The following is a 230686-nucleotide window of genomic DNA, read 5'->3' on the forward strand; positions in this document are numbered from 1 at the left end:
ATTGATGAGTGCCGGTATTCCGTCTATTTTCCTTTCTTCAAAGGAAAAGAATCTCATCTCGTCTACGGGAGTATCAGTGATCATATTGAGCATATCTCTTGACTTGGGTCCCTGGACGGCATACATATCATATCTGGGCGTTATATCTTCATACTTCACATCCATTGTCCCCTTCTGCGCGTCAAACCATTTCACCAGCTTATTCAGAAACAGCGTAGAAATCCAGAATTTGTTTTCTTCCCAACGGAATACAACCACATCGTCAATAATTTCGCCCTGTTCGTTCAGCATCGTGGTATATCGTTCCCTGCCGGCTTTCAGATTACCAATGGGATTGGCATAGATCTTATCTAAAAATGCTGCCCCATCAGAGCCGCTCACTTCCAGAAGCTGATGGGTCCAGAAATACCATCCTACGGTTTCACGAACAGCCATATGCTCTTTGCGCTTCATTTCATCATATTTGTATACATTTTTATTATACATACCGTTTCTCCTTTCCCTGTTATCAGCAAAACTTGTCAATTTTTTTAGCTATTTTCACACGAAGGATTTCTGCCGCATCCGGCCCTGCTTCCTCCCACAATGACCAAAGAGCGCTCACCAGGGTCTTGGTCATTCCATACCAATAAGAAAGATAGGCAGCAGACTGTTTGGGCATTCTTTGTTCCAGCGCCCCACGGTTAATCCGTAATATGACCTCTTCGCTGTTGAAGGCTTCTGCTTCTACAGGAACTCCCTGGCAGGCAAGATAAACTTCCAGGAAACCGCCCATCACACGTCCATCTTTTATTTCTGCCGGAACGCCCAGCCAGTTTCTTACACCCTCAACGGCATAGAATCCGCCGAAGGCCGACTTTCCTGCGCTCTCAAAAACACAGTGGATTGTCCGATCTAAATCTTCTTCTGTGATTCTGCCGCTTTGAATCAATTCTGCAAATACAGGGAACAGATAACCGGCGCCCCCAGAACTTCCATTAGGCCGAAACCACGTTGCAGCATCAAATTCTGCACAGGTGCCATTGTTAAAATGATAATTACACTCTTCCCGGAAGAACTGAGAATCTTTCAGCATTTCCTCCTCAGGCGTATATTTGATCATATCTGCCGTTGCTATGGGACCAAAGCTTTCCCATTGCTTGTGAGCAGGCATCGGAAATTTTTCACGGTTCTCACCCACGATACGGCAATGCAGATCACCGGCTCCTCTTGCTTCGATCATGTGAAGCTCCACATTGGGTCCAGCTTTTTTTAAGGTTGCTTCCCCATCGCAAACCCCCTGCAGGGAGGTCGTGGTTGCGCGGCAAAGCTCAGTTCCGATAATGTCCCAGGGACAGGTATCCAACTCTTTCTCCACACGGTAGGTACCGAAATCGTTGACCCTGCCGCACATTAATAGCGCTTCATCACCAGAATCTCCGTTGAGGCAGCCGGGGAAATTGCCTCTCATAAATGGATGCACATTGTTGGTGTCAATCCCTGCTATCTTTCCAATGGGACTGGAAAATGCATCCAGCATTCGCTTATAAGAATTTGCACAAAGGATTTCTGACCGCTCTTCGTAATCTGGTATTAAAATACGGTAGACCTGCATCAAATTTGCACTGTACACTGCAATATTTCTTTGGGAATGCTGGGCTGCTTCATAATAGGAAATCAGCCGCCCCCAAGGGGTGGCAACTGCCGGATAATCCGGAAGTACGCCTTTTCCTACGGTATTGGGAATTCGTTCATCAATTTTTTTACTCATGTTGATTCCTCCTTAATCAATTTGTGTGACAGAACCTGCATAGCTGCAGCCGCCGTCTGCCAGAATATCTACGCCGGTGATATAACCAGCGCCTTTACTGCAAAGAAATTGTACCAGTTTACCTATTTCATAGGGGTGTCCCCAGCGTTTTAAGGGAATCCCTGACATAGCACGTTCTGCAGAGGCCGGTGAATTTTCAATCAAAGCCTGGTGCATGGGTGTCAAATAGGATCCAGGGGAAACGGAAAGGATCCGGCAGTTCCTGGAGGCAAAACGCTGCACATTTGCATAGACAAAGTATTTCACGAAGCGTTTGGATATGCTGTATGCCATACCTGCCTGGTGGGCTTCCGGCAATTTCACTGTATCGCAGAGAAAGCTCCGGAATCTGTCCAGAAAGTCGGGCTCTCTCCAACCTTCATATATTTCATTTAATATAGTGCGCAGAGGGGCCTTTGACTCATCACACTCCAAGGCGTAGCCGGCCGTAGAACCAAACAATATACAGGTCCCTCCCTCAGCCAGAATCGGATAGAATGCCTCCACTACGTGAATGGGTCCCATCAAATTGATACGGAGGATATCATCCCGCCCGGTATTGGCCGGGGAAACACCTGCGGTATGGATTACGTGGACAATATCCCCCAGCTTTGCAATTTCTGCTGCCGCATCTTGCACGGCATCTCTGTCCGAGGCATCCAGAGGATAGAGGATCACATCTGCACCGTAAGCCTCCAGATTTTTTTTAGCTTCTGCCAGTTTTTCCGGCCCCCTGGCACAGAGCACTAAAGTTGTCTCGTGGGCCATGCACGATGCACAAGCAAGACCCAGACCGCTGCTACCCCCGGTAATGACAGTTAATTGTTTCCTCATAAAAATACCTCCTAATATTATTGATAGGATTCGGGAGCCAAAAAGCTGTACCCATAGGGTATCCCTTTTCAGCGCCGAATCTTAATCTCTGACCTATGCCTGCGTTCCTTCCACTGCTGCCTCGTCTTCCTGGCTGATCTTTACAAAGAACACAACTAGCAATACGTTAATCAAAGCAAGTATTGCAGCAATATAAAATACCGGTTTAATGCTGCCGGTCATGTTGACAAAGATACCCACAAACGGTACAAAAACAGATGCCATACCGGTGGCGGAGAATTGATACATTCCCTGTGCGGCAGCAAATTCTTCCTTTGGAAGCCCATACTGGAAGTAGGGAGTCATACAGGTTTGATTGATAGAATTTCCGATACCGCCAATGGCGGATCCAATCCAAACCAGCAGCATGGGAGAATCCGGGTTCAAAATACAGTAGCAGCTAAGCCCTGCAAGTAGTGACAGAGTTCCCAGGATCATCATCGTACGGACATTTTTTACAAAATTTTTCTTGAGAATGCTGCCCATAAAAAGACCGCAAATCACAAGGGTGATATTCATGGGAACCGTTGAAGTAGAGCCCATGGTGGCGGAACGGTTCATGCTATATAGAATATAGTTGAGTACGTAACCGGAAGTACAGGTGGAAAAGCAAACAACCAGCATATTTACAAAAAAAGCGGTACAGAATCTTTTTTCCTTGAAAATATGGAGAGGAACAGCAGGGCTTTCCGTTTTGGCAGAATGTTTGACAAGAAGGATTGCAAAGACTATCACGATTACAGGAAGAATGAGGCCGGGCCCCACCCATGCCAGCGGCTTTCCTGCGCCGGAAAGTCCCAGCCACAGAACCAGTGGTATCACAATGCAGGACAAGTAAACAAGGCCTAGAACATCAAACCTGGATTTTGATTCCTGCTTTTCATTGGGATACGCTATGCAGATAACTATAATGGCAAACAAGTAGAAGGGAAGCCATAAAAGAAATGGTATCCGTCCAAATCCTGCATCTACCAAAGCGCCTGCTGATAGAGGGCCGCATAACGCGCCAATGGCATTGAATGTAGAAATAAATCCGTAGTATTTCATAGCTGTCTGACGATCCCATACAGTACCAATTATGGAATAGGGAGCGGACATGACCAAACCACAGCCGACGGAGCTGATAAAGCGAAGCATCATAAAAATGTAAGGATTATAGGTAAAATAAGTACCCGCCATGGTGATGAGCATAATAGAAGCACCGATTACAATAATATTTCTCCGTCCGGTTCTGCCGCCCAATGCCCCCACCGCCGGGAGTGCAATCATAGTGCCGGTACTTCCCAATGCTGCGGCCAGAGAATAGAGATGATACCCATTGATTTCTTTCAGCAGCGGTGTCATTGCCGTATTACATCCATAATTGAAGAACTGAGTGCCAGTCCCCATCAGGAGTATGGCAATTAAAAAAAGGCTTTTGTTTTTAATTTTCAATTCCATACGCAACTTCTTCCTCTCTTTGATTGTTAAAATTTGTATGTTCAATCCGTTATCCTTTTTATAACATTATCTTGACCGTATCGTAAATCCTCGGAATTCACGGTATTTCGGGGGAAATTCCCTAAAAATTGCGGTCATCTTCCTATGTAATTAAAAAGCTGCCCGGAAATCTGTCAGATTTCCAAGCAGCTTACACAATTCGCTTTTTTATTTTTTTGTTCCCTGTTCCTTTTTTTCGGTGAGCCTTCTTTTGTTCTCCAGCTCCCTCATCTTTAGGCGCTTTAACAGCAGGAGCAGATACAGACGTTCATCAGGGTCTTCCGTATCCATATCAAGCAGCGCCTCAATCCTTTTGATCCGCTCAATTAAGGTGGTGCGGTGTACAAATAGTTTTTCCGCTGTCTTACTGAGATTCATATTGTTATCCAAATAGATTTTTAATGTATCCACATAGCTGATCTGGGAAGAATGATCGTGTGCCAGAAGCCGTTCAAGTCCCGGCGAAATCATTTGATTTAAAGAAAATTCACCGGTACAGCATTCACACATATAGGCCAGTTTATAATCCGAAAAATTGTGACAGACTTCCTCGGGACAGATTTCCTCCCCCATGGTGATGGCAATGCTTGCCTGACGCCAATAAATTCTAGCCTTCAGGAGACTTCGAAACGGACAGCTGATCCCCCCTTTCAAATGCATGGTCTTTATCAGCTGCCTTAATCCGCGGACGGTATTTTCCTGTTTCTGCCTTTCATCAACAGGTATGAATGCAACTACATATTGTTTATATTCAAAGGTGATGCACTCCGCAAACATCTCCTCCAAATGCCCCAGGATATAGACGATGGGAATCTTGTCGGCAGTTTCTTCGGAAACCAGGATCTTGACACAGAGATAGCTTCTGTCATCAGACTCCGAAAGCAGAGGTTTCTTCCGGCTTTCTTCTATGGAGTGGCCATCCAGCAGTTCCCGGAGCAATATCTTTTCCGGTTCTACATAGTCATTCTGCAGCCTGACATTACTGACAAATGCCCGTTCTATCAGCCGCGCCAAATATGCAGACACCATAAAATCACCGGGATCATAGTCCCTGAGTACAAAGGGAATTTTCAGACACCCCACATAACTGCCCTTTACAAAAAGGTTAGAGCAAAAATATACAACCTTTCGATCGGTATCTTCATCGAGAAACGGCGCTTTGTACATTCTGGTTTTATTATCTCCATTAAGAGCCTTGGACAGTCTTTCCGGAGAATACTGTCCGCTTACTTCCGGCCGGTAATAGGCAAGGGAATCCATCTTATCGATGATTTCACTGTATCCAATAAAGTGATAATCATAATCGATTACTACAATAGGATTTTCCAAGATAGGAAAGCTGATATCTATCATGTTCTGTATATTTCCGCCCTTATCCAAAATCATAAACAAATTCAGTTCCCATTCCTCGAAACGATCATAAATTCTTTGTATGGTATTAAATACCTCAATCTGGTCAGAGGTCTCCAATACCATACAGCATAAAGTTTCATTCGTCATATAGACTGCCGGCGGGCGGCCTCCCAGGGCGATCACAACGGTACCTTCCTCGGCCGCTGGAACTGCCGGCAGATAATCCGCCATAGCAATATAACATTGATTTTGTTTAAAATCTACATCTCTCCCAGTATAGAATTCCGGCCGGCGAAGCTGCAGATCGCTTCTATGATTTCCGAAAACCTGCACTGCAAACCTTTTCCTCAGATGCTGGAAAAGAATATCCACATTCAGCCTCATAGATCCTCCTTTCCTATAGTCTCTAGTTTCCTCCTGCCCCACATTTTGATACTATTAAAGTATCATAGAACCCACAAAATAAACAGCCTCATTTTTGTTATGTCCGTTTTAGGTAAACCCCTCATTTTGTCGGGCAGCGGAGTTATATTTTTTATGTCAACGAAATTGAACCAATGCCAAAGGCAGATAATTGTATCATTGACCATTCAAGTTGAAAATCAAGCCCCGCTCAAACAATTTGTAAATACTATTTTTCAAAGGCCTACCAGCCGTTATTTCATTCGGAATCCACTATTTTTCTCAAGCGGAAAGGAATATAATCCCCATAGCAATTCCGATTGAACATCCGCGAATTGATACAATTGAGAAGAATCACATGCGGAGCAGTTCTTATTTATGCAGGACTGCTCTTTCTCTCTACTCTGAATCTGATACTTCTCTAAAGAATTATAACAGAAAAAAGAGACATGTTCACAAAAAAGAATGAGACTTGTACAGCGGCTATGATATGATACATGAAACAGGAAAAATCCCCGATTTAAGGATTTTTTCACAATTACAGGGTTATAATCCTCTCAGAAAACAGGAAAGGGAAGGATAGTCAGATGCTTTACAGAATATTAAAGAAGGATTTGCTGAGGAGAAAAGGGGTCAATGTGATACTGTTTCTGTTCATCACAATAGCCACGATCTTTCTGGCTAGCAGTGTGAACAATATCCTGGTGGTGAGTTCGGCCATCAGTTATTACATGGAGTTTTCCGGGGTTCCGGATGTGAATTTTATTTTGAAGGGAGATACGGAGAAAGAGAAAACAGAAGAGTGGCTGGACGATGGGGCGAAAGATGTGAAGGAATACGGAGACAGCAGTATGATCGCTCTCAATGACCAGAATATGAAAATCATAAAAAACGGAAAGAAAAAGGAATACGCCGCCGCAGGCACCAGCGTTTATTTAGCCGCTGCAGGTATGGAATACTGTAAGGTTTTTGACCTGGATGGAAAGCCGTTTTCTCTGAAAAAAGGTGAAGCTGCCCTGACCAGGGATGCCATGGAGAGAAACCATCTGGAGTCCGGGGATAAGATCTCCATTTCAGTGGGAAAGACAGAAAGGAAACTGACGGTTTCCGAGCAGATAAAGGACGCGGCTTTTGGAAGCGACATGGTTGGAATGAACCGGATCATCGTCAGCGAAGAGGATTATGAAACATTCCTAAAGGATGAGAATGCAGAGAATATCCGTATGTTCTGTGTTATGACCGACAAGGCGGCAGAGTTTGTGAGAGATCAGAACAACCAGGACTTTACCACTGTTTTAAGTACGGTCTCAAAGAGTATGTATAAAATGATCTATTCTTTTGATATGATCATGGCAGCGCTTTTGATCCTGGTCGGTATCTGCCTGATCCTCATTGCCCTTCTGGTACTCCGCTTTACGCTGGTGTTTACCATGGAGGAAGAATACCGGGAAATCGGGATCATGAAGGCAGTGGGATTCCGGAATTTCGCTGTGAAAAAGGTATATCTCTTAAAATATCTGGTTCTTGTGACGGCAGGTACTGTGGTGGGATTCGCAGCCAGTATTCCGGTCAGCAGGGCCATGGTGGCAAGTGTCAGCAGAAATATGATCATGGAGGACAGCGGCTCCAACCTGTGGGTGAATTTTATATGTTCCGGTTGCATTGTTTTGCTGGTAATGCTTTTCTGTTATACCAGTACCGGTAAGCTGGATAAGATATCAGCCATCTCTGCCATCAGGAGCGGAAAGACAGGGGAGAGATTCAAAAGAAGAGCCGGAATCAGACTGAACAGGAGAGGGAAAATGTCTGTTCCCATGTTTTTGGGACTGAACGATATGCTTACCCATATGAGGCGGTATCTGGTGCTTATGATCACCTTCTGCATCAGTTTCGTGCTGATCACCATACCGCTGAATACCATCAATACCATGAGGAGCCGGGAGATGGTAGTCAAGTTTGCCCTGGACCCTGACAGCGCCGTATATGTGAGAAGAATCGAGAAGGCAAGTGAGGGAAATTACAGATACAAGGATGACCTTTTGGCAGGAATGCAGCGTGTGGAGCAGGAGATGAAGGCGAAGGGATATGATGCAGAGCTTACGGGCATTCCGTTTTATTTCCTGAAAATCTCTAAGGATGGTGTCGTCTCAGACCAGAAGCTTCTGGTATTACAGAATCTGGGAAAGAACAATGATTATCTGCATTATGACAAGGGGGAAGCCCCCAGGCTGGAAAATGAGATCGCTCTCTCCGAGACAGTGCTGAAGCAGAATAAATGGAACATTGGAGACTGGGTAGATGTAAATATCGGCAGCAAAGAGAAGAGATTACTAATAACAGGGACGTATTCTGACTATATGCAGATGGGACAGTCCGGCAGGATGAATCCTGTGATCGATATGAAGGAAGAGATGATGGCGGATTACTGGAATATCCTTGTGGATATGAAGACGGATAAGACACAAAAGGAACTGGCCGCTGACCTTAAGAAGGATTTTCCGCAGTATGAGTGGGATGACGCCCAGTCTCTGGTTGACCAGAATGTGGGCGGGATCCAGGACTCTTTGGCAAAGCTTCTGCTGCCCATGACCGGTCTTCTCTGCGCCATTATCATGCTGATCACTGCCCTTATGGAAAAGCTGTTTATTGTAAGAGAGAAGGGGGAGATCGCCATGATGAAAAGTGTGGGGTTCCGCAACCGGAGTATCCGCAGGTGGCAGATCCTTCGTATGGTCTGGGTGGTTCTGGTATCTATGATAGCGGCAGTTCCCCTGTCTCTTCTGAGCAACCGGTTTATGTTAAGACCTATCTTTGCCATTATGGGGGCTGATGTGGAGATCCAGGTCGTGCCCTGGCAGGTGTACGGTGTCTATCCGGGAATCCTGATGGTGGGAATCATCGCAGCTACCATATTTGCAACCGGAAAAGTGAAACAGATCCATATACGTGAAATGAATAATATAGAATAAAAATCCAGGTGGAGGGAGAAAGAAATGGAGTCTTTGAAAGTTTCAAATTTGTGCAAAACATATATTATAGAGAAGCGTCAGAATAATGTTCTGAGAAATGTTAATCTGGAGATAGAACAAGGGGAGATGGTGGCTGTAATGGGGCCTTCCGGTTCCGGCAAAACGACCCTTCTCTATACAGTCAGCGGCATGGACAATACCACTGCGGGCAAGGTGGATTTCTTTGGACGGGAGATGACAGGGCTTACTGCAAATGAGATCAGTGATATGCGGCTGGAGCAGATGGGGTTTGTGTTTCAGCAGATGTATATGCTGAAAAATCTTTCTATTTATGATAACATTATTATGCCGGCCTATCAGACACCTGCGGGAAAGACAAAGAAAGGCCGGGCGGCCGTCAATGAGAGGGCAAAGATACTGATGCAGAAGCTGGGAATCAGTGAGGTGGCGGACAATGACATCAACGAGGTATCCGGCGGGCAGCTTCAGAGGGCCTGTATCTGCCGCAGCCTGATCAATGAGCCAAAGATCATCTTTGCGGATGAACCTACAGGTGCGCTGAATAAACAAAATTCTATAGAGGTTATGGAGGAGTTAAACCGCATCAATCTGGACGGGACCAGTATCCTTCTGGTCACACATGATATGAAAGTGGCGGCGCGCTGTGAGCGGGTGCTTTATATAGAGGACGGTGATATCCGGGAGGACATTACACTTGGAAAATGGCAGAAAGACCAGGATATGAGGGCAAGAGAGCGGACATTGAATGACTGGCTGATCAAGCTGGGCTGGTAAAGAAAGGATTTGTATGAAAGATATTTTGCTGGTGGAAGACAACAGGGAGCTGGCAGAGCTTCTGCAGGCATTTTTGGAAAAAGGCGGGTTTACTGTTCATCCGGTACCTACCGGAGAGGAGGCGGCAGCATATCTGGAAGAGAACAATGTGAAGATCATGCTCCTCGACATTATGCTTCCCGGCATGGATGGTTTTGCCGTCTGCCGGACAGTGCGGGAGAAAGGAGATATCCCCATATTGATCATGAGTGCCAGAGCGGAAAAGGATGATAAGTTAAACGGATTCGGTCTGGGGGCAGATGACTATATGGAAAAGCCTGTGGACCCGGACCTGCTGACTGCCAAGGTGCGGGCACTGCTGCAGAGAACTTACGGGGCCAGAAGTGAGACGGACTATCTGGTATCAGGCGGCCTTACCATAGACAAAAATGCGCGGAAGGTTTACCGGGACGGGCAGGCAGTGGAGCTGAATGTAAAAGAGTATGAACTGCTGTTATTACTGGCTGAAAACCCGGGGAGGACTCTTCACAAGGAATATCTTTTTGACCGGATCTGGGGTATGGACAGCTTCAGTGAGAATCAGACGCTGACGGTGCATATCAGAATGCTGCGAAACAAAATAGAGGAAAATCCCAGGGCGTCCAGGCGCATTCAGACTGTCTGGGGTGTGGGGTATCGGTATGAGGAAATATGACAGGATTCTGGCAGTAACGGTATGTCTCTATCTGCTGCTGGCGCTGGGAACAGGTCAGATCCTTTACCGGATGCAGGAGCACAGAGACAGGGAATTCCGGGTGGAGATAAACCGCCTGTACCATACCATATCAGCGGGAACACGCCCGGAGGAAGTGGAGCTGAGCGGATTTCGGGATGTATACAGGATTGACAGTCTGCCCCTTGCTGATGCGGCTGACAGGGAGAAGTCAGAGGCATTTTACAGTGATGAAAGTAATGGAGGCAGTGTTATAAAACCCTGGTATACGGACAGCAGTCTGAAAGGGTATCTCCGGTTTTCATACAGGGAAGAAAATATGAGCCTGGGCGGTGTGATGGTGACCGTGCAGGCTGGTCTTGCACTTATGGCAGCATTTGTGGTGGGAATTTTACTGTATTTGAAATACCGGGTCATCCGTCCATTCAACCGGGTAAGCGAACTGCCTTATGAGCTGGCAAAAGGCCATCTGAAAGGCGAGGTAAAGCAGGAGAAGAACAGATATTTCGGTGACTTTCTCTGGGGAATCGGGCAGTTAAAAGATACGCTGGAAGTGACGAAAAAGCGGAGGCTTGAGCTGGAAAAGGAAAAGAAAAAAATGCTGCTGTCCTTGTCCCATGACATGAAGACGCCTCTTGGGACCATCAGACTTTACGGAAAAGCCCTGGAGCAGGGACTCTACGATACAGAGGAGAAGAAGTGCCACGCTGCCCGGCAGATCTGTGCGAAAGCAGAAGAGATTGAGGGATATGTGGCGGAGATCATAAGAAGCTCAAAGGAAGATATTTTAGATATCCGGGTGGAAATGGGAGAATTTTATCTGGAGGAACTGGTAAAGCGGGTGGCAGACACCTATGTGGAAAAGTGCGCAGTGCGAATGATGGAGCTGCAGATCGGCAGATATGAGAACCGGTTAGTGCGTGGGGACATTGACCGCGTACTGGAAGTGTTTGACAATGTGATGGAAAACGCTTTTAAATACGGGGACGGCAGAAGAATTGAGATCAGCTTTTATGAGGAAGATTTCTGCCAGCTCATCCGCATTTTTAATACGGGTGAGGCCGTGTCGGAGAATGATTTCAATCACATTTTCGAGAGCTTTTTCAGAGGGACGAACAGTCTTGGGCAGCAGGGCAGCGGACTGGGGCTTTATATCTGCAGGGAGATCATGCGGAAGATGGACGGGGAAGTGTTTGCAGAGAGGGAGAAAGACGGGATGGGAATTGTGCTGGTATTCCGATAGTGAAAGGAATGTCTGGTCATGAAACCGGACGAAGATAAAACAGCATGATACAACAGCCATGTTTACGGAACCGGCGGTTTGTCAAAATTTTTGACAGACTGCCGGTTTTGTCTATAGTAAAAGCAGTTCCGGCATAGTATGATGAGAGTATGAAACAGCACGGAAAGGAGGGATGTGGAAATGGAAGCATTCCGTACCATTGAAGTAAAACGAAGCATTTTTGATAATAACGACAGGCAGGCGGAGCAACTTCGCAGAGAACTGAAAGAGAAGAGGGTATTCCTGCTGAATCTCATGTCTTCCCCGGGTTCAGGCAAGACGACAACCCTGCAGCGGACCATTGAGGCATTGAAGGAGGAGCTGAAGATCGGCATTATGGAGGCGGATATTGACTCTGATGTGGATGCCCGCACCATAGAGAATATGGGGGTAAAAGTAATACAGCTCCATACAGGGGGCATGTGCCACCTGGATGCGGATATGACGAGGCAGGGGCTTGACGCCATGGGAACCGGAAGCGTGGACCTGGCTGTGCTGGAAAACGTGGGAAATCTGGTCTGCCCGGCGGAATTTGACACGGGGGCAGTGAAGAACGCCATGATCTTATCGGTTCCGGAGGGAGATGACAAACCTCTGAAATATCCGCTGATGTTCTCCGTATGTGATGTGGTGCTGATCAACAAGATCGACGTGATGCCCTATTTTGATTTTGACCTGGAAAAATGCAGAGAAAACATCAGACTGCGCAATCCCGAGGCGAAAGTGATCCCAATCAGCGCAAAGACAGGGGAAGGTGTGGATGCGTGGGCAGATTGGCTGAGGACAGAAGTAAACACGTGGAGAGAAGCAAGGTAATCCGGAAGCAGGACTGTGAACAGCAGCAGGATAGCTGCAAAAGAGCATCTAAAGAGTTGCAAAAGAGCAGCGAGGCGGCTGCAGAATGGTAGAAAGGGTGGGTTTGTATATGGCAAATTTAAGACCGAAGATCGTGAAACTGGCAAAAATGGTGGGCGGTGTTGCAGGGGCAATGAACCGGATCGATGAGAAGGCTCCGGAATACTATGCGCTGAATGCTGTGGTCACGGATGATATGGCAGATGTAGCCCTTGTTATGGGGCTTCGCCAACCGCGTACCTTTGAGTATATTGTGGAGAAATGCGGCAGAAGCCGGGAAGAGACCAAAAAGCTTCTGGACCAGCTTACATACACAGGCGTGGTGAAGGTATGGACAGATAAAAAGGATAAGAAGGACCGGTATTTCATCAATATTTTTGCACCTGGCATGCTGGAAATGATGGTAAATAACCGGGAGCAGCTTGCCGCGCATCCTGAGATCGGCAAGGCATTTGAGGAGTATACCAGAAAGAGGATCGCACCTATGGCGCCCCTTTTTCCGGAAGGCATGGCAATGATGCGTGTGACGCCTGTGGAGAGTGCTGTCAAAGACCTTCCGGGAGTACAGCCCTGGGAAAAGCTGTCTTATTATCTGAGAAAATACGATACATTCAGTGTGTCTGACTGTTCCTGCCGCCAGTCCAGAAAGGTGCTTGGCGAGGGCTGCGGACATCTGGAAAAGGATATCTGTATCCAGATGGGAACAGGAGCAGAATATTATATCAGGACAGGAAGAGGCCGTCAGGTGAGCCGGGAGGAAGTGCTGGAAATCCTGAAATTTGCGGAGGACAACGGTCTTATGCATGAGATGCCCGCAACAGACGGGCTGGGTGAATCGGCGGCAATCTGCAACTGCTGCAGCTGTTCCTGTTTCTCCATGCGTATCGCAACGCTGTTCCGCACACCGGATGCCATCCGCTCCAATTTTACAGCGGAGGTGAACCCGGAGGAGTGTGTGGCCTGCGGGCAGTGTGTGGAAAACTGTCCCACAAATGCCCTGAAGCTGGGACAGAGACTCTGTGCCAAAAAGCCGGTTCCAAAGACAGAGGAACCTACGGCCAGGGATCATGTGTGGAGCAAAAAGAACTGGAATATGGACTACAGAGAGAACCGTCAGGATGTGGCGGAGGAGGGAACTTCCCCCTGTAAAACCGCCTGTCCGGCCCATATTGCGGTACAGGGCTATATCAAGCTGGCTGCCAGGGGAAAATACAAAGAGGCCCTGGAACTGATCAAAAAGGAAAATCCATTCCCGGCTGTCTGCGGCCGTATCTGCCCGCATGGCTGTGAGGATGAATGTACCCGCGGGGATATTGACGAGCCCATCGCCATTGATGAGATCAAGAAATTTATCGCGGATAAAGAACTGGACAGTGATGTGCGCTACATTCCGCCGAAACGCTACCATCTGGGCAATAAGATCGCCATTATCGGCGGCGGCCCTGCAGGACTTTCCTGCGCGTATTACCTTGCCATAGATGATTACCGGGTGACTGTTTTTGAAAAACAGGAGAAGCTGGGCGGCATGCTGGCACTTGGAATCCCCTCCTTCCGCCTGGAAAAAGAGGTGCTGAATGCAGAGATTGATGTGCTGAAAGAGATGGGTGTGGAATTTAAGACCGGCGTGGAAGTGGGAAAAGATGTGACACTGGATGAACTGAGAAAACAGGGCTACGAGGCATTTTACATAGCAGTCGGCGCCCAGGGCGGACGCAGGCTGAACGTGGAAGGAGAGGACGCTTCCGGTGTGGTATCCGGTGTGGAATTCCTGCGCGAAGTAAACCTGGGATGCGGCCGTACCCTCGCCGGAAATGTAGTGGTAGTGGGCGGCGGCAACGTAGCTGTGGATGTGGCCCGCACAGCCACAAGGCAGGGAGCTGACACGGTAAAAATGTACTGTCTGGAAAGCCGTAAGGAGATGCCTGCCCTGGATGAGGAGATTGAAGAGGCAGAGGCTGACCATGTGGAATTCCAGAACGGATGGGGCCCGAAACGCATTCTGACAGAGGATGGAAAGGTGACAGGCGTGGAATTTATGCGCTGTGTCTCTGTCTTTGATGAGATGCACCGTTTTGCACCGAAATACGATGAGGAGGATACCATTACGGTTCCGGCTGATACGGTTCTTCTCTCCATTGGGCAGTCAATCGAGTGGGGCAGCCTGCTGGAAGGCAGCAAAGTGAAGCTGGGACGCGGAAACACTGCGCAGGCTGACAGCCTTACTTATCAGACCGGAGAAAAAAACGTGTTTGTGGGCGGCGACTGCTGTACCGGTCCGAAATTTGCTATTCACGCCATCGCAGCCGGCAAGGAAGGAGCAATTTCCATCCACAGATATGTGCAGCCGGGACAGACTCTGACCTTGGGCCGCGACAGAAGAGAATACCACGCCTTTGATAAAAATAACGTGGCTGTGGATCTGCAGAGCTTTGACAATACACCGAGACAGCGCCCTGCCCATGCACAAGAGAAGAAGGGCACTTTCCGGGATGACAGGATGACATTTACAGAGGAACAGATGAAAAAAGAGACGGAGAGATGCCTGGGCTGCGGTGCCGTACAGGTGGATTCCTATATGTGTGTGGGCTGCGGTATGTGCACCACAAAATGTAAATTTGATGCCATTCATCTGAAACGTACCGGTCATTCCAAACCGGATCTGTATGAGAAGCTTCCGGTGAAAATCGCGGCAAATGCAGTGAAGAGAAGCGGAAAAATTGCCGCCTCATCTGTGAAAACTACCCGCAGAAAGGACTGATCCTATGCATGAACTTGGAATCCTGGACGCCATGATCCACACCATTGAGGATGTGGTGCGGGAAGAAGGAGCCGAAGAGGTGGAACGAATCGTATTGGATGTGGGAGAGCTCTCCGGTGTCGTGCCCAGATATCTGGAGGAGTGCTGGCCGGCAGCCAGATACAAAACCTCCATGGAGGAGACAGAACTGGAGGTATGCGTAGTGCCCGGCATTGTAAAGTGCCGGGACTGCGGCAGAATCTTCAACGCCATGGAGTATGACATGCGCTGTCCAATGTGTGAGGGGCAGCAGATGGAGATCCTTTCAGGAAATGACCTGATGATCAAGGAAATTCTATGTAAATAGGGGGAATGGGTATGTTTGCATTTTACGAGGGCGTTCCCACAGCACTGGTACTGCTTGTGTGGCTGTGTGTGTTTGTAAGTCTCTTTGTTCTGAATGAGGTGACCCGCAGATTTAAATGGGTGGGATTTGCCGCGTTTGTGATCCTGCCGGTGGTGCTCACGATCCTGTGGCTCACGGCATTTAAGGATACTGCGTATATGGACTGGTTCCACCTGGCGAAGGTGTATTCCTCCACGGCGGGATGTATCGGTTTCTGGTGTATCCGGCATGTGAAGAAGCTGTCCTCCAACAGGATAGCGCTCTGCTTTCCGCCTCTGATCCTGGCGATCAATATCTGTGAGGCTGTGCTGCGTGATTTTGAGATCGGAAGATATGTGACACCGGTTATGGAGTACACCAATAATCAGACACAGTATTATATCGGTGGTGCCTGGAATTATATGAATGGCATCGCGGGAATCCTGAACATTATCACCATTACGGGGTGGTTTGGAATCTGCATAAGGGCTGTGACGAAAAAGGACGGGAGCCGAGATATGCTCTGGCCGGATATGATGTGGTTCTGGATCGTGGCCTATGATCTATGGAACTTTGCGTACACGTATAATTGTCTGCCCACTCATGCCTGGTACTGCGGATTTGCCCTGCTTCTGGCTCCCACAGTCTGTGCCTTTACCGTGGGAAAAGGTGCATGGCTGCAGCACAGGGCGCACACACTGGCGCTGTGGTGCATGTTTGCCCAGACTGTGCCGGCCTTTCAGGATGCCAGCCGCTGGATGGTGCATTCCACATCCAGCAAAGCCATTGCGGACGCTGCGATCCAGCAGGGATATGTGGCTGCGGATGGGTATACTGCACTGGCGGAACCCGGTATCTATCAGCTTGCCTCCGCAAATCCGGACACCACGGCGCTTTTTGTGGTAAGCCTGCTTGCGCTTCTTGCAAACGCGGCGGTATTTATCTATATGATCCTTCATATAAGAAAGACAAAACGCAATCCCTACAGGACAGAGCTGTATTCAGACTTGGCGTCCTATCAGAAAATAAAGACACTGGCAAAATAGGCAGGATGAACGCAGTCCTTTATTTAGAAGCAACAGAATAACAGGCGTGTCCGGAAATTGGAAGACTGCCCAAAAAGGTTCTTTGGAAAACCTTTTGGGCAGCCTTTTTTTGTGTACTGCAAAATAAGCATATTGTGCTATTTTTGAGCGCGTGTTCCATATCGAAACCGGGAAGGATTTGTTATAATTAGAAAAAATATTAAATCACAGACGGCTGCGAGCGGACAACCGTATCAGCGGTCTGTACAGCGGCAGGGAGGAGGGATGACGCATGATTTCAACAAAGGAGGGATATGCAAGAGCAGAATATTTTTCCAGCATTGCGGCAGCGGACAGCAGAAGAAAGGAATTCGACATTAAGAACCATTCTCTTATTTATACGGGGCAGAAGCCGGATTTTCTGTTTATCGGAGATTCTATTACCCATTACTGGGAGTTAAATGCATACTTTAATCTGCCGGGACAGTTGATCGTGAACCGGGGAATCGGCGGTGACACAACAGAATTCTTAAAAAGGCGGTTTTATGCGGATGCTCTGCAGTTAAAGCCAAGATACTGCATAATGGGCATTGGAATCAATGATTCCATTGAACTGGAGGGGGATTATTGGAAAAGGCTGGAGCCGAAGCCTTATGAGGAGGTCCTGACAACAGCTCAGAACAATATCAGCAATATAATATGCCAGGCAGAAAATACAGATACCACTTTAATTCTGACCTCTCTTCTGCCGATACATATTCCCATTTTGTTAAATGAAGCGGTTCGCAAAAGGTATATTAAAGAGATGAATGCATGGCTGGCGCAGACAGCGAGAAAGAATAAGCTGATTTTTGTAAACTATTATAATACCACCACATTTCCGGGAACCGAAAAGCTGCTGGACGGCATTACCTATGACGGTCTGCATCCCAATGCAAAGGGGTATGAAATTATGGCAGCCGTTTTGAAGAATACACTGCACCAGTACAAGATCGATCTGTGATCAATCAGGAGGAAAAATACAATGATCTTTGATTCCATTCAAAACAAAGAAAATTACAGGGAGTACGAAACACTTTATCAGATACTATGCTATTTGGAGGGGCTGAAGCAGGGAGAGCTTCCTCTGCCGGATACGGTGATCTGTGAGGACCGCGCTTTCTGTAATCCTGTTTCTCTGACATCAAAACCGGAAGAAGCCTGTATTTATGAAGCACACAAAAAATATATAGATTTACACTACATTGTGTCAGGCAGAGAGGGAATCGCCACAGCGGATGTCAAATCCCTGACTGCGTCAGTCCCATACAATGCGGACAGGGATATTGCCTTTTATAAAGGCAGTGCATTTGGCCGTTATCTGCTGAAACCGGGTGATTTTATGGTGTGTTACCCCAGCGATGCCCACATGGTGGCAATCATGGAAAATAAGCCGGAAAATATAGAAAAAGTAGTAGTTAAAATAAAAGTACAGTAGTCAGTAAGAGCGGGCGGGGCAGCTATAAAGTGTAGATCGACAGGTGTATCTTCACGGATAGCTGCCTTATTTATTGCTGAAAGCTGCATAAAAAATTTATAAGGAGGATTCCTTCATGTCAGTGATTGACAATATACGTTTTACATTTCTCTATATTGATCTGTATTCCATGGGAAGGACATGGGTATATCCGGAATCAGTCATACCATATAACATTTTTCGGTACATAGTGAAGGGAAAGGCAGAGTTCTGTATTGACAGCGAAGAGATTCTGGTGGAGGAGAACCAGATCGTGTACATACCCAGCGGGTGCAGAATGTCCTGCCATGCACTCAGCGATACATTTGAATTTTTCAGTATCCGTTTTACCACCTCTGTTTTTTATGAAGGTGAAGATGTGTTAAGAGAATACTATGGAATACCAAGGGTTACACAGAGTATGGGAGAAGATAATTATTTCAAAGAGATCTACAGGTGGGTGAAGACAGAGCATATCGCGAAGAAATGTTTTGTGCGGGGATACCTGGACCTGCTCATAGGCTCTCTTGCAGTCAGAGGAGAGAAGATAGACAGGGTGAAAGGAGAAATCAAAACAGAAGAGTATGATTTGGAGAGAATCAAAAAAAGAGCCATGAAAACGAAGAAGCAGATCGATCCCAGGGTACAGATCGTGGCGGATTATATCGTTCTCCATCCAAAAGAAAAATATACGCCTGAAAAAATGGCAAATATGGCGGAACTGAGCAAGCAGAGGTTCAGCAGTCTTTTTAAGGAAAACATGGGAAAAACGCCCATGGAATACGTGAGAGAGATCCGGCTTACCACTGCGGCAAGGGCTCTTTTGGTGAGCAATGATAATGTCAATGATATTGCCTACGAGGTGGGATATGAGGACGCCAATTATTTTATCAGGGAGTTTAAAGCAGCTTTCGGGTTTACACCGAATCAGTACCGGAGGATGGCAAGAGAATAAGAATAAGAGTCTAGTGCTATTATTGAGCGTTTGGTTAGTAGATGTACACAAAGAAAATAGGTAAAATAAACTTACAATAAACAAATCGATACGGCCGATATCGGGGAACAGTAAAAAGTGAACAGAGAGGAGAGCTTTATGAGAAGAAAATTAGCAGTTTTGCTGGTGGGTACCATGATAGGTTCCGCCATGCTTGCAGGATGCGGACAGAATGGGAATACAGAAAGCAAACAGACAGCAGCGGAAACAGGAGAATTAAAAGGTGACATTACATTTTGGCATTCCTTTACACAGGGGCCGCGTCTGGAGGTGATACAGGAGACCGCAGACCAGTTTATGAAGGATAACCCGGATGTAAACATAACCATAGAGACGTTTTCCTGGGGGGATTTTTATACGAAATGGACCACCGGTCTTGCATCCGGGAATGTGCCGGATATGAGCACTGCGCTTCCCGGTCATGTGGTAGAGATGATGGACGCAGAGGCCCTGGTTCCCCTGGATGATTTGATCGATGACATAGGTAGAGATAAGTTTTCAAAAACTGCCCTGTCGGAAGGAGAAAAGGACGGCACCTGCTATTCCCTGCCATTGTATTCCCATGCACAGGTCATGTGGTACAGAAAGGATCTGCTGGATGCAGCAGGACTTGAAGTTCCCAAGACATGGGATGAATTTGCCGATGCGGCAAAAACCCTGACAAAAGACGGGGTTTACGGATGTTCCTTCCCCTGCGGTTCCAATGACCTTATGGGAACACGTTTCTTAAACTTCTATGTGAGAAGCGGCGGCGGGAGCCTTCTTACAGATGATCTGAAAGCAGATCTGACAAGTGATCTGGCACTTGACGGCATTCGTTACTGGCTGGACATTTATGAGAATTGTTCTCCGAAGGATTCTGTAAATTATGCAGTATTAGATCAGGCAACCCTGTTCTATCAGGGAAAGACAGCCTTTGACTTTAACTCCGGTTTCCAGATCGGCGGCGTTGAAACGAACTCCCCTGATTTGGTGGATCAGATTGACTGTGCGCCTCTTCCGAAGATAAATGCGGATGACCCGGAATACGGAGCGGAAACTTCCAATATTCCGATGGTGGTATGGGAGAACTCAGAACACCCGGAAATATGCAAGGAATTTATCAAAAAATTATACGAGAAAGATACCTATATCAAATTCCTGGAAGCAACACCGGTAGGTATGCTGCCTTCCATTACAGGTATTTCGGACACACCGGAATACAAAGAGAACGAAACCGTACAGAAGTTCTCCAATGCGGTAGATGTAATCACAAAAACCATGGATATGGGTACTGCCATAGGATTTGAAAAAGGCCCCAGTGTTCAGGCCGGTCTTCTCACATCTCAGGGAATCATAGAGAGTATGTTCCAGGATATTATCACAAACGGAACGGATGTGGAAAAAGCTGCACAGACAGCAGAAGACAAACTGAATGAGGTATTCAGCACTGTACAGTGATTTTGAATACATAACCTGTTACCAGGGGCTGCCCGAACCACCACGAAGGGCAGTCCCATCCCTCAGAAAGGCGGCATTTTTGTGAAAAGAAAAGTAAAATTTGATTATGCCCGCTGGATTTTCGTACTTCCTGCACTGCTGGTTGTGGGGATACTGTTGGTATATCCTATCTTTTCCAGTTTATATTACAGTATGACGACCAAGCATCTGATCAAGGCTTCCTATGATTTTATAGGATTGGAAAATTATAAAGCGGTTTTATCAGACTCTAATTTTTATAAGGCATTTTTGACCTCCATACTCTGGACCGTGGGTTCATTGTTAGGACAGTTGTTCATCGGATTTACAGCAGCACTGGCCATTAATCGGGTGAAGATCGGAAAGGGAATTTACAGAACCCTGATGATCATCCCCTGGGCATTCCCCTCTATTGTAATCGCACTTTCCTGGAAATGGATACTGAACGGTGTTTCAGGTTTCCTCCCGAATATTCTTGTCCAGTTGGGCATCAGCAGCGAACTTCCGCAGTTTTTAAGTGACAGCAGTCTGGTATTTCTGACATTGATTTTTATTAATGTCTGGTTTGGTGCGCCGATGATCATGGTAAATGTGCTGTCTGCACTGCAGACCATTCCCCAGGACCAGTATGAGGCAGCTCAGATTGACGGTGCTTCCAAATTCCAGCAGTTCTGGCATATAACAGTACCGCATATTAAAGTCGTAGTCGGCCTGCTGGTAGTGCTTCGTACCATCTGGGTATTCAATAACTTTGATATTATTTATCTTCTTACAGGCGGCGGCCCTGCCAACGCCACGACCACAGTTCCTGTCTATGCGTATAATATGGGCTGGGGAACAAAACTTCTGGGCAGGTCATCTGCAGTCACTGTGCTTTTGCTGGCATTCCTGCTGCTGGTTTGTTTGGTTTACTTTACGATCATTGGAAAATGGGAAAAGGAGGACAAGTGATGACAAATCAAAAAGAAAAGATCGGCAATGGACTCTGCCATGTATATTTGATCATTTTGTCCGTGATTGCTTTTTTCCCGCTGGTATGGGTTTTACTGTGTTCCGTAAAATCTTCGGGAGAGCTGACCGCAAATCCAACCCGATTTCTGCCAAAGCACTTTACACTGGAAAACTTTACCCATGTGATTCAGGACCTGGGATTTGCAGGGAATATCAGCAACAGTTTGATCATTGCAATATCAACTACCTGCATCGCCATTGTGGTATCATCCATGGCGGCATACGGAATCGTAAGATTTTTTCCGAAGCTGGGTTCCATTATGTCAAAGGTTCTGGTGGCAACTTACATGTTTCCTCCCATCCTTCTGGCGATTCCCTATTCGATGGTCATGGCAAAGCTGGGATTTGTCAATACCAGAGTCGGACTTGTCATAGTGTATCTCTCCTTCAGCGTACCTTATGCTGTATGGATGCTGGTAGGCTTTTTCAAGACAGTGCCGCTGGGAATCGAGGAAGCGGCAAGAGTGGACGGAGCCAATAAACTCCAGACTTTTGTGAGGATTGTACTGCCCCTGGTCATGCCGGGGATCGTGGCAACAGCCATTTATACATTTATCAATGCGTGGAATGAATTTTTATACTCTTTGATCCTGATCAACAGCACAGATAAGATGACAGTGTCTGTGGCTTTAAAATCTCTTCAGGGTTCGGAAATCCTGAACTGGGGAGATATGATGGCAGCATCTGCCCTGGTGGTGGTACCGTCCGTAATATTCTTTATGTTTATACAGAATAAGATTGCAGGCGGCATGACTGACGGAGCAGTAAAATAACTTTGGATATATTTGGAGGTAATAGAATATGAAGACAATAGGATATGCAATTGTGGGTACCGGTTATTTCGGCGCGGAGCTTGGACGTATTATGAAGGAGCAGGAAGGGGCCAGGATCGTGGCTGTCCTTGACCCGGAAAACGCCCAAACCGTTGCAGAGGAACTGGGATGTGACGTGGAAACAGATTTAGATACCTTGTACAGCCGGGAAGATGTGGAGGCCGTGATTGTGGCAACACCTAATTACCTGCACAAGGAACCGGTCATAAAGGCGGCAGAGCACGGGGTAAATGTTTTTTGCGAAAAGCCTATCGCGCTGAGTTATAAGGACTGCGACGAGATGGTAAAAGCATGTCAGCAGCACGGTGTTACCTTTATGGCAGGCCATGTCATGAATTTCTTCCGGGGTGTGCGTCATGCGAAAAAATTGATCAATGACGGAGTGATCGGAAAAGTTCTGTACTGTCATTCGGCCAGAAACGGATGGGAAGAACCGCAGCCGTCGATCTCCTGGAAAAAGATCAGGGAAAAATCAGGAGGACATCTGTATCATCACATTCATGAACTGGACTGTGTACAGTTCCTCATGGGCGGAATGCCGGAAACAGTGACCATGACAGGGGGAAATGTTGCGCACCAGGGGGATGAGTTCGGTGACGAGGATGACATGCTGTTTGTAAACATGGAATTTTCCGACAACCGTTATGCGGTTTTGGAGTGGGGGTCTGCCTTCCACTGGCCTGAGCACTATGTGCTGATACAGGGGACAAAGGGTGCCATCCGTATTGATATGTGTGACTGCGGCGGCACGTTAAAGGTGGATGGAAAAGAGGAGCATTTTCTTGTCCATGAGTCCCAGGAGGAGGATGATGACCGTACCAGAATATACCACGGCACCGAGATGGACGGAGCCATTATGTACGGAAAACCGGGGAAAAAACCACCTATGTGGCTTCACAGTATTATGAAAAATGAAATGAAATACTTAAACGGCATTATGCACGGAGCAAAGGCAGATGATGAATTCAGGCCTCTGCTCACAGGAGAGGCAGCAAGGGCAGCCATAGCAACAGCCGATGCATGTACCATGTCCAGGTATGAGAACCGCAAAGTGCAGCTGCGCGAAGTGTTAGGAGAAAAGAGCGAAGAATAGATTCAGGGTAATATACACCGCATTTTTTCTCTGACAGCTTCGGAAGAATCTTGACAAATAAAAAGTCATGTTATATAATGACAGCGTTCATCGGAGGGTGAACCATTCTGACAGAAATGGTAACCGGATAAGATGCTGGCTGAGATGCCTGCTTCTTATCCGGTTTTTTGTGTGGGTTTAGAGCCTTTTATAGTATGAAACCTCCGTGAAATGTACATTACGAGCAAAAGGAGAAAAATGAGAGTATGAGTCAAGGACAGAATTTTACAAAAGGAAAAATCCTGATGCCGCTTGTTAAATTTGCCCTGCCGGTGCTGGCGGCTATTTTTCTGCAGACCATGTATGGAGCAGTGGACATGCTGGTTGTGGGACAGTTTGCCCAGGCGGCAGACGTGTCGGCAGTTTCCACGGGGAGCTGGCTGATGCAGCTTGTGACGGCTTTTGTGGTGGGAATCGCCATGGGCACTACGATTCTTCTGGGAAGAAAAATCGGTGAGGGGAGAGCAGAGGAAGGCGGCAGGATCATCGGAGCCAGTATCATGCTGTTCATCATCATAGGTGTCGTGATAACCGTTATCATGGAAGCGTTTGCGGTGCCCATTGCCAGGATCATGCAGACACCGCCGGAAGCATTTGATGCCACGGTCTCTTATGTGAGGATCTGTTCCGCAGGGGCTGTGTTTATTGTGGCGTATAATGTGATCGGAAGTATTTTCAGGGGACTTGGAGATTCCAGGATGCCGCTTCTTACGGTGGCGATCGCCTGTGTGTTTAATATTGTCGGGGATTTACTGCTGGTGGGTGTTTTCGGGCTTGCCACTGCGGGGGCGGCCATCGCCACAGTGCTTGCTCAGGTGCTGAGTGTGGTGATCTCGCTGCAGATCATCCGGAAGAGGAAGTTTCCGTTTGTTTTTCACAGAAAGGATATTGCATTTGACAGAAAACGGATGGGGGAAGTGTTCCGGCTGGGATTTCCGATCGCGTTTCAGGATGTGCTGGTAGGTATTTCGTTTCTGGCGATCACTGCCATTGTCAACTCTCTGGGAGTGATTCCCTCCGCGGGAGTAGGGGTTGCGGAAAAGCTGTGTGGGTTTATTATGCTTGTGCCGTCTGCTTTTAATCAGTCCATGGCAGCGTTTGTCTCCCAGAATATGGGGGCCGGGGAGGCCGGAAGGGCGAAGAAGGCGCTGCTGTGCGGAATTGGGATGTCGCTGGCTGTGGGTGTTTTGATGGCTTATGGGGCATTTTTCCACGGGGATATTCTGTCGGGGATCTTTGCCAGGGACGGGGAGGTTATTGCGGCTTCGGCGGAGTATTTGAAGGCGTATGCCATTGACTGTCTGCTGGTTTCGGTGATGTTTTGTATGATCGGGTATTTTAATGGGTGTGGGAAGACTTTGTTTGTGATGGTGCAGGGAATCGTCGGTGCTTTCGGAGTGAGGATTCCGGTATCGTTTCTGATGAGCCGGATGGTGCCGGTTTCCTTGTTTGGGGTGGGGCTGGCGACGCCTTGTTCTTCGGGGGTGCAGATTGTTTTGTGTGTGGGGTATTTCTTTTGGGTGAATCGGAAGGGGAGTAGGGCGGTCGTGTGATTTTGGCTCACGGACGTCGGCATGGAATGGAGACCGGTAATGGGCCGGCGGGCCGTGGAGCTTCCTTCCGGACAGCACCTGCGTCGGCAAGACCTGCTAAGTAAAAATGGAAGCCCCAGGCAAGGCACCGGACAGAACCGCAGTCCAGCCCTTATGGCTGAACTGCTCAACTGTCCTGAAATTCCGGATGGTAACCGGAATTTCTCCTTGCCTGGGACTTCCATTTTTACTTAGCAGGTCTAAGCCTTCTCCGGAATGCTGCCCGGAAGGAAGCTCCACGGCCCGCCGGCCCATTACCGGTCTCCGTTCCATGACGACTGGTTATGAAAGCGGAAGGAGCGGAGGTGTATGGGGGGGCTGTGGTGGTGAATCCAGGGCCGGCGCGTTTACAGGTTTTGGGAGCAGAGGATGGAGATGTTGGCGGCGGTGTCCTGGGTTGGGGGGAGTTTTTGTTTGTGAAGGTAGTCTCTTAGGTAGATCAGGGGGAGGTAGCCCTGGCGGTGGAGGTCCTGGGAGATGGAAAAGTCTATGGTTCCATCCAGAAGGAGAGATTTCGTGTGTTCTGACATGTCATGGCAGATGATGCGGATCTCTCCTTTTTTTTGTGCCGTCTCCACGGCTTTGGTACAGCCGGCTACGCTGCGGTTGGCCATGTAAATGGCTTTTATGGCCGGGTCTTCCTGAAGGGCGCTGAGGACTTTTTTGTAGGTGAGCTGGTAGTTGTTGTAGGTCTCTATGACCTGGATCTGGTCCCGGGGGAAGCCAATCTCAGACATGCGGGTGCAGAAGCCGTCCAGACGGGCACGGTGGCCGTCGAATTCCAGGTTGCCCGCCGCGGCAAGGATTCTGCCGGTGGAGGGGATGCATTTGCTGATGAGTTCGGCGGCAATGCGGCCGCTTTTATTGTAGTCCTGACCGATGAAGCAGAGTCTGTCGGTGCCGGGCAGGTCACTGTTGAAGGTGATGACCGGGATGTCTTTTTGGGTGAGGGAACGGATCTTCTCCTCAATGGATGGGTCGTTCATGGTGCAGACAGCAGCGCCCTGAATGCCCGCCTCTAAAAGCGCGTCCAGTTTTTCGATGCTTTCCTCCGGGATGTCGGTTTCGCATTCTTCTACCAGGATCTTTACATGGAAATCAGTGAGCTCGGCCTGGGCAGCTTCAATGCCGCGCATGATCTCCCAGCGGAAATGGCCGGTCCAGTTGGGCAGAAGCACACCAAGCTTGATTGGCGGAAAGCCCTGACCAAACAAGGTTTTCTGGTAGGTGCTGCGGGGGGTAAGGTAGCCGGTCTCCTGAATGGCTGCCATGACCCTTTCGTAAACGTCCGGGCTTACATGGGAACGGTTGTTGAGAACACGGTCTACCGTTCCACGGGACACGCCCGCTTTGTCAGCGACCATCTGTATGGTTGGTTTTTTGTTTATCATGATTCCTCCTGTTTATGTGCACGTGCTATTGCACGGGGATGGTATTTTTGCTCTGGGCATCTTATGATTAAATTCTATCATATGGAGAAGGGGGTTGTAAATAGGGGGATTGGTTAAGTTTAACAAAAGGAGAAGAAGTGAGGGCTGATAAAATGGTATGTTCAAAAGCACAATATTGTGAAATGTAGCTAAAAATGAAAAAGAAAGGGCAGAGATGTTGACAAAACCGGAAGGCTTTTCTATAATTATAAGTGCAAAAGCACATAAAGTGTAAAAGCACAAAGAAAAACAGTTCACAGCCAGACGCCGGAGAGGGTCAAAAAGGCCGGGCTTCGCAATGCGGGGTGCAATGCCGGGGGGACTGGAGCGGGTGGGCAAAAACAAAGTAGCGGAGAGTAAAGGAGCGTATTGAGATGAAAACAGGAATTATTGGAGCAGGTAGAATCGGAAAGGTGCATGCAAAGAATATTTCTATGTTTGTGCCGGAGGTGGAGATCAAGACGGTTGCAGACCCTTTTATGAATGAAGAGACAGAGAAATTTCTGAGAAAATGCGGTGTGCAGAATGTGACAAAGGACGCGGAGGATATTCTGCAGGATGAGGAGATAGACGCGGTTCTGATCTGTTCCTCCACGGACACGCATTCCAAGTATATTATTGAGGCTGCCAGGGCAGGAAAGCATATTTTTTGTGAAAAACCGATAGATTATGATCTGGGCAAGGTGAGGGAAGCCATTCAGACGGCAGAGGACGCCGGTGTGAAGCTGCAGATCGGATTCTGCCGCAGATTTGACCACAATCACAGAGGCGTCTATGATATGGTGCAGTCAGGAAGGATCGGGAAGGTGCAGATGATCAAAATCAGTTCCAGGGATCCGGAGCCGCCGGCTATTGAATATGTGAAGGTTTCCGGTGGTATTTTCTATGATATGATGATCCATGATTTTGACATGGCACGCTTTCTGGCAGGAGGGGCTGAGGTGACTGAGGTTGTGGCTGCCGGCTCTGTGCTGATCGACCCGGCTATCGGGGAGGCGGGGGATGTGGATACCGCTGTTGTGATGCTGAAGTTTGACAATGGCATAATTGCCACCATTGACAACAGCAGGAAGGCCGTCTATGGATATGACCAGAGAGTGGAGGTATTTGGCTCCGAGGGCTGTGTGCGCAATGAAAATGATGTGCCGAATACGGTTGTGCTCTCAGATGCCGAGAGGACCAGCTGTGAAAATACATATAAGGTAATGTGGGATCGTTATACCGGTGCCTTTGTCTCAGAAATCCAGGCATTTGCAGATGCCGTGGAGAACGACAGGGAGACACCTGTAACCGGAATGGACGGGCTGTATCCGGTACTGATGGCAGCCGCTGCCACAAAATCTCTGAAAGAGGGAAGGCCTGTAAAAATTGAGGAGGTAGAAGGAAGATGAGTCTGAGAAAATGCGCATGTATTGACACCCTGTACACAGAGCTGCCCTGGGAGGAAAGATTCCTGGCGGCAAAGAAGGACGGGTTTGACGCGGTGGAATTCTGGGACTGGAGAATCCGGGATCTGGAAGCTACAAAGAGGGCGGCTTGCGAGGCCGGCATTGCGATCAGCGGATTTAACGGGGACGCGGATTATTCCCTGGTTGACCCGGAGCACAGAGAGAAGTACGTGAAATATCTGGAGGAATCCATCCGGGCAGCAAAAGCCGTGGGCGCAGGCAGTGTGACCATTCACTCCAATGCCCTGGGTGAGGGAGGAATTGTGGTGGACCACTATGATAACCTTTCCCATACGGTGAAGCTCTGCTCCATGTACCGTACACTTTTGGACTGTGTGGAGACAGCGGAGAGAGAAGGGATCAACCTGAACCTGGAGGCCCTGAATATTACCACAGACCATGTGGGAAATTTTCTTGAGAATACACAGATGGGAGCGGAGATATGCCGCCTGATCGGGTCACCCAGGCTGAAGCTTCTCTACGATGTGTATCATATGCAGATCAATGAAGGCTGTATCTGTGATACCATTTCCCATTACGCAGACCAGTTTGGACACATCCATGTGGCGGATGCTCCGGGGCGTCATGAGCCGGGGACGGGGGAAATCAATTATAAAAAGGTGCTGCGTCATCTGGAGGCATGCGGGTATACAGGATATGTGGGTTATGAGCTGTTTCCGCTTGCAGATACAGAGAGTGCTGTGAAGGCGATTATGGAAGCGTGCTGAAAAACGAATTGAGAAATTATGTGGCGGGGAGGTCATTATGAAGAAGAAAATAACCTTTGGGACAAGGGTAGCATATGGATGCGGGGATACAGCCTGTAATATCGTGTACGGGATGATATCCACACTGCTGACGCTGTTTTACACGGATTATGTGGGGATTTCACCGGTGACTATCGGTATTGTCATGCTGGTGTCCAGAGTATTTGACGGCAGTTCAGATCTGATCATGGGATTTTTGGTAGACAGAACCAGGTCTAAATGGGGAAAATCAAGACCCTGGATTTTGTGGATGACGATTCCTTATGCCATAGCGGCGATTCTTATGTTCACAGTGCCGCACACCACAGATTTTCTGAAAGGGATATACATATTCGTCACCTATAATCTGACTACAACGGTTATCTATACAGCTATCAATGTACCTTACGGTTCATTGTCCACCATGATGACCAGGGATTCTTACCAGCAGGATCTGCTGTCCATTTTCAGGATGATCCTGTCCCCGGTGGGACGCATTATTTCCGTGACCTTTACCATGCCTCTTGTGAAAATATTCGGAAATGACCAGTCTGCATGGATCAAGACCATGTGCATCTGGGTGGTGATCGCTGTGGTTCTGCTGCTGTTCTGCTTCTTCCGGTGTGAGGAGACTGTGGTAACAGAGACAAAAAAAGAAGAGAAGCGTTCTGTGGGCGTGAACATCAAGGCTCTTGTAACGAACAAGTATTTCTGGTGCGTGCTCGGGCTGTGGTCGATCCAGGTCATCCATATGACAATTGTGGGAACGGATCTGCCCTATTACTGTAAATATATTTTCGGAAATGATACGTGGATGTACAGCACCCTGTATTTTCTGGAAACTGTGTGCATGATCGGCGGCGCAGTGGCCTGCCCGTTTCTGATCAAAAGATGGGGAAAGAGGAATGTTACGCTGGCGGGCTGCCTCATTGCGGTGGGCTCCCAGCTTCTGGTGCTGGTCAACCCTTATAACTTCCAATGGCTGTTTTTTGTGACACTTATCCGTTCTATAGGTGCATCCCAGTTGTCAGCCACCATCTTCGGCATGTTGGGGGATGTGGTGGAATACGGCTGCTGGAAAAACGGGTTCCGCCAGGAAAGCCTCGTATTCGGCGGTGCAAGTCTGGGATTCAAGGTGGGAACGGGTATCACAAGTGCTGTCATGACAGGACTCATGACCATGAGCGGCTATATCAGCTCAACCGGAGCGCAGGTGGTACAGCCGGAATCCGCTGTCAGAACCATTGGAAATATCTATAAGTTCGGCCCGGTCATTGTCTGGGGTGCGGCGGTGTTGATTTTGCTGGTGTACAAGCTGGATAAGATGTATCCGCAGATTGAACGGGATTTGCTGGAGCGGGAAATGAAGGCAGAGTGAAAAAGAGGATCTGGAGAGAGGCGCAATTTTAAGTAGAATCATTTATGAGGTGGATTTTCCACATGCTGACCTGTACAATAGAAGAAAACAGAAGAAATGTACAGGGGGAATGAAAAATGCCGGTTGTTATAAGAGAAGACAGGGAGCAGTACATGCAGGAGCTGCGGGACTGGCTGGAACAGGAAAGAGATGTGCCGCTTGAGGAGATGGTTGATTTTTTTCACAGGCGTATTGATACATATGAGGAGAAGATGCAGACCTGGAAGGCAGCCTATGAAAAAATCGCCGGCTGGATCGGCGGGGATACGAAAAGGATGCTGGATCTGGGCTGCGGGACGGGGCTGGAACTGGAATCCATTTTTCGGAAATATCCCTATATCCATGTGACAGGGATCGATCTGTGCGGTACTATGCTGGAGAAGCTGAGACGCAAATACCGGGGAAAGGATATCACACTGATATGCGGGGATTATTTTCAGGAGCCTTTTGGAGAGTCCTGTTATGACATGGTGGTCTCCTTTGAATCCCTGCATCATTTTCTGCCTGAGAAAAAGAGGGAACTCTTTGCAAAAATCGAAAAAGCTCTGAAGCCGGGAGGACGATTCCTGGAAGGGGATTACATTGCCTGCTGTGAGGAGGAGGAAAATCTCCTGCGGCTGGAATGCCGGAGAAAACGAAAGGCAGGAGGGATCTCAGAGGATCAGTTTGTACACTTTGACATTCCTCTGACCCTGGAGCATGAGACTGAGCTTTTAAAGAGCGTGGGATTTGCAAATGCAGCGGGGTTGGAATGTATTGACGGGGCAACATTTATAGAAGCAGTAAAATAAGAGCGTGCAGCCGGGAACAAAATCCGGCTGCATTTTTTGTGCCGAAAAACCGTATTCCGGCGCGCAGGTCCGGCAGGTTCAATCCTCCCACAGATAATCCAGTTTTCCTTTTTCAATGTGAAAGCTGGTCTCCAGCATATAGGAGAATACATCCAGGGTCTTTCTGGTGTGCTCCCTGCTGTCTCTTGTGAGATGGTTGTCCAGCTTAATGGTCAGGATAATGAGGACGATCTCGGAAACCTCCTCAGGGGATTTGCAGTGCATGGACCCCTCCCGGTTGCCCTGGCGGATAATGTCTGACAGGATCGGGCGCAGGTTTCTCACCATAATGCGGATATACTGCTGATGCAGAAGAGCGCTCTGCTGCAGCTCGAAAAAATTGTTGGACTCCTGGCGGAGAAGCTCCATGGAGGATTCCCGGCAGGTGCGGAATATGATCTCCATCTTGGTCAGGGCATCCATATCAGGGGCTTCCAGCAGATTTTTGGCTTTTTCTATGGCAGCGGAATAGGAGCGTTCGATGACAGCTTCCAGAATTTCTTCCTTGGATTTGAAATAATAGTAGATACTTCCCTTCCCGATGCCCGCTTCTTTGGCAACATCGCTGACAGATATGGACTGGGCGCTGTTTTGGTTCATCAATCTCTGCATGGCATCCAGGATCATATCCTTTTTTCTATTGTTTTGCATAAATACCATTCTCCGTTTTTCTTTGATAGTAACATGATAGCATAAAAATGTAAACTTGACTATCGGTCGAAAAAGTGGTATCTTGTTTACAACCTAAATTCGACCGGTGGTCGAAAAATGGCGAAATATGTTTGGAGGAAAAATAAATGACGTATCAGGAATTAGTGAGTGAGATCAGAGACCTTTTCATGCAGGCGGATGTAAGCGGGATCAAGGAGCACATTGCCTATCAGTTTAATATCAGGGGAGAGGCCGAGGGAGCCTTTTACGCGGAAGTATCAGAGGGGAAGCTGTACATAGAGCCATATGAATATTTCGACAGGGATGTGCTGTTTACAACCACAGCCGAGACACTTCTGGGCATTGCAGGGGGCACCATGGATGCTGTCGCGGCATTCACACAGGGAAAACTGCAGGTGAAAGGCAGCTTTGACAAAGCACTGATGCTTCAGAGTTTCTCCAAGCAGGCCGGAAAAGAAAAAAAGAAACAGGTAAAGACAGAAGATAAGACACCTAAGAGGACAGTCAGAAGAATTCTGAAAAAATAAACACATTCCGGGAACTGAGAGTGATGCACCGCGGATGCGCAGGCAGCCGCGGAGACGGGAGGAGTATCTATGAACGGATGGAGCTTGTTACTGGGAGCAGGGGCGCTGGCTGCTGCGGGGGAATACGGAATTGCGTCTTATTTTTTCAGGCGCACCATGCTCCGGCAGAAGGCAGAGACCAAAAGGACCATGGATATGGCAGGGACAAACTGGGATCTGTATATGCCGAAGATCAAGAAGATGAAAGCGTGGATGATGGAGCAGGAACGGGAGGATGTGTACATCACGTCCGGCGATGGGCTGAAGCTCCACGGGACATATTTTCCGGGGCAGGGAGGCAAAAAGCTGGTGATCTGTTTTCACGGTTATACCAGCAGAGGAATGAGTGATTACATTGGACTATCCAATTATTATCTGCCGAAAGGATTTAAGATGCTTCTGGTGGATGAGCGGGCACACGGGGACAGCGAAGGCACATACATCGGATTTGGCTGCCTGGACAGGGAGGATGCGCTTCTCTGGATCGAGTATGCGGCAAAGCGTTTTGGCAGCGGCTGTGAGATCTGGCTTCACGGCACCTCCATGGGGGCCTCCACGGTTCTCATGGCAAGCGGACTAAAACTTTCGCCGCAGGTGAAGGGAATCGTCTCGGACTGCGCCTTTACCACCGCCTGGGACGTGTTTGCCCATGTGCTGAAGGACCAGTACCATCTGCCCTCCTATCCCATTCTTAAGATATCGGACCGCATGTGCAGGGAAAAGGCGGGATATGGGCTGAAGCAGTGCAGTGCGGCTCTGGAAGTGAAGAAGGCAAAGGTTCCCATCCTTTTTATCCACGGGGATGCGGACACCTTTGTTCCCTGCAGTATGTGCTTTGAGATATATGAAAACTGCGCATCTAAGAAGAACATGCTCATAGTACACGGAGCGGGCCATGTGGAAGCTTTTTACAAAGAGCAGGCGCTGTATGAACAGAAGCTGACGGAATTTCTGGAGACGGCAGGGGAGGCCTGGGCGCCTGCGGGAGAGAGCATTTATGTATCAGATGTAACCGGAGAGGGAAACAGCGGGGAATCCGTTCCCGTTTGAAAATGAGAGGAGTTTGACATATGAAAGAGAAGTTTGGCAAACCACTGTATCCGCTGACCGCAGCACAGAAGCTGCATTTTTTCTATCAGAAATACTGTCCGAAAAAGCAGGTGCTCAATATCGGCACCAGCCTGACCATTCAGCAGAGCCTGGATTTTGGCGCGCTGAAGGAGGCTGTCTATAAGGCATACGCCAGATGTGAGTCCATGCGCCTTCGTTTTACACAGGACGAGGACGGCAGCGTGTATCAGTACATTGCTGACAGGGAGGAGAGGGAGATTGAGTTCTTTGATTTTACCGGATGGCAGGAGTGCCATGCTGTGGATAAGATGAAGGAATGGACCTCCATTCCCTTTGAACGGTTCGATTCCCCCTTAAACCGGGTAGTCATGATCATTACGCCGGATGGTTTTCAGGGCATCTACCTGCTGGTGGACCACATGACCATGGATGCCCAGTCCCTGATCCTGTTTCTCAAGGATGTGATAGAGATCTATGCCAACATGAAATATGAGGGCATGGAATATCCAAAGGAGATGAAATCCTACATAGCGCAGCTTGAAAAGGACCTGGAGTATGAGGCGGATTCCAAGGCAAAGAAACGGGACACAGAGTTCTTTGAGAAGATGATCTCCTCCTCAGAACCTGTCTTCAACAGCATTTTCGGTCCCGGCAAGCTGGAAGCTGAGCGGGAAAAAGAGAAGAATCCCGAGTTAAGGGCAGTCACCAACGTCTCGGACAATGTGGATGCCAATATTATCACCTTCCAGTTAGAGGCAGATCCATCCAGGAGGCTGATGCAGTTCTGCGAGGAACACCATATTTCCATGGTGTGCCTGCTGATGATGGGGCTCCGCACGTATCTGCAGAAGGTGAACGGCAACGATGATGTCTCCATCAACACCACAGTTGCCAGAAGAGCCACTTTGGCTGAAAAGAAATGCGGCGGCACCAGGATTCACTGTTTTCCTTTCCGCACAGTGGTGGAGAAAAAGGATACGTTTATGGAAGGCCTGAAAAAGATCCGGGATGGGCAGAACCAGATTTTCCGCCATGCAAACTATGACCCGACGGCCTATTATGCATACAGGAACAAATATTATAAATTAAAGTCAGGGCAGACGTATGAGCCTCTGAGCCTGACCTACCAGCCTCTGACACTTCAGGGAAAAGGGCTGGAGCGTCTGCAGAACATTCAATATAAATCTGCATGGTACAGTAACGGCGCGGCAGCCCATGCCCTTTATCTGACGGTTATGCACAGAGCAGAGGACAATGGCATGAACTTTAATTTTGAACACCAGACCGGAGTGGTGCATTTTGAGGACCTGCAGTATCTGTATTACTATCTGTGCCGGATCATCTTCAAAGGCGTGGAGAATCCGGACATGACAGTGGGAGAGATTATCGAATCTGTATAATATTTTTGGGAGGAAATGAGAAATGTTAGAAAAATTAAAAGACATGATCTGTGAATATGTGGAAGTGGATAAAAATGCGGTTACGGAGAATTCCAGGTTCGTGGAGGACCTTGGTTTCACCTCCTATGATTTTATGAGTATGGTAGGGGAGTTGGAGGATGAATTTGACATTGAGGTGGAGGAGCGCCAGGTTGCGGAGATTAGAACCGTAGGCGAAGCGGTACACTACATCGAGAGTCTTCAGGACTAGAGCAGGAGGGGAAATATGAGCAGTCAGATCAACACCATGAAGGATATTATCGGCTATGCAGCCAAGACCTACGGGGAAAATCCGGCCATCCGTTATAAAGTGAGAAAAGAAGTGGTAACAAAGACGTATCTGGACTTAAAAAGGGACAGTGAGGCCTTCAGCAGAGCCCTGGAGGGCATGGGAATGCTGGGAAAACACGTGGCGGTCATCGGGCCGACTACATATGAGTGGATCATTTCTTATTTCGGAGCGGCGGACAGCGGATGCGTGATCGTGCCCCTGGATGCTCAGCTTCCGGCAGCGGATGTGTGCGAGCTTTTGAACAGGGCTGATATCAGTGTACTCGTCTATGATGAACTGCGCAGGGATGTGGCGGAACTGGCAGGGGAGAAATGTCCGGAGATCAAGTGCATGGTTTCCATGCAGGCAAAAGAGGATACCGAACAGGCAAAATCCCTGGATGTCCTTCTGAAAAACCATGCAGGGAGCTTTTCCTGTGAACTGGACCCGGACAAACTGTGTGCCATCTTATTTACCTCAGGCACAACAGGCAAAAGCAAGGGGGTAATGCTCACACACCGCAATCTGGCTGACAATGCATCCTGCCTGGATATGAAGATACCTGCAGGTACGGTATCCATGACCCTGCTTCCCATCCATCATGCCTACTGCTTTACCATGGATATCCTGAAAGGAATCTACATCGGCATGGTCATCTGCATCAATGACTCTATCATGCATGTGTCAAAAAATATGAAGCTGTTCAAGCCGGAGATCGTGCTTTTAGTCCCCATGGTCATTGAATCCATATACAAGAAACTGAAGGAATCCACAGGTATCCTGCCGAAAAAAATGGTGGCAAAGGCTGCTTTCGGCGGCAGTTTAAAGACCATCTGCAGCGGCGGGGCCTATCTTCCCCCGGAAATGGTGGGAGCGTTTGCTGAGTACGGCATCACCATTCTTCAGGGGTACGGCATGACAGAATGTTCCCCTGTCATCAGCACCAATCTGGAATGGGATTCCAAAGAGGGGTCTGTGGGAAAACTCCTTCCAAACTGTGAGGCCAAGGTTGTGGATGAGGAAATCTGGGTACGGGGTTCCAGCGTCATGATGGGATATTACAAGATGCCTGAGGAGACAGAAAAAGCTTTGGAGGACGGCTGGCTGAAAACAGGGGATCTGGGCTATGTGGATGAGGATGATTTTGTGTTCATCACAGGGCGGAAGAAGAACCTGATCATCCTGAAAAACGGAGAAAATGTATCCCCGGAGGAATTGGAAAATGAGATCAGCAGATCTCCTCTGGTAAAAGAGGTCATTGTCAGGGAGACAGAATCCGTCATTGAAGCTGAGATATTCCCGGACTATGAATATGCCTCTAAAAAGAGGATCAGGGATGTCAGGGAAAAGCTTCAGGAAGTGATCGACAACTTTAACAAAGGCCTTCCTCCCTATAAAAAGATTCACGGCCTGAAGATCAGGGAGGAAGAATTTGAAAAGACGCCTTCCAAGAAAATAAAGAGATATTAAGCGGACTTTCTGTTACTGTGCACGCAGTGAACAGTTACGACTTTTCCAGGCGCTGCATATACTGTCTGGGTGTCACATTTTTGTATTTTTTAAAGGCCCTGACAAAATAGCTGCTGTCATTGAATCCGCACCGGTAGGCAGCCTCCGTAACAGAAATGTCCTCTGCGGCCATGAGATAACAGGCCCGCTCAATGCGGTAATAATTCAGATAATCAATAGGTGTCCTGTGGATGACTGCACGGAAGAAGCGGCAGAAATATTTGGAGGACATGCCGGCCAGCCTGGACAGGTCCTCCAGGGTTATGGGGCTTTGATAATTCAGCTCCATATATTCCAGCACAGGTTTTAGCTGCTTTAGTTTTCCCTGTGTATGGTCGCCGGAGGCGCAGGGCGTGTAATATTCCCTGTCAAAAATCATACCATATAGTTCAAAAAGTGCTCCGAGGGAAGTCATTTCCCATCCGGGGCTTTTTTTGCGCAGGGAACCATACAGGGTTTCCGCGCGGGTTAGGATCTCCGGCTGCTTTTGGGTAAAGCGCATGAGAATCTGGATCTGGCGGTGCTGAATTCGATAGAGGTAGCGGCGGATGGCGTGTGTGTGCATGAGCAGAGGCTTTGGGTCAAAAACGGCGCATTCATAGATGCAGTTTTCCGGCTCTCCGCCGTGGATGACGCCTTCCCCGATATAGATCAGTTCTCCTGCACTCACCACATACTCCCGGTCATCCAGACTGAGCCGGAGCTGTCCCTCCACGACCCGGAGCAGTTCTGTCTCCTTGTGCCAGTGAAAGGGCATGTGGTAACGCGGGTGATGCTCATCCACATAATAATAGGCAAGGGGAAAATCCGCCGTGCCGTGGGCCTGTTTTTCGTTGTAATCCAGATAGTGCATAGCTGCCTCCTGACTATTTGTAAAAAGGTGAATATTGTCCTGTTTTTTGCCATTATATCACAGGAAATATGTTTGAAACAAGATTAGGATGGGAATATAAGAAAACTGTTAAAAACTTTAAATGTATGGAGGTACGAAAAATGGCAGAGAGCAGATTGATCGGAACATATCCTGTGATTGGGATCAGACCCACGATTGACGGAAGAAGAGGATACCTGAAGGTAAGGGAATCCCTGGAAGAACAGACCATGAATATGGCAAGATCCGCAGCGCGTCTTTTTGAGGAGAACCTGAAATACTCAAACGGCGAGCAGGTCAAGGTAGTCCTTGCGGACACCACCATAGGACGTGTGGCGGAGGCAGCGGCCTGCGCGGACAAATTCAGAAGAGAGGGCGTGGATATTACCCTGACTGTGACACCGTGCTGGTGCTATGGGGCAGAGACCATGGATATGGACCCCCAGACCATAAAAGCAGTCTGGGGATTTAACGGAACAGAGCGCCCGGGTGCCGTATATCTGGCAAGTGTGCTGGCAACCCATGCACAGAAGGGACTTCCCGCTTTTGGAATCTACGGCCATGATGTACAGGCAGCGGATGCCACGGAAATCCCCGATGATGTCAGGGAAAAACTGCTGCGGTTCGGACGTGCGGCAGTGGCGGCAGCATCCATGAGAGGCAAATCCTATCTGCAGATCGGTTCTGTGACCATGGGAATCGGCGGTTCCATCATTGACCCGGATTTCATTGAATCCTATCTGGGAATGCGGGTGGAATCGGTAGATGAAGTGGAGCTGATCCGCCGCATGACAGAGGGCATCTATGATGAGGAAGAGTTAAAAAAAGCGCTCTCATGGACAAAGGAACACTGCATAGAGGGATTTGACAAGAACCCGGAGGCAGTGCAGAAGACAAGAGAGCAGAAGGACGCAGACTGGGAATTCGTTGTGAAGATGATGTGTATCATCAAAGATCTGATGAACGGAAATGCAAATCTTCCGGAGGGATGCGAGGAAGAAAAAGTGGGACACAATGCCCTGGCAGCAGGTTTCCAGGGACAGAGACAGTGGACAGACTTTTATCCCAATGCAGACTTTGCAGAAGCCATGTTAAACACATCCTTTGACTGGAACGGAGCCAGAGAGCCGTATATCCTGGCCACAGAGAACGATGTGCTCAACGGCCTTGGCATGATGTTCATGAAGCTGCTCACCAACCGGGCGCAGATTTTTGCGGATGTGCGTACATACTGGAGCCCGGAGGCTGTGAAAGAAGCTACCGGCTATACTCTGGAAGGCAAAGCAGCACAGGCCGGCGGTTTCATTCATCTGATCAACTCCGGCGCAGCCTGTCTGGATGCCTGCGGGGAGGCAAAGGATGAAAACGGAAACAGTGTGATCAAACCATGGTTTGACGTGACCGAGGAGGACCAGGATGCCATTATGAAGGCAACTACCTGGAATGCCGCGGATTTCGGATATTTCCGGGGAGGCGGTTATTCATCCAGATTCCTGACAGATGCAGAGATGCCTGTGACTATGATCCGCCTGAATCTGGTCAAGGGGCTGGGACCGGTGCTGCAGATCGCAGAGGGCTGGACCATCAAGCTTCCGGCTGAGGTGTCAGACACGATCTGGAAACGCACGGACTACACCTGGCCGTGTACATGGTTTGCTCCGAGAGTGAGCGGTGAGGGCGCTTTTAAGACCGCATATGATGTGATGAACAACTGGGGAGCCAACCACGGCGCCATCAGCTATGGCCACATCGGTGCAGATCTGATCACTCTGTGTTCCATGCTGAGAATCCCTGTTGCCATGCACAACGTACCGGAGGAAAAAATCTTCCGTCCCGCTGCATGGAACGCGTTTGGTATGGACAAAGAAGGACAGGACTACAGGGCATGCGCAGCTTACGGTCCGCTATATAAATAGGAAGGAAGATGGAAATGCTGGGAAAACAGATGCTGGCAGCAGATTACGGAGCCTCCGGCGGCAGAGTGATGCTGGGCAGCTTTGACGGTGAAAAAATCTCTCTTGGGGAGGTGCACCGTTTTGCCAATGAGCCTGTGATCTTAAACGGAAAAGACAGAAGTACCATGTACTGGGATTTCCTACGGCTGTTTCATGAGCTTAAGACCGGAATCACAAGGGCAGGGATCATGCAGGGCAGGTCAGGGGCGGATATCAGCAGTATCGGTGTGGACACCTGGGGTGTGGATTACGGACTGCTTGGCAGAGACGGTATGCTTTTATCAAGCCCGGTCCACTACCGGGACTCCAGAACAGAGGGAATGCTGAAAAAGGCTTTCTCACGCATGAACAGGGAAAGACTCTATGAGATCACAGGCAGCCAATTCATGGAGATCAATACGGCATTTCAGCTTATGGCAGAGCAGGAATACAGAGAAGAGCTTTTGGAGCAGGCAGAGAGTATGCTTTTAATGCCGGATCTGTTCTCCTATTTTCTGTCAGGGGAAATGGGAAGTGAGTATACCATTGCATCAACCACTCAGATGCTGGATGCTGTCAAAAAGGACTGGTCCGGGGAGGTGCTGGAAGGTCTGGGACTACCTTCCGGGATATTAAAACCCGTGCTCATGCCGGGAACGCGGCTGGGCAGTCTGAGAGATGAAATATGCCGGGAGCTGGGCATTGGTCCTATGGATGTCATAGCAGTGGCAGGACATGATACGCAGAGTGCCATGGCAGCAGTGCCGGCAGAAACGGATGATTTTCTGTTCTTAAGCTGTGGTACCTGGTCGCTGTTTGGAACAGAGCTTGACGTGCCTCAGATTGACGGGAGATCATTTGCCTGCAATATGACAAATGAAGGCGGATGCGGCGGCAAGACATCTTTCTTGAAAAACATCATCGGTCTCTGGCTGATCCAGGAGAGCAGAAGACAGTGGATGCGCGAGGGCTGCGAGTACAGTTTCGGGCATCTGGAATCCATGGCCCGAGACGCGGCGCCCTTTGTCTACTTTATAGACCCGGACGCGCCGGAGTTCGTGCCTTCGGGAAATATCCCGCGCCGTATCCGGGAGTTCTGCAGACGTACAGAGCAGAAGGTTCCGGAGCGTGTGGGTGAGGTGGTGCGCTGCATTGACGAAAGTCTCGCTCTGAAATACAGGATGGTGCTGGATGAAATCTGCGCGTGTACGGGCAGGTCATATCAGGCGGTCCATCTGGTTGGCGGCGGGGCCCAGAGTGCCCTTCTGTGTCAGATGACCGCAAATGCCTGCGGCATTCCCGTGATCGCAGGGCCTGTGGAGGCAACTGTCTACGGAAACCTGGCCATGCAGCTTGTGGCGGCAGGGGAAGTAAAGGATTTGAAAGAGGTTCGCAGCATCATCCGGAATTCAGAAAATATGAAAGTGTATGAGCCGCAGGATGCAGAACTGTGGCAGGAAGCTTACGGACAGTACAGAGCATTTGTCCGGTGACACAAATATGGAGGAAATGAAATGGAATTAAGTTATATGGAGCTCAGGGAACAGATTTGCGATGTGTGCCATAAAATGTGGCAGAAGGGCTGGGTGGCAGCAAACGACGGAAATGTTTCCGTGAAACTGGAGGACGGGACATTTCTGGCAACCCCCACGGGAATGAGCAAAAGCTTTATCACCCCGGAAAAGCTGGTGCACATTGACGGAGACGGAAATATTCTGGAAGCAGAGGAAGGGTGCCGCCCTTCTTCGGAGATCAAGATGCATCTGCGCTGCTATCAGGAACGGGAGGATGTGGGGGCTGTCCTCCATGCACATCCGCCGGTGGCCACAGGATTTGCAGTGGCAAATAAGCCTCTGGATGAGTATTCCATGATAGAGACCGTGATCGCTCTCGGCTCTGTGCCGGTGACTCCATATGGGACACCCTCCACTTACGAGGTACCGGAGGCCATTGCTCCTTATCTGGGAGAGCACGACGCTGTGCTTCTGCAGAACCATGGGGCTTTGACGGTTGGAGCGGATGTGATCACCGCGTATTACCGGATGGAGACCCTGGAGCTTTTCGCGCAGATCAGTCTGAATGCCCACCTGCTCGGCGGGGCAAAGGAAATTTCCCGGGAAAATATCGACAGGCTGATTTCCATGCGGAAGGGATACGGTGTGACGGGAAGGCATCCCGGATATAAGAAGTATTCCGAAGAGGACAGATAGGCCGGTAAACAGCGGTTAGAGGCGCGCCTCATATGGTGCCGGGAATTATGCCGGGAGCAGATGGGGCGTGTTTTGTTTTGGGCAGTGAAAAATATATGTGAAGGATAAAAGGTGAATGAGATGTTAAAAGGAATTCCGAAAATTATATCGCCGGAGCTTTTGAAAGTACTGGCGGAGATGGGGCACAGTGACAGGATCGTGATCGCGGACGGGAATTTTCCTGCGGAGAGTATGGGAAAGGACTGTATCGTTATAAGAATGGACGGACACGGAGTGCCGGAGGTGCTGGACGCAGTGCTCAGTTTGATCCCGCTTGACGGGTATGTAGAGCATCCAATGAGTCTTATGGAGGTTATGCCCGGAGATGATGCCAAGACGCCTATCTGGGATACTTACAGGAAAATCGTGAGGAAGTATGAAGAACGGGGGGACAAAGTGATCCGGAATGTGGAAAGGTTTGCTTTCTACGAGGAAGCCAGGAAGGCGTATGCGATTGTGGCGACAGGGGAAGGGGCGGTCTACGCCAATGTGATGCTGCAAAAGGGAGTAATCTAGGATTTGGGCCGACAATATGTGATGATTGCTTATTGAGAATGTGCAAAAAGTATGCTATACTTTGAAAATGGAACAACCGTGTTGCAGGGTGGCGTTGGCCTTCATTCTACATAGAATGGAGGTGATGTCTATGAAACATTTCGACTTTAAAGACCTAATGGCCTTTGGAATGTTTATTTTAGCGTTGCTGACATTCATTTATTTGATTTGTCACTAACTTAAAATAGAAAACCACCCGAAAACTTGACCAGTCACAGGGTGGTTTTTCTATCCATTTTTTACAGGCCAACCCAACTTGTGGGCGGTTGTTCCTTTTCATATCTATATCATAGCAGATTTCATCAATTTATTCAAGAATATTTTCCAAACTACATTATAACTTTTGTTTAAAAATTGAACTGGTCTTCCCAGGGGAAGTCAGCGGATTCCTCCTGGCTTATGGGCCAGTGGCTGCACCAGGCGGGGACGGCTGGGGATTCTATGCGGTCCATGCTGGGGGTGTAGGGCTTGATATCCAGGACAGGGGTGTTGTCATTGGCATCTATGTAGGCAATATGGATGACACCGTTTTCGTAGTCAATGTATGTGACAGGCGCTGTCGTGAGCGCTATGGGGTTTGGACGGATGGGGGACCTTGTGGCGAAGATGCCCATGACGGCAGGGGCATTTTTGTAGGGCTGTTTTGTTTCCAGTACGGCCCGGGCCTCTTTGGTGTCAAAGTCGCTGAACCACCAGAGTACCTGTAGGTGGCTGAAGCCGTCTAAGGCCTGCAGAGCCGGGATGTATTCCGGGCTGAGGGTTATAAACATGTCCTCTCCGTTGTTGTGGATGGTTCCGATGGGATGTAACTGGTATGTTGTCATAATGTGTTCCTCCATATAATTTATTTGTAAGGTCAATGTAGACCCTGACACGGTGTGAGAGTCAAGCTGCTTTTTATATGGAGGCCGGAGTGATTGCTCAGGCACTCTCTAAGGGTATCTGTATCTCTGTCAGATAGTTTTTGGGGTCCTCTTCGTTCCATGGGCCGCGGTGGACGATCTGTCTGCTTTGCCCTGCCATTTGGAAGCGGACGTTTTTCTGCAGCCAGTCCGCAAAGGAGAGGTAGGCGCCGGCGATGTTGGAAAACGGGCCGTAAACCATTGTACACGCCATGGAAGGGACTGGTTCTGTAAGGCGGAAAACGAAATCTTCCGTACTTTTGCCGGGCTTTTTTACTGGTGCACATATTTCCACGTCCACGTCGGTCTCTTTGTATTCCCTGTCGTGGTAAATGGAAAAGGTGTCAGAGGAAACCTGTATCCGGTTTTTCTGTGCGAAGCGGGACATTTCCTTCCACAGAAGGCCCTCGGCATAGTAATCCGGCAGAACTCGTCTGAGGGAGAGGACCTGGCAGGCGGGGATGGATTTTATGAAGACCTGATACTGCATTTCATTTTTTCCGTGCAGGATATCTTTTTTGATCAGTTCGATCTTTTGAAGTTTGTCCTGTTCTGACTGAATGGTTTCCCGGATTTCCCTGTATTTCCGATCCAGTTGTTCCAGGAGGGAAGTCTCATTTTCTGCTGCAAGAGCAGCGGCAATCTCCGAGACCTGGAAACCGCTGTCGCGCAGATAAATGATCTTATTCAGGGTGGGAATCTGGTCGGCAGAGTACATACGGTAGCCGGTCCAGGGGTCTGTGCTGGCCGGTTTCAGAAGGCCGGCTTCGTCGTAATAGCGCAGCATCCGGATGGATACCTGCGTCAGTTTTGAAAATTCTCCTATTTTAAACATTTTTTCACCTGTTGTCTACAATTCTATGGTAAGGCCCACGCCGACCTCTTCGATGTCTATATATTTCAGCATTTCGGCTTTAGCCTTAAGGGAAACACAGTGGCAGGGATACAGGATATCCGGGGACAGAGCCTTCAGATATTCAATGGTACGGGCAAGCCGTGTGTCTGTATCAAAGAGATGGAATCCGCCTATGATGCCTGCAACCCTCTGTTCCCGGCAGACACTGCGTGCATAGTCCGTGATATTGCAGATTCCGCTGTGAGAGCAGCCGGTGACGATGAAAAGCCCTTTGTCTGTCCTGCATACCAAGGCGGAATCATCCGGGCAGAGATCCTCTGTTTCCTGACCGTTTGCTGTGGCTGTACCGATGGGGCTGCGTTTTTCAAAGTCATGCAGATCGGGTATCCGGCCGAGAAAAAGGCAGTTTTCGGAGAGGAAAACGGGTGATTCGGCAGGCTCAAATCGGAAGTTTTCAGTGATCTCTTCCAAAGAATAGGGGGAGCCTATGTATTCATTTTCGTAGTATTTTGGTTGGAAACACAGGGGATGTGCGATAAGCCGGATATCCGGCAGATCATAGTGATGCCGCAGATATTTTAATCCTCTGCTGTGGTCATTGTGGCCGTGGGAGAGAACAATATGCGTGAGGGAATCTAAGTCAATGCCCATGGAGCACGCATTTTTAATAAAGATATCCGAATACCCGGTGTCAAAGAGAATTTTTATATCATCGGTTTCGATGTAGTAGCTGACTGCCGGTTCCCCTGCATAATATTGGTCGATATACGTGTTGTTGTCCACTAGAACGGTTAATTTCATATGAAACCTCCTGGTTTACTTTTGTATATCATACGCATTTTATGAAAAGTATGCAAGGGAAAATGCAGCAGTGAGAAGAATGGTCAGTCTAGAGCCTGTTTGAAAATTCATTCCGACAATCTGCACGCCCCACTTTGCGGGATATTTGCCCCCAATTCAGTCAGCGTAGCCCGCTACGCCTCCTTCATCGGGGTCAAATCTCCCACAAACTGTGACGCACAGCTTGCCGAAAGCAATTTTCAAACACGCTCTAGCATGATTTCCTTTAAAGAAATATTTTTGATCCGCACAGAATAACAAAGCATCATACACTCATATACCACAGCAAAGGAGAGCAGAGTGATAAAAAGCGCCTGCCAGTTAAAGGTGTAATCGGGAACTTCAGGCACATCCTTAAAAATAATGGAAACCATGCCTTTCACCAGCCCGTACTGATACGCGGTGCCGATGGCAAATCCTGTGTAAGCCACAGGTCTGTACCCGTCAAGAATGGCTTTTCTGCAGTCTTTCTGCGAATACCCAAATACCCGCATCATGGCAATGGTCTTGGTATTGGAGTCAACAACGGTTGTGACAGACAGAAGAAGTGTGGTAAAAGAGAGCACAATCCCGATCACAAATATGATGGCCGTGAACATAGGGCTTGCCAGTTCATCCATACCGAAAGTCATCTGCATCATAGAAGAATAACAAAAAGAAGCAAATCCAATGAAAAACACAAGTGAGATCCGGCTTCTGGACGTGCTCTGCCTTAAATCCTGCAGAAAGGAAAGATTCTTTCTGCCGCTTTTTTTCTGTCGTCTTATCTTGAAGATCCCGCCCTGTTTCCCGCTGAGAAGTGTCAGCACAGGGCTTCCCAGCTTTCGGCATCCGTAAAGGACAGCGAGAGCGGAAAAGAATGCAGCAGGAATCAGAACCAGGCAGACAAGCAGTGAGAAATGAAACTGTACGGCAATATCCGGCAGGATATTCTCTTCATTCATCACCCTGTAAAATCTGGGCATCAAGAGAAAAGCTCCCCCGAATCCAACACCGGTTCCAAACAGCACACTGAACCCAAACACCCAGAACCCGCGTGCGATCTTAAAATCAGAATACCCCAGAGCTTTTAAAATCCCCAGTTCTTTTCTGTGACTGTCAATATAATGCTTAATATAAAAGAACAGCATGACCACAGAGGTGAGCAGAAGGCACCCTCCGCTCACGCTGCTTATCATTTTGCCGGAGGAGACCTGAGCCTCATAAAACACAGTGACAGGCCCGGGCGCAATCTCATCCCGTATCCCTGCCATATCCATATTAAAGTTCAAAAACAGGGTACAGACAAACACTGCACAGCAGGATATAATAAAAATTCCGGTAAATTTAGCGGCGTCCTTGAGTCCCACTACCATACCATCACCATCCTATCTCATAAGCTGTTTTCTGTGTGTCATTTCTGTACAGATCCCTGATCTTACCGCTGTTCATAAGAATGACCTTGTGGGCCATCTGCGCAATATTCTGATTATGCGTAACCATCACAACCGTAAAATGATACATTTTCTGCAGCCTGCAGATATAGTCAAGCACCAGCCTTCCGGTAGCCTCATCAAGAGCGCCTGTCGGCTCATCCAGAAACAGCACCCTGGGCTTTTTCGCCAGTGCCCTTGCCACGGAGACACGCTGCTGTTCCCCGCCGCTCAGCTCCCCGGGAAGCTTTTCCAGCTTATCCCCAAGCCCCACAGCTTCGATCACCTCCCGGTAATCCTTATTACCGGACAGGTCTGCCCCCATTTTCACATTCTTATCCACATTCATATGAGGCAGCAGGTAATACTGCTGGAAAATAAACCCCACCTGTTCCCTCCGAAACCGTGTCAGTTCACTTTCACTGAGCCCGGTGATCTTTTTCTCCTCATAATAGACATCCCCCTGATCCGGCGTCTCCAATCCCGACAAAACATTCAGCAGCGTAGACTTCCCGGACCCGGAAGCCCCTAAAATAACGGCAAACTCCCCGTCCTCAATATCCAGGGAAATCCCCCGAAGCACCGGAAACGGATTATCGGCACTCCCATAAGACTTAAAAAGATCACAAGCTCTGATCATGCCGTTCACCTGCCTTTATATTTTTCAATACTCCTGTAAAAACCTCAGTCATCATTTTCTCAGTCTCCTTCTCCTCAAAACTGCACACATTGGTAGCGCAGAGAGCAGCGATCCCATGAGTATAGACCCACAAATGCCGGTACAAAGTCCACGCGTCCTCATCACTCAGTCCATACTGCTCCCGAACCGACTGCAGAATCTCCTCATGGTTATCATCAATAGCGAAGAGCACATCCTTCACATCTGGCATTTCCTCCCTCTCCGTCATAAACAAAAGCCGAAAAAGCTGAGGTTCCCTTTGTGCAAACCGGATATACTCCATCCCCACACTCCGGAAAGCCATATCCTGCTCAAGCCCCCGCTTCACACTCCCGTTATAAACCTCCCTGGCAGCCTTCACAATCTCCGCCTGCACCTCTTCCATACTCTGAAACACCGTAAACACCGGCCTTGCAGAACTCCCCAGCTCCGCCCCCAATTCCCTGGCCGTAACACCCCCTATCCCCCGTCTCCGAACAATCCTCAACCCCGCATCCACAATCTCTTCCCTCGTAAACTTAGCCCTAGGCGGCATCCCAAACCCCTCCATTCTCATAATATACACATAGATATTCAGCAAAATATAATTTGAATCATCTGATTTAAAACATACGATTTAAAACACTTGCTTCCATAATACCACATCCACCCCCAATGTCAATCCGCAAATCCTCAATTAATCTAAAAACTGCTCTGTTTACTCTTACATCCGCACTTCACCGTCAGGGACCATCAGAGGGCCTCTGCCCTCCCGCCCCCGGCCCTCTGATGGTCCCGTCCGTGAGCCACAATCGAAGCCACAACCCCATTGCATCCCCCAAAAAAAAATGCTAAACTAAGAACAAACGTTCCTATAAACAAAAAAATCACCCCAGGAGTCCAAACCATGCAAATAGAAAACCTCATCACCTACCAAAAAACAACCCCTTCCATCCCCCCGCAGTACGCCCCCTACCCCCAGACCCTGTCAGAGGAAATCCGCACCCACCTGGCCACCCACGGCATCCCCAGCCTCTACACCCACCAGGCCGAAATGTTTACCCAGGCCACCCGGGGCAAAAACATCGTCATCACAACCTCCACCGCCAGCGGCAAAACCCTGGGTTTCCTCCTCCCGGTCGTACAGGAAATCCTCTCCAATCCTCAGTCAAGAGCCATTTTCCTCTACCCCACAAAAGCCCTGGCAAGCGACCAGTACCGTGCCATCCGCCCCTGGATCGAGACATTTGGAGAACACAGACTGTCGGCAGGGGTGTACGACGGTGATACGCCGCCCACGGAGCGCAGCCGTATCAGGAAGAATGCCAACATTATCCTGACCAACCCGGAAATGCTCAACAGCGCTTTTCTCCCAAACCACAGCAAAGCCGGCTTTGACTTCATATTCTCCAACTTAAAATACATTGTCATGGATGAACTCCATACCTACCGGGGCGCCTTTGGCTCCCATCTTGCCAATGTGTTCCGCCGTCTTTCCAGAATCTGCAGATACTATCACGCATCACCCAGGTTCCTCTGCAGTTCCGCTACCATAGCAAACCCCGTGGAACTTGCCCGGGCAGTGTGCCAGAGAGAATTCATCCGCATTGACAGGGACGGTTCTCCGGCACCTGAAAAGCGGTATTTCTTTCTCCAGCCGCCAAAGATTTACGGAAAAGACAACCAATACTACGGCCAGGTACAGAGTACCGCTGTGGCAGCAGCCATGACGGCACAGCTTGCCGAGGAAGGACAGAGCTTTCTCACCTTTGCAAAATCCCGCAGAAATGTGGAGGTCATCTTAAAAGAAGCCCGGGACATGCTGGACGGGGAGGATATATCCGGTACAGGGCCTGCTGACCGGATTTCCGGCTACCGGGGAGGCTATACCCCAAAGGAGCGAAAAGAGATCGAGCGCAAAATGACCACAGGAGAGCTTTGCGGCCTGATTTCCACCAACGCTCTGGAGCTGGGCATTGATATCGGCAAGATAGACACAACCGTACTCGCCGGATACCCGGGAACCAAGGCTTCCTTCTGGCAGCAGACCGGCAGGGCCGGAAGGAGCGGCAAGGCATGTTCCAACTATTTGATCCTGGATAACCTGCCCTTTGACCAGTACATTTCCATTAATCCGGACTGGCTGTTCGACGGGGAGAGCGAAAGTGCAGTGGTGGACCGGGACAACCTGCTGATTGAGCTTGCCCACATCCGGGCAGCGGCGGCGGAGCTACCTCTCACCCTTGATGATATCGCTGTCTTTCCCGATTTGGGTGAGACGATCCCGGTGCTGCTGAGAGTCAAAGAGCTGAGCGCCCAGGACGGCAGATTTTCCTGGTGCGGAGACACCTTTCCGGCAGGAGATTTCAGCCTGAGGAATATCGATAAAGTCAGATATAAACTGGTGGACCAGGAAAATGCCAGAATCATAACAGAGATGGATGAGATGCAGGCGTTCCGTGAAATCCATGAGGGTGCTGTGTACATGCACGGAGGTGCCCAGTATGAAGTGGTCCGCATGGATCAGGAGACAAAGACCTCCTACGCGGTTCCTTTCCGTGGAAATTATTACACTATGCCGGGCAGCAGCACCACCATCCGGGTCATACACGGAAATGCGGAAAAGGAATACAAAAGGACAAAAGTTTTTTTCGGTGATGTAAATGTAAAAGAATCTGTCTACATGTATAAAAAGCTGCAGTTTCACAACCACCAGAACCTGGGTTACGGGCAGCTTACGCGTCCTTTGTCAAAAGATTTTGACACGGAGAGTACCTGGATCACCATTCCTAAAAACGTTGTGCAGGTGTACCGGAGTCTTATAAGGGAATCGGGAAACGGACAGATTTTGAGAAATAACCATTTTGACGGTATCTGCTATGCCATCAGAAACGCGGCCCGCATGGCGACCATGACAGAACAGGAGGACATAGGTGTCACTATGTCCGGCAATGCACTGGATCTGGGCGCAGGGCTTCAGGAGGAAGTGTGCCTGTACATTTTTGACGAGTATGTGGGCGGTCTGGGTTACGCGGAGAAAGCCTATGAATTGATGCCGAAGATCATAGAACATGCCATGGAAATGGTGGGAGGCTGCAAATGTAAGGATGGCTGCGCTGCCTGTGTGGGAGATTACCGTCTGGATAAGAAGATTGTCTATTGGGGCCTGGAAAACCTGCTTTTAGAGCTGGATTCCCCTATGGGCATGAAACTGCCGGAACATACACCTTCCACTTATATGCAGAAGCCCTTTTCCTTTGAGGAACTGCCCCGTAAATGGAAGGAGTTCTGCGTCTTTTTAGGCCGGAAAGGGGAAAGCATGGCTGCGTTTTTCAATACCGTGGAGCAGGTAAGCATTGAGGGAGACACCCTGTTTCTTCCCACGTCCAGTACTTTTTACCAGGCCTGGATCCTGGAACCGTCTAACAGGTTAAGCCTGAAAAACATCATTTCCTTCTATACGGATGCACCCCCGTCCCTGCGCCTGGAGGTGCGTCTGGCGGAAGGAACAGAAAACAGGAAAGATACAGAAGAAAAAATCAGGCGAAGGTATTCCCATCTAAATGATACCAAATAAAAATTGTTTTGCGATGGGGCGAATACTCCCCAGTCAAAATGCAGTAACAAACAGCAGGACAACAGTTCAGTGATTTGAACCGTACGGCTGCGGGCGAGGATGAAAATATGGAATTATACAATGAAAAAGAGCTGGACAGACTGAATCCCTATCAGAAAGAGGCAGTTCTGGATGAAAGCCCTGCCTGCATAGTAAATGCAAATGTGGGGAGCGGCAAGACCACAGTGCTGATATCCAAAGTGCAGTATCTCCACCATGTGAAAAAGGTGAATTATGAGGAGATGACGGTCCTTACTTTTACAAATAAAGCCGCAGATGAGATAAAGTCCAGGCTTCTGGCCGCAGAACCGGAGCTGCCTGTGGAAAAGCTCAGAGGATTCGGTACTTTTCACAGCACAGCCCTGTATTATCTGCGGGAATATCTTCCGGTGGAAAAGCTGGGATATACCAGAGATTTTCTGGTCATAGACCCTGAGGAAGAGCTGGAGCTGGCACTTGATCTGATCCGGCAGCACAAACTGAAAATAAAATATAAGAACCGCCTGAAGAAAAGACTGGAGTCGGCAATGGCTGTCCGCGGGGAGGAGAAAAAAGTTTCAAAATATCAGGACGATATCTTTGATCTGGTCCGTCTGCTGCGGGAGGAAAAGGCCAGTCAGGACAAAATGACCTTTTTTGACCTGCTGGAAAATGCCAATCTTCTTTTGAGGGAGGAGATTGGAAATTCTCCGTCTCCCAAATGGGTCATTGTAGACGAGGTCCAGGACAGTGACAGCCAGCAGCTTGTTTTCCTTGACCGGCTGGTCAGCAGAGGCGCCAATCTTTTTGCCGTGGGAGATCCCAATCAGGTGATCTATAGCTGGAGGGGCAGTGCGTTTCAAATTTTTTATACCCTGAAACATAAATACCGGGCAAAAGAGTTGACCCTCCCCATCAATTACCGTTCCAGCTCCTCTATCCTGGAGGCTGCCCGGTGCTTTCTGCAGAACGGCAGCCCCCTTACAGGCGTGCGGGAGCCGGGGAATAAAATAATCGTGAAACGGCAGTATGATGCTTTTCAGGATGCCTGCTATCTTGCGGGAAGAATAAAAAAGCTGCATAGGGAGGGCACGCCATACGGGGAGATGGCTGTTTTTTACCGCCTGCAGAGCCAGTCCGGAATGTTTGAGGATGTGTTTTCCAGAGAGGGGATTCCCTTTGAGGTCTCATTAAAAAGAACGGTGGGGGATGTGCCTGTGCTTCGGTGGTGCATCCGCCTGCTGCGCTTTTCACTGAATAAAAAAGATACCCCATCCGGCATCTATGTGCTCGCCAGCCGGGAGTACGGGGAGGGAATCAGTGAGAAGAAGGCAAAAGAGATTGTCTGCAACAGTAAGCCGGGAGCCAGTCTTCTGTTTGATAAGATGTGCGGATTCAGCCGAATCTGTGAGGAACTCGGAGATGAGGAAGCACTGTTTTCCTATTTTGAACTGGAGCGGTATCTGAATCCTGTGTCTGCTTCTTACATGGAGGACAGGGATGCCGTGCACAGGCTGTTTCAGATCATGTTTGACTATGTGAAGGAGCAGCAAGAGAACCGGGAGGCGGGAATGCGGGCGTTTATCAATTCCTCCTCTCTCTACGGGCTGGATGTGCTGAGGGAGGAGATCAGCGAAGAGAAAGACAGTGTGAAGCTTATGACACTGCACGCATCAAAGGGGCTGGAGTTTTCCTGTGTGTTTATCACAGGGGTAAATTATGGCCTGATTCCCCTTAAAACCAGAGACATGGATGGAGAAGAGGAAGAACGCAGGCTGTTTTTCGTTGGAATCACCAGGGCAAAAGACAGACTGGAGCTGTCTTATTATACAAATCCCGGTGAGAGGGCCATGCCGGGGGAGAGCCGATACATCCGCATGATTCCGCCGCGCCTTCTGGAAGGGGAGGAAGAGCGGGGACCCGCTGTCAGCCTGCAGGAGCTGAAACGCCAGGTGCAGGAACAGAGAACGCAGGTACAGGAGCGGAGTCTGCAGGAACAGAAGCGAAGTCTGCAGGAACAGGAGCGGAGTCTGCAGGAACAGAAGCGAAGTCTGCAGGAACAGAAGCGAAGTCTGCGGGAACAGGAGCCAGCCCCAACAAAGCGTGTCCGGCATCCCAGATACGGAACAGGTGTGGTTGTGCGGGAGGATGAAACTATGCTGGAGGCAGAATTCGAGGGTTATGGAACGAAAGAATTTATAAAAGCGTTCAGCGAACTGGAATATATATAGAAGAGTGAGGCAGGAATTTTCCGGAAAGGTGGTACCATGATCAAGAGAAATAAAAAATCACCGCTGCGTGCGGAGATGGAGGCTGTCCTGAAAAAGGAGCAGGCATTTCTGAAGAAAAACGCGGAGAAGAAGGCATCTTTTCTGGACCGGACTTTGGAGGAGAAAGTTCCGGCCAGGCTGCAGGAGACGCTGGATAAAGCATTTGAAAAGGCATTCGGCCTTATTTTTGAAAAAGGTACGGATTTTATAGAGAAGACATATTCCAGGGAGAAGATAGAGCACAATTATAAAGTGGACGCCTACGCTGCGGGACTGATGGAGAACAAAAAGACACTGCGCACATTTACGAAAAAAGCGCAGGCTGCAGGGAACAGAAATCTGCTTCTGGCCGGTGTGGAAGGGGTGGGACTCGGTGTCCTGGGAATCGGTCTTCCGGATATCCCGCTTTTTACGGGGATGATACTGAAAAGTATCTATGAGACAGCGCTTCACTACGGATACCCATATGATACGGAGGAGGAAAAGTATTTCATACTTTTGCTTATACAGGGGTCACTGTCCTACGCAGAGACACTGGAACAGATGAACGCCAAAGCAGACAGATATATTCTGGAACCTGTTGTCCCTAAAGGATATGACAGCAGGGAACAGATAAAGGAGACATCCGCTGTTCTTTCCGGAGAGCTTCTGTATATGAAATTCCTGCAGGGGATCCCCGTGGCCGGAGTGATCGGTGGAGCCTATGACTCCATCTATTTAAGAAGAATACTGGATTATGTGAAAATAAAGTACAGAAAAAGGTTTCTAACAGACAAAGACAAAGCCAATTGACTTGCAGCAGAATACATTCTATACTTAAGAAAAGTGGTTTAGAGATTAACGGAATACTGCCGTCCGGTTGGGAAACTGTGTGGCTGTCTGTGAGAAAGTTTGAGGGCAAATAAATATGCAGAAGAGGATGATGACCATTTTCCTGCTGGTCGTTCTTGTATTGTCGGGACTCCTGTCCCTGTATTCTATGGGGAATCTTCAGGGAAATGCAAGGGTCATCAATTACACCGGAGTTGTTCGCGGAGCAACCCAGAGACTTGTTAAAGAAGAATTGGAGGGACGCCGGGATGATGCCCTGATTTCAAAACTGGACGGCATCATAGAGGAACTGCGCACAGGAGAAGGCGAGAACAGGCTGGTCAGGCTGAAGGACGATGAGTACCAGGAAATGGTGGCGCTCATGCAGGAACGCTGGGAAGAGATGAAGCAGGAAATCCGGAAGGTGCGGGCGGGCGCGGACAGCCAAAGGCTTTATAATCTGAGCGAAGATTTTTTTGAACTGGCAGATGAGAGTGTGGGTACTGCGGAGCAGTACGCGGAGCGCTATGTCCGTATGGCACAGATTTGCTTTGCTGCGCTGACTTTGATATGTACGGCTGCGGCGATTCTGCTGGCTGTCTATATGAGAAAGCAGGAACAGCGGCGCAGAGAAGTGGAAATGATGGAAAACGCCAATCTGGAAAAGAGCCGTAAGCTCTCCAGAATGACGCAGGACCTGCAGGCTCCCATGAACGAAATATCGGAGCTCCTATACGTCTCAGATATGGATACATATGAGCTGTTATTTATCAACGACGCAGGAAAACGAAGCTTTCATTTGGACGATATTGAGGGGAAGATCTGTTACCGTGTCCTTCAGGGAAGAGATAGTCCCTGTCCATTCTGTACCAACAGATTTTTAAAGAGCGGGGAGAACTATACCTGGGAGATTACCAATCCCATTACAGGCCGCCATTATCTTCTGAAAGACCGCCTGATCGAGTGGGAAGGAAGACGGGCACGGCTGGAGCTGGCCTTTGACACCACTGATGCGGAGCAGGAGAAAGAAAAACTGAAATACGCTCTGAGCTCAGAGCAGATGGTGATGGAGTGTGTCAGGACACTGTACTGTAAAAAAGATATGAAAGAGGCAGTGGGAGATGTACTGCGGGAAATCGGAACGTTTTTAAAGGCAGAGAGAACCTATATGTTTAATCTGCGTGAGGGATTTCTGCACAATGACTATGAATGGTGTGCCGAAAACGCGGGTTCCCGGCATGAGGCTCTGAAGGATATATCCGCTGCACAACTGGAGGAGTGGCGCAGGGTTCTGAATCAAAAAGGCTGTATTGTCATGAAAGACGCGGAAGAGTTCATGACAATATTTCAGGGAAGTGAAGCGATTGCCAGAGAACGGAATATACGCAATGTGGCAATCTCCACTCTGGAGATAGATGATGTGCTGATGGGCTGTCTGGGGGTGGACAATCTTCCGGAGGACCGTCTGATGAACATTGGTTCTATCCTTCAGACTATCTGCTACTTTATCCTGCTTGCCTACCGGAGGGCAGAGGATGAGCAGCAGTTAGCCCATCTCAGTTACTACGATACTCTGACCTCCTTTTATAACAGAAACCGTTATATTGAGGACATGCAGAGGATGACCGGCAAAGAGGGAAGCGTGGGCATCGTTTATCTGGATGTCAATGGACTTAAGGACATCAATGACCGGTACGGCCATGCCTTTGGGGATAAAATACTCACAGAATGCGCGGAACGCATGAAACAGGTCTTTCAGGAGGGTAGTTTTTATCGTGTGGGAGGCGATGAGTTTGTGATCATCTGCCATGATGTGCCAAAGGAACGATTCTGCCAAAGGGTCAATGAGCTGAGGGCTGCATTTAAGCGGGATGCACTGTGCAAAGCTGCTATCGGCTCCCAGTGGACTGAGAAATTAGTGGATGTGGGACAGGTCGTGGCAAACGCGGATGCGCAGATGTACGAGGACAAAAAGGAATTCTACAGAAATAACCCGGCTTCCAAGAGGTACCGCCATCACAGCGATGAGCTGCTCTATCTGACTGACCCAGAAATTCTCAGGCAGGAAATCAGCAGAAACCAGTTTGTGGTCTATCTGCAGCCGAAGATTTCCTCAGCGGACCGGACGGCAGTGGGAGCGGAGGCACTGATCCGGTACCAGTCAAGGGATGGCTCCCTGGTCCTTCCGGGAAATTTTCTGCCTCTGCTGGAGGAGTCACGGACAGTCAGCCAGATTGATTTCTTTGTGTTTGAATTTATCTGTTCCAAGATTAAGGCATGGGGCAGGGAAGGGAAAAAGGGCTTCCCCGTATCTGTGAATTTTTCAAGGTATTCCCTGACACAGCCGCATTTTATTGAGCATCTTCTTTCCATCTGCGATAAATACCGGATATCACCGACATGTCTGGAAATTGAGATTACGGAGACTGTGAGAAATGGCAATGACATAGATATCTGTGTCCTGATAGAAAGCCTCAGAGAGGCGGGATTCATTGTGACGATTGATGATTTCGGCACGGAATATGCCAATCTGGCCCTTTTATCCGCAGTGGAGTTCGACGTTTTGAAGCTGGATAAAAGCATGGTAGACGATGTGGTGAGTAATCCCAAGGCCCAGGCTATTGTCAGCTCCATTGTGGATATGGGGCAAAAGATGGGCATTCAGATCGTGGCGGAGGGAATTGAGACGGAGGAACAGCTTGAGGTTCTCCGGACCTGCGGTGTGGAGCTGGCCCAGGGATTTCTGTTCAGCAAACCCATTTCTGTGGATGAATACGAGAAACGGTATTTAGATAAATAAAAATAGCTCTGCTGCAAAGAAAGACGGGACACCCTGTTATGGGGTGTCCCGTTCTGAGGTTCTGGGTTATCCCCAGACTTTTATTTTATTATATCCTTCTTTCAGTCCTTCTAAAGGTCCAACAGCCGGTGTTTCACAGCGTACGGCACCGTTATAGTCAGTATCCAGAACAATGGATTCACCATCAGGGCCATCAAAGGGGGCTTCCGGAATGCGGACCATACCCAGTGTTTCTGTGGAGATGATTCCGGCGGGCATATGAAGCATCTCTTTTTCTGCATGGATTTCCAGATAGGTTTCCTCTCCCTCCACGGAGATTTTTACCTGGGGATCAGCAGCACTTGTGTAGTTCTCTTTCTCCGCGTCAAATGCCGGGGCATTTTTCAGATAAGCGTTGTGATTGATGTAGGCAGGCTGTTTTACCTGTTCAAACATTTCCAGGTCCTCATTTCCCATGGAAGCAACGGTTTCCATATATTCCTCCAGGGTTTTGGTGGAGCCGTTGTAGCCTATGGTTCCGCATAAGGACTGCTCCGTATAGGCATCCACGCTGCCCACGAAAATGTTGTTGTACAGACGGTCATCTCCGCCGTATACAGGTGTGGTGCCGGCAACTTCCGTGCTGTGCGGGAAGTGATAGGGAGTGGATCGGTTCAGGACATCCTCTCTTCTCATGGTTCCGCAGCACAGGTTGTGGATATATGCACCGCCCTGGGCAATATTGTCGAAGTTGTAGGCAGAGGCAAAGATGTTGTTGTCTACCATATAAGGCCCGTGAGTCACTTCCACCATCAGGTCACGGTCGTTGTTATAGTACAGGTTTTTGCTGACGCGCGTGCCCTGTGCCTGCCAGTCAAGCCAGGTGCCCAGAGTACAGTCATGGATATTGTTGTCGTGGATCTGTACGTCAATGGCTGCGTGCAGCTTGATGCCTGCGATCTCATAGCCGAAATACTCGTGTTTTACGGCAATATTATAGATATGGTTGTTGTAGATCTGGCTGAACACACAGCCCATATGGCCTACGATACCATTCTGTCCGCAGTCATAGATGACGTTGTTGCGGATAATGTGGGAACCGATCTTTTCCTTGCTCCAGCCAATCTTCAGGGCGCGGAACACTGCCTCCATCTGATACTGGTATCCCGGTTTTCTGTGTCTTCTGGTGCAGAGGTTATGGCCTGTAGAGGCCTCCTTGCCAATGCTGATGCCGCTGCATTTCGCATCATGTATCATATTGTTTTCAATGATCCAGCCCTTGCTCCAGTTAGCACCCAGAAGGCCCGGCTGGTCAGCAGTAGGCGGTGTCCAGGGGCAGGCAGCCTGTGCCATCTCAAAGCCGCGCACGGTGATATAATTCATGCCAGTTTTTTCAGGGTAGAAGCAGCACTTACGCACATTGATCTCGGTCAGCTCTTTGTTGGGATCAGCTCCCTGGAAATTGGCGTAAATATATGTATTTTCATGGTCTGTCTCAGCATACCACTGATAAATGGTCCACTCTTTATCTTTGATGGGTTCCGGGTGTTTGGTCCACGGCGGGTTGTATCCCTCTGTGCGGATCTGGGGATTTCTCACCTCATCCAGGGATTTTGCTTCGTAGAAAGATTTGCCGTTTAAGTAGACATCTCCTGCATGGACGGAATTGTCATCCGGATAGATGAACCAGTCACCCCAGAGCGGCTCTTTGTAGGGATTGTAGTCACCGAAAACAGTGTTTGGAATCACTGCTTTCCAAACAGTCCCCTCTGTATTCTCCCAGTTTTGGATCCGTTCGGAGCCTTTTATCACGACCTTTTCTCCCTCGGCTGCCTCGTATACAATACGGCTGATGTCGCTGTAGCCGCTGTGTTCCGGCTTGACCCATTCCCGGTACTCACCCTCATGTACAATGACTTTGTCTCCTGTCTCGGCGGCTTTGGCTGCCCTTTGTATGGTTCGGAAGGGATCCTCTTTCGTCCCCTTTGCATAGTCAGAGCCGGTGACGGCTACATGGTATTCTCTGTTCATGATTTTTCCTCCTGTCATAAACCTTTTCATGTCTATAAGTATAGACAATGGGGAGGGAAGGGACAAGACGAATTTTGGGGGATTTTCCTTGAAATTTGTGTCACAGTTGTGTCCGGTGAAAAAAAGGTGTATAATCAGAAAAACGAACATATTTTCGAAAAAGAGGTGGTGTGAATGATATTGAGTGTGAGCCGAAGGACAGATATACCGGCCTATTACCGGGACTGGTTTTTTAAAAGGATTGAGGAGGGATATGCCTGTGTCCGCAATCCTTTTAACTTTCATCAGGTGAGCAGGATATCCCTTAAGCCGGAGGTGGTGGACTGTATTGTGTTCTGGACCAAGAATCCGGTCCCTATGTTTGAGAAGCTGCCGCTTCTTGATCCGTATATGTATTATTTTCAGTTTACCCTGACCGGGTACGGAAGGGATGTGGAGCCGGGGCTGCCGGATAAGAAACAGGTTTTGATTCCCGCGTTCCAAACACTGGCAGAGACTATAGGGGCAGAACGGGTGGTGTGGCGCTATGACCCGGTTTTCTTTAATGCCCGCTATACACCGCAATATCATCTGCGGGCATTTTCCGGAATCGCAGAGGCGCTGGAGGGTTATACAGAGCGGGTGGTGATCAGTTTTCTTGACTACTATCCGAAGATAAAAAAGAACCTGGAAATGCTGGAATGTGAGAATTTGGAGGAGGAAAGCCTGGGCAGATTCGCCGGGGAGCTGGCCCGCACTGCCCATGTTCACGGTATGGAGATCGTGACCTGCGCGGAAAAAGCAGACCTGCAGAAATACGGGATCACCCACGGAAGCTGTGTGGACGGGGAACTGATCCGGCGTCTGTGCGGCTGCAGCCTGGATGTGAAAAAAGACAAAAATCAGAGAAGCGAATGCGGCTGTGTGGAGAGTATAGATATCGGTGCCTATGATACCTGTCCCCACGGATGCCTGTACTGCTATGCCAACCAAAGCAGCCGGGCCGCCGCAGCCGGGCGAAGGAGATACACGGCAGAATCCCCTATCCTGTGCAGTGAGATACTGCCGGAGGATAAAGTGACAGAGCGGAAGATGAAATCCCTGAAGCTGATGCAGGAGAGTCTGGATTCCTATTTTGGTTGCGGCCAAACAGGAAATATCGTATAATCTAGTACATATGAGCAAGGTGAAGAGGGGAAGATTTCGATGACAAAGATTTTAGTGGTGGAGGACGATCTGGTACTTGGCGCGGGCCTCTGCTTTGAGCTGGATTCCAGTGGTTATGTGACCGTGGCGGCCTATAACTGCCAGAAGGCCAGGCAGCTTTTAAAGGAGGACCATTTTGAGCTGGTGATCATGGATGTGAATCTTCCGGACGGAAACGGATTTGAACTGTGCAGGGAGGTTAAGAAAGAACAGCCTGACCTGCCGGTGATCTTTCTGACGGCCAATGACCTGGAGCAGGATGTGCTCACGGGCTTTGATCTGGGAGCAGAGGATTATATCACCAAACCTTTTAATATTCGGATTCTGAAACGGCGGGCGGAGGTGGCCCTGCGCCACGGCACGGCAGCGGAAAAGTCCGGTACAAATCAGTACAGGGATGGATTTCTGCTTCTGGACTTTGAGGCGCTGACTGCTGTGAAGAACAGGGAAAAACTGGCGATCACGCCCAATGAATACAAGCTTCTGCGGATTTTGACAGCCAATGCGGGAAATGTCACAATAAGGCAGCTCCTGCTTGAAAAGCTGTGGGACTGCGAGGGAAAATATATTGATGACCATACACTGACCGTGACAATGAACCGCCTGCGGGCAAAAATTGAGGACAAAGAGCACACCTACATTAAAACCGTGCGGGGAATGGGCTATATCTGGACAGGTGCAGGGGAATGAAAGAGAGAAAATGGACCGAGGCACCAAAACGTATCATACTGCTGCTTGTGAGCCTGGCCGGATGTCTGGCACTGCTGGCAGATTATCTTCCCAGGCGGGTGATGCAGGGGGGGACTGCTCCTGCTGTGCGGGCTGGTCATGGGATTGGTCATATTGTGGGACAGACTGCAGAAAAAGCAGACAGCGGACTTCGCAAATGATATCTGTGATACCGTGGACGCACTCATGGAGGAGCGGGAACCGGAGAATTTAACTCTCTATGAGGATACGGCTGCCTCTAAGGTACAGGGAAAGCTTCTGCAGTATTATGAGAAGATGAAGGACGGGTACCGGCAGAGCGCGGAGGACAAACAGACCATCCAGGCGCTGGTGAGTGATATCTCCCACCAGGTGAAGACACCCATTGCCAATATCCAGATGTTCCTCAGCATTCTGCAGCAGCATGAGCTTGCCAGGGAAAAGCAGGAAGAGTTTTTACACATGATGGCAGGACAGATCCGTAAGCTTGATTTTTTGATGGAGTCCCTGATCAAAATGTCACGTCTTGAGACAGGGACCTTTTCCATACATATGGAAGAGAACCGCCTGTACGATACCATTGCCCAGGCAGTGAGCAGCATATGGACAAAGGCGGAACAAAAGAACATAGAACTGGATGTGGACTGTGACAGCCAGGTGACGGTCAGGCATGACGCAAAGTGGACAGCAGAAGCCCTTGCGAATCTTCTTGACAATGCGGTGAAATATACGCCGGAGGGCGGTTCTGTGCATGTGAGCGTCCGCCCGTGGCAGTTTTACACAAGGATCGATATAGCAGATTCAGGAATCGGGATTGCGGAGGAGCACTATAATCACGTGTTCCAGCGTTTCTTCAGAGCCCAGGAGGCAGCAGGACAGGAGGGCGTGGGACTGGGGCTTTATCTTGCCCGGGGTATTATCACACGGCAGAATGGGTATATGAGTGTAAAGTCAAAGCAGGGCGCAGGTACTGTCTTCTCTGTTTATCTTTTGAGCTGATATACGAAAAGAAAGGATTTTATGGATATTGTAACAATACATCATTTAAAAAAGTATTTCGGAAGAGGGAGCCGGCAGGTCAAGGCTCTGGACGGAATTGATTTGTGTATGGAAAAAGGGAAATTTACAGCCATTGTGGGGGCTTCCGGTTCCGGAAAGACAACACTTTTAAATTTGATCGGCGGATTGTATCAGCCCACAGAGGGAAGCGTCCTGGTAGACGGCATAGATCTGTCAGAACTGACGGAGGAGCAGCTCACAGTGTATCGGCGGAGGAAAGTGGGATTCGTTTTCCAGGGCAATCATCTGATCCCCGAGCTTACTGTGCGGGAAAATATTTTATTTCCGCTGGCACTGGATAACTCCAGAGCAGACCAGGTATTTTTTCATAAATTAACGGAGCTTCTGGGGCTGGAGCCAAAGCTGGATGCCTATCCTCACATGCTTTCCGGGGGTGCGCAGCAGTGTGCTGCCATTGCCAGGGCGCTCATCACAAAGCCGGTCATCGTTCTGGCGGACGAACCCACCGGGAGCTTTGATGTGAAGACCAGCCAGAATGTGGCAGGGTTTTTGAAAATGACAGCCGATACGTTTCATCAGACCCTGATCATGATAACGCACAATCAGGAGCTTTCCCAGCTTGCCGACCATGTAGTGCGGCTGCAGGATGGAAGGCTTGCAGAAAACTGACAAAAAGCGCCTTACAGAAAAGGGCGCTTTTTGTCATTATACAAACCCCGGCCGGCGGCGCACTGTGCGCGGGAGAAAATGCAGAAAGGTACAAAAATGTAACTCTGCTGTACCTTACTTGTGACTTTGGTATGGTATTCTTATTATCAGAAACAGGTGTTACAGCGCATAGAGGCGGTACACCGGCAGGGAGGAAAGTAGAATATGAAAGAGATGCTGAATACTCTGACAAAGCGCAGTTTTGCTGCGGGAAGAGTTAGAAATTTAGTCGCGGTGCTGGCAATCGCTCTCACGGCAGTCCTTTTCACCTCAGTCACTACGATTGGGATGGGGACCCTGGAGTCCTTGTCCCTCACCATGCAGATGCTCAAAATGAGCAGTGGCGACGCGGAGGTAAAAAATATGACGGCAGAGCAGTTTGAAGCTCTGCAGAAGGAACCGTTTGTAAAGAAGGCCGGCCTTCGCATGTCTGTGGGTTTTCTGTCGAATACAAAATATCACAATGTGGAATTTGATGTGATGGATGAAACAGAGGCAGAGCTGACATTTTCCGCGCCGACCCATGGGGAATACCCAAAAGCGGAGAATGAAGTGGTGACCTCTGACCGGGCGCTCAGAGCTTTGGGAGCGGAGCCTGAGGCGGGAGCGGAAGTGGAAATCGTGTTTACGGCCCACGGCAGGGAGTATACAAAAAAAATGGTGGTGTCCGGCTGGTTCGAGGCTGTGAATGACCAGGTCAGCTATATGATCACAGGAACAAAGTTCAGGGATGCAAACCCGGATATTTTTCAGTATACCTACGACCGGGACAAAGAACTGGCAGGGGTATATTATTCTGACATTTTGGCGAAGAGTACCTGGGGACTGCAGGAGAAATTAGACGACTTTTCACGCAGCCAGGGGGGAAATCCGGATGATATGAAAGCTGTCAACTATCTTCCGGCTTCCATTAACCGTATGCGCAACCCGCAGATGAGCGGCAGTATTCTGCTTGCGGGAGGAGCATTCATCCTTCTCTTTATCTTCTGCGGATACCTACTCATTTACAATGTGTTTGATATAGCGGTGATGCAGGATATTCGGCGGTATGGGCTGTACAGGACCATAGGAATGGGAAAGAAACAGGTGAAGAGGCTGATCAACCGGCAGGCTGTGTGGCTGTGCTGTATGGGAACACCCATTGGGCTGGTTCTCGGATATTTTATCGGGAAGAGTACACTGCCTGTTATCATGTCTATGGTCAGTACAGAGTACAGCAATGTCTCCGCGGACGTCTCTCCCTCTTTGGTGCTGTTTCTGACTGCGGCTGTGCTCACTGTATTTACGGTATTTTTAAGTACACGCAAACCGGTGCGGGTGGCTGCCAATATTCCGCCTATTGAGGCATTTCACTATGTGGAGAGCACTGTGGGCAGACATACTGCAAAGCACAGTGCCGGACAGGCAAAACTGCCGCAGATGGCATTTGCCAATCTCGGAAGGAATAAGCGGCGGACCGGATTTATCATTATATCACTGACTCTGTGTGTGGTACTGCTCAACTGCGTGGGGACGATCGCAGCCAGTGTGGATATCAGCAAGCAGGTCAACCAGATGATACGGACAGATTTTGCGGTCCTGCATGCGGATACCATGAACAATATGAAAGGATTTACCACCCGTGACATGGCAGTGTCTGACCGTACGATCGCGGATATCGCCGCACAGCCCGGTGTCCGGGACGGGACATCCGTATATAAGAATACCCTGGAGGATATCAATGTCACGTATGATTTCGGAATGGAGTGGAAATACACGGAGGGAGATTACAAAAACGGCCTTACACGGGCCTTCAACAAGGATTTGTTCAGCTTTATCCTGGGAGAAGACGGAAGCCCCATGTGTAATGTCTATGGCATGGAAGAAGCCTCCATTGCCCGCATGACCATCAAAGAGGGGGAGACCGATCCGCACACACTTTACGAGAAAATGTGCGCCGGGGAAGGTGTGCTTCTGGGAGTACCGGGCAGGATGGGAAGCATGGAATATGATTCCGATTTTGAGTTTCTGGATGTGGGAGACACGATCACAGTCCGGAAAAACGGGGAGCCGGTCAGAGAACTGCCTGTGCTTGCAAAGGCCGTGCTGAACGGGGATGACGAGGAGATCGGATATACCGTCAACGGTGCCAATGAAGTGGGTGGTGACGGGCTGTATCTGTACCTGCCGTCCGGCGTGTACAAAGAGCTGTATGATGCCCCGGCTGTCTACAAATACGCTTTTAATGTGGAGGAAGAGCATCGCAGCAGTATGACCTCTTTTCTCGATGATTACAGGAAGAACAAGGATATGAGCATCAACTACATGTCTGCGGAGAGTGCGCGCGCCAGTGCGGAGGGGACAAAAAAGATGATCTATTTTGTGGGGGGTATTGTGGGAATGATCTTCGGTCTGGCAGGTGTTTTAAACCTCACCAATATGCTGATCACATCCATCATCACCCGTCGCCATGAATTTGCAACCATGCAGAGCATTGGCATGACAGGACGGCAGCTTACAAAAATGATGACCTTTGAAGGTATCTACTATGCACTGGGGGCGGTTCTGGCAGGCACGGCGCTGTCGGTGCTGCTGGGACTGACACTGGTGCGGTCCCTGTGTTCGGGCCTGTGGCAGTTTACCTTTCACCTCACCGTGATGCCTGCATGCATCACAAGTGCAGTGCTGCTTATTTTCGCGCTGGTGATCCCTGTTCTCGCGCTCAGGATGTTTCACAAAGGCAGCATTGTAGAACAGCTTCGCGTGGCAGAATAGAAATGAAACGGGCTGATACCCATATCCATGAAAGAGGAGGAGCGATATATGGAATGCATATTAAAGACAACAGGTCTTAAAAAATATTACGGCAAAGGCGATACCATGGTAAAAGCGCTGGACGGTGTTGATCTGGAGATAGAGAGAGGAAAGTTTACTGCCATTATCGGCACATCCGGCAGCGGAAAGTCCACACTGCTCAATATGCTGGGCGGGCTTGACACTCCCACTGCGGGCAGTGTCAGGATCGGCAGCACCGAACTGGCGAAGCTAAGCGGTGAGCAGGCTACGGTTTTCAGGCGCAAGCAGATTGGATTCATTTTCCAGAACTACAACCTGATCCCTGTTCTGACCGTATGGGAGAACATTGTGTTCCCCATTTCCATGGACGGACAGAAGCCTGATAAGAAGTTTATCATGGAGGTGGTCAAAATGCTGGGACTGGAAAGCAAGCTGGACAGTCTTCCGAACAATCTGTCCGGCGGACAGCAGCAGAGAGTAGCCATTGCCCGGGCGCTGGCATCCAAGCCCTCCATTGTCCTGGCAGATGAGCCTACGGGCAACCTGGACAGCAAGACCAGCGAGGATGTGATTGGCCTGCTGAAAATGACCAGTAAGGAATTCCGCCAGACCATCGTCATGATCACCCATAACCCGGAGATCGCGCAGATGTCGGACCGGATCATACGCATAGAGGACGGTAAGATACGGATGCCTGCGTAAGAGAACAAACGACAGCGCACAGCTTGCTGAAAGCAATTTTTAAACACGCACTGGAAATGTGGGATGGAGCTGCAGCTTTTCAATACTGCAGAATCCATCCCACATTGTTTTTATCTAAATCTCTTCTAAAAACCCTTTCACATATGCAAGCGCTGCCCCCACCGGCACCGAATCCCTTGCAGCCTCAGACAAAAAGATAAAATCCGCCTCATCCGGAAACGCAGATTTTTCCTTCACTTTTTTATGGAGCGCAGCCAGATCCTCCTCCGTCAGATAAGGCGCCATATGCCCGCCGAGGATCACATCGCAGTCCATCACCATATGCAGATTATTTACCGCCGTGGAAAGATTCTCCAGATACTCCTCAAAACGTACCTTGTTCTCTTCCTTTCCATTCCTGAGTCCGTCAAAGAATTCTTCCAGGCTCTCATCCTCCAAAAGCAGAGCATTGACAGAACAGTATGTCTCCATGCAGCCGGATTTGCCGCAGTAGCACTGCCTGCCGCCGGGAATCAGGGTCATATGCTCCACTGCGCCGCCGTGGTCCTGTTTTCCCATCACGGTCTGTCCGCCGATGATCACCGCACCGCCCAGATGCTTGCCGATGGAGAGATAAATGGCGTCGGTCAGATCCCTGCGGTTCCACAGCTCTGTGGCAGCGGCACATTTGGCATCGTGCAGGAACATGCAGGGATATGGAAGGTATCCGGAAAGGGCAGTGATCTTAAGCCCTGTATAACCCAGGGTCTTGCCAAAGATGATCTCCTGTCCGTCGGCTGTTGTCAGACCCTGTACAGCAAAGCCGATACCCAGAATCTGTTTCTTCGTAAATCCGCTGTCCTCTATAAAGGTGCTGACATATCCGGCAATCTCTTTATAGTAGGCATCATCATTTCTGTACAATAACTCATATTCCATACATCCGCAGATCTGCCCCTTCAAGTCAACGGCCAGAATCCGAATCTGCTTCTTTAAAATCTCCACACCGATTCCGATCCCTGCCTGCAGGCAGAGCGTGTAGGCAACGGCTTTTCTCCCCACCTGGGATGCAAACTGTCCTCCCTTTTCAATCAGGCCGGCATCCTCCAGAGCAACCAGATTCTGTGTGACCGTGGGCAGGCTGAGATGAAGCTGGTTGGCAATCTCCTGTTTGGAGAGCTTTTCCTGCTCATACAGCAGGTTGTAAATTAAAGAATAATTGTTTTTCTTTATATCCGTCAATGTAATATTTCCCATGTTTCTTTTCCTTTCTCTGTGAAAATCTATACCATGATTCCGGCCCGGCAGACACATTGGCCCGGAGATTTGTAAAGGATATTTATAAAAAAACTTTATACAATAGAGTATAGCACAAACAGCCGGCAAACACCTTTGGTAGAAATTCATAAAAATCCCCATCCATATTTGGATAGTTATACATATTGACGAATTGATATCCGGGGATTATTATATAAATAGATTTTACAAAATAATTTTACAAAATAGAATCACAAAAACAAATCCACTTTGAAAAGGAGAAAAAAACATGGGAATTATCGAGAAAATGAGACTGGACGGGAAAGTATCTTTCGTAACAGGAGGCGCCAGAGGTATCGGGAAACAGATCGCGATCGCCCTTGCAGAGGCCGGCAGTGATGTGGCAATCGTGGACGTGGATATTGAGGAGGCAGAGAAGACAGCAGGTAGCATTGCTGAGGAAAACGGCGTGAAGACCATTGCCATCAAAACGGATGTCACAAAGCCGGAGGAAGTAAATGCCATGATGGAAGAGATCGTGAACACATTCGGCAAGCTGGACGCAGCGTTCTGCAACGCAGGTATCTGCATGAATATCCCCTGTGAGGAGATGACCTACGAGCAGTGGAAGAAAGTGATTGATATCAATCTGAGCGGCGTATTCTTAACCGCCCAGGCAGCGGCAAAGCAGATGCTGAAACAGGGATACGGCTCCATCATCAACACAGCCTCCATGTCAGCCCACATTGTAAATGTACCGCAGCCCCAGTGCTCCTACAATGCCTCCAAGGCCGGTGTGATCCAGCTTACAAAATCCATGGCCATTGAGTTCGCAAAACGCGGCGTGAGAGTAAACTGCATCAGCCCGGGATACATGGGAACAGAGCTGACCCTCAACTCCCCCAGCCTGAAACCGCTGATCGAACAGTGGAATGCCATGGCTCCTATGGGCCGTATGGGACGTCCGGAAGAGCTGCAGTCCATCGCCGTCTATCTGGCAGGAGATACCAGCAGCTTTACCACAGGTTCTGATTTTATTGTGGACGGAGCGTTCACCTGTTTCTAAAAAACACCTGAAAAAATGTCTGCTGAAGGAGAACAGGAATGGAATATTTATTAGGTACAGATATTGGCACATCCGGTACAAAGACCATTTTAATGGACACAGAGGGGAATCTGATCGCAAAGCATCTGGTGGAGTACGATGTGCTGACACCGCGCCCTTTATGGGCAGAGCAGTGGCCGGACGTATGGCTTGAAGCGGCCCGCAGTTCTATCAGGGAAACCGTGCTGAAATCAGGCATCGCGAAAGAGGACATAAAGGGCCTGGCTGTCAGCGGGCTCTACGGCGGTTCAGGAATCCCTCTGGACGAGGAGATGCAGCCGGTGCGCCCCTGCCTGATCTGGATGGACAGGAGGGCACAGGAGGAAAGCGACTGGGTACTTTCCCATATTGGGGAAGAAAAGCTTCTGGAGATTACCCAGAACGGCGCTGACCCATACTACGGCTACACGAAGATGCTCTGGATCAAGAACCATGAGCCTGAAAACTGGGAGAGGACAAAGCTTTTTCTTCCGCCCAATGATTATGTGATCTACCATCTGACAGGAGAGATCGTCATTGACTATTCTTCTGCGGGCAATATCGGCGGCATATTCGATATGCGCACCAGAACCTGGTCAGAGGAAATGATGGAGGCCATGGGAATCCCCATGGAGAAAATGCCTGCAAAGCTGGTGGAATCCACGGATATTGCAGGGGGCCTGACAAAGGAGGCAGCAGAGAGCCTGGGACTTATGGAGGGAATGCCGGTCATTGCAGGGGGCATTGACTGCGGCGCTGCCAATATCGGCCTGGGTGTGCTGGAATCCGGCATCTACGCAGCGGCCATCGGAACATCCATGTGCGCGGCTTTGATTTCTGATAAACCCGTAAAAGGGAACGGGCTTATCGCGTGGCCGTATCTGTACGATGCCAAAAATCTCTCCTATTATTTTGCAGGGGGAGCCACAGCGGGGGCCATTGTAAAATGGTTCCGGAATACGTTTGGCGGGGAAGAGAATAATTCCTATGATGCGCTGAATGCCATGGCGGAGAAAATCCCGGCGGGCAGTGAGGGACTTGTGGTCCTTCCTTATTTCATGGGAGAGAGAAGTCCGGTCTGGGATTCTGACGCCAAGGGCACCATTGTGGGACTTTCCCTGGCACATACGAAAGGGCATCTGTACCGGGCATTTTTAGAGGCGGTTGCCTATTCTCTGAGGGACGCCATGGAAGCCACCGGGGAGGATTTGGGCGAGTATATTCTTCTGGCCGGAGGGGTCACAAAGTCCCGGGTTTGGAGACACATTTTCGCGGATGTGACCGGTTATCCTGTGGTCTGCCCCAAGCAGGATGTGGAGGCGAACATGGGGGATGTGATTCTGGCAGGCATCGGCACAGGCATTCTTTCCTATGAAAAAGTGAAAGAGTGGCAGGTGCTGGATGAAAAAATCATGCCGGATGAGAAGAACCATGAAAAATATAATGAGTATTTTGAGCTATACCACTCTGTCTACCGGAATTTGAAAACAGACATGAAGAAGCTGACAAAACTGGCAGAATAGAGATAGATATAAAAGGAAGAAAAAGAAAAAAGATATGGAGGAAGGAATATGGAGCAGGCAGTAAATTTGCAGAACACCTCACAAGCGGGATACACCGCAGGGGCGTCTAAGTGGAAGAAAAGGATTGGATACGGGGTGGGGGATCTCGGATGCAATCTTGTATTCAGCACCATGGCGTCCTATCTCATGATATTTTATACAGATGTATTTGGAATCTCGGCAGCAGTGGCAGGAACCCTGATGCTGGTCACAAAGTTTATCGACGCGCTGACTGACACAGGCATGGGTATCCTTGTGGACAGGACCCACACAAAATGGGGACAGGGAAGGCCGTATTTCCTTGTGGGCGCGGTTCCCTTTGCCGTCTTTACCATCATGACATTCTTTGTGCCGGATTTTCATATGACGGGAAAGATCATCTGGGCTTATGTGACGTACTGTCTGCTCTGCACGGCTTACACGGTGGTGAACATTCCGCTGAATACCATTGTTCCGCGTCTGACCTCAGATCTGCATGAGAGAAACTGCCTGGTTTCCTCCCGTATGATCTGCGCCATGATCGGGACAGCCATTGTTATGACCATTACCTCTCCCCTTGTGGAGTTTTTCGGAAAGGGAAATGCCGGGAAGGGTTATCTGGTGACCATGACCATCTACGGAATCGCGGCCATGCTTATTTTTGTAGTGACATTTTTAAACACCGAGGAAGTGGTGCCGCCCTCTGTCAAGCGGGAAAAATCTTCCCTGGCACAGGATTTAAAAGGGCTGACAGGCCAGAGCGTAATATTCTTTGCCGTGAACTTTTTGTATTTTGCCATCTATGTGGTGCGAAATACTACGGTTATCTATTACTTTACCTACAATCTCCAGAAGACAGAATGGCTGACCTTTGTGGGACTCTTCGGAATCCTTTCAGGACTTCCCATGCTCCTTGTGCTGCCGTATCTGGAGAAGCGGATGTCAAAGAGAAATGTTATGCTTCTGAGTGTGGCCATTTATATGGCGGGTGACCTGATCATTTACTTCGGCAAGACCTCTGCAGTATGCCTGATCATCGGTCTGGCTGTCACAGGACTTGGCATTTACGGTATATTCGGCACGACCTTTGCCATTCAGCCGGATGTGATCGATTACTCTGAGTACAGGAAAAACAAAAGTGTTTCAGGTCTCATCGCCGCTTTCCAGGGCTTCTTTGTAAAAGCCAGCATGGGACTTGCAAGCGCCGTCATCGGCCTTCTTCTGAAAAAGGGCGGCTATGTGGCAAATGCGGCCCAGACGCCTAAAGCACTTGCCTATATTGAAGCCAGCTTTATCTGGATTCCCATGGCGCTCTGTGCAGTCATCGGTGTGGTGATGTGTTTCTACAAGCTGGATAAGGAACGCGCAGATATGGATGTGGAGCTGGAGAGAAGAAGACGTTCCCTGAACGCCGGCTAGAGCCTGTGGGGGAAATGTATTTCGTGCAGGAAAAGCCTGATATTGTGAGTATGATATTGACATTCTTCCAAAAGAGTCATAAGATGCGGGAAAGAAAAGCAAAAGGAGAATGTGATATGATATTTCAGAATAATAAAAAGGCATGGGTGATTTTTGCCGTGACACTGGTCCTCAGTGTTCCTGCGTTTTTTATGCTGAAGGGAGATACCCAGATCTTTGTGTTTCCTGCTATACAGGCAGCCCTTCTCCTGCTGGGAAGCACAGAGTTTGTGAAGACCTGGTGCATGAATTACAAGCTGAGCGTTATGCGGAGTGAAAACCAGTATTATCTCATGCTGTTTCTGGGAGTTTTACTGATGCTGTTTGTGGGGATCGGATACTTTTATAACCTATATATAGAATTGACGTCTTTACATACATCCTGCAATTAAATGTAGATATTCGTCACTTATTACGGTATAATGTCAGCAGCGGCTGGGAAAGACCGGGAATATATGAAGATGGGAGCGTGAGGGTGACGGATACAGAAGAATCACTGGGAATCATTTTCGGAGCAGATGACATACGGCAGTCCAGCCTGGAACATCTGGCACGCTACAGTGTGCTGCTGCGGATGAAAAAGGGGCAGCACCTGTATCGGGAGAGAGAAGAGATTGTCACAGTATATGCCGTAGTGAGCGGCACTGCCGCGTTATATAAGATGAATGCCATGGGCGAAAAAAAGGTGATTTTCGTTCTGGGAAGGGGAAGCCTGTTAAATGAGGAGATCCTTCAGGACCTGCCGGAGCCTGTGAGCTGCGAGATCATGGAGGAGGCCCTGATACTGGCAGTCCCCAGAAAGCAGCTTCTGGCACTGATGGAGACGGACGCAAGGCTCATGCGCTTTCTGTTCTCCTCCCAGTCCCATAAGGTCCGCAGACTGTATCGCCAGTTAAAGAACACCACCAATGCCACCAGAGGGGAAAAGAAGATGGCAGCCAAGCTGTGGAAACTGGCCCGCGACTATGGGAAGAGGGAGAAGGACGGTGTCCGCATCTGTCTGAAACTGACGGTGACCCAGCTTGCGGATATGCTGGGCACAAAAAGGGAGACAGCTTCCCGACAGCTCAAAGTTCTGGTGGAACAGGATCTTGTCCGTTATGATAAGAATACCTTTGTGATACCGGAACCGGATGCATTAAACAGTTACTTCAAAGAATAAGCAGAAAACCGTGATTTTTGTCACGGTTTTTTTGTATGTGTGGAGTTATCCTTTTAAATAGAAGAAAACACGGAAGAAATCGTGATATTTCAGGAAAATAGGAGGAAGTCATGAAGAAAATACAATCCACCTGCAATTACTGTGCCATAGACTGTAATCTTGATTTTTATGTGGAGGACAACAGGATCATGAAGGTTGTCCCCACAAAAGGCTATCCGGTCAATGACGGATTCTGCTGTATCAAAGGGCTGTCTCTGGACAAGCAGCTCACAGTGAAAAAGCCGTCTCCTCTGCCGAAAATCAGACAGGCGGACGGGACCATGAAGGAAGTGCCCTGGGAGGTGGGCTTTCAGTATGTAGCTGACAAGCTCAAAGAGCTCCAGGCAAAATACGGAACGGAGAGCGTGGCAGGCATCAGCACCGGACAGCTTACCATGGAGGAATTCGCATTGTTCGGCCATGTGATGCGCAACTATCTGAAGACAAACGTGGACGGTAATACCCGTCTCTGTATGGCCACAGCAGTGGTTGCCCATAAACAGAGCTACGGTTTTGACGCTCCCGGATATACACTGAAGGACCTGGAGCTGTCCGACACCATCATCCTCATAGGAGCCAACCCGGTGGTGACACATCCCATCGTGTGGGGGAAGATCAAGGACAACCACAACAAGAAGCTGATCGTCATTGACCCGAGAAAATCAGAGAGTGCGAGAAACGCGGATTACTGGTACGGCCTGAAGCACAAGAGCGATCTGTACCTGTATTATGCCATTGCCAATCTTCTGATCGAGAAAGATTATATTGATAAGAAATACATAGAAGCGCACACGGAAAAGTTCCGGGAATTCAAGGCATTTGTAAAAGACTATACTTTGAGCGGGGCTGCGGAGAAGACGGGCCTTTCCGAGGGGCAGATCCTGGAGCTTGTGGAGCTGATCCACACAGGAAAGCGTGTTTCATTCTGGTGGACCATGGGCGTGAATCAGGGGTATGAGGCTGTCCGTACAGCCCAGGCTGTCATCAACCTGGCTTTGATGACAGGAAATATCGGGCGTCCCGGAACAGGTGCCAACTCCATTACAGGCCAGTGCAATGCCATGGGTTCCCGTTCCTACAGCAACACCGCTGTACTCTATGCAGGCGGTGACTTCACCAATCCTGCCAGAAGAGCAAGGGTGGCGGAGGCGCTGGGTGTGGAGGAGAGCGTGTTGGCGGAAAAGCCCACGAAGACCTATAACCAGATCATCGAGGGGATCAATGCAGGAGAGATCAAGGGACTGTGGATCCTCTGCACCAACCCAAGACATAGCTGGACCAACAATGAAACTTTTGCCGAAGCTGTGAAGAAGCTGGAGCTCTATGTGGTGCAGGATATCTATGACACCATTGAAAGCGCTGAGGGCGCCACGGTATTCTTCCCTGTGGTATCCGGCATGAAGAAAGAGGGAACCTATATCAATCTGGAACGCAGGCTCTCCGCCATGCGGCAGGTGCTTCCAAGGGAGGAAAATGAAATATCCGACTACGAAGCCATCCTCGGAGTGGGAAAATCCCTGGGCATGGGAGAACTTTTGAAGGGATGGGAGACGCCAAAGGACTGCTTTGCACTTATGCGGGAATGTTCCAGGGGAATGCCCTGCGACATTACAGGGGTGACATGGGAGGGACTTGAGAATTCCCATGGAATCCAGTGGCCGTTCCGGGAAGGGGAAACCCTGAAAGAGGACCAGAGAAGGCTTTATGAAGACGGCCGATTCTTTACACCGTCCAAAAAAGCGCAGTTTATATTTGAAACACCCATGGAAAACCCTATGCCCACAACAGAGGAATTCCCATATGTGTTCAACACCGGGCGTGGCTCTGTGGGCCAGTGGCATACTCAGAGCAGGACAAAGGAAGTGAAGTTTGTGGAAGATGTCTCTCTGAAAAAGGCATATCTCTACATGCATCCCGCCACTGCAAAGCATCACGGTGTAAAAGAAAATGACAGAATCTGTGTGTATTCCGCCAATGGACAGAACGCTGAGTTCGCTGTGAAGATCACGGACCATGTCAGGGAAGACGAGCTGTACGCGCCCATTCATTATATTGAGTGCAATAAGCTCACGCCATCCATATATGATTCCTATTCCAAAGAACCATCCTACAAATCAGCGGCTGTCCGCTTTGAAAAAAGATAAGGGGGAACGAAGATGTATCGGATTAAAATAGACCGCAGCAAATGTATCGGCTGCCTGACCTGTGTCACCGCCTGCGTGGTCAGCCATGAGACGGACAGCGGGGATTCCAGAAACCGCGTGGTGATTGACAGTAAGACAAAACCGGCTCCCATATTCTGCCGGCACTGCGAGCGGCCGGAGTGCGTTTATACCTGCATGACAGGAGCCATGAGCAAGAATCCCGAGACAGGATATGTGGAATACGACAAGGAACGCTGTGCAAGCTGCTATATGTGCATCATGTCATGTCCCTTCGGCATTTTGAAAAGTGACAGCCACAAGCACAAGGAGATCATGAAGTGCAACATGTGTGTGCACAGAAGCAGTGATAAAAAAGGCGCCCCTATGTGTGTGGAGAAATGTCCCATGCAGGCGATTACATTTGAGGAGGTGTAGGCTATGAAATATGTGATTCTGGGTTCCTCCGCAGCCGGTGTCAATGCGGCAAAAGAGATCCGCAGAGTGGACGAGGACGGGGAGATCCTCATGATCTCCAGGGATGAGACCATTTATTCCAGGTGTATCCTCCACCATTATCTGGGAAATATAAGGACAGTACAGCAGCTTGATTTCACAGAGCCTGATTTTACGGAAAAATACAGGGTCCGGTTTATGAAAGGCAGGGAGGCGGTTTCCGTTAACTGTGAAGAGCGCACCGTTTTGCTGGCAGACGGAGAGCGTGTAGGATTTGACAGGCTTCTCATTGCCACAGGCTCCCACACCTTTATCCCCCCTGTAAAGGGTATGAGGGAAGCGGGAAATGTCATCGGCTTCAGGAACCTGTGTGATATTGACAGGATCAAAGAGGCCCTGCCAAGGACAGAGCATGTGGTAGTCATGGGTGCCGGGCTTGTAGGCCTGGATACGGTTTCGGGCCTGCTGGAAAATGATGTAAAGCCCGTGGTTGTGGAACTGGCAGACCATCTGCTGTGCAGACAGCTTGACAAAAAAGCCGCTGCCGTCTACGAGGCTGCCATGAGCGAAAAGGGAGTCAGGCAGTATTACGGCACCGGTGTGCAGGAGCTGTTCTGTGACAGGGAGGGAAATGTTAAGGAGCTGCTTTTGTCAGACGGCAGCAGAATCCCCTGTGATCTCCTCATTGTGACAGCCGGTGTGCGGGCTAATGTGGAGTTTCTGGAGGGATGCCAGGTGGAGACAGACCGGTTCGGCCTTCTCTTTGACGAATCCGGTGAGACGAACGTGCCGGGGATCTATGGGGCCGGGGATGTATCCGGCAGGGCACCTATCTGGCCTGCAGCTGTCAAGGAGGGCATTATTGCCGGCAGCAATATGGCAGGTGGGAAGCGGAAGATGACAGACTTCTTTGCCAGCAAGTCCACCATGAATTTCTTCGGGATACCCACCATGTCTCTGGGACAGGCAGAACCGCAGGATGAGACGGAGCTGGTGGAGACACAGGAGGGAAAAGACGGATATAAGAAGATCATCCACAAGAACGGGCGGATATTGGGAGCTATCATCCAGGGGGATTTATCCTACAGCGGAGTACTCCAGCAGCTCATAGCCAGGAGAATTGATGTGTCCAGGGTGAAAAAACCTATTTTTGAAATTGATTACTCTGACTTTTTCCATGTGGGTGACAACTTTGAATACTATTATCAGGAGGACATAAAAGATGAATAGACTGGAAAAATTACCTGTGCCCATACTGCCCACATTTGTAGGCGCACTGACTCTCAGCAACGTATATGCGGGATTCGGCTATAGCTGGCTGCGGCATTTTATGATGTGGACAGCCCTGATCGTCATGGTCTGTTATATTGTCAAGATCATACGGTTTCCCAAAACATGCCTGGAGGAGTACAAGAACGTAGTGCCGGCAAGCCTCTACGCAGGATTTTCCATGGTCACCATGATACTGGGAAGTTATTTCTATGAACTGGGATTTGCAGGCGGAAAGTTCATCTGGGCCGCAGGCCTTGCCATCCATACGGTACATTTGATCGTGTTCACAGTCCGAAATATGGTCATGAAACGCGACATCAACACCTTTGTGCCAAGCTGGTTTGTTACATACAATGGTATTATGGTGAGCTGTGTGACAGGAGGAGCCATGAATGCCAAAGGGATACTGACCGTGGTCACATATTACGGAATCGCCATCTATGTGATCCTGGTGCCCTTCATGATCTGGAGGCTTATGAAGGTGGAAGTAAAACCGGCAGTCTATCACACCATGGCGGTTCTGCTTGCGCCCTGCAGCCTCTGCGTCGTGAGTGTGCTGAATGTGCTGGATAACCCCAACAGGATTCTGGTAACACTTCTGTACCTCTGCGTGCTTGCGTCCCTGGTCTTCATTGTCATAAAGCTGCCGAAATTCTTTTCCTTTCCCTTTGCACCGGGCTATGCGGGCATGACCTTCCCCATGGCTATCGGAATCGTGGCTTCCGCAAAAATGGGGGCGTTTCTCACCGCGCAGGGACAGGAGGGACTGGGCAGTGCCGTGAACCAGCTTGCAGGCTTTCAGACATTTCTCACAACCATGATCATCGGTTATGTACTGCTCCGTTTCTTTATGATGCTGATAAAGACAGAGGCAAAATAGAAAATAAGTGAAAAACAACGTCGGATACCAGTAGGAAATACATGAGTATCCGGCGCTGTTTTTATGTTTTAAGGATACATACCTCAGACTTCTTTCAGAAATCCCAGTGTACTGTTTGCTGCCGTACCGCTTATGACGTAATGGGCTGTGTTCCCGCAATCCTCCGCGTACACAAAAATCTGGTGAGCCTCCCGGTCCGGTCCCTGGGGAACTTCCGCGTAGAAGGTGATACAGGAGCCCTCCGGTATCCCGTGATCCTTCAGGCTAATGGTGGCAGAACTGCCCGCTGCCACCATCATATGTCCCTTCTCACAGATACGGCTGCCTTTGCCGTCCACGTAGACAAAGCCCGGACGGACAATGAAATCTCCCTGGTTTTTCAGTGTGATATGGCTGATTTCCCTCATGTAAATACTCCTTTTCACAGAATATCCTCTATAGATACTCTATGCAAAAGGCCGGGAAAACAGTATTCCTACTTAAACGCTACCTCCAGGCGCACCGGCTGGTGGTCTGTATGTTCAAATCCCACATCAATGACGTTCACATTTCTGACGGCCAGATTGTCTGACACGATAAATCCGTCGATGACATAGACCTGTGAGGTGTCATAGGAACCGGTGTACGGGGCGTTCAGAAGACGGCAGGTGGGATAGGTGTCATCAATGGCAAAGGAAAAGTGATCCGGCAGGTCATCGGTTCCGATCACGCCCGGCGCCCAGTCTTCCTTATTGGTGACAGGATATTTGTCCACACCCTCAAAGGTCTGGTTAAAATCACCGCCGGCGATCACATAGTTCCCTTTTTCGTACTCTGCTTCCAGAATGTCCGCCAGCATTTTGCTCTGAGCGATTTTGCCCTCGCCGCTGTCGTAAGCTTCCAGGTGGAAGTTGATGAGCACCAGTTCTTTTTCCGAATCCTGAAGCGGAAACCGGGTGACAAGAAGACAGCGCTTCAGATTGCAGGTCTTGATGGGCCAGGAGAAGGATTCCGGAAGGGAAATCCTGCTGGCACCGGCCACATAGTTGTCAGTCAGCGTTACAAGTCCGCTCTCCACATGTCCGATGGGAGGGAGGGGATAAGGAACATAATCGCATTTGAAGTTATACGCGAAGAAGCTGTTTTTTTCAAGGGCTTTGCTGTAAGCGCTGCGCTCATCTATATGGTATGAGCGGGTGGAGTCTATGTCCACTTCCTGTAAAAAGTATGCGTCAGCCGGATTGTCCTGCAGTACCTTTGTGATGCCTTCCATATTTTCTTCCACCAGGGCTTTGGAAGCGGGTTTTACTTTCGTACCGCCGTCCATGAAGAAGTCCTCGTCTTTGCTGAGGCCGGCATATCCCGTATTGTAGCTCATGACTGAGAAGGGGCTGCGCAGAGAAATGAACGCACCGTCCTTATAATTTCCCTCCAGGGATTCCTCCGCCTTCGGACGATATTCCCGCACAGTCAGATAAACCAGCAGAAGCAGTAAAATACCGGCAAGTATAAGCAGCAGGATACCGAAGCCTTTTAAAACAGTTTTTGCCTTACTCATAAAATCCCTCCTCTTTTTAGCTATATTCCCATTATAATCGACAGTGCCGGAGACTGTAAAGGAGTTTCTTTGTTCAATTGACGAGCACACCGGAGTCATATATAATATAAGTAATAATCGGGAAGAAGGAATGTTATGCAGAAGAAAAAAAGATGGATAACAGCCGGCCTCCTTATCCTGACGGTGGGGGTCATTATCGGCGCCTCTTTTTATTACGGTACTTACATTCATGACATTCTGGAAAAAGAGACGAACGCCTATGCGCAGGAGCTTGCCCAGCAGAGCATCAAGCTGATCAATGAGAGGGTCGACAACGACTATCTGTATCTGGAAGGAATCTCAGACTCCATAGGCGGCCAGAAAACATCAATCCATTCTCAGAGGGTCCTGGATATTCTGGAACAGAAGTCAGGCATTACACGCTTTACAAGGCTTGCCGTGGTAGATTTGGACGGCATCATGTATTATAACGGCATGGAACAGCAGATCCTGGTAAAGGACCGTGCGTATTTTCAAAAGGCTCTTCAGGGCCAAAGCTCGGTGGAGAGCTATGTGGCTGAGGACGGAAGCAGCCGTACCATGGTCATCAGTGTGCCCATTTACCGGGACGGGGAGATACAGGGGCTTGTGCTCGGGCAGTATACCATGGATGAGCTGGAGCATCTCATGTCCATTCGCTATTTCAACGGGGAAGGGTACAATTATATCACGGACTCCAAAGGCGAGGTCCTGGTGCACTCAGCCAAAGGGGACGCCAGGCAGAATGTGCTGGAGGATCTGAAGCATGTGATCAGCAGGGATTTTACCGCCCCGGACCTGGAAAAATTTACGGACAACATGCAGAAGGGAGAGAACGGATACATACGCTATCAGAAAAGCGGTGAGGATTTTATACTGGAATACACTGCCACAGGCATCAATGACTGGTATCTGCTGCTGGTGGTTCCGTGTAATGTGGTGGATGTCAAGACGCGGAACGTCATTGACGGCACAGCCTTTTACTGCGTGTTCATTCTTCTGGTGCTGGGGCTTATGGCGTTTGGAATGCTGAACGGCCGGCGCAAGAACCACAGACAGATCAGACGGGCATATGAGAATATCCGCTCCATTTACCGGACAGTGCCCAGTGCGATCGTGCGTTTCCGTCTGGATGATAAGTTGTCTATACTGGATTCCAATGACGGGTTTTATCAGTTTATGGAATACACTATGGAGGATTATGAGGAGAGATACGGCAGATTCCTGCAGCCCGTTTTAGAGGAGGAGGACAGGGAATGGTTTTTGAAGCTGAAAGAAGGACTTATCTCCAGAGAATTTCTGATTCTGTGCAGGGACGGACAGCGCAAATGGGCCTATGGAAACTTTGATGTGCAGATGCAGGAGGGGGCTCTGGTGGTGCAGTGCGCCTTTATTGATATCAGCCGTCAGATGCAGCAGCTCTCGGAGGCTGTGCAGAGTGCCAGCAGGGACCCGCTGACAGGGCTGAAGAATAAAAGAGCTCTGGAACAGGAAGTGGAGAGTGTCATAACGGAGAGCGGCAGCGCAGGAGCGTTCATGATCATGGATCTGGATAATTTTAAAAATGTGAATGATACCTTCGGTCATCCAAACGGAGATAAAGTGCTGCAGCTTTTCGCAGCCTGTCTGAAAAATACCTTCCGGGGCGATGACTTTATCGGGCGTCTGGGCGGCGATGAGTTTGTGGTGTTTATGAAAAATGTCAATGAACGCCAGAAGATAAGCAGAAAAGCAGAACAGCTCATGGATAATTTCCAAAGCAGCCTGCCAAAAGAATTCAGCGGATGTAAGCTGTCTGTCAGCATAGGCGTGGCCTCTGTTCCGAAGGACGGTGTCACACAGCCGGTTCTGTACCGGAAGTCAGATAAGGCTTTATACGAGGCGAAGAAAAGAGGCAAGAACCAGGTCTGTTTTTATGAGGAATAGTGGAAAGGGTATGGAAACCGCGCAGGAATGCGGTTCCCATACCCTTAAATTGTCTGCAGAAACTGATCGATATAAGAAAGTGCTGCGCCGACCGGCGGAGCAAGCTGTCCGTGGGTGCTCAAAAAGATAAAATCATCCGGGAGACTGTACGGGGAGCTGTCCTGTATGCGTTTGGTAAGCTGCACCACATCTTCCCCTGTAATATAAGGAGCCAGGTAGCCGCTGATGATGATGCGGCAGTCAAGTATAACGTTCAGGTTGCAGAGGGCAAAGGCCAGGTGATCCAGATAGTCCTCCCATATCGCTGCAAACGCGGAATTTCCACGGCGCAGCTCCCGGAAAAAGGAGGGGATATCCGTCTGCGCCGCCCGTTCCAGACTGTCCGCGGAACAGTAGGTTTCCAGACAGCCGTGTTCCCCGCAGTAACAGAGCGGGCCGTCAGCCTGAATGCACATGTGTTCAATGGACCCGCTGTGCATGCCAAGGCCTGTGTGGACCTTTCCGTTTATAATGACCGCGCCGCCCAGGTTTTGGTTCAGAAGAACTACAATGGAATCCCGGAATTTTTCCTGATGCCAGGTCTCCAGATAGGCGGCAGCCTTGGAGTCGTGTTCCAGACGGCAGGGGTATGGGATATAGCGGGAGAAGTCAGAGAGCTTCATGCCCGTATGCTCCAGTATCCTTCCGTAGCTTACAGTGCTTCCGTCCGGGGAGATAAGTCCCTGAATGGCAATGGAGGCCCCTAAGATATGTTCTTTTTCTATGCCGTATTTATCCACAAAGGCGGTGAGTCTTCTGCCCACCTGTTCACAGTAGGCGTCTGAGGCTTCAAAGGGAAGGGCGCAGGATTCCTGATACAGAATATTGCCGTACAGGTCTATGGCAGCCATGTGCAGGGTCTTTCTGAGCACTTCAATGCCCAGTGCGATTTTGGCGTCCGGAAGGATACGGATTGCATGGGCCTTTCTTCCGCCTGTGGATTCAAAGTATCCTTTCCGTTCGATGAGCCCTTCCTCTTCCAGAAGCTTCAGGTTCTGGGTCACTGTGTTCATGCCCATCTGCAGGGCAGCGGCGATCCCCTGCTTGGATATGGTGCGGCTTTCATAGATAAGGTGGTAGACTTTGCTCTTATTTATTTTTTTGATTTCCATTGTGGTCATGCCTGTTGTATTCATAAAAGTTCCTCCCGGGGAATATCTGTCTCTATTTTAGTATGGACAGGGGGAAATGACAAGTGGGGATTCAAAACGAAAGGGGCGGAGAAGGGGGAAACGGTATCTGGTAACGGGCGGCTGCAGCATTTTGGATAAAAATCGCAGAAGAATATTGGTATAAATGTCTATTGTATTTTTTCGCACCTTGCTATATAGTGAACTTATGCGTAAGACATAACCATAAGTTCAGAGCGAAAGTATAGAAAACTGAGAAAGTGGAGGAAATAGGGATGAAGAGTGCAGTATTTTACGGAAAACATGATCTGAGAGTGGAGGAGCATCCGATGCCTGAGGTTGGGCCTCATGATGTGCTGATCCAGGTGGAGGCATGCGGTGTGTGCGGAACAGATGTACATATTTATGAAGGGGATAAAGGAGCTGCAGAGGTAACGCCTCCCACTATTTTAGGACATGAATTTTCCGGCGTGATCAGGGAAGTGGGAAGTGAAGTGAAGAAGTATAAGGCCGGGGACAGAGTCTGCATTGACCCGAACTGTTACTGCGGAGCCTGTGATCCCTGCAGAAACGGAGTTGCCCATTTCTGTGAAAATATGATGGGATACGGTACAACGGTAAACGGCGGTTTTGCGGAATACTGTGCAGTGGATGAGAGACAGGTGTATCTTCTGGGAGAGAATACTACCTTTGAGCAGGGAGCCATGGCAGAACCGGTGGCCTGCTGCCTCCACGGAATTGACATGTGTGAGATCCAGCCGGGACAACAGGTGGTCATCATCGGCGGAGGGATGATTGGTCTTCTTATGCTTCAGCTTGCAAAGCTGGCTGGGGCTGCCAAGGTGGCGCTTTTAGAGCCGGTGGAGAATAAGAGGGAAGTGGGAAGAAAGCTGGGGGCTGATGTGTGTATTGACCCTGTAAAGGAAGATGTGAAGGAGCGCCTTGCAGAGAACGGAATGGACTGGGTGAATGTGGTGATCGAGTGTGTAGGCCGCCCATCCACCATTGAGCAGGCGATAGAGATCGCGGGGAATAAGGCGGTTGTCATGATGTTCGGGCTGACGAAGCCGGATGAGGAGATTGCTGTGAAGCCGTTTCAGGTCTTCCAGAAGGAGCTGGTGCTGAAGGCTTCTTATATCAATCCCTATACACAGAAGAGGGCGCTGGACCTGATCAATTCAGGAAGGCTGGATGTGAGCAGTATGGTGTATGAGGTGTGCAGTCTGGATAAATTAGAAGAAATTTTGAGCAGGCCGGAGGTGAGGGCAAAAGGGAAGTATGTGATCTCACCTAAGATGTGAAAAATTTAAAAGAGTGCAGAGCTGAAAGGCTGCCGGGCGGGAATGGCTATAGGGCTGTTTCCTTCCGGCAGTTTTAAATTGAACCGACTACTTATCCGTGAAACAGCAACTGTGACTTTGTTACATTAGAAAAATATATGGGAAAAAGACTTGACATTTGGAACTGTAACTAATATAATTTCAGTATGAACTGTAACAAAGAGAATAACAATATGGAGGTTGGACCATGAGAAGACGGAGACAATATTTAATGGCAATGGCGGTGACAGCTCTGGTAACAGCCGGGGTGCTTGCCGGGTGTGGAAATAAAGAAGACAGTACAACTAAGACCGAGACACAGACAGAAGAGAACGCGGGAAGCCAGAAGGACGGAAGCGTGACCTCAAAAAGTGCCGGTGAGGATGCAGCTGATAAGGCGCAGACTGACGGACAGCAGGAGAATAAGGACAGTGCCAAAGAAGATGGACAGAAAGCTGATGACCAGGATGCAGGCCAGGATCAGCAGACTGAGAGTCAGGAAAAAAGTCAGGATCAGCAGGCAGATGCGGAGAATGAGACCGATAAAAATGAGATCTTCGGCGAGTTTAAGACCAAGACGCTGGACGGAAAGGATGTGAATCAGGACATATTTGCTGAGGCGGACCTGACTATGGTGAATATTTGGGGAACGTTCTGCGGACCGTGTATCAGAGAGATGCCGGATCTTGGGGAACTGAGCCGGGAATATGCGGATAAGGGCTTCCGGATGGTTGGGATCATCAGTGATGTGAGCCAGCCGGAGGATGAGACAGCACTTGAAATTGTGGATAAAACAGAGGCGGATTATACACATCTTGTCATACCGAATGATGCCAATATGCAGTACAGAATCTTGAGAAACGCCCAGGTTGTGCCCACAACTATTTTCCTGGATAAGAACGGAAACCAGGTAGGGGAGACTTATCCCGGGGCGAAAAGTAAGAAACAGTGGATTGCAGTGATAGACAAAATGCTTGAGAAGGTGCAGAATGAGTAGGAGAAAGGCAGCAGTTTTAAGGAGTCTGCTTCTTGTGGCGGCAGCGGCATTTATTATATTTGGCGCAAGCCGGGGGGAAGTGGATACCGTGTTTACAAAAGCAGTGAATATATGTCTGGAGTGTATAGGAATTGGCTGAATTTTTGCAGAAGATCCGAAACAGAATGCGGCTGATCGTGCAGGTGGGATTTACGGCACTGACCAACGGCTATGTTTTGGGATTTATCAAAGGAAAAATATATAAAGGTCCCACCAAGGCGCTGTGTGTGCCGGGGCTTAACTGCTACTCCTGTCCGGGAGCGCTGGGGGCCTGTCCCATCGGTTCCCTGCAGGCAGTGCTGGGAAGCCGGAATTACCGGTTTTCCTTTTACATCATAGGTTTTCTGATCTTTATCGGTTCTCTGATCGGAAGATTTGTATGCGGGTGGCTGTGTCCTTTTGGACTGATCCAGGATCTGCTTTATAAGATTCCCTTTTTCAGAAACAGAAAGAGGAAGAACCTGCCCGGACATAAGTGGCTGGTATGGCTGAAATATGTGATATTAGTGGTGTTTGTCATTCTGCTGCCCATGTTTTATGTGGATATCATCGGGCAGGGAAGTCCATGGTTCTGTCAGTTTATCTGTCCAAGCGGAACCCTGACAGCCGGTATTCCCCTGGTACTTTTAAATGAAGACCTGAGAGGGGCCATCGGTTTTCTGTTTGCCTGGAAGGCGGCAATCCTGGCTGCAGTGGTGCTCCTGTCCATTATGGTATACAGGCCGTTCTGCAAATACCTGTGTCCTCTGGGTGCCATTTACGGGCTGTTTAATCCCATTGCCCTGTACCGGTATCAGGTGGACGAGACAAAATGCAACCGGTGCGGGAGCTGCCAGAGAGCCTGCAAGATGGATATACGGGTATGGGAAACCCCAAACAGCAGGGAGTGTATCCGCTGCGGTGACTGTATCAAGAGCTGTAAACGCGGTGCTATATGCACAACTATGAAAAAGAATAAGGAAAAAGAACAAGAGTGAGGGTGAGTGAAATGACAAGTGAATTTGCGATCGCGGTACATGCATTGGTTTATTTGAACCACAAACAGGAGACTCTGGCCAGTGAAGAGCTGGCAAAGAATGTCTGTACCAATCCGGCACGCATCCGGAAGGTCATGGCAAAACTGAAAAAGAAGGAGCTTATTGCCACAAAAGAGGGACAGAACGGAGGATACCATACTTCCATGAAGGCAGCGGATGTGAATCTTGCCATGATTTACGACGCGCTGGAGATTGAGGCGGTGTGTGCGTCCTGGAAATCCGGCAATCCGGATATGAATTGTATGGTAGCTTCGGGTATGGCAGATATTATGGATGACATTTACGGACAGCTCAATGAAGTGTGCAGAGAGAAGCTGTGCAGAATCACAATAGCCGATATTGACAATAAAATATTTCACAGAGAAGAAAGGTGAATGAATATGAAAAAATATGATGCGGTAATCATCGGATTTGGCAAGGGCGGCAAGACACTGGCAGGCAAGCTGGCAGGGCAGGGAAAAAAGGTGGCGATGATTGAGAAGGATGCAGGTATGTACGGCGGAACCTGTATCAATGTGGGATGTATCCCGTCAAAATCCCTGGTCAGAAGCTCCGGACTGGCATTTAATAAAAAAGAGGCTTCCCCGGAGGAGAGGGCTGCGGATTATGAGGCAGCCATTGATGAAAAGAGACGGCTCACCGCTATGCTCAGGGAAAAGAATTTCAGGAAACTGGATGACCTGGACAATGTGGATGTATTTAACGGGACCGCATCCTTTGTCTCCAATACGGTTGTGGAGGTGAAGACAGCTCTTGAGACCTTTGAGATCGAAGGGGAGAAAATCTTTATCAACACAGGAGGAACCCCTGTGATTCCGCCAATCAAGGGTCTGGAGGGGAATCCCTATGTACATACCAGTGCCACACTGATGGATCTGAGAGAATATCCGAAACGTCTTGTGATCGTGGGCGGCGGTTATATCGGTCTGGAATTCTCCTCCATGTATTCCGGCTTCGGCACAGAGGTGACGGTTCTGCAGGATGGGGAAGTGCTGATTCCGAGAGAGGACAGGGACGTAGCGGAAGCCATACAGGGCGTGCTGGAAAGCCGCGGCGTAACCTTCAAGCTGGGATCCAGGATTTGGGAAATCGCCCAGGCAGACGGCCATGCGCTGGTGAAGCTCACCTATAAAGGTGAAGAGGAAATCCTGGAAGCAGATGCGGTGCTGATCGCAACAGGAAGAAAACCCAATACGGAGGGGCTGCACCCGGAACGAGCGGGAGTAGAGCTGAATCAGCGGGGCGCAGTGGTGGTGGATGATGAACTGAAGACCACAGCGGATAATATCTGGGCCATGGGTGACGTGCACGGAGGCCTGCAGTTTACCTATACATCCCTGGATGATTTCAGGATCATCTGGTCCCGCATGATCGGCGGCAGCTACGGGCTTTCCAAAAGAAAAGCGGTTCCCTACAGTGTGTTTATCTCTCCGTCCTATTCCCGGGTGGGCATGAGTGAAACAGAAGCCAGAAAAGCGGATATTCCGGTGAAAATAGCCAAACTTCCCGCGGCTGCCATTCCAAAAGCCCAGGTTCTGAAGAATCCTCAGGGTATGTTAAAGGCAGTGATCCATGAGGAGACAGGCCAGATATTGGGAGCCATGCTTCTGTGCGAGGAGTCCTATGAGATGATCAACACCATAAAACTGGCAATGGATCTCGGCGCTCCGTATCAGGTGCTGCGCGATCAGATCTATACACATCCCACCATGAGTGAGGCGTTCAACGATCTGTTTAATATGTGATGAAAAAAGAATTGCTATTTTTCCTGTTTCTGCTATAATAAATTCATTACTTTACATTCATAAAGAGAAACAGGGGAAGCAACATGAGAGATAAGAAAGATTTTGGCTGTAATATTGTCCTGATCGGATTTATGGGAGCAGGGAAATCCACCGTTGCCCGCACACTGAGTGAAAGGTACGGCCTGGAAGTGGTGGAGATGGACCAGCTTATCTCCGAGAGGGAGAACATGAGCATACCGATGATTTTTGAGACGCGCGGAGAGGAATACTTCCGCAGTCTGGAGACAGAGCTTTTGATAGAGCTGCAGGACCGGAAAAATGTGGTCATATCCTGCGGCGGCGGCGTACCCATGCGGGAGCGCAATGTTGCGGAGATGAAAAAAAACGGCAGGGTGGCCTTGCTGTCAGCTTCTCCGGAGGTGATTTTGGAGCGGGTGAAGGACAGCCACGACCGTCCGGTCATTGAGGGCAGAAAGACTGTGGAGTACATCCGTTCGCTTATGGAAAAACGCAGAGAAAAATATATGGCAGCAGCCGATTTTATTGTCAATACGGACAAAAAAAGCGCAGAAGAAATCTGCAGGGAACTGGTGGAAAAATTGGAAGAATGTAACAAAAATATTAAATAATGTTACAAGAAAAAACGGCGTTTTGCAGTAAAAAATCCTGCAAAACGCCGTTTTTCCGCCTCCTTAAGGAGTCTTCAGAAAATGTTTTGTTGCCTTTTTGTTAAAATTATAGTATTATTAGTTAGAATTATCGTAGCCGGCTGATACAGTAAAGGATAAGTGGCTGCGAATTATTAAGAAGAGAAGGTGATAAACCTTGATAAAAGAGAACCAGAAGCATTTTAACCGTCTGCAGGTGGTGATCGATGCTTTTGTGATTGCACTCTCTTATTTTCTGGCTTGGGTCATTAAGTTTTATGTACCTTTCCTGAACGACAATGTAGGAAGATTACCTTTCCGGGTCTATATGTCAGCACTGCTGTTCATTGTACCCGGATATTTGATATTAAATTATGCGTTTAACATGTATACGCCTAAGCGTATGCAGGGGCGGAGACTGGAACTGTCCAATATCATCAAGGCCAATACCATTGGGATGTTCCTGTTTGTGGGAGTTTTATATCTGGTCAAGCAGATAGATTTCTCCCGTCATGTGATTTTTATTTTTTATGTGGTCAATATTTTTCTGGAGACGCTGTCCAGGAACCTCATACGACTGGGGCTTCGCCAGATGCGCTCCAAGGGATATAATCAGAAGCATGTACTTTTAGTTGGATACAGTCGTGCAGCAGAGGAATACATTGACCGCATTCTCGCCAATCCCCAGTGGGGATATAAGGTGCGGGGGATTCTGGATGATCATATTGAAGCCGGTACAGAGTATAAGGGAATCAAGGTGCTAGGACGGATTGCCAACCTTATGGTGATTCTGCCGCAGAATCATCTGGATGAGATTGCCATCACTCTGGGACTGAATGAATATTACCGTCTGGAACAGATTGTGGCTCTCTGTGAAAAATCAGGAGTACACACGAAGTTTATACCGGATTATAACCGCATTATTCCCACAAAGCCTTATACGGAGGACATTCTGGGACTGCCGGTCATCAATATCCGATATGTGCCGCTTTCCAATACGTTCAATGCCCTGATCAAGCGCATTATGGATCTGGGAGGCGCGCTGGCCGCAATTGTATTGTTTTCACCGGTTATGCTTTTCTCGGTGATCATGATAAAACTCACATCTCCCGGGCCGCTTATTTATAAGCAGGAGAGGGTGGGTCTGCACAACAGGAATTTCATGATGTACAAATTCCGCTCCATGGATGTGCAGCCGCCCGAAGAGGAGAAAAAAGCCTGGACCGTTAAGGATGACCCACGGGTCACTAATTTCGGCAAATTTATGAGAAAGACAAGTATCGACGAACTGCCTCAGCTTTTCAATGTACTGCGCGGAGAAATGAGTCTGGTTGGTCCCAGACCGGAGCGCCCCTTCTTTGTGGAGAAGTTCCGGGAAGAGATTCCCAGATACATGATCAAGCATCAGGTACGCCCAGGACTTACAGGATGGGCGCAGGTGAATGGATACAGGGGAAACACCTCCATCCGTAAACGAATTGAGTATGACCTGTACTACATTGAAAACTGGACCATTGGACTTGACATTAAGATACTGTTTCTCACAGTTTTTAAAGGCTTTGTAAACAAAAACGCTTATTAGTAAATAAGGGGAAGTGAAATGGCAAAAAAGAACAAAAGCGTCAGAAGGCGCAGAAAAAGAAGAGTGCTTTTTGGTATTGAACTGTTTGTACTGCTGATCTTGGTGGGCGGACTCTTCATATACGCAAAAGTCAATGAAAAGATGAATAAACTGGATATTGACACCAGCTCAGATGAGGCCAGCAAGGTCGAAGTCAATGAGGCAGTGGTTGGCAGTAAGACGCTGAAGGGATTTACCAATATTGCCTTGTTTGGTGTGGATAACAGGAAAGAAGACGTAAAATCAGGACAGAGTGATACCACGATCATTGCCAGCATTAACAATGACACGAAGGAAGTAAAACTGGTTTCTCTTTACAGGGATACCTATTTAAATATTGGCAATGACAAGTATACCAAATGTAATGCAGCATATAACAACGGCGGGCCGACACAGGCAATGTCCATGATCAACACAAACCTGGATTTGAATATTACCAATTATGTGGCCGTTAATTTCAAGGCTCTGGCTACGGCAATTGATTGTCTGGGCGGTCTGGATGTGGAAATGACATATGTTGAGCTCAAGAATATGAATGACTACTGTGTAGAGACTTCAGAAGTGACAGGTATGGATTATGAGCCGATTGAAATGCCGGAATACCCGGGTGATGATAAACAGGAATCAGAGATTTTAGGTTCTTTTCATCTAAACGGTGTACAGGCTACATCATATTGCCGTATTCGATATACCAGCGGCTGGGATATGAGGCGTACAGAGCGTCAGAGATATATCATTTCCCTTATTGTGGAAAAAGCGAAAAAAGCCAGCCTGTCTACATTGAATGATATTATGGATCAGGTATTTCCGATGATCGCAACAGACTTCAGCAAGAGCGAACTGATTAAATTGGGAATGGGTATCCTGTCCTATAAACTGGGTGAGACCAGCGGATTCCCCAACAGCAGTTTAATGGGCGATGAGGTTAAGAACGCCATTGGCCTTGACTGTGTGGTACCGACAACACTGGAGACCAATGTTAAGGCACTCCATCAGTTCCTGTTCGGTGATCAGGCTTATGAACCCTCTGACATAGTAAAACAGAGAAGCGATTATATAGCAGGACATACGGGATTCGGAAACTCCTATGTGAGTGATGAACAGAAGGCGCTTATCAGTGACAGAGCTTCTACCTATGACGGCTCTGCCGATACGCAGTCAAGCAGCGGAACAAGCACTTACAGTGATACGGATGACAGTGATTACAGCGATTATTCCGACTACAGTGACAGCGGATCCTCTGATTACAGCGGCGGCGGATCTTCTGATTACAGCGACAGCGGATCCTCTGATTACAATGACAGCGGGTCTTCCGATTATGGTGACAGTGGTTCCTCTGATTACAACAGCGGTGATGATTATAATGATTCCGGTGATTCAGGAGAATCCGGCAATAACTATGACAACGGATATGAAGGCAGCGGTGATGACGGCTCCGGCAGCGGCAGTTCCGGAGAATCCGGTGACGGCTATAACAACGAGGATGACAATTACAGCGAATAAAAAATGAGAAAAGCGGCAGGGGATGTTGTGTGGATAACGCAGCATCCCCTTGTGCCATATAGAGGAGAAATTCTATGGATTCCTATACAGTGTCAGTGATAATACCGGTATACAAACCGGATGAAAAATTCAGAAAACTGGTGGAAGGCCTGAAAAGGCAGACCTATCCCATAAAAGAGATCCTGATCATGAACACGGAAAAAGAATACTGGAAAGATACCTGGGTTTTGGGGATGGAGAATGTCCGGGTGGAGCATTTGAAAAAAGAGGACTTTGACCACGGCGGAACAAGAGCCAGGGCAGCAGCCATGACCACAGGCAATATTCTGGTCTTCTTTACACAGGACGCGGTGCCATATGATGAACATGTGGTGGAAGAATTGGTAAAGCCCTTTCAGGATCCGCAGGTGGGGGCAGCCTATGGCAGACAGCTTGCGGACAGGGACTGCAGGATCATAGAAAAGTACACACGTTCCTTCAATTACCCGGCAAAAAGCAGGATAAAGAGCAGGGAAGACCTGCCGGAGCTAGGAATCAAAACCTTTTTCTGTTCCAATGTATGTGCGGCCTACAGAAGAAGTGCATATGAGAAGCTGGGCGGATTTATAACGCATACCATTTTCAATGAGGACATGATCTTTGCCGGACGGCTGATCCTGGATGGAGGCAGTGTGGCTTACCGGGCAGATGCCAGGGTAGTCCATTCCCACAACTATGGATGTATGCAGCAGTTCAGACGCAATTTTGACCTGGCAGTCTCTCAGGCTGACCACCCGGAAGTCTTTGCCGGCATCCGCTCTGAGAGCGAGGGGATCCGTTTGGTAAAACAGACGGCAGGATACCTATGTAAGATACACAAGCCCTGGCTTATAGGGGAGCTGGTGGTGAAAAGCGGATTTAAATTTCTGGGATACCGGATGGGAAAATCCTACCGCCGCCTCCCAAAATCCATAATAAAATTTTGCACGATGAACGCTTCTTACTGGACATCAACACAATAATCTGCTAAAATAGGCCATGTTTCATGGATAGAAGGACAAATATGCCGGATAATAAGACAAAGAATACATGTTTTGCATCCGGTTACTTACATGGAGGAAATGATTATGTGTGGAATAGTTGGTTATATCGGAGAAGAACAGGCAGCACCTATTTTGCTGGAAGGCCTGGAGAAATTGGAGTACAGAGGATACGATTCCGCGGGAATTGCTGTCTATAACGGAACGACCATTGAGATGATGAAATCCATGGGAAGGCTGAAAATTCTGGATGAGCTCACCCACGGCGGAGCAACCCTGCCGGGAACAGTAGGAATCGGACATACCAGATGGGCTACCCACGGTTCTCCGTCCGATGTCAATGCCCATCCCCATTTCAATAAAGATAAATCCATCGTAGTGGTACATAATGGAATTATCGAGAACTATATGAAACTGAAGAAGAAACTGGAATCCAAAGGCTATGAATTTGTGTCAGAGACTGACACAGAGATCATTGCTCACCTTTTGGATTATTACTATAAAGGGGACCCGTTAGAGACGATCGCAAAAATCATGCACCGCATGGAAGGTTCCTATGCACTGGGCATCATGTTCAGTGATCAGCCGGATAAACTCTATGCAGTGCGGAAAGACAGTCCTCTCATCGTGGGAAGAAGCAGCGTGGGCAATCTGATCGCCTCCGATGTTCCGGCAGTGCTGAAATACACCAGAGATGTATATTTTATTGAAAATGAAGAGATTGTCTGCATGACAAAGGATGACATTACCTTCTACAATATTGATGAGGAGGAGCTGGAGAAAACGCCCACCACAATTGAATGGGATATTGACGCTGCGGAAAAAGGCGGCTATGAGTTCTTTATGCTCAAGGAGATGTATGAACAGCCCCAGGCTGTCGGCGACACTCTTAATCCCCGCATTAAGGATGGAAATGTGGTCATTGAGGAGCTGGGAATGTCTGACGACGAGATCCGCAGCATCCGCAAGATCTACATGATCGCCTGCGGTTCCGCTTACCATACCTGTGTGTCCGCAAAATATGTGTTTGAAGGGCTGGCGAGAATTCCGGTTGAGGTGGATCTGGCAAGTGAGTTCCGCTACCGCCATCCCATCTATGAGCCGGATACCCTGGCGATCATTGTGAGTCAGTCAGGAGAAACTGCGGACTCCCTGGCAGCTCTCCGGGAGGCAAAAGAGCATGGAATCCGGGTACTGGGGATCGTCAATGTGGTGGGAAGCTCCATCGCCAGGGAAGCGGACAATGTGATGTATACCTGGGCCGGCCCGGAGATTGCGGTTGCCACCACCAAGGCATACAGCACACAGCTCATCGCCCATTATCTGCTGGCTCTGAAATTTGCAAAGGCCAGAGGTGAGATTGACGACGTGCAGATGGCAGAGATGGTGGAGGATTTGAAGAAGCTTCCGGGACAGATTGAGATGCTTCTGGAGAATAAGAAGAGAATCCAGAAATTCGCCAACCGTTATCTGGCTACAGAGCATGTATTTTTCATCGGCAGGGGCCTGGATTACGCCATTTCCCTGGAGGGCTCCCTGAAATTAAAAGAGATCTCCTATATCCATTCCGAGGCGTATGCTGCAGGGGAATTAAAGCACGGCACCATTTCCCTGATCGAGGAGGATACGCTTGTGACAGCGGTTGCCACCCAGGAGGAGCTTTACAAGAAAACCCTCAGCAATATCCAGGAGGTCAAGACAAGAGGCGCCTTCGTGCTGGCTGTGACCAATGTAGGCAATACAGAAATTGAAAAAACAGCGGATTATGTGATCTATCTGCCAAAGACAAATAAATATTTCACCAATTCTCTGGCAGTGGTACCTCTTCAGCTTTTTGCGTACTATGTATCTCTCGGAAAAGGGCTGGATGTGGATAAACCGAGAAACCTGGCAAAATCTGTAACTGTAGAATAGAATTTCATTTTTTCTTTGCTGTTTTATCACAATTTGAACACAAATGGCTGGTAGACTATGTTTCAGAAAGATAAATAGTAAGATATTTCAGGATAGATAGCAGTGAAGGGAGAATGTATCATGAGTGAAGAATTCAATGAGGGCATGAATGAGAACCGCGGCATGGCGGAAGAACATAAGGGACCGGAAGAAAATCCTTCCATTACGGAAACTCCGGGCAGCGTAAACTTTACCATGAAAGAAGCCGCAGAAGAAAAAACAACAGAGCAGGAGCAGACAGCACCGGGTTATGGAAACGCAGAAGCGGCTTCAGGTACACCGGTATATGGAAATACAGATACAGCGTCAGGAGCGGCTGAAGCCGGTGATCCTCAGCAGCCGGCAGGCGGACAGCAGAGAGCAGAGGAACCTGCGCCGGCCCCTACGCCGGAAAATCCTGTATATGCCAGGTCCTACAAAAGCGAGTCCGGAAAAGAAGAATGGTATGAGAAGGAACGGAAGAAAAACTATGATTCCTATAAATTTACCTCCCCCATTCCTCCGGAAAACAATAAAAAAGAAAAGCCCAGAAAATCCCAGGGCGGAATCGGTAAGAAACTGGGAACAGCGGCAGCCTGTGCGGCCGTGTTCGGTCTGGTGGCAGGCGTTGTCTTCCAGGCCACCAATTATGTGGGCGATAAAGTAAACCCGAAAGAGAATGTAAAAATAGAAAACACTCAGACAACAGGAGATACTCCCGCAAAGGGAAAGGATGCAATCAGCACCGGCAGCTCCAACACATCCGGTGCGACTGTAGCGCAGGTGGCAAAGAATGCCATGCCTTCCATTGTCTCCATTGTAGGTGTGAGCGTTCAGGAGCTTCCGGATATTTATAAATATTTCTACGGACAGCAGCCGCAGGAGGAAAAGAGCAGTGGTTCAGGAATCATTGTGAGCCAGAATGACACAGAGCTTCTGATCGCCACCAACAATCATGTGGTGAGCGGCGCGGATTCCCTGACGGTATTTTTCACCAATCAGGACGGCAGCGCGGTTACAAGCTCCCAGGTGGAGAAAACCAGCAGCGACCAGGATGTTGACGGGGAAGATGCTGAAAGTCCGGGCAGTGCAGTGGCAGCTCAGGTAAAAGGTACGGATGCTGATAATGACCTTGCAGTTATCTCTGTAAAGCTTTCCGATATCCCTCAGGATATTCTGGAGGAGATCAAAGTAGCCACCATCGGTGATTCCGACTCTTTGACTATGGGTGACCAAGTAGTGGCTATCGGCAATGCTCTGGGATACGGGCAGTCTGTGACCAGCGGTTATGTAAGTGCCCTGAACCGTCAGGTGAGCTCTGAGAATGCAGACAGCACATTTATCCAGACAGACGCAGCCATCAATCCGGGCAACAGCGGCGGCGCCCTTCTGAATATGAATGGGGAGCTGGTGGGCATCAATTCAGCGAAAATCGCCTCCAATGAAGTGGAGGGTGTGGGCTTCGCGATTCCAATCTCCAAAGCAGAACCGATCCTGGATGACCTGATGAGCAAAGAGACCAGATATAAAGTGGAAGATGAAAATAAAGCATCATATCTCGGCATCACATGTACGGATGTGACATCCGAGGCAGTTCAGGTGTACGGTATGCCTGTAGGTGTCTTCGTATACAGCCTGGAAGAAAACGGTCCGGCAGCACAGGCCGGTATCCAGAAGGGCGATGTCATCCTGAAAATTGACGGAACAAGCCTGAATACCAGAGATGAGCTGATCGAGAGACTGCAGTATTACGAAGCAGGGGAGAGCGTGGATTTCGTTATCTCACGTGCCCAGAACGGTGAGTACAAAGAACAGACCATAACCGTAACACTGGGGGCCAAGAAAGACGCCAAGACAACAACCCAGGAAGAGGAAAAGAGCCGTTAAAGTTAAAAAACAGCAGACAGAGGTGTCTGCCTGTACATGGAAGTGTGCAGGCAGATGCCTTTTTCTTCGCCGGCTTTACAGGCAGTTAATGAAAAGTTTACTTGTTACTCATATGAATTTGTGATAAGATACCCACAAACGATAGAAAAATGTAACGATTCAGTTTACTGAACAGATACAAAAAATCACTAATAATCAAATTTTATATAGAAAAGGCAGGGAGAATAGGAAATGGCAGACGATAAGGACTATTTGGAGAAATCCGAAAAAGACAAGTTAACCGCAGATAATTCCTCAAATGACGAGGAAGACTATGAAAAAATCTGTTTCATGTGCAGAAGGCCGGAGAGCAAAGCAGGGAAAATGATTGACCTGCCAAACGATATCCATATCTGTGTGGAATGCATGCAGAAAAGCTTTGACACCATGAACAACGCACCGATTGACTATAACGATTTAATGAAGAACATGCCCAACGTGAGCATGATCGATCTGAACACGCTGCAGAACCAGATTCCAAAGCGTCAGCGGGTGAAAAAGAAAAAAGAGGAACCAAAGCAGGAAAATACAGCATCCAAGGCATTTGACATCCGAAGTATCCCGGCGCCCCACAAAATAAAAGCCAGCCTGGATGAATACGTGATCGGACAGGAACGGGCCAAGAAGGTCATGTCAGTAGCTGTCTACAACCATTATAAGAGAGTATTTGCGGACAGGGCGGATGATATTGAAATTGAAAAGTCCAATATGCTGATGATCGGGCCGACAGGAAGCGGCAAGACTTACCTGGTCAAGACACTGGCAAGACTTTTAGATGTACCCCTGGCGATCACAGACGCTACCTCATTGACTGAGGCAGGATATATCGGCGATGATATTGAGAGTGTTGTCAGCAAGCTTCTGGCAGCGGCAGGCAATGATGTGGAGCGTGCAGAGCACGGAATCATTTTTATTGATGAGATTGACAAAATCGCAAAGAAAAAGAACACGAACCAGAGAGACGTAAGCGGTGAGGCCGTACAGCAGGGAATGCTGAAGCTGCTGGAGGGCAGTGAGGTGGAGGTTCCGGTGGGAGCCAACAGCAAGAATGCCATGGTGCCTCTGACCACTGTGGATACCAAGAATATTCTCTTTATCTGCGGCGGTGCCTTTCCGGATCTGGAGAATATTATCAAGGAGCGTCTGAATAAGCAGGCATCCATCGGTTTCTTTGCTGACCTGAAAGACAAGTATGACCATGATGCCAATATACTGGATAAGGTGATCGTGGATGACCTGAAAAAGTTCGGCATGATTCCGGAGTTTTTGGGACGTCTTCCCATTATCTTCACACTCAGCGGTCTGACAGAGGAGATGCTGGTGCAGATTCTCAAGGAGCCTAAGAACGCCATTTTAAAACAGTACCAGAAGCTGCTGGCACTGGATGAGGTGAAGCTGGAATTTGACGACGGAGCCCTTGGTGCGATTGCGAAGATGGCCCTGGAGAAACATACAGGTGCCAGAGCCCTGCGCGCGATCCTGGAGGAATATATGCTGGATATTATGTATGAGATTCCAAAGGATGAGAATATCGGGGAAGTCATAATCACAAAGGAATATATTGAACACACCGGAGGCCCCAGAATACTTCTGCGGGGCCAGGAGATTCCGAGAATCAGCATGAACTGACAGCAATGTGAAGGAGCAGTACTTTACAGCTTACCTGTATAAAAAAGGACTGCTGCATCAGAAGCCATCGGCCTGATGCAGCAGCCCTTCGGATACAGGATATCCTGCAGACCTGCGGTGTATTATTTGGCAGGAACAACCTCCAGCCAGTAGCCGTCCGGGTCCGCGATGAAATAGATGCCCATATCGTGGTTTTCAAAACAGATGCAGCCCATTTTTTCGTGAAGCGCATGAGCCTCCTCATAGTTATCAGCCTGAAATGCCAGATGGAATTCATTGTCGCCCAGGCTGTATGGTTCTTCTCTGTCACGGAGCCATGTCAGTTCCAGTTCAAAGTCTGTAGTATCATTTCCCACGTACACAATGATAAAGGAACCGTCATCCGCGGTGATGCGTCTTTTTTCCGTAAGCCCCAGTGCCTCCTGGTAAAATGTCAGAGAGCGTGACAAGTCAGCTACATTATAATTCTCATGTATCATTTGAAATTTCATAAAAAACAGCCTCCTTTTCTTTTATTATATTATAAAATAAGTAAGGGCAGATGACAATAAGACACCGGAAGAAAAAAATTATAAATTGCATATTATTCTTTTGCTTTTTTCCAGAAAGTATGGTAGGATTATAGAAGAAAGAGAAATATTCATAGATCTATTCATGTCGAATCAGACGATTACCCATTTGTTGCGATTTTTAAAGAAAGGATTAATATAATGAGAGAAAAATATGAGTCCCTGTCTTTGGGGGCATTAAAAGAAATTGCCAAGGCCAGAGGAATGAGAGGAATTTCCACCCTGAAAAAAAGTGAATTGGTGGAGCGCATGGTGCAGGAAGATGACAAGGAGCGCCAGATGAAGGAGAGCAGTGCTCCCCAGGAAAGCGAACAGGAATCCAGAAATGGGTCAAGAGCGGGCAAGGCAGAAGAACGCCAGGAGTCAAGAGCATCCGGCCGCCAGGAAGAGCGCCAGGAGACAAGAGCATCCGGCCGCCAGGAAGAGCGCCAGGAGACAAGAACGTCCGGCCGTCAGGAAGATCGTCAGGAGTCCCGCACCTACGTCAGAAAAGAAGAAAAGCAGGAGAGCCGTACAGAGCGCCCGCCTATGGAGCAGTCAGACTTGGACAGCGGCATGAGTGTGAGCGGCATTCTGGAAGTGCTGCCGGACGGCTATGGGTTTATCCGAAGTGAGAATTATCTGCCGGGTGAGAACGACGTGTATGTGTCTCCCTCACAGATCCGCAGATTTAATCTGAAGACCGGGGATATTCTCCGGGGTAATACAAGAGTGAAGAGCCAGAACGAAAAGTTTTCTGCCCTCCTTTACGTGACATCCATTAACGGAATCAAACCGAATGAGATGCGCAGGCTGAATTTTGAGGACATGACCCCTATATTCCCCAATGAGAGACTGCACCTGGAGCGTCCGGGCGGAAGCCTTGCCATGCGTATTGTGGACTTAGTCAGCCCAATCGGCAAAGGGCAGAGGGGTATGATTGTGTCTCCTCCGAAAGCAGGTAAGACAACCCTCTTAAAAGACGCTGCCAAATCCATTTTGAAAAACAATCCGGAGATGCACCTGATCATCCTGCTGATCGATGAGCGGCCTGAGGAGGTAACAGATATCAGGGAAGCCATTCAGGGACCGAATGTGGAGATCATCTACTCCACTTTTGACGAGCTGCCGGAACACCACAAGCGAGTTTCCGAAATGACCATAGAACGTGCAAAACGTCTGGTGGAGCATAAGAAAGATGTTACCATATTCATAGACAGTATTACAAGGCTGGCAAGAGCCTACAACCTGACCGTTCCGCCAAGCGGCCGTACGCTGTCCGGCGGTCTTGACCCGGCGGCGCTGCACATGCCAAAGCGCTTCTTCGGTGCTGCCAGAAATATGAGAGAGGGCGGAAGCCTGACGATCCTTGCCACAGCCCTTGTGGATACCGGAAGCAAGATGGATGATGTGGTTTACGAGGAGTTCAAGGGTACCGGCAACATGGAGCTGGTTCTGGACAGAAGACTTCAGGAAAAGCGCGTATTCCCGGCTATTGATATTTCCAAATCAGGTACCAGAAGAGAGGATCTTCTGCTCACAAAAGAGGAGCATGAGGCAGTGGATATCATGCGCAAAGCCCTGAACGGAATGAAGGCAGATGATGCCCTTGAGAACATCTTAAATATGTTCGCACACACCCGCAATAACAATGAATTTGTACAGACAGTGAAAAAACAACGATTTCGATAAGTTTTAAAATTAAATGCGACAAGAGGTATTAAAGCCTCTGCCGCATTTATTTTTTACGGTAGATTGAAGTAAAAAGCATAGTGCGGTAGAGCTTAAAAAACTCTATCGCACTATTTTTTTATCCAAAAATCAGAAAGGAGCGGGAGAAATGGCACGCAAGTACAAGAGATTGAGCTATGAGGACAGAAAGACCATAGAGGAAATGTGCCGGAATGGAAAGAAAGCGGACGAGATAGCAGCAGCTATGGACGTGCATAGAGCCACGATTTACCACGAGCTGCAAAGGGGCGGTGCTGGTGGTGGTAATAGGCAGCAGTACAGCGCAGATATGGCACAGAGGGCGATTTAATCAGAGAGAACGAAAGAAAGGCAGAAAATATGGAAAGATACATAAAAGCAAGAGATTACAAAATATTGATTTATGACAAAGGGGACAGAGAAAGCTATAGAGCGGCAATAAATGCACTGACAGAGGCGAAAAAAATGAGCGGGTGGGATAGAGTGCAAGGCGTAACCATTCATAAAGATTGTAGAATACCAGACCTTTACCACGGGGACGACTTAGCAATAATCATGGAAAGAGATAACGGAAACGGCGAATACAGCATAAAAATTATGAGTTAATGGCGGTAGCTGCCGCCAGCAAGCGCCCTTAATTCAGTGGGAGAATACCGCAGCCGGATATAGCGGGGGCGCTGGTTCAATTCCAGCAGGGCGTTTTAGGTAGCAGTTTGGCGGGCTGCACCAGAGAGCAGCAGGCGAATAGCTGCATCTGGATACCGTGAAAAAATAGCAGCGGGTATACCAGCTATAAAGTATGCAGTCGTTCAACAGGTTTTAAGCAGCTTTTTAATGCGAAAAGCGCCCACACGGTAAATTACGCCAGAATAGGGAGCGGTAGCAATGAAAATGCCGAGAGCGCCGCCGAAAGAAAGAGAGGCAGGGAATGGAGAATATAGCCCCCATACAGATAGCAGAACCGAAACGAGAGAAACGAGCAGCAGTAACAGCAGCGTATAGAAGAGGGTACGCAGATGCGCTGGAAGATATGAGGAAAAGGCAGAGGGAGAAGAAACGCCGCCGACAGTATTTTATTATGCAGAAATTGAATGGTATAGCGTTGCTGGCATTTACGGCGTTGGCAGTCTACATATTAGAGGGGGACGCTACAATAGCAATTTTAACAGTGCCGTTAGCGTTGTATATGATTTTCAGCCGGGAAATGTGCATAGTGAATAGATATTATTGGGAAACGAAAGAAAGGGATAAAAGAAATGATAAAAATTTTAGAGCTGTTCGGGGGAATAGGTAGCCCACGTTGTGCCATGCGTAATATAGGAATACCCGTAAAAGCTATTGATTACGTGGAGATAGACGAAAAGGCAGTACGTTCTTATAATGCCATGTTTTCTGATGAATTGGAATATAAGACGCAGAGCGTAGTAGGGTGGAACTTAAAGCCGGATATTTTAATATATGGTAGCCCGTGCCAAGATTTCAGCATAGCGGGACATCAAGGAAAAGCGACGGCAGAGGCAGGACGTATAAACCGTGGAAAAGGAGCGGATAAGGGGAGCGGGACACGTTCAAGCCTTATGTGGGAAACAATACATATTATAGAGCAAATGGGAGAATGGAAACCAAAATATGTTATTTGGGAAAATGTAAAAAATGTATTAAGTCGTTATATGCGTGTGAATTTTAATCGGTATCTATCAGAAATGGAGCGGTTAGGATACAGCAATAATTTTGAAGTGCTGGACGCAAGAGAGTTTGGACTACCACAAGCACGGGAAAGAGTTTTTACAGTATCAGTGCTGGGAAATGAAAAATTTTCGTTTGATGATTTGATTAAAACACCTATGAGGGATATAAACGATTTTTTGCTATCAGATGCGCCGCCAGTGTATGACGTGACACAGCCAAGCGTTTTAGAGGCAATAGGGAAAAAGGGGATACGGCGGGCGACGATAATAGAGGACTACGCATTTACGATTACTGCAAGGCAGGATAGAACGCCAGCACAGGTAATAGATATGGGAAACGGGCGCTATAGGTATCTGACAGAGTTAGAGTGCTGGCGCTTGCAAGGATATACAGACGAAGATTTCAATGCAGCGGCGGCAGTGCATAAGAGAGTAGGGCGCTATATAATGCCTCTTTATAAGCAGGCTGGTAATAGCATACCAGTACCGATATTTGAAAGTCTGTTTAGAAAAATGATACTGCATGAAACGGCAGAAAGTGGGGTAGTAAATGGCTATTTATAGAGAAGTAAGCACAGAGGTTTATTGCGATATATGCGGCGAAAAGGTTATAGGCTGGAACAGCGTAAGAAATGGAGTAAGTAAAATATGGGCGGCATATTTTGCGAGGCAAGAGGGTTGCACAACGGGAAAAAAGATTGTTTGCAAACAGTGCCGGATAAAGCAACGAATGGAAAAGTGCAGCTTACAAAAGAAATACGGAACTGCTGGAAAAGACGGGAGCGGCGCTTGTTTAGGTTTTGGTAGTGAGTGGGACGACGAGCCTATAGAGCAATGCAAACGCTGCATTGCGTGTGCCTCTTTTGACTGGGACGAAGAAAAGCAGAGGCTAAGCACAGACGGAAGAAAGAGAGGAAAAGCATGAGAAAGAAACATAGACGAGAAAATAGAGTGCTTAAGTTGCTGATATGGATAGGTGCGGCAGCAGCCGGAGTAACAGCTATTGCATTATTTGTACTGCTTACCAGCCGAGAGCCACAGAAGGAGCATAAGAACGCCGATAAAAGGCAGCAGGCAGAGCCTCTGGTAATTGAAGTGCCGGAGCAGGCGACAGAGGGCAGCATACGGGTATTTGATTATGACGGCTGCTGTATTTACGCATATTACGGAAAAATCGAGATAAGGAACGACGGCAGGGACGGTAAAGAGATTGATATAGTTTGTGCCGGATACTTAGAGGGATATGAAGAACACAAAGAGCCGGACGAAACCGGGGAAAGAGAGGCAGAGAATGAGTAACGTATACATACGCAGCCAGAATAGAGAAAAGCTGTATGATTTCGGCATTTGCTTTAATTGCTTGCAGTACGAAGAAAAACATGACTGCAAAAGAGGGAAAGAGGCAGCAGCACACCACACTATTTGCATTTCTGACGGTTGCTTAGAGGAAATTGCAGAGTATGAGAGCAAAGAGCGCTGCATAGAGGTGCTGGACGAGATAGAAAAAGTATGTAGCAGCTATTTGTACGCAGAGGGCAGTAGGGGACTTATAAGAGGTAGCACGCCTATGCAGCCTATGGCAACGGTTATACCAAGAGTATACCAGATGCCGGAAAAGTAAAGGGTTGCACATGGACGAATATAGAGAGGTAGTAAAAGAGTTTTACCGAGTATACAGACCGCTACAGAAAAAGCATAACTTGCGTATGCACAGCAGATTTAGCATATATGACGACGGGCTTATAGAAATCTGGGAGTATACCGGGGAGCAGCGGGGTAAATGCGTATGCAAGGTAAAAGAAGAAAAAGACGTAGAGTGCTATAAAAGAGCGATAGAGGCACTGCAAAGCTATGGAAGAGAAAGAGAGGGCGTAAGGCATGAGAAAAGGGCAGGATAAAAAGGAAATTATGCCGAACTTTTTAAAAGACCTTAATACGGAAATTTTAGAGCAGCTGACAGCGGGCAGCAGCGAAAAGAACGTAGTAGGACTGGCAGGAGACGTAAAGGAGCTGAAAGCGGTAGAGGATATATGCGGGCTGCGGTTTAGGGGCTATCTGGGGCTGATTGAAATAGAAAGACCGAGCGGGACAACGGACACGCTGGTAGTAGCGTTTGCGTGGGACACGCCGTATAAATCGACGCAGGGTGTAGAGTTTGACGTATTGCGAGAGTATCCGGCAGGCAGCAGGCTTTTACTCTATGGGAAGATGCAGACACTTAAAGACTTTTCTACGGGGCGGCAGCTGGTTTTTGCACTGGCTGATTTTGTGGCATTAAGCCCAAAGGCAGAGCAGCAGAACGACATAGTATTAGTGGGCGAGATTGTATATAAGCCTACATACAGAGAGACACCGAGAGGAAAGCGTATTTCTGACATTTTTGTAAAAGTAAAAAATCAGCTTACGAAGTGCAGCAGCCTTATACCATGTATCTGTTGGAATGAGACGGCGGACGAGGTAGCAAACTGGCTGCCGGGGGATACAGTGAAACTGATAGGAAGATTGCAGAGCCGGGAATATGAAAAGCTGATAGAGGAACTTTACGCAGACGACGTGGTAGCAGAGAGAGTGACAGAGACACGTACAGCCTACGAGGTATCAGTACACACAATAAAAAAGGAAGAGGTAAAAAATGAGTGTTGAGAATATCGGGAAAGGTTATGTAAAAATCTGCGTGAGTGAGGAAGAGTTAAAGGAAAGCATAGCAGGGCTTAGCCAGCTAAAGCCTATTCTGCAAGTGTGGGTAATAAAAGGGAACGGGAAAGACAGACAGCAGGGGCTTTTTAATGCGGCAGAGCTAGGGAAACATTTTGACACAGCTATAGACGCTATGACAATGCTTTTAGCTGGACTTAAAGGAGAAAGCGAGGCACAGAATGAAGAGTAAAACAATTTTAGGAGCAGACGGCACAACGAAAATGCGAGAAATTACAGTAGGGATACATGGAAAAGGCGGCGAGGCAGGCATAAAAGCAGTGCAGCGACTTGCAGGCATGATAAGCAGCTTAAAGCAGTGCCAAACGCCGCAGGAAGTATACGACAGATATTTACAGATTACGGGGTACTGTAAATGCTGCATTGATTGCGACTTTATGGATGAAAAGGGAGCAGACGAGCTTATGTGCTTAGCTGCCTATCTGGCAGGAAATGAGCAGGCAAGGGCAGAGGCACGACAGAAAGAGGGTAAAAAGGCATGATGAAAGTGTATGTATGCAGCCCGTACCGGGCAAAAGACGGCGCAGAGCTGGACAGAAATATAGAATATGCGCAGGCACTTACACGGCGAGCGCTTAAGGCGGGCTTAGCGCCGATTACGCCACATTTGTATATAACGCAGTGTTTGGACGAGAAAAAGCCGCAGGAACGGGCGCAAGGGCTGGCAGCAGGAATGGAATTGCTGAAAGGTTGCGATTTTATGATTGTGGGAGATAAATACGGTATTAGCGAGGGTATGTACCGGGAGATAGAAACAGCAAAGGCGTTGCGTATTCCCGTGATAAATGATGCAGGGCTTTTAGTCCGGGCAAAACATGAGAAGCAGAGGGCAGAGAGGCTGGCAGAAGAATACGCCAAGAGGTATGCGTGCTGCTTTTGCAGAGGGAGAAACTTACATACTTGCAATGGGTACAGCTGCAAAGAGCCGTATCAGAGAGCCTACGATTATGCAATGAGCAAAGTAGCCGCAGGCTGCATGGTGGTAAAAATTGAATAAAAAGGAAAAGCCCCTACGGTACGGGAATACCATAGGGGCTAAGCTATACAGCTTTTAAACCTACAAATATTATAAGCGAAGTATGGCAGAAAAGCAAGGAAAAATCACGGGCAGCAAGCCCGTTTTACCACTTGATAAAAGTATTAACTATCCGACAGATATAGAGAAAAAGGGGTAAGGGTATGCCATACGTTGAGAGGATAACCAGAGCAGGGAAAACGATAGAGGTAGAAAGGTATTTTACAAGCAGATATAAAAAGCCGGGGATAAAGAGAGGAGATAAAGTTAAGCCAACAAAGGAGCAGCAGGCAAAGGTAAATACCAGACAAGCGGAGAGAAAGTTAAGAATACTGATGAACGCTAATTTTGGTTATGGGGACTACCATTTAGAGCTTGACTATATCCGAAAGAAAGGGCAGCCGGACAGAACAAAAGAGCAGATGCGCAAAGACATAGATGTATTTTTAAGGGAGTGCCGGAAAGAGTACAAAAAGGCAGGGTTAGAGCTTAAGTACATACACGTTATGGAGATAGGGGAAAGAGGTGCAAGGCATCATCATTTAGTGATAAATAAAATTGACACAGAGATTTTACAGCGCTGCTGGTATAAGGCATATGAGGGGCATAACCGCATAAAGGTTTTTCCTCTGGACGACAGCGGCAATTATGCGAAACTGGCAAGCTATTTTATCAAATACACGGACAAGCACAGAAAAGACGAGGACGGGGCATTGCAGGGCAAGCGCTGGAATTGCAGCAAGAACCTTGTAAGACCAGAGCCGGAAATAAGAGTAATTACAGATAGGCAGTGGTTTAAGGCAGAGCCGAGAGAGATAAAAGGTTATTACGTAGACAAGGATAGCGTGAGCAAAGGCGTACACAGCCCGGATTATTACGGGTATGGGTATTTCAGATATACGTTAGTCAAATTAGAAGAGAGGGGGGGATAAGATGCAGATAATAAAAGGATTGCTGATTGTGGCGGTATTGATTTTGACAGTTTTGCTGCTGATTGTGGCACTGGCGATACTTGCGTTTGGAATAGCAGCAGAAGTAATGCGGCGGCAGGACGAGTGGGTAGACAACGGGAGCAGAAAGGAGAAAGCGGAAAATGATAGAGAGGCTTAAATACTGGTTATTCCAGAAAGGGAAAGGCTGCCACCACTGCTGCATACGGTGTGAATATTTTGATATTTGCCGTTGGGACGTAATGACGGGAAAGACAGCAGAGCAGGAGCAGACCGTAGAGCTGCTGGCAGTAGAGGCAGCAAGAAAGGACGGAAACACCGGGTTGCTGTATCAAATTTACAAGTATGTGGAGTTTAAGAAAGGGGAGAGGCGAAAGCATGAAGAATTTTAGACTTGACGACGAAAGCGGGCATCAAGAGGCACTGTTTAGCTGGGCTGGGTATAACATGGGACGTATGCCGGAACTGGAATATATGCACCACGTACCAAACGGCGGCAAGCGTGACAGAGCGACAGCGGTAGCCCTTAAGAGGCAGGGCGTAAAAGCAGGAGTGCCGGACATTGTTTTACCAGCTGCAAGAGCAGGGTATCACGGACTTTACATTGAGCTTAAGGCTGGTAAGAATACCACAACGGAAAATCAGCGGCGCTGGTTAGAATATCAGCGGCAGCAGGGATATTATACAGCGGTATGTTATGGCTGGCAGAAAGCGGCAGAGCTGATAGAAACGTACTTGCTGCGCACGGAAGAGCTGGGAGAGGCAGGGAAGATATGGCACAGATAAAAAAATTAACACGGAAAATAAAGGAGCAATGCAGAACGTGTGGCGAGTTTCAAAAGAAACGCTGTAGGTTAGGACACAATGCCTACTGCTACAGAAAAAGCCAGAAAAAATGCGGAGATTATCAAAAGGTATCAATCACGCAAGCGGCAAAAGAGTTGGCAGACGTGGCGGGCATTGATATAAACAAAATGCGCTAAGAGGCGAGCGCAGGAAGTGAGGAAAAGAATGAAAACAATAAGCGTTTTGAATTTAAAGGGCGGCGTTGCAAAGACCTTTACAGCAGTAAATATGGCATACGAGCTGTACCGCAGAGGGTTTAAGGTGCTGCTGATTGATAACGACAAGCAGGGAAATGCAAGTAGGGCGTATGGAAGATATGACGCAGAGAGCGTAGCGCCGATAACAAAGCTGCTTAGTGGAGAATGGCAGAGAGCAGGAGAAATTATACAACATACAGAGTATGAGGGGATAGACATTATAGCCGCTAATCTGTCACTTTTCGGGGCTGCATGGAATTTGACGAGGGAAGAAAACGAAAACCAGATAGAGAGATATAAGAGGCTGACGGAGAGAACGGCAGGGGTAAGCAATTACTACGATTACTGCATAATAGATAATCCGCCGGACATAGGGCTTAACGTGGTAAATGCGCTGGCAATCACGGACGAGGTTATAGTACCCGTGAAGATTGACGAGGACGCATTAGAGGGGCTGGACATTGTGGCAGAGCAGATAGAGGACGCAAAGGCATTTAATGAGCGGCTGCATCTGGGCGGAGTGCTGGTAACGTCTTACCAGAATACGGACGGAGAGGCAGCGGGCGTGGAATGGCTGGCACAGAATGGAAAGTACAAAATACTGGGCGTTATCAGATATTCCAAGAAAGTAGCGGAAAGTTCATTTATGCGAAAGCCGATTTATGAATATAGCCCATGCTGCGGAGCGGCGCAGGGATACAAGAAATTTATTACAGAGTACACGGGGAAAGCGAGATAAATTATGACGGTTTTTGAAATGTTTTTAAGTATATGGCTTTTTCTGTATAGATTAAAAAGAAAGGTACGGGCTTTAACAGAAAGTGATTTTAACCGTATGCTGTATAGTGACGATTTGACCTATGAACAGAAAATCTATTTGATTTATTTTAGATACGCATAAAGAAAAAAGTGAGGTAAAGAACATGGCAAAGGCAAAATTTGGTTTAAATGATATTTTGAACGCAAAGAGCAGAGCTGCGGCAGCAGGCAGGGTGGAAGATTACGAAGAGATTTATTTAAGCCCTTATGAGGTTAGGGCTGCGCCGGAGAACACGCACCAGAGTTTAGAGAACATAGAAGAACTGGCAGACAGTTTTTTACACGTAGGGCAGGAGCAGCCCACGGTAATTGCAAGGGTAAACGGCGAGTTTCGGATAGTGGACGGGCATAGAAGAAATGCAGCAAATATTATGAATTTGGAGCGGGGGCATAAGGAGTATGAGAAAGTAAAATACCGCTACAAGGACATGACAGAAGCAATGTATGAGCTGTCCTTACTGGCGGGCAACGGATATACGCAGGAGCTTACAGCATACGAAAAGACCAGATTGGTAGAGCGGACAAAAGCGGCGCTTATCCGGGCAAAAGAAGAGGACGGATCAGAGATTAAAGGAAAGATGCGGGACTTAGTGGCGGCTATGCTGAATGAGAGTAGCACAAACGTAGCCAGAATGGAGAGCATTAACAACAATGCCACGCCGGAGATTAAAGAGCAGCTGAAAAATGGGAACATGGGTATTACGGCTGCTTATGAGGCGGCAAAGTTGCCAGAGGACGAGCAGAGGGAAATTGCGGAGCAGGCAGCAGGCGGCAGTATAAGGGCAAAGGAGATAGCCGCAAAGGTGGCAGAGAAGAAAGCGGGGGACGATTACGAAACACCACACCCGGAAAGCATTACATCATTGTGTTATTCCTGCCAGCGATATAAAGATTGCAACGTAAAGACCGGGACGTGTGAGAAGTGTGACCAGTACATAAACAAGGCAGAGGAAGAAAAGACAGACGAGCAGAGGTATAACGAAGAGCAGGACAGAATAGACCGGGAAACAAAGAAGAAATTGCAGGAGAAAGCGGACGCAGAAAAAATGGAGCATCTGCCAAGCGACGCAAAAGTAAAGAAGTATATCAGAGTTTCAAAGCAGACATTTAAAGCTGTATGCGCAGGGTTACTGCCGTATCTGCTTTTGAAGTATGAGAAGTATAGCGCCGGGGAGATTGCGGTTATACAAGAATTTGAAGAGGGCAGAGCCACTGGAAAAACAAAAGAGCTTTACATATCCTGCGTGGATACAGAGGAAACGCATACAGCTATTGCAGAGGGCTACTGCGTTCTGGGAATTTTGGAAAAGGAGATAGCAGTAGAAAAAGGCTGGCTTAATGAAGTGTCCGAAACGGACACCGAGGGGGGGCAACTTCCGGGACAAATGAGCATTGACGATTACAAAACAGAAAGCGAGGGCAAAGCATGAAATACAGACAGTGGAAAAAGAATTATAAAAAACGGTATGGGGTAAACCCGCCAGCAAGCATAGACAAGAGAAAACAGAGAAAGGCAGCAGCAAGGGCAATAAAAGCCCTTGCTAAAGTTGATTTCATGGAAAGTATAGGGAGAGCCGCAGAAACAATAACGGGAGCAATGGCAAATCTTATGCGTGCGCTGGGAAATGGAATGGACGCAGCAGGGACAGTGTGCCGGAACGCAGCGGATTATATGCAGCCGTTAGAGATTAAGGGAAATGTTCTTAGCTGGGAAGTAAAGCCAGTGGTATGCGATTATGGAGTATATGAAAATAACGCATTGAACGGCAGCAGCGTACTTAAACTGATTACAAACAGCAGGAGAGCAGCAGAAAAGATAGTGGAGATTATGCAGCAAGACAATTTAGAACATATTAGACTTAATGAGCCGGAACGGATACAAAAGAGGCAGGACGCAGCGGACAGTTTGCGGGCAGCAGTTATTACAGCATACGAAAAAGAGGTGGTAGAAAATGGATAAAGATTTAGAAAATTGGCTTTACAGACCGATTTACCCAGAAGAGGAATTTTTTAAGAAAGTTGAGGCGGCATTAGGATTTAAACTTTTTATCTGGCAAAAGGCTTTTATAGTTACGGGAGTATTTAGGCAGTATGGGGAAACTACAGCAGAGATTTTAAGGGAATTGTTAGAAACAAAAGCAGAACCGCTGGACTATACAAGACCACCAGAGAACGTAAGAGCCAGATTTTATAGGGACGAGCTTAGGGAAATACAGAAGAAATTACAAAGAGCAGGAATAGAAACAAGGCAAGTATTTTGGAGTGAAAAAGAAAGGCGTAGTTATTACTGGAAAAACGGAGCGCCGGAGAGATGCAAAAACCCAGATTGCAAAAACTGCCCGTTTCCACCATGTAGGAAAGGAGAGGCAAATAATGAGTAATATTTTACTTGCAATTATTGCATTGCTGCTGGTAAGCATCTGGCAACAGCTCAAAGAGATTAACGAAAGAAGAAAAGGAGATATGGACGGAGAAAAGGAGAAAAAGGGAAATGCAGAATTTGGAAACAGAAAATAAGAGCGGAGAAACGACAACGCAGGAAATGGCAGATACAGCAGAGGCAATGCAGCAGGAAGAGCAGACGGAAGATAACCGGGTAACATTTACAGCGGCAGAGTTAGAGGGGCTGATACAGAAAGCAGCACGGGCAGCAGTAGCAGAGTACAAAAAGCAGGAAGAGAAAGACAGAAAGCAGAATAAGTACCACAATACCTTTATGCTGATGAAATGTTACCGGGACGCAGCTTTTCACATTGAGAACGCAATAAGCGACGGGGAGCAGCTGGAACTTGCAGGAATGACAGACGAGCAGCAGCGTACATACTTAGAGAGTATCAGACGCAGCCGCTTTAAAACTCTGATTATGACGGCGCATATCGACAAGGCGGTAGAAGAGATAGAACGCAGGAGAAAGGCAGCAGACAGAGAGATAGAGTATAAGGCGTTTGAAATGTACTTTATGCAGGGTATGGACTATGCAAAGATTGCAGAGGAACTGGACACGGGAAACAGCACGCCAAGACGCTGGATAACAGCCATTATAAATGAGCTGTCGGTATTGTTGTGGGGAATGGACGAGGACAAGATAAGATAGCAGGAATAGGCGGCATGACAAAAGAATGAAAAAAACATGAAATTTACATGGAAAAACAAAAGAGATATAATGGTAGCATGGAAAGAGTAGGCGAGAGCTTAACCGCAGAGGCGGCAGCAGTAACCTACTCTTTTTGTTTTCATTCTTTAGCCTCCACCCAGCGCATGAAACTTAGGGCGCTGGGATACTAAAAGAAAGAGAGGGGACAGCGTGAAAGAATGGGCTAAGAGTTTTTATTTATCAGCAGCGTGGGAGAATACAAGAGCTGCTTACTTAATGTCACAAGACTTTATTTGTGAGAGATGCGGAGAGCCTGCAAAGATAGTACATCATAAGCGCTGGCTTAACCGTGACAATATCAATGACACAGACATAACGCTTAACTGGGATAACTTAGAGGCGTTATGCCAAGACTGCCACAACAAGGAGCATCATAAAAGCGCACCGAGGCTGCGTTATAGATTTGATGCAGACGGCGGTATAATCCCCCCTATGCAGAAAAGAAATTAAAGGGGACAAATACCGAAGGGGATACCCTAAAATTACCCTACGGGCGTGCGCAGGCGTGGTGTAGGGGGTGTGGTATGGGGCAGAGGAACTGAAAGCGGGGTAAAAGAATGGCAACAAGGAAAGAAAAGACAAAAGAACAGAGGATAAAAGCAGAAAAGACCAGACTTAAAGGAATTTTTAAAGACTTAGACGAAAACAAAAAGAAGTTAGTAACGCCGCTGATAGAAAAGGCTGCTTTTATGAGTGTTGAGCTGGACGACTTGCAGGCAATGATAGAAAAAGACGGCTGGACAAGCGAATACCAGAACGGGCAGAACCAGTGGGGAACAAAGAAAAGCCCAGAGGCAGAAACTTACATAGCCTTAAGCAAGAACTATGCAGCAATCATTAAGCAGCTGACAGAATTAGTGCCAGCAGCAAAGCGGAAAGCAAGCAGACTGGCGGCACTGCGGGAAGAATAGCCCGGAGTGATACCGTATAAAAATTATATCTATGAGTACCACGCAAAGATTACAAGCGGCGAAATAATAGCGGGGAAATGGATAAAACAGATATATAAAATCATTGTGGACGCACTGGAAAAGCAGGAGTATTTTTTTAATGCGAAAGCTGCAAATAAGGCTATTAAATTCATTGAGAATTTTTGCCACCACAGCAAGGGGCGCAATGATTTATTGAAACTGGAACTATGGCAAAAGGCTATAGTTTCTGTTATTTTTGGGGTACAAGACGAGGAAAAAATACGCATTTTCCGAGAAATATTTATAGTTATCGGCAGAAAAAACGGCAAGAGTTTATTTGCGTCTGCGATAATTGCATACATGGCATTTTTAGAGCCGGAATACGGGCAGGAAATTTACTGTTTAGCACCAAAGCTAGACCAAGCAGCGCTTGTATACGACGGCTTTCATAAAATGGTACTGGCAGAGCCGGAGCTTGAAGAGCTGGCGAAGAAACGCCGCAGTGATATTTACATTGAGGAAAGCAACACGTTTGTAAAACCGATTGCTTTCAATGCCAAGAAATCAGACGGTTTTAACCCGCAGCTGGTGGTATGTGATGAAATGGCGGCATGGAGCGGGGACGCTGGACTTAAGCAGTATGAGGTTATGAAATCTGCTTTAGGCGCACGTACCCAGCCTATGATTTTGAGTATCAGTACAGCTGGATATATCAACGACAGTATTTATGACGAACTGATGAAACGCAGTACCAGCTTTTTAAAGGGCAACAGCAAAGAGCGTAGGCTTTTACCGTTCCTCTACATGATTGACGACGTGGAAAAGTGGAACGATTTGGACGAGCTGAAAAAGGCTAACCCTAACATGGGCGTTTCCGTAAAAGAAAGCTTTTTCGTTGATGAAATAGCCGTAGCAGAGGGCAGCTTAAGCAAGAAAGCAGAGTTTCTGACGAAGTATTGCAATATTAAGCAGAACAGCTCTATTGCATGGCTGGAATATACGACAGTAGACGGCGCAGGCGTTGAAAAGACCTTAGAGGACTTTAGGGACTGTTACGCCGTGGGCGGCATTGACTTAAGCCAGACAACAGACTTGACCGCAGCAAGCGTGGTAATTGAGAAAGAGGGTAAGCTATATGCGTTTACTCAATTCTTTATGCCACGGGGAAGAATTGAACACTTGCAGGCGACGGACGGCGTGCCTTATGACATATTTGTTAAAAAGGGGCTGATTACTTTAAACGGCGAGAACTACGTAGACTATCACGACGTTTACAACTGGTTTACTATGCTGCTGGAAGTATACGGAATACGACCGCTTAAGATTGGCTACGACCGATATAGCGCACAGTACCTTATTACCGATATGGCAAATTACGGTTTCCACATGGACGACGTATACCAGGGCGAAAACCTTACGCCAGTTATCCGTGAGTTTGAGGGCATCATAAAGGACGGCAATTTTAAGATTGCCGACAACAATTTACTAAAGACACATTTTTTAAACGTAGCGCTTAAGCACAATATGGAAACAAGGAAATTCAGACCGATTAAGATAGAGCAGCGGGCGCACATTGACGGTTTCGTATCTGTTATTGATGCAATGACGGTACGGCAGAAATACTGGGAAGAGTGCGGCGAGCTGCTGAAAAACGCCGCATAGAAAGGAGAGTGAACGGTATCAAATTCTTAGATTATCTTTTTCATGGGAAAGAGCTGCGATATATTGACAGCTATTTTAAGATGCTGAACGGGTACAGCCCTACGTTTACCAGCTATAGCGGCGGTGTATACGAAATGGACTTGACGAGGACAGCAGTAAATAATTTTGCTACACATTGCAGCAAATTAAAGCCGGAGATTACGGGCAGCGCCCTTAAGCATCTGGAAAAAACATTACAGCATAAGCCTAACTATTTCATGGATACTACAAAGTTTATTAAGCGGCTTGCGACCTACGTAGCAGTAGAGCATACCGCTTTTATTGTACCTATCGAGGACAAAATAGGCAGGCTATGCGGCTGGTATCCGCTGCGTGCGGAACGCTGCGAGGTGGTAGAGGTAAAAGGACAGGTTTACTTGCGGTATCTGTTTGCAAATGGGGAGCATGGGGCTATTGAGTTTGAAAAAGTAGGTATCATAACAGACTTTGAGTACACAGACGACCTTTTCGGAGAGGATAACCGCACGCTTAAGCCGACTATGCAGCTGATACATACGCAGAATGAGGGCATTATAAATGCCGTCAAAAACTCTGCAAATATCCGCTTTCTGGCAAAGGTGGCAAATATGCTGAAACCAGAGGATATTAAGAAAGAGCGGGAACGGTTTACCGAGGACAATTTAAGCGCCGACAATGACAGCGGAATGATTATTTATGATAATAAGTTTTCGGAGCTGAAACAAGTAGAAAGCAAGCCATACACGCCAAACGCATTGCAGATGCAGAATATACAAGAAAATGTATGCACGCATTTTGGTACTAACATGGATATTTTGCAAAACAAATTCAATGAGGAAACGTGGAACGCATATTACGAGGGAAAGATAGAACCGTTTGCAATCCAGCTTTCCCTTGTTATGTCAAACATGACATTTTCAGACAGAGAGATAGCGTGCGGAAATGCTATTACTTTTTCTGCAAACCGCCTGCAATATGCCAGCAATGCAACAAAGCTGCAAGTAAGCACACAGCTTTTTGACCGTGCGCTGCTGAACCGTAACGGCGTAATGGATATATGGAATATGGCACACGTAGAGGACGGGGAAAAGTATTATATCCGAAAGGAATACACGGAAGTAAGCGAGCTGAACAACAGTAACAAAGAGCCGAAGATTATCATACAGCAAGTACCGCAGGCGGGGCAGCAGGGGGCAGACGACGGAAAGGGAAAAGAACCGACAGAGGGCGAGCCGAAAGAGCCGCCAGACGACGGGAAACAGAAAGAGGGTGTAAACAATGCCGATTAAGAAAGAGCGGGAATATAGGGCGCTGGCAGCGCCATTGACTGCGCAGGCAGCAGCAAAAAGAATAGACACAGAGTATTACGTAGAGGGATATGCTACAACTTTTGACAAGCCGTATCTGCTTTATGAATTTGAGGACGGGACAAAGTTTTACGAAAGGATAGACGCACACGCACTGGACGGCGCAGACATGAGTGATGTTATTATGCAGTACGACCATGCAGGCAGAGTGTTTGCCAGACAGTCAAATAAGACGCTTATTTTAGTGCCAGACCATAAAGGGCTTTTAGTGGCGGCTGACTTAGGAAAGACAGACTTAGCCCGTGGGTTATATCAGGATATTGACGCAGGCATGATTACTAAAATGTCATGGGCGTTTACCGTGGCAGAGGAAACATACGACAGAGTAACACGTACAAGGACAATTTTAAAAATAAAAAAGGTTTATGACGTATCCGCAGTGAGCATACCAGCAAACGGGGATACTGAAATAAGCGCCCGTAATTTTGCACATAGGAGTTATGAGGCAGAACGGCAGGAGTTGCTTAACAGACGGGTAGCACTACTAAAGATTAGAGCGAATTTATAACACAAAAAAAGGAGAACAGAAACCATGAGATTAAAAGAAATTGAGGCAAGATTAGCCCAGATTAGAAACGAGCTGAACACCAGAGCGGCAGAGTTGACCGCAGAGGAAATTACAGCACTGGAAACAGAGGTAACAGACTTGCAGGAAGAGCGCACGCAGATTTTGGAGCAGGCAGAGAGAAGAAATAATCTGCTTGCCAGAATTGCGGCAGGAGAATCGATTGACGACGGACAGGGCGGCGAGGGAGCAGCACCGAGAGTACTTAGGAATTTTAGCGGTGCAGCCGGAGAGGGCGACGACGGCGACAAGTACGGCAGTATGGAATACAGAAAGGCATTTATGCGTTATGTATGCCGTGGTGCAGCTATTCCGGCAGAGTACAGAGCAGATGCAGTGAGCAGCACAACGGACGTAGGCGCAACAATTCCCACAACGGTGCTGAACCAGATTGTGCAGAAGTTAGAAAGTACGGGAATGATTTTGGCGCTTGTAACCAGAACTGCATACAAGGGCGGCGTGGCTATCCCGGTGTCTACGGTTAAGCCTACTGCAACATGGGTAGCAGAGGGAAAAAGCAGCGACAAGCAGAAATTTACCGCTACAAAAGACGGCATGATTACTTTTGCATATCATAAGCTGCGCTGCGCCGTTGCGGTAAGTCTGGAAGTTGACACAATGGCAATCAGTGCTTTTGAGGCTATGCTGATCAACAACATTGTAGAGGCTATGACAAAAGCACTTGAGCAGGCGATTATCAGCGGCGACGGAAACGGAAAACCGAAAGGAATTTTAAACGAAACACCAGCAGAGGGGCAGAAACTTACCAGCTTAAAACCTGCTTATGCGGACTTAATCGCAGCAGAGGCAGCATTACCGCAGGCATATGAAAACGGGGCAGTATGGTGTATGAGTAAAAACACTTTCATGCAGTATTACGGACTGACCGACAGCAACGGGCAGCCTATCGGCAGAGTAAACTACGGTATTGCAGGAAAGCCGGAGCGCTTTTTGCTGGGCAGACAGGTAGTGTGCTGCGATTATGTGACCACATACAGCGCCGGAGCAGCAGAGAATACAGCGTTTGCGTTCCTTTTCAACTTTAAGGACTATGTACTTAACACCAACTATGCAATGGGCGTAAAGAAGTACGAGGACAACGACACAGACGACAAAGTAACAAAGGGCATTATGCTTGTGGACGGAAAGGTAGTTGATAAAAATAGCCTTGTTACTATCTGCATGGGGAGAAGTGCGTAAGAAAGGTGGATATTTATGAAAGGGCATTTAGATGTTAAAGAGCTGGAAAAATGCAAGAAGGCAGATTTGCAGAAACTTGCGAAAGAGCTGGGCGTAAGTACAGAGGGGACAATCAAAGAACTTGCGGAACGTTGCGCAGAGGTTGAGGTAGAGATACCAGACGAAAGCGAGCTGACAGAAGAGGAAAAAGAGGCAGCGGAGCAGGCGGCGGTAGAATATGCCGAGGAAAACAAGCGGGAAGAGCCGGAAAAGGACGACGAACCGCAGGCAGCCGGAACGGTTACGGTAGAGGTAACAGCTATGTACTTAGACAAGGTACTAAACGAAGTGAAAGAGCCGGGAGAAGTTTTTACCGTAAGCCGTGAACGTGCAACAATTCTGGAAAGAGCAAAGGTTGCAAAAATCAAAGAGTAAGCATCTGGGCTATGGAAACGTAGCCCAGATTTATTTTAGAAAGCGGGGCGCAGGATATGGCAGCAAATGCCACAACATTAACAGAGAAGATGCGGGCGGCGCTGCGTATCAGCAGCACAAGTGAAAAAATTACAGAAGAAATTAACGACTGTATAGCCGCCTGCAAAGCAGACCTTGCAAACGACGGAGTAAATAGGATTGATGAAAAAGACGGGCTGATAATCAGAGCCGTTACGCTGTACTGTAAGGCTGAATTTGGCTATAACAACAATGCGGAAAAATTCAGAAATTCATACGATACATTGAAAATGCGGCTTTCTATGTCGCAGGAATACAACACGCCGATAGTGTCCGAAACGGACACCGTGGGCGGGGAAAGCGGGGGATAAAATGGCAGAATGGGTGGACGAATTAACGCTTGTAAAACTGACAGAGCCAGATAAAAGGGTAAACAGTAACGGCTTTGCAGAGCAGGGCGAAGAAAGTAGGCGTACTGTTTTTTGTAACATGAAATCAGTAGGCTATAACGAGTATTTCAAGAGCCAGCAGACGGGGAAAGTGGTAGAGCGTAAATGTGATGTTCATAAGGCAGATTATGAGGGCGAGGACACTGTAGAACTGGGTGGGAAAGCCTATTTTGTGCTTAAGACGTATGACATTGACGACGACACGGTAGAGCTTACGCTAACGGACTTGCGATATAAGGAAAAGGGGGCTTGAGTGTGGGAGAATTTAATACCGTGGGCTTAGAGGCTGTCATAGAGGCGTTTGGAAATAGGGAGCAGGCAACGGTAGAGGCAGTGCCTAAAATGTTAAAGGCTGGTGCTGCGGTGCTGATAGAGGCACAGCAGACAGAGGCAAAGGCTATGGGGATTGAGGAAACCGCAGGCTTTATACAGTCAATCAAAGCAACTGCTGTTAAAGGTGGAAGTACAGAGAAATACGTAGAGGTATACCCGCATGGCAGGGCAAAGCACGGAAACGACCGAAAAGGGGACAAAAGCAATGTGCGTTATGCAACTATCGGCTTTGTAGCGGAATATGGGACGAGCAGCCAGCAGGCACGCCCCTATATGACTGTAGCAAATGAGAAAGCACAGGAGAAAGTAGTAGAGGCACAGCTGGAAATATGGGAGCGTGAAACAAATGGATAGTTTACAGAGCATTTTAGAAAGTGCAGGACTGCCAGCGGAAAGAGGCGTATTTACTGGGAAGAAAAAGCCGACGGCTTACTACACATTTCTGCGGCTGCTGAAAGGAGCAGCGGCGAGCGCTGACGATAAAGAAGTAGCAGGCAGAGAATTGTATAGGGTTACGCTTTTCCATAAGGGAGATTTTGAGGCGCAGCTAAACAAAACTCTGGAAGTATTGACGGCAGCAGGCGCTTACATAAATAGCGTAGATGCGGAAACCAAAGAAAGTGATACTGGGTACTGGGTAGTACCTATAACAATCGAATTGTTAAAGGAGTGACAAAATAATGACATTAGGATTAAAAGACCTTTACTATGCCGTCTGCACAGAGGCAGAGGGCGCAGAAACTTACGGAGCGCCTAAGAAAATGGCAGAGGCAATGGAAGCAGATTTATCTGTAAAAACAGAAACGGCAGACTTGTACGCTGACGACGCATTAAGCGAGAGCGTAAAAGAATTTACAAACGGAACATTAAAACTGGGGATTAAAGACCTTACGCCGGAAACACTGGCAGAGGTACTGGGGCAGCTGGTAGACGAAAACAAGGTAGTGTGGGCTGGTGGAGATGACGAACCGCCGTTTCTGGCTATTGGTTTTAGAGCTGCCAAAACTGGCGGCAGATACAGATATATCTGGTTATTGAAATGCAAATTTGAAGTACCGGGAGAGAAGTACAAGACAAAAGGGGAAAAAATCGAATTTCAGACACCGGAAATTACAGCAACTTTCTACAAGCGAAAGAAAGATGCAAAATGGAAAGCTGATTTTGTGGGAACAGAAAAAGATAAACCAGCAACAACATGGTTTACGACAGTACCAGAACCAGCGCCCAAAATGACAGAAGTATAAAAAGAGAATATGAGGAAAGGAGAAAGGCGTAGCGCAGGCTGCGCCTTAATTTTATGCCATGAGCGCAATGAATGACGGCGGTTATACCGTGGAACTGAAAGGGAAAAAGTACAGATTACTTTTTACACTTAATGCACTGGAAGAATTGCAGGACAAGTGCGGGGGATATGACAAGCTGCCAGAGGTATTTAACCAGAATAACAAGGACTGGGTAAAGGATACCAAATGGTTGCTTACTATGCTGATTAACGAGGGACTGTTAGAAGAGGACGAAAACGCAGAGCTTTTAAGCGAGGACAAGGTAGGCAGGCTGATACATTTAGGGAATATCCGGGAAGTACAGAACGCTATTTTTGCATCTTTTGCAGCAGGAACAGCCGGGGACGGAAACGGGGACGAAGAGGAAAGCGGAGAAAGTGAAACGGGGGAAGTGGCAGCCGTGCAGGAAAATTAGATACTGCACGGCTTTTGTATATCGCAATCGGACTACTGGGGTACAGAGAGCGTGAGGCGTGGAGAAAAACGCCGTATCAGATTGTGACACTGTTTAAGTACCACAAGGAATATAACCCGCACATTTTCCGACAAGAGCGGGCAGCAGAACCGACAGCCGCAGAAGAAATGGACGATATAGACAAGGCTTTAGGGGGACTGTAATTTATGGCTGATAAGACACAGAACATTAAAACACGCCTAAGTTTTGACGGCGAGGCAGAGTATAAAGCAGCCTGCAAGGAAATTAACAGCACCCTTAAAGTGCTTAATTCGGAAATGAAACTTGTAACGGCTGAATATAAGGACAACGCAAACAGCGTAGAGGCTCTGAAAGCAAAGCAGGAAGTATTACAAAGGGTTTATTCAGAGCAGGCAAAAAAAGTAAAAGAAACCGAGGCGGCATTAGAGAAATGCCGGAAAACAACGGGACAAAACAGCGAGGAAAGCAAAAAGCTGGAGGCACAGTTAAATTACCAAAAAACAGCACTTGTAAAAACGGAGCAGGAGCTTAACAAGACAGCTGCGGATATGGAAAAAGCCGGAAGAGCCGCAGACGATATGGGTAAGGAAATTGAGGAAAGCGGACAGCAGGCAGAAAGCGCAGGCGGCAGATTTTCTGGTTTGGGCGGTATTTTAGGCGGGCTGGGCGGTGCAATGGCAAAAGGCGTAACCGTCATAGGTACGGCAGCCGCAGCAATCGGCACGGCAGTAGTAGCAGGACTTGCATATACGGTAAGCCAAGCGGACGAGGCGAAAGGGGCGTTAAATGATTTTTGCGCATCTACGGGAACGGCGACAGAAGAGGCAGACCAGTATAAGCAGGTTATGGAGAATATCTATAACGGCAATTATGGCGAGGGCTTTGAAGATATAGCAGCGTCTATGGCAACAGTCAAGCAGCAGGCGGGCGATTTGGGAGTGGACGAGCTGGAAAAAATGACGACCAACGCATTAACCCTGCGTGATACGTTTGAAATGGACGTAGCGGAAAGTACAAGGGCTGCAACGCAGCTTATGCAGCAGTTTGGAATATCCGGCGACGAGGCATATAACCTGATTGCGCAGGGAGCGCAGCAGGGGCTTAACCAGAATGGGGATTTGCTGGACGTTATCAACGAATACAGTAACCAGTATGCGCAGGCAGGGCTAAGCGCCGAGGATATGTTTAACTCTATCCAGAATGGGGCAAATGAGGGCGTGTGGAGCATTGACAAAATGGGCGACGCTTTCAAAGAGTTTAGCATACGAATGAATGACGGAACGGCAAACGAATACCTTACCAGTCTGGGGCTGAACGCAGACGAAATGGTGGGGAAATTCCAAGCCGGGGGCGACAGTGCAAAAGAGGCAATGAACCAGATAAGCGAGGCGCTAAAGAATTGCGACGACGAAAGCCTACAGTATACCGCAGGCGTAGGGCTTATGGGTACTATGTGGGAAGATATGGGAGCAGATGCCTGCACTTCCCTTATGGACGTTGAGGGACAGATAAGCAAGACCACGGACACAATGGGGCAGATTAACGCCGTTAAGTATGACACATTCGGCGAGGCTATGAAAGGCGCAGGAAGGATATTGCAGACCAGCTTTATTATGCCTATCGGAGAGCAGGCGTTGCCGATTTTCAGCCAGTTTGCAAATGAATTGCAGCAGGGCGCAGCCGCAGCGGGCGGAGATATGGGAAAAATGGCGCAGAGTTTCGGGGACGCTCTGGCAAATATGGTAAGCGGGCTTTCTGATATGCTGCCGCAAATTACCACATTTGCCGTGGAGCTTGTAACCGGGCTTGCTGACGGAATTGTAAATAGTGCGCCTACAATCGTACAGTCTGGCGTAGATATGATAACGTCTTTCGTGGACGGCATTATAACGGCTATTCCTACTCTGACAGAGAGCGCCGTAGAAATCGTAACAACGCTGATTGACGGTATTGTAGAACTGATACCAGATATAGCAGAGGGAGCGGTACAGATTATTGCAGGACTGGCAGAGGGGCTGGGGCAGGCGTTGCCGGAGCTGATACCAAGTGTGATAGATGCAGTGCTTACAATCGTGGAAACTCTGGTAAACAATGTGCCTATGCTGATTGATGCAGCGATACAGCTTGTAACTGGGCTTGCAGACGGTATTATAGCAGCGCTGCCCGTGATTATCGAACGATTGCCGCAGATTATAACGGCTATCATAAATGCGCTGGTTGAGGGTATCCCGCTCATTCTGGAAAATGCCGCAGAGATTGTGGTAGCGCTGGTAGACGGAATTATTAACGCAATCCCGCTTTTGATTGAAGCAATGCCACAGATTATCGTAGCTGTTGTAACGGGACTGATTGAGGGACTGCCGAAAATTGCAGATGCAGCAGCAAAGTTAGTAAGTACCATTATAGGAAAATTGGTAGAGTTGCCGGGACAGATTGCGGGAGCAATAGCGGACGGCATAAACAAAATAGCCGAGTGGGGCGCACGTATGCAGGCAAAAGGCGGCAACGTGATTACAGAATTTGTAACAAAGGTTATTACCATTGTTAAGGAGATACCGCAGAAAATCTGGAATAGCATTATAGGAGCAGTTACAAAAGTAGCCACATGGGGCGCAAACATGGTAAGCAAAGCCAAAGAGGTAATGAATACCATGCTTACGGGAATTGTGACAATAGTAACCCAGACACCAGAAAAAATATGGAACTGCATTATAGGAGCAGTTACAAAAGTAGCCACATGGGGTGCAAATATGGTAAGCAAAGCCAAAGAGGTAATGAATACCATGCTTACGGGAATTGTGACAATAGTAACCCAGACACCAGAAAAAATATGGAACTGCATTATAGGAGCAGTTACAAAAGTAGCCACATGGGGCGCAAACATGGTAAGCAAAGCCAAAGAGGTAATGAATACCATGCTTACGGGAATTGTGACAATAGTAACCCAGACACCAGAAAAAATATGGAACTGCATTATAGGAGCAGTTACAAAAGTAGCCACATGGGGTAGCAATATGCTTTCAAAAGCCCGTGAGGTAATGGGTAATATGGTAACTGGCATTGTAAATGTGGTTACACAAGTGCCGGAAAAAATCTATAACAGCATATCCGGCGCAATTTCAAAAGTAGCCCAGTGGGGGACAGAGGTAAAAAACAAAGCCGTAGAGGGTATGCGAATGGTGCTTGACGGTATCACGGGCGTATTTTCAAATATTGGAAGTACATTTGCAGAAATCGGCAGCAATATTGTAAGCGGTATCTGGAACGGCATAAGCTCTGGCTGGGATTGGCTGAAAGATAAAGTTTCAAACCTTGCAAATAGTTTGCTCGACGCAGCAAAGGACGCTTTGGGAATTGAAAGCCCGTCAAAAAAGTTCCGTGACGAGGTTGGTAAATTCATGGCGCAGGGTATTGGCGTAGGCTTTTCTGATGAAATGGACAACGTAAACAGAATGATTGAGAAGAGTATACCGAGAGAGTTTGACACTGGCGTAAAGGTTGATGTAAGAAAAGACATTGATTTTGACGACGACGGGGACAAGCCAAAACCAAGACCAAGAGGCGGCGCAGCTGGTGGCGGTTTTACCGTTATCCAGAATATTTACGCAAATACCACAGATTATGCAAAGCAGCAGAAAGAGGCAGCAAGGCAGTTTAAGATGATAGCAAGGACGGTGTAGCCTATGGAATATGAAAAACTGACTTATACAAATGAAAGAGGCGAGAGCGTAGAGCTTAGCACAGAAAGCGTGTACCATTGCAACGTAAGCAAGGACGTAGAGGGAATAGCGGGCGTTACGAATGTGGTATACAGCACAAACAGTATGGGGCAGCATGGCGACACCTACGTAGGGCAGCGTATCGAGGCACGGGACATTGATATACTGGGGCATATCAACACAAGGGACAAGGCGCAGGCATACGAACTGCGCCGCCAGCTGCTTAAAGTATTGAACCCAGAGCTTGACGGTACGCTTTCCTATGAGTTTGGCAGCTTTAAGCGTGTTATAAACTGCCGCCTGCATGGAGAACCGAAGATAGAGCGAAAAAAGGTGCTGTTGGAGTTTTCTATACCGCTTGAGTGCCTTAACCCGTTCTGGCGGGAAGTTGAAGAAACAAAGGAAGATATAGCAAGCTGGGTAGCGGCGTGGCATTTTCCGTGCGTGATTGAAAAGGATAACCCTAAGAGCATGATTTACGGATACAGAGCGGAAAGCGTGATTGTAGATTGCTATAATGAGGGCGACGTATCCACAGGTATGCGGGTGCGATTTGTGGCTTTGGGGACAGTAAAGAACCCTATTCTTTTAAATGTGGATACTGGGGAATTTATTAAAATCAATGTCACAATGCAGACCGGGGACACGATAGAAGTAAGCACAAAATACGGCAGCAAGGGGGCAAAGCTGATACGTGACGGAGTGGAAACAGACTATTTCCGATATGTGGACGTAGACAGCACTTATATGCAGCTTGCCATAGGCGACAATAATTTTCGATATGATGCGGAAAGCGGCGTAAATTCTATGGAAGTTTCCATTTTCTACAACAAGGAATATCTGGGGGTATAAGTATGGAGCTTAGAGTATTTGATAAAACCATAGAGCCGCTGGGGGCAATCGACGAGCTGGCAAGTCTTTTATGGCATATAAAATATTTTGATGTGGGAACATTTAGCCTGCTTGCACCGATTACAGACAATAACAGTAAGTTGCTGATAGAGGGCAATGTGATTGTAAAGCATGACGGAAAGCAGGAAGTTACAGACGCAAACGGCGGCATCTGGCGCAGGGCGGCACAGATTACCTACGTGCATATTACGAAAGACGAGAACGGGTTAGAGCAGATAGAGGCGCAGGGCTTTACATTGAGCCGCTGGCTGGGAAAACGCTGCATATACCCGCAGATAGTGGCAACAGCCACAAACCAGAGTTTAATAAATACTATGGTAACGAAAAACTGCGGCAGCGGGGCAGCAGAGAAAAGGCGGTTTAAACAGTTTGAAACGCTGACGCAGGAAACCATAGCAGGCAGTCAAGTGGAGTATTCTAACCAAGTGTGTGCTAATCTGGGGACAGAAGTAAAAGCACGGGCGCAGGCTGGAAAACTGGGCTATGACATTTTGATAAACGAAAGAGAGAAGAAATACGGCTTTTATCTGTATAAGGGCAAAGACCTTACAGCGAAAAACGACGAGGGTAACACGCCCTGCATATTTTCAAGAGATTTTGACAATGTAAACGAGCAGGAATATACAGCTAGTATAGAAAACTGCGGCAATTTTATTTATGTGCAGGGAGCAGCAGACGACAGCGGCAGCCAGCCTATTGTAACCGTGGACGGAGAGGGAGCGACGGGCATAGAGCTGGACGAGGTTTTTTGTGATGCCACAGACATTGCACGCAAATACCAGAGCGGGGAAACAGAGATAACGATACCGCTTAGCGAATATTTGCAGATGCTTAAGACAAGGGGAGAAACAGAGTTAGAGGGATACGGGAAAAACATAAATTTTGTATCGACCATTAACACAAACTCAAACCTAAAGTTTAAGGTTGATTTTGACTTAGGGGACAGAATTACTTGCAAAGAGGAAAAATGGGGTATACAGATAGATGCACGGATAACCGAGGTAAAAGAGATTTACCAAAAAGGCACAGAAGAAATAGAGGCAACATTTGGGGAAAGCCTGCCTACTCTGGTGGATAAAATTAGGAAAGTGAGGTAAGGACAATGGCAAATTGTTTACCATTCAATGCAGTATATGACGGCGAAAATTACGACAGGGTATATAAAGCCGAGGACTGGGCATGGTATTTTGCTACATTCATTGCAAACGGTATTTTCCCAAAACCGAGCGACGGGCTGCAAGTGATTGCGTACAGTGGCATGGAAATAAAGGTAAATGCGGGTTTTGCGTTTATTAACGGGTATGCCTTTAAAAACCCAGCCAGCCACAGTATAAGGCTTGACATGGCAGAGGGTGCGCTTAACCGTGTAGACAGAGTGGTAGTGCGTTGGGACTTGCCGCAGCGTGATATTTACATAGCGGTACTGAAAGGCACACCGTCTGCAAAACCACAGCCGACAGCAGTAACACGTAGTACGGAAATATGGGAGCTGGCGCTTGCGGATATTTACGTAGGAAAAGGTGTTACAAAGATACAGACCAAAGACATAACAGACCAGAGATTTAATAGCAGCGTGTGCGGTATTGTAACTGGAACGGTGGAAGAGATAGACGCAAGCGTACTGACAAAGCAGTTTGACGACTTCTTTAAGACCTATAGCGCAGCGGTGCTGGACGAGTTTAGCGTATACAAGCAGAATATGGAAAAGTACCTTAAGGACATTGCCGGGGTATATGAGCAATACGTAAGCAAGACAGAGAGCTTATTTGCAGAATATGAGAATAAGTTTAGCGAGCGTTATACCAGCTTTGAGAGTACCTTAGATAAATGGGACGAGGAACTTTTAAGAGCCTATACAGAATTTATGGCAAAAATTCAGCTTTTCCAGACAGAGGCAGAAGCCGAGTTTAATACATGGTTTGAGGGCATTAAGGACAAGCTGGGGGAAGATATTGCAGGCAGTCTGCAACTGCAAATTGAAGAACTGGCAGCCACGATAGACGGGATGCGGCAGCAGGCAGAGGAAAGCGGAAAGGAAACAAAAGAGGCGCTGACAGAGCTTGACAAGAGGCTTACTGCGGTAGAAAACGGCTGGGGTATCAATTATAACCATGATGCAGTATTAGGCTTGTGCTATATGGGTGCAGCATGGTTGAGCCAGCATTACGAAAGAACAGAGGAAACGGCAGTATTAGGAGTTGCATATATTGGTAATTCCTATCTTGCAAATACATTTTAGGAAAGGCGGATACTATGAAAGGATTTCCAAAGACATTAAAAACAAAAGCGGATTATTACAACTGCCTTGCAATGGTAGCAGCTGGGGAACTGGACGCAGCGGACTTAGAAAGAAAAATTGAAAGTCTGGAAAAACAAAGGTATATCCAGTGCGCCGTAGTAGAAACTGCGCCGGAGAAAAAGGCGGTAATAATTTATTACTGCGCAGAGGCGGCAGAGGGCATGGTATTTGATGCGGACGGAGTGACCGGGACGGTAACGGCAGTTACGCATATTCAGAGCGAAAAAGCAAGGGAAATGGAAGAAAACGGGAACGACAGAACCGTATTAACGCTGTCTAAGGGCGTAGAGGCGGCAGGCGGTGTAATTGCGCTGGAAACGGCAGCAATGGTAGCAGGAATGACAGCAGACGATATTAAGGCACTGAAAGGAGTTTTAAAACAGTATGAGTAGATTATTGGTGGACGACGTAACAAAAACAGACCGCAGGGCGCTTTTGAATGTAAATAAAATGGCAACAATCAGCGACATTGTAGCGCCGACAAGAGAGTATCTGCGTGCAAGCGGCGCAGACGAGCTGACAGTAGAGAGCGGCTGCGTAATTGCTGTAGGCGGCGCAGGCATCTTTAAGACCGCAGAAACGAAACTTACGGCGGCTAATCTGGATGCTGGGGCAACGTTTGCCGTTGGAAATGATTACTATGTGTATATCTGCGACAGCAGGGTAGATGCGCAGGACGAGCAGTATGTTATTTCCCTTAACTCTACATATCCGAGCGGCTGGAACGCAAGCAACAGCCGTAAAATTGGCGGTTTTCATTATGGACGCTGCCGTAAGGTAAACAGCAACTTACAGCCAGTAAACAGCAGCGGTGCGCTTTTCGGTACTGGCTGGGAAAGTGCAGTAAGCAACGGGATTGTACCACGCAGCGTATGGACTATGGGACACCGCCCAAAATGCAACCCGGAGGGAATGGTATATTTAGGCGGCGGCACATGGGTAGACATTTACCTTAATTCAGACGACGGGGCAGAGGGCTTAAAATCAGAGTATAATTGTGCGCCTATGACTGGCACAGAGGGCATGAACTGGTACAGATTTACAGAAAGGCTGATGAAGAGCGGCAAGCGTATGCCGGATTACAGCGAGTTTTGCGCCTATGCTTTTGGCAGCCCGCAGGGATTGGCAGAGAATAATACAAACGCATGGAGTGCAAGCTCAAATACACAGCGTGGAGTAACAGGCAGCGTAGTAAATGCAGTTTCTGCCGTGGGCTGTGTAGATGCCGTAGGGCGTGTATGGGAATGGCTTAACGATTTGATTACCAGAGCAGAACACGTAACAAATAAAGATTACCATGCAAGCGAGGGCTGGGGCTGGGACTTAAAAAGCCCGTTACGTGATGAGGGTACAAAGTACGACGTTGGTAATATCTATCAGTATTACGCTTATTCTTTGGCAGCGCTGATAGCGGGCGGCAACTGGAGCGATGGCGTTGATGCGGGCGCGCGTGCCGTGATTTGCTACTATTGCCCGTGGCGTGTCCACGCGAGGATCGGCGTGCGTGGGGCGTGTGACAGTCTGTAGACGGCGGGCGAAAGCCCAGCCGCTACAAGAGGGTTGAGAAATGACGACCAGAGATAAAAGCGACAGACTACACCAGAAAATATATGATTTTCTGCTATACATTTATCCATTGCTAAGCAAATATCCGAAGTATGAAAAATTCAGCCTACAGACAGCGACCAGAAACGCAATACTGGAAATGCTGCAAGACGTTATCAAGTGGCAGAAAACGGCGACGAAAAGCCACCTATATGCAGCAGATACAGCATTGCAGCAAAGTAAGGAATTGCTGCGGCTGGCAAATGACTTAGGATATAGCGCAATGAACGCCCAGCATTACGGCGTAAGCTGTAGGAAACTAAAGGAGCTGGGCGTAATGCTGGCAGAGATTATAGAAGAGGTAAAGGCTACAAAGTAGCGTAAATATGGGGCAGCTGCTTACTACAGCCCTTTGGCAGCGCTGATAGCGGGCGGCAACTGGAACAATGGCGTTAATGCGGGCGCACGTGCCGTGAATTGCAACAATTACCCGTGGAATGTCAACACGAATATCGGCGTGCGTGGGGCGTGTGACTTAGTGAGAGCATTTTAGGCGCAGTGTTTTACGAAATGCTGGCAAGGACTTTATATTAGGCAGACGATTAATAGTCTATAGTCAGAGTGGCTGTCCCGCCGCAAGGCAAAGAGAAAAAGTAGGGCTGCTGGTTAGTAGCTGCGGCGAAAGGCAGGAGCTTTTTAATGAAGAGGATAGGATATACAAAAGACCGGGACGGAAAAACAATTACGCTTATTGGGGCTATGGCAGATTGCGGGAACGTACAGAAAGCCTATAATAAGGCGAGAAAATGTAAGAGGTACAGAAAAGACGTACTGATATTTACCAAAGACAAAGAGGAAAATTTAGACCGGGTACGCAATGACATTTTAGGGCTTGCCTATGAGCCGGGAGAGTATCGGTATTTTAAAGTATATGAGCCGAAAGAGAGGCAGATAATGGCGCTGCCATTCTATGACAGAGTGGTGCAGCACGCTATAAACAATGTGTTAGAGCCTATTTTTAACAAACGGTTTATTTCCCATTCTTACGCCTGCCGGAAAGACAAAGGTATGCACGCTGCCTCTGATGCGCTGCAATGCTGGCTATACGACTGGGACAAGTACCATAAAGACCAGCCACTATACGCAATCAAAGCGGACATACACCACTATTTCCAGAGTATCACGCATGAGATACTTAAGGCAGAAATCAGAAATATTATCAAGGACAAGCAAGCGCTTGTATTGATAGAGCGGATAATAGACCATAACGGGCAGATGCCGGACGGCGTAGGGATACCAGTAGGAAACCTTACAAGCCAGCTGTTTGCTAATATTTATCTCAATAAGTTAGACCAGTACGCAAAGCATACGCTGGGCGTTGGTATGTATGTGCGGTATATGGACGATTTTATAATACTTAGCCCAGACAAGGAAAAGCTGCGGTACTGGCTGGCAGAAATTGAAAGATTTTTAAGGGACGAGCTGCGGTTAGAGCTGAACCCTAAGACAACGATTTTAGCCGCAAAGAACGGAATAGATTTTGTTGGATACAAACACCGGGCAACACATAGGAAAGTACGACCGGATAGCATTAAGCGTATCAAGAAAACCATTAAGAAATACGAAAGAGGAAAGATTACAAAAGAGCAGTTACAAAAGAGTATACAGAGCTGGACGGGACACGCAGGACACGCCGACAGCTACAACTTACGAAAGAAAATAATCATACTGGCGCAGGCAGCGGAAAAGAAAGGGGGCAGCATTTCATAAATGGCAGGAAACGCCTTACTAAAGACGCTGGAAGAACAGCAGAAAACTATACAGCAGCAAAGTGCGCTGATTGTGGAACTGGTAGAGATGCTGGAACAATGGGAGCAGACGGCGGGCTATGATGCAAGAGAACTGAAAGAAAGGGCAGCAAGATTGTGGGTAAATGGTGGAGAAACCGAGACAGAATACGGGTAAGCGGAAATGAGGCGCTGGTAGTAGAACTGGAACGGATTAGAGACGAGGACGACAGACAGAACAAAAGAATTGCAGTTATTGAAGAGGATACAAAAGCAATACATAAGCTGACTGCATCTATTGAAAAGTTAGTGATACAGATGCAGGATATGCTATCAGAACAGAAAGAACAGGGCGAGCGTATCAGACGGTTAGAGGAAGAACCGGGGAACGCATGGAACGAAGTAAAGAAAAAAGCCATTGATACCGTTGTAGGGTTGGTGGCTGGTGCATTGGCAACGGGGCTTATTTACATGATAGCCCAGAATATGTAAAGAAAGGACAAAGCATTATGAAAAAAATTGATTGGGTAAGGAAGTTGACAAGTAGAAAATTGTGGACGGCGGTAGCGTCGTTTGTTTCCATGATGATTGTAGCGACTGGCGGCGCAGAAAATACCGCAACACAGGTAACAGCGCTGATTATGGCGGGAGCGTCTGTAGTGGCTTATATCATTGGAGAGGGGCTTACAGACAGTGCAAATATTGGACTTGAAGAGGGAGAAGTAACAGAAGAGTAAGACAGAGTAGCACGGAGCGCTTGCGGAAAACCGCAGGCGCTTATTTTAATTCAGAAAGGGCATAAAGAGTATGAAGAAAATAAACAGACTGATAAGCGGATACAATCATAATCAGGGAAGTATTTCACGCATTAAATACATTGTAATTCATTACGTAGGCGCATTGGGCGGCGCAAAGGAAAATTGCCAGTATTATGCCGGGGGAAACCGTAACGCCTCTGCTCATTATTTTGTAGGGTTTGACGGGGAGATATGGCAGAGCGTAGAGGACGCTAATATAGCGTGGCACTGCGGGGCAAGCAGCTATAAGCATGGGGAGTGCAGAAACGCTAACAGTATCGGTATTGAGCTTTGCGTAAGAAAGAGAAATACAGCCAGCATGGGCGCAACAGATAAAGACTGGTATTTTGAGGACGCAACAGTAGAGGCTGCGGCAGAACTAACACGGTATTTAATGGATAAGTACAATGTGCCTGCGTCTAATGTTATCCGGCATTATGACGTTACGGGTAAGATTTGCCCGAACCCGTATGTATATAATACAACAGCGCATACATGGGACGAATTTAGAAAGAAAATCAGCGGGGGAGCAGCAGCACCGACTACAGATAAGCTGTACCGGGTGCGTAAGAGCTGGGAAGATGCAGCAAGCCAGCTGGGAGCGTTTGAAGAGCTGGAAAACGCAAAGAAAGCGTGCAAAGCGGGGTATACAGTCTACGACTGGAACGGCAAAGCGGTATATCCGAAAACGAGCGAAAGCAAGCCGGATACTGGGAACGTACAAGAAAAAGAAATCTGGGACTTTTTCACGAAAAAAGGGTTAAATGCCTATGCAGTGGCTGGCTTAATGGGAAATCTGTTTGCAGAAAGTGGGCTTAATCCATGTAATTTGCAGAATACCTATAATAATAAGCTGGGAATGGGAGACGAAGAGTATACAAAAGCTGTAGACGCTGGCAGCTACGGTAATTTTGTAAATGATAGTGCAGGCTATGGGCTGGCGCAGTGGACTTTTTACACCAGAAAGCAGGAACTTTTTGATTATGCGAAAGCTGCGGGCGTGTCTATTGGAAACCTTGCTATGCAGCTTGCCTTTTTGTGGGAAGAATTGCAGGGGTACAAGTCTGTTATGGATACTCTGAAAAATGCAACGTCTGTACGTGCTGCGTCTGATGCGGTGCTTACTGGGTACGAAAAGCCAGCAGACCAGAGCGAAAACGTAAAGAAACAGCGGGCAGGATATGGCGACGGATACTATAGAAAATACGCAGGGGGAGCGGTAGCGCCTGCCATTAAAAAGCTGTACCGTGTGCGCAAGAGCTGGAAAGATGCAGCAAGCCAGTTGGGAGCGTTTGAAGAACTGGAAAACGCAAAGAAAGCGTGCAAAGAGGGGTATACAGTCTATGACTGGGACGGAAAGGCGGTATACAGTAAGCAGACAACAAAGAAACTGCCGTATAAAGTGCAGATTGACGTTGACGACCTTAGAATAAGAACAGGAGCGGGCATAGGTTACGCAGTAACGGGGGAATATACGGGCAGAGGCGTATTTACGATTGTGGAAGAAAAGGCAGGAAAGGGAAGTACGGCAGGCTGGGGCAAGCTGAAAAGCGGCGCTGGCTGGGTAAGTCTTGATTACTGCACAAAGCTGGTATAAGTGTTTGGGCGTGTCGGTTCGTGTACGGCACGCCCTTATTTTTTTACATATTTATCTGAAAAAGTGTTGACAATATACCCAAATGGGTATATAATTAAAACATGGAAAGGAGAAAAGAACAAATAAACGCAAAGCGTTAGAAAGGAGAAACGGCACAATGGGTAAGAAAAAGAAACATAAGAAAAAGCCTATCAAATGGCAAGCGCTGGCAGCAAATGCACTGATAGACTTAATCGTAGGAACGATACTTATAATAATAGATAACCTATTAAATTAAGTATCAGGTGGGCGAAAGCCCACCGCCTACTTAGAATATAACATAAACCCAAAGCCGAGTAAAGAGCATGATTTTAAAATTAGGTATTTTTCTGGTAGCAGTAGGCGCAGTAAAGTTATGCGTAGCACTGGTATTAAGAGCCAGAGAGAAAAGAGGTAAAGTATGATAGGAGAAAATATTAGAAAAGCAAGGAAAGCGGCGGGCGTTTCTCAAAAAGAACTTGCGGAACGCCTGCAAGTATATCAAAAGGATATTAGCCGCTGGGAAAATGGAGAACGCACGCCAACTATGGAAGTGTTTACAAAAATCTGTAGAGAGCTTAACGCCTCTGCTGATGAAATTTTAGAATTAAAATAAAAACGAAAGAGAGGGCTTATTATGGGAAAAAGAAAAATGATTTTTTATGGAGTAGCTGCATTATTTGCAGTAAGTGGAGTAGCTGCGCTGCCGTCCGGGAATATTACGGGCGGGGTGGGCTGTCTGGTAATTGCCGCAGTGTGTGCGTTTGCAGGAGCGAAAGGGAAAGCAGAACAGCAGGCAGACAAAAAGCCAGCGCCACACGTTGCGCCTGCATCTACAAATGAGAGGATAGCAGAAACGATACGAACAAAATTAGTGGGCGTTACTTATGATAATGAGGACGGAGAAAACAGACAAGATATTTTAAGCAGCATGACGGGAAGCGAAGAGATAGAGGTAGAAAAGTATATTTTCAATGGAGAGCCTGCCGCATACGTGAAATGTGGTAATAAGGTGCTGGGAAACCTTGCAGCAGAGCTGGCAAAAGATTTAGAGGGAAAATACCCAGATGCCCGATATACCGCAGAAATACTGGAAATTTCTGGGGGGGGGGGTACACACGTTCGGTTGCAACATTGAGTTAAACATTATTGTAGAAGAACGTAAAAAAGCACAGCAGCCAGCAGGAGAAACAATAGTATACGTAGACCAAAGCAGCAAGAAGTACCATAGTAAGCCTACTTGCTCTGGCATGAAAAATGCAAAGGGCATACCACTAAGCCAAGCGAAAAAGAAATATACAGCTTGTAAGAAATGCTGCAAATGGGGTTAAGAGCGTAAGCCGCAGACTTGTAAAAGAGTTTGCGGCTTTTCGTCGTATATAGAACAAAAGAGAGGTAGAGAAAATGGCAAAGGGCTTTAAGCATCTGACAAAGGCAGATAGGATAAAAATAGAGGCGCTATTAAAGGCAGGACACACCATAAAGGAAATTGCAGACTTACTGCACGTACACCGCAGCACGATATACAGAGAAGTAAAGCGGGGGATATTTACGGCGCTCAATTCAGACCTTACGACAGAGGAACGCTATAGCCCAGATATTGCCGAAGATAAGTATAGAGAAAATTTGAAAAGTAAGGGCGGGGTACTTAAAATAGGGAATGACATAAAACTTGCGAATTACATAGAGGACAAAATAATAAATGAAGATTATAGCCCAGCAGCGGTACTGGGAGAAATTAAGGCGCAGGGAAAAGAGGGGGAATTTAAAACAACGATATGCGTAACCACTCTTTACAGCTATATTGATAAGGGGATATTTTTAAGGCTGACAAATAAAAATCTGCCAGTGAAGAAAAATAAAAAGCGGAAATATAACAAAGTGAATAAGCAACAGACCAGAGCGGCAGCAGGCACAAGCATTGAAAAGCGCCCGGACGAGGTGGAAGAGCGTAAGGAGTTTGGACATTGGGAAATGGACAGCGTAATAGGTAAACGTGGAAAATCAAAAAATAGTCTGCTTGTACTGACGGAAAGAAAGACCAGAGCGGAAATTATTTTTAAGCTGCCAGAACACACGGCAGCAGAGGTGGTAAGCGCAGTAGACAGATTAGAGAGAAAATGGGGAGAACTATTTAAGCAAGTATTTAAGACGATAACAGTAGACAACGGCAGCGAGTTTGCATATTGTGAGGAATTGGAACGCTCTATATTGAATGAGGGAGAGCAACGAACAAAGCTATATTATTGCCACCCGTATAGCAGTTGGGAACGTGGGACAAATGAGGTTACAAATAAACTGGTGCGCCGGAAGATACCAAAAGGGGAAAACTTTGACAGCAAGACTGACGAAGAGATACAGAATATAGAAAACTGGATAAACAACTACCCACGCCGTATACATGAATATAGGACAGCAGGGGAATTATTCACGGAAGAGGTAAGAAAAATAGGATAGAAAAGAATTTAAAAAAGTGTCGCATTTAATATTGACATTTTTAAAAACAACGATTTCTATAATAATGCTTGCATTTATAAAAATCATATGCTATAATTTAAAAGCTGTTTGAATTTGTAAAACGCAAAATAAAGATAAATAACAAACGATAGAAGAGGTGAAAAAGATGAAAGAAGGAATCCATCCAAACTACCAGGAATGTACAGTAGTATGCAACTGTGGAAATACATTTAAAACAGGCTCTACAAAGAAAGAACTCCACGTAGAAGTTTGCTCTAAATGTCATCCTTTCTATACAGGACAGCAGAAAGCTGCACAGGCTCGTGGACGTATTGATAAGTTCAACAAAAAATACGGCATGGACAAATAAAAAAACGGGAGAGGCTGAGGTTTTAGGACTTCAGCCTCTTATTGTATATCCTGAGCAGTATAGTATCTGCTTTGGCAAATCGCTGCTGCTTTTGGGGATTTGTATGATATGGAGGTATAGATGAAATCATCTAACATCGGCGGACAGGCAGTCATGGAAGGCATCATGATGCGTCATCAGGATCAATACTCCATAGCTGTCAGAAAGCCGGACAAAGAGATTGAAGTTAAGATAGAAGACTACAAGAGTTTTATTAAGAACAAAAAGATACTCTCTCTTCCTATTATCAGAGGCGTGTTCAATTTCATTGATTCGCTGGTAGTGGGCACAAAATGCCTGATGTACTCCGCAACCTTCTTTGAGGAGGAAGAGGAGGAGATTAAGAAGAGAGAAGCCCTGAATCAGGAAGAACGGGAAAAATACGACGCAAAACAGAAGAAACAGGAAAGTATCCTTATGACAGGAACCGTGATCTTTTCTGTGATCCTCTCTGTAGGTCTGTTCATGGTGCTGCCGTATCTGATCGCCAGCCTGCTGCACAAGGTAGGCGCTTCGGAGACAGGGGTGACCCTGGCGGAGGCGCTGGTGAGAATCCTGCTCTTTTTGGGATATCTGCTTTTGATTTCCAAGATGGAGGATATCCAGAGAGTGTTCATGTACCATGGGGCAGAGCACAAGTGTATTAACTGTGTGGAACACGGAAAGGCCCTGACCGTGGAAAACGTTATGGAGAGCTCCAGACTCCACAAACGCTGCGGGACCAGTTTTCTGTTTTTTGTCATTGTTGTGAGTATCATATTTTTCCTGGGATTTTTTGCTGTTGTGCCGGTACATACCATGTGGCTGCGGGTTGTGATCCGTATTCTGCTGGTGCCGGTGATCGCCGGTATTTCCTATGAAATTATCAGGCTGGCGGGAAGAAGTGAGAATCCTGTGGTGTGTGCGCTTTCGAAGCCGGGTATGGCTATGCAGAAGCTGACTACAAAAGAACCCACACCGGATATGGCGGAGGTTGCCATCGCGGCGGTGGAGGCAGTCTTTGACTGGAAGGCATATCTTCTGGAAAATTTCCCGGATGCCCGTGAGAAGATCGCACAGGCGGAAGAAGACCGTATGACCGCTTCACACAGATGTGAAACAGGAGAGGGCTGTTATGCAGACGCATAGAGAACTTCTTCTGGAGGGAAGAAAGACACTGGAAGAAGCCGGAATCGCAGACAGTACAACTGATGCATGGCTTTTGATGGAATATATAACAGGCATGACACGGGCTTCCTATTTTATGAGGGAGAACGAGGAAATGTCCCGGGAGCAGGCAGAGAAATACAGGGAGATGATCAGGAGACGTGCACAGCACATTCCTCTCCAGCACATCACCCACGAGGCCTGGTTCTATGGATTGAAATTTTATGTGGATGAGCATGTGCTGACTCCACGGCAGGATACGGAAGTTCTGGTAGAGGAAGTGCTCCTCGAAGCCGGGAAGATGCAGGCGGGCAGCAGCAGATCCAGGATTCTGGATATGTGCACAGGCAGCGGCTGCATTTTGCTGGCTCTTTTGTCCGTTTTAAAAGAAGCGGAGGGGGTTGGAGCGGATTTATCCGAAGAAGCCCTTGCTGTGGCAGCAAAAAACAGCAGAGAGCTGGGAATACCGGCTGTATGGAAAAAAAGTGATCTATTTGCAGATATCAGTGGAACATATGACATTATTGTTTCCAATCCGCCATATATAGAGAGCCATGTCGTTGACAGCCTGATGGAGGAAGTAAGAGACCACGAGCCGAGAATGGCCCTTGACGGGACTGCGGACGGCCTGTATTTTTACAGAAGGATATCAGGCGAGGCGGGGGATCATCTGAAGCCCGGAGGGATTCTGGCTTTTGAGATTGGATATAACCAGGGCGGCCCGGTGCGCCTTATGCTGCAGGACGCCGGATATACAGAGATAAGAGTAGTGAAGGACCTGGCAGGCCTTGACAGGGTGGTGCTGGGAAGAAAGAAACAGGAGGAACACCATGTTTGATAAGTTAGATGATATTTTGATTCGTCTGGAGGAGATTTTAAATGAGTTAAATGAGCCTACAGTTGCGAATGACACGGCGCGCTTCCAGAAGCTGATGAAGGAACAGAGCGATCTGCAGCCCATAGCGGACGCGTATCGTGAATATAAAAATTGTAAACAGACAGTAGAAGACAGCCTTATGATGCTGGATGAAGAGTCAGACCCGGAGATGCGCGAGATGCTCAAAGAAGAACTCTCAGACGCCAAGAAGCGTATTGAGGAGCTGGAGCGCGAGCTGAAGATCTTACTTCTGCCGAAGGACCCCAATGATGAGAAGAACGTTATTGTGGAAATCAGAGCAGGTGCAGGCGGAGACGAGGCAGCGCTTTTCGCGGCGGAGATCTACCGTATGTATGTGAAATTTGCGGAGTCCCAGAACTGGAAGACAGATATGATGAGCCTCAATGAGAACGGCATCGGCGGTTTCAAAGAGGTCACTTTCATGATCAACGGAAAAGGCGCTTATTCCAGGCTGAAGTATGAAAGCGGTGTACACCGCGTCCAGCGTGTGCCTGAGACAGAGAGCGGCGGCCGTATCCATACCTCCACCATAACGGTGGCGATCATGCCTGAGGCAGAGGAGATTGACTTCCATCTTGATATGAATGACTGTAAGTTCGACGTATTCCGTGCTTCCGGAAACGGCGGTCAGTGTGTCAACACCACAGACTCTGCGGTACGTCTGACCCATATCCCCACAGGAATCGTCATCTCCTGCCAGGATGAAAAGTCACAGCTCAAGAACAAAGACAAAGCGCTTAAGGTGCTTCGTTCCAGACTGTATGAGATGGAGCTGGAGAAGCGCCACGACGAGGAGGCAGAAGCCAGAAGAAGCCAGGTGGGTACCGGGGACCGCTCTGAGAAGATCAGAACTTATAATTTCCCCCAGGGACGTGTGACAGATCACAGGATCAAACTGACACTGCATCGTCTGGACGGTGTGCTGAACGGTGATCTGGAAGAGATCATAGACAGTCTTACGGCTGCAGACCAGGCGGCTAAGTTGACGAAAATGAATGATAAATAACATAAGACAGCCGTTGTGCTGTGAAAAATGGGGCTGCTGCACCGGTGAATAATAGGTGTAGCAGCCCCATTTTATAATTGTACGGTGTTTTAAAATGCGAACTTACATTATTTTCCATCTGCCTGTCAACTATTCTTTTTTATTTTTATATCTGTTATAATCAAATTATATATAATGTAGAGGGCGGATGATAAAATGAAAATTAAAATGAAAAACTGGTTTTATAAACTAAAGTTATATCCATCTTTGATGCTGACCTTCAACAGTATCTTTATATTGGCAGTTCTTATAATCTTAGCCACTTCGGCAATCATAACAGGTAAAATAACCGTGAAAAACTATTCAACATATGCTTCGCAGTTCATTCAGGACCTATCAAGGAATGTGGAATATATTACAACTGATGTAGAGAATAAATCACGATTTATTCTTTCAGACTCCAGCATCCAAAATATGCTGACAGCAGAACATCAGAATCCCTCCTATAATAATATTTTGCAGCAGGCTAAGGAGGAAATCACCAGATTGATTATGGAACAGGATTATATTGAATCACTCTCTGTTTTTGATTTAAACGGAAATGGTTTTACAGTTGGGGATAGTCCTTCTTATATCAGCAATCTGTCAGTATGGAAGAAACAGAGCTGGTACCCTGATGTGATTCAGAAAAAAGGGAATTTTATATGGGTAAGTTCTGATTTTAGTGGAATCAGAGAACAGAAAAATAAAATTTTGTTTGCCAGAGTGATTAATAAAAGAGACACTGTAGACGGAATTGGAATTCTCATGGTTGTTCTTGACAATGAATATCTGTCTAAAATGGTAGATAGCCTGAGCAATCCTGCTATAGGGGAATTTTATATATATGGGGGTGAGAGCGAGTTATTGTTTGGACCTGAAACAGAAAATCAGGAAGTACAGGAGTTCATAAGCGAAATAAAAGCTGCAGAAAAAGAAGAAATAGACAGTAAAAGAAATGGAAAATATTTTGTTACAGGATGTTATGACACTCACATGGAATGGAACTATTTGTGTGTAGGCATGGTGAGTGCTGTCCTGAGCAGTCAGTGGATTAATATCCTAATCGTGGCGCTTGTCACATGTTTCGTGATCATCATTGCCTCTTACATATACAGCCGGTTTTCGCATGGCGTTACGCGGGAGCTTCAAAATCTGAATGAGATTATGGGGCGCGCAGAGGACCAGAACTTTAAGGAAGAGATTAAAATCAGAAGGATTGATGAGTTCATTCAACTCGGAGATGCGTACAATAGGTTGATCAACCGCATACATATTCTTGTAAACGAGGTCATGAGGGAAAAGTTAAATGCAAAGCAGGCCCAGCTTGAAAACCTGCAGGCACAGATCAATCCTCATTTTCTCTATAATACGCTGGACTGCATCAGTTGGAAGGCAATGGCAAATGACCAAACAGAAATAGCAGAAATGATTCAGTGCCTTTCCAAAATGTTCAGGTTCAGTTTGGGCAGGGGAGAAAAAGAAATTGAGCTGTCAAAAGAAGTGGAAAACACCAGAAACTATCTCCTGCTGCAGAAAAAAAGATTTGAGGATAAGCTGGTATACCTTATTGATATACCGGAGTCTGTGATGAAATACCGGGTTATCAAATTTTTTCTTCAGCCGTTGGTGGAGAACAGTATCCTGCATGGCATTCAGTCAAAACCTGAAAAAGGATATATTGGTATCTCAGCCGAGGAAGAGGATAGAGAACTGGTGATTTGTGTCTGGGATAACGGAACAGGAATCGATGAGAAACAGGTTGCTGTGCTGCTGGACGGAAATACCTATGATAACAGCGGAAAAAGGCACAGACATGGCATTTATAATGTAAATGAACGATTGAAAATGCGTTACGGGGAAGACAGCGCATTGAGGTTCGAGAACCGGAAAAATGGAGGGACGAAGGTCACTATACGGATTCCTGTAGAAAAACTGAGGCAGGACGATTAGGGAAGGAGCAGAGGAAGCAATGTATCAGGTGTTATTGGTGGATGATGAGCCTGTGATTCTGAGAAACATAAGCAAAGTCATTGATTGGGAAAAATTCGGGTTTTCTATCTGTGCAACGGCAGAATGTGGAGAGGAAGCATGCAGATTACTGAAGGAGTACAGGCCGAACCTTGTGATAACCGATGTGATGATGCCGCAGATGAACGGTATTGAGCTGGCAGAATTTATAGGAGAAAATTACCCAAAAACAGAGGTTATCATAATCAGCGGATATGATGAGTTTGATTTTGCCCGTTCTGCCATGCGGGCAGGGGTCATGGAATATATTATGAAACCCACTAAAAAAGAAGAGCTGGAGCAGGCTCTGCAGAAGGTCTATGAAAGGATTCAGAGAAAAGCGGACCTGGAGAGAAATATCAGGGAACTCAGGGAAGAGGCAGAGAAAAATATTCCCATACTGAAAAACCAGTTTTTTAGTGAATTGGCAGATAAAATTATTCCAGAGGGGCAAAACCTGATGGAGAGTCTGAAGTATTATGGTTCAGAACTGAAAGGAGACCCATTCAGACTCTGGTGTTTTGATTTGGACCGGGAAGAAATTTGTGACACTATACCTGAAATGCGTGAACTGTTGTGGGTACAGTTGAGGATGATCATCAGAGAAAATACCAAAGGGCTGTTTGTCAGTGATTCTTTTGTAAAGGGAAAGCATTTGCTATATGTAGTTGAGGATTCTGATACACTGCCGGAGGGAAAATCCATGGAGGAACTGCTTGAAATTATACTGAGTGAGTTCAAAAATCTTACAAGAACTAGTTTGTCCGTGGGAGTCAGCTGTGTATATGAAGATTATCATAAATTATATATGGCGAGAAAGGACTGTGAGGCGGCTCTGGAGGAAAGATGCAATCTGGGAGAGGGAAGCTGTATTTTCTATGATGAGGTCAGAGTATTTTCAAATGAAAGTGTGGAATATGATCATGAACTTATGAACCAGATATGTATGAAACTCAGGGCTTTAAATAAAAAAAGTGCAGTTAAGCTGATTGAAAAAATATATGTGGAGATGAGAGAAAATAAAGCCATATACCAGCAGTTTTACAGCCAGACCATTCTTATCTTAACAGAGCTGTTTAATATCTCTCCGGATGAGGAGAGAAAGAAAAAAATCAGGGAAGTGATCGCTGCGCTTAATGACTATAAAACAGGCGATATGCTGAGAGACCTTGTTCTGGAAATTACAGAGGAGACCGTGGATGAAGCGGCAGCAGATTCGGCGGGAAAAAACAGGGAGATTATGGGGCAGATTGTACATTATGTGGACGAGCATCTTGGAGAAGAAATCTCCCTCGCAGATGTGGCTGACGCTGTTCATCTGAGTAAAAATTATTTGTGCAGTATATTTAAAAGAGAACAGGGTGAGACGTTCTTTTCTTATCTTACCAAAGTCAGGATGGATCGTGCGAAGCAGCTTCTGCGGAGGACGGAACATAAAGTTTATGTAATCGCTGAAATGGTGGGATATACGGATTATCCTTACTTTTCGCAGGTGTTTAAAAAACATACGGGAATTACCGCCGGTGAATACAGAGAAATTTATGCCGGTGAATAAAACCATGGGAAGAATAAAATAGGTTGCAGTTTTACAGAAAATGTAAGGCTGCAGCCTATTAATATATATAAAATAAAATGATGAATATATTTAACGCAGTCGGAATATATTCTATATTTTTCGTTAATCTGTAATGATAGAATCTAAACATAGATAAAACACGAATCAAGGAGGTAAGAAAATGGGAAAGACGAAAAAAATAAGTATGTTGTTGGGAATAACAGCAATGATTGGAACGCTGGCGGGATGCGGAGGCAATGATGAGGTAAATGATGCGGCTGGTAATGAAGGCAGTAAATCGGAAGCCAATGCCGAAATATCTATTTTGGTACATTTTGATCCGGAAACGGACAATCCCGCAAAGTTAGACAGTTTTCAGGAGGCTGCGGATAAGCTTGGTTATAAGATCAATATCGAGCGTGTGGACGATGCAACTTATAAAACAAAAATCAGGGTTATGCTTCAGGCAAATGAGCTGCCGGATTTGTTTTATACATGGGGAGGTTCTTATAGTGAACCTTTTTTAGCGGCGAATGCCCTTTATCCTTTAGAAGATGCGATTGAGGAATCCGGTTATAAACTTTATGATACCTATGCACAAAAGGACGAGAATGGTCATAACTATGTTGTGCCCACAGGGGCCCTGGAATCCTACTGTCTCTTTTATAACAAAGCAGTTTTTGAAGATATGGGCAAAGAGGTTCCTGCAGACTGGGAGTCATTATTGGATGTAGTAGATGCGTGCAATGCCAAGGGAATCGGGGCCATGGGACTTGGAGATAAAGATCGATGGGAAGGCGACCTCTTTTATAATATGATGGTGGTGCGGGAAGATGCAGATGCATTTGCAGACGCTATGAAAGACGGAGGTACTTTTACCAGTAAACCATTTGTGGAGGCTGCGGAAAAGGTGGAGACACTGATAGAAAGAAATGCATTTCAGACCGGTTATATGCAGGCAACACCATCAGAATGTGTAGAGCTGCTGAAAGCTGGAAAGATAGCAATGTATCCTACGGGTTCCTGGCAGGTATCCGCACTGCAATCTGATGAGAACTTAGGATGTACGGTATTTCCTAAAACAGGGGCAGAAGATCCATATCTATCCTGCTGTGGAAATGCTGCGGATGCGGGAATTGCAGTCAACGCGAATTCAGAGAACAAGGAAGCAGCAGCCAAACTGGCAGTGGAATACTCCAAGATTTTGAATGACCACCTTGCTGAAAACGGAGAGCAGACCTATTTTGAGACAGACATTGAAGAGGCCGGACAAACAGAAATGATGAAAACATATATCGAGAATTTCAAAAAAATGGAGAAAACACAGTTGTGGTGGTTCACATATCTGGATACTGCAATCGGTGAGCCTATGAGGGATTTATCCCAACAGCAATTTGCTGGCGAAGTGGACGCAGATAACTTTATCAAGCAGCTGGAAAGCATAATCAAAGGCGGATGATATAAAAGAAGTGCAGGGCTGTCCTTAAAATGAGGACAGTCCAGTTTGAAGGGGGAAGAAGAATGAAAAAAATGTTGTCCAACAAACCTGTTATTGCGCTGTTTATGATTCCGGGACTTCTTATATTCGCTTTTATTTTTGTTTATCCCATTTTGTATACCGTAAACCTGAGTTTTACATCATGGAAGGGAATCGGTCCGAAGGATTATGTGGGACTTCACAATTATATAAAACTATTTTCCAGTGACATGGTTTTTAGAAAAGCGCTTCTAAATACGCTGGTCATTCTGATAGTTGCAGTAATTGGGCAGTTAGTGCCAGCACTGTTTTTTGCCATGCTTTTATCAAGTATGAAAAAGAGAACGCGCTTTTTCAGAATCGCGTTCTTCATACCTGTGCTTTTATCTACCACAGCAATTGCGCTTATGTGGCAGAAAATCTACGATGTAAACTATGGACTTTTAAATGAATTTCTAAGAGTTGTAGGCTTGTCAAATTTTCAGCATGAGTGGCTGTCGGAAAAAGGTACCTGCCTGATCGCAGCCATTGTTCCGGTTATATGGCAGTGGATTGGTTACCACATGATTATTCTCTACGCGGGGCTAAAGGCAATCCCGGAACAATATGAGGAGGCAGCAAAACTGGACGGAGCCAATGGTTTTCAGGTAACATTCCGTGTTATTATTCCAATGCTTCGGGATATATTAAAAGTCTGCCTTGTGCTTGCTGTGGTGGGAAGCATTAAGATTTTCGACAATATTTATGTTATGACTGCAGGTGGTCCTTATAATCTTACAACAACCATAGCGATTCATATGTATAAGGAATCATTTTTGAAATTTAATTATGGTTATGGCAGTGCCATTGCAGTAATGCTCTGTGTGGTATGTATTGGGGTTTATCTGCTGATCAACAAGGTTATGTCAAGGGAACCCATGGAATATTGACAGGAGGAAATGGCAATGAAGAAGAAGAATACAGTCAAAATCATAATTTTAATAATATTTTCAGTGATTCAGATATTTCCGCTTCTATGGCTTATTAATTTTTCTCTGAAAAATAACAGTGAAATTTATACGGCCAGCTCATTAAGGCTGCCGGAAACTCCTGTATTTGGCAATTATGCGGAGGCATGGCTGAAAGGAAATGTGGCGGAATATTTTTTGAACAGTGTGCTGGTTACTTTTGTAAGTGTAGCCATCACAGTTGCGCTGAGCTGTATGATGGGATATGCGATCACGAGAATGAAATGGAGGGGAAGCAATGCCGCATTGGGATTCCTGATGCTGGGGATGATGGTTCCCATACATGCAACCCTGATTCCTCTGTTTTTGATCATGCAGAAAGCAGGACTGCTGAATACACATTGGTGCATCATTATCCCATATATAGCCGCGGGTCTGCCGCTGGCAGTATTTATAATCAGTAATTTTCTCAGAAGTATCCCTCATGAACTGGAGGAGGCCGCATTTATTGACGGATGCGGTGTGATCAAATCGTTTGTACATATTATTATTCCGGTACTGAAACCGGCAGTTGCCACTGTAGCTATCTTCACCTTCATGAGCAACTGGAACGAGTTTATTATGGCATCCACTTATCTGCAGACTTCTGAACTGTATACCCTGCCTATTGGTCTGACTGCTTTTCGAGGCGCCTATTCAACTGCACTGGGCCCCATGGCTGCGGCAATTGTCATAACGTGTATACCGCTGATTCTGTTTTATTGTATCTGCAGCGAGCAGGTGGAGAAAAGTTTTGCAGCAGGAGCTGTGTTAAAGTAAATAAATGTAAAGGAGATTAAAGACAATGCAGACATCAAAAGAATGTGTACTGAATGCCATAGAGGGAAAAGGACCTGACAGAATTCCCATCTGTCTGGATTTTGATTCAGACGCTTTGAATCAGGCAATCACAAAGGATATATTGAAGGAGTACGATGCGGACATTTACATTGTATCCAGCTATGACCCTGAATTTGTACCTGTTGCGGAAGGATACAGCCAGTGGGGATATAAGATGGAGACCTTTGGAGAGACTATGGGGGAGGTAAAGAATCCGCCTCTGGAGTCCTGGGATAATTTCGAGAACTGGAAAAATCATCTGCCGGATTTCACAGCGCCCAGCAGATATACAGAGGCCAAAAGGCTCAGGCAGCTTTATCCGGATAAGTTTCTGGTAGGGGGGCTTGGCATGATGATGGAAGAAATAATCAATCTGCGGGGATATGCCAACTGCATGGTGGATTATTATGAAGAGGAAGAAAATATAAACCGATTGATCGACTGTCTCTATGAAGTGGGAAAACAGATGGTGGACGGTTATGCTGAGGCCGGTATGGATGCTGTTATGGCATGGGAGGACTGGGGGCTGCAGAGAGGGCCTATGATGTCATACGGAATGTGGGAAGAGTATTATTATGACAGGATGAAGAGTTTTGTGGATTACATCCATAAAAAAGGAATGAAATATTTCCTTCACTCCTGCGGGCATATTACATACCTTCTGGACGTTTTTGTTGAATTTGGTGTGGACGTGATTCAGATGGACCAGCAGATGAATATGGGCTTGGAACTGCTGGGCAAATGGAACGGTAAGATATGTTTCCTGTGCCCTGTGGATATCCAGCATAGTGTGCAGATGACAAAGGAGGAGATGGGCAGCTATATCAGGGATATGGTACAGGCTCTGAGTACGGAAAAAGGAGGCTTTATGTACAAAGCTTATCCGCAGCCGGCGGCAATCCATATGACGGAAGCACAACTGAGACAGGAAATTGATTTTATGAAAAACTGCTGATGTAGCAAAGAATTAAAGTGGAACTGCCGGGCAAAAAGTATGGGATGATACTTTTTGCCCGGCATATTTTATTATGAAGAAAAAAGAGATATGCTGTTGCCTGCACGATAATTCCAGGTTGTATATGACAACACATCTATGATACAATAGGAAGCATAATCAGAGTTGCTTCCTGTTACCATAAGGAAAATGACATTGCATTTCCCGGTAAATTGTAATATATTATGGAAGTAAGTATTTTATGGTAAGAGTGGTAATTGGTATTCTGACGCCTGATCTCCAGGCGGACAGACTGGTAACATATAGAATTTATAAACGAGGAACGGGAGAAAAATCATGAAAAAAACAGCACTGGTAATCATGGCAGCCGGAATCGGCAGCCGCTTTGGAAAAGGAATCAAGCAGCTTGCAAAAGTGGGGCCGAGCGGTGAGATCATCATGGATTATTCCATTCACGATGCCCTGGAGGCAGGATTCAACAAAATCGTATTCATCATCAGGAAAGACATAGAGGAAGAATTCCGTGAAGTGATCGGAAACAGGATCGAGAAGGTGGCAGAGGTGGAATATGTATTTCAGGATCTGCAGGACCTGCCCGAAGGATTTACCTGCCCGAAGGAGCGCACAAAGCCATGGGGAACCGGACAGGCCATCCTGGCAGCCAGAGAAGTGCTCAAAGAGCCGTTTATCGTCATCAACGCAGACGATTACTACGGCAAGGAAGCTTATGTAAAGATCCATGACTATCTGGTGGAAGAGCATGAGGATACAGGTAAGCTGGATATCTGCATGGCCGGATTTATTCTGGAGAACACACTGAGCGACAACGGTTCTGTGACCAGGGGCATTTGCTCTCTGGATGAGAATAAGAATCTGGTGGGAATCGCGGAGACCTACAATATTAAGAAGACAGAAGAGGGTCCGGCCGTGGAGACAGAGGACGGCGGCCTTTGTATGCTGGACCCCAAGAACCTGGTATCCATGAATATGTGGGGGTTGACACCTGCATTTTTAAGAACACTGGAAGAGGGTTTTGTGGAATTCTTAAAGGAATGCGGTCCGGAGGATCTGAAGAAGGAATATCTTCTTCCCACTATCGTGGATAAGCTCATCAAAGAGAACAAGGCAGATGTGGCTGTGCTCAAGACACATGACACCTGGTTTGGCGTTACATATCAGGAAGACAAGGAAAAAGTAATGGAAGCTTTCGCAGATCTGGTAGAGCAGGGCGTATACAAAAAGGATTTATACGCATAGACAGGCAGTGCCGCAGGCATCCGGAATCCACAATAACAGTGACAAATCACAAAAAATGTGATATTTTATAATACGGTAACGAAAAGATAAAGAAATTGGACATTTGTATAAGGAGTCAGTTATGGGAAAATATTTTGGAACAGACGGTTTCCGCGGGGAAGCTAACGTAAACCTGACAGTAGAGCATGCATTTAAAGTGGGACGTTTCCTGGGATGGTATTTCGGACAGGAGCATAAGGCGCAGATCGTGATCGGCAAGGACACCAGAAGAAGCAGCTATATGTTTGAATATTCACTGGTTGCAGGTCTGACAGCGTCCGGCGCAGATGTATATCTTCTGCATGTGACCACCACACCCAGCGTTTCCTACGTTGTGCGCACAGAGAACTTTGACTGTGGTATCATGATCTCAGCCAGCCACAATCCATTCTATGACAATGGAATTAAGATCATCAACGGCAACGGACAGAAGATGGAAGCATCCGTTGAGGAGCAGATCGAAGCGTATATTGACGGAAAGGTACCGGAGCTGCCTCTGGCAAAGAGAGAGGATATCGGCCGCACAGTGGACTTCTCCGCAGGAAGAAACCGCTATATCGGATATCTCATCTCCATTCCGACACGTGCCTTTAAGAATAAAAGAGTGGGCCTTGACTGCGCAAACGGCAGCGCATCTGCCATTGCAAAGAGTGTATTTGATGCGCTGGGTGCCAAGACCTATGTGATCCACAATGACCCGGACGGAACCAATATCAATACAAACTGCGGTTCCACACATATTGAGGAACTGAAAAATTTTGTCAGGGAAAATCATCTGGATGTGGGCTTTGCCTATGACGGAGATGCTGACCGCTGTATTGCAGTGGATGAGAACGGCGATGAAGTGAACGGTGACCTGATCATGTATGTATGCGGAAAATACATGCAGGAGCAGGGCAAGTTAAACAACAACACTATTGTCACCACCATCATGTCCAACCTGGGTCTTTACAAAGCCTGCGAGAGAGAAGGTATTGCATACGAGAAGACAGCCGTTGGCGACAAATATGTCTGCGAGAATATGATGGCAAACGGCCACTCCATCGGAGGCGAGCAGTCCGGCCACATTATCTTCTCCAAACACGCCACTACAGGTGACGGCATTCTGACTTCCCTGAAGCTGATGGAAGTCATCATTGAGAAAAAACAGCCTCTCAGCATGCTGACCAAAGAAGTGAAGATTTATCCGCAGGTACTGAAAAATGTGCGGGTATATGATAAGAAGGAAGCCAGAGAGAATCCGGAAGTGGTGAAAGCCATTGCAGAGGTGGAAAAAGCCCTGGGCGATGACGGAAGGATTCTGGTGCGCGAGAGCGGTACAGAGCCTGTGATCCGCGTAATGGTGGAAGCAGCTTCCAATGAGATCTGTGAAGAAAATGTAGATAAAGTGATTGCTGTCATGAGGTCTGAGAATCTGATCGTACAGTAAACGAACGGGGAATTTATTTGTGAAGGGAAAATTTATTGTTCTGACAGGATGCATCCTCTGTCTTATGGCAGGATGCGGAAAAGAGACACCCAGCTATTATGAACTGGGCGCGGAAGATTTAGAGGGGAAAAAATATCAGAGTGCCATCGAAAACTTTGAGCTGGCCATCGCCGAGGAGAAATATGAGGTGGAGGCTCTCAGGGGAGAGGGCATTGCCTATCTGAAAATGGGAAAATACGAGGAGGCACAGCAGGCTCTGGAAAAAGCCAGGGACCTGGCCGCTGATTCGGAGAAGGCCATGAGAGCCGACATTTTGGCATATCTGGCTGTGGTGCAGTACCAAAGAGGCGACTTTGAGGGAAGTGCAGCCACCTGTGACCAGATGCTGGATGTGAAGAACAGTAAAGAGGGATATTTCCTCAGGGGAACGGCCTATCTCCATCTGGATCAGTATGACAAGGCGGCATCCGACTTTGGAAAAGTGGCTGCAGATTCCAAAGAGTATAATGACTATCTGGAAATCTACCGTGTATACGAAGAGTGTGACATGAAGGCTGACGGAGAGTCTTATCTGGAGATGGCCCTGGATATAGAGGCCGGTGATGAGCGGGACCACTATGACAGAGGCCGTGTCTACTACTATCTGGAGGAGTATGATAAGGCAAAAAAAGAGCTGACCACAGCCTACAATGACGGATATAAAGAGGCAGCCATTTATCTGGGCAAGGTATACGCGGAACAGGGCGATACGGCCAATGCCCGGGCAAATTATAAAGAGAGCCTGAGTGAGCAGTCACTACAGGCAAAAGCTTACAACGGTATGGCTTACTGCGATATCCTGGACGGAGACTATGACAGTGCCCTCTCCAATATTCAGAAGGGACTGGACACGGGGGACCAGGACGAGAAACAGGCACTTCTGTTCAATGAAATCGTGGCCTATGAAAAGAAGATGGACTATGCGTCTGCAAAAGAAAAAATCACCGCATATCTGGAGGCTTATCCTACAGATGAGAGAGCAGTGAAAGAAAATTATTTTCTGGAGACAAGGTAAAGAAACGCCGGATTTCCGATATATCAGAACAGAGTATGGCATAATACTCTGTTCTTTTATCTTTTTATACAGATAAAATCTGCTGCTGCATACAGAGGCGCCGGATACAGCGCTGCGGGCACCGGCAGAAAAATGAACACAGGAGGCAGGTTATGAAGAAGGTATGGCAGATATTCATCAGAGACTGCAGAAGGCTGCTGCGCAACCCCGTAGCAGTGATCGTGGCAGTAGGGATCTGCATCATTCCGTCACTGTACGCGTGGTTCAACATTGCAGCCAATTTTGACCCTTATGCAAGTACAGGGGATATCAAGGTGGCAGTGGCAAACAGTGATAAAGGCGCAGAGAATGAGCTGACAGGCAGACTGGATGCAGGCGGTGAGATCGTCAGCAATCTGAAAGAGAACGATGCGCTGGGCTGGGTTTTTACAGATGAGAAGAAGGCAGTGGAGGGCGTAAGATCAGGAGAATATTATGCAGCCATTGTCATTCCGGAAACCTTCAGCCGGGATATGCTGAGCATTGTAAGCGGAGACTTCCACAGGCCGGAATTTACATATTACATCAACGAGAAGAAAAATGCCATTGCCCCTAAAATAACAGATACCGGGGCAGAGACTGTGGAGAAGGAGATCAACAGCACCTTCACTGCCACCGCGTCAAAAGCAGTGGCTGACATAATAGAAAAATCCACAGGCTCCCTGTCGGAGAAACTTTCCGGTTCCCAGGACAGTCTGCTTGAAAAGATCAGCCGTGTATCGGAAAATATCAGGGAATACCAGAATGGACTGGAAAAATTTGGGATCACTGCGGACAGTTCCAATGAGACCATAGAGGACACCAAAGGAACGCTGGACGCGCTGAAAGAGGCAGCCGGGGAGGGCAGCCGTGCCATTGACAAGAGCAGTGAAATCCTGGAACACGCAAGGACAGCAGCGTCTGAATTTTCCGCAGGGATGTCATCCGCTCTCTCGGAGGGGCAGACTGCGCTGGCGGATATAAACGCTGCGTCAAAATCCGCGATCGGTGAGATCAACGGAAAGATCCTGGAAATAAACGGCCAGGTGGACGGGATGATCACCAGAGCGGATCAGGCGGTTTCCCTGGGAGAAAGTGTCCTTGATAACCTTGTATCCTTTCAGGAAGCATACCCAACAGATGCCATGGCGTCTGTGATCGCCTCCCTGGAGGCTGAGCTGGAGGGACAGAGACAGGTCGTTTCAAGTCTCAGACAGGGGAATGACAGTATTGGCAGTTCTGTGGAGACAGCATCCGGTGCCCTGACCCAGGTGGATTCCATCCTTCAGGAGGCAGGGGAGCAGTTCCTTAGTTCCAGGGATACCTTTGACCGGCAGGTTCTGCCGGGGATCAGCGGAAACCTGGATGCTTTTTCCGGACTGTCGGGCAGGCTTTCCGGCCTTCTGGACGGGGTGGAGCCGTCTGCGGAACAGGTAAAATCTGTTCTGGACGAGCTTGCCGCAAGCCTGGATGACATACAGGCAGTCCTGGTGAGCACGGGAGATTCCCTTGACAGTGTGCAGAACATACTGGAAAACGCGGAGACAGACTTAAAAGCATTGGAAAATTCCAAATCCATGGAAGTACTTATGGATCTTTCCGGTATTGACGGGGAATCTGTGGCAGATTTCATGTCCTCGCCGGTGGAGGTGGAGACAAAGGAAGTCTATAGTATTGAAAACTATGGCTCTGCTTTAGCGCCCTTTTATACGAACCTGGCAATCTGGGTGGGAGGTATTGTTCTGATCGCCATTTTCAAGCTGGAGGCAGATAAAGAAAAAGTGGGGAAATTTTCGGCTGTACAGGGATATTTCGGGAGATGGCTGCTCTTTGTGGCTTTCGGAGTTGTACAATCCCTGATCATATGCCTGGGAGATTTATATCTGCTTAAAATACAGTGCGCAGAACCGGCAGCATTCTTATTTGCCGGGGTATTTGCTTCTTTTGTGTATGTAAATATTATCTATGCACTGTCTATTACCTTCAAACATATCGGAAAAGCGATTTGTGTGATCCTGGTCATTGTACAGATACCCGGCTCTGCAGGGACATATCCCATAGAGATGACCCCGGGATTTTTCCAGGCGCTTCATCCTCTGCTGCCCTTTACCTACGGCATAAATGCCATGCGGGAAGCAGTGGCAGGTATTTATCGGTACCATTATCTGAAAGATATGCTGTGCCTGACCGTTTACATTCCCATAGCACTTTTGATCGGCGTTGCTGTGCGGCCTCTGCTGCTGAATTTAAATCTGCTTTTTGACAAGAAACTGGCACAGACGGACCTGATGCTCTGTGAAGAAAACGGGATACCAAATGAGAGGATACGCCTGTCTTCTGTGGTGCGTATGCTTGCAGGGCAGGAGGAGTTTAAGGCGCAGCTGTATGAAAAAGCGGCAGAATTTGAGATTAGCTATGAGAAGAGAATCAGACGGGGATTTTTGGCTATCCTTGTGATCCCTCTCATTTTCCTGGTGCTTATGTTCAGCATTGATTCCAAGATGGTCTTCCTGGTACTCTGGATCGCCTCCATCATAGGCATTGCGCTTTATCTCATCTGTCTGGAATATATTCATGAGAGCCTGAACCGGCAGATGCGGCTCAGTAAGATGAGCAGGGAGGAACTGCATCAGGTACTGGAAAGTAAGAAGGAGGGCAGCAGCAAATGAAAAATATATGGAAAATTTTCCGGGCAGATGTAAGCCATATTAAAAACAATGTCATTGCGCTGATCGTCATTCTGGGACTCACGGTTGTGCCTGCCCTCTATGCGTGGTTTAACATAGCTGCAAGCTGGGACCCCTACAGTAATACAGGGGGGATCCGGGTGGCTGTGGCAAACGCGGATGAGGGATATGAGAGCAGCATTGTTCCTGTCAAGATCAATATGGGAGATACAGTCATCTCAAGCCTCAGGGCAAATGAGCAGATGGACTGGGTCTTCACTGACAAAAAGAAAGCAGTGGAAGGTGTGAGGTCCGGAAAATACTATGCGGCGATCGTCATACCGAAAGCATTCAGCAAAGATATGATGACAGTCTTTTCCGATGATGTGACACACTCCAGTCTGATCTATTATTCCAACCAGAAGGAGAATGCCATTGCACCCAAGGTCACGGATAAAGGGGCGGACTCCATACGGACGCAGATTGACGAAATCTTTACAAAGACAATCAGCCAGATTGGACTGGATGTGATGAATTCCCTGTCCTCCTATCTGAATCAGGACGGCACAAGGACCATGATCGGAAATCTTGCAGGAAATACAAAGAACAGCGCGGATGATCTGAGAGGGCTGGCTTCCACCATGACAGCATTTTCGGATATGATGGATTCCATGCAGGGGATTTTGGATACCACATCCTCCCTGCTGAAGCAGTCCGGAGAGAGTACAGAGGCCGGACTGGATGTACTTAAGGATACCGGGGAGGGCATGGAGGGCCTGAGCAGCAGCCTTTCCGGAACCACAGAGGTAATCAGCCAGGTACTTGAGGACAGTGGTTCCTATTACCAGGCTGTCTCCCAGGTGATTGACGAAACTTTTGCCTCCATGGAGGATAATTCCCAGAATGCAGCATCCAGCCTTTTGGGACTGTCTGATGTGACCCAGAGTGTGATTGACAAATATACGGATTTCAGGGACAGCCTGGCCGCTGTCCGGGATGCCCTTCCCGTGGGAGGAGAGCTTCTGAATCCCCTGATCAGCAATATGGAGGAACTGACCGCAGGACAACAGGCATTAAAAGATAAACTGGATGAGACGGCAGGAAAGATCACAGATACGGCTGCGGATATAGGCACATACCATGGCCAGCTTCAGCAGATGGCGGATGACAGCGTACAGCAGATATCGTCTGTACAGAGTGACTATGAGGAAAACCTGCAGGCAGAGCTCGGGGAACTTTTCGGAACCCTGGGTGATACAGGTACATCTGTGGCAAATGTGATGGAAAAACTGGATGACAGCCTTTCCGGTCTTGGCAATATCTCAGACAGTGCCTCCTCGGACCTGGCAGAAGTGAGAAAAGCGCTGGACACCTCAGCTTCCCTTCTGACAGAGGCTGCTGATAAGATTGAGGGCGTGTCAAAAACACTGGGGGACGCTGTGGACAGCCAGGATTCGGATGTGCTGAAAAATCTGATCGGCAGCGACCCGGCATCTTTAAGTTCGGTGTTGGCAGCGCCTGTGAAACTCAACCGCACGGCTGTGTATTCCGTGGAGAATTACGGCTCCTCCATGGCGCCTTTCTATTCCTCCCTGGCAATCTGGGTGGGCGGAATCGTGCTGGTAGCTATGATGAAGGTAAACGTCTCCAAAAAGACCACGGACAGCCTGAAAAATGTGAAGGAATACCAGATGTATCTGGGCAGGTATATTCTGTTTTTCCTCATGGGACTTTTGCAGAGCGGACTGATCTGTCTGGGAGACCTGTATTATCTGGGAATCCAGTGTGAGCATCCGTTTTTGTTCGTGCTGGCCGGATGGATGGCAAGTGTGGCATTTGTGAATCTGATCTATACCCTTACGGTTTCTTTTGGGGATATCGGCAAAGCCATATGCGTGGTGCTCCTCGTCATCCAGGTGGCAGGCTCCGGCGGAACCTTCCCCATAGAGGTGGCGCCTGCGTTCTTTAAGAAAGTATATCTGTTTTTGCCCTTTACGCACAGCATGGCTGCCATGCGGGAATGTATCGGCGGGTTATACGGAAATACCTATTGGATGGAGATGGGCAGACTGGGACTTTTCCTGGCAGCATCCCTGCTTTTGGGGCTGGTACTCAGAAAGCCGGTGATTCGTCTGAACCATGCATTTATGGAAAAACTGGAAAGTACGAAAATTATGTAAGGGTAAAACGAAGGAGGATGGAACGTGGAAAAGATTTTGATCGTGGAGGACGAGGAAGAGATTGCCTGCGGGCTGTCCTCTCTTTTGAAGAACCAGGGATATGTATGCGATGGCTGGGACGGAAGAGGAAATGCAGTGGAGATCATAAGAGAAACAGCTCCTGACCTGATCCTGATGGATATCAATCTGCCGGGGCAGGATGGATTTGCTCTGTGCAGGGAAATCAGAAATGCCTGCTCCCTGCCTGTTATCTTCCTCACAGGCCGCAGCACCTCCATGGACGAGCTGGAAGCACTGCAAAGCGGCGGGGATGACTTCATCACAAAGCCCTATAAGGCACCCATTCTGCTGGCGCGGATTCAGACTGTGCTGCGCAGAGTAAAAGGCCCGTCAAAGCCTGCGGTGCTTCAGTATCGGGGCATCACTCTTGACCTGGGGGCTGCCCGGCTGACTTACGGAGAAAAAAGCCTGGAGCTTGGCAGAAATGAGCAGAAGATATTACACCGGCTCTTTGAGCATGCCGGAAATATTGTGAGCCGGGAGGAACTGGTGGATTATCTCTGGGAAAACCAGATTTATATTGATGACAATACACTCAGCGTAAATGTGCGCAGACTCCGGGAGAAGCTGGCCTCCATAGGTCTGCCCGGCCTGATACAGACAAAAAGGGGGATGGGGTATAAGGTATGAAGTTCAGAGAGTTTTTGGGGGACAGGACAGGCGTAGTGCTTTTGCAGCTTGGTGCAGCCTGGGCTCTTTTTGTGTTTTTAACAGCGCTTGGGGTACAGTCAAGGGAAGCAGCCCTGCTTCTCATTACCTGGTTCGGGATTTTTGCTGCCTGGACCGGGTTTTCTTTTTACAGGGAGAAGAAATATTTTACAGAGCTTATGGATACGGTCAGGGAAATGGAAAAACCATGGCTGGTCACAGAAATCTTAAAAGTACCGGATACCTTTGAGGGAAAGAAATACTGGGAAGCCATGAGAATTTCCATGAAGGCCATGGAGGAGCAGGTGTCTGAGGCAGAGCAGAAGCAGAGGGCATACCGGGAATACGTGGAAAACTGGGTCCATCAGGTCAAGCTGCCTCTCACAGCGGCACAGCTTGTATGTGAAAACGAGAAAAGCAGAGAGAACCGCCGCATCTTAAAAAGCCTGGAAAACATAGACAGGGAGATTGAGCAGGTCCTTTATATGAGCCGCATGGAAAATCCGGAGCAGGATTACATCATACGAAGGATAACAATGGAATCCTGCGTGGCCCGGGCAGTTGCTGCCGACCAGGAGACGTTCAGGCAGAGAGGCGTAAAAATTGAGACGGAAGGTCTGGAGACAGAAGCCTGTACGGACAGCAAGTGGCTGACTTTTATGCTGCGTCAGGTACTGTCCAACAGCCTGAAATACATGGAGGAATCCCCCTGTATAAAAGTCCGGGCACGGCGGAAAGAAAATACCGTGCTCTTAATCGTGGAGGACAACGGATGCGGAATCCGTGAAAGCGAGATGGGAAGAATCTTCAACAAGGGGTTCACGGGCAGCAATGGGAGAAAGAACAGGGAATCCACAGGGATGGGACTGTATATCTGCAGGGAGCTCTGTAAAAAGCTGGGGATGGCTGTCCGGGCGGAATCTGTATGGGGGGAATATACAAGGGTCGTATTTGAGATTCCCATAGCGGAACAGGCATCTGTGATGTCTGTTCACAAGGTATGAGGGCCGGCCAATGCATCCTCTGCCTCATCTTACGAATATGTAAGATAACATTCGGTAAAATCACAGGTAACCTGCCCTCCTGTTTTCTATAATAGAGGAGTAAAAGGAACACTTGTGCAGTTGCCAATGGAAGAAGAAAGGCAGGGAATGGAATATGGCGGAAGTTCTGAGAGCGGAACAGATAGAAAAATATTACGGTACAAAGGATAATCTGAAAAAGGCACTGGATGGTCTGAGTTTCCAGGTGGAGGAAGGGGAGTTCACCAGTATAATGGGGGCTTCCGGCTCAGGCAAGACAACACTGCTCAACTGCATTTCCACTGTGGACTGTGTGAGTGCAGGGCATATTTATCTGAACACAGGGAAGCAGGGGCCTTCCGGGATTATGGATATCACTGCAGTGGAACAGGGAGCACAGGCAAAGTTCCGCAGGGAAAATCTGGGGTTTGTGGTACAGGATTTTAACCTTCTGGATCGTCTGACCATTGAGGAGAACATTGCCCTTCCCCTGGTTTTGCTGGGACTGCCGGCAGAAAAGGTGCACGCCAAAAGTGTGGAGATGATGGAGCGGCTTGGAATCGGGGAAATTGCCTCCAGATTTCCTTACCAGGTATCAGGAGGGCAGAAGCAGAGATGTGCCTGCGCGAGGGCGCTGATCAAAAAGCCGAGAATCCTTCTGGCAGATGAGCCTACCGGGGCGCTGGATTCCCGCAGTTCCCGGCAGCTTATGGGGCTTTTGGGGGAACTGAACCGGGAACTGCAGGTGACGATACTCATGGTGACCCATGATTCTTACTGTGCCAGCTTTGGAAAACGTGTCCTTTTTTTGAAGGACGGAAGAATTTTTAATGAGATCGTCCGCGGCAAAAAGGAACAGCAGGAGTTCTATGAGGAGATCCTGCAGGTACAGTCCTTTCTGGGAGGTGACGTGTCATGCTGAGAAAACTTTCAAGGAGGAATGCGCTGCGCCAGATGCGGGATTATGCGGTGTATCTTCTGACATTGATTCTGTCTGTGACATTGATGTATTCCTTTCACCTGCTGGTGTTTTCAGAGGAGATAAAAGCCATTCTGGGTGAGTGGTCCATGATGCCTTTTATCATTATTTTTATCAGTGTTATCATTGTACTGATCCTGGGCAGGCTGGTGAGCTATATTACGGAGTTTATATTCAGGAAAAGAAGCCGTGAGTTCGGGACTTATATGATGCTGGGCATTGAGAACCGGGAGATTGCCGGAATGTTTGCCCGGGAGAGCATAACCATAGGAGCCGCGGCATGGCTTGCAGGACTGGTAGGAGGTACTTATTTTTACCAGATCTTAAAGGCCATGGTGATGCACTTATTTCTGCGGCCTTTCCACATGGGGCTGGAATTTTCATGGGGAGCGTTTTGTCTGACCAGTGTGTACCTGGTCTGTATCTTTTGGCTGTCAGGCAGAAAGGTAAAAAAGAAAGTAATGGCAGTCAGCATCCGGGAACTGCTCTCTATGGACGCGGAGAATGAAAAGGCGCCCTTAAAGAATCAGAAACAGAAGAGGGTACTTTTTCTGCTCTCCCTGCTGGCATTGCTGCTGGGTTGCTGTGCTTTTGGAGCACTTCTGTACTGTGAGATCGGCAATGACGCCGGGGGTGCGGCAGCCTTATTCGGGCTGTCCATGATCGTACTGTCCGTGTTCGGACTCTTTATGAGTTTTCCTGTGGTTCTGGAACAGAAGCTTAATAAAGTGAAATGGAAATACAGGAGCAGGAATCTGGTTCTGGGACGCATATACTCAGGCAAGATCCGGAATCTCAGTCTGACCTTTGCCAGTGTCAGCATTTTGTTTCTCCTGGTATTTCTGGCAGTGAGCCTGGGGTTGTTCTTTAACAGGCGCGTGGACAGCCGGGTGAATGAAACGGCATTTGACTTTGCCGTAGGATCTCTGTACGGGCAGGAGGACCTGCAGCCCGTGAAAGAGTATGTACAGAGGGAAATACCGGAAGCTGCCACTGCCGATTATCAGGTCTACACCTCCGGTCGGCGCGATTTCGGCGCGTATTTTTCCACGGAAAACATGGGGAAATTCATGTCATTTTCCCACATGGACGCCATGGAAAATGACTGTTATATGGCAATGTCCGTGTACAAAGAATTAAGAGATATGCTGGGTATGGAGAAGGTAAATCTGGAGGAAAACAAGTATTATATGCACTGCAGCGGCTTTGCAAAAGAAAAGCTGGAGCGGTATGCCGGTACCCGGGCGCTGACAGGAAGCGGCCGGAGCATTCCGGCCGGCACAGACAGGGAAAAGGACGCGGCACTCTCCTTTGGCGGGGCATTCACAGGTGCGTTTTTCCAGCAGGAATTTTTCGGGAATGGGAGCTACTATCTGCTGATCGTGCCGGACCGGGTGGCCAAAAACATGCAGGTGATAGAGGAACTGTATGTGGGAGTGGCGCCAAAAGAGCTCTCCATGGAAGTATATAAGGGAATCGCAGCCATAGCGTGGGAAAATCAGATGCATGTGACCGGCAAGGCGGAAATCCGGGAGAGCGGGGCCTCTATTGTCATGAGTCTTTCCTTCCCTCTGTTTTATCTGGCATTTATCCTGCTGGCTGCGGCGGCAACTATCATGACTGTGCAGATACTGAGTGATCTGGAGCAGGAGCGGCAGCAGTTCCGTATACTTCAGGAATGTGGCATGGATAAGGCAGAACAGAGGAAGATTCTGCAGAGATATTTTGCCGTCTATTACTCCTTCCCCGTACTTCCCGCCGCTGTGGGAGGTGCCGCAGTGTACATGGCGATCACAGGCAGCGTCAACTGGGATGCGTACCAGGGAATGACGCTGGTAGGATTTGGAGAGGGAATAGGTATCCTGGGAGTGACGGCGGGGGTGTTTTTCAGCATCTATCTGGTTTACTGTCTGAGTGCGTATATTTCTTTTAAAAAGGCAGTTTTGTAAAAAAGAGTCCGGCGTTGACGATATGAAACATTGGGCATTGTGATTTTTTTGATTTTATGCTACAATAAACGCATACAAAACTTAAAAATTGTATGCCGAAAGTTGGTGCCTGTTTGAATAAAAAGGAAATTGTACGAAATATAATAAAGGAAAAGGGCGGTATTGTAAGAACTTCTGATTTTCTTGCAGCCGGTATGAAAAATTATGAGGTCGCCGCACTTTGCAGAGAAGGAATAATAGAACGAATCCGGCATGGATATTATCAACTTCCTGATAATACCATGATAACAGAAGAACAGCTGATTAAAGAACTGCTCCCTCAGGGAATTATTTGTGTCGAATCAGCCCTTTTTCATTATGGATATAGTGACTTTGCCCCGCGCGAGTGGTCGATTGCGGTGCCGCGAACGGCAGTCAGGACAGTTAAGCGGGTGCAGGAGATATCCATGAAAACCTATTACATTCAAAGAGAGTTTTTAAATCTTGGCAAGACGATGGAAAACTTCAGCGGTATTTCTTTGCCTGTCTATGACCGAGAACGTACACTTTGTGATTGCTTTAAATATCGCACAAAGCTTGATAATGAACTCTTTAATAAGGCAGTCAATGCTTATGCGGCAGATGAGAAAAAGAATCTTGCCAATCTTTCCAAATATGCGAAAACAATGCGTCTTTACACAAAAGTAATGAATGTAATGGAGGTGCTGTTGAATGGCTGATGTAGCTGCGTCTGTACTTGCACGCCTTAAAAAGATTGCCAAAGAAAGCGGGAGAAGTTACCAACTTTGTCTGCAGCTCTTTTGCCAAGAGGAGTTTCTGCGCCGTTTAGAGAAATCGAAATACGCGGAAAATCTTGTATTAAAGGGCGGACTTTTCATCTATTCGCTTACCGGTTTTGACAGTCGTGTTACCGTAGATGTAGATTTTCTGCTTCAGAAAATTCCAAATACACCGGAACAGTTGAAAGTGGTGCTGGAAGAAATCATTGCTTCCCCTACTGAGCATGATTTTGTGACTTTTGAAATCAAAGATGTTGCACCAATCGCTCTCGCAAAAAATATGCGGGTATCGGAGCTTCAGTCGTGGCTTATATTAAAAACACTCGCACGCCATTTGGGATTGATTTCGGTGTGGGAGACATAATCGTACCAAAACAGGAAAAGCGCAAGATACCGACGCAGCTTCCTGACTATAATGCACCTATGATCAATACATATTCACTAGAGACAACTATCGCTGAAAAAATTGATGCAATCCTTAGTTTAATGGAGTTTTCCAGCAGAATGAAAGACTATTACGATATATATTATATTGTAAATAAGTTTGATTTTGAAGGCAGAGTGTTGTCAGAAGCATTGCACAGAACTTTTGTAAACCGTGGACATACGTTCAGTATAAAACAGTTTGAACAGGTTATGGGATTTGGCGATGATGCGGCAATGCAGAAGAAGTGGAAAGCTTTTGTCCGTAAGATCAATACCAATACGGATGATTATGGCACCGTTCTGGAAACAATAAATGTATTTCTTGCCAAACCATTTGCCGCGGCAATAGAAGGTATAGAATATACAGCAGATTGGTCTGCCGCAAAGGGAGAATGGCAAGAAAGTTTGCCGGAGATTTGTAAGTGAAATACAAAGGTATTGCTACATAACAGCAGTCAAAATTCAATTATGATTTCATAAGGGAACAGTGGGAATAATTAGGAATACAGATACAAAAATGTCGGCGGAAGTGTCATCCATCTGCCGGCATTTTGTTTTTCAATTTGGACTATAGATGTCTTCTGCTGGATTCTTTTTTCATACCTTCGGAGATAAGAAAGAGAGAAATAGTACATATAATCCAAAAAAGTTACATGTACTTAAAAACCCGAATGCCTTATGATAGAGCAGAAACAATGAATTTTAGGAAATTTTCAGCTTATCAACAGGAGTGAGACATATGACAAAATTTGAACCGGTTTGGCTGACCATCCCTCTGTTTGACGGCATAAAACCGGAAAAGCCTTATCACAAAGAACACCAAAAGCGCACCATGCAGGTGTTTCCGGTGCAGAATCTCCATGTTCTTGCCCGTTCAGATGTGGAGACAGAAAGAAACGGAGAGAGGTATCTGCTGCGCATATCCGCAGATGATTACTACAAGCTGTGGGTCAACGGCAGATTTGCAGGACAGGGCCCTGCCCCGGCGTGGCCGGAGAAATATTATTACAATGAGATAGATATTACAGAATTTCTGCATCCCGGAAAGAATGTGCTGGCAGTACATCTCTATTACCAGGGACTTATCAACCGTGTGTGGAACAGCGGGGACGGACGCTTTGCCTATACCGCACAGCTAATCTGCAGAAGTTCGGGGGAATGCCTCCCCCTTTCCTGGAAATACAAAATATCCGAGGCCTATACAGGGGAGACAACAGGCTATGAGACGCAGTTTCTGGAGAACTTTGACAGCCGGTGCTGGGATGCGGACTGGAATCTTGCCGGGTTTGATGACAGTCGGTGGGAGCCTATGATAAAGGCAGAGTGGGCAGACTATACTTGTGTCAGACAGCCTACAAAAATGCTGGCCGTATACGAGAGGGCACCGGAAACAGTAAAAAAAGAGGGTGGCTGCTGGTATGTGGACATAGGCCGTGAGATCACAGGCAGTCTGCGAATCAAAGCCTCCGGCCCGCCCGGAGCGGAAGTGGAGATTCTCTGCGGGGAGGAGCTGCGTAAGGACGGCAGTGTCCGCTGTGACATGCGCTGCGGCTGCACATACCGGGAGATATGGACACTGGACGGCGGAATCTGCGAGCTGGAGCCGTATGACTACAAAGGGTTCCGTTACGCGGAGCTTCACTTTGGAAGCAGCGTAAAGATTCTGGAGATCCGCGCCCTGATCCGTCATTATCCCATGGAGGATTTCCTGTGTACACTGAGGACCACGGAGGAAAAACTGGCGGGTATATTTTCCCTGTGCAGAAATACGGTAAAATACGGCACTCAGGAGGCATATCTTGACTGCCCCACAAGAGAGAAGGGGCAGTATCTGGGGGACGCGGTGGTCACGTCACGTTCCCAGGTGTGGCTGACGGGAAAGACAGAGATGCTGAGAAAATGTATTGACCAGTTTGCCCTTACAAAAGACATCTGTCCCGGCCTTATGGCAGTGGCTCCGGGGGCCTTTATGCAGGAAATCGCTGATTTTTCCCTGCTGTGGTCGCAGCTTCTGCTGACAGACTATGCATTCACCGGGGACAAGGGATTTCTGAGAAAATATTATGATACTGCCAGAGGTGTTGTAAATTATTTTTCTGTGTATGAGGACGAAAGCGGGCTTTTAGACCGGGTGTCAGAGAAGTGGAATCTGGTGGACTGGCCTGAAAATCTGCGTGACGGGTATGATTTTACCCTGAGCCGCCCGGTGGTGGCAAAAGGCTGCCACAATGTCATCAATGCTCTGTATGCAGGGGCAGTCAGGGCGTTGACAGAGATAGAGAGGATTCTGGGAATCCCCGCATCCTGTTCCTTTGAAAAAATACGGGCTGCCTATATAGATGCTTTTTACCGACCGGACAGAAAACTGTTTGCAGACAGTAAGCAGAGCGGACACTGTTCTCTCCACTCCAATCTGTACGCGCTGTATTTCGGGCTGGTACCCGGGGAGGCAGCGGACCGTGTAGCGGATTTTCTGGAGGAAAAAGGGTTCTGCTGCGGTGTCATGCCAAGTTATTTTGTTCTCAAAGCTCTTGCGGATGCAGGACGTTATGAGAGCGTATACAGGCTTCTGGTCAATGAAGGGGAATACGGCTGGGTCAATATGCTGCGGGAGGGGGCTTCCGCCTGTTTTGAGGCATGGGGAAAGGAACAGAAGTGGAATACCAGCTTATGCCATCCCTGGGCCACAGCGCCTGTCAGTATTTTGATCGAGGAACTGGCGGGGATCCATCCGGACCCGGGAGAGCATAATGGATACAGGTTTGAACCCCATATTCCGGATTCCATAAAAGAATTCTGCCTTACCGTCCCCTTTGGAGGAAAGCAGTTGAAAGTGATAAAGGAGGATGGGAGAATCGCTTTGTATCAACAGGAATCATGCGGCAGCTTTTTTCATTCAGCTATTGACACAAGAGATATGTAAGTGTATAGTGTGATGTATAGATATGCACACTAAAGGGGTGAGTCATGAAGATAACAATATCAAACACGGCCAACGAACCGCTGTACCAGCAGATCATGGAGCAGATAAAGGAGAATATCCTGAGCGGTGAGCTGCAGGAGGGGGAGCTGCTTCCATCTATCCGCAGTTTTGCCAATGATCTGAAGGTCAGTGTGCTGACCATCCGAAGAGTCTATGAGGAGCTGGAAAAAGAGGGGTTTGTGGTCAGTCAGGTTGGACTGGGAACTTTTGTAAAGGCCGGTAACACAGAACTTTTCAGGGAATCCAAACGCAGAATGATTGAGGAAAAGCTTACGGAAGCCTTGAAACTGGCATCTATGCTGGATATCAGCAAAGAGGAGATCATGGAGATGCTGGACATTTTAAGCGAGGAGATTGGAAATGGATAATGTGCTGGAAGTAAGGAATCTAAGGAAAAACTATAGCAGGTTTGAACTTCAGGATGTCAGCTTTACCGTACCGGAGGGGTGTATTGCGGGATTTGTGGGAAACAACGGTGCCGGCAAGACAACCACCATCCGAGGCATCTTAAATCTGATACATAGAGACGGCGGCCAGGTGAATATTCTTGGAATGGATATGTATGGAGGGAAGGAGAGCGAACAGGAGATCAAGAACCGGATCGGTGTGGTTACGGATAACGGAGGCTTTTACGGAATGTTTACCTTGAAGGAGACGGCATCTCTTTTCGCTTCCCTGTATAAGAACTGGGACGATTCCGTGTATAAGGACTGGATACGGAAATTCTCCCTGAACGAGAAACAGAAGATACAGGAATTGTCAAGAGGAATGAAAGTGAAGTTTTCCCTGGCGCTTGCCATGTCACACCATGCGGAGTTTTTGATCATGGATGAACCCTCCAGCGGCCTTGACCTGCTCACCAGGGCACAGATCCTGGAAAGTCTCAGGGAGTATATGGAGCGGGAGGGCAGAGGTGTATTTTTTTCTACTCATATTGCGACTGATATTGAGAAGGTGGCAGATATTGTTATTCTCATTGACAAGGGCAGGATTGTATTCGAGAAGGAGAAGGATGCCCTGATGGAGGAATACAGGATCGCAAAGGGTGACAGCAGGGATTTGACCGGGGAGGCAGAAGAACTGTGCATCAGTCTTAGGAAAACCCAATACGGATTTACCGCTGTCACCAGCAGGACAGAGGACATGAAGCGTCTGATTCCGGATGTGGTGTTTGAGAGGCCGGATATGGAGGAGATACTGATGGCATGTATGGGAAAGGGGAGTGAAGAGTATGGTAAGAGCACTGTTTATGAAAGATGTCAGACTCGTTAAAAAGAATCTTTTGATCATGCTTGTGATGATTATCGGTATGCCGGTTTTCCTGAACTGGAGACTTGATGCTCAGATAGATGTGGGGGCTGTGCCGCTTCTGATGATAGTCAACATTTTGGGATTGATATTGTTTGGAAATATTTGTATGGAAGAGGAAAAATATCCCGGAGGTGAAGTTATACTCTTGTGTGCGCCCTGTTCAAAGAAAATACTGGTGGCTGTGAGATATTTGATCATGACCCTGTTTTTTCTGCTCTGCACAGCGGGATACGAAGCAGTATGCCTTATTATGGACAGAAAAGTCCTGCATATATGGCAGATCATGCAGGCATTGTCTGTTTACATCCTGTTAATGGGGATTTTCATTCCCGTTGTATATAAAGCAGGGGTGGTAAAAGTTCAGTACTTACTTTCAGGAACCGTTGTGGTGGTGGGATTTTTCAGTTCTATGTTTACAAATTCCGCATTTTACAACTCTATGACAGATTTTCTATATCAGAACCAGAACATGGCAGTGGCAGGATTTGGAGTATTTTGTATTGTATTTCTGCTGGCATCCTATATGATCTCTTCAAAAATATATGAGAGAAAAGAATGTGTATAGATGTCTTTATGGAAATTCAGGCGGATTTGCCGGCATGTGTGAAGCTGTATTCACGCTGCTGACAAATCCGCCTGGCTCTGTATTGGGGGAACATTTCAATTCTTATCATATTACCGAAAAGAAAACCATCACGGTACTGCAAGATGTTTTTGTGAAAAATGTCCCCTTGTCAGCATATAGAAAAAGCGTTATGATGATAAGACAGTTTTACAGATTATCTCTGCGGACAGCAGGAAGACAAGTTGACAGAGACATATTATAGGAGATTTTTATGCAGTTATACGATTTAAACGAAGCAGAGGAGCGTGTCATCCTGGTAGGCGTTCAGGAAGGGGACGGCGACGATACGGAGGAATCCGTGGAAGAACTTGCGGAGCTTACAAAAACAGCAGGTGCACTGGTAGTGGGAACGGTGATCCAGAAAAGAGAGCGGATCCATCCCGGTACCTATGTGGGAAAGGGCAAGATGGAGGAGCTGAAAATGCTGCTCACGGCGCTGGATGCCACAGGCATTATCTGCGATGATGAGCTGTCGCCGGTGCAGATGAACAACCTGCAGCAGGAGCTGGACTGTAAGGTGATGGACAGGACTCTTCTGATACTTGATATTTTTGCGGATCACGCCTCCACCAGTGAAGGAAAGATCCAGGTGGAGCTGGCACAGCTTCGCTACCGGGCAGTGCGGCTTGTGGGGCTGCGCAATTCCCTTTCCCGTCTGGGCGGCGGTATCGGAACCAGAGGTCCCGGTGAGAAGAAGCTGGAGATGGACAGGCGTCTGATCAAGGAGCGCATTTCCCAGTTAAAGCGGGAGCTTGAGCAGGTGAAGCGCCACAGGGAGCTTTTGCGCGAGGGCCGGAAAAGGGACCGTGTCATGACAGCCGCTATTGTAGGGTATACCAATGCGGGTAAGTCTACCCTTTTGAATACACTGACAGATGCCGGGGTCCTTTCTGAGGACAAACTGTTTGCCACACTGGACCCGACAACCAGAATGCTGGAGCTTTCCGGGGGAACCAGAGTCTATCTGACGGATACCGTTGGCTTTATTCGGAAGCTGCCCCATCACTTGATCGAGGCATTTAAAAGTACCCTGGAGGAAGCAAAATACGCGGATATCATTCTGCATGTGGTGGATGCTTCCAATCCTCAGATGGAAGACCAGATGCGTGTGGTATATGATACCCTCCGGGAACTGGAAGTGACCAATAAAAAGGTGGTGACACTTTTCAACAAGCAGGATAAACTTTCCGGAGAACAGATCCTCAGTGATTTTAATGCTGACCATGTGCTGCGCATTTCTGCCAAAACAGGGGAGGGCCTGGAGCGGCTCAAAGAAGTGCTGGAAAAAATCGTGACGGAAGACCAGATCTATCTGGAGCGCGTGATTCCTTATAAAGATGCAGGGATTCTGCAGCAGATCCGCAAGTACGGACAGCTCATGGAGGAGGAGTATACAGACGGCGGAATCGCAGTAAAAGCAAGGGTTCCAAAGGATATTTTCGGACGTCTGTAAGCCGTTATACCGACCGGTCAAAGGCCGCAGAAGAGCAACGCAGGAATTAATAATTTGATTAATAAAACTACCATATATTGGAAAATTCAAAGAATGTTTACAATATATGGTAGTTTTTACGGTTGACGAAAAGTATAACCTTTGCTACAATAGACCTACAGCGTTTATACAGAGGCTATTCTCTGTGAATGCGAGGCGGGGCGGCAAGATGGTCCTGCTTCTTTACATATAAGGAGGAAAAGGAATGTTTCAGGTAGTAAAACGTGATGGGGAAATCGCAGAATTTAAGCTGGATAAGATTGCCGAAGCAGTCAAGAAGGCATTCGATGCCACGGAGAATGAATACAGCAGTGACATGCTGGATCTGCTGGCACTCCGTGTGACTTCAGATTTCCAGAAGAAAATTGTAAAGGGGAAGGTTTCTGTTGAGGATATTCAGGACAGTGTGGAGAATGTTCTGATTCAGGCAGGTTACTCTGATGTGGCGAAGTCCTATATCCTGTACAGAAAACAGAGAGAAAAAATCCGCAATATGAAGTCCACCATTCTGGACTACAAAGAGATTGTAAACAGCTATGTGAAGGTGGAGGACTGGAGAGTCAAGGAGAACTCCACAGTGACCTACTCCGTGGGGGGACTGATTCTGAGCAATTCCGGTGCCGTAACGGCCAATTACTGGCTGTCTGAGATCTACGATACGGAGATCGCTGAGGCACACAGAAACGCGGATATCCATATCCATGACCTGTCCATGCTGACAGGATACTGCGCAGGCTGGTCCTTAAAACAGCTTATCAAGGAAGGTCTTGGGGGCATTGAAGGAAAAATCACCTCCTCCCCGGCCAAGCATCTGAGTGTGCTCTGCAACCAGATGGTGAATTTCCTGGGAATTATGCAGAATGAATGGGCAGGCGCCCAGGCATTTTCCTCCTTTGACACGTACCTGGCACCTTTTGTCAAGACTGACAACTTAAGCTATCCTGAGGTGAAAAAATGTGTGGAGTCCTTTATCTACGGCGTCAATACACCGAGCCGCTGGGGTACCCAGGCACCCTTCTCCAACATCACTCTGGACTGGACCGTACCAAACGATCTGGCAGAGCTTCCGGCCATTGTAGGCGGGGAAGAGATGCCGTTTAAATACAAAGACTGTAAAAAAGAGATGGATATGGTGAATAAAGCTTTCATTGAGACCATGATCGAGGGAGATGCCAATGGACGCGGTTTCCAGTATCCCATTCCCACTTACTCCATCACCAGGGATTTTGACTGGTCAGATACAGAGAACAATAAGCTGTTGTTTGAGATGACTTCCAAATACGGCACCCCGTATTTTTCAAACTATATCAACAGTGATATGGAGCCGAGTGATGTCCGGAGTATGTGCTGCCGTCTCCGCCTTGATTTGAGAGAGCTGAGAAAGAAAACAGGCGGTTTCTTCGGTTCAGGGGAGAGTACCGGTTCCGTGGGCGTTGTGACCATCAATATGCCGAGGATCGCATATCTGGCCGAGGATGAGGAAGATTTCTTCCGCAGACTGGACCATATGATGGATATTTCAGCCCGTTCCCTGAAAATCAAGAGAGATGTGATCACAAAACTTCTGGACGAGGGACTCTATCCCTATACCAGAAGATATCTGGGAAGCTTTGAGAACCATTTTTCCACCATCGGTCTTCTGGGCATGAATGAGGCCGGTTTAAATGCCAGATGGCTGAAATGCGACATGTCTGATGAGAGAACTCAGGAATTCTCCAAACGTGTGCTGAACCACATGAGAGAGCGCCTGAAAGATTATCAGGAAGAGTACGGCGATTTATACAACCTGGAAGCAACTCCGGCAGAATCCACCTCCTACCGTCTGGCAAAGCACGACAGAAAACGCTGGCCGGATATCAAAACAGCAGGAAACGAAGGGGACACACCGTATTACACCAACAGCTCCCATCTTCCGGTGGACTACACAGCGGATATTTTCGATGCCCTGGATATTCAGGACGAACTGCAGACTCTGTATACCTCCGGTACCGTATTCCATGCGTTCCTGGGAGAAAAGCTGCCTGACTGGAAAGCCGCTGCTGCTCTTGTAAGAAAAATAGCGCAGAATTACCGTCTGCCATACTATACACTGTCACCTACATATTCTGTCTGCAAAGACCACGGTTATCTCTCCGGCGAACATTTTATCTGTCCGAAATGCGGTAAGAAGGCTGAGGTTTACAGCCGTATTACAGGCTATTACCGTCCGGTGCAGAACTGGAATGACGGAAAGAGCCAGGAGTACAAGAACCGTACCGTTTATGATATTGCCCACTCGGACTTTAAGGGCAGCACTAAAACGGTGGCCATGACAGCAGAGGATGTGAGGATAGAGGAGACCAGGAACGGACAGGTAACGGCAAAATATCTCTTTACCACAGAGACCTGCCCCAACTGCAAGATCGCCAAGCAAATGCTGGAAGGCGAGGACTACGAGCTGGTGGATGCGGAGAAGAACCCGGAGCTGGCTCGGAAATTCGGTGTTATGCAGGCACCGACCCTCATTGTCATCAATGGTGAGGAGACAAAGAAATATGTCAATGCGTCCAATATTCAGAGATACGTGGACGAAGATTAATAACAGAGACCCGGTCTGAACGCCGGGTCTTTTTGGTATAAAAAGATGAATTTTTGCTTATCTTGTCGGAGCCTTTGCGTTGACAAGATAAAGAATATTCTTCATAATAGAAAGCAGATAGAGAAAGATTTCTTTTGAAAACCAGAAAAAAACTCCGAAATCGGTGCCTGGTTATGAAAAAACTGCATTTCTAATATACCATTTCTATAAATTTCTTGGCAGCGTCAGGCGGGGGTTCCCGTCTGGCAGACTGCATCTATAGATTACCCACCTGACCGGATTTTGCCATACAGAAAGACAGCCGGGATATCTCCCGGCTGCCTTCCGCATAAAAATATAAGTAAAAGAAAATATAGGGTAACTGTTCAGTCAGGTCTGCGCATTTACTGCGCTGACCGTGCAAAAGAGTAATGGCGGCAGGTATTCGCCCCATCGCGAAGCGATTTTTAATGGGCGAATACCCGTAACGATTCAGCTGGCTGAATCGTTACAATACAGGCTTATTTATTCTGGCTCTTTGCAGCCTCTGCCATTTTCATGGCGCGAACCTTCAGCGGCAGACCGAACAGAGTGATAAATCCATCTGCATCGTGGTGGTCATACAGGTCTCCGGTTGTGAAGGATGCCAGTGACTCGCTGTACAGGCTGTACGGAGAAGTGGTACCGGCTTTGATGATATTGCCTTTGTACAGTTTGAATTTCACTTCACCTGTCACATACTGCTGTGTGCTTTCCACAAATGCCTGGATCGCTTCGCGCAGCGGTGTGAACCATTTTCCTTCATATACAATCTGGGCAAACTGGCTGCCCAGTTTTTTCTTTGTCTCCATGGTATCGCGGTCCAGGATCAGTTCTTCCAACTGGTCATGAGCCTCCATCAGGATGGTTCCGCCCGGTGTCTCATATACGCCGCGGGATTTCATGCCTACAACACGGTTTTCCACGATATCAATGATACCGATACCATGCTTTCCGCCCATGGCATTCAGCTCTGTAATGATTTCGGAAACCTTCATGGATTTTCCGTTCAGGCTTGTGGGAATACCTTTTTCAAAGGTCATGGTCACATATTCCCCTTCATCCGGAGCTTTCTCCGGTGTTACGCCGAGAACCAGCAGGTCATCATAGTTGGGCTCCTGTGCCGGGTCTTCCAGTTCCAGTCCCTCATGGCTGATGTGCCATAAGTTACGGTCACGGCTGTAGCTGTGACTTGCGTCAAAAGGAAGGTTGATGCCGTGTGCTTTACAGAACTCTATCTCATCCTCACGTGACTGCATGGTCCATACATCTGTCATACGCCATGGAGCAATGATCTTCAGATCAGGAGCCAGAGCTTTGATCCCAAGCTCAAAACGAATCTGGTCATTTCCTTTTCCGGTAGCACCGTGGCAGACAGCAGTGGCGCCTTCTTTCCTTGCGATCTCAACCAGTTTTTTGGCGATTCCGGGACGGGCCATGGAGGTACCAAGCAGATATTTGTGCTCATAGACAGCACCTGCCTGAACGCAGGGAACAATGTAATCGTCACAGAATTCGTCGATGATGTTTTCAATATATAATTTGGATGCGCCTGATAATTTGGCACGTTCGTCCAATCCGTCCAGCTCATTTCCCTGTCCGCAGTCTACACAGCAGCAGATAACTTCATAATCAAAATTTTCTTTCAGCCACGGAATCAGTGCTGTTGTGTCCAGTCCGCCTGAATATGCTAAGATAACCTTTTCTTTCATGATAAATTCCTCCTGTATTTTCCTTTTTCTATGTACCGGAGCATATCCGAATCTGCATTCCTGCAGCCCGTGTGCCCCGCTCTAAAATTTTGTATTTGCTTTCGACATGATTTACTATACAACAACTTTAATATTTATGCAATAGTAAAATGAAAAAAATGTAAAAAAATTTTATGTATCATTTTACTTGATATCAAAGTTTCCTTAATTAATATATGGAATAACAAATGTGTGTGTCAGAAAAAAACTGGAAAATTTCTCAAAAAAAGGCTTGCATATTATACAGAAAAGATGTATGATTATGCAATCGAGGGAAACTTTTATGCATCATGCTGCAGACAGGATAAAGCTTTACTATGCAAAACAACTGGAGTATGATAAAGGTATACACAAGCGGCCAAAGCGCTGCGGAAATGAAAGAAGATAAAGATTACTTAAGAAAGGTTGTTGAAGAACATGATAAAAGCAGGAATCATCGGGGCAACCGGCTACGCCGGCGGCGAACTTGTCAGATTACTTTTAAATCATAAAGAAGTGGAAATCAAATGGTACGGTTCCAGAAGCTACATAGATAAAAAATACTACGAGGTCTACCAGAATATGTTTAAGCTGGTGGATGACAAATGTATGGATGACAATATGGAGGCCCTGGCCGACGAAGTGGATGTGATCTTCACAGCAACACCCCAGGGCTTATGCGCGTCTCTGGTGAATGAAGAGATCCTCTCCAAAGTAAAGATTGTGGATCTGAGCGCAGACTTCCGTTTAAAGGATGTGAAAGTATACGAGGAGTGGTACAAAATCCAGCATAAATCCCCGTCCTTTATAGAAGAAGCCGTCTACGGCCTCTGTGAACTCAACCGGGAGGACGTGAAAAAGGCCCGCCTGGTGGCAAACCCGGGCTGTTATACCACTTGCAGCATTTTAACCTGTTATCCTCTGGTAAAAGAAGGTCTGATCCGGCCGGAGACACTGATCATTGACGCAAAGTCAGGAACCTCAGGAGCGGGCAGGGGAGCAAAGATTGACAATCTCTACTGTGAAGTCAATGAAAATATCAAGGCATACGGTGTGGCAACCCACCGCCATACACCGGAAATAGAAGAACAGCTTGGGTACGCGGCAGGCAGAGCGTTCTGTCTGAATTTTACCCCCCATCTGGTGCCCATGAACAGGGGAATCCTGGTGACTGCCTATGCCTCCCTGACAAAGGACGCAGACTATGACACCATCCGTGCAGCCTATGAAAAATATTACGGCAGTGAGTATTTCATCCGCATCCTGGATCAGGATGTATGCCCGCAGACGAAATGGGTGGAGGGCAGCAATTTTGTGGATGTGAATTTTAAAATCGACAAGAGAACAAACCGCGTGATCATGATGGGCGCTATTGATAACCTGGTAAAAGGTGCGGCAGGCCAGGCGGTGCAGAATATGAATCTGATGTTTGGATTTGAGGAGACAGAGGGCCTGAAGCTGGTGCCCATGTTCCCGTAAGTGATAGGAGGACGAAGCAGATGAAAGTTATTAACGGCGGCGTGACCGCAGCACAGGGATTTCAGGCAGCGGGAATCGCGGCGGGAATCAAAAAAGGAAATGCCAAGGACATGGCTATGATATACAGCACAGTACCCTGCAAAGCGGCCGGTACTTTCACCACAAATGTTGTAAAAGCAGCCCCTGTCAAATGGGACCAGCAGATTGTCTATCATGCGCCGGCAGCGCAGGCGGTTGTCTGCAACAGTGGGATCGCCAATGCCTGTACAGGGGAAGAGGGCTTTGGATACTGTAAAAAGACAGCTCAGGCGGCGGCCGAGATCCTGGGAATCCCGGAAGATTCTGTGCTGGTGGCTTCCACAGGCGTGATCGGAAAACAGCTTCCCATGGATATTCTGGAAGCGGGCGTGAAGAAAATGGTGCCCCTGCTCTCGGAAACGGCAGCAGCAGGCACCCTGGCCGCGGAATCCATCATGACTACAGACACTGTGAAGAAGGAAATCGCGGTGGAGACGGAGATAGACGGAAAGAAAGTGACCATCGGCGGAATGTGCAAAGGCTCCGGCATGATCCATCCCAATATGTGCACCATGCTGGGATTTGTGACCACGGATGTGAATATCAGCAAAGAACTGCTCCAGGAAGCACTCAGCGACAGTGTAAAGGATACCTACAACATGGTCTCCGTGGATGGCGACACCTCCACCAATGACACGGTTCTCCTCCTGGCAAACGCACAGGCACAGAATGCGGAGATCACAGAAAAAAATGAAGATTATGCCAAATTCACAGAGGCTCTCGGCTATGTAAATACCTGGCTGGCAAAACACATCGCAGCAGACGGAGAGGGTGCCACCGCCCTGTTCGAGGTTAAGGTGATCCACGCCGAAAGCAAAGAACAGGCAGTGACCCTGAGCAAATCCATCATCACCTCAAACCTTACGAAAGCCGCTATTTTCGGGCACGACGCCAACTGGGGACGTATCCTGTGCGCCATGGGATATTCCGGAGCGCAGTTTGACCCTGAAAAAGTGGATTTATACTTTGAGAGCGCAGCGGGCAGCCTGAAGATCATAGAGGACGGCGTGGCAACCGGATACAGCGAGGAGGAGGCCACAAAGATCCTGTCAGAAAAAGAAGTGACTGCCATTGCGGATATCAAGATGGGGGATGCCGAAGCTACCGCATGGGGATGTGACCTGACGTATGACTATGTAAAGATCAATGCGGATTACCGCTCATAATGCATAATGTCTCAAAGACGGAACAGTTACACAAATATTTGACGGAGGATATAGAGAAATGGTGAATCAGAAATATCTTGATAAAGCGGAGGTGCTGATCGAGGCGCTCCCGTACATACAGCGTTTTAACAGGAAAGTCATTGTTGTAAAATACGGTGGAAGCGCCATGGTGGATGAACAGCTCAAACGCGACGTGATCAAGGATGTGGTACTTTTAAAGCTGGTTGGCTTTAAACCCATCATTGTCCACGGCGGCGGCAAGGAGATCAGCCGCTGGGTGGGTAAGGTCGGAAAAGAGGCAAAGTTTGTAAACGGCCTTCGCGTGACAGACGATGAGACCATGGAAATCGCGGAGATGGTCCTTGGAAAAGTGAACAAGGAGCTTGTGACCCTGGTGCAGTCCCTGGGTGTAAAGGCAGTGGGGATCAGCGGAAAAGACGGCAGCCTCCTGAATGTCAGCAAAAAACTCTCCGACGGTCAGGATATCGGCTATGTGGGCGATGTAAAAACCGTAAATCCAAAGATTCTCTATGATCTGCTGGAAAAGGATTTCCTTCCTATCGTGTGTCCGATCGGCCTGGGAGATGATTTTGCCACTTACAATATCAATGCGGATGACGCGGCATGTGCCATAGCATGCTCCATGAAAGCGGAGAAGCTGGCATTCCTCACAGATATTGAGGGTGTGTACAGAGATCCGGAGGACCCTTCCAGCCTCATCTCCGAACTTTTTGTAAAAGACGCGAAGAACCTGATTGAAAACGGCAATGTGGGAGGCGGCATGATTCCAAAGCTGCAGAACTGCATTGATGCCATAGAGGAGGGTGTTTCCAGAGTCCATATTCTGGACGGCAGGATTCCGCACTGCCTGCTTTTGGAAATTTTCACAAATAAAGGGATCGGTACAGCGATCCTGAGGAAAGGCGAGGGGAAATATTATCATGATGACCAGGAGTAATGCATATATGGAACGGGCGGAGAATGTAGTTCTCCACACCTACAACCGTTTTCCGGTGGTTCTTGAAAAGGGAGACGGCGTCCGTCTTTACGATGTGGACGGAAAAGAATATCTGGATTTTGCAGCGGGCATTGCTGTTTTTGCGCTGGGCTACAACAACCAGACATATAACCGGGCACTGAAAGACCAGATCGATAAAGTGATCCACACGTCAAATCTGTTCTACAATGTGCCCATGGTGGAAGCGGCTGAGAAGCTTACAAAAGCCTCCGGCCTTGACAAGGCGTTTTTCACCAACAGCGGCACAGAAGCCATTGAGGGTGCGATCAAGGTGGCCAGGAAATATGCCTGGCTGAAGGACAAGAAAACAGACCACGAGATCATTGCCATGAAGCATTCCTTCCACGGCAGAAGCTTAGGCGCTCTGTCCGTAACGGGAAATACTCACTATCAGGAGCCATTCAAGCCTCTGATCGGCGGTATTAAATTTGCCGACTTCAATGATCTGGAGAGTATAAAAAGCCAGATCACGGAGAAGACCTGTGCCGTCATTATGGAGACTGTCCAGGGTGAGGGCGGCATCTACCCGGCAGAACCGGAGTTCTTAAAAGGTGTGCGTGCCCTGTGTGACGAACATGATATCCTGCTGATCCTGGATGAGATCCAGTGCGGCATGGGCAGGACCGGATGTATGTTTGCCTTCCAGGATTACGGCGTGGAGCCGGATGTGATGACAACCGCAAAAGCTCTGGGCTGTGGTGTTCCTGTCGGGGCCTTTGTGCTGAATAAAAAGACAGCAGAGAATTCCCTGGTACCCGGTGACCACGGAACCACATACGGCGGAAATCCTTTTGCCTGCGCGGCAGTCAGCAAAGTTTTTGACCTGTTTGAGAGTGAAAAGATCACAGAGCATGTAAAAGAAGTGTCTGCATATCTGGAGAAAAAGCTGGATGCCCTGACAGAAAAATATGATTTCCTCACAGCCAGAAGGGGAAAAGGCCTGATGCAGGGTCTTGTTGTCTCCGGCCGCCCGGTGGGAGAGATCGTGACAAAAGCCATAGAGAACGGCCTTCTTGTCATTTCTGCAGGAAGTGATGTTCTTCGTCTTGTACCTCCGCTTGTGATCACAGAGGCGGATGTGGATGAAATGATTGAAAAGCTGGAGAAAAGCTTTTTGCCTGACTGATGATTTTTTACGGTCAGCACAGGAAATGCGCAGACCTGCTGCATTCTTATAAAAGAGTGAGCGGACTGTCCGAAATGGATGGTCCGTTTTGCCATTTCCATAAAGATTCGCATAAAAACAGCCTATCGGGACATTCTAGTTAGAAAAAGGATGTGGAGGGATTTTTTATGTGGGGTCTTTTAGTTGCACTTCTGTCAGGTGCGCTGATGAGCGTACAAGGTGTATTCAATACAGCGCTGACAAAACAGACGAGCTTGTGGGTATCCACAGGATGGGTGCAGATTTCAGCGTTTCTGGTCTGTATTGCAGCCTGGCTCTTTACAGGAAGAGACAAGATAACCGACCTGGCAAGAGTGGATCATAAATACATCTTACTGGGCGGAGTCATAGGCGCTTTTATCACCGTAACCGTTATCCAGAGCATGTCTTCCCTGGGCCCGGCCCGTGCGGCAATGCTCATTGTGATCGCACAGCTTGCCGTGGCGTATCTGATTGAAGTATTCGGTATCTTCGGCGTGGAGAAGGTTGGTTTTGAATGGAGAAAGCTGATCGGCATGGCAGTGGCTATTGCTGGTATCGTCATATTTAAGTGGGAAACATGACAATGGAAGAACAGGAAAGACGTATTTTGGATGGCCGGCAGAAATTTCTGCCGGCCGTCTGCAAAAGCAGAGAACAGAAAATCGCTTTGGGATGGGCTGGATGTCTGTATATACGCAGACCTGCCTGGACTTATTACACAGAAGCTGCAAATCAACAGTTGAAAAAATGAATGGCCTAGATTAAAATAAAAGAAGAAACTCTGGAAAAAAACACCAAGGAATTACGAGAGTCCGTCAGGGAGAAAAATGAGGGAAGAGAATGTCATATAACAAGGCTATGATGGCACAGTTGAACAAGAAGATAGTGCTGGAGATGATTCGGACACAAGGCCCGATCAACAAAGCGGAGATCGCAAGGAAGGCTGAGCTGAGTATTCCTACAGTGATGAAGATCACAGAGGAATTTGAACGGCAGAATCTGGTGAAAACTATCGGAAAAGGTGAGTCTACAGGAGGAAAAAGACCTGATTTACTGGAATTTGTTTCAAACGCTTATTACATAACAGGAATAGATATCGGCCGCCATTACGTGAAGATCGTGATTATCGATATGGCGGCTGTCATTATGTCAAAGGAATGTTTTCCTACCACAGAGGAGGATATCAAAAAGCCGGAACAGTTTCTGGAAAAAATAGCATCCCATGTGGAGGCCCTGATCATAAAAAGCGGTATTTCCAAAGAACGTTTTATGGGAATCGGCATCGGTATGCCGGGCATTCTGGATTATGCAAAAGGGGATGTTATCTTCTCGCCTGATTTTAACTGGGTAAATGTGCCTCTGATGCGCATTTTTCAAAACCGCCTTCCGGATTTCAGGATTCTTTTAGAAAATGCAAACCGTGCTCTGGCAATTGGAGAATACACCTACGGTGCAGCAAAGAACGCAGAATATATACTATGCATCAATCTGGGGTACGGCATAGGAGCTGCTATTATTGAGAACGGAGAGTTACTGTATGGAAAAAGCGGAACCTGCGGTGAATTCGGGCATATGATCATGGAGTCTGACGGACCGCTCTGCGACTGCGGCAATCGAGGATGCCTGGAGGCGCTGGCTTCCGGCAATGCCATTGCGAAACGGATGGAGCAGGAAATAAAAGAGGGAAAGCAGAGTCTGGTCAGCAGAATGGCATCTGAACAGGGAAGAATAGAAGCAGAGATGGTGTTTGAGGCAGCCAGGGCGGGGGATATATTAAGCCGGAAAGTTATAGAGGAGGCAATGGAGTATGTGGGAATAGCCATAGCCAGCAGTATTAACCTGCTGGACCCGGATGCGATCATTCTTGCCGGCGGTCTGACAAAATCCCAGGATTTATTTTTTGAGCAGATGCAGAAAACCGTTGAGAAATATAAAATGAAGTATACCGGAAAAAATGTTGTGATAAGAATTGGTACATTGGGAGAATATGCCACAGCCATTGGCGCTGCCACTATGCTGACAAGGCTGTTTATAGAAAAGGGCGGGGCGTTCTGAGAAGTCGGACGCCCCGCGAAGTTTTTCAGGGACTTTTCGGCGCCCCAATCATCTCTCCATAATTAATGTTAAAATGCACAAAAAGGGGTTGACAATGAAAGAATAGTACGTTATAATTCACATATAAAGTTAGTTAAGTTAATTAAGTAACTCCGAAATATGGAAGACATCTGAGCGTACCGGAAAGAAAAAAAGATAATTTGTCTAAATATAGCGAAATTATTTTTTTTATTCAGTTAGTTAGTTAAATTAAGTAAGTTATTAAGGAGCAGATAAAAGTGAAATATGATAAATTTGCAATGGCGCAGATGAACCGGAGTATGGTTTTTGATCTGATAAGAAGAAAAGGGCCTATCAGCCGCGCGGAGATTGCGCGGACTATCGGCCTTAGTATTCCAACAGTCATGAAAATAACAGAGGAATTTTCTCATAAACAGTTTGTGCAGGATGTGGGAAAGGGTGAATCCAGCGGGGGAAAGCGCCCGGAGTTATTGGAGCTGGTACCAGACTCGAAATATATTATCGGAGTAGGGGTAGGGCGCAGTAAAACCAATGTGCTGATGATGAATCTTGCCGGGGAGGTATTTATCCGTGAAATCATGGAGACTGGAGGCACAGCTGTGCCTGAGGTATGGATATCCAGGCTGATTCAGGTGATAGAGAATGTGATACGCGAGAGCGGACTGTCCAGGAAGCAGATATTAGGTATGGGAATCGGCATGCCGGGAATTCTGGATGAGAAAAGCGGAAAGGTTCTGTTTTCCCCTGATTTTAAATGGGAGAATGTTGACATGTTAACACCCATCCGTGAACGGTTTAAGATGGACATTACAATTGAGAACGCAAACCGGGCACTGGCTATGGGAGAATATTATTTCGGGGCAGGTGTGGATTCCAGAAATTTTCTAGTGGTAAATCTGGGACACGGAATTGGTTCTGCTATCATGCGGGAAGGGGAGTTTTACAGGGGAAGTTCAGGAAGCAGCGGAGAGATTGGCCATATCATCCTGGAGAAAAACGGTCCAAAATGTAACTGCGGCAACCTTGGCTGTCTGGAGGCTATCGCGTCGGGAAATGCTATCGCCAGAGATGCCAAGATCGCTGTATTGGAAGGCAATGCAACGAAAATAATGGAACTGGTTAATGAAGATATCAATCGTATTGAAGCGAAAACAGTATTTGAAGCGGCGCGTCTGGGGGATCGTCTGGCAATACAGATAACAGAACGGGCCATGCAGTATATTGGAATCGGACTGGCAAATTATATTAATCTGCTGGACCCAGACCTGATCATTTTATTTGGGGGTCTGACCAACGCAGGTGATATTTTTTTAAAGAAAGTAAAGGAAGTGCTTCGCGAGAGGCAGATGAAATTTGCAGGAAGGCAGGTGAAATTGGTTATTTCTCAGATGGGTGAGAACGGCACCGCAGTCGGATCCGCATCCCTGGTGCTGAAGAAGTTTATAAAATATGGGAATTAGATCCGGAAAAAATGTCCTAAGGGTACAGCAAAAATTATGGAGGTATTAATTATGAGTAAAGGAATGAGAAAGAAAATCGCAGTGCTTTTGGCAGCAGTTATGGCATCAGCAGGACTCTCTGCCTGCGGCGGCAATACAGGCGCGGACGGGGGCCAGGATGCTGAAAGTAAGACAGAGACAAAGACAGATGAGGCAAAAACAGATTCTGAAAAGGAAGGGAGCGGGGAGGAGATCACTATCCGTCTTCTTACAAGAATGTCAGGCGCTGACAGCGGAACTAAGCTGAAAGAGGAGGTCCTTCAGGAGTTTCAGGAAAAATACCCGGATATCACTATCCAGGATGAGAGTACAAATGACAGCAACAGCTTTACGAACCAGTTCAAAACAGATATTGCATCCGGCAATGTGGCGGACATTATCCAGTGGCCCGGCATCAGTATCATGAAGGAATATGCAGACACGGGAGTTTTTCTGGACCTGACCGATTTAATTGCAGAGACACCGGATATCAAAGACAATGTGGATTCCACACTTCTTGATATGATGGAACTGTCGTCTGTCGGAACAGAGGGGACATACGCACTGCCCATTAACAATCAGATGGAAGTCTTCTATTACAACAAAGAACTGTTCCAGAAAGCAGGGATTGAAAAAGCACCGGAGACCTGGGATGAATTCTATGATGTATGCGATAAACTCAAAGAGTCAGGGGTCACGCCATGGGTTGTAGGTGCTTCCAATGCATGGCGGGTAGTACATATCCAGACAGGACTTCTCTACAAGATGTGCGGAGTGGAAAAGGCAAAGGAACTGGGCGGAAGAAAAGCAAAATGGACAGATGAAGATGTAGTGGAAACGATTGCGTTTATACAGGACCTGGCAGACAGAGGAATCTTCGGGGAAGATTATCTGGGCCTTGATTATGAGACAGAAAAAGCTATGTTTGTCAGCGGACAGACAGCCATGTCATTTGACGGAAGCTGGAGGATCGCAGAACTTAAAGACATGGAGGACAATGTAGGTGTATTCCGCATGCCGTATTTCACTGACAGGGAAGAATTTAAGGACAATGATATTGCATATCCGTCACAGTTGGAATTGGGCGGCCACCTGAAGGATGAACCGGAGAAACTCAAATATGTGTGGGAGCTTGCCAGCATGTTTGCCAGCAAGGAGACCCAGCAGAGATATGCCTATGACTGCGGCAACATTCCAGTCAGAAATGATGTTGAACTGGAAACTGACAAGATGAGTCCTCTTCTTGCTGATCTGCTCACGATAAAGGAAAATGATGTTAAGGTATGGGGCAGTGATGCCTGGGCTTACGATACAGTGGCAGTATTGGAGGATATTGTGGGAGAAGCATTTATCGGCGCACTTACCGGAATGACAGCAGATGAAGCGGCAGAACAGATTCAAAGCCGGTTGGAAGCGGCTGGTTCAGGCCAGTAACCGGAAGTAACATCAGGCCGCTGCAGTTTGGCTCTGCAGCGGCCTTTTCAGAAAAGGAGGTACAGCAATGGAGAGAATAAGAAGGAATAAAAAGGCAGTGTTATGTTTTCTGATGCCGGGATTCCTTTTATATACAGTACTTTTAATGGTTCCTATCGGCGGTTCCCTGGTCATGTCCTTTTTTAAGTGGAATGGAATCAAAAATGTCCCCATGGTATTTGTGGGATTCAGTAATTTTAAGGCGGTTATTACAGATGCCATGTTCTGGCATTCCATCAAAAATATTATGTGGTTCATGGTGCTGACATTGTGTACGCAGCTTCCCATTGGGCTTCTGCTGGCGGTTATGCTCAGTGAGCGGTTCAGGGGATATCGTTTTTTTAAGTTTGCGTATTTTGTACCTCAGGTACTTTCCACAACCGTTATTGGTCTTCTTTGGTACTTTATTCTGATGCCCACAGGAGTTCTGAATACCATGCTTCAGGGAATTGGTCTTGACAGTCTGGTGAAAAGCTGGCTGGTAGATAAGAATACGGCCATGACAACTATTATTCTGGTGAATACATGGTGCGGCATCGGGTTTCATATGACTGTCAGTTACGCTGCTATTTCAGGGATTCCTGACGATGTGGTGGAGGCAGCAAAACTGGACGGAGCGGTGGGATTAAAAAAAGTGTTCCATATTATCATTCCAATGATATGGGAATCGATCATTTCCAGCATCGTTGTGATCGTAACCGCAGTATTGAAAACGTTTGATCTGGTCTATGTTATGACAGAGGGAGGTCCAAACGGTCTGACCGATGTGCCCAGTACACTTTTATACAAAGAGGCTTTCCGGTACAATGACTTCGGAAAGGCATCTGTTATCGGTGTTTATATCTTTATTTTGAGCGTTATATTTACTGTCATAAGTCTCCGCATTACAAAACGGGAACGGCTGGAGTATTAAGGAGGAAGAAAATGAACGATCATACTAGAAAAATAACGAAAAAAATAATATTATACCTGGTTTCTTTTTTCTTTCTTTTTATTTTCATTTATCCGCTGTATTTCGTTATAATTTCATCTGTTAAGACAAATACGGAAATTTTTACTTCACCATTCAAATTTCCTTCGGAATTTCATTTTGAAAATTATAAGACAGCCATTGAAATAGGAAATATAGGAAGGCAGTTTTTAAACAGCATGTTTCTGGCGATTGTGACACTGGCACTTACGGCTCTGGCTGCAAGTATGGTTTCTTTTGCAATCTCCCGCCTTCGTTTTAAGGGACAGGGTGCTGTCAGAGTTTATTTTGTCATAGGAATGATGGTGCCAATCCAGAGTATCATTGTACCTTTGGCCTGGGCGATCAATAATTTTGATATCAGAGATAATTATCTGATCTTGATCCTGCTTTTTACAGCGTCCCATATGCCGCTGGCTACCTTTATCATAACAGGCTCCATGAACAGCCTTCCCACATCCCTGGAGGAAGCCGCGATCATTGACGGATGCAGTATATATAAGGTATTTACAAGGATTGTTCTGCCCCTTGTGAAGCCTGCGATCGCAACAGTTGGTATATTTGTATTTATGTACACATGGAATGACCTTCTGGTCTCCATGGTGTTTATAGGTAAGGCGGAACTCAGAACCATCTCGGTGGGTCTGCTTAATTTTGTGGGAGCCAGGAAAAGTGATTACGGCGCATTGATGGCAGCTATCTTCATAGCCATTCTGCCGCCTCTTACCATGTATCTGGTACTGCAGGAAAATGTAGTGAAAGGGCTGACAAGCGGTGCTAACAAATAAAAAGGAGAAGAAAATTATGGGGATAAAAGTAAAGGATTGGAAAGAACTGACGGATTACCGGACACCGGACTGGATGAAAAAAGCAAAATTCGGGATTTATACACACTGGGGTGTTTACAGTGTGCCGGCATTTGGTCCAAATGTTTCCTGGTATCCGTATAAGATGTATCAGGAGGGGACCGACCAGTTTGCCTATCACTGCAAGCATTTCGGGCACCCTTCCAAGACGGGATATAAAGATTTGATCCCCATGTTTACCGGGGAAAAATTTGACGCTGCGGAATGGGCAGAATTATTTAAAAAAGCAGGTGCGAGATTTGCAGGTCCTGTGGCGGAACACCACGATGGATTCAGCATGTGGGACAGCCGTGTCAATGAATGGAATGCAGCAGCCATGGGGCCTAAGAGGGATGTGGTAGGAGAACTGGAAAAAGCAGTGCGGAAGCAGGGTATGCACTTCATGACAGCTTTCCACCATGCGGAAAATTGGAAATTCTATCCTCACTGGGTAAAGGAATATGACACCTCAGACCCAAGATACGCAGGTCTGTACGGCGAGGCGCATAATATGGACTGGGGATCTGACAAAAGATATCTGCCGGAACCGATCCGCTGGTCCGATACCATGGACGGCGCTATAGACAGGCAGTGGATCGCACAGGACCTTCCGAGCGCGGCGTTTCATGAGAAATGGTTTATTAAGCTGAAAGAAGTCATAGATGCATACAGCCCGGATTACATATGGTTTGATTTCGGTCTGGCTTTTATCAATGATTATTATCAGAGAAAATTTCTCACTTACTACAGGGATATGGCGGAGAAAAATGGTCAGAAGACAGTTGTCTCCTACAAATGGAACCACCTGCCTGTGGGCACGGGTCTGATTGACCTGGAACAGGGAAGGTTCGCGGAAGCTACATACCATGACTGGATCACGGACACTACAGTGGACGCGGGAGAAGCCTGGGGATATATGCAGGATGCAGAATATAAATCAGCCAAATCCCTGATCCATTATCTGCTGGACAATGTAAGCAAAAATGGATATCTGCTTTTGAACGTGGGGCCAAAGCCGGATGGAACCATCCCGGAAGAAGCCAGGAAAATACTGCTGGAAATGGGGGCATGGCTAGAGGAAAACGGAGAGGCAGTCTATGATACCACACCGTGGCGTACAGCAGAGGAGGGTCCTACTAAAATGACCGGTTCCGGTGCCTTTAGTGAGATGGATGAAGTGGAATATACACCGAGGGACATCCGGTATACCATGAGAGATGAGTATATCTATGCATCTGCGCTGGGAAGAATAGGAGACCAGGTGGCGCTGCATCATATACTTCCAATGGTCTATAAGGAGGAGATTGAAAGCATAACCGTTTTAGGTGACGGACAGCCGCTTACATGGAGTGCAGAAGGTGATGTTCTTCTTATCGACACGGCAAAGGCCAGGAAAAACAACATTGCTACTGTCCTGAAAATCAAGAGAAAGAATATTTATATGTGACGGGGGGCGTGCGTATGAAGAAAAAGTTTGAATATGAACAGACAACAAAAATTATTTTCGGAAGCGGCTGTATTAAAGAGCTTCCCGGTCTGGCAGCAGGCCTTGGAAATAAAATCCTTTTGGTTACCGGCAAAAAAAAGTCTTCCAGGGAAAAGTTATATGACAGGATTACAGAAAGCCTGCGAAACAGCGGCCTTACCGTTTTTCATTTTGACAAAGTATCGCAGAATCCCACTACAAAATGTGTGGAGGAGGGAACTGCTATTGCCGAAAAAGAAGGCTGCCAGGTTGTGATCGGTCTTGGGGGTGGTTCTGCCATGGATACGGCAAAAGCCATTGCCGTGGCAGCCGCAAACGAAGGCACGGCGTGGGATTATCTGTTTTTTAAAAATCCGCAGCCGCAGGCAACGCTGCCTGTGATCGCAGTTCCCACAACAGCGGGGACAGGGTCACAGGTCACGCAGGTTGCAGTCATGACGGAGACAAAGACCTGTACCAAGAGTGCTATTTTTAACAACCTGATTTATCCCCGCGTTGCGCTGATCGACCCGGAGCTTGCAGTATCCATGCCTGCCCATATAACTGCATCCACCGGTTTTGACGCTTTTTGTCACTGCTTTGAGAGCTATATCAATGTAAAAGCTTCTCCGTATACGGACATGATCGCACTTGAAGGGATAAAATATGCTGCCCAATATCTGAGAAGGGCGGTAAAGGATGGTGAAGATATGGAAGCCAGGGAAGGGATGGCCTGGGCAGATACCTGCGGAGGTCTGGCTATTGCCAACGCAGGCGTGACACTTCCCCACGGTGTGGGTATGACGATCAGCGGACATTGCCCTCAGATCATGCATGGGGAATCCCTGGCCTTGACATATCCGTCCTTTTTACGGTTCACCTGTCTGGCAGCAGAGAAAAAATTTGCAGAGGTGGGACGCATTTTCAATCCTGCCCTGAAAGATGTCTCTGATTCCAGGGCCGCATCGGAGTGCTGCGAAGAAATAGAAAAACTGATGAAAGATATCGGAATGTGGCTGAATTTCCGCCAATTCGGTGTTGAATATGAGATGCTTAGAAGAATAGCAGACAGGGGACATGAATTGCCTGATTATCAGGCAAACCCCAGAATCGCAGATATTGAAGAAATCTACAGAGAACTAAAGGAGGGATATAACCGTGTCTGAAAAATCAGCAAGTTATCTTGACAAACTTTTTGGACTTGAAGGCAGGACCGCTGTTGTAACAGGCGGAAACAGGGGAATCGGACAGGTAGTGGCCAGAGGGCTGGCCAGCGCGGGAGCCGAGGTTGTCGTTATAAGCCGTTCGGGAGGAGCGGAAACGGTGAAACTCATTTTGGAGGACGGCAATAAAGCCTATGACATCAAGGCTGATGTAACCGATGAGAAGAGCGTGGACCGGGCAGTGGAGGAGATTGAAAAGAGAAGCGGCGGTATTCATGTATTGTTTAACAATGCCGGCATCTGCATTCACAAAAGCACCTTTGAGGCCAGCATAGAGGAGTTCAGGCAGGTGGTTGACGTGAATCTGACCGGGGAGTACATTATGGCGCGGAGCGCTGCACGCCTTATGGTACAGAAAAAGATACACGGCAGCATCATCAACATGGCATCCATGTCAGGGACCATTGTAAATATACCTCAGTGGCAGGCTTCCTACAATGCATCGAAGGCGGGAGTTATCCATCTGACAAAGTCCCTGGCCCTGGAATGGATTCCCTATGGCATCCGGGTGAACAGTTTAAGTCCGGGATACATCTCCACGCCTATGTCCGTAGACACCCCCCAGGAGCTGAAGGACGCCTGGAAAGGGATGATGCCATACGGCAGGATGGGGACTCCTGAGGAACTTATCGGGGCGGTTTTATATCTTGCCGGGGATTCTTCCGCGTATACGACCGGAACCGACCTGATTGTGGACGGCGCCTATGTCTGCCAGTGATATTCCGGCAGGTTTTGTCGAACACATTTTCTTGCAATTTTTCCATGCCCTGCTATAATGTTTCTTAAAGAAAGACGCAAAATGGAAGGGGTCAGTATATGAGTGAAACCAGCTATTCGGTTTCTGAGACGGCGAAGCTTTTGGACGTGCAGTCCCATGTCCTGCGCTTTTGGGAAGATGAGCTGCACCTGCCGATTGACAGAAACGAAATGGGACACAGATACTACACCCGATATGATATCCAGGTACTTCTGGCTATTAAAGAACTGAAGAAAAAGGGACTTGCATTAAAAGAGATTGGCAGCCTGATTCCCTTTTTATATAAGGATGAAGAAAACCGGGAAGAGGCAGTACACAGTAAAAAGACACAGGAAAATACACCTAAACAGCCGCAGCCTGTGAAAAGTCAGGAAAGACCAAACCATAACCAGGACAAGCCATGTGAACCGGTACGGCAGAGGACCGCAGAGCCTGCAGAGCAGAAAAGGGAAATGTCCGCTGCCAGAAAAAACAGAAAGGCATCTGCAAGAAAAGCATCCGGCAAAAAGAACCGGGCAGCTCAGAACAGAGCCGTGACAGGCAGGCCGCCGCAGTCTGTAGGAAAGGCCGAGACAACAGAAGCGGACAACAGGGTACCGGCTGAATTTATGGAAATACTGGACAGGCTGGTAAAGGAACGGATGCGGACCCTTCATTCCGGGGAAGAGCGTTATAAAAGGCTGGATGAGAGAATCAGAATATGTCAGAAATCCCGCAGGGAAGTGGCAGCAGCCATGGAACAGGAGCGGCAGAAGAATAAAAAGTTGTTTAAGAAAAAAAGATAATAAAAAACACAAACCTGCGTGATACAGGTTTGTGTTTTTTTAAAGTTATTAACCCTCTACGATTGCTTCTGTAGGACATGCTTCTGCACAAGTTCCGCAGTCAACACATTTGTCCGGATCGATAACGTATTTGTCATCGCCCTGGGAGATAGCTTCAGATGGGCATTCTCCTTCGCAGGTTCCACAGCTTACACATTCGTCTGTAATTACGTATGCCATACTTAAAATCCTCCTTTTATAATTTCTGAATCATACCTAATCTGGCCCAGGACCTGCCGCAGCAGTACATTGGGAAAATTCGATGGTATAAGATTCAGCTCTTACGCATATTCTAATATATTTGGTATTAGAATACAAGTCTTTATTTCTAAACAATCCGTGAATTTCGAGAAGAAAAAGAAAACCGGAGAAAAACAGTTGAATATAGGAGAAAAAGAGTTTATAATAATACACAGTACGAAAAAAGGAGGAAACTATCATGACAATTTCCAAAGATATGACAATCGGCGAATTACTCCGTGTGGATGAAAATATTGTTCCGATTCTGATGAGAGCCGGTATGCACTGCATCGGCTGTCCTTCCGCTCAGGGTGAAAGCCTGGAAGAAGCTGCCATGGTTCATGGAATTGACGCAGATGTTCTGACTGCTCAGATCAACGATTTCCTGGCAGATAAATAATGAAAAGTGAAAAGCCCCGGCGGTCTCCACAAAGAAGTGGAGGTCCGCCGGGGCTTTTTACTTTTACCAGCATCCGGTTATAGGGCTGCTAATTTCTGTAGTGCTTTATCCGCAATGATGCGTTCGCTGTGCTCTTGGAGATAGGCTTCCCCTGCCTGTGAGAAGGCACTGCCTTTTCCGTACTCGGAGAGCATGTTGCAGACTTTATTGAAATCGGATGGAGTATTTTCGGACTGGTGGATCACCAGCTCATATTCCCCTGTTGCACTGTCTTTGTACAGGGAGTTTACGCCCTGGAAGAAGTTATTCAGGCCGCGGGCTGCACGGATCACGCCGTCCAGGTCCTGAAAACGGTACTGCCGTATGAGACGGACAGGTACTTCCGGTGTCTCAGATGGTGCCGGGGTTTTTACTCCTTTTTTCTTGGCTGCATTTTTTGCTTTTGCCTCGTAGATTTTCTGGAATACATCGATGATATCATCGGCTCCCTCAAATTCTAAAGGAGGCTGAGCATTGTCTCCTGCAGGTCCGCCGAAAGGTGTGAATTTGGAAAAACGTGTGTCCAGTTCCTCCGGGTCTTCCACCTTGGTGATGATCAGGATAATGCTGTCGGCAGAAACCGGGATCGCCTCGATCATCAGCGGTATATTGTCGGCCTCAAAACCGAATTCATAGTTTGCCTGCTGCATCATATCACGGAACAGGTCTTTGGCCTTTTCCGTACCATAAGCCAGTTCACTTAAACGAATCTGACGGTCTTCCAAATCAGCCTTTGTGAGCGTGCAACGTATCTGGTTGTCGTTGATTTTTTCTATCTTCATTTTATCACATCCTGTCTATCTGTCGGTTCTGCCGTCTGGCAAAACAAAGATGCTGGTATCTCATTTATATTATATACTATGAAACGCCGGTATGTAAAGCGCTTCATACTTTTTTCATATATGTGGAAAAAATTAAAAATATGATAAAAAAGGAAAATAATTACATAAAACAGCTTGCTAAGACAAATTCATGTATGATATAATGATTTTCACAGACAAAGAAGGAGTGCTGTAAAATATTTTACAGAGGGGAGTGATGATATCCCGTAGGCCTTCGTCAATGACAATATTCTAAGTTTTCATTTCAGGCGGCGTCTGACCGCAGGCAGAGAGTACATTCTGTACGATTTGCATGATCCCATGTGACAGAACACTAAGACCATGGATTTATTTTTATTATGGGGATTACAGCGCCTTTCTTTATCTGTAATACTGGAACCGCGTTTCAAGAAGAAAGGAGAGGACAGAGGTATAATATATCACGAACTTTTGTCCACAGCAAACATGAAGAAAGACAAGGAAACCAGAGCGCTCCGATGTGAGCTGGAGACTTACCGGCGTCAGGGGATTCCCCTTTTACTAAACGGAAGCCCCAGCACGCCGGAAGAGATTGAACAGGCATGCAGTATCGCAGAGGAAGGTGTCTATATGCGCGACTATGTGCAGAACGAAAGAGGGGAGGTGGAAAGACTGCAGTTTGATTTCGTGAAAAATGAGTAAGCCATAGATGTAACCCTGTAATATTTGCGTTCCCGGTATGTATAACAGGGGGCCGGAACAGGGAAAAACCCTGGGAGTTTCAGGGCTTTTCCCCAATCCGGCTGTTAAGTTTTCCCGAATTTCCTACTATTAAAAAAATATAAATTGTCGAAGAAAGTAATGACGAACGGAAAAAGTATGTTATAATGGTGGAGAAATGCGAGAAAAAATAAGGAGTTTAATTATGAGTCAAAAGAAGAGAAGGCGGAGGAGAAGAAGGAACAGCAATGCCGTTATGGTGCTGGTAGTCATCCTTCTGATCGTTGTGGTTGCAGCTGTGGGAGTGCTGACTGCCGCGATCAAGAGACATACACCTTCCGATACGAGAATGAATCTGAACACTTACTATGGATTGGAGAAAGAGGATGACGTGGCCCTGGTGCTCCAGAATACAGTGAGTGATACGAAGGGCAAATGGATGGACGGAAGGGTCTATCTGGATTATGAAACAGTGTCAAATGTGCTGGGAGGGCGTTTTTACTGGGAAGCGGACAGCAGCCAGATGCTCTACACCACACCAAAGGAGATTCTTGCCATAGCACCTGAGAGCACGTCTTATACGGTGAATGGTGAAAATAAAGATGAAGGTTATAAAATCATCCGCCAGACAGATGATAAAATTTATCTGGCCCTTGATTTTATTCAGAAATATATGGAGATCACCAGTACGGTGACCGAAAGTCCAAACAAAGCGGTGATCCGCTATCAGTGGGGCAGTGAAAAGATCGTAAAAGCAAAGAACGATACCGTGATCCGTTACCGCGGGGGCATCAAGAGTGATATTCTGACGGATGTGGCAAAGGGAACGGAACTGACGCTTATAGAAGAGCTGGATAACTGGTCCCAGGTAGCAACTTCTGACGGCTTCAACGGCTATGTGTCCAAGGAGGACCTCACAGCCCCTGAGGAGAAGAAGGCAGAATATGACGGCAGCTATAAAGAGGAGTTTACCAGCCTGACAAGAGACCACAAGATCAATCTGGCATGGCACCAGGTTACATCAGAGGATGCCAATGCAGGACTTGCCCAGACACTGGAGAACATTACGGGAATCAATGTGATCTCACCTACCTGGTTTTCCGTTACCGGGGCAGAGGGAACCATCTCCTCCCTTGCCAGTGCGGATTACGTGAACCTGGCCCATGAAAAGGGGCTGGAGGTCTGGGGACTGATCGACAATTTCAATAAAGATGTGAGCACTCTGGACACGCTGTCTAACCGCACATCCAGGGAACATCTCATTCAGAAACTCATAGAAGAGGCAGTAAGGGTAGGGCTGGACGGCATTAATGTGGATTTTGAGGCACTGACGCAGGAGGAGGCGCCCCATTTTATCCAGTTTATACGCGAACTGTCCATATCCTGTCGGAAAAATAACCTGGTGTTGTCTGTAGACAATCCGGTTCCGCAGTTTACCTCCTTTTATAATAGGAAGGAACAGGGAATCGTGGCGGATTATGTCATTATCATGGGATATGATGAACACACAGACGGAACAGAGGAAGCAGGTTCTGTCGCCTCCCTGCCTTTTGTGGAGGAGGGAATCCAGCAGACCTTAAAGGAAGTTCCGAAGAATAAGGTGATCAACGGAGTTCCCTTCTATACAAGGCTCTGGTTTACTGACAATGCCGGCACTGTAACGAGTGAGATCATGGGTATGGACCAGGCAAGTAAAATTGTGACAGAGATGGGCATGGAAATGTACTGGAACAAGGATGTTTCGCAGAACTATGCGGAGCTGTCAACAGACAATGGTTTATATCAGATGTGGCTGGAGGATGAGCAGTCACTGGATGCCAAGATGCAGCTTGTACAGAAGTATGAGCTGGGAGGCGTGGCAGAATGGAAACTGGGATTTGAGAGGGCTGACGTTTGGAATACCATCAGCCAGTACCTGCAGTAAAAACAGCAGGATGTGATGCAGAAAGGAACAGGTGGAGTAATGGGAGAACATGAAATATTTAAAACCACGATCATGGGGGGATTTGATAAGGAGGACGTATTAGAACAGGTGCAGCGAATGAAGGATGAAGCTGCTGCTGAACAGTTGAGACTGAAAAAGCTCATCTCAGAAAAGGATGCCAAGATCGCAGAGCTTATGAAGCGCATTGAGTTAAAGGACGCGCACCAGGAGCGACTGGAGATGGAGATCCACGAGAAATACCAGAAGTATATTGACAATTATGAAAGCATCGGAAAACTGGTCTTTGACGCTCAGTTAAAGTCAGATGCTATGATCAAAGATGCTGAGGAGAAATGCAACACCATGATCTCCGAGGCGGAGGCAGAGGCAAAACAGCGGGTGGAGGCTGTACAGTCTGAGATCGATGACAAGCTTCGGGAAGGCAAGAAAAAATACATAGCTGTCCAGGATGAGATGAATGAGATTGTTCAGCTCATCAACCAGGCGCAGAAGCGTTTCATGGCTTCCTATAAAGAGGTGCACCAGATCATCAGCACAATGCCCACTTCACTCAATGACATTGAGGAAGAACCGGAAGTGGAACTTCCCCAGCCGGTGGAGGATGCGGAGGAGCTGCACCTGGGAGACACCCAGGAGCTGGACCTTTTAGATGCTCTGGATGATATTGCGGAGCTGGAAGAGTTTGAGGAGGAGGAAGACGAAGACTCCAAACTTGCCATGCAGATATCCAGGCTGCTGAGTGAGGAAGACGAAGCCCTTCTTGAGGAAGAACTGGAAAACGAAAAATAAGATTCATTGCCCCGGGAGGATAAAGTCCCGGGGTTTTTTGAATTTATTTCAAATATGTGGTAAAATACACTTGTATCTCTCCCTGCTGCCATTTACAATGATAAGATAGCAGAGGGATAAAGGGTTTCGTGTAGGAGAGGGCGTTATGGAGCACAGGGAATTGTGGCAGCTGGCAGCAATGGATTCTTTGACAGGGGTATCCAGCCGAAGGGAAGGCAAGGACAGGCTGGAACTGATCGTCAAGAGAGCCAAAAAAGAGAAGAAAATGCTGACAGTGGCAATGTTTGATATTGACAGTCTGAACTGGATCAACAATCGTTATGGAGACGGGGAAGGTGACAGGGTGCTTCAGTTTGTCACATCTGCTTCCAGACGCTGTCTGTGTCCGGAGGATGTGATTTTCCGTCTGAGCAGTGATGAGTTCATCGTGGCATTTTACGGGGAAGAGCTGATCTGCGCGGATAAGCGCATACAGAAGATTTTGGAAATACTGGAGAGAGAGCGGGAAGATTACGGACTGGAGTGCCAGCCGTCTTTTTCTTATGGAGCAGTGGAAGTCTATCCTGAGGACTGCTTTACAGTTTCCGATATCATAGCCAAAACGGATGAATTGATGTATATGCAGAAGCGTAATTATCATATTATGCGGGCAAAGAACAGATTAAAATACAACGATTCGGAAGCAGAATCAAAGGATGAATTTCAATATAACCAGGCTCGTCTGTATGACGCGCTGACAGAGAGTACAGATGACTACATATTTATAGGCAATATGAAGACCGGCGTGTTTCGTTATCCTCCGGCCATGGTGCAGGAATTTGGCCTGCCGGGTGAGGTGGTGGAGAACGCGGCAGCCTGCTGGATCGGCCTGATTCACCCCCATGATGAGGCACATTTCCTTGAGAGTAATCAGGAGATCGCGGACGGACGTATAGAGGAACACAACATTGAATACAGAGCTAAGAATACGGAGGGAGAATGGATCTGGCTGAGGTGCAGAGGCAAGCTGATCCGCGACCAGTACGGGAAACCGGATATGTTTGCCGGCATGATCACGAATCTGGGCAAAGAAAAGCAGATTGACCATATGACAGGCCTGTATAACCGGTTTGAATTTGAGGGCAGTATCAAGAAATACCTTATGGACGGCAGCCAGATCACCCGAATCGGGATCATGATCCTGGATATGGATGCCTTTAAGAATGTAAATGACCTGTATGACCGGATGTTCGGGGATGAGATCCTGCGGATAACGGCAGGAAATATAAGTGCTATGCTCCCTGATAATGCCAGGCTTTACCGCCTTGACGGGGATGAGTTCGGAATTATCCTTACCAACGGTACCGAAGAGGACGCGCAGGAGATCTTTTCAAAGATCCAGAATAAGTATACACGCCAGCAGGAGTACAGCGGAAAGAAATATTACTGTACCATATCAGGGGGCTACGCGGTCTGCCCTGAGAATGCGGACAATTACCTGGACCTCTTAAAGTGCGCGAACTATGCATTGGAGCGCTCCAAGGTCAGGGGCAAGAACCGGATGACGATCTATTCTCCGGAGATTCCCCTGGAGAAGGAGAAAAAACTGGAAATGGTGCAGATGCTCAGAGAGAGTATAGAGCGGGGCTTTGCCGGATTTTCTGTCTGCTACCAGCCTCAGGTGGATGCAAAGACAGGCAGGCTTTACGGAGCCGAGGCGCTGGCCCGCTGGCACTGCAGCAAATACGGGGATGTGTCACCCGGTGAGTTCATACCTCTTTTGGAGCAGAACGGTTTGATCGTTCCTATGGGCATGTGGATCCTGCGCAAGGCCGCCGCCCAGTGCAGACAGTGGTGTGAACAGAAACCTGATTTCAACATGAGTGTGAATCTGTCCTATCAGCAGTTCCTGGAAGGGGATCTGACGTCCTTTGTGAGGGACACCCTGGACGAAATAAAACTCAGTCCCGCAAATCTTACACTGGAGCTGACAGAGTCCTATTTTGTCAAGGAGGATGCCATAGTCAGGGAGACACTGGAGAGCTTTCGGGAAATGGGTGTCCGGGTGGCAATGGATGACTTTGGCGTGGGGTATTCTTCCCTCTTTATGCTAAAGTATATACCTGCAGATATTGTGAAGATAGACAGAGGATTTGTCAAGGGAATCACCACGGATCTGTTCAACGCCACATTTATCCGTTCCATCACAGAACTGTGCAATGATGTGGGGAAACAGGTCTGCCTGGAGGGTGTGGAGACAGAAGAGGAATACGGAAGAGTGAGCAGCATGGGTCTGCGGCTTATACAGGGCTTCTATTTCGGACGGCCGGTTCCGGCAGAGCAGTTTTTTGAAAAACTGCAGCCGGGCAAAAATTAAAAGATTAGGAAAGTCCCTCAAAGCATATACTTTAACGAATAGGCTTTGAGGGATTTTTTTGTGATGAAGAAAAGACGTGTTGTGGAACTGGGAATGGCTGTTCTTCTGCTTGCCTCTGCATTTCTGCTCTCCAGGGAAGGGGCGCGGCTGGTGAGCAAGGAAGCGGAAGGAAAGAAAGGCGTCATCGTTGTGGATGCCGGACACGGGGGTATGGATCCCGGAGTGGTGGGCATAAAGAAACTGGAGGAAAAGGAGATCAACCTGAAAATATCGAAAAAGCTCCAGAAGCTTCTGGAAAAAGAAGGGTATCAGGTGATCATGACCAGATCTGAGGACGGCGGCCTTTACGACGCGGACAGCAGAAACAAGAAGGTACAGGATATGCAGAAGCGGTGCGAGCTTATCAGGGAAAAGAAGCCCCTGCTCACTGTGAGCATCCATCAGAACAGTTATCCTGACGAGGCGGTCTGCGGCCCCCAGGTTTTTTATTTCACTCACTCAGCAGAGGGCGGGAAACTGGCAAAATGCATTCAGGATGCTATGAACAGCCAGCTTGATGTGAGCAGACCGAGAGTGGAGAAGGCCAATTCCACCTATTATCTGTTGAAACGCAGCGAGGGGATCTTAAATATTGTGGAATGCGGATTTTTAAGCAATACAAAAGAGGCGGGCCTTCTGGAGACAGATGAATACCAGGATAAGGTGGCAGAAGCGGTCCGGGACGGTATTCTTACATATCTGGGAGACGCGGAGTCCTGAATTTCTCACCGGCTGTAAAAAAATTGTGGAAAAACCATAGAGACAATGGTATTATGGTTATGTATGTAAAGAACAGACAGGAAGAAGAGAGAAAACGTGAAGACCATAATATTGGCAGTAGACAGGGAACACCCCGATGAATCTGTGATCAGGCAGGCGGGAGAAATCCTGAAAAACGGCGGCCTGGTTGCGTTTCCCACAGAGACCGTGTACGGGCTGGGCGGAGACGGGCTGAATGCAGAATCTTCTGAGAAAATATATGCGGCAAAAGGCAGGCCCTCAGACAATCCGCTGATCATCCATATTGCGGATATGGAGAGCCTGGACCGGATTGTCAGTGAGATTCCGGAAAAAGCCAGAAAGATGGCTGAAAAGTTCTGGCCCGGCCCTCTGACCATGATTTTCAAAAAAAGCGATGCGGTGCCTTATGAGACTACAGGCGGCCTTGACAGCGTAGCGGTGCGGATGCCCTCCCACCCGGTAGCGCTGTCGCTGATTCGTCTCGGCGGAGGATATATTGCGGCACCCAGTGCTAACACATCCGGGCGTCCAAGCCCCACCAGGGCTGCCCATGTGGCTGAAGATCTGACCGGAAAAGTGGATATGATCCTGGACGGCGGAGATGTGGGAATCGGGCTGGAGTCCACAATTGTGGACTTTACAGAGGAGATACCCGTAATCCTGCGCCCCGGATATATCAGCCAGAAGATGGCTGAGGAGGTGATCGGCCCGGTGCGGATGGACAAGGGTCTTTTGATCTCGGATGAAAAGGTAAAGCCAAAGGCCCCGGGAATGAAGTACCGTCACTACGCCCCCAATGCCGGCTTGACCATTGTGGAAGGCAGCACGGAGCAGGTTATTAAAACCATCAATGAAAAAAGCCGTGAACTGCAGGCTCAGGGAAAACGTGTGGGCGTCATCGGCACGGATGAGACTGTGGGCGCCTATGAGGCCCAGGTCATAAAGAGTATCGGAACACGGCAGGATGAGGAGACCATTGCGAGACATCTGTTCGGGCTTTTGAGAGAGTTTGATGAGGAGCAGGTAGATCATATTTTTTCAGAGTCCTTTGATACGCCCAGAATGGGACAGGCCATTATGAACCGGCTTCTCAAGGCGGCAGGGCATCATCTGATACATGTTTAACAGGCCTGCGGGCGGTGGGCAGACATATGCCGGACAAGCCGTTTCCGTGTGCAGGCACATAAACTGCAGAGCGATAAAAAATGAAAATACAGGAGGAAATTTAAATGTTAGCATTAGGCTGTGACCATGGCGGATTTGAGCTGAAACAGGAGATCATCGGATATCTGGAGGAACACAAGATTCCATACAAGGACTTCGGATGTGACAGCAACAAGTCAGTGGACTATCCCGTCTACGCGAGAAAAGTCGGGAAGGCCATTCAGAGCGGAGAGTGTGACAAGGGGATCTTGATCTGCGGCACAGGCATCGGTATTTCCATAGCGGCAAATAAGATGAAAGGAATCCGTGCGGCGCTGTGCACAGACTGCTTCTGCGCTGAGGCCACCAGACAGCACAACAATGCCAATGTACTGGCTCTTGGCGGCCGCGTGGTAGGACCGGGGCTGGCTGTAAAGATTGTGGATACCTTTTTGAATACAGAGTTTTCCGGTGAGGAGAGACATCAGAGAAGAATCGACCTGATCGAAGAATAGAAGACAAAGGAGAAAACAAATGGGTAAAATACAGGTAATGGAGCATCCGCTCATTCAGCACAAAATCGGCATCATCCGCCGTACAGAGACAAGTTCAAAGGAATTTCGGGAGCTGGTAAGTGAGATCGCCATGTTTATGGCATACGAAGCCACCAGAGGCCTGAAGTTAAGAGATATTGAGATAGATACACCGATCACAAAGACAACAGTCAAAGAACTGGCAGGCAAGAAACTGGCAGTAGTTCCCATTCTCCGCGCCGGACTGGGCATGGTGGAAGGTATGCTCACCATGATCCCCGCTGCCAAGGTGGGCCATATTGGTCTGTACCGTGATCCGGAGACCCTGAAACCGGTGGAATACTACTGCAAACTGCCGGCTGACTGTGAAGAGCGTGAAGTTTTCGTCACAGATCCCATGCTTGCCACCGGCGGCTCCGCTGAGGCAGCCATCACTATGCTGAAGGAAAAAGGCGTGAAAAATATCCACTTCATGTGTGTGATCGCAGCGCCGGAAGGTGTGAAGGCTTTAAGCGAAGCACACCCGGATGTGGACATCTATATCGGTGCCCTGGATGAACATTTGAATGACCACGGTTATATTGTGCCGGGCCTTGGTGACGCCGGAGACCGTATTTTCGGGACAAAATAACAGGTGTTTTTCGGGAGGTTTTGAAAATGACAGGTAAGAGAAATGACTATATTTCCTGGGATGAGTATTTTATGGGGGTTGCAAAGCTTTCGGGAATGCGTTCCAAAGACCCGAGTTCCCAGGTGGGAGCCTGTATAGTAAGCCCGGACAACAAGATTCTGTCTATGGGCTATAATGGCTTCCCGAAAGGATGCTCAGACGATGTGTTTCCCTGGGCAAGGGAAGGGGAGGAGCTGGACACAAAATATCTCTATGTGACCCACAGTGAGCTGAACGCCATCCTAAACTACAGGGGCGGTTCACTGGAGGGAGCAAAGCTCTATGTATCTCTGTTTCCCTGCAATGAATGTGCCAAGGCCATTATCCAGGCAGGAATCAAGACCATTGTCTATGACAGTGATAAATACGCGGATACTCCGTCTGTCCAGGCTTCCAAACGAATGCTTGACGCAGCGGGAGTCCGTTATTATAAATATAACCACACAGGCAGAAACATCAGCTTTGACGTGTAGCTGTCTGTACAAAAATAAACAGTAGAAGGAGACAAAACATTACTATGGCAAAAGACAAGAAAATGGTAGAGGCCATTACTTCCATGGAGGAAGATTTTGCGCAGTGGTATACCGATGTAGTAAAAAAAGCAGAGCTGGTTGACTATACCAGTGTAAAAGGATGTATGGTGATCAAACCGGCAGGTTATGCGATCTGGGAGAATATCCAGCACGAGCTGGACAGACGTTTTAAAGAGACAGGTGTGGAGAATGTATATCTTCCCATGTTCATCCCGGAAAGCCTGCTCCAGAAAGAAAAGGACCATGTGGAAGGATTCGCGCCGGAGGTTGCCTGGGTGACACACGGCGGTCTGGAACCGCTCCAGGAGAGACTCTGCGTCCGCCCAACCTCTGAGACACTTTTCTGTGACCTGTACGCAAGAGACATCCAGTCCCACAGGGATCTGCCGAAAGTATACAACCAGTGGTGTTCCGTGGTACGCTGGGAGAAGACAACACGTCCCTTCCTCCGTTCCAGGGAGTTCTTATGGCAGGAGGGCCACACCGCACATGCCACTGCAGAGGAAGCAGAGGAGAGAACCGTTCAGATGCTGAACCTGTATGCGGATTTCTGTGAGCAGGTGCTGGCGATCCCGGTGATCAAAGGCCGCAAGACAGACAAGGAAAAATTCGCAGGCGCGGAGGCTACTTATACCATTGAGTCCCTCATGCACGACGGAAAAGCACTGCAGTCAGGCACCAGCCACAACTTTGGCGACGGATTTGCCAGGGCATTTGACATTCAGTATACAGACAAGGACAACACATTAAAATATGTACACCAGACATCCTGGGGCATGACCACTCGTATGATCGGCGCCATCATTATGGTGCACGGCGACAACAGCGGCCTTGTGCTTCCCCCGAGGATCGCTCCGGTTCAGGCAGTGGTGATCCCCATCCAGCAGAGAAAAGAGGGTGTTCTGGAAAAGGCACGTGAGCTTTCCGACGCACTGAAGGCTGCCGGAATCCGTGTGAAAGTGGATGAGACAGACAAGAGCCCGGGATTCAAATTCGCAGAGCAGGAGATGCGCGGCATTCCGGTCCGCATCGAGTGCGGTCCAAAAGACATTGAGGCCAACCAGGCAGTCATTGTCCGCAGAGACACCAGAGAGAAGACAGTGGTATCCCTTGATGCTCTGGCAGAGAAGACAGCGGAAATTCTGGAAATCATGCAGAGTGATATGCTGGAGCGTGCCAGAACACACCGTGATGCACACACATATGTGGCAACTGATTATGAAGAGTTCAAACAGACTGTCAACGAGAAACCGGGATTTATCAAGGCCATGTGGTGCGGCTGCCAGGAATGTGAGGACAAGATCAAAGAGGACGTCCAGGCAACATCCCGCTGCATACCTTTTGAGCAGGAAAACTTATCAGACAAATGTGTCTGCTGCGGCAAACCGGCTAAGAAGATGGTCTACTGGGGGCGTGCGTACTAGAATGAAAATAGAAGTTCCTAAGAGAGTAAAAGAGATAATAGAAACCTTGCAGGAACATGGATATGATGCTTATGCGGTAGGAGGCTGTGTTCGTGACAGCCTCCTCCATTCATCTCCGGCGGACTGGGACATTACCACATCAGCAAAACCCATGGAGGTCAAATCACTGTTTCGCCGCACTGTGGACACAGGGCTTGTGCACGGCACTGTGACTGTGATGCTTGGCAGGGAAGGCTTTGAGGTGACCACATACCGCATTGACGGGGAATATGAGGACAGCCGCCATCCAAAAGAGGTGGTCTTCACAGGTGAACTGCGGGAAGACCTCCGCCGCCGGGATTTTACCATCAACGCCATGGCCTATAATGACAGGGAGGGGCTTGTGGATGCCTTCGGGGGTATCGGGGACCTGGAACAGGGGATCATCCGCTGTGTAGGCGACCCATATGAGCGTTTTACAGAGGATGCCCTGCGCATTCTGCGTGCCGTCCGATTTGCGGCGCAGCTTGGATTCTCCATAGAGGAGCGGACAAAAAAGGCCGCACAGGAGCTTTCCCCCACACTGGCAAAGATCAGTGCGGAGCGCATTGCCACGGAGCTGACAAAACTTCTCGTATCGAAAAATCCACATTTGCTGAAAACAGCTTGGGAAGCAGGTATCACAAAGGTGGTCCTTCCGGAGTTTGATGCCATGATGGAAACACCGCAGAATACGCCGCATCACTGTCTGAGTGTGGGGGAACACACGCTGAAAAGCCTGGAATATGTGGATGCGGATAAGATCCTGCGTTTCACCATGCTCCTTCACGACATCGGAAAACCGGCTTCCAGGACTACGGATGAGAACGGCAGGGACCATTTTAAAGGGCATAGTACGGGAAGTGAGAAGACTGCGAGGAATGTTCTGAGAAGGCTTAAGCTGGACAATGATACCATTCAAAAGGTGACAAAGTTGGTTTACTGGCATGATTACCGTCCGGAACCCAATGCAAAAGCTGTCCGCAGGGCACTGAATAAGGTAGGGGAGGATCTGTTTCCTCTGCTGCTGAAGGTGCAGTATGCGGATACTATGGCGCAGAGTGAGTACCGCAGGGAGGAAAAGCTGGAGCGGATACGGAAGGTGGAGGAGATTTACCGGGGAGTGCTGGAGAGAAAGGAATGTGTTTCGGTGAAGACGCTGGCTGTCAATGGAAGGGATTTGATAGAGGCGGGGATGAAGCCGGGGCCGGAAATTGGGGGGATGCTTAATAGGCTGCTGGAAGAGGTGCTGGAGGAGCCGGAGATTAATGAGATGGGGAGGCTGATGGGGATTGTTGAGAGGGAGTTGGGGAGAGGATAAGCAAGGGAGTGGCTTTTGCGGACGCCCGAACAGCCGGTGCGGGGTGAGAGCAGGGGAGGCGGGGATACAGCCTGGCTCCTGGCTCCGTTCCCCTCAGCTAACTTGCTCCCATTTACTAAATTCATCGGCAATGGCCTCTTCATTAAGTAACTGGGGCAAGTGGATCTTCGGCTCTCTTCGCTGGACACTCGCCAGCCTGTATCCCCGCCTCCCCTGCCCTCACACCACACCGGCTGTTCGGGCTGACAGTGAAGACCGGATAGTTGTGAGGGAAAAGTCCTCACCGTGAGGAGTTTTTAGGTGAGGGAAGGTGTTGGCATCGGGAAATGCGTTGGGATAGCGGAAGTGATTTTTTGGAGCTGTATATTGTTATAGAAACAATTCGTATAGGGGAAAAGTAAAAAACCGTTGATACTGCGAGTAATGATCGTAGTGTCAACGGTTTTTGGTTATGGGTGAGCTTATGGGTGAACTATTTCCATCCGCAGCTATTAAAAGAGCGGATAAGGAGACCGACAACCGCAGTGCTCATATCAACAGGCAAGCCGAAAGCCAACCGCAGCACTCCTATAATCAGACAGCAGGCGGAGCCGCCCTGCCTTCCCCCCGCCCTCCCCGCCTGCTGTCGTCCGCCTGCATATATTTTCGCCTTCTACGTTTCTAATCTCCTGCATAAAATAGAGAGGACACAAAGTAAAGGGGGACAAGGAAGTGTATGATAGGGGTCTCAGCGTACTGGAGCAATACGGACTGGAAGCAAAATCCACATACCGCGGAAGAGGTGCACTCATCTGCGACACCCAGGCCGGTCTGGTTCAAATCCGTGAATATAACGGCTCACCCAGAAAGCTTGGTTATCAGGCTAAGCTTCTGGAGATTGTAAGCACCCGGAATCAGATCAGCGTGGATTCACTCCTTCCTAACCAGGAAGGCGCATACGTCTCAGCCGACAAAGACAACATACCCTATGTGGTAAAGCGGTGGTACGAAGGAAGAGAATGTGACACCCAGTCTATGAAAGACATTAAACGCAGCGTAACAGCCCTGGCGAGTCTACATAAAACAATGAAAATGCCGGTCCAGACACACTATGTCAAGGAACCGCTTCTCATGGAATATGAAAGGAAAAACAGGGAGCTGCGGAAGATCCGTAAATTTGTCTGCCAGAAACGGCGGAAAAATGATTTTGAGCTCAGGTATCTGGACAGCATTGCCTGTTATCTGTGGCATGCGGAGGAGGCCCAGAGGAGGCTTAACTGCTCTGATTATGAGGATCTGCGGTGCCGGTCCCTGGAGACAGGGGATGTATGCCACGGGGAATACAACCAGCACAATGTGCTGATGCTTGCCCAGAATACGGCTGTCATCAACTTTGACCGGTGGCATTATGATGTCCAGATGGAGGATCTCTACCAGTTCATGCGCAAAATATTGGAAAAGCATAACTGGGACCTGGAGATGGGGCGGCAGATGCTTCTGGCCTATCATGAGGAGAAGCCTATGAATGTGCAGGAGTTAGAGAACCTGCGCATCCGTTTTGCCTATCCGGAGAAATTCTGGAAGCTGGCAAACTACTACTATTCCCACAGCAAAGCATGGATTTCCGAGAAAAACCTGGAAAAACTGGAGAAACTCATAGCCCAGCATGATAATTGGATGAACTTTGTCGAAAATATTTCGGTATAAAGTTTCTGAAAACCCCTGTGCAATGTTTGAATTTTCATCGGTGATAGTGTATAATGTATTCCATAGTTACTGTCCGCAGCGCTCAATACGCAGGCTGCGGGCTGTGATGACCCATAAAGGAGCGGTCCGGCAGGCCATAGAGGAGTTGGTGCCGAGGACGTCCGCTATAAATCAACGTTGCACAGGGAGGTAGTAGAATATGGACTACAAAAAGCTTTATGAGGAATGGCTCTCCAACCCGTATTTTGATGAAGATACCAAAAAAGAGTTGAAAGCAATTGAAAATGATGAAAATGAAGTGAAAGAACGCTTTTATAAAGAGCTGGAATTTGGTACCGCAGGTCTTCGAGGTGTGATCGGTGCCGGTGTTAACCGCATGAACATCTACACAGTGAGAAAGACCACACAGGGTCTGGCAAATTACATAGCAGCAGTGAACGGTCAGGCCAAGGGCGTGGCGATTGCCCATGACTCCCGCCGCATGTCCCCGGAATTTGCCAAAGAAGCAGCGCTGTGCCTGGCTGCCAACGGTGTAAAAGCCTATATTTTCGATTCCCTGCGCCCCACACCGGAGCTTTCCTTTGCAGTGAGAAAGCTTGGATGTATTGCCGGAATCAATATCACAGCCAGCCATAACCCGCCGGAGTACAACGGATACAAGGTTTACTGGGAGGACGGAGCCCAGATCACACCGCCTCATGATTCAGGAATCATGGACGAGGTAAAAAAAGTCACAGACTTTGCCGCTGTTAAGACCATGGACGAGGAGGCAGCAAAGGCAGCCGGCCTGTACCAGGTGATCGGACAGGAAGTGGATGACGCTTATATGGAAGAGCTGAAAAGCCAGGTGATCCACATGGATGCCATCAAAGCCATGGCAAAAGAACTGAAAATCGTGTACAGCCCTCTGCACGGCACAGGAAATATTCCTGCAAGACGCGTGTTAAAAGAGCTGGGATTTGAAAATGTATATGTAGTAAAAGAGCAGGAGCTGCCGGATGGTGAATTTCCTACAGTCAGCTATCCAAACCCTGAAGCAGATGAGGCCTTTGACCTGGGCTTAAAGCTTGCCAAAGAGGTGGATGCAGATCTGGTGCTTGCCACTGACCCGGATGCTGACCGTCTGGGTGTCCGTGTAAAAGACAGTAAGACAGGGGAATACCATACCCTTACCGGCAATATGTCAGGCTGCCTGCTGGCTGACTATGAGATCGGCCAGAGAAAAGAAATGAACGGAGGACTGCCGGGGGACGGTGCCATGGTATCCACCATTGTTACCACCAATATGGCAGGAGCCATTGCCAGACATTACGGCATCCGCTTCATTGAAGTGCTGACAGGATTCAAATACATAGGCCAGCAGATCCTGGGATTTGAGACATCAGGAAAAGGTACCTATCTGTTCGGATTTGAGGAGAGCTACGGCTGCCTCATCGGTACCCACGCAAGGGATAAAGATGCCATTGTGGCAACTATGGCTCTTTGTGAGGCTGCCGCATATTACAAGACAAAAAATATGACACTGTGGGATGCCATGATCGCCATGTACGACAAATACGGCTACTACAAAGATGATATCCAGTCCATCACCCTGAAGGGAATTGAGGGCCTGGAGAAGATCCAGACCATCCTGGAGAACCTGAGAAAGAACCCGCCGTCCGCCATCGGTGCGTACAAGGTGACCTCCGCAAGAGACTACAAGGCAGATACCGTTGTGGACATGGAGACAAAAGAGGTAAAGGCAACCGGACTTCCAAGCTCCAATGTACTTTACTATGATCTGACTGATGATGCATGGGTATGCGTTCGTCCGTCCGGCACGGAGCCTAAGATCAAATTATACTATGGAATCAAGGGCACATCCCTGGCAGATGCAGACGAGAAATCCGCTGCACTTGGACAGGCTGTAAAGGAATTAATAGATAAAATGATGTAAAAAGGGGTATTTGCCCGAAGATTCAAAAAAATTCCCTGCAAGCGTAATGTATGTGCTTGACAAACACAGGGAAAAAAGGTATAAATAACAGTAGGCTTTCACCGGGTAAGTGGTAAAAAGCCCTATGAGACTATGAAACTTATTGAGAAATAAGGGAGAATTCATTTAGGAGGAAATACTCATGAACAGAACAGAATTAGTTGCAGCTATGGCTGAAGCAACAGAATTATCCAAAAAAGACGCAGAGGCAGCTTTAAAAGCATTTATCGATGTTGTAACTGCTGAGATGAAGAAAGGTGAAAAAGTTCAGTTAGTCGGCTTTGGTACATTTGAAGTATCCGAGAGAGCTGCAAGAGAGGGAAGAAATCCTCAGACTGGCGAGACTATGACAATCGCAGCTTCCAAATCTCCGAAATTCAAAGCAGGCAAAGCTTTAAAAGACGCTGTGAACGAATAAGAGAAAAATGAGACTTGACAAGTATTTAAAGGTATCCCGCCTGATAAAACGCAGAACCGTTGCAAATGAGGCCTGCGATGCAGGGCGTGTCCTGATCAATGACAAGCCCGCCAAGGCATCCGCTCAGGTGAAGGCCGGTGATATCCTGGAGATTCAGTTCGGCAGCAAGAATGTGCGTGTGGAAATACTGGACGTACAGGAGACTGTGAAAAAAGAGGCGGCCAGTGAACTGTTCCGCTATCTTTAGGCACGGCCGCATTCTGTGAAATTACCGAATGTGAATGGAAAAGGTATATTGTTTTTGAACCCCCCATATAATCTTTTAAGAGAGATATATGGGGGATTTGTTATTTTGGAAGAGAAGCAGGTGAAGACCGGACATAAGCTCCAGATGACTGACAGGGAGACGGGAAGCATATCCGGAGTAAAAGATGTGGTGGCTTTTGATGACGGGGAGATCAGTCTGATCACAAATGCCGGCATGCTGACTATAAAAGGGTCTGAACTCCATGTGACCCGTCTCGATCTGGATAAACAGGAGGTGGACATAGCAGGCCAGGTGGACAGTCTTGTCTACAGCCAGGGGACGGTTCTGAAGTCCAAGGGCGGAGACGGCATGTTAAAGAGGCTCTTTAAGTAATATGAGCGGATATATGCAGCAGGAGCTGCTGTTTTTCTGCAGGACCTTTCTGGCCGGAGTCCTGCTTGCGGCAGCTTACGATATACTCCGTATTTTCCGGAATGTCATATCCCACAATGATTTATTTGTTAGCCTGGAGGACCTGCTATACTGGTGCGTGGCAGGCGTTTTTCTTTTCTCCGTCATTTATCTGGAAAATGATGGGATCATACGGGTATATGCTCTGGCGGGCATATGTCTTGGCGCGCTGATCTATCATTGGGGCCTGAGCGGTTTTCTGGTGAAGTATCTTTCCGCTTTTTTGTCAAAGATTAAGTGTTTATTAAAAATACCGCTGAAACCACTGTACTATCTGAGAAAAAGGTTGAAATTTTGGCTGTCAGGGGTTAAAATTTCCTTATCCAAACAAAAGTCGATACGAAAAGTCAGGAAGAATCAGAATGAGAAGAAAAAAGAAAAAAAGCCTGCAGAACAAGATCGCCATGGTTAGCGTGACGTTTGTTGTAGGTGTTTTATTTATAGGTTTAATGGCAGAAAGCAGCAGATTAGAAGGAAAAGTAGCACAGTACGAGACGAAAAAGAGCGAAGTGAGCGCTAAAATAAAAGACGAGGAAGCTCGGACGAAAGAGATTGATGAACTGAAAAAGTACATGCAGACAGATGAATACGCCAAGGAAGTGGCCAGGGACAAACTGGGTCTTGTGGAAGGAAATCAGATTATCTTTAAAGAGGAAGAATAAGGAACGGATTTTGTCTAAAAGTTTTTCACTTCTGCAGCGTGTTTTTGACAAAGATTGAAGCCAAAAGCATCTATAATACACCTTTGATAGCGATTGCTTATTCAGGGGAGGTAATACCAGATGCAGGAATGGATCATTGCCATGCTCGTGGTCAGCGCCCTGTTGATACTGCGGGACATGGCAAAAACTATTTTTTCAGACATGAAAAAAAGTGCAGCCACTTTGGTGTACGACCAGCATCCACAGAAAGAGAAAATGCAGCGCTATGCACGTTCTTTCCAGAAACTTGCAGACAGCTTTTACGGCATGCCATACCGTAAAGATTACTTATCAGGCGGGGAACTGGAAGAACTGGTGGAACAACTTAGAGAGAGACAGTGTAAGACATGCCCGGCAAACCATATCTGCTGGAAGCAGCATTCCGTGCAGTCATACCAGAGAGTCTACAGCCTTTTCCGTGTTATGGAGGAAGGGGACGAGGAGAAACTCAGGGTGGCGAAGACGGAGCTCACAGGGGTCTGCATCAACCAGGGCAAGCTTACGCAGGAAATGCAGAGGTTAATGGAGAGAGAACGACAGAATCTGATGTGGAATAATAAACTTTTGGAAAACCGGATTGCGGTTGCAGAACAGTTGGGAGAGATGGCACAGCTTATGAAGGTGCTGTCCAGGGATTTGTTCGACATTGTTCAGACGGACCCTGTGTTCCGGGAGGAATTTGCCAAGAGACTGAAAAAGAAGCATATACTTTTGAGAAATGTCTGGATGCTGGAGCAGCCGGACGGTAAGCTGCAGTATTTCTGCGAGCTGCGGGCAAAGGGACAGGCCTGTATCTCCGCCTCGGAGGCCGGGGCAGTGCTCTCGAAAATGAGCGGCAGCAGAATGACCCCCAAGGTGGAGGGCAAGACCCTGATCACCCGGGAGTTCACGGTCATCCGTTTTGTGGAGGAAGTGAACTTCAAGATGCTGTACGGGGTGGCGAAGGTGACAAAGGAGAGGGAGACTATATCCGGTGACAATTACATGTGCACAACAGAGGACAACGGCCAGTTTTTCATGTGCCTGTCCGACGGCATGGGATCCGGCTTGGAGGCCTGCCGGGAGAGTGAGAACGTGGTGGACATGCTGGAGCAGTTTGTGGATTCCGGGTTTACCGGTGAGACAGCAGCCAGAATGGTCAATTCCGTTCTGAACCTGCAGACCAGGGAAGGAAAATTCTCCACGGTGGATATTTCCATTGTGGATCTGTACTCCGGAATGTGTCATTTCCTGAAAGCCGGCGCAGCCACCACCTTCATCAAGAGAGATCACTGGGTGGAAGCCATTTCCTCCACAAGCCTGGCTCTGGGACTGGTCCAGCAGGTGGATTATGAATCTACCAGCAAGAAGCTCTACGAGGGAGATTTTATCATCATGGTGACAGACGGGGTGCTGGACGCCCTGCCGCCTGAGAATGCGGAGGATACCATGAAAGAGATCATCCTGCAGACCCACGCAGAAGCAGCACAGGACCTGGGAAGAGGGATTCTGGAGCGGGTACTGGCCCAGTGCGAGTATAAAGCCAGTGATGATATGACAGTGCTTGCAGCAGGCCTGTGGAAAAAGTGAGTAAGAAAGGACTGAAATACCCAATGGACCAAGGAAAAAATATGGAAGAAAAGGTATTTTCTTATATAGAACAGTACAGAATGATAGAAGCGGGCGACCGGGTGATCGCCGGGGTATCCGGCGGGGCAGATTCGGTGTGCCTGTTGTTTTTGTTATGGGAGTATCAGAAAAAGGTGCCGTTTTCCGTACAGGCAGTACATGTAAACCATCAGCTTCGCGGCAGTGAGGCAAAGCGGGATGAGGAGTACGTGGTCAGGCTGTGCAGGGAGCTGTCCGTACCCTGCAGAGTGTATTCCTATGATGTGGAGCGGATTGCCGCCGAGAGACATATGACGGTGGAGGAGGCAGGACGGGCTGTGCGCCAGCAGGCGTTTGGCGATGCTTGTAAAAAGACAGGCGCGAAAAGCACGGCACTTGCCCACCACCGGGATGACCTGGCAGAAACGGTCCTTCACAACCTGGCAAGGGGAAGCGGAGCCGCGGGCCTGGCGGGAATCCATCCTGTGCGCCGGATGGGGGACGGAGTCTATATCCGTCCCCTTTTGTGTGTGGGAAGGTGCGGCATCGAAAAATGGCTGACAAAAAGAGGCATTGCGTGGATGGAGGACAGCACCAACCGGGAGCTGTCCTACACCAGAAATAAAATCCGTCAAAAAGTCCTGCCGCAGCTTGAGGAAATTAATCCCCGCGCCGCGCAGCACATTGCCAGGGCCGCGCAAACTTTTCTATCTGTGGAGGAATATCTTGGGCAGCAGGCGGATATGCTTTATAGTAGGTATGCCGGGGAAAAAGAGGGCGGGATCATCCTTTCAAAGGAGATCTCCGGTGAACACCCTGTCATGCAGGCTTACGTGGTAAAGCGCGTGCTGGCATATCTGGCGGGAGGGGAAAAAGACATCACCTCCGTCCATGTGGAGGAGGCCCTTGAGCTGCTGGGGCACAGGACAGGGAGGCAGAAATCCCTGGCACATGGCATCACGGTACAGCAGTCCTACGGCAATCTTCTGTTTTATAAAAACGCAGAACGGGAAATTCCCGAAAAAGAATTGGAATTCCATGTTTTTTCCCGGGAAAACCAGCAAATTCCTGAAAAAAAGTATACGAAATGGTTCGATTATGATAAAATAAAAGGAAACCTCACCGTGAGAAAACGGCAGCCCGGAGATTATCTGACTGTCACCCCGGCGGGAGGAAGAAAAAAATTAAAAGATTATCTTATAGACTGCAAGATTCCAAGGCAGGAGCGGGAGAACCTGACCCTGCTGGCGGACGGTTCCCACATCGTATGGGTAGTGGGGTACCGTATCAGTGAATATTACAAAATTACCGAGCAGACAAAAACAGTAATCGAAGTACAGGTCAAAGGAGAAATGGAAGATGAGTGAGACAATCAGACAGCTGATCAGCGAAGAGGATGTGGACAGAAAGATCCGTGAGATCGGAGAGCAGATAAGCAGGGATTATGAGGGCAGGCAGGTACATTTGATCTGTGTGCTCAAGGGCGGCGTGTTTTTTACCTGTGAGCTGGCAAAGAGGATCAATGTTCCGGTGAGCCTTGATTTTATGTCAGTATCCAGCTATGGGAATGACACCAGCTCCAGTGGTGTGGTCAGGATCGTAAAGGATCTGGATGAGAGTATAGAGGGCAAGGATGTCCTGATCGTGGAGGATATTATTGATTCCGGCAGGACACTGAGCTATCTCATAGAGGTGCTGAAGCAGAGGAAGCCCAGCAGCCTCCGCCTCTGTACACTTCTTGACAAGCCGGAGCGCAGAGTGAAGGACGTGAAAGTGGATTATGTCTGCTTTAATATTCCGGACGAATTTGTAGTGGGATATGGGCTGGATTATGCACAGAAATACAGAAACCTGCCTTATATTGGTGTGGTGGAATTATAGTGATATAAGGTGAAAGGAGAACATGACGTGAACAGACAGGCAAAAAGCTGGCTGCCCAGCGTCCTCTTGATCGTTGTACTGGTCATAGGGGGATACTGGCTCTTCAGCCGGCAGCTTACAGTGAATAACGAGTACAGCGAGGCAGAATTCAAAGTCGCAGTTGAGAATGATCAGGTTGTGGAAGTGTATATCCATCCCGAAAAAGTAAGTCCCTACGGCAAAGTCAGTGTGGAGTTGAAAAGCGGGGACCAGGAACAGTTCAACACAACAGATGTGCAGAAATTAAGTGATTTCCTGGAGGAAAAGGGTGTGAAACCAAAAGTGGGGGACGTACCCGGAGACAATACTTTTATGTCTTCCATCCTGCCTCTTATCTTAGTGGGTATCATGGTCATTTTTGTGTTCAATCTTATGAGCCGGCAGATGTCAGGCGGCAGCAATGCCAAGATGATGAATTTCGGCAAGAGCCGCGCCAAGATGACGGTGGACAGCGAAAAGAGCGTTACATTCAAAGATGTGGCGGGTCTTCAGGAGGAGAAGGAGGAGCTGCAGGAGATTGTGGATTTCCTGAAAAGTCCTCAGAAATATGTAAAAGTAGGTGCCAGGATTCCGAAAGGAGTGCTGCTTGTAGGCCCTCCGGGAACAGGTAAGACTCTTCTTGCAAAAGCCGTGGCAGGAGAGGCGGGCGTTCCGTTCTTCTCCATTTCCGGTTCCGACTTTGTGGAAATGTTCGTAGGTGTGGGTGCCTCCCGTGTGAGGGATCTGTTTGAGGAAGGCAAGAAGAACGCGCCCTGTATTATATTTATCGACGAGATCGATGCGGTTGCCAGAAGAAGGGGAACCGGCATGGGCGGCGGCCATGACGAGAGGGAGCAGACCCTGAACCAGCTTTTGGTGGAGATGGACGGCTTCGGTGTCAATGAGGGCATCATCGTAATGTCAGCTACCAACCGTGTGGATATTCTTGACCCGGCAATTCTGCGCCCCGGCCGTTTTGACCGTAAGGTGGGCGTGGGAAGACCTGATGTGAAGGGAAGAGAAGAGATATTACAGGTTCACGCCAGGAAGAAACCCCTCGGCGAGGACGTGGATCTAAAAGAAATCGCCAGGACTACAGCGGGCTTTACAGGTGCTGACCTGGAGAACCTGATGAATGAGGCAGCGATTATCACTGCCAGGGACGGCAGATATTTTCTGACCCAGAAGGATATCCGCCAGGCATTCATCAAGACGGGAATCGGAGCGGAGAAGAAGAGCCGCGTGATTTCCGAAAAGGAAAAGAAGATTACCGCGTACCACGAAGCAGGCCATGCGATCCTGTTCCATGTGCTGCCGGAGATGGGCCCTGTGCATACCATATCCATTATCCCTACCGGAATGGGAGCTGCAGGTTATACCATGCCTCTGCCGGAGCAGGACGAAATGTTCAACAGCAAGAATAAAATGCTGGAGAACATCATTGTGGACCTGGGCGGACGTGTGGCGGAAGAGCTTATATTCGGGGATGTGACAACAGGTGCCTCCCAGGATATCAAGCAGGCGACACAGCTTGCCCGCTCCATGGTCACACAGTTTGGTATGTCGGATAAAGTAGGGCTTATCAATTACGGTTCCGATGAAGATGAAGTGTTTATCGGCCGGGATTTGGCCCACGCCAGAAATTATGGTGAGCAGACAGCGGCTCTGATCGACAGTGAAGTAAAACGGATCATCGACGAGTCTTACGGCAAGGCAAAAGAATTGATCAGTGCACATATGGATGTTCTTCACAAATGTGTGGAGCTGCTGTTGGAAAAGGAAAAAATCGGACGGGAAGAGTTCGAGGCGTTATTTCAGGAAAATGCGGTGGCAGAAAGCTAAAATGTAGGTTTTGCGGCGGGTTTTGTACAGATTTCCGAAAGAATGGGAAATGCCGATTTTTGATGCGTGTAAAATTGGTCAAAAAATCGTTAAAAATTTATTTAAGATTGTGCACACTTTTTCCGTGCTGCATGGTATTATAATAACTGTAAAAACCCCCCAATACATTATATAGTTTTTGCTACACCCCATAAGAAGAAATACCTTCTCCAAAAGAGGCAGTCGTAAGACTGTCTCTTTTACTTTTCTGAGGACACCGGCTGTTTCGGGGCTTTTCTGAAGGATATATTTTGTTCCTGTGGGAATTTATACAAAAGTTGTCATTTTTTGTATAAAAGTGTCTGTTTTCAAAAAATGGTTGTATATGCAGTAAGAGTGGGATAAAATAGATGAAAGATGGGAAAGTAGACCCATGACCGGCAACTTTTTCGACTGAATGATGGAGAGGATGCATTATGAATTACGAATATATGAAGAATGCACAGAAAATTCAGGAGTATGTGACGAACATGCGTCCTGCTTTCAATAAACGTGCGGTGTTCAGTGATGAGACAGAAAATTACAGGACACCTTTTGAACCGGAACCGGGAGACGTTGTAAATGTAAGGATCCGCACAAAGAAAAACAATGTGGATCTGGTCTATCTGGTATACGAGGATAAGAAAAAAGTAATGGACCTGGCTGATTCCAAGGACGGATTTGACTATTATGAAGCCAACATTTCCCTGGGCACTGAGACAGTCAGGTATTATTTTGAGATATATACAGGCAAACTGAACTGTTATTACAACAGGATGGGCGTGGTGCGGGAGATAGACCCGCATTATTCCTTTGGCATTGTGCCGGGCTTTAAGACTCCGGAATGGGCAAAAGGCGCGGTGATGTACCAGATATTTGTGGACCGCTTCTGCAATGGCGATACGGCCAATGATGTGGTGACAGGAGAATACTGCTATATTGACGAACATGTACAGAGAGTGGAGGACTGGTACCGCTGGCCGCAGTCCATGGATGTGCGGGATTTCTACGGCGGTGATCTGCAGGGGGTCTGGGATAAGCTGGACTATCTGCAGGGGCTGGGGGTAGATGTGATTTATTTTAATCCTATCTTTGTCTCCCCCTCCAACCATAAGTACGACAGCCAGGACTATGACTATATTGATCCCCATTACGGGAAGATCGTCAGTGACGGCGGGGATGCCCTGAACTGGGGCGACAAGGATAATTCCCATGCCTCCAAATACATTAAAAGAGTGACTGATTATGAGAACCTGGAGGCCAGCAATGAATTTTTTGCCAGATTTGTGGAGGAAGTGCACAAAAGAGGTATGAAGGTGATTCTGGACGGCGTGTTCAATCACTGTGGTTCCTTCAACAAATGGCTTGACAGGGAGCGGATATATGAGCACCAGGAGGGATACGAGAAGGGCGCGTACATTACAGGGGATAGTCCCTACCGCACGTTTTTCCGTTTCCACAATGAATTTGACTGGCCGTATAACCAGTTTTATGACGGCTGGTGGGGGCATGATACACTGCCTAAGCTGAACTACGAGGATTCCCCCATGCTGTATGAATATATTATGAAGATTGCCAGGAAGTGGGTATCACCGCCCTATAATGTGGACGGTTGGCGTCTGGATGTGGCAGCGGATCTGGGACACAGCAATGAATATAATCACCAGTTCTGGCGGGATTTCAGAAAGAATGTGAAAGAAGCCAATCCGGAGGCTATTATTCTGGCCGAGCACTATGGTGAGGCAAAATCCTGGCTCCAGGGTGACCAGTGGGATACTGTCATGAACTATGATGCCTTTATGGAGCCGGTCACCTGGTTTTTGACCGGAATGGAAAAGCACAGTGACGAGTACAGTGAGGGGATGTATGGCAACAGCGACTGTTTTATCAGTGCCATGCAGTATCATATGGCAAGCTTTTATGCACCGTCTCTGATGACTGCCATGAATGAACTGTCCAACCATGACCATTCCCGTTTCCTTACAAGGACAAACCACAAGGTGGGCCGTGTGGCGCATCTGGGTTCCGAGGCAGCAGGGCAGGACATCAACAAGGCAGTTTTCAGGGAAGCGGTAGTCATGCAGATGACATGGCCCGGTGCACCCACGATCTATTACGGAGATGAAGCCGGACTGTGCGGATTCACGGACCCGGACAACCGGAGAACATATCCCTGGGGCCGGGAGGACAGGGAACTGATCCAGTTCCACAGGGACATGATCGCCATTCACAAGGGGAACCGGGAGCTGATAGACGGCTCTTTAAAGTTCCTGGCAAATGATTACCAGCTTTTGTGCTACGGCAGATTTACGGACAGGGAAAAAACTGTGGTGGCTGTGAACAACAGTGACCAGACCAAGATGGTGGAGTTGTCTGTCTGGGAGCTGGGGATATCCAGGAGCAGGGAAGCGCGTTTTAAACAGCTCATCGTGACCGGTGACTTCGGCTATAGCCTGATTAAGAAGATTCATGTCTGTAAGGGCGGAGTTGTGCGGATGAGAGTGCCCTCCCACGGAGCCATGGTGATTAAATGTGTTGTGGATAAAGACAGAAGAAATGATTAAAAGCATACAAAAAGACCGGCTGAATGTGCCGGTCTTTTTATCATGCCGCAGACCGGAATCGAACTATTACAGTTTCATCATCTGTGCAGATAACTATAATCTGTGCATGATTTAACTATTATTAGTAATTAATGGAATGAAAAACACTTTATATTTTGCAAGTAATTCACGTTTTAATTTCTAAAGAGAACTGGGGCTGCCCCACATATTGCAGAGCAGCCCATTCACGTTTGCTATACCTTTTTCTTTACTGCATACCACAGTTCAACGTAGCCCATATCGGAATCCCCGCCGTAAATCTCAAAGTTCATACCATTCACCTGCTCATATTCAGCGGTAGGAAGCCATTCAGAAAAAAAACGCTTATGCAAGTTATTTATAACTTCGACAACATTATCCCATTTAAACTTTTCAGACGGAAATATTACCCATGTGCTCGCAGGTATATTCGCAACTGTATATCCGTCAACCTTGCTGTTTTTATTTTTGAATGCACACTGCATATATGCGAATGTCCCGGGTTCCGTTTGTTTATAATCACATACCCCATGTACCTTGCATAAGCCGGGGCTGACAAACAGAGGTAAATCACCGGCATCTGCCGCAAGTTTTTCATATGCACCGTTCACGTAATTTTGATTCCAAAGCTCATGAGGATTGTTTGGGTGTACAGCGTTATCATGCAGAATATCTGCATTCACACCTATTCCATCTGTATTAAAAATACCCTCGTAGCCAAAAACCTGAAATGCCTCTTTGTTTTCAATGCGATAATCCATTCTTTTCTCTCCTTTGACTGAAATTTGGAAAGAAATTCTTGGGTATGCTTTAAGTGTTACACCACCAGCGCGCGCTTCCGTCGGTGTAACCCCGTGGAGTGTTCGAAACGCACGTGAAAATGAAACCGGCGAATCGTAACCATACTTTAAAGCGAGATCAATCACTTTGATATTGCCACCTTGCTGCAGTTCCATTGCTGCCATCGTCAGCCTCCTTCTGCGAATGTATTCCGTTAGCGAAATATCGGTAATAAATGAAAACATCCGAGAGAAGTTATAAATTGAACAACAGGCAATTCGTGCCAGCACTTCTTGATCGATCTCACCTGTCAGGTTATTCTCCACATACGCGAGTGCCAAATCCATACGGGTTAATAAATCCAAAAATCTCCCTCCCTTCAAACAAAGTATACTCAATATATAAATTGCTGTCGCAACATTTTAAGCCGAGTATTGTATAATTCTATATTTATATCATACCATAGAAAAAATATCTGGAACATATATATTATTAATATTTAACGAACTACGCTTACCTGAGCCATGTTCTGCTGGTGCGGTATCCGGGAGACGGACACAGGCACAAAGGAAACGGGGCTAAAGCGTATCAGAATCCACGATCTACACTATAGTTGTGCCACACTGCTCTATGCAAATGGTGTGGATATGAAATTCATACAGTAATGGCTTTGATATAGTACGCAACTATAGGTAACTTCTCTGTAGTCACTGTTGCGGCAGTTATACAACACAAAAAAGACTCAAACAATTACTTGTTTAAGCCTTTCCTGATTACTGCCGCAGACCGGAATCGAACCGGTACGGGTATCACTACCCACGGGATTTTAAGTCCCGGGCGTCTGCCAGTTCCGCCACTGCGGCAAAAGATATCGGATAGGCGAACCTATCCGATAAAATGGACGGTGGTGGATTCGAACCACCGAAGCAATTTGCAGCAGATTTACAGTCTGTCCCCTTTGGCCACTCGGGAAACCGTCCATGTTTTATTTAGATATGTCAGTTCTCTCTGACAAGATATTATTATAACAGATTTTTTCCAGATTGCAAGGGCTTTTTCGGTATTTATTTGAAATGAAGCGGATAGATAATGGATGGGAAATTTTTATCTATAACAAATTGTGATGTATAAAGAGTTGCAATCCATAAATATTCAAGTATAATAAAGACTTAGAGATTGATCATACAGGATATAAGTTGCTATTGCAGCATGAAAAGAGAAACCGGTGCAAGTCCGGTACGGTCCCGCCACTGTGACAGGGAGCGCTCAGATGTTATGCCACTGGACAGAAGTCCGGGAAGGTATCCGGGTGCGCTGAACTGAAGTCAGGAGAACTGCTTATATCTTTAAGATGTTTCGCACGGCTGATGGGAACTCTTGAAATAAGGGCAGGATTCTGCATTTTTAGGTAAATTTTGAGAGTTAGGGACAGTCTGTGTATCGGGCTGTCCTTTTTTGATGCGCAGAAGGAACGCGACTGCATCCGGCAGCGATGCGGACCGCAGATATCTCAGAGCTGTTAATAACAATGGAGGTGAAAAGGTTGAACAAGAAAAACACAGGCAGAAGGCTGGTCCAGATTGTGATCGTACTGATGGGAATCAGTTTTTTTACATTTGGACTCACCTATCTGTCGCCGGGGGATCCGGCGGAGATCATGTTAACAGAGTGCGGCAATGTGCCCACGCCAGAACTTCTGGAAAAGACAAGGGCTGAACTGGGACTCGACAAACCGTTTCTGGTGCAGTACGGAACCTGGCTGAAGGGAGTGATGACCGGAGATATGGGAACTTCTTATTCTATGAAGGTTCCCGTGGTGGACAAACTGGTATCCTGTTTCTGGCCCACACTGGAACTGGCGCTGGCTTCTCTGGTCATCATGGTGCTGATATCCGTTCCGCTGGGAATCTTATCAGCAGTCTACCGGAATAAATGGGTGGACTATCTGGTGCGGGCGCTGACCTTCCTTGGAGTATCGGTTCCGAATTTCTGGATCGGACTGATCCTTCTGAGTATATTCGGTGTGACGCTGCGGTGGGTAACCGTTTCCGGGGGAAGCACGGATTTCAAATCCCTGATCCTTCCCGCCGTGACTTTGGCTATTGCCATGTCCGCAAAATACACAAGACAGGTGAGGATAGCTGTTCTGGAGGAACTGAACCAGGATTATGTGACGGGTGCCCGCATGCGGGGAATCAGGGAGCGAACAATTCTGTGGAAGCATGTGCTGCCAAATGCCATGCTGCCGCTGGTGACCCTGCTGGGTCTTTCCCTGGGAAGTCTTCTGGGAGGAACCGCAGTGGTGGAGATCATTTACAACTGGCCGGGCATGGGCAGTATGGCGGTAAAAGCCATTTCCTGCAGGGATTATCCCCTGGTACAGGGCTATGTGCTGTGGATCGCACTGCTCTACATGGGAATCAATCTGCTGGTTGACCTTTCCTATACCCGTCTGGATCCCAGATTAAAGGAGGAGCGGTGATTTGAAGGTATTAAGATTTTTGAAGAACAACAAACAGTTTACCGTCTTTCTTCTTCTGGCCCTGGCAATTGCGGCAATAGCTGTCTTTGCACCCTGGATCGCTCCGCGGGACCCCTATGATGCTGTGATGAGTGATTCTCTAAAGGAGCCGGGGAGCACTTATGTCTGGGGAACTGACAAGCTGGGGAGGGACGTGCTCTCCAGAGTTATATACGGAACCAGGTCATCCCTGACCATGACGCTGTGTCTGGTGGCGGTCATCTTTGTGGTGGGGACTGCTCTTGGAATTCTGGCGGGATATTTTGGCGGAGCTGTGGACGCTGTGATCATGCGGATTGCGGATATGATGATCTCCTTTCCCGGTCTGGTGCTGGCAATCGCCATAGCAGGTCTTCTGGGGCCAAATATGGTAAATGCCGTTATTGCCATCTCGGCTGTGAGCTGGACAAAATATGCCAGACTTGCCCGCAGTATGGTCCTGAAGATCAAACAGAACCTGTATATTGATGCGGCTGTTGTAACAGGAACGAAAAGGGGCAGCATAATTATGAAATATGTGATCCCCAACATGATCACAACCATGGTGGTGACAGCAGCCACAGATATTGGGACCATGATGCTGGAGTTGGCATCCCTGTCCTTTTTGGGATTCGGGGCGCAGGCGCCCACCCCGGAATGGGGGCTGATGCTCAATGAGGGCAGAACCTACATATCCAAAGCCCCCTGGCTGATGATCTATCCCGGCATTGCCATTGTAGTCGTTGTGGTCGTCTTCAATATGCTGGGCGACAGTATCCGGGATATCCTGGACCCAAAACAAGAGTAAAACAGAAGGAGAAAAGAGATATGGATCAATTTTACAGAAAAATCATGTGTGCCCTGCTGGCGGGAAGTCTTGCAGCGGGATTGCTGGCAGGCTGCGGAAACAGCGCCGGGGAAAAGGCGGATACAGAGGATACGGCAGCTTCCGGGGAGAACTCCGCCTTAGATAAAACAGGCGGAGACGGCGGTGAGATCACCATAGGCGTTACAAGCTTTGCGGATACTCTGGAGCCTACAGAGCAGTATTTCAGCTGGGTGGTGTCCAGATACGGAGTCGGGGAGACGCTGGTGCGTTTTGATGAAAACGGCGAGATCGTGCCCTGCCTGGCAGAGAGTTGGGAGATCAGCGAGGACCAGCTCACCTGGACGTTTAAGATTCGTGAGGGAGTCAAGTTCTCTAATGGGGATGACATGACACCAGAGCTTGTGAAAGCATCCTTGGAACGTACCTTTGAGCTCAGCGACAGGGCAGTCTCCTTCTTTGAGCCTGCATCCATGGAGGTGGACGGACAGAACCTGCTTATCAAGACAAAAGAGCCGGTGGCCATCCTGCCGGGAAGTCTGGCAGACCCGCTGTTCCTCATTGTGGATACCCAGGCGGATACGGACGCCTTTGCCATGGAAGGTCCCATCTGTACCGGACCTTACGCAGTGGAATCTTTCAGCCCCACAGATTCCTGCGTTGTAGTCCGCAACGAATATTACTGGGATGGGGAAGTGCCTCTTGACAAGGTGACGCTTAAGTGCATAGATGACCAGACAACGCGTTCCATGGCCCTGCAGACAGATGAAGTGCAGATCGCGTACAATCTGAAGACGGAGAATCTGGCAGATTTTGAGGACAGCGGGGAATATAATATACAGCAGTTAGAGTCCCTGCGGTCCACCTATGCCTTTATGAACCAGAATGGCGTGCTTGGTGATAAAGCACTGCGCCAGGCGGTCATCAGAGGGCTGGATAAGGAAACTTACTGTGATACCCTGCTGGAAGGCGGAGCCACAGCGGGAAAAGCTCCGGTTCCCCCCACACTTGATTTTGGCTTCGATGAGCTGAAGGATGAAAACGCATATGACCCGGACGGCGCGAAAGCGCTTCTGGAGGAAGCAGGTTACAAGGATACAGACGAGGATGGATTTGTGGAGACACCTTCCGGAGAAAAACTGGAGCTGAATTTTGTCATATATACAAGCCGCGAGGAGCTCAATGTCTACGCGCAGGCAGCACAGGCGAGCCTGAAGGATATCGGAATCAATGTAAAATTGAATACAGTCAGCTATGAGACTCTGCTTGACATGAGAGATTCCGGAGAATTTGACATGCTCATCTGGAATGTCCTGGTGGCAAACACCGGTGACCCGGAAAAATATCTCCGTGAGAACTGGTACAGCACCTCATCCTCCAACCAGATGGGATACAGCAATCCGCAGGTGGATGAGCTTCTGGACCAGCTTGTCACAGAATTTAATGAGGATACAAGAAAGAATCTGATCATGCAGATACAGCAGCTCATCATGGATGACGCGGCAACGGTGTTCTTCGGCTATGAAACCACCTATCTGTTTTCATCAAAAAGTGTGACAGGGGTGAAGATGTATCCCATGGATTATTATTGGCTGACCAAGGACATTTCCCTGGCTGAATAGAGGAGAGGATATGCTTGAGATCAAGGATTTGACAGTCCGTTACGGAAAGCAGGAGCCCACAGTGGAGAGTTTTCAGCTTTCCATGAAAAAAGGCGAGATTGTCAGCATAGTAGGTGAGAGCGGCAGCGGCAAGACAACGGTGATCCGGGCAGTGCTGGGAGCGCTCCCCGGTTCGGGATATATAAGCGCCGGTGAGATATATTTCCAAGGGGAGGCACTCACACAGAAATCCGGGGAGGAGTGGCGAAATCTGAGAGGAACCAGAATGTCCATGATCTTCCAGGACTGCGGCGGAACCCTCAACCCCATTCGGAAGATCGGAAAACAGTATGTGGAGTATATCTGTACCCACAGCAGAGTTACCAGACCGCAGGCCTGGAACAAGGCTGCAGAAATGCTGAAGAAGATGCGTCTGGCCGACGCGGAAAACATTATGAAGAGCTATCCCCACCAGTTGAGCGGCGGTATGCGCCAGAGAGTGGGAATCGCCATGGCCATGACATTTCAGCCTCAGCTTCTGTTGGCTGACGAGCCCACCAGCGCTTTGGATGTGACCACACAGGCGCAGATCGTGCGGCAGATGATGGAGCTGAGAGACAGATACGAGACAGGGATTATTATCGTGACACATAACCTTGGCGTAGCTGCCTATATGGCGGATAAGCTGGTTGTCATGCAGAACGGCAAAGTGGTGGATCAGGGTACCCGGGATGAGGTGATGAATCATCCGGTCAGTGATTATACCAAAAGTCTTTTGCAGGCTGTTCCGGAAATGGAGGGTGAACGTTTTGTTTCATGAATCGGATGTTGTGTTAAAGGCAAACCATATTGTAAAACAGTTTTCCGCGCCGGGAAAAAAGGTACTGACTGCCTGCAGTGACATCAGTCTGAATGTGTACAAAGGAAAGACCCTGGGGATTGTGGGGGAGAGCGGCTGCGGAAAATCCACCCTTGTGCGGATGCTGATCCAGATGGACGCCCCTACCAGCGGTGAGATCCTATGCCACGGCAGGGACATTGTACATCTGCCGGAAAAGGAAAAACGGCTGAACCGCCAGAACATGCAGATGGTGTTTCAGGACCCGCTGGCTTCTTTTAATCCCAAGATGAAGATCATAGATATCCTGACAGAGCCGCTCATGAATTTTAAACGGCTGAAGAAGAGTGAGAAAGAGAAGAAGGCAAAGGAGCTGCTTGGGATGGTGGAGCTCTCCGAGGACTTTTTATACAGATATCCCCACAGTATGAGCGGGGGACAGCGGCAGAGGGTGGGGATAGCCAGAGCACTTTCCCTGGAGCCTGAGGTGCTGGTGTGCGACGAGGCCACTTCGGCTCTTGACGTATCCATACAGAAGACGATCATCGAACTTCTGGTAAAGCTCCAGAAGGAGAAGGATATCAGTATTGTATTTATCTGTCATGATATTGCGCTGATACAGGCATTTGCCCATCAGATCGCTGTGATGTACCTGGGGCATATTGTGGAAGTGATACCGGGGGAGGCAGTGCGGACCAGGGCAGTGCATCCCTATACGCAGGCGCTGCTGGGCTCGCTGTTTTCCATACATATGGAGCAGAACTGTGAGATCAGGAGCATTGAAGGGGAGGTCCCAAGTCCTCTTGACGTTTTGGAGGGATGTCCGTTTCAGAGCAGATGCAGTTTCTGCGGCAGCAGGTGCAGAACAGAGAAGCCAAAGCTTCGGGAAATCAGGCCGGGTCACCAGGCAGCCTGCCACCGCTTTGGATAAAAGAAAGCAGATATTTCTTATCTGACAAGAGAGAAGACAGGGGTTCAGGAATGGAGATGAAACAACTGCAGTATTTTGTGGTGAGCGTGGATACCGGTTCGATCAGCAAGGCGGCGGAGATGCTCTATACAACACAGCCGCATGTGAGCATGACGATCGGCAAGATGGAGAAAAGCCTGGGGGTCCGTCTTCTTAGGCGGAGTAAGAAGGGTGTGGAGATGACCGTGGAGGGGGAACTGGTCTATGAACAGGCGCGCAGGATTTTAAAAGACATGCAGGTGATCCAGCAGGTGCAGACAAGCGTTAAGTCAGAAGTGTTCTGTCTTTCCTCCATGCCAAGCAACCTTCTGGCCGGTCTGTTTGCGGAATTTTACAGGCGGGAACAGAACCTGCAGGCCAGATATCTGGAAGGTACCCTGGAAATGGTGCTGCATCAGGTGACACACCGCCGTGCAGAACTGGGATTTGTCTTTGTCTCGGAATTTCAGAAAAATGCGGTTGACCGTATGCTGGAGCAGAGGCATCTGGAATTCCATATGTTAAAGGAGACAAGGCTTGTATTGTTCGCAGGCCCCGGCAATCCCTATTATGACAGGAAAAGTGTAACAAAAGCGGAACTGCAGAAGATACGCTTTGTCCAGAACCTGGAAGAGGGGATTCCCCTGTTTCAGCATCCCGGCAATCTGAAGGAAAAGCTGGTGGATTCCCAGTTTTTCTACAGAGGTGTGGAGGTGTGCAGTGACCATGCCATGACCCAGCTTCTGCTGAAAACAGATTTGGGGAATATCAGTTGTCTGATGGACTCCAGACTGCACAGAGACAGCAGGATACACAGAATCGAGCTGGAGGACTGCAGGGTGAAAGTGTGCTGCGGATATATTAAACGTGCCGGCAGGGAGCTTGGGGGGTGCAGCAGGAGATATATTGAATATGTGAAAGAAGGGTTGGAATAAAGGTTTCCGGGCATCAAAGCCGTTTTGCAGAGAACTCTTTTATGGCATTTTTATTTCATCTGTATATCACTTTTACCGTTTTAATACGGCGGGTGGTAGGATAAATGCCATAGGAGGGACAGTTATGAAATATATCAGGGAGACGATCCGAAGAGCAGAATATCGGTTTGACACAACAGCAGCCCGTTTTGCACGGAGACATCCGTGCATAGCGCTGTTCTGCACTTTTATCGGGGTACCGTTTTTTATTCTGGGAGCGGTCTGTGTTTTGGCCTCCGCTGTGGTGTGCCCTATAGCCTGGGTCAGCGGATGGATGTAAAAATAAAGCTTTTCCTCTTTTTGTTCCTTGCATAACTACAGGGCATTTGTTAGAATGATAGAAAATGAACGTGGTTAACTCTGTTTTCCAATCATAGCCGGATACAGAGGATAACAAATAGGAGCCATATGACAATATGAAGAGCGAAGAGCACAAAATGCCGCTGCCGGAAGAAGTCGGCGGCCGTGACCTGCAGATACTGAGCGATAATATTCCGGGGGGAATGTTTTCCTGCCGTTTTGATGAAAGGCTGACGCTTCTGCAGATGAATAAAGGATTTTTGTCCATGCTGGGATATACACGGCAGGAGATAAGTGATAAATTCCGGAACAGTTTCTGGGAAATGATAGATTACAGAGACCGCCTGCGCACTTTGGAGGAAGTGCAGAGGCAGATTTCCCTTGGACCGGACAAGGAGCTGGAATACCGGATGACCCGCGGGGACGGACGTACCATATGGGTTCTGGATAAGGGTCATCTGGTCCGCGACGAAGAGGGCGCGGGTTATTTCTGCTGTGTGCTGGTGGATGTGACACGGAGTAAGGAGCTGGAAGAGAAGCTGCGCATTTCTCTGGAACGGCACCAGATCATCATGGACCAGACCACAGACATTCTTTTTGAGTGGGATATCCAGGCAGACACCATGACCTTTACAGGGAACTGGGAGAAAAAATTCGGCTGTCCTCCGGTCACACAGCATGTCAGCCGCCTTTTCTGGAAGGCACCATACATCCTGAAGGAGGACCAGATTCTTTTTTCCAAGCTGCTGATGCGCATCCGCAGCGGAGAGCATTACGCAGAGGAGGAAATCCGTATCGTAAGCGATAAGCATAAGCCTGTCTGGTGCCGTATCCGGATCACGGGGCTGGCGGACAAGTCAGGGCGCGTGGTGCGGGCTGTGGGCGCCATTCTGGATATTGATGCCGAAAAGAGAAAGGCACAGAATCTTATGGAGCGCGCCCAGCGCGATATGCTGACAAAGCTGTATAATAAGGGGACCAGCCAGGAATATATCCAGGCGGTTCTGGAAGGCAGCGGACCCGAGAGGAAGTCTGCACTTATGATCATTGACCTGGACAACTTCAAGCATATGAATGACACCATGGGACATCTCTTCGGCGATGCCCTTCTGGCGGAGGTTGCGCACACGATCCAGAAGCAGTTCCGCAGTGAGGATATTGTAGGCCGTGTAGGGGGAGATGAATTTTTAGTGTTTCTCGGACAGATACCGGATGTCTCCCTGGCTGAGCAGAAAGCAGCCCAGATCATGAAAGCCATAGGAGAGATGGCAGTACAGGAGCTGACAGATGTGGAGCTGTCCTGCAGCATTGGCATAGCTGTCTTCCCGGACTGCGGCCAGTCCTACAATGAACTTTTTAAACGGGCAGACCAGGCACTGTACCGTGCTAAGAACCGGGGAAAGAATGGATACTGCATAGCGGATGCAAAGCTTTTTTCAGAGGAGTTCCCCCAGAAGCCCTGCAGTGCGGCCAATACCAGGATAGATTCGGATGAGGAGACAGAGGGCAATGTGGAGCTCCGCCTGTTTGAGTATGTGTTCCGGATACTTTATAAATCCTCCAATCCGGATACAGCAGTCAATGCCATACTGGAGGTGATCGGGCGCCAGTTTGACGTGAGCCGTGTCTACATCTTTGAGAATGAGGAGGACCCGGACTACTGTAAGAATACATATGAATGGTGCAACGAGGGTGTGTGGCCGGAGATTGGAAATCTTCAGCATGTGCCCTATGCAGATGATCTGGAGGGCGGATACCAGAGCAATTTCAACGAGAGCGGTGTATTTTACTGCCGTGACATAGATGCACTGACACCGCAGCAGCGGGAGATACTGGAGCCCCAGGGAATCAAGTCCATGCTGCAGTGCGCCATTTACGACAAAGGGAAGTTCAAGGGATTTGTGGGCTTTGACGAGTGCCGTGTCAACCGTTACTGGACCCAGGAACAGGTAAATACACTGGTATTCATCGCGCAGATATTGAGTACCTTTCTCCTGAAACTCCGGGCCCAGGACAATGCGGTGCAGAACGCGGCATCCCTGGAAGCAATCCTTGACAATCAGAGTTCCTGGATCTATGTGGTACATCCGGAGACAAAAGAAATGCTGTATATTAACCGGAAGACGAAAATATGGGTGCCTGAGGCAAAACCGGGGGTTACCTGCCATAAAGCCTTCTTCCGCCGGGATACGCCCTGTGATTTCTGTCCTGCAAAAGCGCTGGACAGCGCGCATCCCCGCTGCGTCCGGCAGGTTTACAATCCCTTTCTTCAGGTGTGGACATCAGCGGACGCATGCTTTATTGAGTGGAAGGGGGAGCAGGCAGTCCTGCTCACCTGCCATGATATTACGGATCTGAAAAAAGAGGCAGGAGAGGACCGGCAGTAGTACCGGTCAATAGAAAAAGCGGAGTCATGCTGTGATGGGCATGGCTCCACTTTTTTCTGTTTTTATTTATCCTGGATGCTGACACCTTTGATGGCAACACTTCCTCCGCGCACCACCTCAATATTCTTAAAGTAGCTGGAGAAATAGGAAATGATCTCATCATTCCGTTTTTCTGTCTGAAGGCTCTCCAGCAGCATCTCTGTTTTGCCGTAGTCTACGACAGCCAGATGGAAAATAGTTGCAATGCGGAAGATCTCCGTCTTCACAGCCTCGTCGCAGTCCTTGATCTTAATGTACAGAACTTCTTTCCTGTGGATGCGGGAATTGGTGAAGTCAATGACCTCGATGACCTCCACACAGCGGTTTAACTGCTTTTTGATCTGTTCAAAGGTGGCATCATCGCTCTCCACGCTGATGGTCATCCGTGACATGGTGGGATCCTCTGTGGTGCCCACGGTGAGGCTTGTGAGGTTGTATGATTTTCCGGAGAACAGGCCTGCGATCTTTGCCAGCACACCTACTTCATTTTCTACATATAAGGAAATCCATCTTTTCTTCATATTCTTCTCCTCCTAGCAGTCCAAAATCATGTTATGCAGCGGTTTTCCGCCCTGTACCATAGGCAGTACCAGCTCATCACTGTCAATGATAAATTCCAGAATCGTGGGGGCATCCGTATTGCCCTTTGCAAATTGGAAGGCCCGGGCCATATCTTCCTCTTTCTCCACGCGCATGCCATACGCGCCATAGCTCTCCGCCAGTTTTACGAAGTTGGGGGTGTATTCCGGGCAGTCCTTTGACGGGCCCTTGCAGTTGGCGCTGCAGGTCTTTCTGCGGCGTGTACAGGTGGAGGAGTAGCGCTTGTCATAGAAGAGCTGCTGCCACTGGCGCACCATGCCCAGATAGCTGTTGTTGAAGATACAGATAATGACCGGAAGGCCGTAGGATACGGCAGTAGCCATCTCCTGAATGTTCATCTGCATGCCGCCGTCACCGGAGACACAGACTACAGGCTTGCCCGGATAGGCGAATTTTGCACCCAGGGAGGCAGGGAATCCGTATCCCATGGTGCCGAGGCCGCCGGAGGTGAGAAGCTGTTTTTTCTCGTTCATTTCCAGATACTGTGTGACCCACATCTGATGCTGGCCTACGTCCGTGACAAAGATGCCCTCCTCGAACTGTTCGTTGATGCACTGCACGATCTTCTGTGGGGTGATGCCTTTGTTCTGGTCCATATCAAGAGGATGTTCCTGCTTCCAGCCGTCGATCTGCTCCAGCCATTCCTTATGTTCACAGCATTTTACGTGCTTTAACAGTGCCTCCATGGCGTCCTTTGCGTCTGCCACGATGGGGATATCCACCTGGATATTCCTGGAGATGGAGGCTGTGTCAATGTCCACATGTACGATCTTGGCATTCTTGGCAAACTCCTCGATCTTGCCTGTGATACGGTCATTAAACCGGGTTCCTATGGAGAAGAGCAGGTCACATTCACTGATGGCATGGTTGGCCGCATAGCAGCCGTGCATTCCCACATTGCCCACATAGAGTTCATGGCCGGTGGGGATGGAGCCTTTCCCCATAATGGTGGTGATAACCGGGACTCTGGTGGTCTCCACAAGGGCCAGGGCAGTCTCGTTGGCCCTGCCGATGTTTACGCCGCCGCCCATGAGAAACAGAGGCTTTTTGGCTTCTTTTAAGAGGTTGACTGCTTTCTTTAACTGTCCCATGTGTACGCCGCTGCTTGGTTTGTAGCCGCGGATGTGAACCTCCTTGGGATAGTGTTCGTCACCCTCCTGCAGCATGATATCTTTTGGAAGATCAATGAGGACAGGACCTTTTTTGCCGGTATTGGCAATATAGAAGGCTTCTTTGATAATACGGCCCAGGTCGTTCCGGTCGCGTACGGTCACGGCGTATTTGCAGATACCGCGTGTGATCCCCACAATGTCCACCTCCTGGAAGGCGTCATTTCCGATGAGATTTGTGGGAACCTGGCCGGTGAAGCATACCAGGGGAACACTGTCATAGTTGGCGGTAGCGATTCCGGTGACCAGATTGGTGGCGCCGGGGCCGCTTGTAACCAGGCAGACGCCTGTGCGTCCGGTGGCTCTGGCATAGCCGTCAGCGGCGTGGATCAGACCCTGCTCGTGGCGGGGGAGTATCACCTGGATGGAATCCTGTTTATACAGCTCATCAAAAATGTCGATGGCGTAACCGCCGGGGTATGCGAAGAGATAATCAATGCCTTCTTTCTGCAGTGCTTTTACAAATAATTCATTTCCTGTCATGGACAAAATCCTCCTTTAACTCATTGTTAGATGGCTTTTACAGAATGAAAAACGCCCTGAACTGAGAATTCAGTTCAGGGCGGATAAGTCATCCGTGGTACCACCTGATTTCAGGAAAAATCCTGCGCTCTGCCAGTACGGATACTAAGAGAAATATCGATACTGTTTTCCCTGTAACGTGGGAAAGAGACGTTGAGGTCTACTGAGAGATATCACATCTCTGTTGGGCTCACTGCTCAGGGGCTACTTCCATACTTCCTTGCTGAAGATTCGCACCAGACATCTTCTCTCTGAAAGCCGGCTGGGTATGTACTCCTCCCCGTCACCGCATTTAACAAAATGCTTTTTTAATTGTTTTATAGCATAACACACAAATTGAATTCTGTCAATGGGTCAAAAATGAACAATTTGACGGGATAAATGGAATCCTGTATACTGTAACTGTGTTGAAAGAAAGGAGGCATATATGAGAACCAGAGAGGAAGCAGTTTCGTATTGTCTGAAAATGCCGGATGTGTTTGAGGACTATCCGTTTCATGACCCAAACTGGACCGTCATCCGAATGAAAAGCAGCAGAAAAGTATTTGCATGGATTTTTGAGCGCGAGGGCAATATCTGGGTGAATTTAAAGACAGACCCCCAGTGGAGGGATTTCTGGCGGAGCACCTACACCTCAGTGCTTCCGGCCTATCATCTGAATAAAGAGCACTGGAATTCCGTGATTTTGGACGGCTCCATACCTGAGAAAGAGATATACAGAATGATAGAGGAAAGTTATGACCTGGTGAGAGGAAAGAAATCTACCCGCCGTACATAGAATATTGTAAAACAGGAAACAGCGGAGAGAAGATGGAATTAAGAGAGAGCGAAACCTTTAGAAATCTGATAAAAGCTTACCAAGGAGAACTGCAGGCCAGCGGAAAATACCGCATTTATGCAAAACAGGCCAGGGAAGAGGGCTATATGAACATAGCGGACATTTTTGAGGAGACATCAGGCAATGAGGAGCGGCATGCGGAGCTGTGGCAGAATGTGCTGAACGGAGGGCAGATACCGGAAACCAGCAGAAACCTGGAGAAGGCCCATGAGGATGAGAAAAGAGAATGGTCAGACATGTACGCGTCTTTTGCCGAAAAAGCGGAGCAGGAGGGCTTTAAGGGAATTGCCAGGCTTTTTAGAGAGGTGGCGCAGATTGAAAGGCATCATGACTATCGTTTTGAGCAGCTGACCCAGGATATCCTGACCAATCATGTATTCTGCAAGGATATGGACAGAGTATGGATCTGCATGAACTGCGGCCATCTGGCCTACGGGGACTGTGCCCCAATAAGGTGTACGGTGTGCGGTTATCCCCAGGGGTATTTCAGACTGAACTGTGAGGACTACTGACGGCAGATGCACCGCTGGTATTTTGTGTAAAATGTCGTAATTGGGCAAAGTTATAGGTGCAATTTCGGTAAATTTGAGGTATACTGTAGATATATTAAGAAAAACAGGAAGATAAAATTATGTTGGATCAATACAGACGGAATATAGAATATATCCGCATATCCATCACGGACCGCTGTAACCTGCGCTGCATGTACTGCATGCCGGAAGGCGGTATCGAACAGGTGGAACACAGCGATATTCTAACTTATGATGAAATTACCAGACTGTGCCGTATTTTAGCCCTCAAAGGCATCAGCAAGGTAAAGATCACCGGCGGGGAGCCTCTTGTGAGAAAGAATGCGGCAGAGCTGGTGAGAATGATAAAGAGCATACCGGGAATCGACAACGTGACGCTTACCACCAACGGAATCCTGCTGGGGGAACAGATGCGGGATCTGGCGGATGCGGGAATCGACGCAGTGAATATCAGCCTTGACGCGCTGACAGAAGAGATGTTTGAGAAGATCACCAGGAGAAAAGGACTTGACCGGGTATTGGAGGGAATGGATAAGGCCCTTCAGTTCCCTGATGTGCGTGTGAAGGTAAACTGTGTGCTTCTGCACGGAGTCAACGAGGACCAGTGGATCCCCATTGCGGGGCTTGCGAAGGACAGACCCATAGACGTGCGGTTTATTGAGATGATGCCCATAGGGTACGGAAGAAAATACTGCGGCGAAGAGACCGAGGACCATGTACGGCATCTGCTGGAGAAAGCTTACGGCAAAGCGGATTCCCTGAGCGGCAGATTCGGAAACGGTCCCAGTACATATATACTGCCGGATGGTTTTAAGGGGAAGATCGGATTTATCAGCGCCATTTCCCACAAGTTCTGCGGGGACTGCAACCGGGTAAGGCTCACGTCCGAGGGATTTTTAAAACCGTGCCTGCAGTTTTCACACGGGGCAGATATGCGCAGCCTGCTCCGAGACGGAAGTTCAGATGAGCAGATCGGAGCCGTGGCTGAAAAAATCATATTTGAGAAGCCCAGAAGCCACCGCTTTGGCGAGGCGCAGGAGGAAGGGCTGGAAAACAAAAAGATGTCAGAAATTGGAGGATGAATGAGATGGGAAAGGTACTTGCTGTGTGTATCAGCGAAAAGAAAGGAACACAGAAAAAGAACATTCAGGAGGCCAGCTTTATAGAAGATTTTGGCATTGAAAAAGACGCGCATGCGGGAAAATGGCACCGTCAGGTAAGTCTTCTGAGTTATGAAAAGATAGAGGATTTCAGAAACCGGGGCGCTGAGGTGGCGGACGGCGCATTCGGTGAGAATCTGGTGGTCAGCGGATTTGATTTTAAGAACCTGCCCATTGGGACAAGATTCCGCTGCAACGACGTGGTGCTGGAGCTGACACAGATCGGAAAGGAATGCCACCACGGCTGTGAGATATTTAAGAAGATGGGTGACTGCATCATGCCGAGAGAGGGCGTGTTTACCAGGGTGATCCACGGAGGGAAGATCCGGGTAGGCGATGAGATGGTGATCGAGGAAGTGTGACACAGACAGGGACTGCATAAAAAGCAGCCCCTGTTTTTTGTATATCCTGAAAGCATCAGGCGCATTCTAGGAAGAAGGATATACAAAATGGAGGTTGCCATGAAAAGTTTATGGATGGATGAAACAGAGATACAGGATTTTCCGATGCTTATGCAGGATATCACCGTGGATGTGGCTGTAGTGGGAGGCGGAATGGCCGGGATACTGACTGCATACTTACTCAAAGAACAGGGAGTTCACGTAGCTGTGCTGGAAGCGGACAGGATTGGCGGAGGACAGACGGGGAAGACAACAGCCAAGATCACTTCCCAGCATGGAGTGATATATCAGAAACTTTTATCAAAACACGGGCGGGAAGCAGCAGAAAAGTACAGCCTGGAAAACCAAAAGGCAATAGACCGGTATGAGAAAATTGTACAGGACAGACAGATCGCGTGCGG

The 230686-nt window shown here is 47.9% G+C and carries 221 protein-coding genes, 3 tRNA genes, 2 pseudogenes, 1 riboswitch and 1 other annotated feature (2 of these 228 running past the window's edge); of the genes and pseudogenes, 197 read left to right on the forward strand and 29 right to left on the reverse strand.

Annotation, left to right across the window (positions count from 1 at the left end; genetic code table 11):
* The 5 genes from V8Q34_RS11890 to V8Q34_RS11910 all read right to left on the reverse strand — a co-directional run.
* Positions 1-486, reverse strand: the beginning of a protein-coding gene (locus V8Q34_RS11890) for an aminomethyltransferase family protein (protein ID WP_335835505.1). It extends 534 nt beyond the left edge of the window; the window shows 486 of its 1020 coding nt (coding positions 1-486); it begins with the start codon at positions 484-486; the stop codon falls past the left edge of the window.
* A 22-nt stretch (positions 487-508) separates the two neighbouring features.
* Positions 509-1750: a hypothetical protein gene (locus V8Q34_RS11895; protein WP_335835506.1), complete on the reverse strand. Its 1242-nt coding sequence runs from the start codon at positions 1748-1750 to the stop codon at positions 509-511.
* Between the two features lie 12 nt (positions 1751-1762).
* Positions 1763-2623, reverse strand: a complete 861-nt coding sequence (locus V8Q34_RS11900) for an SDR family NAD(P)-dependent oxidoreductase (protein WP_227209830.1) — start codon at positions 2621-2623, stop codon at positions 1763-1765.
* A 93-nt stretch (positions 2624-2716) separates the two neighbouring features.
* Positions 2717-4102: an MFS transporter gene (locus V8Q34_RS11905; RefSeq protein WP_335835507.1), complete on the reverse strand. Its 1386-nt coding sequence runs from the start codon at positions 4100-4102 to the stop codon at positions 2717-2719.
* Positions 4103-4309: 207 nt separating this feature from the next.
* Positions 4310-5878, reverse strand: a complete 1569-nt coding sequence (locus V8Q34_RS11910; protein ID WP_335835508.1) for a PucR family transcriptional regulator — start codon at positions 5876-5878, stop codon at positions 4310-4312.
* A gap of 605 nt (positions 5879-6483) precedes the next feature.
* Here V8Q34_RS11910 and V8Q34_RS11915 point away from each other — a divergent pair.
* The 16 genes from V8Q34_RS11915 to V8Q34_RS11990 all read left to right on the forward strand — a co-directional run bounded on the left by V8Q34_RS11915 (position 6484) and on the right by V8Q34_RS11990 (position 25132).
* Complete coding sequence (locus V8Q34_RS11915) at positions 6484-8865, forward strand: ABC transporter permease (protein ID WP_335835509.1); 2382 nt, start codon at positions 6484-6486, stop codon at positions 8863-8865.
* A gap of 24 nt (positions 8866-8889) precedes the next feature.
* The gene (locus V8Q34_RS11920; RefSeq protein ID WP_335835510.1) at positions 8890-9660 is read left to right on the forward strand and encodes an ABC transporter ATP-binding protein; all 771 of its coding nucleotides are present in this window, start codon (positions 8890-8892) and stop codon (positions 9658-9660) included.
* A 13-nt stretch (positions 9661-9673) separates the two neighbouring features.
* Positions 9674-10354 (forward strand): response regulator transcription factor, encoded by a 681-nt coding sequence (locus tag V8Q34_RS11925; RefSeq protein WP_335835511.1) that lies wholly within the window; start codon positions 9674-9676, stop codon positions 10352-10354.
* Positions 10341-11615, forward strand: a complete 1275-nt coding sequence (locus V8Q34_RS11930) for a sensor histidine kinase (protein ID WP_335835512.1) — start codon at positions 10341-10343, stop codon at positions 11613-11615. The genes V8Q34_RS11925 and V8Q34_RS11930 overlap by 14 nt, the downstream gene beginning before the upstream one ends.
* A 180-nt stretch (positions 11616-11795) precedes the next feature.
* Positions 11796-12470 (forward strand): hydrogenase nickel incorporation protein HypB, encoded by a 675-nt coding sequence (gene hypB, locus V8Q34_RS11935; protein WP_033139025.1) that lies wholly within the window; start codon positions 11796-11798, stop codon positions 12468-12470.
* 109 nt (positions 12471-12579) lie between these two features.
* Positions 12580-15267, forward strand: coding sequence for an FAD-dependent oxidoreductase (locus tag V8Q34_RS11940; protein ID WP_335835513.1), 2688 nt, complete (start codon positions 12580-12582; stop codon positions 15265-15267).
* A gap of 4 nt (positions 15268-15271) precedes the next feature.
* The gene (locus V8Q34_RS11945) at positions 15272-15613 is read left to right on the forward strand and encodes a hydrogenase maturation nickel metallochaperone HypA (RefSeq protein WP_148393192.1); all 342 of its coding nucleotides are present in this window, start codon (positions 15272-15274) and stop codon (positions 15611-15613) included.
* 11 nt (positions 15614-15624) lie between these two features.
* Positions 15625-16677, forward strand: coding sequence for a DUF5692 family protein (locus V8Q34_RS11950; protein ID WP_081960093.1), 1053 nt, complete (start codon positions 15625-15627; stop codon positions 16675-16677).
* A gap of 271 nt (positions 16678-16948) precedes the next feature.
* On the forward strand, positions 16949-17659 hold the full coding sequence (locus V8Q34_RS11955; RefSeq protein WP_227209823.1) for an SGNH/GDSL hydrolase family protein: 711 nt from the start codon (positions 16949-16951) through the stop codon (positions 17657-17659).
* A 21-nt stretch (positions 17660-17680) separates the two neighbouring features.
* Complete coding sequence (locus tag V8Q34_RS11960; protein WP_148393190.1) at positions 17681-18133, forward strand: YhcH/YjgK/YiaL family protein; 453 nt, start codon at positions 17681-17683, stop codon at positions 18131-18133.
* A 115-nt stretch (positions 18134-18248) separates the two neighbouring features.
* The gene (locus tag V8Q34_RS11965) at positions 18249-19106 is read left to right on the forward strand and encodes an AraC family transcriptional regulator (protein ID WP_335835514.1); all 858 of its coding nucleotides are present in this window, start codon (positions 18249-18251) and stop codon (positions 19104-19106) included.
* Between the two features lie 189 nt (positions 19107-19295).
* Complete coding sequence (locus tag V8Q34_RS11970; protein WP_390426022.1) at positions 19296-20585, forward strand: ABC transporter substrate-binding protein; 1290 nt, start codon at positions 19296-19298, stop codon at positions 20583-20585.
* Between the two features lie 81 nt (positions 20586-20666).
* Positions 20667-21554 carry a carbohydrate ABC transporter permease gene (locus tag V8Q34_RS11975; protein WP_033139031.1) on the forward strand — a complete coding sequence of 296 codons (888 nt, stop codon included), beginning with the start codon at positions 20667-20669 and terminating at the stop codon, positions 21552-21554.
* Positions 21554-22387, forward strand: a complete 834-nt coding sequence (locus V8Q34_RS11980; RefSeq protein WP_033139032.1) for a carbohydrate ABC transporter permease — start codon at positions 21554-21556, stop codon at positions 22385-22387. Before V8Q34_RS11975 ends, V8Q34_RS11980 begins: the two co-directional genes overlap by 1 nt.
* A gap of 28 nt (positions 22388-22415) precedes the next feature.
* Entirely contained in the window at positions 22416-23540 is a 1125-nt protein-coding gene (locus V8Q34_RS11985; protein WP_103731503.1) for a Gfo/Idh/MocA family protein, read from the forward strand.
* Positions 23541-23785: 245 nt separating this feature from the next.
* On the forward strand, positions 23786-25132 hold the full coding sequence (locus tag V8Q34_RS11990) for an MATE family efflux transporter (RefSeq protein WP_103731504.1): 1347 nt from the start codon (positions 23786-23788) through the stop codon (positions 25130-25132).
* Between the two features lie 386 nt (positions 25133-25518).
* Here the strand turns inward: V8Q34_RS11990 and V8Q34_RS11995 are convergent, their stop codons facing one another.
* Positions 25519-26562 carry a LacI family DNA-binding transcriptional regulator gene (locus tag V8Q34_RS11995; protein ID WP_225305370.1) on the reverse strand — a complete coding sequence of 348 codons (1044 nt, stop codon included), beginning with the start codon at positions 26560-26562 and terminating at the stop codon, positions 25519-25521.
* Positions 26563-26975: 413 nt separating this feature from the next.
* On the opposite strand from V8Q34_RS11995, the gene iolG reads away from it, so the two are divergent.
* The 4 genes from iolG (at position 26976) to V8Q34_RS12015 (ending at position 31003) form a co-directional block, all read left to right on the forward strand.
* Positions 26976-27992: an inositol 2-dehydrogenase gene (gene iolG, locus V8Q34_RS12000; RefSeq protein WP_335835515.1), complete on the forward strand. Its 1017-nt coding sequence runs from the start codon at positions 26976-26978 to the stop codon at positions 27990-27992.
* The gene (locus V8Q34_RS12005; protein ID WP_148393262.1) at positions 27989-28777 is read left to right on the forward strand and encodes a hydroxypyruvate isomerase family protein; all 789 of its coding nucleotides are present in this window, start codon (positions 27989-27991) and stop codon (positions 28775-28777) included. Before iolG ends, V8Q34_RS12005 begins: the two co-directional genes overlap by 4 nt.
* Positions 28778-28814: 37 nt before the next feature.
* A complete protein-coding gene (locus V8Q34_RS12010) occupies positions 28815-30173 on the forward strand; it encodes an MFS transporter (RefSeq protein WP_335835516.1) in 1359 nt (452 codons plus the stop codon).
* Positions 30174-30289: 116 nt separating this feature from the next.
* Positions 30290-31003, forward strand: coding sequence for a class I SAM-dependent methyltransferase (locus tag V8Q34_RS12015; RefSeq protein ID WP_335835517.1), 714 nt, complete (start codon positions 30290-30292; stop codon positions 31001-31003).
* A 78-nt stretch (positions 31004-31081) separates the two neighbouring features.
* On the opposite strand, the gene V8Q34_RS12020 is transcribed toward V8Q34_RS12015, so the two are convergent.
* Positions 31082-31693, reverse strand: coding sequence for a TetR/AcrR family transcriptional regulator (locus V8Q34_RS12020; RefSeq protein ID WP_033141310.1), 612 nt, complete (start codon positions 31691-31693; stop codon positions 31082-31084).
* Positions 31694-31839: 146 nt separating this feature from the next.
* On the opposite strand from V8Q34_RS12020, the gene V8Q34_RS12025 reads away from it, so the two are divergent.
* The 5 genes from V8Q34_RS12025 (at position 31840) to V8Q34_RS12045 (ending at position 36531) form a co-directional block, all read left to right on the forward strand.
* Entirely contained in the window at positions 31840-32241 is a 402-nt protein-coding gene (locus V8Q34_RS12025) for an SCP2 sterol-binding domain-containing protein (RefSeq protein WP_335835518.1), read from the forward strand.
* 69 nt (positions 32242-32310) lie between these two features.
* Positions 32311-33330 carry an alpha/beta hydrolase gene (locus V8Q34_RS12030; protein ID WP_335835519.1) on the forward strand — a complete coding sequence of 340 codons (1020 nt, stop codon included), beginning with the start codon at positions 32311-32313 and terminating at the stop codon, positions 33328-33330.
* A gap of 20 nt (positions 33331-33350) precedes the next feature.
* Positions 33351-34751 (forward strand): condensation domain-containing protein, encoded by a 1401-nt coding sequence (locus tag V8Q34_RS12035; protein WP_033141308.1) that lies wholly within the window; start codon positions 33351-33353, stop codon positions 34749-34751.
* Positions 34752-34773: 22 nt separating this feature from the next.
* A complete protein-coding gene (locus V8Q34_RS12040; RefSeq protein WP_033141307.1) occupies positions 34774-35001 on the forward strand; it encodes an acyl carrier protein in 228 nt (75 codons plus the stop codon).
* A gap of 15 nt (positions 35002-35016) precedes the next feature.
* A complete protein-coding gene (locus tag V8Q34_RS12045; protein ID WP_148393182.1) occupies positions 35017-36531 on the forward strand; it encodes an AMP-dependent synthetase/ligase in 1515 nt (504 codons plus the stop codon).
* Positions 36532-36565: 34 nt separating this feature from the next.
* Here V8Q34_RS12045 and V8Q34_RS12050 read toward each other — a convergent pair whose 3' ends face one another.
* Positions 36566-37423: an AraC family transcriptional regulator gene (locus V8Q34_RS12050; RefSeq protein ID WP_335835520.1), complete on the reverse strand. Its 858-nt coding sequence runs from the start codon at positions 37421-37423 to the stop codon at positions 36566-36568.
* 140 nt (positions 37424-37563) lie between these two features.
* Here V8Q34_RS12050 and V8Q34_RS12055 point away from each other — a divergent pair, with 140 nt between their 5' ends.
* From V8Q34_RS12055 to V8Q34_RS12070, 4 genes are all read left to right on the forward strand, one after another.
* Positions 37564-39357, forward strand: coding sequence for an L-fucose isomerase (locus V8Q34_RS12055; protein ID WP_335835521.1), 1794 nt, complete (start codon positions 37564-37566; stop codon positions 39355-39357).
* A 14-nt stretch (positions 39358-39371) separates the two neighbouring features.
* Positions 39372-40868, forward strand: coding sequence for a rhamnulokinase (locus tag V8Q34_RS12060; RefSeq protein ID WP_335835522.1), 1497 nt, complete (start codon positions 39372-39374; stop codon positions 40866-40868).
* A gap of 21 nt (positions 40869-40889) precedes the next feature.
* A complete protein-coding gene (locus tag V8Q34_RS12065; protein WP_033141302.1) occupies positions 40890-41585 on the forward strand; it encodes a class II aldolase/adducin family protein in 696 nt (231 codons plus the stop codon).
* A 120-nt stretch (positions 41586-41705) separates the two neighbouring features.
* Positions 41706-42140, forward strand: a complete 435-nt coding sequence (locus tag V8Q34_RS12070; protein WP_033141301.1) for an RbsD/FucU family protein — start codon at positions 41706-41708, stop codon at positions 42138-42140.
* Positions 42141-42526: 386 nt separating this feature from the next.
* Here the strand turns inward: V8Q34_RS12070 and V8Q34_RS12075 are convergent, their stop codons facing one another.
* The 4 genes and pseudogenes from V8Q34_RS12075 to V8Q34_RS12090 form a co-directional block, all read right to left on the reverse strand.
* On the reverse strand, positions 42527-43003 hold the full coding sequence (locus V8Q34_RS12075) for an SAM-dependent methyltransferase (protein WP_335835523.1): 477 nt from the start codon (positions 43001-43003) through the stop codon (positions 42527-42529).
* Positions 43004-43100: 97 nt separating this feature from the next.
* Positions 43101-43916, reverse strand: coding sequence for a MerR family transcriptional regulator (locus V8Q34_RS12080; RefSeq protein ID WP_244806518.1), 816 nt, complete (start codon positions 43914-43916; stop codon positions 43101-43103).
* Positions 43917-43931: 15 nt separating this feature from the next.
* Positions 43932-44738, reverse strand: coding sequence for an MBL fold metallo-hydrolase (locus tag V8Q34_RS12085; RefSeq protein ID WP_227209812.1), 807 nt, complete (start codon positions 44736-44738; stop codon positions 43932-43934).
* Between the two features lie 39 nt (positions 44739-44777).
* Positions 44778-44960: pseudogene (locus tag V8Q34_RS12090) on the reverse strand (DUF6783 domain-containing protein).
* On the opposite strand from V8Q34_RS12090, the pseudogene V8Q34_RS12095 reads away from it, so the two are divergent.
* Positions 44898-45035: pseudogene (locus V8Q34_RS12095) on the forward strand (DUF6783 domain-containing protein); the annotation flags it as partial. The pseudogenes V8Q34_RS12090 and V8Q34_RS12095 sit on opposite strands and share 63 nt — an antisense overlap.
* Here the strand turns inward: V8Q34_RS12095 and V8Q34_RS12100 are convergent.
* Genes V8Q34_RS12100 through V8Q34_RS12110 form a run of 3 tightly spaced genes read right to left on the reverse strand, consistent with a single transcriptional unit; the run spans position 44978 to position 47403 of the window.
* Positions 44978-46132, reverse strand: coding sequence for an FtsX-like permease family protein (locus V8Q34_RS12100; protein WP_335835524.1), 1155 nt, complete (start codon positions 46130-46132; stop codon positions 44978-44980). The pseudogene V8Q34_RS12095 and the gene V8Q34_RS12100 overlap by 58 nt on opposite strands.
* Positions 46133-46136: 4 nt before the next feature.
* Positions 46137-46829 (reverse strand): ABC transporter ATP-binding protein, encoded by a 693-nt coding sequence (locus tag V8Q34_RS12105; RefSeq protein ID WP_033141296.1) that lies wholly within the window; start codon positions 46827-46829, stop codon positions 46137-46139.
* On the reverse strand, positions 46813-47403 hold the full coding sequence (locus V8Q34_RS12110) for a TetR/AcrR family transcriptional regulator (protein WP_335835525.1): 591 nt from the start codon (positions 47401-47403) through the stop codon (positions 46813-46815). The genes V8Q34_RS12105 and V8Q34_RS12110 overlap by 17 nt, the downstream gene beginning before the upstream one ends.
* Positions 47404-47754: 351 nt before the next feature.
* On the opposite strand from V8Q34_RS12110, the gene V8Q34_RS12115 reads away from it, so the two are divergent.
* The 4 genes from V8Q34_RS12115 to V8Q34_RS12130 all read left to right on the forward strand — a co-directional run bounded on the left by V8Q34_RS12115 (position 47755) and on the right by V8Q34_RS12130 (position 56322).
* Positions 47755-50424, forward strand: coding sequence for a DEAD/DEAH box helicase (locus V8Q34_RS12115; protein ID WP_335835526.1), 2670 nt, complete (start codon positions 47755-47757; stop codon positions 50422-50424).
* A 107-nt stretch (positions 50425-50531) separates the two neighbouring features.
* The gene (locus V8Q34_RS12120; RefSeq protein WP_148393173.1) at positions 50532-52673 is read left to right on the forward strand and encodes an ATP-dependent helicase; all 2142 of its coding nucleotides are present in this window, start codon (positions 50532-50534) and stop codon (positions 52671-52673) included.
* Positions 52674-52709: 36 nt separating this feature from the next.
* A complete protein-coding gene (locus V8Q34_RS12125) occupies positions 52710-53504 on the forward strand; it encodes an EcsC family protein (RefSeq protein ID WP_148393172.1) in 795 nt (264 codons plus the stop codon).
* Positions 53505-53619: 115 nt separating this feature from the next.
* Positions 53620-56322 carry an EAL domain-containing protein gene (locus V8Q34_RS12130; protein ID WP_335835527.1) on the forward strand — a complete coding sequence of 901 codons (2703 nt, stop codon included), beginning with the start codon at positions 53620-53622 and terminating at the stop codon, positions 56320-56322.
* Between the two features lie 66 nt (positions 56323-56388).
* On the opposite strand, the gene V8Q34_RS12135 is transcribed toward V8Q34_RS12130, so the two are convergent.
* Positions 56389-58332 (reverse strand): right-handed parallel beta-helix repeat-containing protein, encoded by a 1944-nt coding sequence (locus tag V8Q34_RS12135; RefSeq protein ID WP_054351845.1) that lies wholly within the window; start codon positions 58330-58332, stop codon positions 56389-56391.
* A gap of 174 nt (positions 58333-58506) precedes the next feature.
* On the opposite strand from V8Q34_RS12135, the gene V8Q34_RS12140 reads away from it, so the two are divergent.
* From V8Q34_RS12140 to V8Q34_RS12170, 7 genes are all read left to right on the forward strand, one after another.
* On the forward strand, positions 58507-59478 hold the full coding sequence (locus tag V8Q34_RS12140) for a DUF1848 domain-containing protein (RefSeq protein ID WP_335835528.1): 972 nt from the start codon (positions 58507-58509) through the stop codon (positions 59476-59478).
* Positions 59479-59517: 39 nt separating this feature from the next.
* A complete protein-coding gene (locus V8Q34_RS12145; protein ID WP_335835529.1) occupies positions 59518-60207 on the forward strand; it encodes a response regulator transcription factor in 690 nt (229 codons plus the stop codon).
* Complete coding sequence (locus V8Q34_RS12150) at positions 60204-60407, forward strand: hypothetical protein (protein WP_335835530.1); 204 nt, start codon at positions 60204-60206, stop codon at positions 60405-60407. Before V8Q34_RS12145 ends, V8Q34_RS12150 begins: the two co-directional genes overlap by 4 nt.
* On the forward strand, positions 60346-61224 hold the full coding sequence (locus V8Q34_RS12155) for a sensor histidine kinase (RefSeq protein ID WP_335835531.1): 879 nt from the start codon (positions 60346-60348) through the stop codon (positions 61222-61224). The genes V8Q34_RS12150 and V8Q34_RS12155 overlap by 62 nt, the downstream gene beginning before the upstream one ends.
* A 21-nt stretch (positions 61225-61245) precedes the next feature.
* Positions 61246-61914, forward strand: coding sequence for an ABC transporter ATP-binding protein (locus V8Q34_RS12160; RefSeq protein WP_335835532.1), 669 nt, complete (start codon positions 61246-61248; stop codon positions 61912-61914).
* 204 nt (positions 61915-62118) lie between these two features.
* Positions 62119-64707 carry an ABC transporter permease gene (locus tag V8Q34_RS12165; RefSeq protein WP_335835533.1) on the forward strand — a complete coding sequence of 863 codons (2589 nt, stop codon included), beginning with the start codon at positions 62119-62121 and terminating at the stop codon, positions 64705-64707.
* Between the two features lie 48 nt (positions 64708-64755).
* Entirely contained in the window at positions 64756-65430 is a 675-nt protein-coding gene (locus V8Q34_RS12170; RefSeq protein ID WP_335835534.1) for an ABC transporter ATP-binding protein, read from the forward strand.
* A gap of 114 nt (positions 65431-65544) precedes the next feature.
* On the opposite strand, the gene V8Q34_RS12175 is transcribed toward V8Q34_RS12170, so the two are convergent.
* Positions 65545-66666, reverse strand: a complete 1122-nt coding sequence (locus V8Q34_RS12175; RefSeq protein ID WP_103731998.1) for an ROK family transcriptional regulator — start codon at positions 66664-66666, stop codon at positions 65545-65547.
* A 289-nt stretch (positions 66667-66955) separates the two neighbouring features.
* Here V8Q34_RS12175 and V8Q34_RS12180 point away from each other — a divergent pair, with 289 nt between their 5' ends.
* The 9 genes from V8Q34_RS12180 to V8Q34_RS12220 all read left to right on the forward strand — a co-directional run bounded on the left by V8Q34_RS12180 (position 66956) and on the right by V8Q34_RS12220 (position 76699).
* Positions 66956-67732, forward strand: a complete 777-nt coding sequence (locus V8Q34_RS12180; RefSeq protein WP_103731724.1) for an SDR family oxidoreductase — start codon at positions 66956-66958, stop codon at positions 67730-67732.
* A 38-nt stretch (positions 67733-67770) separates the two neighbouring features.
* A complete protein-coding gene (locus V8Q34_RS12185; protein WP_335835535.1) occupies positions 67771-69273 on the forward strand; it encodes an FGGY-family carbohydrate kinase in 1503 nt (500 codons plus the stop codon).
* 48 nt (positions 69274-69321) lie between these two features.
* Positions 69322-70710, forward strand: coding sequence for an MFS transporter (locus tag V8Q34_RS12190; RefSeq protein WP_335835536.1), 1389 nt, complete (start codon positions 69322-69324; stop codon positions 70708-70710).
* Positions 70711-70826: 116 nt separating this feature from the next.
* Positions 70827-71141, forward strand: a complete 315-nt coding sequence (locus tag V8Q34_RS12195; protein ID WP_148393168.1) for a hypothetical protein — start codon at positions 70827-70829, stop codon at positions 71139-71141.
* An 83-nt stretch (positions 71142-71224) separates the two neighbouring features.
* On the forward strand, positions 71225-71911 hold the full coding sequence (locus V8Q34_RS12200) for a Crp/Fnr family transcriptional regulator (RefSeq protein ID WP_081960307.1): 687 nt from the start codon (positions 71225-71227) through the stop codon (positions 71909-71911).
* A 110-nt stretch (positions 71912-72021) separates the two neighbouring features.
* Positions 72022-74094, forward strand: a complete 2073-nt coding sequence (locus tag V8Q34_RS12205; protein WP_335835537.1) for a molybdopterin oxidoreductase family protein — start codon at positions 72022-72024, stop codon at positions 74092-74094.
* 12 nt (positions 74095-74106) lie between these two features.
* Positions 74107-74529 carry a 4Fe-4S dicluster domain-containing protein gene (locus V8Q34_RS12210; RefSeq protein WP_335835538.1) on the forward strand — a complete coding sequence of 141 codons (423 nt, stop codon included), beginning with the start codon at positions 74107-74109 and terminating at the stop codon, positions 74527-74529.
* Positions 74530-74532: 3 nt separating this feature from the next.
* Positions 74533-75777, forward strand: a complete 1245-nt coding sequence (locus V8Q34_RS12215) for an NAD(P)/FAD-dependent oxidoreductase (RefSeq protein WP_227209800.1) — start codon at positions 74533-74535, stop codon at positions 75775-75777.
* A complete protein-coding gene (locus V8Q34_RS12220) occupies positions 75770-76699 on the forward strand; it encodes a TDT family transporter (protein ID WP_227242832.1) in 930 nt (309 codons plus the stop codon). The genes V8Q34_RS12215 and V8Q34_RS12220 overlap by 8 nt, the downstream gene beginning before the upstream one ends.
* Before the next feature lie 83 nt (positions 76700-76782).
* On the opposite strand, the gene V8Q34_RS12225 is transcribed toward V8Q34_RS12220, so the two are convergent.
* Entirely contained in the window at positions 76783-77106 is a 324-nt protein-coding gene (locus V8Q34_RS12225) for a hypothetical protein (RefSeq protein WP_052099434.1), read from the reverse strand.
* A 68-nt stretch (positions 77107-77174) separates the two neighbouring features.
* Complete coding sequence (locus V8Q34_RS12230) at positions 77175-78236, reverse strand: endonuclease/exonuclease/phosphatase family protein (RefSeq protein WP_033141280.1); 1062 nt, start codon at positions 78234-78236, stop codon at positions 77175-77177.
* A 135-nt stretch (positions 78237-78371) separates the two neighbouring features.
* On the opposite strand from V8Q34_RS12230, the gene V8Q34_RS12235 reads away from it, so the two are divergent.
* The gene (locus tag V8Q34_RS12235) at positions 78372-80180 is read left to right on the forward strand and encodes a sensor domain-containing diguanylate cyclase (RefSeq protein ID WP_335835539.1); all 1809 of its coding nucleotides are present in this window, start codon (positions 78372-78374) and stop codon (positions 80178-80180) included.
* Positions 80181-80224: 44 nt separating this feature from the next.
* On the opposite strand, the gene V8Q34_RS12240 is transcribed toward V8Q34_RS12235, so the two are convergent.
* Positions 80225-81355, reverse strand: a complete 1131-nt coding sequence (locus tag V8Q34_RS12240; RefSeq protein WP_148393162.1) for an ROK family transcriptional regulator — start codon at positions 81353-81355, stop codon at positions 80225-80227.
* 269 nt (positions 81356-81624) lie between these two features.
* Between V8Q34_RS12240 and V8Q34_RS12245 the strand changes: the two genes are divergently transcribed.
* From V8Q34_RS12245 to clpX, 13 genes are all read left to right on the forward strand, one after another.
* Positions 81625-82650, forward strand: coding sequence for a zinc-dependent alcohol dehydrogenase family protein (locus V8Q34_RS12245; RefSeq protein ID WP_033141278.1), 1026 nt, complete (start codon positions 81625-81627; stop codon positions 82648-82650).
* A gap of 226 nt (positions 82651-82876) precedes the next feature.
* Positions 82877-83665 carry a TlpA family protein disulfide reductase gene (locus V8Q34_RS12250; RefSeq protein ID WP_335835541.1) on the forward strand — a complete coding sequence of 263 codons (789 nt, stop codon included), beginning with the start codon at positions 82877-82879 and terminating at the stop codon, positions 83663-83665.
* The gene (locus V8Q34_RS12255) at positions 83658-83804 is read left to right on the forward strand and encodes a CD1871A family CXXC motif-containing protein (protein WP_181014437.1); all 147 of its coding nucleotides are present in this window, start codon (positions 83658-83660) and stop codon (positions 83802-83804) included. Before V8Q34_RS12250 ends, V8Q34_RS12255 begins: the two co-directional genes overlap by 8 nt.
* Before the next feature lie 25 nt (positions 83805-83829).
* The gene (locus V8Q34_RS12260) at positions 83830-84681 is read left to right on the forward strand and encodes a 4Fe-4S binding protein (protein WP_227209866.1); all 852 of its coding nucleotides are present in this window, start codon (positions 83830-83832) and stop codon (positions 84679-84681) included.
* An 11-nt stretch (positions 84682-84692) separates the two neighbouring features.
* Positions 84693-85115 carry an RrF2 family transcriptional regulator gene (locus tag V8Q34_RS12265; RefSeq protein ID WP_033141316.1) on the forward strand — a complete coding sequence of 141 codons (423 nt, stop codon included), beginning with the start codon at positions 84693-84695 and terminating at the stop codon, positions 85113-85115.
* 6 nt (positions 85116-85121) lie between these two features.
* Positions 85122-86486 carry an FAD-dependent oxidoreductase gene (locus V8Q34_RS12270; protein WP_148393160.1) on the forward strand — a complete coding sequence of 455 codons (1365 nt, stop codon included), beginning with the start codon at positions 85122-85124 and terminating at the stop codon, positions 86484-86486.
* Between the two features lie 83 nt (positions 86487-86569).
* A complete protein-coding gene (locus tag V8Q34_RS12275) occupies positions 86570-87115 on the forward strand; it encodes a shikimate kinase (protein WP_335835542.1) in 546 nt (181 codons plus the stop codon).
* Positions 87116-87311: 196 nt separating this feature from the next.
* The gene (locus tag V8Q34_RS12280; RefSeq protein WP_033141276.1) at positions 87312-88715 is read left to right on the forward strand and encodes an undecaprenyl-phosphate glucose phosphotransferase; all 1404 of its coding nucleotides are present in this window, start codon (positions 87312-87314) and stop codon (positions 88713-88715) included.
* 18 nt (positions 88716-88733) lie between these two features.
* Positions 88734-90257 (forward strand): LCP family protein, encoded by a 1524-nt coding sequence (locus V8Q34_RS12285; RefSeq protein WP_335835543.1) that lies wholly within the window; start codon positions 88734-88736, stop codon positions 90255-90257.
* A 74-nt stretch (positions 90258-90331) separates the two neighbouring features.
* Entirely contained in the window at positions 90332-91258 is a 927-nt protein-coding gene (locus tag V8Q34_RS12290) for a glycosyltransferase (protein ID WP_335835544.1), read from the forward strand.
* Positions 91259-91363: 105 nt separating this feature from the next.
* Positions 91364-93190, forward strand: a complete 1827-nt coding sequence (gene glmS / locus V8Q34_RS12295) for a glutamine--fructose-6-phosphate transaminase (isomerizing) (RefSeq protein WP_335835545.1) — start codon at positions 91364-91366, stop codon at positions 93188-93190.
* A gap of 120 nt (positions 93191-93310) precedes the next feature.
* Positions 93311-95095 carry a S1C family serine protease gene (locus tag V8Q34_RS12300; RefSeq protein ID WP_335835546.1) on the forward strand — a complete coding sequence of 595 codons (1785 nt, stop codon included), beginning with the start codon at positions 93311-93313 and terminating at the stop codon, positions 95093-95095.
* A 231-nt stretch (positions 95096-95326) separates the two neighbouring features.
* The gene (gene clpX, locus V8Q34_RS12305; RefSeq protein WP_033141272.1) at positions 95327-96763 is read left to right on the forward strand and encodes an ATP-dependent Clp protease ATP-binding subunit ClpX; all 1437 of its coding nucleotides are present in this window, start codon (positions 95327-95329) and stop codon (positions 96761-96763) included.
* A 122-nt stretch (positions 96764-96885) separates the two neighbouring features.
* Here clpX and V8Q34_RS12310 read toward each other — a convergent pair whose 3' ends face one another.
* A complete protein-coding gene (locus V8Q34_RS12310; protein ID WP_033141271.1) occupies positions 96886-97254 on the reverse strand; it encodes a VOC family protein in 369 nt (122 codons plus the stop codon).
* 219 nt (positions 97255-97473) lie between these two features.
* Between V8Q34_RS12310 and rho the strand changes: the two genes are divergently transcribed.
* The 82 genes from rho to V8Q34_RS12720 all read left to right on the forward strand — a co-directional run bounded on the left by rho (position 97474) and on the right by V8Q34_RS12720 (position 168987).
* On the forward strand, positions 97474-99003 hold the full coding sequence (rho, locus tag V8Q34_RS12315; RefSeq protein WP_335835547.1) for a transcription termination factor Rho: 1530 nt from the start codon (positions 97474-97476) through the stop codon (positions 99001-99003).
* Between the two features lie 148 nt (positions 99004-99151).
* A complete protein-coding gene (locus V8Q34_RS12320; RefSeq protein WP_139009306.1) occupies positions 99152-99352 on the forward strand; it encodes a helix-turn-helix domain-containing protein in 201 nt (66 codons plus the stop codon).
* 29 nt (positions 99353-99381) lie between these two features.
* Positions 99382-99627 (forward strand): hypothetical protein, encoded by a 246-nt coding sequence (locus V8Q34_RS12325; protein WP_335835548.1) that lies wholly within the window; start codon positions 99382-99384, stop codon positions 99625-99627.
* A 22-nt stretch (positions 99628-99649) separates the two neighbouring features.
* Positions 99650-99722: transfer RNA gene (locus V8Q34_RS12330), tRNA-OTHER, on the forward strand.
* A 227-nt stretch (positions 99723-99949) separates the two neighbouring features.
* Entirely contained in the window at positions 99950-100315 is a 366-nt protein-coding gene (locus V8Q34_RS12335; protein ID WP_335835549.1) for a hypothetical protein, read from the forward strand.
* A complete protein-coding gene (locus tag V8Q34_RS12340) occupies positions 100278-101273 on the forward strand; it encodes a DNA cytosine methyltransferase (protein ID WP_335835550.1) in 996 nt (331 codons plus the stop codon). The genes V8Q34_RS12335 and V8Q34_RS12340 overlap by 38 nt, the downstream gene beginning before the upstream one ends.
* A complete protein-coding gene (locus V8Q34_RS12345) occupies positions 101260-101634 on the forward strand; it encodes a hypothetical protein (protein WP_335835551.1) in 375 nt (124 codons plus the stop codon). Before V8Q34_RS12340 ends, V8Q34_RS12345 begins: the two co-directional genes overlap by 14 nt.
* Positions 101631-102008 (forward strand): hypothetical protein, encoded by a 378-nt coding sequence (locus V8Q34_RS12350; protein ID WP_335835552.1) that lies wholly within the window; start codon positions 101631-101633, stop codon positions 102006-102008. Before V8Q34_RS12345 ends, V8Q34_RS12350 begins: the two co-directional genes overlap by 4 nt.
* Positions 102001-102330: a long-chain fatty acid--CoA ligase gene (locus V8Q34_RS12355; protein WP_335835553.1), complete on the forward strand. Its 330-nt coding sequence runs from the start codon at positions 102001-102003 to the stop codon at positions 102328-102330. The genes V8Q34_RS12350 and V8Q34_RS12355 overlap by 8 nt, the downstream gene beginning before the upstream one ends.
* 85 nt (positions 102331-102415) lie before the next feature.
* Positions 102416-102607, forward strand: coding sequence for a hypothetical protein (locus tag V8Q34_RS12360; protein WP_335835554.1), 192 nt, complete (start codon positions 102416-102418; stop codon positions 102605-102607).
* Complete coding sequence (locus tag V8Q34_RS12365) at positions 102588-103352, forward strand: single-stranded DNA-binding protein (protein ID WP_335835555.1); 765 nt, start codon at positions 102588-102590, stop codon at positions 103350-103352. Before V8Q34_RS12360 ends, V8Q34_RS12365 begins: the two co-directional genes overlap by 20 nt.
* On the forward strand, positions 103342-103596 hold the full coding sequence (locus V8Q34_RS12370; RefSeq protein ID WP_335835556.1) for a toxin PIN: 255 nt from the start codon (positions 103342-103344) through the stop codon (positions 103594-103596). Before V8Q34_RS12365 ends, V8Q34_RS12370 begins: the two co-directional genes overlap by 11 nt.
* Positions 103586-103906 carry a hypothetical protein gene (locus V8Q34_RS12375; protein WP_335835557.1) on the forward strand — a complete coding sequence of 107 codons (321 nt, stop codon included), beginning with the start codon at positions 103586-103588 and terminating at the stop codon, positions 103904-103906. Before V8Q34_RS12370 ends, V8Q34_RS12375 begins: the two co-directional genes overlap by 11 nt.
* Positions 103903-104421 (forward strand): DUF7768 domain-containing protein, encoded by a 519-nt coding sequence (locus tag V8Q34_RS12380; protein ID WP_335835558.1) that lies wholly within the window; start codon positions 103903-103905, stop codon positions 104419-104421. The genes V8Q34_RS12375 and V8Q34_RS12380 overlap by 4 nt, the downstream gene beginning before the upstream one ends.
* A 182-nt stretch (positions 104422-104603) precedes the next feature.
* Positions 104604-105371, forward strand: coding sequence for a rolling circle replication-associated protein (locus V8Q34_RS12385; protein ID WP_216242993.1), 768 nt, complete (start codon positions 104604-104606; stop codon positions 105369-105371).
* Between the two features lies 1 nt (position 105372).
* Positions 105373-105549 (forward strand): N-acetylmuramoyl-L-alanine amidase, encoded by a 177-nt coding sequence (locus tag V8Q34_RS12390; RefSeq protein ID WP_335835559.1) that lies wholly within the window; start codon positions 105373-105375, stop codon positions 105547-105549.
* The gene (locus V8Q34_RS12395; RefSeq protein WP_173724473.1) at positions 105533-105781 is read left to right on the forward strand and encodes a hypothetical protein; all 249 of its coding nucleotides are present in this window, start codon (positions 105533-105535) and stop codon (positions 105779-105781) included. Before V8Q34_RS12390 ends, V8Q34_RS12395 begins: the two co-directional genes overlap by 17 nt.
* Positions 105768-106175, forward strand: coding sequence for a VRR-NUC domain-containing protein (locus V8Q34_RS12400; protein WP_335835560.1), 408 nt, complete (start codon positions 105768-105770; stop codon positions 106173-106175). Before V8Q34_RS12395 ends, V8Q34_RS12400 begins: the two co-directional genes overlap by 14 nt.
* The gene (locus V8Q34_RS12405) at positions 106163-106372 is read left to right on the forward strand and encodes a hypothetical protein (RefSeq protein WP_173724475.1); all 210 of its coding nucleotides are present in this window, start codon (positions 106163-106165) and stop codon (positions 106370-106372) included. Before V8Q34_RS12400 ends, V8Q34_RS12405 begins: the two co-directional genes overlap by 13 nt.
* 28 nt (positions 106373-106400) lie before the next feature.
* Positions 106401-107171 carry a ParA family protein gene (locus V8Q34_RS12410; protein ID WP_335835561.1) on the forward strand — a complete coding sequence of 257 codons (771 nt, stop codon included), beginning with the start codon at positions 106401-106403 and terminating at the stop codon, positions 107169-107171.
* A 184-nt stretch (positions 107172-107355) separates the two neighbouring features.
* Positions 107356-108681, forward strand: a complete 1326-nt coding sequence (locus V8Q34_RS12415; RefSeq protein ID WP_335835562.1) for a ParB/RepB/Spo0J family partition protein — start codon at positions 107356-107358, stop codon at positions 108679-108681.
* Positions 108678-109211 carry a hypothetical protein gene (locus V8Q34_RS12420; protein WP_317347375.1) on the forward strand — a complete coding sequence of 178 codons (534 nt, stop codon included), beginning with the start codon at positions 108678-108680 and terminating at the stop codon, positions 109209-109211. Before V8Q34_RS12415 ends, V8Q34_RS12420 begins: the two co-directional genes overlap by 4 nt.
* Positions 109204-109632: a hypothetical protein gene (locus V8Q34_RS12425; RefSeq protein ID WP_173724479.1), complete on the forward strand. Its 429-nt coding sequence runs from the start codon at positions 109204-109206 to the stop codon at positions 109630-109632. Before V8Q34_RS12420 ends, V8Q34_RS12425 begins: the two co-directional genes overlap by 8 nt.
* Complete coding sequence (locus V8Q34_RS12430; RefSeq protein WP_173724480.1) at positions 109625-109768, forward strand: hypothetical protein; 144 nt, start codon at positions 109625-109627, stop codon at positions 109766-109768. Before V8Q34_RS12425 ends, V8Q34_RS12430 begins: the two co-directional genes overlap by 8 nt.
* Complete coding sequence (locus tag V8Q34_RS12435; protein ID WP_243874383.1) at positions 109743-110345, forward strand: hypothetical protein; 603 nt, start codon at positions 109743-109745, stop codon at positions 110343-110345. Before V8Q34_RS12430 ends, V8Q34_RS12435 begins: the two co-directional genes overlap by 26 nt.
* Before the next feature lie 210 nt (positions 110346-110555).
* Positions 110556-110855 carry an HNH endonuclease gene (locus tag V8Q34_RS12440; RefSeq protein WP_168866526.1) on the forward strand — a complete coding sequence of 100 codons (300 nt, stop codon included), beginning with the start codon at positions 110556-110558 and terminating at the stop codon, positions 110853-110855.
* A gap of 107 nt (positions 110856-110962) precedes the next feature.
* Entirely contained in the window at positions 110963-111316 is a 354-nt protein-coding gene (locus tag V8Q34_RS12445; protein WP_243874384.1) for a hypothetical protein, read from the forward strand.
* A 6-nt stretch (positions 111317-111322) separates the two neighbouring features.
* The gene (locus V8Q34_RS12450) at positions 111323-112978 is read left to right on the forward strand and encodes a terminase large subunit (RefSeq protein WP_335835563.1); all 1656 of its coding nucleotides are present in this window, start codon (positions 111323-111325) and stop codon (positions 112976-112978) included.
* Positions 112979-112986: 8 nt separating this feature from the next.
* Positions 112987-114285, forward strand: coding sequence for a phage portal protein (locus V8Q34_RS12455; protein ID WP_335835564.1), 1299 nt, complete (start codon positions 112987-112989; stop codon positions 114283-114285).
* Complete coding sequence (locus tag V8Q34_RS12460) at positions 114275-114871, forward strand: HK97 family phage prohead protease (RefSeq protein ID WP_335835565.1); 597 nt, start codon at positions 114275-114277, stop codon at positions 114869-114871. The genes V8Q34_RS12455 and V8Q34_RS12460 overlap by 11 nt, the downstream gene beginning before the upstream one ends.
* Before the next feature lie 24 nt (positions 114872-114895).
* Positions 114896-116128: a phage major capsid protein gene (locus tag V8Q34_RS12465; protein WP_335835566.1), complete on the forward strand. Its 1233-nt coding sequence runs from the start codon at positions 114896-114898 to the stop codon at positions 116126-116128.
* Positions 116129-116143: 15 nt separating this feature from the next.
* Positions 116144-116542: a hypothetical protein gene (locus V8Q34_RS12470; RefSeq protein WP_335835567.1), complete on the forward strand. Its 399-nt coding sequence runs from the start codon at positions 116144-116146 to the stop codon at positions 116540-116542.
* A 56-nt stretch (positions 116543-116598) separates the two neighbouring features.
* Positions 116599-116931 (forward strand): phage head-tail connector protein, encoded by a 333-nt coding sequence (locus V8Q34_RS12475; protein WP_173724486.1) that lies wholly within the window; start codon positions 116599-116601, stop codon positions 116929-116931.
* Between the two features lies 1 nt (position 116932).
* The gene (locus tag V8Q34_RS12480; RefSeq protein ID WP_173724487.1) at positions 116933-117262 is read left to right on the forward strand and encodes a hypothetical protein; all 330 of its coding nucleotides are present in this window, start codon (positions 116933-116935) and stop codon (positions 117260-117262) included.
* A gap of 2 nt (positions 117263-117264) precedes the next feature.
* Positions 117265-117696, forward strand: a complete 432-nt coding sequence (locus V8Q34_RS12485) for a hypothetical protein (protein ID WP_173724488.1) — start codon at positions 117265-117267, stop codon at positions 117694-117696.
* Entirely contained in the window at positions 117689-118015 is a 327-nt protein-coding gene (locus V8Q34_RS12490) for a hypothetical protein (protein WP_173724489.1), read from the forward strand. Before V8Q34_RS12485 ends, V8Q34_RS12490 begins: the two co-directional genes overlap by 8 nt.
* Before the next feature lie 7 nt (positions 118016-118022).
* Positions 118023-118586, forward strand: coding sequence for a major tail protein (locus V8Q34_RS12495; RefSeq protein ID WP_335835568.1), 564 nt, complete (start codon positions 118023-118025; stop codon positions 118584-118586).
* Between the two features lie 58 nt (positions 118587-118644).
* A complete protein-coding gene (locus V8Q34_RS12500) occupies positions 118645-119040 on the forward strand; it encodes a hypothetical protein (RefSeq protein ID WP_139009315.1) in 396 nt (131 codons plus the stop codon).
* A 14-nt stretch (positions 119041-119054) separates the two neighbouring features.
* Positions 119055-119243 carry a hypothetical protein gene (locus V8Q34_RS12505; RefSeq protein WP_139009316.1) on the forward strand — a complete coding sequence of 63 codons (189 nt, stop codon included), beginning with the start codon at positions 119055-119057 and terminating at the stop codon, positions 119241-119243.
* A 3-nt stretch (positions 119244-119246) separates the two neighbouring features.
* Positions 119247-122741, forward strand: a complete 3495-nt coding sequence (locus V8Q34_RS12510; RefSeq protein ID WP_335835569.1) for a phage tail tape measure protein — start codon at positions 119247-119249, stop codon at positions 122739-122741.
* Positions 122742-122744: 3 nt separating this feature from the next.
* Positions 122745-123632 carry a phage tail family protein gene (locus V8Q34_RS12515; protein ID WP_139009318.1) on the forward strand — a complete coding sequence of 296 codons (888 nt, stop codon included), beginning with the start codon at positions 122745-122747 and terminating at the stop codon, positions 123630-123632.
* A 2-nt stretch (positions 123633-123634) separates the two neighbouring features.
* The gene (locus tag V8Q34_RS12520) at positions 123635-124789 is read left to right on the forward strand and encodes a siphovirus ReqiPepy6 Gp37-like family protein (RefSeq protein ID WP_335835570.1); all 1155 of its coding nucleotides are present in this window, start codon (positions 123635-123637) and stop codon (positions 124787-124789) included.
* 5 nt (positions 124790-124794) lie between these two features.
* Complete coding sequence (locus V8Q34_RS12525) at positions 124795-125931, forward strand: hypothetical protein (RefSeq protein ID WP_335835571.1); 1137 nt, start codon at positions 124795-124797, stop codon at positions 125929-125931.
* A gap of 14 nt (positions 125932-125945) precedes the next feature.
* Positions 125946-126383, forward strand: coding sequence for a hypothetical protein (locus V8Q34_RS12530; RefSeq protein WP_335835573.1), 438 nt, complete (start codon positions 125946-125948; stop codon positions 126381-126383).
* Entirely contained in the window at positions 126376-127518 is a 1143-nt protein-coding gene (locus V8Q34_RS12535) for a phage major tropism determinant (protein WP_335835575.1), read from the forward strand. The genes V8Q34_RS12530 and V8Q34_RS12535 overlap by 8 nt, the downstream gene beginning before the upstream one ends.
* A gap of 40 nt (positions 127519-127558) precedes the next feature.
* The gene (gene avd / locus V8Q34_RS12540) at positions 127559-127915 is read left to right on the forward strand and encodes a diversity-generating retroelement protein Avd (protein ID WP_139009322.1); all 357 of its coding nucleotides are present in this window, start codon (positions 127559-127561) and stop codon (positions 127913-127915) included.
* Positions 127916-128235: 320 nt separating this feature from the next.
* Positions 128236-129306, forward strand: a complete 1071-nt coding sequence (locus tag V8Q34_RS12545) for a reverse transcriptase/maturase family protein (protein WP_335835577.1) — start codon at positions 128236-128238, stop codon at positions 129304-129306.
* Positions 129307-129501 (forward strand): hypothetical protein, encoded by a 195-nt coding sequence (locus tag V8Q34_RS12550; protein WP_317346910.1) that lies wholly within the window; start codon positions 129307-129309, stop codon positions 129499-129501.
* A complete protein-coding gene (locus V8Q34_RS12555; RefSeq protein WP_173724501.1) occupies positions 129462-129815 on the forward strand; it encodes a hypothetical protein in 354 nt (117 codons plus the stop codon). Before V8Q34_RS12550 ends, V8Q34_RS12555 begins: the two co-directional genes overlap by 40 nt.
* 17 nt (positions 129816-129832) lie before the next feature.
* On the forward strand, positions 129833-130060 hold the full coding sequence (locus V8Q34_RS12560; protein WP_173724502.1) for a hypothetical protein: 228 nt from the start codon (positions 129833-129835) through the stop codon (positions 130058-130060).
* Positions 130061-130130: 70 nt separating this feature from the next.
* On the forward strand, positions 130131-131717 hold the full coding sequence (locus V8Q34_RS12565) for a phage tail tip lysozyme (RefSeq protein ID WP_335835580.1): 1587 nt from the start codon (positions 130131-130133) through the stop codon (positions 131715-131717).
* 439 nt (positions 131718-132156) lie between these two features.
* Positions 132157-132351 carry a helix-turn-helix domain-containing protein gene (locus tag V8Q34_RS12570; RefSeq protein ID WP_139009327.1) on the forward strand — a complete coding sequence of 65 codons (195 nt, stop codon included), beginning with the start codon at positions 132157-132159 and terminating at the stop codon, positions 132349-132351.
* A gap of 21 nt (positions 132352-132372) precedes the next feature.
* Positions 132373-132873, forward strand: coding sequence for a hypothetical protein (locus tag V8Q34_RS12575; RefSeq protein WP_335835583.1), 501 nt, complete (start codon positions 132373-132375; stop codon positions 132871-132873).
* 266 nt (positions 132874-133139) lie between these two features.
* Positions 133140-134192 carry an IS30 family transposase gene (locus tag V8Q34_RS12580; RefSeq protein ID WP_335835585.1) on the forward strand — a complete coding sequence of 351 codons (1053 nt, stop codon included), beginning with the start codon at positions 133140-133142 and terminating at the stop codon, positions 134190-134192.
* Positions 134193-134358: 166 nt separating this feature from the next.
* Positions 134359-134562 carry a 50S ribosomal protein L31 gene (gene rpmE / locus V8Q34_RS12585; protein ID WP_018593782.1) on the forward strand — a complete coding sequence of 68 codons (204 nt, stop codon included), beginning with the start codon at positions 134359-134361 and terminating at the stop codon, positions 134560-134562.
* A gap of 120 nt (positions 134563-134682) precedes the next feature.
* Complete coding sequence (locus V8Q34_RS12590) at positions 134683-135729, forward strand: DUF1385 domain-containing protein (RefSeq protein WP_335835591.1); 1047 nt, start codon at positions 134683-134685, stop codon at positions 135727-135729.
* Positions 135716-136585 (forward strand): peptide chain release factor N(5)-glutamine methyltransferase, encoded by an 870-nt coding sequence (gene prmC, locus V8Q34_RS12595; RefSeq protein WP_335835592.1) that lies wholly within the window; start codon positions 135716-135718, stop codon positions 136583-136585. Before V8Q34_RS12590 ends, prmC begins: the two co-directional genes overlap by 14 nt.
* Positions 136578-137651 carry a peptide chain release factor 1 gene (gene prfA, locus V8Q34_RS12600; RefSeq protein ID WP_033141267.1) on the forward strand — a complete coding sequence of 358 codons (1074 nt, stop codon included), beginning with the start codon at positions 136578-136580 and terminating at the stop codon, positions 137649-137651. The genes prmC and prfA overlap by 8 nt, the downstream gene beginning before the upstream one ends.
* Positions 137652-137846: 195 nt before the next feature.
* Entirely contained in the window at positions 137847-139622 is a 1776-nt protein-coding gene (locus V8Q34_RS12605; protein WP_335835593.1) for a sensor histidine kinase, read from the forward strand.
* A gap of 19 nt (positions 139623-139641) precedes the next feature.
* Positions 139642-141234 carry a response regulator transcription factor gene (locus V8Q34_RS12610; protein ID WP_033141265.1) on the forward strand — a complete coding sequence of 531 codons (1593 nt, stop codon included), beginning with the start codon at positions 139642-139644 and terminating at the stop codon, positions 141232-141234.
* 181 nt (positions 141235-141415) lie between these two features.
* Complete coding sequence (locus V8Q34_RS12615) at positions 141416-142693, forward strand: ABC transporter substrate-binding protein (RefSeq protein WP_335835595.1); 1278 nt, start codon at positions 141416-141418, stop codon at positions 142691-142693.
* A gap of 62 nt (positions 142694-142755) precedes the next feature.
* On the forward strand, positions 142756-143640 hold the full coding sequence (locus V8Q34_RS12620) for a carbohydrate ABC transporter permease (protein ID WP_033141263.1): 885 nt from the start codon (positions 142756-142758) through the stop codon (positions 143638-143640).
* Positions 143641-143655: 15 nt separating this feature from the next.
* On the forward strand, positions 143656-144477 hold the full coding sequence (locus V8Q34_RS12625; RefSeq protein WP_052099430.1) for a carbohydrate ABC transporter permease: 822 nt from the start codon (positions 143656-143658) through the stop codon (positions 144475-144477).
* Positions 144478-144502: 25 nt separating this feature from the next.
* Entirely contained in the window at positions 144503-145492 is a 990-nt protein-coding gene (locus V8Q34_RS12630) for a uroporphyrinogen decarboxylase family protein (protein ID WP_103731407.1), read from the forward strand.
* 336 nt (positions 145493-145828) lie between these two features.
* Positions 145829-146749, forward strand: coding sequence for a nucleotidyltransferase family protein (locus V8Q34_RS12635; RefSeq protein WP_033141260.1), 921 nt, complete (start codon positions 145829-145831; stop codon positions 146747-146749).
* A gap of 121 nt (positions 146750-146870) precedes the next feature.
* Positions 146871-148217 (forward strand): phosphoglucosamine mutase, encoded by a 1347-nt coding sequence (gene glmM, locus V8Q34_RS12640; RefSeq protein ID WP_103731408.1) that lies wholly within the window; start codon positions 146871-146873, stop codon positions 148215-148217.
* 19 nt (positions 148218-148236) lie between these two features.
* Complete coding sequence (locus V8Q34_RS12645) at positions 148237-149271, forward strand: tetratricopeptide repeat protein (RefSeq protein ID WP_033141258.1); 1035 nt, start codon at positions 148237-148239, stop codon at positions 149269-149271.
* Between the two features lie 152 nt (positions 149272-149423).
* Positions 149424-151958 carry a YhgE/Pip domain-containing protein gene (locus V8Q34_RS12650; protein WP_335835598.1) on the forward strand — a complete coding sequence of 845 codons (2535 nt, stop codon included), beginning with the start codon at positions 149424-149426 and terminating at the stop codon, positions 151956-151958.
* Positions 151955-154135: a YhgE/Pip domain-containing protein gene (locus V8Q34_RS12655; protein ID WP_335835599.1), complete on the forward strand. Its 2181-nt coding sequence runs from the start codon at positions 151955-151957 to the stop codon at positions 154133-154135. The genes V8Q34_RS12650 and V8Q34_RS12655 overlap by 4 nt, the downstream gene beginning before the upstream one ends.
* 24 nt (positions 154136-154159) lie before the next feature.
* Positions 154160-154825, forward strand: coding sequence for a response regulator transcription factor (locus V8Q34_RS12660; protein ID WP_033141255.1), 666 nt, complete (start codon positions 154160-154162; stop codon positions 154823-154825).
* Positions 154822-155847: a sensor histidine kinase gene (locus tag V8Q34_RS12665; protein ID WP_103731411.1), complete on the forward strand. Its 1026-nt coding sequence runs from the start codon at positions 154822-154824 to the stop codon at positions 155845-155847. Before V8Q34_RS12660 ends, V8Q34_RS12665 begins: the two co-directional genes overlap by 4 nt.
* A gap of 154 nt (positions 155848-156001) precedes the next feature.
* Complete coding sequence (locus tag V8Q34_RS12670; protein ID WP_103731412.1) at positions 156002-156787, forward strand: ABC transporter ATP-binding protein; 786 nt, start codon at positions 156002-156004, stop codon at positions 156785-156787.
* Positions 156781-158793 (forward strand): ABC transporter permease, encoded by a 2013-nt coding sequence (locus V8Q34_RS12675; protein ID WP_335835600.1) that lies wholly within the window; start codon positions 156781-156783, stop codon positions 158791-158793. Before V8Q34_RS12670 ends, V8Q34_RS12675 begins: the two co-directional genes overlap by 7 nt.
* A 113-nt stretch (positions 158794-158906) precedes the next feature.
* Complete coding sequence (locus V8Q34_RS12680; protein WP_033144258.1) at positions 158907-159512, forward strand: type IV toxin-antitoxin system AbiEi family antitoxin domain-containing protein; 606 nt, start codon at positions 158907-158909, stop codon at positions 159510-159512.
* Complete coding sequence (locus tag V8Q34_RS12685) at positions 159505-159936, forward strand: nucleotidyl transferase AbiEii/AbiGii toxin family protein (RefSeq protein WP_335835601.1); 432 nt, start codon at positions 159505-159507, stop codon at positions 159934-159936. Before V8Q34_RS12680 ends, V8Q34_RS12685 begins: the two co-directional genes overlap by 8 nt.
* Positions 159876-160424: a nucleotidyl transferase AbiEii/AbiGii toxin family protein gene (locus tag V8Q34_RS12690; protein WP_335835602.1), complete on the forward strand. Its 549-nt coding sequence runs from the start codon at positions 159876-159878 to the stop codon at positions 160422-160424. Before V8Q34_RS12685 ends, V8Q34_RS12690 begins: the two co-directional genes overlap by 61 nt.
* A gap of 313 nt (positions 160425-160737) precedes the next feature.
* Positions 160738-162921, forward strand: a complete 2184-nt coding sequence (locus V8Q34_RS12695; protein ID WP_335835603.1) for a family 78 glycoside hydrolase catalytic domain — start codon at positions 160738-160740, stop codon at positions 162919-162921.
* Between the two features lie 44 nt (positions 162922-162965).
* A complete protein-coding gene (locus V8Q34_RS12700) occupies positions 162966-163349 on the forward strand; it encodes a GntR family transcriptional regulator (RefSeq protein WP_033141013.1) in 384 nt (127 codons plus the stop codon).
* Positions 163342-164253: an ABC transporter ATP-binding protein gene (locus V8Q34_RS12705; protein WP_227211599.1), complete on the forward strand. Its 912-nt coding sequence runs from the start codon at positions 163342-163344 to the stop codon at positions 164251-164253. Before V8Q34_RS12700 ends, V8Q34_RS12705 begins: the two co-directional genes overlap by 8 nt.
* Complete coding sequence (locus V8Q34_RS12710; RefSeq protein WP_335835604.1) at positions 164231-164857, forward strand: ABC-2 transporter permease; 627 nt, start codon at positions 164231-164233, stop codon at positions 164855-164857. Before V8Q34_RS12705 ends, V8Q34_RS12710 begins: the two co-directional genes overlap by 23 nt.
* Positions 164858-165128: 271 nt before the next feature.
* Entirely contained in the window at positions 165129-166370 is a 1242-nt protein-coding gene (hflX, locus tag V8Q34_RS12715) for a GTPase HflX (RefSeq protein WP_033141010.1), read from the forward strand.
* Between the two features lie 244 nt (positions 166371-166614).
* Entirely contained in the window at positions 166615-168987 is a 2373-nt protein-coding gene (locus V8Q34_RS12720; RefSeq protein WP_033141009.1) for a ribonucleoside triphosphate reductase, read from the forward strand.
* 500 nt (positions 168988-169487) lie between these two features.
* Here the strand turns inward: V8Q34_RS12720 and V8Q34_RS12725 are convergent, their stop codons facing one another.
* The gene (locus V8Q34_RS12725) at positions 169488-170717 is read right to left on the reverse strand and encodes an argininosuccinate synthase (protein WP_033141008.1); all 1230 of its coding nucleotides are present in this window, start codon (positions 170715-170717) and stop codon (positions 169488-169490) included.
* A gap of 456 nt (positions 170718-171173) precedes the next feature.
* On the opposite strand from V8Q34_RS12725, the gene argC reads away from it, so the two are divergent.
* The 14 genes from argC (at position 171174) to V8Q34_RS12795 (ending at position 186695) form a co-directional block, all read left to right on the forward strand.
* Positions 171174-172214 (forward strand): N-acetyl-gamma-glutamyl-phosphate reductase, encoded by a 1041-nt coding sequence (gene argC, locus V8Q34_RS12730; protein WP_187370709.1) that lies wholly within the window; start codon positions 171174-171176, stop codon positions 172212-172214.
* Positions 172215-172234: 20 nt separating this feature from the next.
* A complete protein-coding gene (gene argJ / locus V8Q34_RS12735) occupies positions 172235-173458 on the forward strand; it encodes a bifunctional glutamate N-acetyltransferase/amino-acid acetyltransferase ArgJ (RefSeq protein WP_033141005.1) in 1224 nt (407 codons plus the stop codon).
* A gap of 58 nt (positions 173459-173516) precedes the next feature.
* Positions 173517-174416: an acetylglutamate kinase gene (argB, locus tag V8Q34_RS12740; RefSeq protein ID WP_033141004.1), complete on the forward strand. Its 900-nt coding sequence runs from the start codon at positions 173517-173519 to the stop codon at positions 174414-174416.
* A complete protein-coding gene (locus tag V8Q34_RS12745) occupies positions 174400-175602 on the forward strand; it encodes an aspartate aminotransferase family protein (protein ID WP_335835605.1) in 1203 nt (400 codons plus the stop codon). Before argB ends, V8Q34_RS12745 begins: the two co-directional genes overlap by 17 nt.
* Positions 175603-175769: 167 nt before the next feature.
* Positions 175770-176204 carry a DMT family transporter gene (locus V8Q34_RS12750; protein ID WP_033141002.1) on the forward strand — a complete coding sequence of 145 codons (435 nt, stop codon included), beginning with the start codon at positions 175770-175772 and terminating at the stop codon, positions 176202-176204.
* A gap of 259 nt (positions 176205-176463) precedes the next feature.
* Entirely contained in the window at positions 176464-177678 is a 1215-nt protein-coding gene (locus tag V8Q34_RS12755) for an ROK family transcriptional regulator (RefSeq protein ID WP_335835606.1), read from the forward strand.
* Positions 177679-177956: 278 nt separating this feature from the next.
* Positions 177957-179159, forward strand: coding sequence for an ROK family transcriptional regulator (locus V8Q34_RS12760; protein WP_052099388.1), 1203 nt, complete (start codon positions 177957-177959; stop codon positions 179157-179159).
* A 51-nt stretch (positions 179160-179210) separates the two neighbouring features.
* Complete coding sequence (locus V8Q34_RS12765; protein ID WP_335835607.1) at positions 179211-180611, forward strand: ABC transporter substrate-binding protein; 1401 nt, start codon at positions 179211-179213, stop codon at positions 180609-180611.
* A gap of 67 nt (positions 180612-180678) precedes the next feature.
* Positions 180679-181563 (forward strand): carbohydrate ABC transporter permease, encoded by an 885-nt coding sequence (locus V8Q34_RS12770; RefSeq protein WP_033141000.1) that lies wholly within the window; start codon positions 180679-180681, stop codon positions 181561-181563.
* Between the two features lie 11 nt (positions 181564-181574).
* Positions 181575-182408, forward strand: coding sequence for a carbohydrate ABC transporter permease (locus tag V8Q34_RS12775; RefSeq protein WP_335835608.1), 834 nt, complete (start codon positions 181575-181577; stop codon positions 182406-182408).
* Positions 182409-182424: 16 nt separating this feature from the next.
* The gene (locus V8Q34_RS12780; RefSeq protein ID WP_033140999.1) at positions 182425-183912 is read left to right on the forward strand and encodes an alpha-L-fucosidase; all 1488 of its coding nucleotides are present in this window, start codon (positions 182425-182427) and stop codon (positions 183910-183912) included.
* A gap of 14 nt (positions 183913-183926) precedes the next feature.
* Positions 183927-185096, forward strand: a complete 1170-nt coding sequence (locus V8Q34_RS12785) for an iron-containing alcohol dehydrogenase (RefSeq protein WP_335835609.1) — start codon at positions 183927-183929, stop codon at positions 185094-185096.
* Complete coding sequence (locus V8Q34_RS12790; RefSeq protein WP_181014417.1) at positions 185089-185871, forward strand: SDR family oxidoreductase; 783 nt, start codon at positions 185089-185091, stop codon at positions 185869-185871. Before V8Q34_RS12785 ends, V8Q34_RS12790 begins: the two co-directional genes overlap by 8 nt.
* Before the next feature lie 98 nt (positions 185872-185969).
* A complete protein-coding gene (locus tag V8Q34_RS12795) occupies positions 185970-186695 on the forward strand; it encodes a helix-turn-helix domain-containing protein (RefSeq protein ID WP_052099381.1) in 726 nt (241 codons plus the stop codon).
* Positions 186696-186743: 48 nt separating this feature from the next.
* On the opposite strand, the gene V8Q34_RS12800 is transcribed toward V8Q34_RS12795, so the two are convergent.
* Complete coding sequence (locus tag V8Q34_RS12800; RefSeq protein ID WP_033140995.1) at positions 186744-186914, reverse strand: DUF362 domain-containing protein; 171 nt, start codon at positions 186912-186914, stop codon at positions 186744-186746.
* 259 nt (positions 186915-187173) lie between these two features.
* On the opposite strand from V8Q34_RS12800, the gene V8Q34_RS12805 reads away from it, so the two are divergent.
* Positions 187174-187374 carry a DUF1858 domain-containing protein gene (locus tag V8Q34_RS12805; protein ID WP_033140994.1) on the forward strand — a complete coding sequence of 67 codons (201 nt, stop codon included), beginning with the start codon at positions 187174-187176 and terminating at the stop codon, positions 187372-187374.
* Positions 187375-187451: 77 nt separating this feature from the next.
* On the opposite strand, the gene V8Q34_RS12810 is transcribed toward V8Q34_RS12805, so the two are convergent.
* Positions 187452-188195, reverse strand: a complete 744-nt coding sequence (locus tag V8Q34_RS12810; RefSeq protein WP_054351883.1) for an adaptor protein MecA — start codon at positions 188193-188195, stop codon at positions 187452-187454.
* Between the two features lie 381 nt (positions 188196-188576).
* On the opposite strand from V8Q34_RS12810, the gene V8Q34_RS12815 reads away from it, so the two are divergent.
* From V8Q34_RS12815 to V8Q34_RS12925, 23 genes are all read left to right on the forward strand, one after another.
* Complete coding sequence (locus V8Q34_RS12815; protein WP_225305366.1) at positions 188577-188915, forward strand: hypothetical protein; 339 nt, start codon at positions 188577-188579, stop codon at positions 188913-188915.
* Positions 188916-189138: 223 nt separating this feature from the next.
* Positions 189139-190857, forward strand: a complete 1719-nt coding sequence (locus tag V8Q34_RS12820) for a glycosyl hydrolase family 18 protein (protein WP_033140992.1) — start codon at positions 189139-189141, stop codon at positions 190855-190857.
* 15 nt (positions 190858-190872) lie between these two features.
* Positions 190873-191667 carry a hypothetical protein gene (locus tag V8Q34_RS12825; protein ID WP_225305365.1) on the forward strand — a complete coding sequence of 265 codons (795 nt, stop codon included), beginning with the start codon at positions 190873-190875 and terminating at the stop codon, positions 191665-191667.
* A 145-nt stretch (positions 191668-191812) separates the two neighbouring features.
* Complete coding sequence (locus V8Q34_RS12830; RefSeq protein WP_335835610.1) at positions 191813-194023, forward strand: bifunctional diguanylate cyclase/phosphodiesterase; 2211 nt, start codon at positions 191813-191815, stop codon at positions 194021-194023.
* Positions 194024-194086: 63 nt separating this feature from the next.
* Entirely contained in the window at positions 194087-194782 is a 696-nt protein-coding gene (locus V8Q34_RS12835) for an N-acetylmuramoyl-L-alanine amidase (protein ID WP_033141014.1), read from the forward strand.
* A 96-nt stretch (positions 194783-194878) separates the two neighbouring features.
* Complete coding sequence (locus V8Q34_RS12840; protein WP_335835611.1) at positions 194879-195928, forward strand: L-threonylcarbamoyladenylate synthase; 1050 nt, start codon at positions 194879-194881, stop codon at positions 195926-195928.
* A 104-nt stretch (positions 195929-196032) separates the two neighbouring features.
* Positions 196033-196461, forward strand: coding sequence for a ribose 5-phosphate isomerase B (rpiB, locus tag V8Q34_RS12845; RefSeq protein WP_033140989.1), 429 nt, complete (start codon positions 196033-196035; stop codon positions 196459-196461).
* A gap of 19 nt (positions 196462-196480) precedes the next feature.
* Positions 196481-197110, forward strand: a complete 630-nt coding sequence (gene upp, locus V8Q34_RS12850; RefSeq protein WP_033140988.1) for a uracil phosphoribosyltransferase — start codon at positions 196481-196483, stop codon at positions 197108-197110.
* Positions 197111-197136: 26 nt separating this feature from the next.
* On the forward strand, positions 197137-197622 hold the full coding sequence (locus V8Q34_RS12855; RefSeq protein ID WP_033140987.1) for a deoxycytidylate deaminase: 486 nt from the start codon (positions 197137-197139) through the stop codon (positions 197620-197622).
* A 44-nt stretch (positions 197623-197666) separates the two neighbouring features.
* Positions 197667-199106: a proline--tRNA ligase gene (gene proS, locus V8Q34_RS12860; RefSeq protein ID WP_033140986.1), complete on the forward strand. Its 1440-nt coding sequence runs from the start codon at positions 197667-197669 to the stop codon at positions 199104-199106.
* 1 nt (position 199107) lies between these two features.
* Complete coding sequence (locus V8Q34_RS12865; RefSeq protein WP_335835612.1) at positions 199108-200445, forward strand: CCA tRNA nucleotidyltransferase; 1338 nt, start codon at positions 199108-199110, stop codon at positions 200443-200445.
* A gap of 711 nt (positions 200446-201156) precedes the next feature.
* Complete coding sequence (locus tag V8Q34_RS12870) at positions 201157-202131, forward strand: CotS family spore coat protein (RefSeq protein ID WP_033143653.1); 975 nt, start codon at positions 201157-201159, stop codon at positions 202129-202131.
* Between the two features lie 199 nt (positions 202132-202330).
* Positions 202331-204067: a phospho-sugar mutase gene (locus V8Q34_RS12875; RefSeq protein WP_033143652.1), complete on the forward strand. Its 1737-nt coding sequence runs from the start codon at positions 202331-202333 to the stop codon at positions 204065-204067.
* Positions 204068-204248: 181 nt separating this feature from the next.
* On the forward strand, positions 204249-204524 hold the full coding sequence (locus tag V8Q34_RS12880) for an HU family DNA-binding protein (RefSeq protein WP_018593723.1): 276 nt from the start codon (positions 204249-204251) through the stop codon (positions 204522-204524).
* Positions 204525-204531: 7 nt separating this feature from the next.
* The gene (locus tag V8Q34_RS12885; protein ID WP_033143651.1) at positions 204532-204771 is read left to right on the forward strand and encodes an RNA-binding S4 domain-containing protein; all 240 of its coding nucleotides are present in this window, start codon (positions 204532-204534) and stop codon (positions 204769-204771) included.
* A 105-nt stretch (positions 204772-204876) separates the two neighbouring features.
* Positions 204877-205164, forward strand: coding sequence for a sporulation protein YabP (gene yabP / locus V8Q34_RS12890; RefSeq protein WP_033143659.1), 288 nt, complete (start codon positions 204877-204879; stop codon positions 205162-205164).
* A 1-nt stretch (position 205165) separates the two neighbouring features.
* On the forward strand, positions 205166-205654 hold the full coding sequence (gene yabQ / locus V8Q34_RS12895; protein WP_033143650.1) for a spore cortex biosynthesis protein YabQ: 489 nt from the start codon (positions 205166-205168) through the stop codon (positions 205652-205654).
* On the forward strand, positions 205605-205904 hold the full coding sequence (locus V8Q34_RS12900) for a septum formation initiator family protein (RefSeq protein ID WP_186971126.1): 300 nt from the start codon (positions 205605-205607) through the stop codon (positions 205902-205904). Before yabQ ends, V8Q34_RS12900 begins: the two co-directional genes overlap by 50 nt.
* A gap of 120 nt (positions 205905-206024) precedes the next feature.
* Complete coding sequence (locus tag V8Q34_RS12905) at positions 206025-207512, forward strand: SpoIIE family protein phosphatase (protein ID WP_033143649.1); 1488 nt, start codon at positions 206025-206027, stop codon at positions 207510-207512.
* A 41-nt stretch (positions 207513-207553) separates the two neighbouring features.
* Positions 207554-208897 (forward strand): tRNA lysidine(34) synthetase TilS, encoded by a 1344-nt coding sequence (gene tilS / locus V8Q34_RS12910; protein ID WP_118594126.1) that lies wholly within the window; start codon positions 207554-207556, stop codon positions 208895-208897.
* The gene (gene hpt / locus V8Q34_RS12915) at positions 208890-209411 is read left to right on the forward strand and encodes a hypoxanthine phosphoribosyltransferase (protein WP_335835613.1); all 522 of its coding nucleotides are present in this window, start codon (positions 208890-208892) and stop codon (positions 209409-209411) included. Before tilS ends, hpt begins: the two co-directional genes overlap by 8 nt.
* A 27-nt stretch (positions 209412-209438) precedes the next feature.
* Entirely contained in the window at positions 209439-211271 is a 1833-nt protein-coding gene (gene ftsH, locus V8Q34_RS12920) for an ATP-dependent zinc metalloprotease FtsH (RefSeq protein ID WP_033143647.1), read from the forward strand.
* Between the two features lie 455 nt (positions 211272-211726).
* Positions 211727-213853: a glycoside hydrolase family 13 protein gene (locus V8Q34_RS12925; RefSeq protein ID WP_033143646.1), complete on the forward strand. Its 2127-nt coding sequence runs from the start codon at positions 211727-211729 to the stop codon at positions 213851-213853.
* 233 nt (positions 213854-214086) lie between these two features.
* Here the strand turns inward: V8Q34_RS12925 and V8Q34_RS12930 are convergent, their stop codons facing one another.
* From V8Q34_RS12930 to V8Q34_RS12940, 3 genes are all read right to left on the reverse strand, one after another.
* Positions 214087-215016 carry an AraC family transcriptional regulator gene (locus V8Q34_RS12930; RefSeq protein WP_335835614.1) on the reverse strand — a complete coding sequence of 310 codons (930 nt, stop codon included), beginning with the start codon at positions 215014-215016 and terminating at the stop codon, positions 214087-214089.
* A 412-nt stretch (positions 215017-215428) separates the two neighbouring features.
* Positions 215429-215514: transfer RNA gene (locus V8Q34_RS12935), tRNA-Leu, on the reverse strand.
* A 35-nt stretch (positions 215515-215549) separates the two neighbouring features.
* Positions 215550-215631 (reverse strand) — tRNA-Tyr (locus V8Q34_RS12940).
* Between the two features lie 196 nt (positions 215632-215827).
* Positions 215828-216007: riboswitch (cobalamin riboswitch) on the forward strand.
* A 187-nt stretch (positions 216008-216194) separates the two neighbouring features.
* On the opposite strand from V8Q34_RS12940, the gene nikB reads away from it, so the two are divergent.
* The 8 genes from nikB to V8Q34_RS12980 all read left to right on the forward strand — a co-directional run bounded on the left by nikB (position 216195) and on the right by V8Q34_RS12980 (position 225026).
* Positions 216195-217133 (forward strand): nickel ABC transporter permease, encoded by a 939-nt coding sequence (gene nikB, locus V8Q34_RS12945; RefSeq protein WP_335835615.1) that lies wholly within the window; start codon positions 216195-216197, stop codon positions 217131-217133.
* A 1-nt stretch (position 217134) separates the two neighbouring features.
* Complete coding sequence (gene nikC, locus V8Q34_RS12950; protein ID WP_033143640.1) at positions 217135-217959, forward strand: nickel transporter permease; 825 nt, start codon at positions 217135-217137, stop codon at positions 217957-217959.
* A 20-nt stretch (positions 217960-217979) separates the two neighbouring features.
* A complete protein-coding gene (locus V8Q34_RS12955) occupies positions 217980-219599 on the forward strand; it encodes an ABC transporter substrate-binding protein (protein WP_335835616.1) in 1620 nt (539 codons plus the stop codon).
* 10 nt (positions 219600-219609) lie between these two features.
* The gene (locus V8Q34_RS12960) at positions 219610-220398 is read left to right on the forward strand and encodes an ABC transporter ATP-binding protein (RefSeq protein ID WP_054353681.1); all 789 of its coding nucleotides are present in this window, start codon (positions 219610-219612) and stop codon (positions 220396-220398) included.
* On the forward strand, positions 220388-221347 hold the full coding sequence (locus V8Q34_RS12965) for an oligopeptide/dipeptide ABC transporter ATP-binding protein (RefSeq protein ID WP_148392077.1): 960 nt from the start codon (positions 220388-220390) through the stop codon (positions 221345-221347). The genes V8Q34_RS12960 and V8Q34_RS12965 overlap by 11 nt, the downstream gene beginning before the upstream one ends.
* Positions 221348-221397: 50 nt before the next feature.
* Positions 221398-222300, forward strand: a complete 903-nt coding sequence (locus tag V8Q34_RS12970; protein WP_158587346.1) for a LysR family transcriptional regulator — start codon at positions 221398-221400, stop codon at positions 222298-222300.
* 124 nt (positions 222301-222424) lie between these two features.
* A complete protein-coding gene (locus tag V8Q34_RS12975) occupies positions 222425-222619 on the forward strand; it encodes a hypothetical protein (protein WP_033143635.1) in 195 nt (64 codons plus the stop codon).
* Between the two features lie 136 nt (positions 222620-222755).
* Complete coding sequence (locus tag V8Q34_RS12980) at positions 222756-225026, forward strand: sensor domain-containing diguanylate cyclase (RefSeq protein WP_335835617.1); 2271 nt, start codon at positions 222756-222758, stop codon at positions 225024-225026.
* Positions 225027-225088: 62 nt separating this feature from the next.
* On the opposite strand, the gene ilvN is transcribed toward V8Q34_RS12980, so the two are convergent.
* Positions 225089-225586 carry an acetolactate synthase small subunit gene (ilvN, locus tag V8Q34_RS12985; protein WP_033143634.1) on the reverse strand — a complete coding sequence of 166 codons (498 nt, stop codon included), beginning with the start codon at positions 225584-225586 and terminating at the stop codon, positions 225089-225091.
* A gap of 12 nt (positions 225587-225598) precedes the next feature.
* Positions 225599-227317, reverse strand: a complete 1719-nt coding sequence (gene ilvB / locus V8Q34_RS12990) for a biosynthetic-type acetolactate synthase large subunit (protein WP_335835618.1) — start codon at positions 227315-227317, stop codon at positions 225599-225601.
* A 72-nt stretch (positions 227318-227389) separates the two neighbouring features.
* Positions 227390-227652: a binding site (T-box leader), on the reverse strand.
* Positions 227653-227783: 131 nt separating this feature from the next.
* On the opposite strand from ilvB, the gene V8Q34_RS12995 reads away from it, so the two are divergent.
* The 5 genes from V8Q34_RS12995 to V8Q34_RS13015 all read left to right on the forward strand — a co-directional run.
* On the forward strand, positions 227784-228134 hold the full coding sequence (locus V8Q34_RS12995) for an MmcQ/YjbR family DNA-binding protein (protein ID WP_033144020.1): 351 nt from the start codon (positions 227784-227786) through the stop codon (positions 228132-228134).
* 32 nt (positions 228135-228166) lie between these two features.
* Entirely contained in the window at positions 228167-228706 is a 540-nt protein-coding gene (locus V8Q34_RS13000; RefSeq protein WP_033144019.1) for a rubrerythrin family protein, read from the forward strand.
* A 119-nt stretch (positions 228707-228825) separates the two neighbouring features.
* On the forward strand, positions 228826-229806 hold the full coding sequence (gene moaA, locus V8Q34_RS13005) for a GTP 3',8-cyclase MoaA (protein ID WP_054353690.1): 981 nt from the start codon (positions 228826-228828) through the stop codon (positions 229804-229806).
* Positions 229807-229811: 5 nt separating this feature from the next.
* Positions 229812-230246 carry an MOSC domain-containing protein gene (locus V8Q34_RS13010; protein WP_033144025.1) on the forward strand — a complete coding sequence of 145 codons (435 nt, stop codon included), beginning with the start codon at positions 229812-229814 and terminating at the stop codon, positions 230244-230246.
* A 99-nt stretch (positions 230247-230345) separates the two neighbouring features.
* Positions 230346-230686 carry the start of an FAD-dependent oxidoreductase gene (locus V8Q34_RS13015; protein ID WP_335835619.1) on the forward strand. It continues 1126 nt past the right edge of the window, so the window shows 341 of its 1467 coding nt (coding positions 1-341); the start codon lies at positions 230346-230348; its stop codon lies off the right edge, out of view.

It is taken from the genome of Blautia sp. JLR.GB0024 (assembly GCF_037000545.1).
GTDB classification, from domain to species: Bacteria; Bacillota; Clostridia; order Lachnospirales; family Lachnospiraceae; genus Blautia; species Blautia celeris.

Bases quoted from the DNA above. Each gene is read 5' to 3' on its own strand.
- V8Q34_RS11895 (WP_335835506.1), bottom strand. From the start codon at position 1,750: ATGAGTAAAAAAATTGATGAACGAATTCCCAATACCGTAGGAAAAGGC.
- V8Q34_RS11900 (WP_227209830.1), bottom strand. From the start codon at position 2,623: ATGAGGAAACAATTAACTGTCATTACCGGGGGTAGCAGCGGTCTGGGT.
- V8Q34_RS11905 (WP_335835507.1), bottom strand. From the start codon at position 4,102: ATGGAATTGAAAATTAAAAACAAAAGCCTTTTTTTAATTGCCATACTC.
- V8Q34_RS11910 (WP_335835508.1), bottom strand. From the start codon at position 5,878: ATGAGGCTGAATGTGGATATTCTTTTCCAGCATCTGAGGAAAAGGTTT.
- V8Q34_RS11915 (WP_335835509.1), top strand. From the start codon at position 6,484: ATGCTTTACAGAATATTAAAGAAGGATTTGCTGAGGAGAAAAGGGGTC.
- V8Q34_RS11920 (WP_335835510.1), top strand. From the start codon at position 8,890: ATGGAGTCTTTGAAAGTTTCAAATTTGTGCAAAACATATATTATAGAG.
- V8Q34_RS11925 (WP_335835511.1), top strand. From the start codon at position 9,674: ATGAAAGATATTTTGCTGGTGGAAGACAACAGGGAGCTGGCAGAGCTT.
- V8Q34_RS11930 (WP_335835512.1), top strand. From the start codon at position 10,341: ATGAGGAAATATGACAGGATTCTGGCAGTAACGGTATGTCTCTATCTG.
- hypB (WP_033139025.1), top strand. From the start codon at position 11,796: ATGGAAGCATTCCGTACCATTGAAGTAAAACGAAGCATTTTTGATAAT.
- V8Q34_RS11940 (WP_335835513.1), top strand. From the start codon at position 12,580: ATGGCAAATTTAAGACCGAAGATCGTGAAACTGGCAAAAATGGTGGGC.
- V8Q34_RS11945 (WP_148393192.1), top strand. From the start codon at position 15,272: ATGCATGAACTTGGAATCCTGGACGCCATGATCCACACCATTGAGGAT.
- V8Q34_RS11950 (WP_081960093.1), top strand. From the start codon at position 15,625: ATGTTTGCATTTTACGAGGGCGTTCCCACAGCACTGGTACTGCTTGTG.
- V8Q34_RS11955 (WP_227209823.1), top strand. From the start codon at position 16,949: ATGATTTCAACAAAGGAGGGATATGCAAGAGCAGAATATTTTTCCAGC.
- V8Q34_RS11960 (WP_148393190.1), top strand. From the start codon at position 17,681: ATGATCTTTGATTCCATTCAAAACAAAGAAAATTACAGGGAGTACGAA.
- V8Q34_RS11965 (WP_335835514.1), top strand. From the start codon at position 18,249: ATGTCAGTGATTGACAATATACGTTTTACATTTCTCTATATTGATCTG.
- V8Q34_RS11970 (WP_390426022.1), top strand. From the start codon at position 19,296: ATGCTTGCAGGATGCGGACAGAATGGGAATACAGAAAGCAAACAGACA.
- V8Q34_RS11980 (WP_033139032.1), top strand. From the start codon at position 21,554: ATGACAAATCAAAAAGAAAAGATCGGCAATGGACTCTGCCATGTATAT.
- V8Q34_RS11985 (WP_103731503.1), top strand. From the start codon at position 22,416: ATGAAGACAATAGGATATGCAATTGTGGGTACCGGTTATTTCGGCGCG.
- V8Q34_RS11990 (WP_103731504.1), top strand. From the start codon at position 23,786: ATGAGTCAAGGACAGAATTTTACAAAAGGAAAAATCCTGATGCCGCTT.
- V8Q34_RS11995 (WP_225305370.1), bottom strand. From the start codon at position 26,562: ATGATAAACAAAAAACCAACCATACAGATGGTCGCTGACAAAGCGGGC.
- iolG (WP_335835515.1), top strand. From the start codon at position 26,976: ATGAAAACAGGAATTATTGGAGCAGGTAGAATCGGAAAGGTGCATGCA.
- V8Q34_RS12005 (WP_148393262.1), top strand. From the start codon at position 27,989: ATGAGTCTGAGAAAATGCGCATGTATTGACACCCTGTACACAGAGCTG.
- V8Q34_RS12010 (WP_335835516.1), top strand. From the start codon at position 28,815: ATGAAGAAGAAAATAACCTTTGGGACAAGGGTAGCATATGGATGCGGG.
- V8Q34_RS12015 (WP_335835517.1), top strand. From the start codon at position 30,290: ATGCCGGTTGTTATAAGAGAAGACAGGGAGCAGTACATGCAGGAGCTG.
- V8Q34_RS12020 (WP_033141310.1), bottom strand. From the start codon at position 31,693: ATGCAAAACAATAGAAAAAAGGATATGATCCTGGATGCCATGCAGAGA.
- V8Q34_RS12025 (WP_335835518.1), top strand. From the start codon at position 31,840: ATGACGTATCAGGAATTAGTGAGTGAGATCAGAGACCTTTTCATGCAG.
- V8Q34_RS12030 (WP_335835519.1), top strand. From the start codon at position 32,311: ATGAACGGATGGAGCTTGTTACTGGGAGCAGGGGCGCTGGCTGCTGCG.
- V8Q34_RS12035 (WP_033141308.1), top strand. From the start codon at position 33,351: ATGAAAGAGAAGTTTGGCAAACCACTGTATCCGCTGACCGCAGCACAG.
- V8Q34_RS12040 (WP_033141307.1), top strand. From the start codon at position 34,774: ATGTTAGAAAAATTAAAAGACATGATCTGTGAATATGTGGAAGTGGAT.
- V8Q34_RS12045 (WP_148393182.1), top strand. From the start codon at position 35,017: ATGAGCAGTCAGATCAACACCATGAAGGATATTATCGGCTATGCAGCC.
- V8Q34_RS12050 (WP_335835520.1), bottom strand. From the start codon at position 37,423: ATGCACTATCTGGATTACAACGAAAAACAGGCCCACGGCACGGCGGAT.
- V8Q34_RS12055 (WP_335835521.1), top strand. From the start codon at position 37,564: ATGGCAGAGAGCAGATTGATCGGAACATATCCTGTGATTGGGATCAGA.
- V8Q34_RS12060 (WP_335835522.1), top strand. From the start codon at position 39,372: ATGCTGGGAAAACAGATGCTGGCAGCAGATTACGGAGCCTCCGGCGGC.
- V8Q34_RS12065 (WP_033141302.1), top strand. From the start codon at position 40,890: ATGGAATTAAGTTATATGGAGCTCAGGGAACAGATTTGCGATGTGTGC.
- V8Q34_RS12070 (WP_033141301.1), top strand. From the start codon at position 41,706: ATGTTAAAAGGAATTCCGAAAATTATATCGCCGGAGCTTTTGAAAGTA.
- V8Q34_RS12075 (WP_335835523.1), bottom strand. From the start codon at position 43,003: ATGACAACATACCAGTTACATCCCATCGGAACCATCCACAACAACGGA.
- V8Q34_RS12080 (WP_244806518.1), bottom strand. From the start codon at position 43,916: ATGTTTAAAATAGGAGAATTTTCAAAACTGACGCAGGTATCCATCCGG.
- V8Q34_RS12085 (WP_227209812.1), bottom strand. From the start codon at position 44,738: ATGAAATTAACCGTTCTAGTGGACAACAACACGTATATCGACCAATAT.
- V8Q34_RS12100 (WP_335835524.1), bottom strand. From the start codon at position 46,132: ATGGTAGTGGGACTCAAGGACGCCGCTAAATTTACCGGAATTTTTATT.
- V8Q34_RS12105 (WP_033141296.1), bottom strand. From the start codon at position 46,829: ATGATCAGAGCTTGTGATCTTTTTAAGTCTTATGGGAGTGCCGATAAT.
- V8Q34_RS12110 (WP_335835525.1), bottom strand. From the start codon at position 47,403: ATGCCGCCTAGGGCTAAGTTTACGAGGGAAGAGATTGTGGATGCGGGG.
- V8Q34_RS12115 (WP_335835526.1), top strand. From the start codon at position 47,755: ATGCAAATAGAAAACCTCATCACCTACCAAAAAACAACCCCTTCCATC.
- V8Q34_RS12120 (WP_148393173.1), top strand. From the start codon at position 50,532: ATGGAATTATACAATGAAAAAGAGCTGGACAGACTGAATCCCTATCAG.
- V8Q34_RS12125 (WP_148393172.1), top strand. From the start codon at position 52,710: ATGATCAAGAGAAATAAAAAATCACCGCTGCGTGCGGAGATGGAGGCT.
- V8Q34_RS12130 (WP_335835527.1), top strand. From the start codon at position 53,620: ATGCAGAAGAGGATGATGACCATTTTCCTGCTGGTCGTTCTTGTATTG.
- V8Q34_RS12135 (WP_054351845.1), bottom strand. From the start codon at position 58,332: ATGAACAGAGAATACCATGTAGCCGTCACCGGCTCTGACTATGCAAAG.
- V8Q34_RS12140 (WP_335835528.1), top strand. From the start codon at position 58,507: ATGATATTGAGTGTGAGCCGAAGGACAGATATACCGGCCTATTACCGG.
- V8Q34_RS12145 (WP_335835529.1), top strand. From the start codon at position 59,518: ATGACAAAGATTTTAGTGGTGGAGGACGATCTGGTACTTGGCGCGGGC.
- V8Q34_RS12150 (WP_335835530.1), top strand. From the start codon at position 60,204: ATGAAAGAGAGAAAATGGACCGAGGCACCAAAACGTATCATACTGCTG.
- V8Q34_RS12155 (WP_335835531.1), top strand. From the start codon at position 60,346: ATGGGATTGGTCATATTGTGGGACAGACTGCAGAAAAAGCAGACAGCG.
- V8Q34_RS12160 (WP_335835532.1), top strand. From the start codon at position 61,246: ATGGATATTGTAACAATACATCATTTAAAAAAGTATTTCGGAAGAGGG.
- V8Q34_RS12165 (WP_335835533.1), top strand. From the start codon at position 62,119: ATGAAAGAGATGCTGAATACTCTGACAAAGCGCAGTTTTGCTGCGGGA.
- V8Q34_RS12170 (WP_335835534.1), top strand. From the start codon at position 64,756: ATGGAATGCATATTAAAGACAACAGGTCTTAAAAAATATTACGGCAAA.
- V8Q34_RS12175 (WP_103731998.1), bottom strand. From the start codon at position 66,666: ATGGGAAATATTACATTGACGGATATAAAGAAAAACAATTATTCTTTA.
- V8Q34_RS12180 (WP_103731724.1), top strand. From the start codon at position 66,956: ATGGGAATTATCGAGAAAATGAGACTGGACGGGAAAGTATCTTTCGTA.
- V8Q34_RS12185 (WP_335835535.1), top strand. From the start codon at position 67,771: ATGGAATATTTATTAGGTACAGATATTGGCACATCCGGTACAAAGACC.
- V8Q34_RS12190 (WP_335835536.1), top strand. From the start codon at position 69,322: ATGGAGCAGGCAGTAAATTTGCAGAACACCTCACAAGCGGGATACACC.
- V8Q34_RS12195 (WP_148393168.1), top strand. From the start codon at position 70,827: ATGATATTTCAGAATAATAAAAAGGCATGGGTGATTTTTGCCGTGACA.
- V8Q34_RS12205 (WP_335835537.1), top strand. From the start codon at position 72,022: ATGAAGAAAATACAATCCACCTGCAATTACTGTGCCATAGACTGTAAT.
- V8Q34_RS12210 (WP_335835538.1), top strand. From the start codon at position 74,107: ATGTATCGGATTAAAATAGACCGCAGCAAATGTATCGGCTGCCTGACC.
- V8Q34_RS12215 (WP_227209800.1), top strand. From the start codon at position 74,533: ATGAAATATGTGATTCTGGGTTCCTCCGCAGCCGGTGTCAATGCGGCA.
- V8Q34_RS12220 (WP_227242832.1), top strand. From the start codon at position 75,770: ATGAATAGACTGGAAAAATTACCTGTGCCCATACTGCCCACATTTGTA.
- V8Q34_RS12225 (WP_052099434.1), bottom strand. From the start codon at position 77,106: ATGAGGGAAATCAGCCATATCACACTGAAAAACCAGGGAGATTTCATT.
- V8Q34_RS12230 (WP_033141280.1), bottom strand. From the start codon at position 78,236: ATGAGTAAGGCAAAAACTGTTTTAAAAGGCTTCGGTATCCTGCTGCTT.
- V8Q34_RS12235 (WP_335835539.1), top strand. From the start codon at position 78,372: ATGCAGAAGAAAAAAAGATGGATAACAGCCGGCCTCCTTATCCTGACG.
- V8Q34_RS12240 (WP_148393162.1), bottom strand. From the start codon at position 81,355: ATGAATACAACAGGCATGACCACAATGGAAATCAAAAAAATAAATAAG.
- V8Q34_RS12245 (WP_033141278.1), top strand. From the start codon at position 81,625: ATGAAGAGTGCAGTATTTTACGGAAAACATGATCTGAGAGTGGAGGAG.
- V8Q34_RS12250 (WP_335835541.1), top strand. From the start codon at position 82,877: ATGAGAAGACGGAGACAATATTTAATGGCAATGGCGGTGACAGCTCTG.
- V8Q34_RS12255 (WP_181014437.1), top strand. From the start codon at position 83,658: ATGAGTAGGAGAAAGGCAGCAGTTTTAAGGAGTCTGCTTCTTGTGGCG.
- V8Q34_RS12260 (WP_227209866.1), top strand. From the start codon at position 83,830: ATGCGGCTGATCGTGCAGGTGGGATTTACGGCACTGACCAACGGCTAT.
- V8Q34_RS12265 (WP_033141316.1), top strand. From the start codon at position 84,693: ATGACAAGTGAATTTGCGATCGCGGTACATGCATTGGTTTATTTGAAC.
- V8Q34_RS12270 (WP_148393160.1), top strand. From the start codon at position 85,122: ATGAAAAAATATGATGCGGTAATCATCGGATTTGGCAAGGGCGGCAAG.
- V8Q34_RS12275 (WP_335835542.1), top strand. From the start codon at position 86,570: ATGAGAGATAAGAAAGATTTTGGCTGTAATATTGTCCTGATCGGATTT.
- V8Q34_RS12285 (WP_335835543.1), top strand. From the start codon at position 88,734: ATGGCAAAAAAGAACAAAAGCGTCAGAAGGCGCAGAAAAAGAAGAGTG.
- V8Q34_RS12290 (WP_335835544.1), top strand. From the start codon at position 90,332: ATGGATTCCTATACAGTGTCAGTGATAATACCGGTATACAAACCGGAT.
- glmS (WP_335835545.1), top strand. From the start codon at position 91,364: ATGTGTGGAATAGTTGGTTATATCGGAGAAGAACAGGCAGCACCTATT.
- V8Q34_RS12300 (WP_335835546.1), top strand. From the start codon at position 93,311: ATGAGTGAAGAATTCAATGAGGGCATGAATGAGAACCGCGGCATGGCG.
- clpX (WP_033141272.1), top strand. From the start codon at position 95,327: ATGGCAGACGATAAGGACTATTTGGAGAAATCCGAAAAAGACAAGTTA.
- V8Q34_RS12310 (WP_033141271.1), bottom strand. From the start codon at position 97,254: ATGAAATTTCAAATGATACATGAGAATTATAATGTAGCTGACTTGTCA.
- rho (WP_335835547.1), top strand. From the start codon at position 97,474: ATGAGAGAAAAATATGAGTCCCTGTCTTTGGGGGCATTAAAAGAAATT.
- V8Q34_RS12320 (WP_139009306.1), top strand. From the start codon at position 99,152: ATGGCACGCAAGTACAAGAGATTGAGCTATGAGGACAGAAAGACCATA.
- V8Q34_RS12325 (WP_335835548.1), top strand. From the start codon at position 99,382: ATGGAAAGATACATAAAAGCAAGAGATTACAAAATATTGATTTATGAC.
- V8Q34_RS12335 (WP_335835549.1), top strand. From the start codon at position 99,950: ATGGAGAATATAGCCCCCATACAGATAGCAGAACCGAAACGAGAGAAA.
- V8Q34_RS12340 (WP_335835550.1), top strand. From the start codon at position 100,278: ATGATAAAAATTTTAGAGCTGTTCGGGGGAATAGGTAGCCCACGTTGT.
- V8Q34_RS12345 (WP_335835551.1), top strand. From the start codon at position 101,260: ATGGCTATTTATAGAGAAGTAAGCACAGAGGTTTATTGCGATATATGC.
- V8Q34_RS12350 (WP_335835552.1), top strand. From the start codon at position 101,631: ATGAGAAAGAAACATAGACGAGAAAATAGAGTGCTTAAGTTGCTGATA.
- V8Q34_RS12355 (WP_335835553.1), top strand. From the start codon at position 102,001: ATGAGTAACGTATACATACGCAGCCAGAATAGAGAAAAGCTGTATGAT.
- V8Q34_RS12360 (WP_335835554.1), top strand. From the start codon at position 102,416: ATGCACAGCAGATTTAGCATATATGACGACGGGCTTATAGAAATCTGG.
- V8Q34_RS12365 (WP_335835555.1), top strand. From the start codon at position 102,588: ATGAGAAAAGGGCAGGATAAAAAGGAAATTATGCCGAACTTTTTAAAA.
- V8Q34_RS12370 (WP_335835556.1), top strand. From the start codon at position 103,342: ATGAGTGTTGAGAATATCGGGAAAGGTTATGTAAAAATCTGCGTGAGT.
- V8Q34_RS12375 (WP_335835557.1), top strand. From the start codon at position 103,586: ATGAAGAGTAAAACAATTTTAGGAGCAGACGGCACAACGAAAATGCGA.
- V8Q34_RS12380 (WP_335835558.1), top strand. From the start codon at position 103,903: ATGATGAAAGTGTATGTATGCAGCCCGTACCGGGCAAAAGACGGCGCA.
- V8Q34_RS12385 (WP_216242993.1), top strand. From the start codon at position 104,604: ATGCCATACGTTGAGAGGATAACCAGAGCAGGGAAAACGATAGAGGTA.
- V8Q34_RS12390 (WP_335835559.1), top strand. From the start codon at position 105,373: ATGCAGATAATAAAAGGATTGCTGATTGTGGCGGTATTGATTTTGACA.
- V8Q34_RS12395 (WP_173724473.1), top strand. From the start codon at position 105,533: ATGATAGAGAGGCTTAAATACTGGTTATTCCAGAAAGGGAAAGGCTGC.
- V8Q34_RS12400 (WP_335835560.1), top strand. From the start codon at position 105,768: ATGAAGAATTTTAGACTTGACGACGAAAGCGGGCATCAAGAGGCACTG.
- V8Q34_RS12405 (WP_173724475.1), top strand. From the start codon at position 106,163: ATGGCACAGATAAAAAAATTAACACGGAAAATAAAGGAGCAATGCAGA.
- V8Q34_RS12410 (WP_335835561.1), top strand. From the start codon at position 106,401: ATGAAAACAATAAGCGTTTTGAATTTAAAGGGCGGCGTTGCAAAGACC.
- V8Q34_RS12415 (WP_335835562.1), top strand. From the start codon at position 107,356: ATGGCAAAGGCAAAATTTGGTTTAAATGATATTTTGAACGCAAAGAGC.
- V8Q34_RS12420 (WP_317347375.1), top strand. From the start codon at position 108,678: ATGAAATACAGACAGTGGAAAAAGAATTATAAAAAACGGTATGGGGTA.
- V8Q34_RS12425 (WP_173724479.1), top strand. From the start codon at position 109,204: ATGGATAAAGATTTAGAAAATTGGCTTTACAGACCGATTTACCCAGAA.
- V8Q34_RS12430 (WP_173724480.1), top strand. From the start codon at position 109,625: ATGAGTAATATTTTACTTGCAATTATTGCATTGCTGCTGGTAAGCATC.
- V8Q34_RS12435 (WP_243874383.1), top strand. From the start codon at position 109,743: ATGCAGAATTTGGAAACAGAAAATAAGAGCGGAGAAACGACAACGCAG.
- V8Q34_RS12445 (WP_243874384.1), top strand. From the start codon at position 110,963: ATGGCAACAAGGAAAGAAAAGACAAAAGAACAGAGGATAAAAGCAGAA.
- V8Q34_RS12460 (WP_335835565.1), top strand. From the start codon at position 114,275: ATGCCGATTAAGAAAGAGCGGGAATATAGGGCGCTGGCAGCGCCATTG.
- V8Q34_RS12465 (WP_335835566.1), top strand. From the start codon at position 114,896: ATGAGATTAAAAGAAATTGAGGCAAGATTAGCCCAGATTAGAAACGAG.
- V8Q34_RS12470 (WP_335835567.1), top strand. From the start codon at position 116,144: ATGAAAGGGCATTTAGATGTTAAAGAGCTGGAAAAATGCAAGAAGGCA.
- V8Q34_RS12475 (WP_173724486.1), top strand. From the start codon at position 116,599: ATGGCAGCAAATGCCACAACATTAACAGAGAAGATGCGGGCGGCGCTG.
- V8Q34_RS12480 (WP_173724487.1), top strand. From the start codon at position 116,933: ATGGCAGAATGGGTGGACGAATTAACGCTTGTAAAACTGACAGAGCCA.
- V8Q34_RS12490 (WP_173724489.1), top strand. From the start codon at position 117,689: ATGGATAGTTTACAGAGCATTTTAGAAAGTGCAGGACTGCCAGCGGAA.
- V8Q34_RS12495 (WP_335835568.1), top strand. From the start codon at position 118,023: ATGACATTAGGATTAAAAGACCTTTACTATGCCGTCTGCACAGAGGCA.
- V8Q34_RS12500 (WP_139009315.1), top strand. From the start codon at position 118,645: ATGAGCGCAATGAATGACGGCGGTTATACCGTGGAACTGAAAGGGAAA.
- V8Q34_RS12510 (WP_335835569.1), top strand. From the start codon at position 119,247: ATGGCTGATAAGACACAGAACATTAAAACACGCCTAAGTTTTGACGGC.
- V8Q34_RS12515 (WP_139009318.1), top strand. From the start codon at position 122,745: ATGGAATATGAAAAACTGACTTATACAAATGAAAGAGGCGAGAGCGTA.
- V8Q34_RS12520 (WP_335835570.1), top strand. From the start codon at position 123,635: ATGGAGCTTAGAGTATTTGATAAAACCATAGAGCCGCTGGGGGCAATC.
- V8Q34_RS12525 (WP_335835571.1), top strand. From the start codon at position 124,795: ATGGCAAATTGTTTACCATTCAATGCAGTATATGACGGCGAAAATTAC.
- V8Q34_RS12530 (WP_335835573.1), top strand. From the start codon at position 125,946: ATGAAAGGATTTCCAAAGACATTAAAAACAAAAGCGGATTATTACAAC.
- V8Q34_RS12535 (WP_335835575.1), top strand. From the start codon at position 126,376: ATGAGTAGATTATTGGTGGACGACGTAACAAAAACAGACCGCAGGGCG.
- avd (WP_139009322.1), top strand. From the start codon at position 127,559: ATGACGACCAGAGATAAAAGCGACAGACTACACCAGAAAATATATGAT.
- V8Q34_RS12545 (WP_335835577.1), top strand. From the start codon at position 128,236: ATGAAGAGGATAGGATATACAAAAGACCGGGACGGAAAAACAATTACG.
- V8Q34_RS12550 (WP_317346910.1), top strand. From the start codon at position 129,307: ATGGCAGGAAACGCCTTACTAAAGACGCTGGAAGAACAGCAGAAAACT.
- V8Q34_RS12560 (WP_173724502.1), top strand. From the start codon at position 129,833: ATGAAAAAAATTGATTGGGTAAGGAAGTTGACAAGTAGAAAATTGTGG.
- V8Q34_RS12565 (WP_335835580.1), top strand. From the start codon at position 130,131: ATGAAGAAAATAAACAGACTGATAAGCGGATACAATCATAATCAGGGA.
- V8Q34_RS12570 (WP_139009327.1), top strand. From the start codon at position 132,157: ATGATAGGAGAAAATATTAGAAAAGCAAGGAAAGCGGCGGGCGTTTCT.
- V8Q34_RS12575 (WP_335835583.1), top strand. From the start codon at position 132,373: ATGGGAAAAAGAAAAATGATTTTTTATGGAGTAGCTGCATTATTTGCA.
- V8Q34_RS12580 (WP_335835585.1), top strand. From the start codon at position 133,140: ATGGCAAAGGGCTTTAAGCATCTGACAAAGGCAGATAGGATAAAAATA.
- rpmE (WP_018593782.1), top strand. From the start codon at position 134,359: ATGAAAGAAGGAATCCATCCAAACTACCAGGAATGTACAGTAGTATGC.
- V8Q34_RS12590 (WP_335835591.1), top strand. From the start codon at position 134,683: ATGAAATCATCTAACATCGGCGGACAGGCAGTCATGGAAGGCATCATG.
- prmC (WP_335835592.1), top strand. From the start codon at position 135,716: ATGCAGACGCATAGAGAACTTCTTCTGGAGGGAAGAAAGACACTGGAA.
- prfA (WP_033141267.1), top strand. From the start codon at position 136,578: ATGTTTGATAAGTTAGATGATATTTTGATTCGTCTGGAGGAGATTTTA.
- V8Q34_RS12605 (WP_335835593.1), top strand. From the start codon at position 137,847: ATGAAAATTAAAATGAAAAACTGGTTTTATAAACTAAAGTTATATCCA.
- V8Q34_RS12610 (WP_033141265.1), top strand. From the start codon at position 139,642: ATGTATCAGGTGTTATTGGTGGATGATGAGCCTGTGATTCTGAGAAAC.
- V8Q34_RS12615 (WP_335835595.1), top strand. From the start codon at position 141,416: ATGGGAAAGACGAAAAAAATAAGTATGTTGTTGGGAATAACAGCAATG.
- V8Q34_RS12620 (WP_033141263.1), top strand. From the start codon at position 142,756: ATGAAAAAAATGTTGTCCAACAAACCTGTTATTGCGCTGTTTATGATT.
- V8Q34_RS12625 (WP_052099430.1), top strand. From the start codon at position 143,656: ATGAAGAAGAAGAATACAGTCAAAATCATAATTTTAATAATATTTTCA.
- V8Q34_RS12630 (WP_103731407.1), top strand. From the start codon at position 144,503: ATGCAGACATCAAAAGAATGTGTACTGAATGCCATAGAGGGAAAAGGA.
- V8Q34_RS12635 (WP_033141260.1), top strand. From the start codon at position 145,829: ATGAAAAAAACAGCACTGGTAATCATGGCAGCCGGAATCGGCAGCCGC.
- glmM (WP_103731408.1), top strand. From the start codon at position 146,871: ATGGGAAAATATTTTGGAACAGACGGTTTCCGCGGGGAAGCTAACGTA.
- V8Q34_RS12650 (WP_335835598.1), top strand. From the start codon at position 149,424: ATGAAGAAGGTATGGCAGATATTCATCAGAGACTGCAGAAGGCTGCTG.
- V8Q34_RS12655 (WP_335835599.1), top strand. From the start codon at position 151,955: ATGAAAAATATATGGAAAATTTTCCGGGCAGATGTAAGCCATATTAAA.
- V8Q34_RS12665 (WP_103731411.1), top strand. From the start codon at position 154,822: ATGAAGTTCAGAGAGTTTTTGGGGGACAGGACAGGCGTAGTGCTTTTG.
- V8Q34_RS12670 (WP_103731412.1), top strand. From the start codon at position 156,002: ATGGCGGAAGTTCTGAGAGCGGAACAGATAGAAAAATATTACGGTACA.
- V8Q34_RS12675 (WP_335835600.1), top strand. From the start codon at position 156,781: ATGCTGAGAAAACTTTCAAGGAGGAATGCGCTGCGCCAGATGCGGGAT.
- V8Q34_RS12685 (WP_335835601.1), top strand. From the start codon at position 159,505: ATGGCTGATGTAGCTGCGTCTGTACTTGCACGCCTTAAAAAGATTGCC.
- V8Q34_RS12695 (WP_335835603.1), top strand. From the start codon at position 160,738: ATGACAAAATTTGAACCGGTTTGGCTGACCATCCCTCTGTTTGACGGC.
- V8Q34_RS12700 (WP_033141013.1), top strand. From the start codon at position 162,966: ATGAAGATAACAATATCAAACACGGCCAACGAACCGCTGTACCAGCAG.
- V8Q34_RS12705 (WP_227211599.1), top strand. From the start codon at position 163,342: ATGGATAATGTGCTGGAAGTAAGGAATCTAAGGAAAAACTATAGCAGG.
- V8Q34_RS12710 (WP_335835604.1), top strand. From the start codon at position 164,231: ATGAAAGATGTCAGACTCGTTAAAAAGAATCTTTTGATCATGCTTGTG.
- hflX (WP_033141010.1), top strand. From the start codon at position 165,129: ATGCAGTTATACGATTTAAACGAAGCAGAGGAGCGTGTCATCCTGGTA.
- V8Q34_RS12720 (WP_033141009.1), top strand. From the start codon at position 166,615: ATGTTTCAGGTAGTAAAACGTGATGGGGAAATCGCAGAATTTAAGCTG.
- V8Q34_RS12725 (WP_033141008.1), bottom strand. From the start codon at position 170,717: ATGAAAGAAAAGGTTATCTTAGCATATTCAGGCGGACTGGACACAACA.
- argC (WP_187370709.1), top strand. From the start codon at position 171,174: ATGATAAAAGCAGGAATCATCGGGGCAACCGGCTACGCCGGCGGCGAA.
- argJ (WP_033141005.1), top strand. From the start codon at position 172,235: ATGAAAGTTATTAACGGCGGCGTGACCGCAGCACAGGGATTTCAGGCA.
- argB (WP_033141004.1), top strand. From the start codon at position 173,517: ATGGTGAATCAGAAATATCTTGATAAAGCGGAGGTGCTGATCGAGGCG.
- V8Q34_RS12745 (WP_335835605.1), top strand. From the start codon at position 174,400: ATGATGACCAGGAGTAATGCATATATGGAACGGGCGGAGAATGTAGTT.
- V8Q34_RS12750 (WP_033141002.1), top strand. From the start codon at position 175,770: ATGTGGGGTCTTTTAGTTGCACTTCTGTCAGGTGCGCTGATGAGCGTA.
- V8Q34_RS12755 (WP_335835606.1), top strand. From the start codon at position 176,464: ATGTCATATAACAAGGCTATGATGGCACAGTTGAACAAGAAGATAGTG.
- V8Q34_RS12765 (WP_335835607.1), top strand. From the start codon at position 179,211: ATGAGTAAAGGAATGAGAAAGAAAATCGCAGTGCTTTTGGCAGCAGTT.
- V8Q34_RS12770 (WP_033141000.1), top strand. From the start codon at position 180,679: ATGGAGAGAATAAGAAGGAATAAAAAGGCAGTGTTATGTTTTCTGATG.
- V8Q34_RS12775 (WP_335835608.1), top strand. From the start codon at position 181,575: ATGAACGATCATACTAGAAAAATAACGAAAAAAATAATATTATACCTG.
- V8Q34_RS12780 (WP_033140999.1), top strand. From the start codon at position 182,425: ATGGGGATAAAAGTAAAGGATTGGAAAGAACTGACGGATTACCGGACA.
- V8Q34_RS12785 (WP_335835609.1), top strand. From the start codon at position 183,927: ATGAAGAAAAAGTTTGAATATGAACAGACAACAAAAATTATTTTCGGA.
- V8Q34_RS12795 (WP_052099381.1), top strand. From the start codon at position 185,970: ATGAGTGAAACCAGCTATTCGGTTTCTGAGACGGCGAAGCTTTTGGAC.
- V8Q34_RS12800 (WP_033140995.1), bottom strand. From the start codon at position 186,914: ATGGCATACGTAATTACAGACGAATGTGTAAGCTGTGGAACCTGCGAA.
- V8Q34_RS12805 (WP_033140994.1), top strand. From the start codon at position 187,174: ATGACAATTTCCAAAGATATGACAATCGGCGAATTACTCCGTGTGGAT.
- V8Q34_RS12810 (WP_054351883.1), bottom strand. From the start codon at position 188,195: ATGAAGATAGAAAAAATCAACGACAACCAGATACGTTGCACGCTCACA.
- V8Q34_RS12815 (WP_225305366.1), top strand. From the start codon at position 188,577: ATGGATTTATTTTTATTATGGGGATTACAGCGCCTTTCTTTATCTGTA.
- V8Q34_RS12820 (WP_033140992.1), top strand. From the start codon at position 189,139: ATGAGTCAAAAGAAGAGAAGGCGGAGGAGAAGAAGGAACAGCAATGCC.
- V8Q34_RS12825 (WP_225305365.1), top strand. From the start codon at position 190,873: ATGCAGAAAGGAACAGGTGGAGTAATGGGAGAACATGAAATATTTAAA.
- V8Q34_RS12830 (WP_335835610.1), top strand. From the start codon at position 191,813: ATGGAGCACAGGGAATTGTGGCAGCTGGCAGCAATGGATTCTTTGACA.
- V8Q34_RS12835 (WP_033141014.1), top strand. From the start codon at position 194,087: ATGAAGAAAAGACGTGTTGTGGAACTGGGAATGGCTGTTCTTCTGCTT.
- rpiB (WP_033140989.1), top strand. From the start codon at position 196,033: ATGTTAGCATTAGGCTGTGACCATGGCGGATTTGAGCTGAAACAGGAG.
- upp (WP_033140988.1), top strand. From the start codon at position 196,481: ATGGGTAAAATACAGGTAATGGAGCATCCGCTCATTCAGCACAAAATC.
- V8Q34_RS12855 (WP_033140987.1), top strand. From the start codon at position 197,137: ATGACAGGTAAGAGAAATGACTATATTTCCTGGGATGAGTATTTTATG.
- proS (WP_033140986.1), top strand. From the start codon at position 197,667: ATGGCAAAAGACAAGAAAATGGTAGAGGCCATTACTTCCATGGAGGAA.
- V8Q34_RS12865 (WP_335835612.1), top strand. From the start codon at position 199,108: ATGAAAATAGAAGTTCCTAAGAGAGTAAAAGAGATAATAGAAACCTTG.
- V8Q34_RS12875 (WP_033143652.1), top strand. From the start codon at position 202,331: ATGGACTACAAAAAGCTTTATGAGGAATGGCTCTCCAACCCGTATTTT.
- V8Q34_RS12880 (WP_018593723.1), top strand. From the start codon at position 204,249: ATGAACAGAACAGAATTAGTTGCAGCTATGGCTGAAGCAACAGAATTA.
- V8Q34_RS12885 (WP_033143651.1), top strand. From the start codon at position 204,532: ATGAGACTTGACAAGTATTTAAAGGTATCCCGCCTGATAAAACGCAGA.
- yabQ (WP_033143650.1), top strand. From the start codon at position 205,166: ATGAGCGGATATATGCAGCAGGAGCTGCTGTTTTTCTGCAGGACCTTT.
- V8Q34_RS12900 (WP_186971126.1), top strand. From the start codon at position 205,605: ATGAGAAGAAAAAAGAAAAAAAGCCTGCAGAACAAGATCGCCATGGTT.
- V8Q34_RS12905 (WP_033143649.1), top strand. From the start codon at position 206,025: ATGCAGGAATGGATCATTGCCATGCTCGTGGTCAGCGCCCTGTTGATA.
- tilS (WP_118594126.1), top strand. From the start codon at position 207,554: ATGGAAGAAAAGGTATTTTCTTATATAGAACAGTACAGAATGATAGAA.
- hpt (WP_335835613.1), top strand. From the start codon at position 208,890: ATGAGTGAGACAATCAGACAGCTGATCAGCGAAGAGGATGTGGACAGA.
- V8Q34_RS12925 (WP_033143646.1), top strand. From the start codon at position 211,727: ATGAATTACGAATATATGAAGAATGCACAGAAAATTCAGGAGTATGTG.
- V8Q34_RS12955 (WP_335835616.1), top strand. From the start codon at position 217,980: ATGGATCAATTTTACAGAAAAATCATGTGTGCCCTGCTGGCGGGAAGT.
- V8Q34_RS12960 (WP_054353681.1), top strand. From the start codon at position 219,610: ATGCTTGAGATCAAGGATTTGACAGTCCGTTACGGAAAGCAGGAGCCC.
- V8Q34_RS12970 (WP_158587346.1), top strand. From the start codon at position 221,398: ATGGAGATGAAACAACTGCAGTATTTTGTGGTGAGCGTGGATACCGGT.
- V8Q34_RS12975 (WP_033143635.1), top strand. From the start codon at position 222,425: ATGAAATATATCAGGGAGACGATCCGAAGAGCAGAATATCGGTTTGAC.
- V8Q34_RS12980 (WP_335835617.1), top strand. From the start codon at position 222,756: ATGAAGAGCGAAGAGCACAAAATGCCGCTGCCGGAAGAAGTCGGCGGC.
- ilvN (WP_033143634.1), bottom strand. From the start codon at position 225,586: ATGAAGAAAAGATGGATTTCCTTATATGTAGAAAATGAAGTAGGTGTG.
- ilvB (WP_335835618.1), bottom strand. From the start codon at position 227,317: ATGACAGGAAATGAATTATTTGTAAAAGCACTGCAGAAAGAAGGCATT.
- V8Q34_RS12995 (WP_033144020.1), top strand. From the start codon at position 227,784: ATGAGAACCAGAGAGGAAGCAGTTTCGTATTGTCTGAAAATGCCGGAT.
- V8Q34_RS13000 (WP_033144019.1), top strand. From the start codon at position 228,167: ATGGAATTAAGAGAGAGCGAAACCTTTAGAAATCTGATAAAAGCTTAC.
- moaA (WP_054353690.1), top strand. From the start codon at position 228,826: ATGTTGGATCAATACAGACGGAATATAGAATATATCCGCATATCCATC.
- V8Q34_RS13010 (WP_033144025.1), top strand. From the start codon at position 229,812: ATGGGAAAGGTACTTGCTGTGTGTATCAGCGAAAAGAAAGGAACACAG.